Consider the following 226,240-nt stretch of genomic DNA (forward strand, 5'->3'; position numbering starts at 1 on the left):
CTCCTCACGGGCGGCTTCGTTTTGTTGCACGAAGGACGTGTAAATGTCGAGCAGAACCTGTTTCTGCCGTTCGCTGATCGCCGTGTCGGTCACGATGGCGTCGCGGACTTCGCTGGTCGCGCTGGGCTCAAGGATCCCGGCCTGCACGTAGAGCACTTCGGCAGACACCCGCAGCGCCTTGGCGATCTGGTTGAGCACGTCAGCGGAGGGTTTACGCAGGCCCCGCTCGATCTGGCTGAGGTACGGGTTGCTGACACCGGCCTTCTCCGCTAACTGCCGCACCGACACCTGCGCCGCCTCGCGCTGCGTCCTGATGAAACTGCCGATGTCTGACGCAGCAGTCGACACCACTGCGGCAAGTTTCTCCTCCTGCTGCATCAGTGACTCCTTGGTTCATTTGCCCGGCGGCGTCGGTCGTCGGTGCTGACGCGCACCACAGTACGACCAAGTGCTAACTTTTGCAAGCACTAGTTAGCACAACTCAGAACACGAGCTGGGCGATCGCATAAATCGCCAGGCCAGCCAGCGAACCCACCACGGTCCCGTTGATCCGGATGAATTGCAGATCGCGGCCGACGTGCAATTCGATGCGGCGGCTGGCCTCCTGGGCGTCCCACTGCTCGATGGTGTCGGTGATGATGGCGGTGATCTCCACCCCGTACTGGGAGACCAGGTGCTGGGCGGCGCGCACGATCCAGTTATCCACCTTGTCACGCAGGTCGGCGTCGTCGCGCAGCGATTCGCCGATACGCACCACGGCATCGGTGATGCGGGTACGCAGCGCACTGGACGGATCGTCGACGCCCTCGAGCACCAGCCGTTTCAGCGTCTTCCAGGCAGTCGCCGCGGCGTTGGTGACCTCGTCGCGGGCCATCAGTTGCTCCTTGACGGCCTCGGCCCGGGCGATGGTGGCCTCGTCGTGCTGCAGATCGTCGGCGAACTCGAAGAGAAAGCGAGTGGCCGAGCGACGCAGCTCGTGGAAGGGGTCGCGGCGGACCTTGTCGGTGAAATCCATCAGCTCGCGGTGGATGCGATCGCCGACCAAGTGGTCGACGAACCGCGGCGACCAGCTTGGCGAGTCACGCTCAACCACCCGTTGGATCACCTCTCCGGCGTTCAGCGACCACTGGAACGCCCGGTCGGCCAGCAACTGGATGAGCGCCTCCTGCCGGTGCTCGGCCAGCAAGGTGGACAGCACCCGGCCCGCCGGCGGACCCCACTTCGGCTCGGCGATGCGCCGCACGATCATCCGGTCGATGACCTGCTGAACGTCCTCGTCACGCATCAGTTCCACCAGCACCCGCAGCACCGTGCCCGTTTCGGTGGCCACCCGCTGGGCATGAGAGGTCTCCGACAGCCACTTGCCCAACCGTCCGGCGATCTGACCATCCCGCAGTTTGGTCTCGACGACCGGCGGCGACAGGAAGTTCTCCCGGATGAACGTCCCAAGGCTCTCGCCAAGCTGGTCTTTTTTGCGCTTGATGATCGCGGTGTGCGGAATCGGGATACCGAGCGGATGTTTGAACAGCGCGGTGACTGCGAACCAGTCCGCCAGTGCACCGACCATGCCCGCCTCCGCGGCCGCACCGACATAACCCACCCACGTGGGGGCGGTGCCGCCGGTCTGAGCCCACCGGCAACCCAGGAAGACCGCGGTGGCGCCAACCAGGAAGCTCAGCGCCACGACTTTCATCCGGCGCAGTCCCCGGCGCCGCTCGGCGTCTGCCTGCGGGTCGGCCCCGGCGAACGACTCCGCCAACGACGCGGCAGTTCGGCGCGCCCTCGGCGGCAGCGGGATCAAGTCCGTCACGGCCGGACGGGCCGCCGGATTGGCTCGATGTACCACCACACCATCATCCGCTATCAGGTATCTAGTGCGCGAAGTAACTGTTACCGCCCGCAACTGCAGAGCAGTACTAACCAGTAGTATCGAGGGCGTCGAGTGGATGGGAAGCAGCAATAGTGGCACAGCAGGCCCCGGCCGGGACCCCAAAGACCGATGGCCGGAAGCGACGATGGCACCAGCACAAGGTGGAACGTCGCAACGAGTTGATCGACGGGACCATCGAGGCGATCCGGCGGCGCGGGCAATACGTGAGCATGGACGAGATCGCCGGCGAGATCGGGGTCTCCAAAACGGTCCTGTACCGCTATTTCGTCGACAAGAACGATCTGACGACCGCAGTGATGATGCGGTTCGCGCAAATCACGCTGATCCCCAACATGGCCGCGGCGCTGTCGTCGAACCTCGACGGCTTCGACCTGACTCGCGAGATCATCCGGGTATACGTCGACACCGTCGCGGCCGAACCCGAGCCCTACCGGTTTGTGATGGCGAACAACTCGGCCGGCAAGAACAAGGTGGTCGCCGACTCCGAACGGATCATCGCTCGGATGCTCGCCGTGATGCTGCGACGGCGGATGAAGCCGGCGGGGATGGACGTCGGCGGCGTCGAGCCGTGGGCGTACATGATCGTCGGTGGCGTGCAACTGGCCACCCACTCCTGGTTGCTGAATCCGCGGATGAGTGCCGACGAGCTGATCGATTACCTGACAATGCTGAGTTGGAATGCGCTTGTCGGGATCGTCGAGGTGGGCGGGTCGCTGGAGAACTTCCGGAATCAACCGCATCCGTCGCCGGTCGTGCCCGCAGTGCCGCACTGAGGCCGCGGGCTGGGTCTAGTCTCGAGTGATGCCTGAGGTGACGGCCCGCTCGCGACTGCGGTCCTGGGCTTACGCATTGCGGACCACCAATCCACCCCCCGACGGGCCGGTCGATGCCGTCACCCGCTGGATCGTCGTCACCCGCGCCGCGGTGCTTCCGATGACGCTGGTTTCCGGTCTGGTCGCCGCGCTGCTGGCCCTCGGACAACCGGGGCTGGACTGGCGCTGGCTGGTCCTCGCGATCGTCGGAATCACGTTGGCGCACACTGCCAACAACTTGATGAACGACCTGTACGACATCCAAACCGGGACCGACAGCGCCAGCTACCCGCGCGCCCTCTACGCTCCGCATCCGGTGCTGTCGGGGCTGGTCAGCCGTCGCACCCTGCTGGTGGCGATCGCCGTCGTGAATGTGGCCGACCTGGCCATCCTGATCGTGCTGACGTGGGCGCGCGGCTGGCCGGTGTTGGCGTTTGCACTGTCCGGCTTCCTGCTCAGCGTCGCCTATACCGCCCCACCGGTGCGGCTGAAGAAGCGCGGCCTGGGCGAGCCCGACGTCTTCGTCGTCTGGGGCCCGTTGATGGTCTGCGGGACGTACTATTCCGCGGTCGGGACGGTGGGCTGGGAGGTTGTGCTGGCGGCGCTGCCCTACGGCTTGCTGTGCACGACGGTGCTGATGGGCAAGCACATCGACAAAATCCCCTACGACGAGCCGCTCGGCATTCGCACGCTGCCGGTGATGCTCGGCGAAGCCCGCGCCCGGGCGGCCACGCTGGGAATGATGGTCGGGTTCTATTGCCTTGTCGTCGCGGCGGTGTTGGCGCAAGCGATGCCCTGGCCGGCACTGCTCGTCGTCTTGGCGCTGCCCCGACTTGTCAAGGTATGGCCGTATTTTCGTCGCCCGCCGCCTGAGTCGCCGCCGGAAGGGTTCCCCGTGTGGCCGCTGTGGTATGCGGCATTGGCCTGGGTGCACGTGCGTCAGGCAGGCGCCCTGTTGGTGGTGGGCCTGGCGATCGGCGCGCTGCTGCGGGCCGTCTGAAGCTGCGGCTACCGCACTTCGGTATCAATATCGTCCGAAGGCCAACGCGACATTATGGCCGCCAAAACTGAACGAATTACTGATCGCATACTCGTAGTGGCCAGGTCGCGGTTCACCGACCACCACGTCCAGCTCGATGTCCGGATCAAGATTGCGCAGGTTCAAAGTCGGGGGGACGATCCCGTCGCGCAGTGCCATTACGGTCAGGATCGACTCCACGGCGCCGACCGCGCCGATCGAATGGCCCAGCGCAGCTTTGGGCGCGTAGACCGCCGGCCGGTGGGCGCCCAACGCCTTGTTGATTGCCTTCGCTTCAGCCAGATCGCCGACTGCGGTGCCGGCGGCGTGGGCATTGACGTGGTCGATGTCGGCCGACGTCAGCCCCGCGAGGTGGATCGCACGGATCATCGCGTGGCCGGCCCGTTCGGCATTGGGATCGGGCGCGACCATGTGGTAGCCATCTGAGGTGATGCCGGCGCCCATCAGCCGGCCAAAGATGTTGGCGCCCCGGGCCTTCGCATGCTCCTCGGTCTCAACCACCAGCAGTGCACCGGCTTCGCCGAACACAAATCCGTCGCGATCCCTGTCGAACGGGCGGCACGCACCGGCGGGATCGTCGTTGTTCGTCGAAAGCAGGCCCATCTGGCTGAACGCCGCGCTGGGAACCGCTTCGATTCTGGTCTCGACGCCGCCGCAGATCGCGATGTCGGCTTCACCGAGCACGATGCTGCGCCACGCCTGGGCGATGGCCTCGGCGCCGGCGGCGTCGGCGGATACCGGGGTAGAGACTCCGGCTTTGGCACCCCGTTCCAGCCCGACCGCCGCCGCGGCGGCGTTGGGCATGGCCTGCTGCACGCCCAGCGGGCTTATCGCCCGGATACCGCGCTCGCGCATGTCGTCGTAGAAGACGACCATCTCCTCCGTCGACCCCATCCCGGTGCCGATGGAAACCATCAACCGCGTGACATCGACGTCGGGCGAGCCGGCGTTGGCCCAGACGCGCCGGCCGAGCACCGTCGACATCTTCTGCAGAAACAAGAACCGGCGCAGTTCTACCCGCGTCAGTTCGTGGTCGAAATCCTCGAGCAGATGCCCGCCGATACGAACAGGGAGGTCGAACTGCTCGACGAATTGATCATCGAGCTTGCGGATTCCGCTCTGTCCGTCCAGCAGCTTCTTCCACGTGCTGTCCGCGTCGGTTGACAGGGCGGTGGTCATTGCGACACCGGTGACAACCACATCGGGGAAACCATTTCCGGTCGAGAACTCGGCCATGGCGCTGCTTCGTTCCTTTCCCTCGATGGCCCTTCCAACACCACCCAATTACCCCGGCCTAATACCGGTCAAGCGTAAACCTGGCCGTGGTTCGCGCCGCCGCGAACGGAGCCTCACTTATCCCGCACTGCGGGGTCGTCGTCGATCCTGCGGGGGCACGATTGCCGGGGCCCGAGCCGCCGTATAGGGTCGGCGCCTATGAGTGGGGTAAAGGGCACGGGGGAAACCGAACTGAAGCCGGATGTCGACAACGTCCAGTCGCACTATGACCGGTCGAACGAATTCTTCAAGCTGTGGCTCGATCCGTCGATGACCTACAGCTGCGCGTACTGGGAAGATGGCGCCACGACGCTGGAAGAAGCTCAGCACGCCAAACGTGACCTGGCCCTGGGCAAACTGGGACTGGAGCCCGGGATGACGCTGCTCGACATCGGCAGTGGCTGGGGTTCGACCATGCGGCACGCGATCGAGAAATACGACGTCAACGTCATCGGTCTGACGCTGAGCGAAAACCAGTTGGCGCACTGCCGGCAAAAATTCGACGAGATGGACTCGCCGCGGTCCAAAGAGGTGCGGCTGCACGGCTGGGAAGAGTTCGACCAACCGGTCGATCGCATTGTGTCGCTGGGGGCTTTTGAGCACTTCGCCGACGGAATCGGCACCTACGAGCGCTACGCCGACTTTTTCAAGATGTGCCACAACGTGCTGCCCGACGACGGGAAGATGCTGCTGCACACCATCGTGGTGCCGTCGGCCGAGGAGGGCGAAAAGCTCGGGCTGAAAAGGACGATGTCACTGATGCGGTTCATCAGCTTCATCCGCAAAGAGATCTACCCGGGCGGCCGCCTGCCGCAGGTCGACATCGTCAACAAGTACGCCACCGAGGCTGGCTTCGACATCACCCGGCACCACTTCATTGGCAAGAATTACGTCCGCACCCTGGACACCTGGGCCAAGGCACTCGAAGCGCACAAGGACGAGGCGATCGAGCTCAAGGGCGAGCAGATGTACGAGACCTTCATCAAGTACCTGACCGGATGCCGCGAGCTGTTCCGCGACGGCTACACCAACGTCTGCCAGTTCACCATGGAGAAGAAAGCCGCCTGACGGCCATTGGTCTAACGGCCATTGGTCGTCGGCACGAGCTGATCCGTCTTACGCCTTGCGGCGCATGGCCTTTGCTATTTGGTCAGGGTGAATTGCGCGACGTCGGTGATGCCCCGCCGCATAAAGTCCGCGCACCCGGTCAGGTAGCGCATGAAGCGTTCGTAGACCACTTCGGACTGGACAGCGATGGCGCGATCCCGATTGGCCTGCAGGTTAGCCGCCCACGTGTCCAACGTCCGCGCGTAGTGCGGGCGCAAATTTTGGATTTGCCCGACTGAGAATCCGGCACCCTGCGAATATTCAAGGATGTCCTCTTGGGAGGGCATCTGGCCGCCGGGGAAGATTTCCTGGCTGATGAACCGCATGAACCGCAAATCGCTCATCGTCACCGGAATGTCATGCTCATGCCAATACGTCCATGGATGCGTGAACAGGCTGTGCAATAACATCCGGCCGTCGTCGGGCATGATGTCGCGGGCGCGCTCAAAGAATGCGGCATACCGTTCCTTTTTGAACGCGTCGAAGGCCTCGACGGTGATGATCCGATCGACCTTCTCGTCGAATTCTTCCCAGCCTTGCAGCCGCGCCTCCGCAGTGCGCTTCGTCGGGATGCTGGCCAGCTTGGCCTTGCTGTAGTCGCACATATTGCGGCTGAGCGTGATGCCGATGACGTTGACGTCGTATTTCTCGACCGCCCGGACCAGCGCCCCGCCCCACCCGCAGCCGACGTCGAGCAGCGTCATGCCCGGCTCGAGGTTCAGCTTGTCCAGGGCCAGATCCAGCTTCGCATTTTGGGCTTCCTCGAGCGTCATGTCGTCGCGCTCGAAGTATGCGCAGGTGTACGTCATCGTGGGGTCAAGGAACAATGAAAAGAACTCGTCGGAAAGATCGTAGATCGCTTGGGACTCTTCGTAGTACGGTCTTAGTTTTGTCATTTCCATCAGTTACCTATCGCGCGCTTTGGACCCCTCTGGGGATAGCACCTTACCGTAGCTGTGAGAGACGGTACGACCCCATCTGAAGGATGTGGCGCGCACCGCAACTCTGGTCAGTTCGGAATGCCCGGCTCTAGTAAGAGTAGAAGCCCTGCCCGGATTTTTTGCCCAACAGGCCCGCCTCGACCATGCGCAATAGCAGCGGCGGCGGGGCGTACTGCGGCTCCTTGAATTCCTCGAACATCTTGTCGGCGATCAGCTTGCACGTGTCCAGGCCGACCAAGTCGGACAGCCGCAGCGGCCCCATCGGGTGGGAGAGCCCGGCAACCACGGCCTTGTCGACATCTTCGACGCTGGCGAAGCCGGCCTCGACCATCCGGATCGCCGACAGCAGGTAGGGCACCAGCAGCGCGTTCACCACGAAGCCGGACCGGTCCGAACAACGCACGACCTGCTTGCCCAACACCTCACTGGCGAATTGCTCGGTGCGAGCTGCGGCGGCTTCGTCGGTGACCAGCGTGCAGACCAGTTCGACCAGGGGCAGTACCGGCACCGGGTTGAAGAAGTGCAACCCGAGCACTCGCCGCGGGTTCTTCGTCGCCGCAGCCAGCTTCATGATCGGAATGCTGGAGGTGTTCGACGCCAGCACCGCCTCGGGATCGGTGATGGTGTTGTCCAGTTCGGCGAACAGGCCGGCCTTGACGGTCTCGTCCTCGATGACGGCCTCGATCACGAGTTGGCGGTCGGCAAGGTCCTTGAGGTCGGTCGTGAAGGTCAGCAACGCCGCGGCGTCGTCCCGTTCGCGTTCGGTGATCTTGCCCGCGCTGACGCCGCGGTCCAGCGACTTGGCGATGCGATTACGTCCGGCGGTAACGAGTGCTTCGGTGGTTTCGAAGACCGTCACGTTGACCCCGGCGCGCGCTGACACCTCCGCGATCCCGGCGCCCATCTGTCCGGCTCCGACGACGCCTACTCGTTCGATCATGTTCCTCCTTGCGCCGAGCGTGAAACTGTTGCGAGAAATCGGCGGAAAACTCGCAACAGTTTCACATTCGGCGTAGGGCTCAGTGGAACTGGCCCTCTTCGGTGGAGCCGCTCAGCGCGGTCGTCGACGAGGTCGGGTCGACGGTGGTGGCGATGCGGTCGAAGTAACCCGCACCCACCTCGCGCTGGTGCTTGGTCGCGGTGTAGCCCCGCTCCTCGGCGGCGAACTCGCGCTCCTGCAGCTCGACGTAGGCGCTCATCTGATTGCGGGCATACCCGTAGGCCAGGTCGAACATCGAGTAGTTGAGTGCGTGGAAGCCGGCCAGCGTGATGAACTGGAATTTGAATCCCATTGCGGCAAGCTCCTTTTGGAACTTGGCGATGGTCGCATCGTCGAGATGCTTTTTCCAGTTGAACGACGGCGAGCAGTTGTAGGCCAGCATCTGGTCGGGGAACTCCGCCTTGACCGACTCCGAGAACTTCTTGGCGAGCTCGAGGTCGGGCGTGCCGGTCTCCATCCAGATCAGGTCGGCGAAGGGCGCGTAGGCCTTGGCCCGGGCGATGCACGGGTCGATGCCGTTGCGAGTGCGGTAGAAGCCCTCGCGGGTGCGCTCACCGCTGATGAACGGCTGGTCACGCTCGTCGACGTCGGAGGTGATCAGCGTCGCCGCCTCGGCGTCGGTGCGGGCGATGACCACCGTCGGGACGTCGCACACGTCGGCGGCCAGCCGGGCCGAGGTCAGCGTGCGGATGTGCTGCTGAGTCGGGATCAGCACCTTGCCGCCCAGGTGGCCGCACTTCTTCTCCGAAGCCAGCTGGTCTTCCCAGTGCGAGCCCGCGACACCGGCCGCGATCATTGCCTTCTGCAGCTCGAAGACGTTGAGCGCGCCACCGAAGCCGGCCTCGCCGTCGGCGACGATTGGCGCCAGCCAGTTCTTCACCGAGGTGTCGCCCTCGACCTTGGCGATCTGGTCGGCGCGCAGCAGTGCGTTGTTGATCCGGCGCACGACCTGCGGCACCGAGTTGGCCGGATACAGGCTCTGGTCGGGGTAGGTGTGACCGGACAGGTTCGCGTCACCAGCGACCTGCCAACCGGACAAATAGATGGCCTTCAGGCCGGCGCGAACCTGCTGCACCGCCATGTTTCCGGTGAGCGCGCCCAGCGCGTTGATGTACTCCAGGTCGTGCAGCTGCTCCCAGAGCACCTCGGCGCCCCGGCGAGCCAGCGTGTTCTCCTCGACGACGTGGCCCTGCAGCGCCACCACATCCTCGGCGCTGTAGGTGCGGGTGACGTCCTTCCACCGCGGGTTGGTGTCCCAGTCGTGCTGGATTTGCTCGGCGCTCTTCGGCGTGCCAACGGTCGACATTGAGGTGCTCCTTGAGGTTCGTCACCGCCGCGAAAGACCCCGAGTGGTTTCCAGGCTTGTTAACTCCGCAGCGGCTTCACTGGTTTGCTAAATCGAAGATGGCACAGGTTAGCTCCGCAGGTCCACCCGTTTAAGTTGCCAAGTTTGGCTAGGACTTTCCTCGCATTTGCAAAGCTTGCGAAGCTCGGCTTTTCTGAACCGTTTCAGTAGTTACTCGTCAGTAACACGATTGCGCAGGTCAATGCCCATGTTTGCCGAGAACGCCGCGGCCGGCAGCCGGTTACAGCGCGAAGAGCGCGGCGACCGCTTTCGTCTCGTCGCCGACCGCGTATGTGAGCGTTGTAACAGTGCGATCCGCCAGGCCGGCACCGAATCGCTCGGTGGATCCGGGCGGGTGGATGTGCGAGATGATCTCCAGTTTGTCGCCCAGCGAGACCGGGGCGTCGTGCTCGATGGCCACCCGCAGCGGCGCCTTCAGCATGTCCAGGTGTGACGACAGGTAGTCCTCGATCACGCCCCAGTACACCGAGTTGTTCATGTGGTTGAACAAGTCGATGTCGGTAACCCGGACCGGATACTCGTGGATTTCCACGGCGTCCTCACGGTCACCGGCGGTCAGATACGCCTTCCACCGCAGGCGGTCGACGCTGGTCGTGCGCCGCAAGCCCTCGATGAAATCGTCGGCGATCCGCGCCGGGCCCTGAGTTTCGCGATTGATGTTGATCCAGAACGCCTCGGACTCCATCAGCCCGCCCCTGCGGCCGTCGATGCGCACCCGCATCTCACACCACCGATTGGACGTGCCTGAACACCACCGGCGCATGCGCAGCATGTCCTGGAACTCCACCGGGCGGACCAGGTCGACCACGGTGCGCCGGACTATCCATAACGGATGAGTGTCTTCAAAGCCCAGTTCGCGCAGGTGGTCCTGGCCGATGTCCTGAATGTGCCGGGCGGCCGCATCGAAGCGCAGTCGGCCTTCGCGGTCGATGTCGGCAACACGCAGCGGCCATTCCAGGTCGAAGACGTCGGGATGCCCGTCCGGCACCGGCATCATTGTTTTATCCAGGCTCACGATTTACTCCCCGATTACTCCCCACCCTCGGCAAATTATGCTAAACCACCAAGGCAGCGCGCCAATCCGTGTCGGAGTGCCAAGTCTGCGAAGCCCACCTTCACAACCCGGGTAACCTGATCGGGTGTCTAAAACCTTCGTCGGCTCGCGTGTTCGGCAGCTGCGCAGCGAACGCGGGTTCAGCCAGGCCGCCCTGGCCCAGATGCTGGAGATCTCGCCCAGTTACCTCAACCAGATCGAGCACGATGTACGACCACTGACGGTGGCCGTGCTGCTGCGGATCACCGAGGTCTTCGGGGTCGACGCGACGTTCTTCGCCTCCCAGGACGACACCCGGCTGGTCGCCGAGCTGCGCGAGGTGACCATGGACCGCGACCTGGACATCGGCGTCGACTTGCCCGAGGTGGCCGAGATGGTCAGCGCCCACCCCGACTTAGCGCGCGCGATGGTCAACCTGCATCGGCGCTACCGGATTACCACCGCACAACTGGCCGCGGCCACCGAAGAACGGTTCTCCGACGGCAGCGGCAGCGGATCGATCACCATGCCGCACGAAGAGGTGCGCGACTACTTCTATCAGCGCCAGAACTATCTCCACGAGTTGGATACGGCGGCAGAGGATCTCACCGTGCGGATGCGGATGCACCGCGGTGAGCTGGCCGTCGAGTTGGCCAACCGGCTCACCGACGTGCACGGTGTGCACATCAACCGGCGTATTGATCTGGGCGAGGCGGTGCTGCATCGCTACGACCCGGATGCCAAGACGCTGGATATCAGCAATCACCTGTCCTGGGGCCAGCGGGTATTCAAGATGGCCGCCGAATTGGCGTATCTGGAGTTCGGCGACCTCATCGACACCATGGTCACCGACGGCAAGTTCACCAGCGAGGAGTCGCGCAAGCTGGCACGTTTGGGCCTGGCCAACTACTTCGCCGCCGCCACTGTGTTGCCTTACCGCCAGTTTCACGACAGCGCCGAGAATTTCCGCTACGACATCGAGCGGCTCTCGTCGTTCTACCGCGTCAGCTACGAGACCATCGGGCATCGCCTGTCCACCCTGCAGCGGCCGTCGATGCGCGGCGTGCCGTTCTCATTCGTTCGGGTCGACCGCGCGGGCAATATGTCAAAGCGCCAGTCCGCCACCGGTTTTCACTTCTCGTCGAGCGGCGGGACCTGTCCGTTGTGGAATGTCTACGAGACGTTCGCCAATCCCGGCAAGATCTTGGTGCAAATCGCTCAGATGCCCGACGGCCGCAACTACATGTGGGTGGCCCGCACCGTGGAACGGCGAGCGGCGCGGTATGGTCAGCCCGGTAAAACCTTCGCGATCGGACTGGGCTGCGAATTGCGGCACGCCCACCGGCTCGTCTATTCGGAAGGACTCGACTTGTCGGGCGATGTCGCCACACCGATCGGCGCGGGCTGTCGGGTCTGCGAGCGCGACAACTGTCCCCAGCGGGCGTTCCCCGCGCTGGGCCGCGCATTAGACCTCGACGAGCACCGCAGCACGGTGTCGCCCTACCTGGTGAAGCAACCGTGAGCACGCGCATCCCCGCGTCGGGCCGGCTGCGCGAACTGGGGCCGATCAACTGGGTCCTGTCGAAATTCGGCGCCCGCACCGTCGGTGCCCCGCAAATGCACCTGTTCACCACGCTGGGCCAGCACAAGCGGCTGTTCTGGATGTGGTTGCCCTATTCCGGTGCGCTGCTGCGCGGCCGGCTGCCGAGCATCGACACCGAGTTGGTGATCCTGCGGGTCGCGCACGTGCGGTCTTGCGAATACGAGTTGCAACACCATCGCCGGATGGCGCGTGGGCGCGGGCTGGATGCGCAGACCCAGGAGGCCATCTTCGGCTGGCCGAAGGCAACGGGCGGGCTGACCGGCCGGCAGCAAGCGCTGCTGGATGCCACCGACGAGTTCGTCAATGACCGATCGATCAGCACCGAGACCTGGAAACGATTGTCGAGCCACCTCGATCGGCGTCAGCTCATCGAGTTCTGCATGCTTGCAGCACAATACGATGGACTCGCCGCCACCATCTCGGCCCTCGAGATCCCGCTGGACCACCCAGATCACAGGTAAGTGGCGGCCAGTACCGCCAGGGACAGCACAACCGGAAGAATCGGTAAGCCGAACACAAACGCGGCCATCGGGTAGTTGCGTCGCTCACGTTGCCGTCGCCCCCACAGTACGGCCCAGATCGCCAGCAGCACAGAGAGTACCAACGCGGCCAGGCTCCAGCGGCTCACCGTGGTGACGGCGTTGCCGACCGTCATCACCACCAACCATGCGATGTAGCCGACGACCGCGCCGCCAACCACACCCCACACCGACTCGGTACCCACTGTTTTAGAAATTGATCATGTGACCGGTCAAGCCGTGGAAGCATTCCTGCAACGCCTCAGACATCGTCGGATGCGTATGCACGTTGCGCGCCAACTCAGTTGCGGTCAGGTCCCACTTCTGCGCCAGCGTGAGCTCCGGCAGCAACTCCGACACGTCATGGCCGATCAGGTGCCCGCCGAGCAGCTCGCCGTATTTCGCATCGGCGACCAGCTTGACGAACCCGCTGGGATCGCCAAGCCCGTGTGCTTTGCCGTTGGCGGTAAATGGGAACTTCGCGACTTTGACGTCATACCCTTCGTCGCGGGCCTGCTGCTCGGTGAGCCCGAAGCTGGCCACCTGGGGTTGGCAGAACGTGGCGCGCGGTAACATCCGGTAGTCGCCAAGCGCCAAAGTTTCTGCACCGCCGATGGTTTCGGCGGCGACGACGCCCTGAGCCTCCGCGACGTGCGCCAGTTGCAGCAGTCCGGTGACGTCGCCGATGGCATAGATGTGCGACACGGACGTCCGCATGTAGTCGTTGATGCCGATTGCTTTGCGGTCGGTCAGCGCCACCCCGGCCGCCTCCAGGCCGTACCCTGCTACGTTGGGCGCAAAGCCGATGGCCTGCAACACCTTATCGGCCTTGAGCTCCTCCGCGTTGCCGTCTTTGCTGACCGTGACCGTCACCTGTGATCCGTCGTCGGAGATCGACTCCACCTTGGTGCCGGTGCGGACTTTGACACCGAGCTTCTTGAACTGCTTCTCGATCTCTTTAGACACTTCGGCGTCTTCGTTGGGCAGGGCTCGCGGCAGGAATTCGACGATGGTGACCTCGACACCGTAGTTGGCCAGTACGTAGCCGAACTCCATGCCGATGGCGCCGGCTCCGGCGATGATGATCGAGGCCGGCAGCTCGCGGGTCATGATCAGCTCTTCGTAGGTGACCACGTTGTCGCTCAGCGACGTGCCCGGCACCAGCCGAGTGCTGCTGCCGGTGGCGATGATTGCGTTGTCGAAGGTGACCTGTTCGGTCCCGCCGTCGTTGAGTTCGACCGACAGCGTGTTGGCATCGGTGAACCTGCCATAGCCGTGGATCTCGGTGATCTTGTTCTTCTTCATCAGGAAGTGCACACCGGCAACCCGGCCGTCAGCGACCTTGCGGCTGCGGTCGTAGGCACTGCCGTAGTCGAAGCTGGCCTCGCCGCTGATCCCGAAGGTCTTGGCCTCTTTGGTGAAGATATGCGCGAGCTCGGCGTTGCGCAGCAACGACTTGGACGGGATGCAGCCGACGTTGAGGCAGACTCCCCCCCAGTATTTGGGTTCGACGACTGCGGTGTTCAGCCCCAGCTGGGCGGCGCGGATCGCGGCCACGTAACCGCCGGGGCCGGCTCCGAGGACGACGACGTCATAATGGGTCACGGCACCACAGTAACGGGCCGCCTCGACCGTGCCTAAGCGGCCAACTGACGGCGCCGGTGCCTGCGAGCGGATATTGCGGTCGCCAATCCACTGCGCCGCACATCGCCCCCGACCCCTGACAATTCGGAAATTTTCGAGTCATTGCGGAACCTGTCCTCTGACGCGGTCTCTGGTGCGTCGTGGGAGGTAGCGGACAGAAACCGGTCCGGCAGTGCCAGTTTGCAGATGGTGCGCACGGTGAGCAGGTACTGGCGAAGCAACGAACCGGTCGTGTAGGGCAGGTCGTAGGCGACGCACAAGGCGCGCACCCGTGTGGCGATCTCCGGGTACCGATTGCTCGGTAGACCAGGAAAGAGGTGATGCTCGATTTGGTAGCAGAGGTTGCCACTCATGAACGCCAGTACCGACCCGGCCCGGAAGTTCGCGGTCCCCAACATTTGCCGGAGATACCATTCGGGCTTCGTCTCGCCCTCCAGCACTGACGGGGTGAACTTCTCCGCTCCGTCTGCGAAGTGACCGCAGACGATCACGATGTATGCCCACGCATTGCGCAGTCCATTGGCCACCACGTTGGCCCCGAGCGCGCGGCGCCACCGCCGAAGGCTCAGCGCAGGAAAGAGGACATAGTCCTTGACGACTTGGCGCGCGATCTTGCGGATCAGCGCCCTTTTGTGGGCGGCTTTACCGGCCTCTGCCGTTTCACCGTCCTGCACCGAATACAAGCCGTGCATCGCGACGCCCCATTCGAAGGCCAGGGCCAGCAGCACCGCGTACAACGGCTGCAGCAATGCCGCCGGCCGCCAGTCCTGGTCGCGAGTCACTCGCATGATTCGGAATCCAAGGTCCTCGTCCACTCCGACGACGTTCGCAAACACGTGGTGCCGGTAGTTGTGCGAGGACCGCCACTGCGACGAGGGACCGACCATGTCCCATTCCCACGTGCTGGAATGGATTTCCGGGTCGTTCATCCAATCCCATTGACCGTGAATGATGTTGTGGCCGAGTTCCATGTTCTCGATGCACTTCGCCGCGGCCAGGGCCGTGGTTCCGACCGCCCAGCCGAACTTGCCTTTGCTCCCGACGATGGCCAGTCTCGCGGCGACCTCGAGGCAACGGTGAAAAGCAATGACGCGCTTGATGTATGCCCGATCCTTGGCACCGCGCGAAGCCTCGGTTTCGCAACGGATCGCCTCCAACGCGGCGCCGAGCTCCTTGATGTCCGCATCGCTCAAATGGGCGTATTCAGGTACGTCGGTGATGGCCATCGACGTTCAGCGCGCGCAGCAGCGAAGGTTTGGGTACCGCAGCATCTCGCGTCACGTCCGATCTAGTAGGTGATGTTCACGGGCGTGAGGCGAGGTCCGGCGACCAGTTCAACACCGTCGGTGTAGACGATAGACCAACGGGGCCGACACCAGCGAAGCTGGGATGCAATCGTGACTTGGCGCTCAGTACGGGATGATGCCGGCCAGGCAGTGGCCGCCGTGCTGGGAATGCACCTGGCAGTAGTAGTGCCCGTACAACGGGGAAGCGGCGGCAGCCGAGGCGAACACCGCCGACATCACCGCAATCGCCAACGCCGACATCAGCGGCCTGCTCTGCACCATCGCCATCATCAATCCGACGACCGTGCACACCACGACGTAGATCAGCACGACGAACACGGCGGGTGCTTTGTCGGGCAGGGAGTACCACCAGGAGAACAGGGCCACGCCGATCACCGCTGCCGGGATCCACACCGCGATGATCACCAGGACCAGCTGCCACCACTTCAGGTAGTAGTAGCGGGCTGGCACCGTCACGGAATGCGCGGCGGGCGGAATCGGCTCCGACGCGAACTCGGCGGCCGGTGCGGCGGGTGCGCCGCTCGACTGCACCGGAATGGCCTCGATCGAGGGCGCATCCTCGGCGCCCAGTTCGGTCCTCGGCCCGGCCGGCACCGCAGACCCGGGCGGAACGGGGGGCGGCAGCTGCGTCGTGGGCTCCGCCGGTGATGGATCCGGTGCTGCCGGCTTGGGCTTTCGTCGCCACCGTCGGCGGGGCCGACCCGACGTCGGCGGTTCGGCGGCCCGGGGCTGTGCGCCGGTGTCGAAGGTCGGCACGTACGGTTCGGTCTGCGGCAGCGATTCGCGGCCGTCGCGGTCCTGCTCAGGCAGAAGCCATCACCACCTCAATTGCGACGAGCGCACCAAACCAGCCGGGCGCCAGCGCCAGTGCGCACACGCCCACTGCGGTGGCCCAGCGTCGTCTGAAGAGCAGGATCATCGGCAGTCCGATCACGGTGGGCACCCCGAGCACCAACCCGATGACAACATCGGGCCGAACCGGTGTCCGAACCACAACCGTCGCCGCGACACCGGCCACCAATCCGAGCGCGGTGCCGACCAGCATCGCGCTGGTCAGCAGCCATGGACGGGGCAGTGGGATCACGCTTTCCCACGTTACTGCGGTGGCTACCGGCTACTGCGGTACCGGTCCGGCGCGTCCCGTCGGTATTGGGCATGCGTCAGTGGCCTCGGTCACCACCGCACTGCGCTCCGGCGGGCGCTCACCGCGGGCGTAGTCGGCGCCGGTGATCACCGGCGCGGCCGCCAGTTCGGTGTTCTCGGCGTCGGTGAAGGCACGCCCGCGAGACAAGAATCGCATCCCCTCCGGAGCTTCCAGGCTGAACCCGCCGCCGCGGCCGCGCACCACGTCGATGAGGAGTTGGGTGTGCTTCCAGGCCTGAAACTGCGGGCCGGAGATCCACACCGGCACTCCGTCTGACACATCAAGCAGACCCAACAACACGTCGCGGTCGCCGACGATGAAGTCCCCATCGGGATAGCACATCGGCGACGACCCGTCGCAGCAGCCGCCGGACTGGTGGAACATCACCGCGCCGTGCCGCTCGATCAGCTGCTCCAGCAGGTTGGCGGCGGCGGCGGTGATCACCACGCGGTCGGTCATCAGAAGAAGCCGAGCGCCTTGTCCGAGTAGGACACCATCAGGTTCTTGGTTTGCTGGTAGTGCTCGAGGGCCATCTTGTGACACTCGCGGCCGAACCCGGATTGCTTGTAACCGCCGAACGCCGCGTGCGGTGGATACACGTGATAGCAGTTGACCCACACTCGGCCGGCCTTGATGTCGCGGCCGGCGCGGTAGGCGGTGTTGCCGTCGCGGCTCCATACGCCCGCGCCCAGGCCGTAGAGGGTGTCGTTGGCAATCCCCATCGCGTCGTCGTAGTCGGTGAACGACGTGACCGCCACGACCGGGCCGAAAATCTCTTCCTGGAAGATCCGCATCTTGTTGTGGCCGGAGAAGATCGTCGGCTGCATGTAGTAGCCACCCGACAAGTCGCCGCCCAGCTCGGCACGCTCACCGCCGGTGACGACTTTGGCGCCTTCGTCCTTGCCGATTTCGATGTAGGACAAGATCTTTTCCAACTGGTCGTTGGAAGCCTGTGAGCCCAGCATGGTCTCGGTGTCCAGCGGGTCGCCCTGCCGCACCGCCTTGGTGCGGATCGCCGCGAGCTCCAGGAACTCGTCGTAGATGTCGGCCTGGACCAGGCTGCGCGACGGGCAGGTGCACACCTCACCCTGGTTGAGGGCGAACATGGTGAAACCCTCCAGCGACTTGTCCTGGAAGTCGTCGTTGGCCGCCATCACGTCGGAGAAAAAGACGTTGGGGCTCTTGCCGCCGAGCTCCAGGGTGACCGGGATCAGGTTCTGGCTGGCGTATTGCATGATCAGTCGCCCGGTGGTGGTTTCCCCGGTGAATGCGATCTTGGCGATCCGATCGCTCGACGCCAACGGCTTGCCCGCCTCAGCGCCGAATCCGTTGACCACGTTGACCACACCCGGTGGCAGCAGATCACCGATCAGGCTCATCAAGTAGAGGATGGAGGCCGGGGTCTGCTCGGCCGGCTTGAGCACCACGGTGTTGCCGGCGGCCAGCGCCGGCGCCAGTTTCCAGGCGCCCATCAGGATCGGGAAGTTCCACGGAATGATCTGCCCGACCACGCCCAATGGCTCGTGGAAGTGGTAGGCGACGGTGTCGTCGTCGATCTGCGAGAGCGAACCCTCCTGCGCCCGAATCGCGGCGGCGAAGTACCGGAAATGGTCGGCGGCCAACGGGATATCGGCGGACAGCGCCTCCCGGATGGGTTTGCCGTTGTCCCAGGCTTCGGCCAGCGCCAGGTTGTCCCGATTGGCGTCAATGCGGTCGGCGATCTTGGCAAGGATCGCCGCGCGCTGCGCTGGCGGGGTCTTACCCCACGCCGGCGCGGCACTGTGCGCGGCGTCGAGCGCCTTGTCGATGTCGGTTTCGTCGGAGCGGGGCACCTCGCAGAAGGACTGACCGGTCACCGGCGTCGGGTTCTCGAAATACCGGCCCTGGGCCGGCGCCACCCACTCGCCCCCGATGAAGTTGTCATACCGGGATTCAAAGCTCATCAGCGCGTCTGCAGAGCCCGGACGTGCGAAGACGGTCATCGGATCAACTCCTCGTTTCAGGTGTTACACAGCTCACAGTACCGCTGCGGTCACAATGACTTCCATGCCTGATGACGAGTTGGACGACCCGTATCTGTGGCTGGAGGACATCGCTGGTGACGACGCGCTGGACTGGGTGCGCGCGCGCAACGAACCTACCGTCGACGAGTTCTCCGGTGAGCAGTTCGAGCAGATGCGCGCCGAGGCTCTGGAGGTGCTCGACACTGATGCCCGTATCCCGTATGTGCGGCGCCGCGGCGAATACCTGTACAACTTCTGGCGCGACGCCGCCAACCCTCGAGGTCTGTGGCGGCGCACCACCTTGGAGAGCTACCGCACCGACACCCCGGATTGGGATGTGCTGATCGATGTCGACGAACTGGCCGGCGCCGATGACGAAAACTGGGTGTGGGCCGGTGCGCAGGTCATCGAACCCGACCACACCCGCGCCCTGGTCAGCCTGTCCCGTGGCGGCTCCGACGCCGCGATCGTTCGTGAATTCGACATGGCCACACGCAAATTCGTTGCCGGCGGGTTCGAGTTGCCGGAAGCCAAGTCGCAGGTCAGCTGGCTTGAGCCGGATACCCTACTGGTGGGCACCGACTTCGGCGCTGACTCGCTGACCGAATCCGGCTACCCGCGGGTCGTCAAGCGATGGCACCGCGGCACGCCACTGACGGCCGCTGAAACCGTCTTTGAGGGGTCGCGCGCAGACGTCAACGTGTCAGCGGGAGCCGACCGCACACCGGGTTTCGAGCGCACCTTCGTGAACCGCGCCGTCGACTTCTTCAACGACGAGGTCTACGAACTGCGCGGCTCCCCCGATGGTTCGGAGTTGATCCGCATCGACGCGCCGACCGACGCGACGGTGTCAGTGCACCGGCAGTGGCTGTTGATCGAGTTGCGCACCGACTGGTTCATTGGCGGCTCGTCGTACGTTGCGGGTTCGCTGCTGGCCGCCGACTATGACGAATTTCTCGCCGGCACAGCGGAGTTACGGGTGGTGTTCGAACCCGACGAGCACACCAGCCTGCACCACTACGCGTGGACGCGTGATCGGCTGGTGATCGTCACGCTGGCCGACGTGGCCAGCCGCGTCGAGATCGTCACCCCCGGCAGCTGGGAGCGTCGTCCGGTGACCGACGTGCCGGCCAATACCAACACTGTGATCGTGGCGGCCGATGACACCGGTGACGAGATCTTCCTGGATTCCAGCGGATTCGACACCCCGTCGCGATTGCTGCAGGGATCCGCCGATGGGCCGCTGCACGAGGTCAAGGCCGCCCCAGCGTTCTTTGACGCCGAGAACCTCAGTGTCACCCAACATTTCGTGTCATCGCGGGACGGCACGTCGATCCCCTACTTCGTCGTGCGGCCCGCCGAGGCGAAGGGCCCCACCCTGCTGGGTGGCTACGGCGGATTCGAAGTGGCCCGCACTCCCGGATACGACGGCGTGCTGGGCCGGCTGTGGCTGGCCCGCGGCGGCACGTATGTGCTGGCCAACATTCGCGGCGGCGGCGAGTACGGTCCGGGCTGGCACACCCAGGCGATGCGCGCAGGCCGGCACAAGGTAGCCGAGGACTTCGCGGCGGTGGCAGCCGATCTGGTGGTGCGCGGCATCACCACGGTGCCGCAACTGGGCGCGCAGGGCGGCAGCAACGGCGGGTTGCTGATGGGCATCATGTTGACCCAATACCCGCAGTTGTTCGGCGCGCTGGTGTGCCAGGTGCCGCTACTGGACATGCGGCGCTACCACCTACTTTTGGCCGGGGCGTCCTGGGTGGCCGAATACGGCGATCCCGACGACCCCGTGGACTGGGAGTTCATCTCGAAGTACTCGCCATATCACCATATTTCGCCTGACCGCCAGTACCCGCCAGTGTTGATCACCACGTCGACCCGCGACGACCGGGTGCATCCGGGGCATGCCCGCAAGATGACCGCAGCGCTGGAAGCGGCCGGGCACCGGGTCTGGTACTACGAGAACATCGAGGGCGGCCACGCCGGCGCGGCCGACAACAAACAGATCGCGTTCAAGTCCGCGCTCAGCTTCGCATTCCTGTGGCGGATGCTGGGCGGCGACTGATCAGCTTTCAAATTGTTTCCGCCCGATGCGGCCCAGCGAAGAACACAAGCGCAACCACCAGACCGGTCTTCTGGCTACCGAACCTGTGCGAAGCACTGCTCAATTTGAGGAGTTAAGGATATCTCTTTTGGTGCCGCGGGTGTGCGCGGTACTCCATGGATTGTTTGCGCCGCAATGGCCAGCGCTTGCCTGCGCGATATGCGGCGAAATATAGAACGGTGAACACCCCGGCGGTGATGACCGAAGTGATTACGAACTGTATGCGCTGACGGCGGGCAACGTGGTAACCCCAACTGGCGTCCATATAGCCGAACAAAATCGCTATAGTGACACCGGCGGCCGCCATCAGCGGCGCCAACCAGGGCTTGTCGTCGCTTCTAACGACCACATTGAACGTACACAAGATCATGACAAAAACCATGAGCCACCAAGACTTTTTGGCGGTGGCCATACCGCTGTACGAGTCAGGCGCTGGGTCGTAGTCCGACTCGCCGCGTCGTGGAAGTGAGGATTTCCCCGAGGAGGAGTCGGGCAGGCTGTCACTGACGTTGAATGCGTATATTTTGCCACGGATTTTTATGTGGGAGGTACTGAAGTACGCATTTATTAGCATCAACGTAAAAGGCAGTAGTGCTAACCAGATTCCCGATTTCCAGTCGGGGGGGTATGCGATAAAAAATGCTGATACAGTTGCGATTACGAATCCCGCCCAAAAAAACCGTCGTCCGAGCTGACGGTTGTCGAATGGCACCAGTACCGGAAGCAAGGCCCCGAGCAGGGTTACGATAATGAAGAAGGTTTTCATATGCTACCCCGCAAACCACTTAAAAACTTTGTCACCGGCCGCTTCGCCGCCGAATGCCCCGAGCGTTCCCAAGAATAGCGCGCCCGCGAATGCTCCAGGCGGACCGAAGAGCGCACCACCGCCGATAGCTCCAGCTTCGCCGAGCGCCCACGCTCCTGCCATGCCGGCGCCCGCTTTTGCCAAGACCTCGCCCGCGGGTTCGCCGTGCTGCCACTCGTATAAACCTGTCCCGAGTTCAACCAAACTGCCGACCATGCCGACGCGACCGCCGAACTTTTTGAGTGCTTCCACGTCTTCAGCGGAAAAGGCGGCTCCCGGTGCCCAATGCTTGCCGGTCGGCAGCGCCTCGGCGAAGCCTTTGATTCCCTCCTTTCCGCCATCGAATGCTTTGCTACCAGCCCCTGCTGCCTCGATGTATTCCTCCGGAATCTTTCCGTGGGCAAGGTCTTCGACAAACTGGGCGGCGCCCTCCCGCGACATGCCGCCCTCAGCTAGCTGCTCGGGCAAACGTGCGAGCACTTGGTTGCGGTCGCTGGCCTCCATTTGATCGATCATCTGGGTAGCCTGATCGGGCGTCTTCGGTTGGGCGCTCCAGGACAGGCCGCCCTTTTCCAGCTTTTGCTGCAAGTCGAGCCGAGTTTGGGCGCGCGTGCGGGCATCACCGCCGAGCACCGGGTCTCTAGCGACCGGGCCAGTCGAGTGCACCATGTTGTAGTCGTCGAGGCGTTCGCCGGCCAACCGGCGGGCCTGAGCGCGGTCGTGTACATCGATGGCGTTTCGGCCGGGCTCATTGATGGCCTTATCGTTGATGACGTCGTAGTCGTGTAATCGTTGCGCCGCAGCGGCTTCCTCTTCGGTGTAACCACCCGGCTGCCCCACCACGGCGACCGAATCACTTTTGCCCGCGGCTTTGGCTTGATCGATCATGCGTCTGTCCGCCGCCCGCTGACCAGACTGCTCATAGCGACGGGCCGCGTCAGCGGGTGCGTCACCGGGGACCCCATCCACATCGTCGAGCGCGTCTGGCACATAGCCTTTCGCCATCATGGTGGCCTCCGCCGCATGCAGTTGCCCGGCATATGCACCGCGAATCGCTTCTATGTTCTTCACCGCGGACTGGACTGCTCCGGCAGCCGCCAAGCGTAATGGGCCGGCATTCTGATCAGCCGCCTCCGCAGCACCGATCTGGTCATCCAGTTCGTGTAATTGCCCATTCAATGCGGCGATGTCGGCATCACTGTCGCGCTGCGCTTGTGCCAGTGTCGCAGCGACTTGCTCCAGTTTGACCGCGATCTGCGACAGTTGCTCCCGGTGCCCATTGAGTGCAGCAGTCGCCCGCGTAACCTCGGCCGACTCATTGATCGGGTGTTCGGACCCGTTACGTTGGTATCCTTCTCGGAATTTCTGCTTCGCCGTGTTGAAGTCGTCATCAGCTTCTTTGACGTGATTGCCAGATCTGTGGAACGCGTCCGCCAGGTTGTTGATTGCGCCCGCGTCGCCGGCCTGCAATTCGTCATCGAGTTGCCACGGATCGCCACCGGCAAGCGCGCACAACTCGCCCACATCGAGGTGGACAAGTCCCGCCGGGCGCAACGGTTAGCCCTATTTCAAACGGTCGCCAGCCGCGCGGAGGTGGTCGGCAGCCGATTCGTCAGTATCGACGAACGTCCGCGCCGCCAGGCTGGATTTCTCCGACAAGTCCATCAACACCGCGTGATGGCTCTCCAGTCGCTCGCGATGGCTTCGATGAGCCTCGCTGAGCTTGGCATGAAAGGCATCCGCCTCAGCAAAGCTGCCAAAAATTCCCGACGCTAGCGGTGCGCTCGACAACTGTTCATGGGCTTTACGCGCCGAGCCCGCAGCGTAATCGCAAGAGTCACCGCCCGCTGTCAGGCGCGCGGCATTGATCTCTATTTCGCCGTCGGCCATTACACCAGAATAATGGATGCGGCGGGCTGGTTCAGACGGCAATTGCCCAGCGTGCGGCTCGAAACTTATCCCCGCGGCCGCGGCGTGGATGCAGTTGCCGTCGTAGCGACGAGATCAGCTGTGCCAGCAAAGTGTGGCGATCAACAGCACGACGTTGTGCCCCGGACATCCGACGGTGCCAGCGCTGAACGGAGCCGTCGACGTCTATCAGCACCGCCTTTCGGGCACTCTTGCGTTCATGTCTGCGGAGCTGCCCGGGATCCTGCAATCGTTGGCCCCCGTTCTGGACCGTCACGGCTATGCAGCGGTAGTGGCTCTGGTCGGCGTGGAGGGCTTCGGCATTCCGGCGCCTGGCCAAACGGTCTTGATCGCTGCGGGAATCTACGCCGGAACCGGCCGGTTGAACCTGGCCGTCGTGCTGGCATTGGGTTTGCTGGCTGCCGTTCTCGGCGACAACATCGGCTATGCCGTCGGCCATTACGGCGGCCGACCATTGGTGTTGCGCTTCGGTCGTTACATATTCCTGACCGAGGACCGGCTTGCTGCGGCCGAGCGCTTCTTCGCCAAACACGGCAACGTCGTCGTACCGGTCGCCCGGTTCATCGACGGACTGCGGCAGGCCAACGGAGTGGTGGCCGGTCTGGCGCACATGCGCTGGTGGCGCTTTCTCGCCTACAACGTGTTGGGAGCCACCGCGTGGGTGGGCCTCTGGGTTCTGGTCGGTTTTCTGGCCGGCGACCACATCGCCGCGATTTACACCGAATTCCAGCGCTACGAAAAGTATTTTTTGGCCGCGTTGGCCGCTGTCGTGATCGCCGTGCTCATCCGGTGGCTGGTCAGACGCCGTCGTCACTCGCAGCGCTAGTTGTCGTGCGTTCCGGGCAGCCGCAACACCAAACGCGCACCGCCGAGCGAGCTGGTCTCCAATGCTGCGCTGCCGCCGTGCAATTCGGCTTGCTGGGCAACCAGCGCCAGCCCTAGCCCCGAGCCTGACCGCGATGCCGTCGAACCGCGGGAGAACCGTTCGAAGACCGCGGCACGTTCTTCCTCGGGCACACCACTGCCGTTGTCGTCGATCGCGAGTTCCACGCCATAGGCGGAACTGGTTGCGCTGAGTACGATTTCGGTAGCGCCACCGTGCTTGACCGCGTTGGCGATCGCGTTGTCGACCACCAGCCGCAGCCCGACCGGCAGCCCCACCATCAGCACGGTCGGCGAGGGCACCAGCGATACGTTCAGGTCGGGATAGACCCGAACCGCGTCATGCACGGCGCGATCCAGCAGTTCGGTGATGTCGAACGGGACGAAATCGTCGACAGTGGTCAGTTCACTTTGGGCCAGCCGTTCGAGCGCCGACAACGTCGCCTCGATCCTGCCCTGGGTACGGATGACGTCGCCAACGACTTCCTTGCGCTGCTCGATGGGCAGCTCGAGGGTCGACAGCACCTCCAAGTTGGTGCGCATGGCGGTCAACGGTGTGCGCAGTTCGTGGGAGGCCACCGCGGCGAAGTCACGCGCAGATTCCAAGGCCGCTTTGGTGCGTTGCTGCTCGTTGCCGATGCGGGCCAGCATTCCTTCGACCGCCTCGGCGATTTCGACCGCCTCTTGCACGCCGCGGACCTGGACGTCGTCGGGGTTGGACTGCGCGTTGATGGCTCGCGCCTGCTGAGCCAGCAGCCGGAATGGATTGACCATGATCAGCGAGATGACCCAGCCGACCAGAACCGTGCCGACGATGACGCCGCCGCAGATCAGCAAAACCCGCAGATGCAGTTCGTTGATTCGGTTCTGGGCCTCGGCCAATGGGGCGCCGAGCGCAATCGAGGCATGGCCGGCGGTGAAGGTGCGGACTCGGTATTCGACGCCGTTGATGGTGGTATCGGCGTAACCGTTGTCCAGCTTTGGCAACACGATGTCGCTGGGCACCGATATGGTCGCGGGCCCGATCCGCGCAGTGCGCACGAGGTCGCCACTCGGTATGGGCTGATCGCCGTTGGGGTTGCTCAGCAGGGTGCTGATATCACCCAGGCTGCTTACCGAGTCCAGTCGCCGGTCCAGCTGGTTGTGTTGATCGTTGGTCACGCCGATCCACACCCAGGCCCCGAGGGTCAGAACCAGGATGACCACCGAGAGCGCGGCGATGAAGACGATGGTGCGTAGCGACAACATTCGCATCAGCAGCCGTTGCAGCCGATGCCAGCGAGTGTCCGGCTCCACGGAGGACATCTTGCCTGACGTCGGCGTTACCGTCGCTCCCAGGCCGTATCGGACATGCCAGGCGGCTGTAGGCGTCGTTGCCGGCCTTGCCGCGCGTTTTGTTTCCCTGCGCCGACGATCTCTTTGACGGTTGCCACGATCTGGCTGGGCTCATCTCGGAATGCTCCTAGCGCGGCACGCGCGAGCCGCGGCGGGGCGAACAACTGCGACGGACGAACGTCGTGGTTCATCACTTGGAACAGCGTTCGAGTGGCGTCAGGATCGGCCGCGATATCCCGCAGCACACGTTTAATCAATGGAGAAACCGCCCCTGGCGCGCCGACATTGCGTGCATACCAATACATTTCGTAGGCATCGTCGTCGCGCCATCGCCACCATCGCTGCGCCGCAGCGTCGAGACTGCTGTTGCCCAGCCCGTCGATGATGGCCGTGGCGAGCTTGTCGGCCTGGCGCAACGCGTCGGCGATGCCTTGCCCCGGCGCCGGATCCTTGAAGTGCCCGGCGTCGCCGACGAGCACCCAACCGGGGCCGGCGGCCTGCCGGAAATAGCCGTACCAGTTGCTGACCACCCGGATCGGGCCGATGCGACGGCCGTCGGCGAGGAGGTCGGCGAGCTCTGGCCACGTCCGGATGGCAGCGGAGAAGTTGGCGTCGCGGTCGCGGTGAAATTCGGCCTGGTCGGTCATATCGATCCCGATCGCGGCCATGTACAGATCCGCGTCGGTCGGGCCGGCCAGGAAACCCACGGCCCGCTGGCGACCGAGCCGCGCGCGCCCGTCTCGGTTACTGACGCCTTCGAAATACGCCCAGGCGTACAACTTTCCGGGCGGCGTGACGTGGTACTCGCGGGCATCCACGCAGGACGCAATCGTCGAGTGCCGGCCATCGGCTCCTACCACCAACTGCGCATGAACCGGCCCGGCGGACGTCTCCACACCGATTACCCGACCGTCGTCGGTGATCAGTTGGGTGACCCGGCAACCGGTGCGCACCTCTGCGCCGGCCGCAGCGGCGGCTTCCACCAGCAGCGCATCCAGCGTCACGCGCCGAACGCATAACGCGGGGTAGGGAGCCACCTGCCGATCGACCGTCGCGTCGATCCGAACGTCATCGTTGATCAGCGTGAGTCGATCGAGCGGTACCGCCCCGGCTGCCAGAATCCCGTCGAGCAGGCCATGCCGGTCCAGCATCTGCACCCCGCACGGCTGAATCATGTGCGTCGACGGAGTCTCGGACGGAAACCGGGCCCGGTCGAGCACGCACACGCTCAAGCCCTGCCGCGCCAGCATCGTCGCCAGCGGGGAGCCCGCACACCGGGCGCCGACCACCGCCACGTCGAACTGGTTCATGCGCCGCTGCGATCGCTCAGAGCCGCCATGGCAGTCACCCTAACGCAAAGTTAAAGAATTGATGAGAATTTTAAGGGAGAATTAAGAGCTTCCTCGCTACCGACCGTCGGTGGAAGTCGATGCCGCGGCAAGGCCCCTTGGCGGGTGGGTGTGGCCAAGATGTGTTACACCTGAAATGGGTGTAAGCTTGGGCCATGAAGGTGGTCCAGATCCGCAATGTGCCTGACGAGGTCCACCGCACGCTGCGTACTCGGGCGGTCGCAGCCGGAATGTCGTTGTCGGACTATCTGCTTGACGAACTCGTGCGGGTGGCCGACCGCCCGCTCGTCGCCGACGTCCTGGTCCGCTCGAGCCGGCGCAGCGGCGGCACGAGCGCCGACGTGATCGTCGACGCGGTGCGCAGCGGCCGCGATCGGTGATCGTTGTAGACACATCGGCGCTCATCGACGCTGTGCTGGCCCGCCCGTCTAAGCCCGGGTTGTTGGCACGACTGTCCGATGACGGCGACCTACATGCCCCGCACCTCGTCGATGTCGAGATCTTGCATGCGCTGCGACGTCTGGCGCGGACGAAGGCCGTCGCGGAGGCACGATTGGAGGATGCCCGCACCGACATCGGCGACATCGCCTTGACCAGGTATCCGCTGGGTCCACTTGCCGACCGGGTGTGGGACCTGCGTCACCGCTTGACGACATACGACGCAGTCTTCGTCGCGTTGGCGGAGGCGCTGGAGGCGCCGCTCATAACCTGTGATCGCCGCCTGAGCCGAGCCGGCGGGCACCATGCAGATGTGGAGGTGTTCTGACTATGCCAACACCCGAATTCGAAACGCTGCTGTACGCGACGGCCGGTCCGGTCGCCACCATCACCCTGAACCGGCCCGAGCAGCTCAATACCATCGTGCCGCCGATGCCCGACGAGATCGAGGCCGCCGTCGGGCTGGCCGAACGCGACCCGGAGATCAAAGTGATCGTGTTGCGCGGTGCCGGGCGGGCGTTCTCCGGCGGCTACGACTTCGGCGGCGGCTTCCAGCACTGGGGCGAAACCATGATGACCGACGGCCAGTGGGATCCAGGTAAGGATTTCGCCATGGTCAGCGCCCGCGAAACCGGACCGACCCAGAAGTTCATGGCGATCTGGCGGGCCTCCAAACCGGTGATCGCGCAGGTGCACGGCTGGTGTGTCGGCGGAGCCAGTGATTACGCGCTGTGCGCCGACCTCGTCATCGCCAGCGAGGACGCCGTGATCGGCACCCCGTACAGCCGGATGTGGGGCGCCTACCTGACCGGCATGTGGCTCTATCGGCTCAGTTTGGCCAAGGTCAAGTGGCATTCGCTGACCGGCCGGCCGCTGACCGGCGTGCAGGCCGCCGAGGTCGAGCTGATCAACGAGGCGGTGCCGTTCGAGCGACTGGAGGCTCGCGTCGCCGAAATCGCAGCCGAGCTGGCGCGAATCCCGTTGTCGCAGTTAAGAGCTCAGAAGCTCATTGTCAACCAGGCCTACGAGAACATGGGTCTGGCGTCGACGCAGACCCTCGGCGGCATCCTCGACGGCCTGATGCGCAACACTCCCGACGCGCTGGAGTTCATTCAGACCGCCGCCACCGACGGGGTGCGGGCCGCCATCGAACGCCGCGACGGGCCGTTCGGCGACTACAGCCAGGCCCCGCCGGAGCTACGACCCGACCCGTCGCACGTCATCACGCCGTGAACGTGCTTGCGATCGCCACTACCCGTAGGTGAAGGAAAACACCTGTAGCCCTGCGCTGGGCCGGACTTCGAGGTGTCCGCGGGCCACCTCGCTGCCCGCCACGATCTGATGCGAGGTCGGCGGTCCGCTGATCGGCACGGTGGTCGTCGTGGCATCGCGAATCACCGAGACGGAACCGGTCCCCCCGACCACCAGATAAACGTTCTTGGCGTGGTAGTTGAGTTCGACGGCCGAAGCGCCGTCCCCCGCCGTCGCGCCCTGGTAGTCCAATGCCCATGAACCCCGCAGGGCGAAAGAATCGTTCGGCAGCAACGGCGGGTAGGCGAATGTCGCCGAACCCTCGTCGTAGATGCCAGCACCGGCGTAGTTGACCTGCTTGCCCACTCCGAGATACGTCTCGGGAGTGAGGCCGCGCCGCGGAGTGGTGTCGGGCGCGTCGACCGGTGCCGCCAATGTGACACCAGGCTGGGCATCACCGAGCAGTTGGCGAATCAGTTTTTCGGTGGCGTCGTAATTGCCCTCACCGAATTTGATGTGCCGCACGGTGCCGCCGGCGTCGATCAAATACTCGGCGGGCCAGTAACGGTTGCGATAGTTCGTCCACGTGGAGTAGCCGTTGTCCAACGCAATCGGATAGGTGATCCCCAGATCGGCGGCGCCTTTTTTGACGTTGCCTGCAACCTTTTCGAACGCGTACTCGGGGGTGTGCACGCCGATCACGTCGAAACCCTTGTCCCGGTAGGCCTGATACCAGCCCTCGACGTGCGGAATGGCGCGTTGACAGTTGATGCAGGAATACGCCCAGAAGTCGACGAGCACTACCCTGCCCCGCAATGAGCGCAGATCGATCGGCTTGCCGCCGGCCGTATTCAACCACCCGGCAATATTTTTGATTTCAGGAGCAGGCCCGCAGTTTTGCAGCGCCGGCGCGCCGTTTGCGCAATTGCTCAGTTGCCTGTTCTGGTCGGTGACGATGCCGCCGAGGTTGATCCTATCCCGGATCTGTTCATCGCCGCCCAACTGGCTTTGCAGTGAGCCGGTGTAATCGGGGATGGCCCGCTGCAGCATTGCGGGCAGGTTGAGCACCAGCGCTACCGCCAACAGGATGGTCACGATGCCTGCCACAACGCGGATTTCGCGCTGTCGGCGCCGAAATGCGCTGACCCGCTCCGCCACTCGCTGACCGGCCAGCGCGAAGAACAACAATGGCGCCGCGGCGCCCACCGCGAACGTAACGGTGAGGACGACGGTGTCCAGGCCGACCGTCGCGGTGGCACCGGCAACCACGATGGCGGCGAGAACAGGACCAGCACACGGGACGTAGAGCACCCCCAGCGCCAGACCGAGGCCGAATCCGCTTGCGCCGGTGGCAATGTGAATCTGCGGTACGCGGGAGAACAGCCGCTCCAACAGCTGCTCGACGCGAGGAAAAATCAGGCCCAGCCCGATCACCACCAACGCCACCAGCGCGACCCAGCGAATCGCATCCTGCGGCAAGTGCAGCAGCGACAGCAATGCCGAGCCGGCCAAGGTGACCACGGTGAAGCTGCACACCAGGCCGGCGATCACCCAGTACGGTCGCAGGGTCAAGCGCTTCGGCTTGACCGCAACGGCAACCCCACCGCCCGGGCCCGCCGGCTCAGCGTCGGCAGTGCGCTGGGCACCGGAGAAGAAGATCACCGGTAGGACCGGAAGTATGCACGGCGATATGCCGGTCACGAACCCTCCGACCAGCCCGATCAACGCAAGCGTCACCATGTCCGGTATTCGCAGCCAAGCCCGTGTTGGATCGCCTTCACAGCCCACCAATTTCGCTGCGCGACCAACCCGTTAACGGCGACAAGGCAGCTCGCCGACGCGAGCTGCCTTGTCTGGCAACGGTGTTACTTCATCACTGACCGGGCGGCATCAGCACCGTGTCGATCATGTATACCGTCGCGTTGGCGGTGTGCACCCCTCCGCACACCAGTCCCGCGTCGTTGACCTTGAGGTCGTTTCCTTGGCCGCTGACCGTGGCCTCGGCGCCCTGCAGGGTCTTGTGAGCGCCGTCAACCTTCGCCGGGCTGAGCTGACCCTGGACCACGTGATAGGTCAGGATGCTCGTCAACTTGTCGGAGTTGGTCTTGAGCTCGTCGATGGTCGCGGCGGGCAGCTTGTCGAATGCCGCGTTGGTCGGCGCGAACACCGTGTACTGGCCGTTGTTGAGCGTGTCGACCAGATTCACCTTGGGATTCAGCTGGCCCGAGAGCGCCGATGTCAGCGTGCTCAACATCGGGTTGTTCGACGCGGCCGTCGCGACCGGGTCCTGCGCCATCCCCGCCACCGAAGCCGGACCGGTCGGGTGCAGAGCCGCGTAATCGGCGCAACCAGACCCGATCAGATCGGCTGCGGGATCTGCCATCGCGCTCGGGGTGCTCACCGCCGAGCTGGTGACTGGACTCATGCTGGTCTGCTTCTCAGACTCGGATTTGTTGTTGGCACACGCGGAGAACCCCACAGCAGCGATCGCCGCCAACGTGATCGCGAGTGGCTTGGACACAACGTCCTTCATTCCGTTTCGGCTCCTTCGTCAAGGCGGCAACGCCGCCGCTTACGGGTCAGACAGTTCTGATTCGGAGTGACGGCCGTCACGGATGGGCGGAGCGGCCCATCCGTTTGGATGTCCTCTCCGAATAGCTGATGTGCAGCAGTCATCTCCGCGCTCGGTGGCGGTGATCGGCAGCGGTGTGGCCGGTCTGACCGCCGCCTACGCCTTGTCCCGACGCGACCGGGTGACGCTGTATGAGGCGGACACCCGACTGGGCGGCCACGCGCACACCCATGACGTCGACCGCGGCGACGGCACCATCGTGAAGGTCGACTCGGCGTTTCTGGTGCACAACGACCGCACCTACCCGACGCTGCGCCGATTGTTCGTCGACCTCGGAGTGGCGACCCAAGAGTCGGAGATGTCGATGTCGGTGCGCGCCGACGCCACCGGACTGGAATACGCCGGCGCCCTCGGTATCCGGGGGCTGTTCGCCTGCCGGCAGTCCGCCCGACCGCGTTATCTGTTCATGCTCGGCGAGATCGTTCGGTTTCATCGCGCCGCGACCCGGCTACTGGATGGCGGCGACGACGACGATCTGGAAACGCTGGATGCCTTTCTGCGTCGCCACCGCTTCTCCGCGTTCTTCGTCGAGCACTTCATCACACCGCTGGTGGGCGCGGTGTGGTCGTGCGGCGCCGACGACGCGCTGCGCTACCCGGCCCGCTACCTGTTCGTGTTCCTCGGCCACCACGGCATGCTGTCGGTGTTCGGCTCACCAACGTGGCGCACGGTGACCGGCGGGTCGCAACGCTATGTGCAGGCGATCGCGTCGCGGATGCACGACGTCTGCACCGCTACGCCGGTGCATTCGCTGCGCCGGCTGCCCAGCGGGGTGCTCGTGCAGGCCGGTGTCGAACCACCGCGGCCTTTCGACGCTGCAGTCATCGCGGTACATCCCGACCAGGCGTTGCTGCTGCTCGACAACCCATCGGCATACGAGCGGGCCGTCCTCGCGTCGATTCCGTATTCGACCAACCGCGCCCAACTGCACACCGACGAGTCGGTGCTGCCCCGGCACCGGCGTGCCCGCGCCTCATGGAATTACCTGATCACGGCCGGCAGCGACCGAGTTGTGGTCACGTACGACGTCAGCAGGTTAATGCGCATCCGGGCCGATCGGCGTTTCCTGGTCACACTCGGCGGCCACGGCCGGATCGATCCGCGATCGGTGATCGCCGAAATGACCTACAGCCATCCGCTGTATACAGCGGAATCTGTTGCTGCGCAACGGCTGTTGCCAACCCTCGACGACGACCGGGTGGTGTTCGCCGGCGCCTACCACGGGTGGGGGTTCCACGAGGACGGCGCGGCGTCGGGGCTGCGGGCGGCCCAGCGACTGGGCGCCGATTGGCCGGTACGAACTGAGCAGGTGATGGCGTGCTGACCCCGGCGATCTATCGCACGACAATTACCCACCGCCGACAGGCGCCGGTGTATCACTCATTCGAATACCGCAGCTACAGCTGGTATATCGATATCGACGAGCTGCCGGCACTGCCCTGGTGGCTGCGGCCCTTCGCCCGGTTCCACGCCCAAGACCACTTCACCGGTGCTTCCGGCGACTCGCTGCGCGAAAGGGTCGACACCTTCCTCGCCGCGCACGACGTGTCGTTAGCGGACGGAAAAGTGACCGCGCTGCTACAGGCACGAGTGCTCGGTTACGTGTTCAACCCGATCAGCGTCTTCTGGTGCCATGACCGCGACGGGGCACTGCGGCATGTGATCGCCGAAGTGCACAACACCTACGGGAAGCGCCACGCGTACCTGCTGCCGCCGGCGAACACCCCGGTGCTCGTCACCAAGAAGTTTTATGTCTCGCCGTTCAATCCGGTGACAGGTCATTACCAGGTGTTGGCGCCGCCCCCCGACCGACGGGTCGACGTTGTGGTGACGCTGCATGGCGATGGGCAACCGGCATTCGTCGCGACGTTGCGCGGGACCCGTCAACCGGCAACGGTGCGGCACGTCGCGCGGATGCAGTTGCTTTCGCCGCTGGCGCCGCTGATGGTCGCGTTGCGCATCCGTATCCAAGGGGTCAGGTTGTGGCTGCGAAAAGTCCCGGTGGTACCGCGGTGAGTGTCATCGGCCAACACACCTTCGGCGCAATAGATTCCGAACGCTGGCCCGCGGTGACCACCGTCCCGTCGGGCCCTGTTGCCGCCGCGTCGGCTTCGATTGCCGACCGGCTGCTGCGCCGCGCGGCGAGACGATTGCCGCTGCGCCTCGTCTACCCCGACGGTGTGGTGATCGGGGCCGGCGGCCCGACGTCGCCAACATTGGTGATCAACCAGCCGGATGCCCTGGCTCGCCGGGTCGGGCGACACGGCCTGATCGGATTCGGCGAGTCGTACATGGCCGGCGAATGGGAGACCGACAACCTGACCGACGTGCTGACGGCCTTCGCTGCGTCGGTGGACGAACTGGTGCCGGCCAGACTGCACTGGCTGCGGCCGATTGCCGTTGCTGCTCAACCTCGTTCGCCACATAGCGCCCGCGAGCAAGCGCGGCGCAACATCGCTGCACACTACGATCTGTCGAACAACCTGTTCAGCGAATTCCTCGACGAAACCATGACCTACTCGTGCGCCCTGTTCGACCGCCTGCCAGCATCATGGCCTGATCTTGCGCATGCCCAGCGGCAGAAGATCGATCGGTTGCTCGACGCTGCCGGGGTGCGAGCCGACACCCGGGTGCTCGAGATCGGTACCGGTTGGGGCGAGCTGTGCATCCGCGCGGCCGAACGGGGAGCGCAGGTTCGCTCGGTGACCTTATCGGTGCAGCAGCAGCGGCTGGCGCAAGAACGAGTCGCCGTGGCCGGCATGTCCGACCGGGTCCGGATCGACCGCTGCGACTACCGCGACGTCGACGGACGCTACGACGCGGTGGTGTCGGTGGAGATGATCGAAGCGATCGGCTATCACGCCTGGCCGGATTACTTCCGCACGCTGCAACAGCTGTTGACGCCGGGCGGACGCGCGGCTATACAGGCGATTACCATGCCGCACGACCGGATGTTGGCTACCCGCAGGACACACACCTGGATCCAGAAGTACATCTTTCCGGGCGGGCTGATTCCCTCTGCCGAGGCGATACGGCGAATCGCCGCTCGTCACACCGACTTACGCACCGTCGATAACCTCGCACTGCGGCCGCATTATGCCGAGACGTTGCGGCTATGGCGGGAGCGCTTCATGCAGCGACGAGTTACCCTGTCACACATCGGCTTCGACGCCGTCTTTGCCCGGATGTGGGAGTTCTATCTGGCATACGCGGAGGCCGGGTTCCGGTCGGGATACCTCAACGTCTACCAGTGGACATTCGCGCGGTGAACCTCACGTCCTTCGCCGTCGTCTGCGGCGTCTCGATCGCGGTGATCGCGGTGATCCAGGCGATCGCCTTCGTCATCGGGCGGCGTATCGGCCGCTACAACGTCGTCGACGTCGCCTGGGGGATCGGCTTCATCGCGGTCGCGGTCGTCGCCGCGGTTCTTGGCAGCGGCGACGCCCCGCGCCGGTGGCTGCTGCTGGCGCTGGTCGCGATGTGGGGGTCGCGGCTGAGCTGGCATATCCACCGCAAGACGGCCGGCAAGGGTGAGGACCCTCGCTACGCCGACATGTTGCGCGGCGCCACGTTGGGTCAGGTGGTACGTAAGGTATTCGTACTGCAGGGATTTGCCATCTGGTTCGTTGCATTGCCCGTACAACTGTCGGCCGTCAGCGGACCCACCCCCCGCCCGTTGCTGGCGGTCACCGTGGTCGGCGTGCTGCTGTGGACGGTTGGCGTCACTTTCGAAGCCGTCGGAGACCGCCAACTGCAGGTGTTCAAAGCTGACCCCGCGCATCGCGGAAAGGTGATGGACCGTGGCTTGTGGGCCTGGACGCGGCACCCCAACTATTTCGGCGACGCCTGCCTGTGGTGGGGATTGTGGCTGGTCACCATCACCGGCTGGTGGGCGTTGGTGACCGTGCTCTCCCCGCTGCTCATGACATATTTCCTGGTGCACGTGAGCGGCGCCCGACTGGCGGAGAAGTACATGGCAGGACGCCCGGGTTTCGACGAATACCAGCGACGGACATCGTTTTTCATCCCGCGCCCGCCGGGATAGGCCGAAGATGCCGACCGCCGTGGTGGAGAGGATAGGCTACCGGTCGATGACCGGACCGCCGCGGCTGAGCAGCGACCTCGACGCATTGCTGCGCCGGGTGGCCCGTCGGGACCCCGACGCATTCGCCGCCTTCTACGATCGCACCCGGACGCGGGTGTACGGGTTGGTGATCCGGGTGCTGCGCGATTCGGGCTACAGCGAAGAGACCACCCAAGAGGTCTACCTCGAGGCTTGGCGGACCGCGGGCAGTTACGACTCCGCTAAAGGCTCAGCGCTGTCGTGGCTATTGACGATGGCGCATCGGCGTGCCGTTGACCGGGTGCGCTCCGAGCAGGCCGCCGGCCAGCGTGAGTCGCGTTACGGCGCGGCGACCGTTGACACGCCGGACGACGTCGTCGCCGATTCGGCAATCGCCAGCGACGAGCGGCGTCGGGTGAGCGAATGTCTCGACGGCCTGACCGACGCGCAGCGTCAGTGCATCCAGATGGCCTATTACGACGGGCTGACCTACCTCGAGGTGTCGCGACGGCTGTCGGCCAACCTGTCGACGATCAAGTCTCGAATGCGCGACGCGCTGCGCGGCCTGCGCGACTGCCTGGGTGTGCCATGACCGAGCCGACCTTTGAGCTGCTCGAGCTGGCCACACCGTATGCGTTGCACGCCATCTCCGACGATGAACGCATCGACATCGACCGACGGCTCGCCGCCGCACCGGCAGCGGTCGCGCAGGCCTTCCGCGACGAGGTGCGCGCAGTCCGCGAGACGATGGCCGTGGTGTCGGCCGCCACCGCCACGGAACCGCCGACCCAGTTACGTGCCGCGGTGCTTTCCGCGATCAAACCGCGCTATGCCCGGTGGCGTACAGCCGCTTTGGCCGCGGCAGCGGCAATCGTGGTGGGCCTCGGGGCGTTCGGAGTCGGGGTGGCGCTGCGACCGTCTGCGTCCCCGACGGTCGCCGAGCAGATCATGGCGGCGCCGGACGTACAGACAGTGTCGCGCCCGCTCGCCGAGCATGGGACAGCAACCGTCGTGTTCTCCCGCGACCGCAACGCCGGTGTGCTGGTGATGAACAACGTGCCGCCACCCTCGCCGGGCACCGTGTATCAGATGTGGCTGCTCGGCGATAAGGGCCCGGTCTCGGCGGGAACGATGAACGCCGCGACCGTGGCGCCGTCAACCACTGCGGTGTTGACTGACCTCGGGAACTCCAGTGCGCTGGCCTTCACCGTCGAACCCGGAACCGGATCGCCTCAGCCGACCGGAACGATCTTTGCCCAGTTGCCGTTGCGCTAGGAAGGCGTCAGTGTTGGATATGCGGTGGAAACAGCTGACGCGTGCGGCGGTGACAACAGCGGCGCTGTCGACGCTGGTCGGCTGTACGACTTTGGTTTCGGGTTCGGCGGTAAAGGCGCCTGGTGCAGAAAGCGCCAAAGCTGGTCCGTGTGAAGATGTTTCGGCGCCAATGACGTCAATCGAATCTCATGCTCTGGGCGAGCCGCAGTTACGGATACCGCAACCGCGGGGATGGGAACGCACGACGCTGTTCGACTCACAGATCGTCCGGTACGCCATCGTGAACCGGGACCTGATCGCCAACAAATTCGCCCCCAACGCCGTGGTCACGCTGGAAACCGCCGACGGGTCCGCGGACCCTCAGGAGGTACTTGACGGCGAGCGGAGGGGCTTGACCGCCGGACTGGGCGCTACCGACCTGGTCACGACCCCGACCACACGGTGCGGGTATCGCGCCGAAAGCGTGACCTACACCGCGCCGCCGATGGGCGAGATACCGGCTCGTCGCTCCACCATGCTGGCCGTAGTGGGCGTCTTCGGTGGCAAAACCTACGCCACCACCCTCACCGTCGGCTCCGCTGATCCGGACAACCCGGCGTTCGCGCGCGATGCAGACACGATTTTGACCGGCTTCCAGATGTTGCCGCCGAGCGCAGGCTAGCGTTCGGGCCGGTTGCGCACGCTGCCCAGCATCGCCACGACGACGCCGCACACCGCCAGCACGGCGCCGGCGGCCAACGTCAGGTTCAGCCAGTGGTGCAGGCTCGCTTCGGCGTGGCCGACCATGGCATCGGCGACGCGGCGTATATCGCCGGCGGTGTGGTTGAGCGCATTGCCGATCCGGCCGCGGGCGACCTCAACGCCCGCCCAACCGCCGGCGCCGACCAGCAACGCCGAGACACCGAGGCCGGCCAGCGCCCTACCACGGCTGCGGGCGGCGACCAACGTCAAGACCGCGCAGACACCGGCGAGCAGCGCCGCGCCCAGGCTCACCCACGGCCCCCACAACGCCAGTGGTCGTAACATGCCCGGCTGCAACGTCTTTGACGGCGATACCGTCACCGGAACGGTCAGCGTCGACGGCGCCCGGGCGTGGTAGTCGGACAGCGTCTGCTGCAAGGCGCTGTCTTCGAGCATCGGCGCCAGATCGATGACCCACGGATCGGACGCGGTCGCGGGGCGCGTGAACAGCCACCCGTGCACAACTCGGTTGGCCTGCGCGAAGTCTGCAGGGAAGGATGGGCCCGCGGTGTAGGCGCTGGCGACACCGTGCAGCCGCGACGCGTCGACGCTGTAGCCGTGCTCCCTGATCAGCCTCGTCGCAGTGGCGCTCAATTGCGATGCCACCGCGGCCTGCAACGCCTGCTCACCCGCCGCCTCTCGGGCCAGCCCCGCATACCCGTCGGCGTCGACGATGTTGTGCTGTGCCCACGCCGTCGGCACCGCCACCGCCAGCGCCAGCATGGTCAGCAGCCACAGCAGCGCCGTGGCTGCGAACCGCACGCTTACTTCTACTTCGCGGTGCGGCGCGGCCTTGCCAGCGCCATCTTGGTCATCATCCGGTTCATCCGGGTCAGCGCCTTCAGCGAATTGTGGTAGTAGTTGCCGCCCGCGCCGACGTTGGTGCGCGGTGCGACCACCGTTTCGACCCGGCAGTACTTGCGCAGTCCCTCGGCGCCGCCGAACCGCGCCCCGATGCCCGACGCCTTCCAGCCGCCCATTGGGGCGGTGGTGCACATCAGGTTGCTGATCACGTCGTTGATATTGACAGCGCCGCAATCGAGTTGCAGCGCAACATCTTTGGCACGTGCCGCATCTTTGGAGAAGACCGATGCGCTCAATCCGTATTCGCTGTCGTTGGCCAGCCGGATCGCTTCGTCGACGGTGCCGACCTTCATGATCGGCAAGGTCGGACCAAAGGTTTCCTCGGTCATGCAGGCCATCGAGTGGTCGACATCGACCAGCACCGTGGGCGGATAGAAGCTGCCTGGACCGTCGGGCCGTTGCCCGCCGGTCAGCGCACGCGCCCCCGCGGCCACCGCCTCAGCGACGTGGCGCTCGGTGACCGCCCGCTGCCCCTCGTCGATCAGGGCGCCGTAGGTAAACCCATCGCCGGCACCCACCTGCAGCGCCTTGACGTCGCGGACTACCGCGTCGACGAACTGGTCGTAGACGGCGTCGAGCACATAGACCCGCTCGACCGAGACACAGGTCTGGCCTGCGTTGAACATCGCGCCCCACACCGCGGCGTGGGCGGCCAGGTCGACATCGGCGTCCTCCAACACGATCATCGGGTCCTTGCCGCCCAACTCCAGGCTGACCGGCGTCAACCGGCGCGCCGCGCGCTCCATCACCTTGCGGCCGGTGTTACTCGAACCGGTGAACTGCAGGTAATCCACACTGTCGATGACGGCCTCGGACACCTCCCGGGCGCCCTGTGCCAGCGCAAACACGTCGGGCGCACCGGACTCCCGCCAGCCACGGCGCAGCACCTCGGCGGTCAGCGGGGTGCGTTCGGACGGCTTGAGCAGCACCGCGCATCCCGCCGCCAGCGCGCCGATACCGTCCATCAGCGCGTTGGCCACCGGGTAGTTCCACGGCGCGATGATCCCGACCACCGGACGCGGCCGGTAGTGCAGCGTGATTTTCTTGATCGCCAGGAACGGCAGCGCGGCCGGCCGGCTTTCGGGCGCGAGCGCCTTTTCCATCGTCTTGATCACGTACGACAGAATCATGATCAACAGCGGCACCTCTTGTGCCGCGTCGACGGCCGACTTGCCGGTTTCCTTGATCAACAGCTCTTCGATCTCGTCGCGGTGCTCGCCCAGCCACACCGCATAGCGGGCCAGCGCCTTGGCGCGCCCCTTGGCGCCGCGCTGCTCCCACTCGCGTTGGGCCACGCGCAGCTCCGCGGCAATCGCGGGCACGTCGGCGGGATCGGTCCAGTGCACTTCACCGGCCACGGCGCCGGTAGCGGGATTGCGGACGCTGCCGGTACCAGTGAACTCGGGGGTGGGTGCTGGCGATGTGGTGGCGGTCATACCGGCCATGCTAGCCGGGGCTTTGACGTGGGTCGACAGGTGTCAAGTTCGCCCGGGCGGTCAAGTTCGCCGATGCGCGACGCCGAGCACGTAGGCGGCCTGGCCCAGGTGCTGGGCGCAGTCGTCGATGATGCTGACCAGTCGCATGCTGGCCGTCACCGGCGGATCCCAGTGCGTGTCGACCACGCGGGCCAACTCGTCACCGGTGACTGTGACGACGTACTCCAGCGTCAGCTTGTGCACGGCGTGGTAGTAGCCGGCCAGCAGCTCGCGCGGGGCCTGCACTTTCGCCACATCTTCGGGGCTGTGGCCGTAGCCCGTGTCGTCGCGGGGCAAATCCAGCCCGAACCGATCCACCCAGCCGTCGCGGGTCCAGACCTGCTCGACGCCGGCGATGTCGGCAAGCTGCACGTCCTGCACCCGGGCGCTGTGCCAGATCATCCACGCGATGCTGTTGGCGTTGGGACTCTGCCGGTAGCTGGACTGTTCTTCGGTGAGCCCGTCGGTGATCTGGTCGACGTGCTCGACCAACCGGGTGAACGAATCGCGAAGTAATTCCTGGGCAGCGGCATCGGATTCAGCCATGCTGCCGACGCTACGCCCCGTGGAACACCGCCTCGACGTTGTTGCCGTCGGGGTCACGCACGAACGCACCGAAGTAGCCGGGGTGATACTCCGGCCACAGCCGCGGCGCGTGCAACGACTCGGCGCCGAGCGCCAGCGCAGCTTCGTAAAACGCCGTGACCGCGTCGGTGTCGGCGGCTTGGAAGGCAACATGTATCTCGCGGCTAGGCCCCATCCCGGTGCCCTCGGCGATCCAGAAGGCCGGGTGGCCGTCCCGGCCGTATCCGATGGCTTCGCCGAAATCCATCTGCCGCGTGTAGCCGAGGACGCCGAGTACCCGGTCGTAGAACTGTTGAGCTTTGGCGTAGTCGGCGCAGTTGATGCCGAAGTGATCGATCATGAATAGAGAGCCTGGCATGGGCCACCGACGGGGTCGTAGATTATTTAGATGACCTACGACCTCGTGATCCGTCACGGCACCATCGTCGACGGGCTGGGAGGTGAGCCCTACGTCGGTGATGTCGGGGTACGCGGCGGCGTGATCGCGGCAGTCGGCGTCCTCGACGGTCCCGGCGACCGGGAGATCGATGCGACCGGGCTGCTGGTCACGCCCGGGTTCGTCGACCTGCATACCCACTACGACGGCCAGGCGATCTGGTCGGACCGGCTGAATCCGTCGTCGGCGCACGGCGTGACCACGGTGGTGGTCGGCAACTGCGGAGTGGGCTTTGCGCCATGCCGCGCCGAAGACCACGACGTGCTGGTCGACGTGATGGCCGGCGTCGAGGACATTCCCGGCGTCGTGATGACCGACGGCCTGCCCTGGACGTGGGAGACCTTCGGCGAATTCATGGATGCTTTGGAGTCACGCCAGCTCGATATTGACGTGGGGGCCTATCTGCCGCACTCCCCGCTGCGGGTCTACGTGATGGGCCGGCGCGGCGCTGACCGCGAACCGGCCACCGCCGACGACCTGGCCAAGATGCGGGCGCTGGCCAAGGAAGCCGTCGAGCTCGGCGCGTTGGGGTTTGCGTCGTCGCGGCTGGCGACACACCGCACCGAAGGCGGCCGGCAGATTCCCAGCTACGACGCCGGGGAGAACGAGATCCTCGAGATCGCCCGCGGTATCGCCGACGGCGGCGGCGGCCTGATCCAGTTTGTGCCGGACATCCCGGCCGGCGGGTATCAGCCGGTGCTGCAGCAGGTGTTCGACGCCGCCGGGGACACCGGGCTGCCGGTGACGTTCACGCTGGTGGTCGGCAACTCCGGTGACCCGCTGTGGGAAGACGCGATCACCATGGTGGAAAAGGCCAACGGCGCCGGCGCCGATATCACCGCGCAGGTTCTGCCCCGTCCGATCGGGCTGATGATCGGCCTGGACCTGACCGTCAACCCGTTCATGCTCTATCCCAGCTATCGCGAGATCGCCGGGCTGCCACTGGCCGAGCGGGTCGCGCAGATGCGCCGGCCGGAGGTGCGGGCCCGCATTCTGGCCGACAGGCCGACCGAGGCCGCGATCAATCCGCTGTTCTATTTGGCGCAGGCGTGGGACTGGATCTTCCCGCTGGGCGACGAGCCCAACTACGAGCCCGATGCGACGAACAGCATCGCGGCCCGGGCCCGGGCGCGTGGCGTGGACCCGGCCGAGGAGGCCTACGACCGCCTGCTCGACGACGACGGCCACGCGATCCTGCTCGGCGCGATGGCCAACTTCCAGACCAACTCGCTGACAACCGTTGGCGAGCTGATCCGCCGCGACGACGTCGTGCTGGGCCTCGGCGACGGCGGTGCCCACTACGGAATGATCTGCGACGCAAGCTATTCCACGTATCTACTGACGCACTGGGCGCGTGACCGGGCGTCGGGGCGGCTGTCGGTGGCCGAGGCAATCCGCGAGCTGACGTCGGTGCCGGCCCGCGTCGCCGGGTTGGGTGATCGCGGCCGAGTCGCCGTCGGCTACAAGGCCGACCTCAACGTCATCGACCATGCGGGGCTGCGGCTGCACAAGCCGGTGGTCACCCACGACCTGCCCGCCGGCGGACGCCGGCTCGACCAGACCGCCGACGGGTATGTGGCGACGATCGTCGCCGGTGAGGTGATCGCCCGCGATGGTGTGCCCACCGAAGCCCGCCCGGGCCGGCTGGTGCGCGGGCGGCGGTGATCCGCCGAGTGGCCAGTTATTGCACGCAAATCACGAAAATGCGTGCGGCAACTGGCCACTCGACGTAGCGCTCAAACGATGCGCTGCGACGGGGTCGACCTCGCCACCAGCTCCGCGTCGCGGGTGACCACGTCGCCGAGCACCTCGTCGATGCGGGCCAGCAGCTCGTCGGGAATCTGCACCCCGGCCGCCTTGACGTTCTCGGTGACCTGCTCCGGCCGCGAAGCACCGACCAGCGCCGCGGCGACGTTGTCGTTCTGCAGCACCCACGCGACGGCCAGTTGCGCCGTGGTCAGCTCCAGCTCCTCGGCGATCGGGCGCAGCTGCTGCACCCGCTCGAGCACGTCGTCGGTCATGAACCGCTTGATGAAGTTCGCGCCGCCCTTCTCGTCGGTGGCGCGTGATCCGGCCGGCGGCGGCTGACCGGGAAGATACTTGCCGGACAGCACACCTTGAGCCATCGGCGACCAGACGATCTGACTGAGCCCCAGTTCGCGGCAGGCCGGGACGACCTCGGGCTCGATGATCCGCCACAGCATCGAGTACTGCGGCTGGCTGGAGATCAACGACACCCCGAGTTGGCGGGCCAGCGCGTGAGCGGCCCGGATCTGCGCGGCGGTCCACTCGCTGACCCCGATGTAGAGCGCCTTGCCCGCGCGCACGATGTCGGCGAAGGCCTGCATGGTCTCCTCCAGCGGGGTGAAGGAGTCGTAGCGGTGGGCCTGGTACAGGTCGACGTAGTCGGTCTGCAGCCGGCGCAGCGACCCGTCGATGCTCTCCATCATGTGCTTGCGCGACAGGCCGGTGTCGTTCTTACCCAACGGGTCGGGCCCGGTGGGCCAGTAAACCTTGGTGAAAATCTCCAGCGACTCACGCCGCTGACCCTTCAGCGCCGCGCCGAGCACCTCCTCGGCGCGGCCGTTGGCGTACACGTCAGCGGTATCGAACGTGGTGATGCCACAGTCGAGCGCCGCGCGCACACAGGCGGTGGCGACGTCGTTTTCGACCTGTGCGCCATGAGTGAGCCAGTTGCCGTAGGTGATCTCCGAGATCTGCAGACCTGAGTTGCCGAGGTAGCGGAATTCCATACGCCCCATCCTGCCGAAGTAAGCTCGAACCATGAGCAAGAAGGTGGATCTCGACCGGCTCGCCGACACCCTGCGCGACTACGGGTTCGCCTACGTGATCAGCGTCGACGACGAATACCGGGCACACACCGCGGCCGTCACCCCGGTCCTCGACGACGGTGTGCTGCAGATCGGGGCGGTCGGTCGGCACACCCGCGCCAACACCGAAGCCCACCGCGACGTCACCGTGCTGTGGCCGCCGCAGGCGCCGGGCGGCTACTCGCTGATCGTCGACGGCCACGCCGAGAACATCGACCCGCTGACGGTCAGGCCCACCCGCGCCGTGCTGCACCGGCCCGCCACCGCGGACTCCCCGCCGAGCACCTGCAGCCCCGCCTACGACTGCGTGAACCTCGCCGTACAGACCTAGCCCGACAACGCTTCGAAGAGGGTGGCCAGCTGTCCCGGCGACACCGACACACCGCACTGGTTTCGCAGGTTAGACAGCGGCTGCGCGATGTGTTGCAGATCAGTCAGCTCGTTGAGGTGGCCGGCAAAATAGCCCCGGACCGACGCCCGGGCGTCTGCCGGTGGCTGCTGGACCGCATTGGTCAGCACATCGTTGGCTCCCGGGTGGCTGCCCAGGTATCCACCGGCGTCGCTGAGCACACCGCTGGCGGTGGTCGACAGGCCCGCAGCGGTGCATGGGTCGGGTGCGGCGTCGGCCGGCTGCGACGCCACCACGCCACCCAGCGCACAAACCGCAGCCACGCCGATCGCAATGCGCCACAAACACGTTGCAGAGATTTTCATTGGGGTGGGTCCTTTCGTGGTCAGGCGGATGCCTGCAGCCACGTTATCCGCGCAACGGCACCGGCATACCCGCCACCATGAGAACGACGGCCTCGCTTTCGCGGGCGATCCGCGCGTTCACCGTGCCGAGCAGATCACGAAACAACCGCCCGGACGCGGTCGCGGGGACCACACCGCTGCCCACCTCGTTGCTCACCCCCACCACCGGTAGCGGGCAGTCACGCCACGCCGCCACCAGTTCATCGATGTCGGCGTGCACGGCGTCCAGCCCATCGCCGTCCCACGCCTGATGGACGTCGATCCGAGCGGTCAGCCAGGTGCCCAGGCAGTCCAGCAGCACCGGCGCCCCGGCGGCGCGCAATTGCGCTGCCGCATCGGCGGTTTCGACAGTTCGCCAGGACACCGGCCGGCGCGCCTGGTGCAGCTTCACCCGTTCTGCCCATTCCCCGTCGCCGTCCCGGGTGCCGCCGGTAGCCAGGTAGATCACCTCGGGCTCGGCGGCCAGCAGCGTCTCGGCGTAGGCCGACTTGCCCGACCGCACACCGCCGAGCACCAGGGCGCGGACCGGATGCACAGAGTCGGGGCGGGCCGCGCCGGTTCGCACCACTTCCCCGTCGCGCCCCGGGCGTGCTCCCCACTGACCCAGTACGTGCGCCAGTTCGGCACCGGGCGGGTTGTGATGGCTCAGGTGGATCGCGACGACGTCGGTGCTGTCGACGACGGCACCGGATTGGCGCAGTTGCGCGAGTGTGCGTGCGAATGTCGGCAGGTCGTGGTGCTCGGTGCCGTGGTCGGTGAACGTCCCGAACGTCTCCTCGAGGAACACCGCGTCGAAGCCGGCGCCCGCGATCGCCGCGTGCACGCTGTCCGGCAGCGGACCGGTGTCGGTGGCCCACAGGATCCGGTCGTCGCCGCTGGCAATGTCGTAGAAGACGGCATCGGCGCCGAGCTCCGAATCGTGGGCCGCCTCCAGAACCCGCACCCGGTACCGGTCCAACGTGACGTCGTCGCCGGGGTGGACCTCGACGAACCGGACGGGGTCGTCGGGGGCGACCCAATCCTGGCACTGCTTCAGTGCGCTCGGCGGGCCGAGCACCTCCAGCGGCTCGGTCCGGCCGGCCCAGTGCCGCATCAGCAGCGCCGCCGGCCCGACGTGGTCGCTGTGGCCGTGGGTGAACAGGATGTGGCGCACATCGGCCAGCGAGCGGCCGCGTCGCACCGCGGCGCGGGGCGCCTCGGGACCGCAGTCCAGCAGCACCGTGTTGTCGAGCAGCCCGGCGGTCTGACCGCGGATCTCGCCGGCGGCCATCGCCGACCGGCAGGAGGCGCAGCGGCAGAACGGGCTGGGCCAGCCGTCGCTGCTGCCGGTGCCCAGCAACAGAATCTCCACGCCGTTATTGTCATTGACTCTGCGCCTACCAGACAGCCCACCCGCACTTTTGTCTGGTGTTGGCAGAGTCATCAATGGCGCACGAAAAAGCCCGGCCTGCCGAAGCAGACCGGGCCTTCCCGTTGACAACCAGACTCAGAAGTCCATGCCGCCCATACCACCGGTCGGGTCGCCCGCCGGAGCGGCCGCCTTCTCCGGCTTGTCGGCGACAACGGCCTCGGTGGTCAGGAACAGACCCGCGATGGACGCCGCGTTCTGCAGCGCCGAACGCGTCACCTTGACCGGGTCGGCGACGCCGGCCTTCAGCAGGTCCTCGTACTCACCGGTGGCGGCGTTCAGGCCGGTACCGGCTTTCGAGTTGCGTACCTTCTCGGCCACCACGCCGGGCTCCAGCCCGGAGTTGAACGCGATCTGCTTCAGCGGAGCCTCCAGCGCCACCTTGACGATGTTGGCGCCGGTCGCCTCGTCACCGGTGAGCTTCAACTCGTCCAGCGCCGGAGCCGCCTGCAGCAGGGTCACGCCGCCACCGGCGACGATGCCCTCCTCGACGGCGGCCTTGGCGTTGCGCACCGCGTCCTCGATGCGGTGCTTGCGCTCCTTGAGCTCGACCTCGGTGGCAGCCCCGGCCTTGATCACCGCAACGCCGCCGGCCAGCTTGGCCAGCCGCTCCTGCAGCTTCTCGCGGTCGTAGTCGGAGTCGCTGTTCTCGATCTCGGCGCGGATCTGGGCCACCCGGCCGGCGATGGCGTCGGAGTCACCGGCGCCCTCGACGATGGTGGTCTCGTCCTTGGTCACCACGACCTTGCGGGCCTTGCCCAGCAGCGACACGTCAGCGGTCTCCAGGGAGAGGCCGACCTCTTCGCTGATGACCTGGCCGCCGGTCAGGATCGCCATGTCCTGCAGCATCGCCTTGCGGCGGTCGCCGAAGCCGGGCGCCTTGACGGCCACCGACTTGAAGGTGCCGCGGATCTTGTTGACGACCAGGGTGGACAGCGCCTCGCCCTCGACGTCCTCGGCGATGATCAGCAACGGCTTGCCGGACTGGATGACCTTCTCCAGCAGCGGCAGCAGGTCCTTGACGGTGGACACCTTGGAGCTGACCAGCAGGATGTAGGGCTCCTCAAGCACCGCTTCCTGACGCTCGGGGTCAGTCACGAAGTAGCCCGAGATGTAGCCCTTGTCGAACCGCATGCCCTCGGTGAGCTCGAGCTGCAGGCCGAAGGTCTGCGCCTCCTCGACGGTGATGACGCCCTCGTTGCCGACCTTGTCCATCGCCTCGGCGATCAGGTCGCCGATCGACTGGTCGCCGGCCGAGATGGCCGCGGTGGCAGCGATCTGCTCCTTGGTCTCGACCTCCTTGGCGCCCTTGAGCAGCGTCTCGGTGACCTTCTCGACGGCCTTCTCGATGCCGCGCTTCAGGCCCAGCGGGTTGGCGCCGGCCGCGACGTTGCGCAGGCCCTCTTTGACGAGCGCCTGGGCCAGCACGGTGGCCGTGGTGGTGCCGTCACCGGCGACATCGTCGGTCTTCTTGGCGACCTCTTTGACCAGCTCGGCGCCGATCTTCTCGTAGGGGTCCTCCAGCTCGATCTCCTTGGCGATGGACACACCATCGTTGGTGATCGTGGGAGCGCCCCACTTCTTCTCCAGGACGACGTTGCGACCCTTGGGGCCCAACGTCACCTTTACCGCGTCGGCGAGGCTGTTCAGGCCCCGCTCGAGGCCGCGACGGGCCTCTTCGTCGTACGCAATTGTCTTGGCCATTGCGAAGTGATTCCTCCGATTAGGGGATGACACGTTCTGTGGCCGGGTGCAGTGCCCGCGACGGACGGCTCGGGTGTGTTTCCGCTGGCGCGGCCCGTGCCTCACCGTCCCGACCTAGCACTCACCGGTCGCGAGTGCCAACACATTCTTAGCACTCGCCCATGGAGAGTGCAAGGTCACATACCCCGGCCTCCGCGCCGGCTCAGGGCAGGTCGAGCAGCTCTTCGTAAAACCCGCCGAAACCGCGCACCGGGTGGACGAGATGCACCTCGAGGATCCAGTGGCACGGCAGCCCCGAGCCGTCCAGGCGGCGCATCGGCCGGCCGGATCCCGGTTTGAGGTACCACTGCGCGCCGTCGCCGGCGAGCTTCTTGTGCGAGAATTGGCCCACCAGGTGCCCCGCGATGGGGCTGCCCCAGTCGTAGCCCTCGGCCCGGGCCTGCTCGACGACGTGGTCGAACAGTTCGGCGCCGGTGACCTCCGGATGCTCATCGAAGTAGGCACGCCCAACCCGCACCCGAACGCTTTCTTCCGCGACCAGCTTGCCCACCGCAATGATGGTGCGGCCTACCCATGCTCCGATGCCATTGCGCTACAGTGCATCTCGACAGATAGGAGTCCTCGGGTGCGGGCAACCGATGCGCCCAGCACCCGAGCGTTGCGGGGCTGGCAGCGGCGAGCCTTGGTGCGCTATCTGACCGGCAAACCGCGCGATTTCCTGCTGGTCGCCACCCCGGGCGCGGGTAAGACCGCGTTTGCTCTGCGCATCGCCGCGGAGCTGTTGGCCGATCGCAGCATCGAGGCGATCACCGTGGTCGTGCCCACCGAACACCTCAAGGTGCAATGGGCATTCGCGGCGGCCGCCGACGGCATCGCGCTGGACCCGAAGTTCCGCAATACCGCCGCGCACACCTCGGCCGAATACGACGGCGTCGTCGTCACCTACGCCCAGGTGGCCAGTCACCCGGCGCGGCACCGGGTGCGCACCGAGAGCAGACGAACCCTGGTCATCTTCGACGAGATCCACCACGGCGGCGATGCCAAAAGTTGGGGCGAGGCCATCCGGGAGGCCTACGGCGACGCCACCCGCCGGCTGGCATTGACCGGCACACCGTTTCGCAGCGACGACGCCGCCATCCCGTTCGTGCACTACGCGCCCGACCGCGACGGCCTGCTGCGCTCGCAGGCCGACCACACCTACGGCTATACCGAGGCGCTGGCCGACGGCGTGGTGCGCCCGGTGGTGTTTCTGGCCTACTCCGGTGAGGCCCGCTGGCGGGACAGCGCCGGCGAGGAATACGCCGCGCGGCTCGGCGAACCGCTGAGCGTCGAGCACACCGCCCGGGCCTGGCGCACCGCGCTGGACCCGGCCGGCGAGTGGATGCCGGCGGTTATCGCTGCGGCCGACACGAGGTTGCGGCAGTTGCGCGGTGGCGACATGCCCGACGCCGGCGGCATGGTGATCGCCTCGGACCAGAAGGCCGCGCGCGCCTACGCCGGCCTGCTGACCAGGATCACCGGCGAGGCAGCGACCGTCGTACTCTCCGACGACCCGGGTGCATCGGAAAGCATCGCGCGGTTCGCCGCGGACACCAGCCGTTGGCTGGTCGCGGTGCGCATGGTGTCGGAGGGCGTCGACGTCCCGCGGCTGGCAGTGGGCGTCTATGCAACCAGCGCCTCGACCCCGCTGTTCTTCGCCCAGGCGATCGGCCGGTTCGTCCGGTCCCGGCGGCCGGGGGAAACGGCGAGTGTGTTTCTGCCGTCGGTGCCCTCGCTGCTGCTGCTGGCCAGCGAATTGGAGGCGCAACGCAACCACGTGCTGGGTAAACCGCACCGGGAGACCGACGAGTTGGTCGCCGCGCAGCGCCGCCAGAGCGAGCCGTCGGAGATCGAGAACGCGTTCACCTCGCTGGGCGCCGACGCCGAGCTGGACCAGGTCATCTTCGACGGCGCGTCGTTCGGCACCGGCGGCGATGAGGACGACTACCTCGGCATCCCGGGTCTGTTGGATGCCGGGCAGATGCGAGACCTGTTGCGCCGCCGCCAGGCCGAGCAGCTGGAGCGGCGCGGCAGTGACGCCGAGCCGGTCATCCGGCACGGTCAGCTGCGCGATCTGCGCCGCGAGCTCAACGCGTTGGTGTCGGCGGCGCATCACCGAACGGGCAAGCCACATGGCTGGATTCACAACGAACTGCGGCGCATCTGCGGTGGACCGCCGGTGGCCGCGGCGACCACCGACCAGCTCAAGACCCGGATCGAGGCGGCCCGAAAGCTGTAGCGGATATCCCGATCGCCTGACGTGAGCTGCGAAACGGTGCTGCAATTTACGCATGAGTATGAAATTTGCCGGCGGTCGTGCGGGCAGGGTGGTTGCGGTCCTCGGGCTTGGCGGCGGACTGCTGCTGACTGCGCCGGCAACGGCGTTCGCGTCGACCCCGATCACGTTCGAGTTGACAGGCTCCTTTGCCGACGGTGTGCAGGTGTCGTATTTCGGCGCCGACGACGAACCCGAAACCGCTGTCGTGGGTTTGCCGTGGTCGACGGCCTACGACTACAACGGAAGCGCGCCTTCGCTGAGTTTCAGCGGCGTTCATCCCGGCGGCGATCCAGGGTCGGTGACCTGTCGGGTTTCCGTCGGTGGGCGGACGGTCGTCTCGAAGACCAACAACGCACCCAAGAGCGCCGGTACCGGCGCCTGGTGCAACATGGTCAACGTGGGCTCGGGGTATCGAGGTACCTCGGGTTGACCGGGTTGACCCGGCGGGGTCGGCCATGCCCAGCACGGCACAACCGATCACCCGTGGGTATCGTTTGGCGCCATGAGCTCAGGAGGCAAATGGTCGCACGCCGACGTGCCGGACCAGAGCGGCCGGATCGCGATCGTCACCGGTGCTAACACCGGCCTGGGCTATCACACCGCCGCAGCGCTGGCCCAAAGCGGCGCGCACGTCGTACTGGCAGTGCGCAACCTGGAGAAGGGCAACGCCGCGCTGGCGCGCATCGTCGCCGCCCACCCCCCGGCCGATGTCACGTTGCAGGAACTCGACCTGAGCTCGCTGGATTCGGTCCGCACCGCCGCCAACCGGCTGCGTTCGGCCTACCCGCGCATCGACCTGCTGATCAACAACGCCGGCGTGATGTGGACACCCAAACAGGTCACCGCCGACGGGTTCGAAATGCAGTTCGGCACCAACCATCTCGGCCACTTCGCGTTGACCGGGCTACTGCTCGACCACCTGCTGCCAGTCCGCGGATCGCGGGTGGTGACCGTCAGCAGCATGGGCCACCGCATCCGCGCGGCCATCCACTTCGACGACCTGCAGTGGGAACACCGCTACGACCGGATCGCCGCGTACGGACAGTCCAAGCTGGCCAACCTGCTGTTCACCTACGAGCTGCAGCAGCGGCTCGCTGAGCAGCAGAAGAACACCATCGCAGTGGCCGCACACCCCGGCGGCTCCAACACCGAACTGGCGCGCAACATCCCGACCATCCTGAGACCGGTCGCTTCCGTGCTGGGTCCGCTGATCTTCCAAAGCGCGGCGATGGGCGCGCTGCCGACGCTGCGCGCGGCCACCGACCCCGACGTCGAGGGCGGGCAGTACTACGGTCCCGATGGCCTGGGCGAGCAGCGCGGTCACCCGAAGCTGGTGTCTTCCAGCGCGCAGTCCCACGACGAGGAGTTGCAGCGCCGGCTGTGGGCGGTCTCCGAGGAACTCACCGACGTGACGTTCCCGCTCTGATGCGTTCGGTCGAGGAACATCAGCGTGTCGTCGACGAGCTGATCGCCGCGCGTCCGGCCGCCACCGCCGGCCTCGCCGAAGCCGAGCACCTGGTGCTGGCCGCCGACGTGGCGGCGACCGTATCGCTGCCGGTGTTCGACAACTCCGCGATGGACGGCTACGCGGTGCGGGCCGCCGACATCGCCGACGCGACAGCCGAGCGACCGGTGAAACTGCCGGTGGCCGAAGACATTCCAGCCGGCCGCACCGACATTCCCACCCTCGAGGCCGGAACCGCACACCGCATCATGACCGGCGCGCCGATGCCGGCCGGGGCGACGGCGGTGGTGCCGGTCGAGGCCACCGACGGGCAGATCGACGTCGTGACCATCCGCGAGGCCGCGGACGAGGGGCGCCACATCCGCCGCGCCGGCGAAGACGTCGCCGCGGGTACCACGGTGCTACGGGCCGGGCAGGTGATCACCCCGGCGGCGGTGGGGTTGGCCGCAGCGCTGGGCCTGCACGAGCTGCCGGTGCTACCCCGGCAGCGGGTGCTGGTGATTTCCACCGGGTCGGAGCTGGTGTCGCCGGGCACGCCGCTGCAGCCGGGACAGATCTACGAGTCCAACTCGATCATGCTGGCCGCGGCGGTCCGCGACGCCGGCGCCGACGTCGTCGCCACACCGGCCGTCAGCGACGATGTCGCGCAGTTCGCCGCGGTGCTGGACCGCTACGCCGCCGAGGCGGATCTGATCATCACCAGCGGCGGCGTCAGCGCAGGCGCCTACGAAGTGGTCAAGGACGCGTTTGGCCGCGACGGCGACCAGGGCGTGGACTTCGTCAAGGTGGCCATGCAGCCCGGCATGCCGCAGGGCACCGGCCGGGTGGCGGGCACGCCCATCATCACGCTGCCCGGAAATCCGGTCAGCGCGCTGGTGTCCTTCGAGGTGTTCATCCGCCCCGCGCTGCGCACCGCGATGGGCCTGCCCGATGCACACCGGCCGCGACAGCCAGCGGTGCTCACCGAAGCGCTGCGGTCGCCTCCCGGGAAGCGCCAGTTCCGGCGCGGAGTGTTCGACGCCGACGCCGGCACCGTCACCAGCTGGGGCCCGCCGGCGTCACACCATCTGCGGTGGTTCGCGTCGGCGAACTGCCTACTCGACATTTCCGAGGACGTCGACCAGCTCCCGGCCGGATCGGAGCTACAGATCTGGGACCTGCGCTGAGCGCCCGCGCCGCTCCGTAAGATGACCGGGTGGCACGACGCCCCCGCCCCGCCGGTCTCTCCGGCCCACAACGCCTGGCAGCGCTGCTGCGCTCGACCGTTCCGCCGGTACATCCGGCCGGGCTGCCGTTCATCTCCGCCGGCCTGGGCCTTGCCCTGGCCGGACGCAACCACCGATGGTTTCGCCGGGCCGGCCTGCTGGCTGCGGGCGCCTGCGCGGGCTTCTTCCGCCATCCGCCGCGGGTGCCGCCCAGCCGCCCGGGTGTCGTCGTCGCGCCCGCCGACGGCCTGGTGTGCGTGGTGGACACGGCTGCGCCGCCCGCCGAACTCGGCCTGCCCGACACCCCGCTGCCGCGGATCAGCATCTTCCTGTCGCTACTGGATGCGCACGTGCAACGGTCCCCGGTCAGCGGCGAGGTGCTCGCCGTGCACCACCGGCCCGGCCAGTTCGGCTCGGCCGACCTGGCCGCGGCCAGCGAAGACAACGAACGCATCAGCATGCGGATCCGCACCGCCGACGGCGCCGAGATCGTCGTCGTGCAGATCGCGGGACTGCTGGCCCGGCGCATCGTGTGCGACGCGCACGCCGGCGACAAGCTGTCGATCGGTGACACCTACGGCCTGATCCGGTTCGGCTCCCGGCTGGACACTTATCTCCCGGCCGGCACCGAACCCTCGGTCCTGGTCGGGCAGCGCGCGCTCGCCGGCGAAACGGTGCTGGCGCAACTGTCATGATCACCAGACCCCGGACCCGCCGAGCGGTCAACCTGCGCATCCTGCCCAGCTCGATGAGCGTGCTGGCGATCTGCGCCGGGCTCACCTCGATCCGGTTCGCGTTGGAGGCCCAGCCGCACGTCGCGATGGCGCTGATCGCCGCCGCCGCCATCCTCGACGGACTGGACGGGCGGGTGGCCCGCATCCTGGACGCCGAGTCGCGGATGGGCGAGGAGATCGATTCGCTGGCCGACGCGGTGAATTTCGGGGTGGCGCCCGCGGTGGTGGTCTACGTGACGTTGCTGGCGGCGTCGCCGGCAGGCTGGGTGTTGGTGCTGCTCTACGCGGTGTGCATTGTGCTGCGGCTGGCCAGGTTCAACGCGCTGCTCGACGACGCCACTCTGCCGGCGTACACGCGCGAATTCTTCGTCGGGATGCCGGCCCCGGCCGGAGCCATCGCGACCCTGGGCCCACTGGCCGCCAAATTGCAGTTCGGCGACGGCTGGTGGACGACGCCGTGGTTCGTCTGCGCCTGGATCGCGGGCTGCTCGGTCCTGGTCGTCAGCAGGCTGCCGATGAAAAAGATGCACGCCGTATCGGTGCCGCCGAATTTGGCGGCGGTGCTGTTGGCGGCGTTGGCGATCGTTGCCGCGGCGGCGTTCCTGTTCCCCTACATCCTGGTCATGGTGGCCATCGTGGCCTACCTGCTCCACATCCCGTTCTCGGTACGCAGCCATCGCTGGTTGGCCGAGCATCCCGAGGCCTGGGAGCATGAGCCCAAGCAGCGGCGCGCCGTGCGCCGCGCCATCCGCCGAGCGCAACCCAACCGGCGGTCGATGGCGCGGCTGGGTTTGCGTAAGCCCGGCCGGACGCCATGACACCGCCGCCCAGGGGTGGCCGGCAGCTGACCCTGACCGCACGGCTGAACACGTCGGCGGTCGACTCGCGTCGCGGTGTGGTTCGCCTGCACCCGGAAGCCATTGCGGCCCTGGGAATTCGGGAGTGGGATGCGGTGTCGCTGACCGGATCGCGGACCACCGCGGCAGTGGTCGCCGTAACGGTCGCCGACATCCCGGCGTTCGCCGCGCTGCTCGACGATGTGACGCTGTCCAACGCCGGGTTGCGCGAGGACAGCGCCGTCATCATCAGCCCGGCCGCCGTGTGCGGCGCCCGCTCGGTGACGCTGAGCGGTTCGACGCTCGCCACCCAGTCGGTTCCACCGGCCACGTTGCGACAGGCCCTGCTCGGCAAGGTGGTCACCGTCGGCGACGCCGTATCGCTGCTGCCCCGCGATCTGGGGCCGGGCACCTCGACGACCGAGGCCAGCCGCGCGCTGGCGTCGGCAGTCGGCATCAGCTGGACCTCCGAGCTGCTCACGGTGACCGGCGTGGACCCGGCCGGGCCGGTCAGCGTGCAACCCAATTCGCTGGTGAGCTGGGGTGCCGGTGTCGCGCCGGCAGCTGCCGCCCGGGAGGCGGTCGCGCTCGAGGACCTCAGAGGCTCTCAGGCCCAGGCTGCCAAGCTCACCGAGTGGCTCAAGCTGGCGCTGGATCAGCCGGACCTACTCGAAACCCTGGGCGCCACAACCAATCTGGGTGTTCTGGTGTCCGGCCCCGCCGGCGTCGGGAAAGTGACGCTGGTGCGGGCGGTGTGCGCCGGCCGACGGCTGGTCGAGCTGGACGGCCCCGAGGTCGGCGCGCTGGTTGCCGACGAACGCCTCAACGCTGTCAAATCCGCGGCCGCCGGAGTCCGCGACGGCGGCGGCGTGCTACTGATCGCCGACATCGACGCGCTGCTGCCCGCGACCGCCGAACCGGTGGCGACCCTCATCCTGGCCGAGCTGCGGTCGGCGGTGGCCACGACGGGGGTGGCGTTCATTGCCACCTCGGCGGTGCCGGAAAACCTCGACCCGCGGCTGCGCGGGCCCGACCTGTGTGACCGCGAACTGGGATTGAGCCTGCCCGACGCCGCCACCCGAAGCTCCCTGTTGGCGGGGCTGCTGAAGGGCGTTCCGGCCGCCGACCTGGACCTCGCCGAGATCGCCGGCCGCACACCGGGTTTCGTCGTCGCGGATTTGGCCGCGCTGGTGCGCGAGGCGGCATTGCGTGCCGCCTCCCGCGCCAGCACCGATAGCCGGCCGCCGCAGCTGACTCAAGACGACCTGCTCGGCGCGCTGACCGTCATCCGGCCGCTGTCCCGGTCGACCGGCGGCCAACCGTCGCCCGGCGACGTGACCCTCGACGACGTCGGCGATATGGCGGCCACCAAACAGGCACTCACCGAAGCGGTGCTCTGGCCGCTGCAACACCCCGACACCTTCGCCCGGCTCGGCGTCGAGCCGCCGCACGGCGTGCTGCTCTACGGCCCGCCCGGCTGCGGCAAGACGTTTCTGGTCCGCGCGCTCGCCAGCACTGGTCAACTGAGCGTGCACGCGGTCAAGGGCTCGGAGTTGATGGACAAGTGGGTGGGGTCCTCGGAGAAGGCGGTCCGCGAGTTGTTCCGCCGCGCACGCGATTCGGCGCCGTCGCTGGTGTTTCTCGACGAGCTCGACGCGCTGGCGCCGCGGCGCGGGCAGAGCTTCGACTCCGGCGTGAGCGACAAAGTCGTGGCCGCGCTGCTCACCGAGCTCGACGGCATCGAGCCGCTGCGCGACGTCGTGGTGGTCGGCGCCACCAACCGGCCCGATCTGATCGACGCCGCGCTGCTACGGCCGGGCCGGTTGGAAAAGCTGGTGTTCGTCGAACCGCCCGACGCCGCAGCCCGCCACGACATCCTGCGCACCGCCGGCAAGTCGATTCCGCTGCACACCGATGTCGACTTGGCCGTGCTGGCAGCCGATTTGGACGGTTACAGCGCCGCGGACTGTGCGGCGCTGTTGCGCGAAGCCGCGTTGGCCGCGATGCGGCGCAACATCGATGCCGCCGACATCACCGCCGCCGATATCGCCGCGGCACGCGAAACCGTCCGGCCCTCGCTGGATCCCGGGCAGGTGGCTGCCCTGCGCGCTTATGCCGAGGCCCGATAGCTCGTCAGCAACGCGCGCACGGCCGCGGCGACGTCCTCCTCCAACCAGTCCGGGATCAGCTTGTCGTGCGCGTGCCGCCGGACCACGGCATAGGGCAGGTCAACGACGGCTCTGGCGACGGCATCGACGCAGCGCGGATCGCTGCTGCCGTATAGCTCGCGGGTCAAGGTGTGCAGCCGTTCCAGCAGCGGCGCGTTTCGGGCGGTGAGGGTCTGCTGAAACGCGGCGTCGGGTTCGCCGTCGAGCAGATCGCCCGGCCGGATGGTCAGCAGCAGCCGGGCATCCTCGGGGTGCTCGCGCATGAAGTCGATCGCCGCCACGGCCATCGCGACGGCGGTCTCGAGGGGGCTGTCGCCGGCGGCGGCGATCGCCCGCGCCTGGAAACGTTCGAGCGCACGCAGCCAGGCGGCGGTCAGGATGCCGTTGCGGTTACCGAAGCGGTGATACAACGTCCCGGCCGGCGCGCCGCTCGTCTTCGCGATCGCCGCGACACTGGCCGCCCGCGGTCCATCCACCAACACCAACGAGCGCGTTGCGTCGAGGATCACATCGGTTTCATGCTTCCGCGGAGGCGCCACGATCTAGTACAGTCCTTCTATATGGAACGATTATCCTATATCGACGAGCATGCCATATCGATCGGCGCGCCGGCGGCAGACACGTGGTCGGCGCTGCTTCGAGTGATCTGCACTGACCCGAACGACCCCTCGACAGTCCCGGTGGGCTTTGTCCTCGGTGAAGCGACGCCGCCGGTACGCCTGGTGTTGAAAGGCCGGCACCCGTTCGCGGTCTATCGGTGGGTGTTCGAATTGGACTCCGAAGGCCCGCGGAGCACTCGGGTGCGCTCGCAGACGTGGGCGGCATTTCCGGGTCTGCACGGCACGATCTATCGCGCGCTGGTCATCGGCAGCGGCGCGCATCGCGTCGTGGTGCGCTGGATGCTCAAACGCGTTGCGGCAGCGGTGATTGCCGCGCCGAGGCAGCTCGTTCAAACCGCGGCTGATTACACGGACACCTTCGAAGCTTCACTCCATCACGGCGACGAGCGCACTGCCGAACAAGCTTTCCGCGACGCGCTGGACACACCTGTTGCGCTGGGAAGGCTGGTCGTCTGGATTCACCGCCACGTCCTGCTGTTTCGGCTGGGACCGCACGCCTCCGCTATCGGTTGGACGATCATGCATTCCGAGCACGACGAGGTCGTGCTGGCCACGGACGGACCGCTCATGCACGGCGAACTGACGCTGCGGCGTGCGGATGGCCGGCGCGCCGTGCTCACCACACGTCTGCACTATCGGCACAAAATCGCCGCCCGCACGGTGTGGGCTTTGGTCGGCCCACTGCATCGGATGCTCGCACCGCGACTGATGGAGCGCAGCGCCCGTAAAGGCTTCGGCGCGCAGCGGTCTGCCGCATAGCAGCGCGAAACACGCTGTGCCCCAAGCCGCTCATCGCAGGACAGGGATCCGGTGCAGGGCGTCGATAAAGTCGGCAACGTCGGCGCTGCGCGGCGTGTAGCCGGGGAAATAACAGCACACCTCGGCGGCGTGATCGCCGAACCGCGCGGCGATCTGCTGCGCACACTGCTCGGGAGGTCCCACGATCCCGATCCGCGCCACCATCGCTTCGGTGACCAGATTGCGCATCTCGGTGAAGCGGCCCTGCTTGGACAGCGCGTTGAGCTCCGGCTGGGCATCCGCCCACCCCTCGGTCTCAAGCACGGGCAGATAAGCCGGAGTCGAGCCGTAGAACGCGATCAGGGATGCCACCCCGTCAATCGCGGCTGCCAGATCAGCGTCGTCACGGCCAACGGCAACCATCACCTGAGCGATGATCGCAAACTCCCCGGACGGCCGTTGTGCGCGCTGCAGCCCCGTTTCCACGGCGGGGATCGTGCGTTCGGCGAAGTGGCGGGCACTATTGAACGGCATGACGAGCAGGCCGTCGGCGACTTCCGCCGCTGTGCGCGTCATCACCGGACCCAGGGCGCCCATCAGCACCGGAGGCGGTCCGAATGGATTGGGCCCGGGGTTGAAATTGGGCGGCATCAAGGTGTGCGTGAAGAATTCACCGCGAAAATCCAGGCGACACTGCCCTTCCCACGCGGCGAATATCGCTTTGATTGCGGCGACGGCCTCGCCGGTTCGCGCGGCCGGCCGCTCCCACCGACTGCCGTAACGCTTTTCGATATGCGGCCTGATCTGCGAACCCAGTCCGAGCCGGAACCGGCCGCCGCTGTAGACCTGCAGGTCGTAAGCGGCGTGCGCCAGATGCAGCGGACTGCGGGGCCCGGCGATCGCGACGTTCGTCATCAGTTCCAGGCTGGTCGCGTCGGTCGCGACGACCAATGGAAAGAACACGTCGTGCGGGCCCTCGAAGGTGAACAGGCCGTCGGCGCCGGCCGCGGCGATCTCTGCCGCGTTTGCCCGCGCACGGACCGGCGATCCGTCGACTTGAAGATGTACCTGCATCTCGATAACTCACCCGGACAATCGGTTTGACGCCTCATCGCTTCGCCCGATAAAGACTTCTACTGCACGAACGGTCACGACCGCAACCGGGTGCCGTCCGAGTAATTCGGTGAATTCGTGAAACTGCTTGCGCGGCTTGCCGTTCCGTTGGCGTAGCAAGGAAACAGGTGTTAGCTGGCGTCGCGCGATGCCGGATTCATCGGTAGACTGCCAGGCGAAATTGCCCTACAGGGTGACGCCCCGCTTTGCCCTCTTGCGCGGGGGCTCAACGACACCCCGACACCGGAGTGCCATGCTCGCCATCCTGCTTGCCCACGCGGCTGCCGCCGCGTCGGCGCCGCTGCTGGTGCGCAGATACGGCCGGTTGGCCTTCTATCCGCTCGCGCTGGTGCCGCTGGGGTCGCTGAGCTGGGTGGTGCTGAACTGGCCCAGCAACACCGACCACACGGTTCAGTTCAACTGGGTGCCCGAGTTGTCCATGAACATCGCGCTGCGGTTCGACCCGCTCGCCGCGATCATGAGCACGTTGGTCTTGGGCATCGGCGCACTGGTGCTGGTCTATTGCGCCGACTACTTCCGCCACCACGACGGACACCTTGAGAACCGGTTGCCCAGCTTTGCCGCGGAGCTGGTCGCGTTCGCCGGCACCATGTTCGGCCTGGTGGTGGTCGACAACATGCTGATGCTCTACGTCTTCTGGGAGCTGACGACGGTGTTGTCGTTCCTGCTCATCGGCCACTACGCCGAGCGTCTGAACAGCCGCCGCGGCGCCAGCCAAGCCCTGCTGGTGACCACGGCCGGCGGATTGGCGATGCTGGTGGGGATCATCATTCTGGGCCAGTCCGCCGGCAGCTATCTGCTGTCGGACGTGATAGCCGGTCCCCCGCCGGGCACCGCGGTCGCCGTCGCAGTGTTACTGATTCTGGTCGGCGGGCTGAGCAAATCGGCGATCGTGCCGCTGCACTTCTGGCTACCCGGCGCGATGGCGGCGCCCACTCCGGTCAGCGCCTATCTACACGCCGCCGCCATGGTCAAAGCCGGGGTGTATCTGGTTGCCCGGATGACCCCCGGATTCGCGGACACACCAGGCTGGCGCCCCACCGTGGTGATCCTCGGGACGGTCACCATGTTGCTGGCCGGCTGGCGCGCGGTCCGCGAATACGATTTGAAGCTGATTCTGGCGTTCGGAACGGTCAGCCAACTCGGACAGATCACCGTGCTGGTCGGCAGCGGCGACCGCGATCTGATGCTGGCCGGCCTGGCCGTGTTGTGCGCGCACGCGATATTCAAGGCCGCGCTGTTCATGGTGGTGGGGATCGTCGACCACGCCACCGGCACCCGCGACGTGCGGCGCCTGGCATGGCTGGGGAATCGCTGCCCGTCGTTGCTGGTGATCGCCGCCGCGGCCACCGCCAGTATGGCGGCGCTGCCGCCGTTTCTGGGTTTCGTGGCCAAAGAAGCCGGATTTGCGGCGCTGGCGCACAGTTCGTCGCTGGGAACGGCCGCGCCGTACGTGCTGGGTGCGGTCGCGGTCGGGTCAGTGTTCACGATGATCTACAGCCTGCGGTTTCTGTGGGGCGCGTTTGCGCGCAAGAGCCGCGACGCCCCCAGCGCTCCCGTCGCAGCTCTGCACCGACCCACCGCCACCTTCCTGATCGCGCCGGCGGTCCTGGCCGCCGCCGGTCTGCTGCTGGGCCTGGCGCCCGCACCGCTAGGGCGACTGCTGAACGACTACGCCGACAGCGGCTACCCGCTGGCGCTGTGGCACGGCGTGGGTCTGCCGCTGCTGCTCTCGGCGCTGGTGGTGGCCCTGGGCGCGGCGGCCTTCTTCGGGCGGGCCTGGTTGCGGCGCGCGCGGCTGGGGTGGCTGCCGCTGGGCAACGCCGACCGCGTTTACGACGCGGTCGTCCGCGGCCTCGACGTGGTGTCGGTGCGGTTGACCGGCGGGACTCAGCGCGGCTCGATCCCGGCCACCCAGTCGGTGATCCTGACGACGCTGGTGCTGGTCCCGACGGCAGCGCTGGCGCTGGGGGCCCGGGACCGATTTTCGTTGCGGCTGTGGGATTCTCCGCTGCAAGGGATGCTGGCCGGCTTGCTGCTGGCCGGCGCGCTGGGCGCGACCGTGATGCGCAACCGGCTGGCCGCCGTGCTGACGGTCGGCGTCACCGGCTATGCCTGTGGTGCGGTGTTCGCGTTCCACGGCGCACCCGACTTGGCGCTGACGCAGTTCCTGGTGGAGACCGTGACGCTGGTCGTCTTCGTGCTGGTCCTACGGACCCTGCCGGCCGACGTCGACGACATCACCCACCGGCGGCTGCCCCGCGCGGCGCTGGCCGTGGCCGTCGGCGCCGCCGTGACCGTGCTGGCGATGTTCGCCATCGCCGCTCGCAGCGGGACCTCGATCGCAAGCCTGCTGCCCGACGCGGCCTATCTGCGCGGTCACGGCGCCAATACCGTCAACGTCCTGCTGGTCGACATCCGGGCCTGGGACACCCTCGGCGAAATCTCGGTGCTGCTGGTTGCGGCGACCGGTGTGGCGTCGCTGGTGTTCCGGCACCGCCGGTTCGGCTCGGCCCCGCGAATCCCGCAAAACGGCCAGCCCGACATCGGGCCCCTTCCCGCCACCCCCTACAGCCCCGCGATCAGCGACACCACCTGGCTGCGCGGCAGCGAATACCGCGACCCGCGTTACCGCTCGCTGGTCCTGGAGGTCACCACCCGGATCATCTTTCCGCTGATCATGGTGGTGTCGGTGTATTTCTTTTTCACCGGCCACAACCATCCCGGTGGCGGCTTTGCCGGCGGTCTGACCGCGGGGCTGGCGCTGGTGTTGCGCTATCTGGCCGGTGGGCCCTACGAACTGGGCGAGACGCTGCCGCTGGACGCCGGCAAGATCCTCGGGGTCGGGCTCGGCCTGTCGGCGGGCACCGCGATCGCATCCCTGCTGCTCGGCGCGCCGGCGCTGTCGTCGGCGGTGGTGGCCTTCGACATTCCGGTGTTGGGCCACGTCAAGTTCGTCACCACGGTGTTCTTCGACCTCGGCGTGTATTTGATCGTGGTCGGTCTGGTGCTCGACGTGCTACGCAGCCTCGGCGTCCGGGTCGGCGAAGACCTGGCCAATCCGGCATCGGCGGTGCGGGCGCCATGACCGTCGACCTGATTCCATTACTCGCGATCGGCGGCCTCACCAGCTGCGGGGTCTATCTGTTGCTGGAACGCACGCTGACCCGGATGTTGCTGGGCCTGCTGCTGATCAGCAATGCCGTCAACCTGCTCATCGTCAATGTCAGCGGCCCGCCGGGCGATTCGCCGATCTACGGTCACGACACTCCGGACAAGCCGGCCGCCGACCCGCTGGCGCAGGCCATGGTGCTGACCGCGATCGTGATCACGATGGGCGTGGCGGCCTTTGTGCTGGCGCTGGCCTACCGCTCCTACCGACTGACCGCCGCCGAAGCCGTCGGCAAAGATCCTGAGGACACCCGCGTCGCGCAGCTGTCGGACGAAGAAGCCGCCGACGTCGACGCCGACCCGTCGGAGCCCTACCCCGACACCGACGAACCCGACGAGCTCGACGCGCTGCCCGGCCACCAGGGGTCGCGATGACGTTGGCAGCCAACCTTGCCCCGCTTCCGGTGCTGGTTCCCACCATCGGCGCAGCCGCGACGCTGGTCGCGGGTCGACGGCCGCGATTGCAGCGCGCGGTCACGTTGGCCGCGCTATCGCTGATCGTGGTGATCTGCGCGGCGCTGCTGTACCTGACCGACCGGGACGGCACAGTGGCACTGCATGTCGGCGGTTGGGGACCGACCGCGTTGGGCCCGCTGGGCATCACGCTCGTTGTCGACCGGCTCTCGGCGCTGATGCTGGTGGTGTCGTCGATCGTGTTACTGACCGTGGTGCTGTACGCGATCGGTCAAGGTATCCGCGACGGCGGCGACCGCCAGCCCGTGTCGATCTTTCTGCCCACCTATCTCGCGCTGGCCTCCGGTGTGTGTATGGCGTTTCTGGCCGGCGACCTGTTCAACCTGTTCGTCGGGTTCGAGGTGCTGTTGAGCGCCAGCTATGTGCTGCTGACCATCGGCGCCAGCGCCGCTCGGATCCGCGCCGGCATCGGCTACGTGATGGTGTCGCTGGTCTCCTCGCTGATTTTCCTGCTGGGCATCGCGTTGATCTACGCCGCGACCGGCACGCTGAACATGGCCGAGCTGGCAGTGCGGATCGGCAGCCTCAGCGCCGGCACCCGCAGCGCGATGTTCGCGGTACTGCTCATCGCCTTCGGCATCAAAGCCGCGGTTTTTCCACTGTCGGCGTGGCTGCCCGACTCCTACCCCACCGCGCCGGCGCCGGTCACCGCGGTGTTCGCCGGGATTCTGACCAAGGTGGGTATCTATGCGATCATCCGGGCCCATTCGCTGTTGTTCCCCGACGCCGGGCTGAACCACCTGCTGCTGGTGGCCGCGTTGCTGACCATGCTGGTCGGCATTCTCGGCGCCATCGCCCAAAGCGACATCAAACGTCTGCTGTCCTTCACGCTGGTCAGCCACATCGGCTACATGGTGTTCGGGGTGGCGCTGTCCAGTCAGGCCGGCATGTCCGGTGCCATCTACTACGTGGCGCACCACATCGTCGTGCAGACCACGCTGTTCCTGGCAACCGGCCTGATCGAACGCCAAGGCGGCGCGTCGAGCTTGCAGCGGCTCGGTGGCCTGGCCGCAAACCCGTTGCTGGCCTTCATGTTTCTCCTCCCTGCGCTGAACCTTGGTGGTATACCGCCATTTTCAGGATTCATCGGAAAGGTAGCCCTGTTGCGGGCCGGCACGGTCGACGGATCGGTGCTGGCTTGGGTGCTGGTGGCCGGTGGGGTGGTGACCAGCCTGCTGACGTTGTATGTGGTGTCGCGGGTATGGACCAAAGCGTTTTGGCGCCCTCGCGTCGACGCGCCCGACGGTGACCTGGTGGCGGCGCGCGCGGCGGTATTGCTCGAGGACACCGAAGACATCGCATTCGACGATCGCGACGACGTCGGCCGGATGCCGATCAGCATGATCGCGGCCACGATCGCGCTCATCGCCGTCGGTGCGGCGTTGACGGTGTTCGCCGGACCGCTTTTCGCCTACAGCGACCGGGCCGCCGCCGAGGTGCTCGACCGCGGCCACTACATCTCCGCGGTTTTAGGGGCGGTGCGATGAGGCGGGCCGCCGCTCTGCGAATCAGCACCCTGCTCGCCCTGACCGGCGTGTGGGTATTGCTGTGGGGAACCTACTCGGCGGCCAACGCCCTCAGCGGATTGGTTGTCGCGCTGACGATTACGTGGCTACTGCCGATGCCGCGGGTGCCCGTGCAGGGCCGGGTGCATCCATTATCGGTGCTGCGACTGCTTATCCGGGTCGCGTGGTATCTGGTGGTGTCCAGCGTTCAGGTCTCGTGGCTGGCGATCAAACCCGGCCCGCCGCCGCCGGCTGGCGTGTTGCGAGCGCAGGTGTCGATCAAATCCGACCTGGTGCTGGTGCTGGCCGTCAACATCTTGACGATGATCCCGGGATCGATCGTGCTGGAGATCGACCAGGTGCGACGAGTGTTCTATTGCCATGTGGTCGACGTCGGTTCAGACCGCTCGATCGGCCGCTTCTACCGCCAGGTCGCCGAGGTTGAGCGGCTGCTGATGGCCGCCTACGAGCGCGACGACGATTGGCGGCCCGTCGAGGGAGTTTCCACATGAATATGGTTTGGCTGATCGCCGGGATACTGCTGAGCGCCGCGGCCGCCATCACGATGTTTCGCCTGCTGGCCGGTCCGAGCACGCTGGACCGGCTGGTCGCATTGGACACGTTGATCGCGGTGACGATGTGCGCCATCGGCACCTGGGCGGCGTTCACCCTCGACAGCACCGTGACCTACAGCCTGGCGGCGCTGGCGCTGATCAGCTTCGTCGGATCGGTCAGTGTGGCCCGCTTCCGGGTCCCCGACAAAGGACCGCGATGAACATCCTCGACATCATCTCCGGGGTGCTGGTGCTGGGCGGATCCGCGCTGGCGCTGACCGCGGCCATTGGCGTCGTCCGCTTCGGCGACACGTTGTCACGCATGCATTCGGCGACCAAACCGCAGGTGCTGGGCCTGCTGCTGGTGCTGGCCGGAGCCGCGATCCGGCTGCGCGGCAACTACGACGTCGGAATGCTCGTCTTGACCGGGGCGTTCACCGTGCTGACCGCCCCGGTGGTTGCGCACCGGGTCGGCCAGCTGGCATACCGCGAACAAGACATTCGTCAACGCTTCACCGTCGACCAGATGGAAAGCAGCGATGACACGGACTGACGATGACAGCCGGGAGCTCAGCGAGAGCGTCGGCGCGACCGTGCTCGGTGTGGCGATCACGCGGGCCGCCGAGTCTCAGCGGGACTGCCCGTTGTTCACCGACCCCTACGCGCAGTTCTTCCTCGACGCCGCCACCGCGCGTGGCTGGCGGGTGCCGTCGTCCGGGCCGATCGCCGAGCGGCTGCGAACCATTGCGGGCTACGCCGCGGTGCGCACCAAATGGTTCGACGAACACGTCATCGCCGCCGGAGCCAACGGCATCGAGCAGGCCGTGATCCTCGCCCCGGGCCTGGACACCCGGGCTTGGCGGCTGCCGTGGGTGCAGGGCAGCTTCGTCTACGAAATCGACCAGCCGGACGTGCTGGAGTTCAAGGCCGATACTCTTTCGGCGCATGGCGCTCGAGCGGCGGTGACGTATCACCCCGTGCCCGTCGACGTGCGCCAGGATTGGCCGAAAGCCTTGCAAGAGGCCGGTTTTGACCGTTCGTCACGCACGCTATGGGTTGCCGAAGGTTTGTTGCCGCAGCTGGCGTCAGCCGACCAGGATTTGTTGCTCGAGCGGATAGCGGATCTCAGCGCGGCCGGCAGTCGGGTGGCCGTAGAAGGGCGCGCCGACGTCGCGAAGTGGCTGACCCAGCGCGATTGGACGGTCGAGACCAGCGAGGCGCTGGATCTGATGCACCGCTACGGCCGCTCGCCGACCGGCGAGGAGGCGGACGCCACCCCACGCAGCGTGTTCATCGAGGCCCGGCTGTCCGGCTAGCCTCCGCCCGCCCGCGCCGCGAAACAGAAGCCAGGGCTGCGATCCTGCCGAGATCACGACCGTGGCTTCTGTTTGGCGAAAAGGGTGCACGGGTATGGCTGGCGGATGCCGCGCCCGCCCGGAGTCGACCGGTTGCACCGCTGGCGTAGCCCGCTGCGCGGACTATGGCTGACGTCGGTGTTCGGCGCGGTGCTGCTGGCGACGTTGCCGGTCGTCATCGTGACCGGCCTGGTGTCCTACATCGTCTACGCGCCGCAATTCGGAACTGCGGTGCCCGCGGACGTGGGGTGGCTGAAGCTACCGACCTTCGACTGGCCAACCCGCCCGGCGTGGTTATATCGACTCAGCCAGGGCTTGCATGTGGGCCTGGGACTGATACTGATCCCGGTCGTGCTGGCCAAATTGTGGTCGGTGATCCCCAAGCTGTTCACCTGGCCGCCGGCCCGCTCGATCGCCCAAGCGCTGGAACGGCTTTCGATTGCGATGCTGGTCGGCGGCATTCTGTTCGAGATCGTCACCGGCGTACTCTACATCCAATACGACTACATCTACGGATTCAGCTTCTTTCCCGCACACTATTACGGCGCCTGGGTGTTCATCGCCGGGTTTTTGACGCACATCACCATCAAGATCCCCCGCATGGTGGCCGGGCTGCGATCACGGTCACTACGAGAAGTGCTGCGCACCAACACCGCTGACACCACAGCAGATCCACCGGATGCGACCGGTCTGGTCGCCGCCGACCCGGCACCGGCGACGATGAGCCGTCGCGGCGCGCTCGCGCTGGTCGGCGGCGGCGTATTGCTGACGGCTCTGGTCACCGTCGGGCAGACGGTCGGCGGCATCGCCCGCCACTTTCCGCTGATGCTGCCCACCGGTGACACCACCGGCAGCGGGCCCAACGACTTCCGCATCAACAAGACAGCGATGGGCGTGGGCGTCGATCCCGCCCAGACCAGGGACAGTTGGCGGTTGACGCTGCGCGGCGGGCCGGCACCGGTGGTGCTGAGTCGCAATGAGCTGACGGCAATGTCGCAACACAGCGCACGGCTGCCGATCGCCTGCGTCCAAGGATGGTCCACCGTCCAGGGCTGGAGCGGGGTGCGACTGGCCGACCTGGCCGCCCTGGCCCGAGTACCGGCACCACGCTCGGCCACGGTGCAGTCGCTCGGGCGCAAAGGCAAATTCAACCACGCAACACTGGAACACAACCAGATCAGCCACCCGGATTCACTCTTGGCGCTGCGGGTCAACGGCGCCGACCTGTCCCTCGACCACGGCTATCCCGCGCGGATCATCGTCCCAGCGCTCAATGGCGTCCACAACACCAAGTGGGTGACCTCCATCGACTTCGAGGCGATCTGAGATGACCAGGGCGGCAATGGCTTTCCGCGGACTATACGGGTCCAACCCGTTGCACCTGCTGACGATGCTGGCCGGCTTCGCGTTGCTGGGTTATGTCATCGTCACGGCGAACCCGTCGACGTTGTGGGTGCCGGAAGGCACCTGGTGGAAATCGATGGTGTTGTGGTTTGCCGCCGCAATCATCTCCCATGACCTCGTGCTGTTCCCGATCTACGCGCTCGCCGATCGACTGCTGGGCGTCCCCGGTCGACGGCGCGAGCGCTCCGATGTCCCGGTGCGCAACTATCTGCGTGTGCCGGCACTGGGATCCGGGCTGCTACTGCTCATCTTCTTTCCCGACATCATCCGGCAGGGCGCGACACTGTATTTCGAAGACACCGGACTGACCCAAGAACCCTTCCTCGGACGCTGGCTGATGCTCACTGCTGTCATGTTCGCCGCCAGCGCGGTCGTCTACGCCGTGCGAGTCACGCTGGCTCGGCAATGAGCACCGAGACGACCGAACGGATCAGCGCCACCAGGCGCTGGTCGATGCTGGCCGTCTCGTTGGCAGCGACGCTGGCCGCCAACGTCTTCATCAACGGCGTGGCCTTTTTGATCCCCGCCCTGGCTCGCCATGGCACCAGCCTGGCCGAGGCCGCACTGCTGGCGTCGGCGCCGAGCTTCGGCATGATGCTGACCCTGATCCCCTGGGGTTATCTGCTCGACCGGCTCGGTGAACGGATTGTGCTCACGCTGGGTCTGGGGCTCACTGCGGCGGCCGGCTTCGCTGCCGCGTCGGTGCACTCAATGATGGCGATGGGGGCGTTTCTGGTTCTCGGAGGCATGGCCGCGGCCAGCACCATCACGTCTAGCGGCCGCCTGGTGACTGGCTTGTTCGGAGATAATCAACGCGCCCTGGCGATGGGTATCCGCCAGACCGCGCAGCCGCTCGGCATCGCGGTTGCCGCCATCGTGGTGCCGGAATTGGCCAAACGCAATTTCTCGATGGCCCTGCTGTTTCCGGCAACACTGTGCGCAGTGGCGGCGGTGGCCAGCGCGGTAGGGGTGCACGACCCGCCGCGCCCCGAGCGGCCGAAAGTCAAGCCGCACGAGCTGGCCGACCTCTACCGCGGAACACCGCTGTGGCGAATTCATTTCGCGTCGGCACTACTGATGGTGCCCCAGCCGGTGGTGCTGACGTTCATGCTGATTTGGTTCATCAGCGAGCACCACCTGTCGCTGGCGTGGGCCGGTGTGTTGGTGGGCACCTCGCAGGTCCTCGGCGCGTTGGGCCGCATCGCCGCCGGCCGATGGGCGGACCGGATCGGCTCACGGATGCGGCCGGTCCGCAAGATCGCCGTCGCCACCACCGTGGTCATGCTGGCGCTGGCGCTCACCGATCAGCTGGGCTGGCCGATCGCCGTGGCGGTCATGGTCGTCGCAGCCGGAATCACCGGCGACAACGGGTTGCCGTTCACCAAGATCCCAGAGATCGCCGGGCCGTTTTGGAGCGGATGGGCGCTGGGCAAACAGAACACCTTCGAGCGACTGGTAGTGGCGGTTGCGCCGCCGCTGTTCGCCGAACTGATCATGGCGGCCGGCTACCCGTTGGCGTTCGCGGTAAGCGGGTTATTTCCGCTGGCGGCGCTGCCATTGGTGCCGGTGTCGTCCGGCGCTGATCGGCAAGACGAAAACTAGTCGGACAGCTGGAACTCGATCATCGCGGCGACGGTCTCGATCGCCTCGTCGAGAGCCGCCAGCCGGTCGCCCGCCGACGGCGCGGACAACACTGCGTAGCGATCTGCTTGGCCGATCGGGACACGCGATGCCAACGCATACAGTCGCGCGCCGGGATCGGCCGCATCGCCGGTACCCAGCAGCACATCGCGACTCGGGAGTGCGACACCGCGTGCGGCAGCAATCCGCTCGAACAGTGCCATCACCCGGGCCTCGAGTTCGCGGAGCTGGGCGTCGGTCACCGAGGCGCCCGGCTCATCGGGCCAGACCCGCACCATCGCCCGCGGGTAGGGGTCGTCGGACAGCCAGTCGCACACCCGGATTCGCTCGCGCGTCCGGCAGCGCAGCGCATACCGCCCGGAACCGAGCTCGGTGCATTCGGTGATTTCGGCCAGCGCGCCCACGTCGCAGCGCGCATCACCGCCGCCCACCTCGCGGCCGCGCGAAATCAACACAACCCCGAACCGCGGATCCGAGCTGCGCATGCAGTCGGCCACGAGTGCGGTATAGCGGGGTTCGAAGATGCGCAGCGGCAAGTCCTCGTCGGGCAACAGGGCCGACTCGAGCGGAAACATCGCCAGCTCAACATCTTCCGCGGGAGCCATGATCAGATATCCAGCTCGGCGACCAGCGAGTCGACGACTGCGCGCAGGTCGCCGTCATGCTCTTCGGCGACGCGGCGCTGCCGCTGATACGACGCCCCCTTCTGCCAGATATCTGCGACAGCGGCCAGTTCATCGGTGCAGCGCAGCGACTTCGCAATGGGCTCAAGGCGGTTGAGCAGGTCGACCAGATCGTCGGTGACCAGGCGTTCGTTGCTGTCGGCGTCGAGGATGATCACCGCATCCAGTCCGTAGCGGGCGGCTCGCCACTTGTTCTCCTGATGGTGCCAGGGCGGCATCGTCGGCAGTGCCTCACCCGCGTCGAGTCGCCGGTCCAGATCAACGACCAAGCAGTGCGTCAACGCCACCAGCGCGCCCAGTTCGCGCACGTTGGACACCCCGTCGCAGACCCGCACCTCCAGGGTGCCGTTGTGCGGTGAAGGTCGGATGTCCCAACGGATTTCGTTGATGTCGTCGATGATGCCGGTCTTCTTCTGGTCGTACACGAACCTTTCGAACTGCGCCCAGGTCTGGAACTGAAACGGCAGCCCGGCGGTGGGCAGCTGCTGAAACATCATCGCCCGATTACTCGGGTATCCGGTGTCCTCGCCGCCCCACCACGGCGACGACGCCGACAGCGCCAGCAGATGCGGATAATAATTCAACAACGACGACATGATCGGCATCACCTTGTGCGCCGAGGACAGCCCGACGTGCACGTGCACACCCCAGATCAGCATCTGTCGTCCCCACCACTGGGTACGTTTGATCAGTTCGGCGTAACGCGGTGCGTCGGTGAACTTTTGGGTAGACCACCGCGCGAACGGGTGTCCACCCGCGCAGAACAATTCCATGCCCCTGTCGCGGACGATCTGGCGGACGGTGCCCAGGGTGACGCGAAGATCCGCCATCGCCTCAGCGGTGTAGTCGCAGACACCGCTGACGATTTCAACAGTGTTGCGCAGCAGTTCCTTGTGGACACGCGGGTTTTCGCCGATATCAGTCATGACAGCGGCGGCTTCGTTGCTCAGGTCACGCGTCTGCGCGTCGACCAGCGCGAACTCCCATTCGACGCCGAGCGTCGGCCGTGGCGAGGCGGCGAAATCCACACGCGTGGGTACCCTGCCAGCCGATTTGCTAACCGGCGCCGATGACACCGCACGCCACCCGCTTGCCGGCGTCGCCGGTGGACATGGTGGTCTGATCGGGACCCGCTGTTCCGTTGACTTGGTAGCGGTCCGGGATGTTACCGAAGTTGTCCGCATCGGCGTGAATGACGATCGAGGTGCCCTCGCCGGACGTCAGGTCCTCCTTGGTGAACGCGTCGGTGGTGGTCACCAGCAGCGCCGCACCGTCCTTACGCACCTGCAGCGACGTCAGGTCGCCGCTCATGGGGCCCCCGCTGTGCCCGGGCGCCTGGTAATGCCCGCCAGCCGAGTTGAAGTTGCCCTGATCTCCGCCGGTCGGGGCGAACGAGTCGGGCTCACACTTGCCCACCTTGTGGATGTGCATCCCGTGGAAGCCGGGCGTCAACTGGCCCAAACCGGTGGTCTCCACCGTCACGGTCACATAGCCGTGGTCGAACTCGAACTTCGCCGTCGCGACCTTGGTGCCGTCCGGTGACTTCAGGTGCGCGATCAGCGTGTCGGGCGGGACCGGTCCACCTTCGGGCGGCGTATTGACCGGCCCCGGCGATCCGGTCCACACCGACGGCGTGGTGCCGGGCGACGAGGCGGGCGACTCGTTGGGCGGCGAACACGCACTCAGCAACGCAACGGGAGCGGTAAGCGCTGCGAGTGCAGCAACGACGACGGTGCGGCTCTTGGCGGGCTTCAGCATGGGGAAAAGACTAGCCCGTGACGACAACGATCACGCCGGGCGGTTGGTCGGCGACGTCGGGGATTCGCGGTTCGACCGGCGCGCCCAGCACCTTGCCCACGGCGTCGGCTGTCTCGTGCTCCCCGGGCGCATCGGTGAAATACACCGTGGTCGCCGTGACATCGTCTAACGACGGAAGGTTGCCGACTTCGGTGACGTCGTAGCCCTCAGCCTTGAGTTGGTCGGCGGTGCGACCGGCGATGCCCTCTTGATCGGAAATGTTGAACACTCGCACCTGCGCCTTAGCCGGTGCCCGCGTCTTCGGCGGCATGGCGCTGGTCGACACGGCCGAACCCGACGAGTCGTCGTCGGAGTTTCCGCCCGATCCCATGGCCTGAAAGCCGACCAACAGGAAAATGACGCCGAGAAACAGCAGCACCATCACCATGGCCCGCAGCGGAAGCCCGGAAGAATCCGGAACGCGTTCATTCATCGACGCCACTGTATCCAGGACTGGGCCAGAACCCACAACGACGCCGGGAAGCGTCGCACCTCAACAGGACCTCAGGTGACCTCGAAGCCGAGCCGCCGCGCTGCCCGGGCTTTCTGCCGGCTGGCGCGCAGCCGTCGCAGCCGCTTCACCAACATCGGGTCGGCGGCCAACGCTTCGGGTCGATCGACCAGTGCATTGAGCACCTGGTAATAGCGGGTCGCCGACATCGAGAACAACTCTTTGATGGCTTCTTCTTTGGCGCCGGCGTATTTCCACCACTGCCGCTCGAAAGCCAGGATGTCGTGTTCGCGGCGGGTTAGCCCATCGGCGATTTCAGAGTCGTCCCCCGATCGATTAGCCCGCGCCATGGCGCTGTCCATATCGCTCCTGTGACCCTTCCAAGACCGTTCGAATCTCGAATGCACGCTGTATCGGCGAATATTCAACCACGGCGGTAACTGTTGACACGTAACCCTCGCCCGCGAGTCGCTCGTCGAAGTTTCGATTGCCACGCCACTTCGCGGCGCATATCGGCGGCAGGCTTAAGCTTGCCGACCATGGCAGTCGTACCCATTCGCATCGTGGGTGATCCGGTCCTGCACACCCCCACCACTCCGGTGCCGGTGGCCGCGGACGGTTCGCTACCGGCCGACTTGCCGGAGTTGATCACGACCCTCTACGACACAATGGATGCCGCCCACGGGGTTGGCCTGGCCGCCAATCAGATCGGTGTGGGACTGCGGGTTTTCGTCTACGACTGCGCTGACGACCGGGGGCAGACCAAACGCCGCCGCGGGGTGGTGGTCAATCCGGTGCTGGAGACCTCCGAGGTGCCCGAGACCATGCCCGATCCGGACCGCGACGACGAGGGTTGTCTATCGGTGCCCGGCGAGTCGTTTCCGACCGGGCGGGCAACCTGGGCGCGAGTGCGCGGGCTCGACGCCGACGCCAATCCGGTCACGATCGAGGGCACCGGGCTGTTCGCCCGCATGCTGCAACACGAAACCGGTCATCTGGACGGTTTCCTATACCTGGATCGGTTGATCGGCCGGCACGCCCGGGCCGCTAAGCGGGCAGTCAAATCGCAGGGCTGGGGCGTTCCCGGGTTGTCCTGGACACCGGGCGAGGGACCGGATCCGTTCGGACACTGATGGTTTCGTGGCCCGCGATCGGAACCCGGGTGACGGTGCGCTACCGCCGGCCCGCGGGTTCGGTGCCACCGCTGACCGACGCGGTAGGTCATCTCCTGCAACTCGATCCGGTGGTGCGGGTGCAGACGCGGGCGGGCGACATCGTCGAGTTCGCCGCGGCCGATGCGGTGACGGTGCGCCGCCTGACCGATGTGCCGGTGCGCAACTCGCAGATCCGCGCCGTCGAACACGCTGCCGCACTGGCCTGGCCCGGCGTGGAACAGCACTGGCTCGACGGCTGGTTGTTACGCGCTGGACACGGGTCAACGCGGCGCGCTAACAGTGCTGTGCCACTGGAGTTTTCCGCCAGCACCGCCGCTGTCCCCGCGATCGTCGACTGGTATACGAGCCGCGGGCTCAGGCCACTATTGGCCGTTCCAGACCGGCTGCTGCGCCTGCCGGACGACACGCCCGCCGAATGTGAAACCCGGATGCTGGTCGGCGAGCTGTCGAACGTCACGCTGGAGCAGCAGTCGCACCCGAGCGTCACGCTGGAGCAACACCCGACGGCCGACTGGCTGGATTGCTATGCCCGCGACGTGCCGGTCGATGTGTTGACCGCAGTCGTCGACGGCGAGCTGATGTTCGGCAGCCGCGCGGGCGTCGCCATTGGGCGGGCCGCACTGACAGCGGCACCGGACGGCAGCCGATGGGTGGGCCTTTCGGAGGTACGCGTCGCCGCCGAGCACCGCGGACAGGGTCACGGCCGGGCGGTGTGCGCGGCGCTACTGGCCTGGGGCGCCGAGCGCGGCGCCACCCGAGGCTACGCGCAAGTCGCCGACACTGCGGCAGCGCTCAGCCTTTTCGAGTCGCTGGGTTTCACAGCACAGCACCGCTGCCGCTACCTCACGGCCGAATCGCTGCACCGACCTACCCTGTAGGCATGTTGCGGCTGGCCACCTGGAACGTGAATTCGATTCGCTCCCGCTTGGACCGGGTGCTCGATTGGCTGGAACGCGCCGAAGTCGACGTGCTTGCCATGCAGGAGACCAAATGCGCCGACGAGCAGTTTCCGACGCTGCCGTTTCTCGAATTGGGCTACGAGGTGGCGCATTGCGGGTTCAACCAGTGGAACGGTGTGGCGATCGCATCGCGGGTGGGCCTCGATGACATCGAGGTCGGCTTCGACGGCCAGCCCACCTGGAGCAGCAAACCGGATATTGAAGCCGCGGCCGAAGCCCGCGCCTTGGGCGCCACCTGCGGTGGGGTACGAGTGTGGAGTCTCTACGTGCCCAACGGCCGGGCCCTAGGTGATCCGCACTACACGTACAAGCTCGATTGGCTTGCCGCGCTGCGTGATACGGCAGAGGGTTGGCTTCGCACCGATCCGTCGGCGCCGATCGCACTGGTGGGCGACTGGAATATTGCTCCAACCGACGACGACATCTGGAGCGTCGAGTACTACCAGGGCTGCACGCATGTCTCCGAGCCGGAACGCAAAGCGTTCAACGCCATCGTCGACGCACAATTCACCGACGTGGTGCGGCCTTTCACGCCTGGCCCGGACGTGTATACCTACTGGGACTACACCCGGCTGGCGTTCCCCAAACGGCGGGGCATGCGTATCGATTTCATCCTCGCCTCACCTGCACTGGCCGACCGGGTCACCGACGCCCAGATCGTCCGCGACGAACGCAAAGGTAAAGCCCCCAGCGATCACGCGCCGGTGCTGGTGGACGTGCGGGACGCTTGATATGAGTTCTCTATGCGTTCCGCCTCCGCGGCCCATTAGAGCGGCGATGCGGACACAATCGAGTTCATCGGGTGAACTCTGCGCGCGTACGGGCACACAACCGGCGCAAACGCGAAAAACTATGAAACGTCAAGGAGTCATGATGGGTGTTGTCGACGGCACAGTGCGCAACGTGAGGCGAACGGTGGGCCGCGCGGCAACGACCACCACTGCCGCCGCGAGCGCGGTGGGCGGTGCCGTGGTCAATGGTGTGACGGGCGCCGCGAACGGCATCCAGCGTGGCCTCAACGGTGACAATCGCTCGACGGCGGCGGCCGCACTGACGTTGGGCGCCCTGGGCGCCACCGGTTTGGTCGAGTGGCCGGTGCTGGTGGCCGTCGGTGGTGGCGCATTGGTGCTGCGGCGGCTGAACCATGCGCGCGACACGACGTCCGCGCCGGTGAAGTCGGCCCCGGCCAAGGCGGTCCCGGCCAAGTCGGGCCCCACCAAATCGACTCGCCCCGCCAAGTCGACGGCGGCGAAATCCCCGGCACGACAGAAGTCTCCGTCCAAGCGGGCACCGGCGCGGCAATCACGCGGCACGCAGTCGCGCGGCCGTCGCTAATTCACGATTGCGTACCGTCGAATCCGTGCAACTATCCATGCCGCTGCGCGCGGCCGCAAAAGGAATGCAGGCAACCACCGCGCTCGTCGGCGCCACGATGCAGGGTGCGGCAGCCGCCACCGAGACCGTGGGGACGGTAGCGTCGGCCGCTCTCGACATCGCGACTATTCCGGTCCGCGAAGGCGTCAAGATACTGTCCGGCGAGGTTCCCAGCTCGACGCTGACGCGACGCTGCTGGCGCGGTGACAACCGCGCGTGGATCGAGGTGCGCGGGCTGACCGGCGCCGGCGGCGACGAACGCGGGCGCGCTGTGGTCGACGCCCTGCTGGCACAGCCGGGCGTCACCTCGGCCAGTCTGAACCGCACGCTGTCGCGGGTTGTCGTCGAAATCGACGGTGACCAGGTGTCGCTGCGTGACCTGTGCCCGGTCGTCGACGACGCCGAAAAGCGCTGCCGGCCGACCGACGGCACCGCCGCCGGGGCAGGCAGCCTGCCGGGCGATGGTCTGTTGCTGGCGACCACCGGCGCGATGGTGGGCCTGAACGCAGCGGGCCTCGGCATCGCGCTGGTAGGACGGGCGATGCGGTGGCCGCGCCTGCCGACCGCCGTCGACGCCGCCGTGGCGATCGCCAACTACCAACCCTGGCTGCGCCGCCAGCTCGAGGACCGAATCGGCACCGCCGCCACAGAGACCGTGCTGTCGACGGCCACCACGATCGCGCACATAGTCACCTTGTCGCCGGCGTCGCTGTCGGTCGACCTGATGATGCAGGCGCTCAAGGCCGCCGAGTGCCGCGCCGAGGCGCAGGCCTGGGCCCGCTACGAACCGGATCTGGCCAAGTATGCCGACCACACCGAGGTTCACCGGTCGTCGCGGCCGGTGCCGGCGCCGGAAGGGCCGGTCGAACGACACACCAAGCGCGTGGCCGTCGTCCAGGCGCTGGGTACTGCGCTGGTCGGCGCGCTCACCCGCAACGTCGGCATGGCGGCGACGGCCGCGGTGGTCACCGCCCCCAAAGCCATGCGCACCACCCGCGAATCGTTCGCTGCGACGCTTGGCCAAGGCCTGGCCGACCGGCACGCGGTGCTGCCCTTGCGGCCCGAGAGCCTGCGACGCCTCGACAAGGTCGACGCACTGCTCATCGACCCCCGCACGTTGTGCGATGACGCCTTGCGTGTGGTGCGGGTCCGCGGGGCCCGCGACGACGAGCTGGCCGAGGCCTGGGAACACGCGCAACGCCTGCTCGAACAATCCGGCCTGCGTCCCGGTTGGCATCCGGTTCCCGGGATAACAACCCGCAGAGCCCGACAAAACGGCGCGGTCGAGGCGCTCGTCCTGCCCGCGCAGCAGCCCTTGGCGTCCGCTGTGGTGACCGAGGCACGCGCGTCCGGCACGGAGATGATCTCGGTCGACGCCGACATCCTTGGCGAGTTGCGGCCCGCCTTCGACGACATCCGACCGGTCCAGGACGGCGCCATCGACGACGCGCTGGCCGACGCGGTGACCGACCTGCAACGGGCCGGCCGCACCGTTGCGGTGCTGTCATCGACCGGCGCACAAGCGCTTTCCCGCGCGGACGTGGCGTTGGGCATCATGCCCACCGGCGAAGCCGCGCCGCCGTGGGATGCGGATCTGATCCTGGCCGACCTGGCCGGCGCGTGGCAGGTGCTGCGGGCGCTCCCTGCCGCCAGGGCCGCAACTGAGCGCGGCATCGCGATCTCCACCGGCGCGTCGTCGCTGGGGGCGCTGCTGATGGTGCCCGGCGTCCGGGGGCTCCGCCGTGGGCGCGGGCACGGGCCCGGACCCGTGACTCTTGGCGCCGGGGCCGGCATGCTCTCGGGATACCTGCTGGCCCGTGAGGTGGTCCGGATGCCCTCGCCGAGACCGGCGCCCGCCTACGAGTGGCACGCGATGTCGGTCGAGCAGGTCCGCGAGTTGTTGGTGCCGACCGACGCCGAGGCAGAGACACAGGTGGCCCGCGATGCCATCCAACCGAGCACGGCGCCACCCCACGCGATCTGGCAATTCGTTAGGGCCGTCCGGGCGGAGCTGTCGGACCCGCTGACCCCGGTGCTGGCATTGTGCTCGGCGGCCACCGCGATGTTGGGGTCGCCGATCGACGCGGTGATGGTGGGCACGGTATTGACCGGAAACTCGATCCTCGCCGCCGCCCAACGGCTGCGGGCCGAGAACCGGCTGAACCTCCTGCTGGCGCAACAGACCCCGTCGGCCCGCAAAGTCGCGGTCGGCGCGGATGGTGCGCAGACATACAGCGAAGTGATCTCGGAGCAGTTACTGCCGGGCGATCTCATCGAGGTGCGCAGCAACGAAGTGGTGCCCGCCGACGCCCGGGTGATCGAAGAACAGGACCTCGAGGTCGACGAATCGTCGCTCACCGGTGAGTCACTGTCGGTGGACAAGCAGGTCGAGGCGACTCCGGGGGCCGATCTCGCCGACCGCCGCTGCATGCTCTACGCCGGCACCACCGTCGTTGCGGGCACCGCGCTCGCGCTGGTCACCGCCGTCGGAGCCGACACCCAGACGCGCCGGGCAGCCGAACTGGCTTCGGGCGACCTGCCCGAGGTTGGCCTGCAACATCACCTCAGTCAGCTCGTCACTCGGGCCTTCCCGGTCAGCGTCGGCGGTGGCGCGCTGGTCGGTGGGCTCGGATTGCTGCGCGGCGGGGGCCTGCGCCAAGCGCTGGGTAACGCCATCGCGGTCGCGATCGCCGCCGTCCCGGAGGGGATGCCGCTGATGGCGACACTGGCGCAACATGCCTCGGCTCAGCGCCTGACCGGTTCCGGCGCCCTGGTGCGGGTGCCGCGGTCGGTGGAGGCGCTCGGCCGCGTCGAAGTGATCTGCTTCGACAAGACCGGAACCCTGAGCGAAAACCGCCTGCGGGTCGCGCACGTGCATCCGGTGTCGACGTATTCGCGCGAGGACGTGCTGCACTGTGCAGCGCAGGCCGCACCGGCGCCCGAAAGCGCCGCGCATGCGCACGCCACCGACCAGGCCATCGTCGAAGCGGCGGCCGCGGCCAACGGTTCGGGTCACTGGTCTGAGCCGGACGCCCACTTGCCGTTCCGCTCCGGTCGGGCCTTCTCAGCATCGGTGTCGGGAGCGGAGTTGACCGTCAAGGGCGCACCGGAAGTGGTGCTGGCGGCTTGCCCGGACGTCGGCACGAGCATGGACCAAACGGTGCGCGAACTGGCGGCCGAAGGATTGCGGGTCATCGCGGTGGCGCGGCGGAAGCTGACCGCCCAACAGGTTCGGACGGTACAGGCTGACGAAGACACCATCGTGGACTTGTGCGACGACGGGCTGTCGCTGACCGGCTTCCTCGGGCTCGCCGATACCCCGCGACCCGAAGCGCCCCAGTTGCTGGCCGACCTGGCCGAGCGGGGGGTGGCCATCCGGCTGATCACCGGCGACCACCCCATCACCGCCACCGCGATCGTCGCGGAACTGGGCCTGCCGGTGACCGAAGATCAGGTCATCACCGGATCCGAGTGGAACGAGTTGTCCCGCAAAGATCAGGAGCGGGTGGTGTCCGAACGGGTGATCTTCGCCCGGATGTCACCGGAGAACAAGGTGCAGATCGTCCAGACGTTGGAGCGTGCTGGCCGGGTGACGGCCATGGTGGGCGACGGCGCCAACGACGCGGCGGCGATCCGGGCCGCCACCATCGGCATCGGTGTCGTCGCCCGCGGCAGCGACGCCGCCCACACCGTGGCCGACGTGGTGCTGACCGATGGTCGCATCGAGTCGCTGGTGGCCGCCATCGACGAAGGCCGCCGACTGTGGCGGGGTGTGCAGGCGGCGGTGGCCGGCTTGCTCGGCGGAAACGCCGGCGAGGTGATCTTCTCCGTCATCGGCACTGCGATCACCGGGAACTCGCCGCTGAACACCCGCCAACTGCTGCTGATGAACACGCTGACCGATGCACTGCCGGCCACGGCTCTTGCGGTCAGCACACCCAGCGGACCGGTCCAACATGTGCGGCAGGGCATCGACGAACGCACGCTGTGGCGCGCAGTGGCGGTCCGCGGGGCGATCACCGCCGCAGCCGGCACGGCGGCGTGGACGATGGCTTCGGTCACCGGGACGCCGCAACGCGCGTCCACGGTGGCATTGATCGCATTGGTGTCCGCTGAACTGGGCCAAACCCTGGTGGATTCGCAGGCGCCGCTGGTGCTGCTCACCTCCGCCGGCTCGTTGGCCGCATTCATGCTGATGATCAGCACCCCGGGAGTCAGCCAGCTGCTGGGCTGTACGCCTGTCGGCCCGATCGGCTGGGCGCAGGCGATGGGATCGGCGGCTGCAGCGACCGCCGCTTTGGCCGTCGCGAGTCGGCTGCCTGCCGGCCGGTGGGGCTTGGAAACGCCGGCAGGCCACGACGACGCGGACACCTCCCCCAGCGACACCGTCAACGGCCGCGTCATCACCGAAAGCACTGGGTCGGTCCTGACGTCGGCCGTCGGCTGAAGTTCGCGGTATACAACCGTCGCGAACGCGGGAACAATAGGCGTCATGGGTGTCGTCGGCGGCGCGGTGCGCAGCGTGACGCGAACGGTGGGTCGCGCCGCGGCAGCGACAACTGCCGCCGCGGGCGCCGTGGGCGGCGCGGCCGTCAGTGGCGTCGTCGGCGGCGTGGCGGGAGCCGCCGCCGGCATCCAGCGCGGGATCGACAGCGGAAGCCACTCGAAGGCGGCGGCCGCGTTGACATTGGGCGCTCTCGGCGTCAGCGGCTTGGTTGAGTGGCCGGTGTTGTTGGCCGTCGGCGGTGGCGCGCTGGTTCTGCGGCAGCTGAATCGTCCGCAAGGCACCACCGCCGCGCCGGCCAAGTCGAGCCCGGCCAAATCGAGCCCGGCCAAGTCGACCGGGGCCGCGAAGAAGTCAGAGCCCCGGCGAACATCGCCGACCAAACGGGCACCGGCGCGGCAGTCTCGCAGCACACAATCGCGCGGCCGTCATTAGCTTCCGCGATTGAGTACCGTCGAATCCGTGCGAAGACCCATGCCGCTGCGCGCGGTCGCGGTGGGCATCCAGACTCTGAGCACCGCGGCGTCCATCGGCGCCAGCATGGTCACCATTCCGGTCCGGGAAGGCGTCAGAGCCTTGTCCGGCGAGCTGCCCGGACCACCGTTGAGCCGGCATGCCTGGCGTGGCGAGGGCCGCGCCTGGATCGAGGTGCGCGGACTGGACCGTCCGAACGGCGCTGAACTCGGCCGGGTCGTTCTCGACGCCGTCCGGGCCCGCCCTGGTGTCGCCTCGGCGAGCCTCAACCGCCCGCTGTCGCGGGTGGTCGTCGTCCTCAATGGCGATCAGGTGTCGCTGCACGACCTGTGCCGGGTGGTCGGCGAGGCCGAAAAGCGCTGTCCCAGAACCGGCGTCGCCCGCAAAGATCCTCGCCCTAAACCGCTGCCCGGTGACGGGCTGGTGGTGGCTACCAAGGCGGTGGCGGTCGGTGCCACCGCAGCGGGCATGGCTGCGGCCATGGCGGGCCGCGCGCTGCGCTGGCCGCGACTGCCGGACAGCGTCGAAGCGGCCGTGGTGGCGGTGGACTTCCAGCCCCGGCTGCGCCGTGTCCTCGAAGACCGCATCGGCCACGCGGCAACCGACACCGCGCTGACCGTCGCGATGACTGCAGCACATATCGTTTCGCTGTCGCCGGCGTCACTCGCGGTGGACCTGATGATGGAGGCGCTGAAGGCCGCCGAGTGCCGCGCCGAAGCGCAAGCATGGCGCCGCCACGAACCGGTGTTGGCCCGGCATGCCGACCACCCCGAAGCCCACCCGTCGTCGCGGCCGGTGCTGCCACCGGTGGGCGCAGCCCAACGTCACGCGCAGCGCTTCGCCATCGCGCAAGCCGTCGCAGCCGCGGCGATCGGTGCGGGCACGCGAAGCCTGAACATGGCGTCGACGGCCGCACTGGTGACCGCCCCTAAAGCGCTGCGCACCACCCGCGAGTCTTTCGCCGCGACACTGGGATACGCCTGGGCCGACCAGCATGGCGTGCTGCCGTTGCGACCGGAAAGCCTGCGCCGATTGGACCAGGTGGACGCGCTGCTCGTCGACCCCCGGGTGCTGTGCACCGAGAAACTGCGGGTGGTCCGCGTGCGCGGCGCGCCGGAGAACGAGCTCACGGCGGCGTGGCACCGCGCCCAGGCACTGTTAGACGACGCGGACCTGAGTTCGGGCTGGCACCCGATTCCCGGCATGCCGGGCCGAAGACCGAGGTCGCGCGTCGAGGCGCTGATCTGCCCGACGCACGATCCGATGGCGCCGGCGATGATGGCCGAGGCGCGCCGCTGCGGGGTGGCTCTGATCTCCGTCGACATCGATGCGCTCGGCGAACTGCGGCCCGCGTTCGACGAGATCCGGCCGCTGGACGTCGGGTCGGTCGACGACGCGCTCACCGACGCCCTGGCCGACCTGCAGCAGGACGGTCACGTGGTGGCGGTGCTGTCGACGACCGGCGGCCAGGCGCTGTCGTCGGCCGATGTCGCGTTGGGGATCATGCCGCGCAACGATTCCGAGCCGCCGCCGTGGTACGCCGATCTGCTGTTGCCGGATCTGACCGCTGCATGGCGGGTACTGCACGCGCTGCCTGCGGCCAAATCGGCCAGCCGGCGCGGCATCGAGATCTCCACCGGTGCGACGGCACTGGGCGCGTTGCTGATGCTGCCTGGGGTCCGTGGCCGCGGGCCGGGCCCGGTGACGTCCGGCGCGGCGGCCGGTCTGCTCTCCGGTTACTGGCTGGCCCGTCAGACGGTTCGGGCATCCCCGCCGCGGCCGGCCCCGGTTCACGAGTGGCATGCGATGACCGTCGAGCAGGTTCGCCGTGAGTTGCCGCCGCCCGATGCGCCCGAAATCGCGACGCCCAGTCGCACTGTGGCCACCGCTCAACGCGGAGTCGAACTGGCCGGACGCCCCCGCCGCGCAGTGTGGCAGTTCGTCACGGCCGTGCGCGCCGAGTTGTCCGATCCGTTGACCCCGGTGCTGGCACTGGGTTCGGCCGCCAGCGCGGTGCTGGGTTCGCCCGTCGACGCGGTGCTCGTCGGTTCGGTGTTGACCGGCAACGCCATCCTGGCGGCCAGCCAGCGGCTGCGCGCCGAGAGCCGGCTCAACCGCTTACTGGCGCAACAGGTTCCGCCGGCCCGGAAGGTAACCACCGGCCACGACGGCACACCGGTCTACACCGACGTCGCCGCCGAGCAGCTGCGGCCCGGCGACGTGATCGAGGTGCGCACCCACGAGGTGGTGCCCGCCGACGCCCGGGTCATCGAGGAAGTCGACGTCGAAGTCGACGAGTCGACCCTCACCGGCGAATCACTGTCGGTGGCAAAGCAAGTCGACGCCACCCCGGGCGTCGAGTTGGCCGAGCGCCGCTGCCTGCTGTTCGAGGGGACCACGGTGGTGGCGGGCACCGCGGTTGCGGTGGTGACCGCGGTCGGCGCCGACACCCAGGCTCGGCGCGCTGCCGAGCTGGCATCTGGCGAGCTGCCCACCGTCGGACTGCAACACCAGCTCAGCCAGCTCACCAATAGGGCGTTTCCGGTCAGCATGGCCGGTGGTGCGTTGGTCAGCGCGCTGGGAATCTTGCGCCGCCGTGGCTTGCGGGAAGCCGTTGCCAGCGGCATCGCCGTCACCGTGGCGGCGGTCCCGGAAGGGATGCCGCTGGTCGCCACTCTCGCGCAGGCGGCCTCGGCGCGGCGGCTCACCACCTTCGGGGCGCTGGTCCGCGTCCCGCGTTCGGTGGAGGCACTCGGCCGCGTCGACGTGGTCTGCTTCGACAAGACCGGAACGCTGTCCGAGAACCGGCTGCGCGTCGCCGAGGTGCATCCCGTCGGCGGACATTCCCGCGAAGAGGTGTTGCGCTACGCGGCGCACGCCACCCCACCGTCCAACGGCACGCCCCAGATCCACGCCACCGACCGGGCCATCGCCGACGCGGCGCTCTCGGTGAACGGCGCCGGCCCCGCCCGCGATCCCGACGCGCATCTGCCGTTCCGCTCCGGCCGGTCGTTCTCGGCATCGGTGTCGGGAGACGAGCTGACCATCAAGGGCGCACCGGAAGTGGTGCTGGCCAACTGTGCAGACGTCGGCCCGGACATGTGGAAAACCGTCGACGGGCTGGCCGCCGGCGGGCTACGGGTGATTGCGGTGGCGCAGCGACGGCTCACCTCCGCCCAGGCGCAGACCGTGCAGAACGACGACGACGCCATCGCCGGGCTGGCCGACGGCGAGCTGTCGCTGGCCGGACTGCTGGGACTATCCGACACCCCGCGCCCGGAAGCCGCCGGCCTGCTCGCGGCGCTGTCCGAGCGGAAGGTGGCCGTGCGGCTGATCACCGGCGACCACCCGATCACCGCCACCGCGATCGCCCGGGAACTGGGCATGCCGGTGCCCCCGAGTCAGGTGATCAGCGGTACGGAGTGGGACAACCTGTCCCGCAAGGACCAAGAACGCGCGGTCGCCGAGCGGGTGATCTTCGCCCGGATGTCACCGGAAAACAAGGTGCAGATCGTGCAGACCCTGGAACGCGCCGGCAAGGTCTGCGCGATGGTCGGGGACGGCTCCAACGATGCCGCCGCCATCCGGGCCGCCACCGTCGGGATCGGCGTGGTTGCCCGCGGCAGCGACCCGGCCCGCACCGCGGCCGACGTGGTCCTGGTCGACGGCCGCATCCAGGCGCTACTGCAGGCCATCGAGGAAGGCCGGGAACTCTGGCGGCGGGTGCAGGCGGCGGTGTCGGTGCTGCTCGGCGGCAATGCCGGCGAAGTCGGCTTCTCGATCATCGGCAGCGCGATCACCGGTCGCTCTCCGCTCAACACGCGCCAGCTGCTGCTGGTGAACATGCTTACCGACGCGCTGCCGGCTGCGGCGCTCGCCGTGAGTCAGACGACCGGGGCGGACAACTGGGAGGGACGCGGACCCGATCAGCGTGCGCTGTGGCGTGCGGTCGGGATCCGAGGTGCAACGACGGCAGCCGCGGCGACGGCGGCGTGGGTGATGGCCGGCGTCACCGGACGCCCCCAGCGCGCGTCGACCGTCGCGCTGGTCGCGCTGGTGGCCGCTCAGCTCGGGCAGACGCTGCTCGACTCGCATGCCCCGCTGGTGGTGGGCACCGCCGTCGGCTCGCTGGCCGCAATGGCGACGCTGATCAGTATTCCGGGGGTTAGCCAGCTGCTCGGCTGTACACCGCTTGGCCCGCTCGCGTGGGCGCAAGCGCTGGGAGCAGCCGCGGCGGCAACCGTCGCGGTGGCTGTTGCAACCCGGCGATTGGCTGGTCAGCGCCCTGTGGAGCCGGAACCCGATCAGGTTTCCCGACCTCCACAACGCCGACGCGCCACAACACCGCGTACAGCTCGGTCACCGGCACCGTCAACAGCTGAGCGAGCGCTGAAGCTAGTGGATCAGCCAGAGCATCGGTCGTCGACATACGTCCGACACTGACGGCACTACCCGGCTCGACGGCAAACCCAACGTTTCGGAAAGGCAAATGATGGTCGAAAAGAAATCTCGCCGCACCACGTCGCAACGCGAAGCGGTCGAACACATCCGCGAAGGCGAGACGTTCGCGGTGAACCTGCCGCTGGTCGGGCAGGTGCAGGTTCCGCGGCCCGAGCAGCTGGCGTACTACGGCGGGCTGGCCGCACTGGCCGCATTCGAGCTCATCGACTGGCCGGTGGCGCTGGTCATCGCTGCCGGGCATGTCTTGGCCAGTAACCACCACAACAAATTGCTCGAAGAACTCGGCCAGGCGATGGAAGAGGTCTAGGAAAGTCTTTCCGAGCGCTTCTGACACCGCCGCCGTGCTGCGCTAGCGTGGGCAGGGTCCACAATCCACGCGGGAGCGCACCGAAGTGCGCTGAGAGGACGGCTCGGGGGCCGTCGACCGTATGAACCTGACCGGGTAATGCCGGCGTAGGGAGAGGAAATATGACCGCAACCGTCGAACCTGCTGTGACCACCGGCCCGATCGCAGGCAGCAGCAAGGCTTACCGCGACCTAGAGGTGCCCGGCGGCGGGGCCGGCCTTCGAGTGCCGTTCCGGCGGGTAAACCTGTCCAACGGCGAACATTTCGACCTCTACGACACCTCCGGTCCCTACACCGACCCGGACGCGGTGATCGACGTACATCGCGGCCTGCCGCCGCGTCCCGGTGTGGTGCGTGACCGAGGCACCCAGCTGCAACGGGCCCGCGCCGGCGAGATCACCGCGGAGATGGCATTCATCGCCGACCGCGAAGGCATGCCGGCCGAGTTGGTGCGCGACGAGGTGGCCCGCGGCCGCGCGGTGATCCCGGCCAACCACAACCATCCCGAGAGCGAGCCGATGATCATCGGCAAGGCGTTCGCGGTGAAAGTCAATGCCAATATCGGCAACTCGGCGGTGACCTCATCGATCGCCGAGGAGGTCGACAAGATGGTGTGGGCGACCCGCTGGGGCGCCGACACCATCATGGATCTGTCTACCGGCAAGGACATCCACGAAACCCGCGAATGGATCATCCGCAATTCGCCGGTTCCGGTCGGCACCGTTCCGATCTATCAAGCCTTGGAAAAGGTCAAGGGCGACCCGACCGAGCTGACGTGGGAGATCTACCGCGACACCGTGCTCGAGCAGTGCGAGCAGGGTGTCGACTACATGACCGTGCATGCCGGAGTGTTGCTGCGGTATGTGCCGCTGACCGCCAAGCGGGTCACCGGCATCGTGTCGCGCGGCGGCTCGATCATGGCCGCCTGGTGCCTGGCGCATCACCAGGAGTCCTTCCTCTACACGCACTTCGAGGAATTGGCCGACATCTTCGCCCGCTACGACGTGACGTTCTCGCTGGGCGACGGATTGCGGCCCGGCTCGATCGCCGATGCCAACGACGCCGCGCAGTTCGCCGAGCTGCGCACGTTGGGCGAGCTGACCAAGATTGCCAAAGCCCATGGCGCCCAAGTGATGATCGAAGGCCCCGGCCACGTCCCGATGCACAAGATCGTCGAGAACGTGCGGCTGGAAGAGGAACTCTGCGAGGAGGCCCCGTTCTACACGCTGGGCCCGCTGGCCACCGACATCGCCCCGGCCTATGACCACATCACCTCGGCAATCGGTGCTGCGATCATCGCGCAGGCCGGCACCGCGATGCTTTGCTACGTCACACCCAAGGAGCATCTGGGGCTGCCGGATCGCAAAGACGTCAAGGACGGGGTGATCGCCTACAAGATCGCCGCGCATTCCGCCGACCTGGCCAAGGGGCATCCGCGTGCCCAGGAGCGGGACGACGCATTGTCGACGGCGCGGTTCGAGTTCCGCTGGAACGACCAGTTCGCATTGTCGCTGGATCCCGATACCGCAAGGGAATTCCACGACGAGACGCTGCCCGCCGAGCCGGCCAAGACCGCGCACTTCTGCTCGATGTGCGGGCCGAAGTTCTGCTCGATGCGCATCACCCAGGACGTGCGGGATTACGCCGCCAAGCACGGACTCGACAGCGAGGAAGCCATCGAAGCCGCCATGGCGGAGAAGTCGGCCGAGTTCGCCGAGCACGGCAATCGGGTGTATCTACCGCTCGCACAGTGAACTACCTGCCGCTGGCGCCGCCGGGCACGACGCCGCTGCGGGTGCTGGCCATCGCCGGATCGGACTCCGGCGGCGGCGCCGGCATGCAGGCCGACGTGCGCACCTGCGCGTTGCTGGGAGTGCATGCGTTGTGCGCCGTGACCGCGGTGACAGTGCAGAACTCGGTGGGCGTCAGGGGTTTCCATAAAGTTCCGGGCAACGTGATCGCTGCCCAGATCGAGGTGGTATGCCACGATATCGGCCTGCAGGCCGCGAAAACCGGGATGCTGGCCTCCGCCGAGATCATCGCCGCCGTAGCAGACAGTTGGCGTGCCCATGGACCCGATGCCCCGCTGGTGGTCGATCCGGTGTGCGCGTCGATGCACGGTGACCCGCTGCTGGATTCCGGCGGACTGGAATCGCTTCGCGCCGAACTATTTCCACTGGCAACACTGGTGACACCGAATCTGCACGAAGTACGGCTACTGGTCGACATCGAGGTCATCGATTCCGATTCGCAGCGCGACGCCGCCCGCGCCCTGCACGCGCTGGGACCGAAGTGGGCGCTGGTCAAGGGCGGGCATCTGCAGGGATCGGCCCACAGCACGGATTTGCTGTTCGACGGCACCGACTTTCACGAGTTCGAGTCGCCGCGAGTAGACACCGTCCATGACCACGGTGCCGGTGACACGCTGGCCGCCGCGACGGCCTGCGCGCTGGCTCACGGCTACGCCATTCCGGAAGCTGTCGCGTTCGCCAAAGCCTGGGTGACCGAATGCCTCCGCGCCTCGTATCCACTCGGCCACGGTCATGGCCCGGTGTCTCCGCTGTTCCGGCTCGACGCATGAACCTGGATCAGATCGCCGGGGTCGCGCACGAACCCGAGGGCACACCCTCCGGCGTGGTGGTGCTGACACACGGCGCCGGCGGCAGCAGGGAATCTGCGCTGCTGCAACGACTTTGCGACGAATGGGCGCAGCGCGGCTGGCTGGCGGTGCGCTACAACCTGCCCTACCGGCGACGCCGGCCCAAGGGACCGCCGACAGGTTCGGCGGCCGTCGACCGCGCCGGCATCGTGGAGGCGATCACGGTGTGCCGCGGACTTGCCGACGGCCCGCTGATCGCCGGTGGCCACTCCTACGGCGGCCGGCAGACGTCGATGGTGGTTTCCGACGGTTCGGTGTCAGTGGACGTGTTGACGCTGTTCTCCTATCCGCTGCACCCGCCCGGTAAGCCGGACCGCGCCCGCACCGAACACCTGCCCGACATCAGCGTGCCGACGGTCTTCACGCACGGCACGTCAGATCCCTTCGGCACCCTCGACGAGTTGCGCGATGCTGCCGCCCTGATTTCGGCGCCGACCTGGATCGTCGAGATCACCGGCGCACGTCACGATTTGGCATCGAAGACCGTTGACGTGCCGGCACTGGCGGTCGACGCCGCGCTGCGACTTTTGGGCCGGGCGCTGCCAAACTAACTGTTCACCGGCGTCAGGGGTGGCGCATGCGGTCTATTTCCGGCGACGGTTGTCGACAAATGTGGCGGACGGCACTTTTGTGGATTGCCGTGACACGAGCCATTGCTCAGGCGCACCTAATTCCATACTTACTGTCAACTCAGGTACCGTTTTTTTATGACTACGAAGCAGTACGACGGTGTCATCGTCGGGGCGGGCTTCGGGGGAATGGGCGCCGCGATCCAGCTCAAGCGCCTTGGCTTCGACAACATCACCATTCTCGATCGCGAATCAGATCTGGGCGGCACCTGGCATGTCAACCATTATCCGGGCCTGGCCGTCGACGTCCCGTCGACCAGTTACTCGTACTGGTTCGAGCCCAACCCGTACTGGTCGCGGGTGTTCGCAACGGGTGCTGAGCTCAAGCAGTACGTCGACCACGTCGCCGACAAGTACGACGTGCGCCGCCACATGCGGTTCAACACCACCGTGGAGGGCGCCCGCTGGGACGAGGAGACGCAGCTGTGGCGGGTCTCGCTGGCCGGCGGGGAGACGCTGACCACGCAATTCTTGATCACCGCCACCGGCTTTCTGTCCCAGCCGCACACCCCGGATATCCAGGGCATCGGCGGTTTTGCGGGCAAAGTCATCCACACCACGGCGTGGGACCACAGCCAGGACTTCGCGGGCCGTCGGGTAGGGCTGATCGGTACGGGGGCCACCGCGATCCAGCTCATCCCCGAACTGGCGAAGACCGTCGCCGACCTGACGGTTTATCAGCGCACCGCGATCTGGGTGGCGCCCAAGCTGGACTTCCCGATCCCCCCTGCGGTGCAGCGACTGTTCGCTCGGATACCGCTCACCCAGCGGGTGCTGCGGTGGGTCACCGATGGGTTGCTCGAGTTCATGACGCTCACCGCTGTACTGAACTACCGCTATTTCCGGCGAATATCGATCGCCGGAATGGACGTGTGCAAGATGCACCGGTTCGCGCAGGTTCGCGATAAGGAGTTGCGGCGCAAGCTGACGCCCAACTACGACCTCGGCTGCAAACGACCCAGCTGGTCCAACGACTACTACCGCAGCTTCACCAAACCCCATGTGCACTTGGAGACCAGCGGCATCGAGCGGATCGAACCGGACGGGATCATCACCAAGGACGGGCACAAGGCTCCCATCGACACCCTGGTGCTGGCTACCGGATTCGACCTGTGGGAAGCCAACTTCCCCGCTATCGAGGTAATCGGCCGGAAGGGCCGCAACCTGGGCAAGTGGTGGCGCGACCACAGGTTCCAGGCCTATCAGGGTGTTTCCATCCCGTACTTCCCCAACTACCTGAGCCTGGCCAGCCCGTACGCCTTCGCGGGACTGTCGTTCTTCAACACCATGGAATATCAGATGCGGCACATGGACAGGTTGCTCGGCGAGGTAAAGCGCAGGGGCGCAACCTCTTTCGAGGTTACCGAAGAGGCCAATGCCCGTTTCCTGGAACGCATGACCCGGCACCTGGACAGCTCGGTGTTCTACTCCGGCGACTGTGCTACGTCGCGGTCCTACTATTTCAACCCAAGCGGCGAAGCCACGCTGCTACGGCCCACCTCCGTGCGTAATGCGGTGCGGGACGGGTCGCGATTCCCGTTGGACGACTACGCGATCGCGTAAAGGAGATTCATGTCCCGCAACAGCTCGCGCCTGGCCCGGTTCTCCGGTTTGGCGCTGGCCGGCGTCGGGCTATCCCATTTCACCAGCCCGCAGCTGTGGGAGCCGATCAGCAAGCCGGTGTTTCCACGAGGCACCCGTCAGCACATCTACACCAACGGCGGTATCGAGACCATGTTGGGCCTGGGCTTTTCCGATCGGCGCACGCGCAGCCTGGCGATCGTCGGATTGATCGGCTACGCGGCCTACCTGCTCGGTACGGCTATCCGGAACGGCCAAACACAGTAGCCTGCATCAGCGTTCGCACGCAGGCCTGCGGGTAGGCCGAGTTGTCCGCCGGCACGTCGTACTGCACCAACCGGCCCAGGTCGACCACCAGCGCCATCGCGGCGTGCACCAGAAATCGGGCCTGTGTTTCGTTGAGCGCCGGCCGTGCCGAGGCCAGCAGCCGCACCCACGAATCAATCGTCGACCGCTGCACGTCGCGCAGTAGCTCCTGATCGGCCCGGGTCAAATTGACCCGCTCCGTGTAGTAAATGGCGGCCAGTTCGGGGTTGGCGAACGATGTCGCCACGAACGCTTCGATCAGCACTGTCAGCATCTGGTGCGGTTCGGCAAGATCACCCAGGATCGCCGAAAGGTGGCCCGATACCCGGTCGGCTGCCCGCCGCAGACCGGTGGAAAGAATCTCGCACTTGCCGGAGAAGTACCGGTAGATGCCCGACACCGGGATACCGACCGCCGAAGCGATCTGCGCCATGCTGGTCTCGGGGTAGCCGTGGTGATTGAACAACACCATCGACGCATGTAGCAGCGCTTCGTAAACCCCGGCATCCGAGGCGAAGATGCGCCAGGTCGGCGGACGGGCGATGGGGTCGTCCGGGTGGGGAAGCTCGGCGTCCAGGACCGCCGCGGCAGCCTCGGCAAGCAACGGGCGGATTTCATCGTCGGGCAGCCGGACACGATGGTCGACGATGCTGCCGATGACGCTGAGCAGCCCTGACGAGAGCATCCACCGCTGCGATGAGGTCAGTGCCGGCCGGATCATCAGCAGCGGTCGCTGGATTCGCCGGTTAACCAGTCGAAGTTGGTCCTTCAACGTGGACTCGTCCTCGCCGTGCAGGTAGCGGGCCTGCCACCGGTAGAGTCCGCCGGACTCCCGGTTGGCCAACGTCACGTCGATCAGTGCGTCGACCAGCCGTCGCAGCGTCGCGGCCGGGTCAGCGTGGGCGGGTTCGATGTCGACGAAGTCGGTGGAGTCGACCAACTGCTGGCTCAACGCCAACACCGCTCCGCGGAACAACTCGTATTTGCCCGAGTAATGCCGGTATAGCGCCGCCGCGGAAATCCCGACCCTTGCCGCGATGGCTTCCATGCTGACCGCGTGATAGCCCAGCGCGCTGAACGCCTCGGCGGCAGCCCGGGCGATCTGCGCCTTGCGGTCCTTCGGCCGCCGGCGCACCTCGGCTGCCGAGTCGGTACGAGCGGTCGTCACCGCCTAACCCTAGCGTCCGACTCGGGTCTGGAAAAACTTAACCGGAATCTACCGAAGCGTCAGAATTTCCATTAACATAATTGATACTCAACCCGCTTACCGAGGGTGCCGACCAGGAGGGAACGCCCATGCTGGGCAAGGTACGCCAGCTGCTCAGCTTCCAGCTCACGATCGCCGAGCTGATCGGGCTCGGCTTGCTCGTCGGAACACCGTACCTGCTGGTTGGAGTAATTTGGTCGACCACTCACACCGATCACCTGCACCACATGCACGGTGCTGATCTGGTGGTGTCTTTCCTCGGGTCGATCGTGTCGTGGCCGGTGCTGCTGTTCGCTGACGTGTGCATGACATGAGCACAGACGTTCCGTCGGCTCCGCTGACCACCTCCGATACCCGCATTCACATCGCTCGGCGTACAGCGCGGTGGGACGACCGTCCTGCCACGGTGGCCGATGCACTGGACTTCTGGTCATTTGCCGCCGGTGCTGCCAATGTCGTCATGCAGCTGTCCTCGCCGGGCGTCGGCTACGGAGTGGTCGAGAGCAAGGTCGACTCCGGGAGCCTGATGAAGCACCCGTGGAAGCGGGCGCGCACCACGTTCAGCTACCTGGCCGTGGCGATCATCGGCAGCCCTACCGAGCGCGCTGCCTATCGCGACGCCGTCGACGTCGCGCACCGCCAGGTTCGATCGGAGCCGTCGAGCCCGGTGAAGTACAGCGGCTTCGATCGTGACCTCCAGATGTGGGTGGCAGCATGCCTTTTCGTCGGCTTGGAAGATACCTATCAACTGCTGCGCGGCCAGCTGTCCGGCGACCTTGCCGAGCACTTTTACCGGTCGGCGTTCCCGCTGGGCACCACCCTGCAGGTCACCGAGGACCAATGGCCCGCGACCCGAGCCGAATTCGACCAATACTGGAACGACGCTTGCCAACGCGTTGTGATCGACGACGTCGTGCGCAACTACCTGCAGGGCCTGATCAACCTCACCATGATCACGCCGCTGCTGCGGCCATTCGTGCCATTGCTGCGGTTTCTCACGTCGGGGTTTCTGGCCCCGGTATTCCGGGACGCCTTGCAAATCAAGTGGACGCCAGGACAACAGCGCCGATTCGAATACCTGTTTCTGCTGGTGGCTTTCGTCAATCGCTTCCTGCCCAAGTTCATCCGACAGGGCGGCAGCTACGTGTTGCTTGCCGATGTGCGATGGCGAATCCGTCGGCGCCGCAACCTAATCTGAAGGGAGCACCGTGAAGAATCGGCACTTGTTGCTCGCCATCTCAGGCATACTGCTGGTGGTGGTCGGACTCATGGCGCTGTGGTGGCAGGTCTTTCTGGCCCAGTATGACCAGTACGGCATTCAGATCGCCTGCGGCAGGGCCTTTAACGCGAACATGTCCCATGCCGCCGATGCGGGCGGCGATAACCTCGTCGCGCAGTGCGGCAAAGCGCTGCTCGTGAGGCGCGCATGGGCGATCCCAACCGCGATCATCGGGTGGCTGTTACTCACCGCTTTGGTAGCGGGGTGGTTGCACCACGCCCCGACCGACCACGCCCACGGGGAAGAAGCCTCGCGCGTCTGATCGGTTCCAGCCGAATCTCATGGCAGCTCAACCTTGCTGGCCAGCCATCGGCCGTCCACCTTGTCCATGGTCATCTTGACCCTGCTGCGGTCCAACTGGGGTTGCGGAGCGGCGGCGTTGCTTACCGATTGGTCGACGAACAGCACAACCTCGACCCGGTCTCCAGTGACGGACTTGACCGCCGCGTCGATCACAGTGCCGTGCGCCGCCGCTTTGTTTTCGACCAGCACCTGGCGCAGTTGTGCACTCGATTCGGTGTACATGTCTTTGAACTCACCAGTCGCCCCGTCGAGAACCTCGGTGAAGTTCTTGTCGAGCGCATTGGTGTCGACGCTGGTCAGCGTCAGTGTGTATTTCATTGCCGCGTCGAGCGCCTGGGCAGCGGCGACATCCCGCTGATGGTGCTGAAACAGCAGCCAGCCTTCGTAGCCTGTCGCCGCCAGCAGGGCAGCCAGCACAATGGCGGCAGCCCACCGAATGGGCTTGGCTCGTCGCGCTTTTCGCTTTGACTTCGCATTTTCAGCGCTCTCGGCGACAGAATCCTCGTCCTCATCGCTGGAGTCGTCGGCGTCGACCGCCGCGGCATCTTCCGAGAGTTTCATCTCACATCTCACTTCCCATACTGGTCACGAGTTGCATGCTCCGGAGTCGCGGAGCGCGTCACCCCACCCGGTGGCCGCAACGATATTGGCGTGTGTCACTCCTGATGGGTCCTTTTTCTTGATGCTGGCACTGATTCGGGATAGCTGAAATGCCATGCTGGTCATCGATTCTCCGCCGTATATCGGCGAATACGGGCCGAAGTTGTCCAGGTTGTTGGTGATGATCAACGGCTTCACCCGGGGCGCCAGGAAGGCAGTCGACTGGTCGATGTTGGCGACGACGGCATCGGCTTGCCGTTGCACTCCGCCGGCCGAGTAGTCGTCGTGTTGGTCGCCGAGGTGGCGGTTGAACTCGTTGATCTGGCCGATCAATGGATCGAACTGGGCATTGAACCACTGACATGAGTCCGACATACCGCTGACCATCTCGGGCGTCACCCGGTACGCGAACGTGTTGTACGGCCAAACGTCGAAGTTCGGCGACCAGTCGCTCGGCGACGGGGCGAACACTGGCAGCGGCGGCGGCGGACTCGTATCAGCGGTGGCGTGGCCGGACAGCACCAGAGCGGTTGCAAGGACCGGCCCGGCGCACACCACACCGGCACTTCCCCGCCGCAAGCTTTTCGGCTGCATTCGCATCCTCTCCAGACATGACTGTCGAAATCCTCATTCACATGCCCGGGTGTGTACAGGATCTTCTCGCGAACCCCACCAGACGTCAAGCGGAGTTTCACGAGACTCGCGTCGAAAATTAATTAGGGGCCAACGTACGGGCGGTCGCGTGAGCTTGCGGTGGCCTCGGTACGGCCTCTGACCAAAATACCTGCTAGACAGCTATAAGGCGACTCGTGATACGTGCAGCCCTCAGCGCTGTCGCGAACTTTGTTGGCCACGGCGGCCCGACCTCAATCGCTCGGTGGTCCGTCCCATAGTTCGGCAACCCGGGCCCCGAACGGAGTCCGGTGGTTTGCCGAAAGCTTCCCTTGTGAGCAGAACACGGATTAACATCAACGGCTGTGTGTCGCGGTAGCTCGACGAACCAGTGGTGGTAGCCGGAATGAGCACGATCTTTGATATCCGCAATCTGCGGTTGCCGAGGCTGTCGCGGGCGTCGGTGATCATCGGTTCGTTGGTGATCGTGTTGGCGCTGGTGGTTGGGTTTGTGGGTTTTCAGCTGTATCAGAAGTTGACGAATAACACTGTGGTGGCTTACTTCCCGGAGGCCAATGCGCTGTATTCGGGTGACAAGGTCCAGATCATGGGTGTGCGGGTGGGTGCGATCGACAAGATCGAGCCGGCCGGCGACAAGATGCGGGTGACTTTTCACTACAAGAACAAGTACAAGGTGCCGGCGAATGCCTCGGCGGTGATCCTTAACCCCACTTTGGTGGCGTCGCGCAGCATTCAGTTGGAGCCGCCGTATAAGGGTGGTCCGGTGCTGGCCAATAACGCGGTGATTCCGGAAGAGCGCACTCAGGTGCCCACTGAGTGGGATCAGCTGCGCAACACCATCACCAACATCATCTCCAAGTTGGGGCCCACCAAGGAGCAGCCCAAGGGGCCGTTCGGCGACATCATCGAGCACTACGCCGATGGGCTGGCCGGCAAGGGTCAGCAGATCAACACGACGCTGGATAGCTTGTCGCGGTCGTTGACCGCGCTCAATGAGGGCCGTGGCGACTTCTTTGCGGTGGTGCGCAGTTTGGCGTTGTTCGTCAACGCCTTGCACGAAGACGATCAGAAGTTCGTGGCGCTCAACACCAACCTGGCCAAGTTCACCAACAGCTTGACCGGTTCGGATCACGATCTGGCCAATGCGCTGCAGCAGGTCGACAGTCTGATCACGACCATCCGCCCGTTTTTGGCCCAAAACCGTGAGGTGCTGACTCACGATGTCAACAACTTGGCCGAGGTGACCGACACCTTGCTGCAACCCGAGCCCCTGGACGGTTTGGAAACCGTCCTGCACGTGTGGCCGACGGCCTACGCGAATGCCAGCGGGATTTATCACCCGGCGCAGGGTGCGGTCGTGGGGCTGCCGACGATCGTGAACTTCGTCAACCCGATGCAGTTCATCTGTAGCTCGATTCAGGCCGGCAGCCGGCTGGGTTATCAGGAATCGGCCGAGCTCTGTGCCCAGTATTTGGCGCCGATTCTGGATGCGATCAAGTTCAACTACCTACCGTTGGGGTTGAACCCGTTCACCACCGCCGCGACGCTGCCCAAGCAGATCGCCTACTCCGAGCCGCGGCTGCAGCCGCCGGATGGCTATAAGGACACCACCGTGCCCGGGATCTGGGTGCCCGATACCCCGACCTCGCATCGCAACACCCAGCAGGGCTGGATCACCGCGCCGGGTATGCAGGGGGTGCAGGTGGGGCCGATCACCGCGGGTCTGCTGACTCCCGAATCGCTGGCCGAACTGATGGGCGGTCCGAACATCGAACCGGTCCAATCCAATTTGCAGACTCCGCCGGGATATCCGAATGCCTACGACGAATACCCCGTCGCACCGCCGATCGGGGTGTCGGCCCCGCAGGTGCCGGTTCCGCCGCCGGGGCCTGGGCCTGGGGTGGTCCCGGGTCCGGTTGCCCCGACACCCGCGCCACAGCCGGCGCCGGCCGGACCCGTTCCGGGCCCCGCTGGACCACCGCTGCCCGCTGAGGCGGCCTCATCGTGATCGACATATGTCTGATAACTCAAAATGCTCGTTAACATTTGTAGCATTGGTCTAGCCTTTTGCGATTCGAACTGCCAGCCCGCGCAGACCAGTTGGGGTCTGCAGCAGACCGGGCTGTGAGTTCGACGTTCCACCGCCGGGCATGGAATTCAGTGCTCTGACGGCGCGGCATCCGGCGGTGACACGGTCCGGTGCGCCGCGCCGAAGCAGTCTCGGCCGGTTTCGCCGAAACCTTTCGCATAATCAGAATGATGATTAACATGCTCGCCGTGGAGCCTGGTAGTGGCAGCGTTCAAGCACGCGACGATGTGGCCGCCATCGAGCAATGGGCCGTCGGTTACGCCAGACGCCATCCGGTTGCCTCGCTGACCACCGTGGGCGAGCAGTACGTCCTGGCGGTCCGCACCGTCCAGTACTTCTTCATCGACCTGTTCACCGGCCGCTTCCAGTGGATCGAGTTTCTGCGGCAAGGCGCGTTCATGGCGGGCACCGCCGTACTGCCGACCGTCTTGGTCGCACTACCGATCGGCGTGACGCTGTCCATCCAGTTCGCGCTGCTGGCCAATCAGGTCGGCGCCACGTCACTGGCCGGTGCCGCCAGTGGGCTGGCTGTCATCCGCCAAGCCGCCTCGTTGGTGGCCGCGGTGCTGATGGCCTCGGCTGTCGGATCCGCAATCACCGCCGACCTCGGCTCCCGCACCATGCGGGAGGAAACCGACGCCATGGAGGTCATGGGCGTGTCGGTGATTCGCCGCCTGGTCGTGCCACGCTTTGCCGCCGCGGTCATGATCGGTGTCGCATTGACGGGAATCACTTGCTTCGTGGGCTTTTTGGCCAGCTACCTGTTCAACGTCTACTTCCAGCGCGGCGCACCGGGCAGCTTCGTGGCCACCTTCTCGTCGTTCGCCACCACCAGCGACATGATCGTGGCGCTACTCAAAGCCGTTGTGTACGGCGGCATCGTGGCGGTGGTGGCCTGCCAAAAGGGTCTGTCCACCAAAGGCGGCCCGACCGGCGTCGCCGACTCGGTGAATGCGGCGGTCGTCGAATCGATTCTGGTGCTGATGATCGTCAACGTTGGCATCAGCCAGCTCTACAACGTGCTGTTCCCTCGGACGGGGCTGTGACATGCGCGCCGGCGACAATGCAGAGCGAAGCGATGCTGAGGAGCGGCGCTAAATGACCGCCTCGACCTATGTACCGACGATCGCGCGGCCGATCGTCGCTGTTTACCGCCGGGCAGCCAAACCGACTGTCCGTTTGGGGCACATGCTGGTGTTCTTCGTACGGGCCGTGCTTGCGGTGCCCGCATCGTTGCGTCAGTACCGGAAGGAATTTCTGCGGCTGCTGTCGGATATTGCCTGGGGCAACGGCTCAATTGTGGTGGGCGGCGGCACCGCCGGCGTCGCGGTCGTGCTCGGTTTCACTGCGGGCGCCCTGGTCGCCGTGGAGGGCTACAACTTTCTGAACCTGCTCGGGTTGGGTCCGGCGACCGGCATCATCTCATCGCTGGTGAACACCCGAGAGCTCGCGCCGATCATGGCATCACTGGCGTTCGCGATGCAGGCCGGTTGCCGGTTCACCGCACAGTTGGGCGCGATGCGCATCGCCGACGAGATCGACGCCCTGGAGTCGCTGGCGATCCGTCCAATCCCGTTTCTGGTCACCACCCGGCTGATGGCGTCCGTGATCGCCGTCATTCCCCTCTACGTGGCCTGCCTGGCAGTCACCTACCTCACCTGTCAGGTCGTCGCAGGTGTCATCAGCGGCGGCTCCGTCGGGCCCTACCTGCACTACTTCACGATGATGTTGAGCGGCAAGGACATCATCTATTCGGTTCTCAAATGTGTTGTGTTCGTCTGGATTTCATCCACTGTGCAGTGCTACTACGGGTTCTACGCCGGCGGCGGCCCGGAAGGCGTCGGGGTGGCTGCCGGGCATGCGATGCGCGCCAGCATCACCGTCGTGATCATGGTCAACATGCTGCTCACCATGGCGTTGTGGAGCATCGATGCCGGCGCGAGATTTGGTGGCTAGATGGCGAATTCGTTGGATCTGGACGGCCGCGGCCCCTCCGAGCAGCAGTTGTTGGCATGCGGGGTGACTGTGCTGCTGGTCGTCGCACTGGTCACCGGCAGCCTGCTGCTGAAGTCCACCGGGAAACTCAACGACTACGTCCGGGTGGTTGCCGAGCTGGTGAACGTCGGCGACGGGCTGCCTGCGCGTTCCGACGTCAAGTACCACGGATTGCTGGTCGGCGCCGTCGACAATGTCATTCCGGCCACCTACGGCAAGCCCAACTTCGTTCACATCAACCTCAAACCCGAGTACGCCAAGGACATCCCGGCCACAGTTACCGCACGGGTAGTGCCCAGCAACGTGTTCGCGGTGTCGTCGGTGCAGCTGGTCGACGGCGGGCGTAGCGCGAGCATCCGCGACGGAGCACGCATCCCCGAGAACACCGAACTGTCGACGGTGATCTTCCAGACAACCATCAGCAAACTGCGCGACATCCTGGCCGCGACCGGCCGGGGGCGCGAGGATCACAGCGTCGGCATTCTGGCCGCCGTCGGGGCGGCCACCGAAAAGCGCCGCGGCACCCTGCTCACCGCCGGCGCTCAATTGTCCCGCATGCTCAACGAACTCAACGCCATCGTCACCACCGACCCGGGACCATCGACGGTCTCAGCCCTGCTGGATGCCACCCGTGGTTTGCAGGCCACCGCGCCGGAACTCGTCGACGTGCTGCATGACGCCGTCAAACCAATGCAGACCTTGGCCGAGAAGCGGGCACAATTCACGTCATTGATCGCCGGCTCCCAGCACACGTTCGGCGTGAACCGGCAGGCCTTCGACAACCACACCGACCAGCTGATCGAGATGACCCAGAACCTCACCCCCGTGCTGGGCGTGCTCGCATTGCACAGCGGCCAATTCCTGCCGATCTTCACCAGATTGAATCGGCTGTCCAACAAGTTCTTCGAAGAGGTGTGGGACCCCGACCTCGACACCGGGAACATGCGGGTCAACCTGGCGCTCACCCCCACCTACACCTACACGCGGGCCGACTGCCCGCGCTACGGCGAGCTGAAGGGTCCGAGTTGCTTCACCGCCCCGGAGATCGCGGTGCGTGCCGATCTACCCGAAGCGTTGCTGCCGCAGAACTATCACCCGCCTGCTGATCTCGCGCCGCCGCCGGGCACCGAGTTCGGGCCGGACGGGAACTTGGCCGCGGTAGGGCCGCCACTGGTCAACCCCAATTCCAGCCTGCAGGATCCCAATCCACCGCTGCCGTGGTGGCCGTGGCCCACCGGCCCGGCTCCCAGGGTCCCGGGAACCGCCGACCCAGATGATGCACCGCCGCCGCCTGCGGGGCAGCCGCTGCCTGCCGAGGCTGCGCCGGCGTCGTATGGCGGAAACGTCGGCCCGGTCGGCAGCCAACAGGAGCGTGACCAGCTCGGACTGATCACCGGCCAGCCTCATCCCGCGTCTGTGGCCACCCAATTGTTGTTGGGCCCGGTGGCCCGCGGAACAACGGTCTCGCTGCGGCCCGAGCCACCCGGGAAGCCGAAATGACCTTCCGCGGGCCGCTGATCGGCTTATCGATCTTCATGGCAATTGCCACCGCCGTCACCTGGCTGGTGTACGCCACCCTGCGGCGCGACGTGGCCGGAACGACAACGCCGTATGCGGCGATGTTCACCGACGTGTACGGCCTGCGGGTTGGCGACGACGTCCGGATGGCCGGCGTGCGGGTCGGCCGGGTCGAAAGCATCGAGCTCGCCGGGAAACTGGCCAAGGTCTCGTTCATCGTCCAAGACGACCAACACCTCTACGGCAACACCGTGGCCTCGGTGACTTATCAAAACATCATCGGGCAGCGCTATCTCGGCTTGTCGCTCGGCGAAATCGGCAGCCACGACCTGCTCCCCGCGAGAAGCGTCATCCCGGTGCAGCAGACGGATCCGTCATTCGATGTCGGAAAGCTGCTCAATGGTTTCGAACCGCTGTTTTCCCTGCTGAATCCCAAGCAAGCCGACGACCTCACCAAGGGTGTTCTGCAGTCGCTGCAAGGTGACCGCGCATCCATCCCGCTGCTGGTGGAGCAGACGTCGACGCTCAGCAAGACCTTGTCCGCGCGCGATCAAGCCCTCGGTGACCTCATCTCCAGCCTCACCAAAGTCAGCGACTCCGTGGCGGTGCACAACGACGAACTGGATCATGCCCTCACCCAAACCCTCGACGTAGTCGGCGATTTCGATGCCCGCCGACCTTCGCTGCAGTCCTCGGTCGGCTCGCTGGCCCAGGTCACGCGACGGCTCTCCGCGATCGCTGACGAGGTCTACCCCGCATTGGACCAGCTCATCACCCGCCAGCCCGGTTTCAGCAAGCACATGGCCGGCATCGAACCCCAACTGGCGTTTACCGGCGACAACCTGCCGCTGTTGTTGAAGGGCTTTGCCCGGGCAACCGGTGAGGGCTCCTACGGCAACGCCTATGCCTGCGACCTCAACGCCGCCGGCTTCTTCCCCGGGCTCAACGACTTGACCACCTTCATCGTCAACGCGGCGACGCCGGGTAACGCCTACCCGATTACCACTGAGAACCTTGGCTGGCATACGCCCCGATGCAGGAACATGGCCAATGGCTAAAACATCGTTGCTGCGGTTGCGACGCCGTCCGCTGGAGTCCTACAACACGACATTGCTCGGGTTCGTCGCATTGGCCGTAGTCGCGGTGCTTGTCGCGGCATCACTATTGGTGAAGCTGCTCGGTGCCGGCTATACGCGCTACACCGCCGAGTTCCTCCAAGCCGCTTCGCTGCGCCCGGGCAACCCGATCACCATTGCCGGCATCGAAGTGGGCAACGTCTCGAGCATGAAGCTCGTCGGCGATCACGTCGAGGCCGGCTTGAAGGTGCGAGACAACATTGTGTTGGGCAAGGACACCAAGGCAGTCATCAAGGTCATGACCATCCTCGGCTCCCGCTACCTGGAGCTGTTGCCGGACGGCCCCGGCTCGCTGCCGGGTAAGACGATCGGCCTGGCCCACACCGAGGTTCCCTACGATTTACAGTCGCTACTAGAAGACGCCACAACGACATTCGAGCAGGTTGACTCCGACCAGTTCGCGCAATCACTGGCCGTCCTGGGCAAGCAACTCGACGGGGTGCCGCCCCTGGTTCCGCAGGCCATGGCTAACCTGCACACGTTGTCGACGATCACCGCCGACCGGCGAGATCAGCTCGGCACCTTGCTGGCCAGTACCCAACGGGTGATCAACACGCTGCGGGCACAGCAGACAAATCTGGGTAACTTGATGGACCAGGGCCAGGACCTACTCGGCCATTTGGTGGCGCGAGAGGCCACCTTTCACGCCATGTTGGCGGGCTTGACCCAACTCGTCGACAAGCTCGAGAAGATCGTGGTCAACGACCGGCCGATGCTCGACGAGTTGTTCACTAACCTGCATGAGCTCACCAATATGGTCGGCCACCACGATGACCTGTTGCGCAATCTCTTGCAGGCCGCTCCCTTACCGCTGCGTGGCTTGACCAACGCCACCGGCTATGGCCCCGTCGTCGAGTTCAATCTTCCCAACGGATTGGCTATCGACTCGTGGATGTGCGCGATCAGTGGCCGCGCCAAGGAATTCGGCATGATCCAGTACTTCAAGGACTGCAAATGATCACCGGTAGGCGCAAGATCATTGCGCTCGTCGCCGCCTTCGCTGTCCTGGCCGCCGTGGGCACCGGGGTGGTCGGCTACTACGTCAAGTCACAGCTCGACACCATCAGCCTGACCGCTCAATTCGACAGCGCCGCGGGGCTTTATGAGGGCAATGCGGTCGCGGTCCTTGGCATGCCGGTGGGCAAAGTCACCAAAGTCACCTCAAAGGGCAGCTACGTCGAGGTTGACTTCACCGTGGACAAACACGTCAAAGTTCCCGCAGCCGCGCACGCGGTGACGCTTACCACCTCGATTCTCACCGATCGCCAGATCGAATTGACGCCGCCCTATCGCGGGGGCCCGGTGATGAAGAACCACGACACGATCGGCCTGACCAGAACCAAGACGCCCGTCGCTTTCGATCGGGTGCTTGACATGCTCGACAAAGTATCGAAGTCACTCAAAGGCGACGGCAAAGGTGGCGGGCCGATGGCCGACGTGACCGATGCCGCAGTCGGAATCACCGACGGCAACGGCCAAAAGATCCTGTCCGCACTCGACGAGCTCTCCAAGGCGTTGCGGCTCAGCTCGGAGCGCGGTGTAACCACTCGCGAGCAGTTGACCACCATCATCACCGACCTCAGCTCGATAGTGGAGGCCACCGCCCGCAACGACGCCAAGGTGCGGCAGTTCGGATCCACGACCCGCCAGCTCAGCCAGATGCTGTCCGACGAGCAATTCGGCACCGGCGTCACTGGCCGGACCATGAACAAAATCCTTGATCAGGTAGCCACCTTGATCGAGGCGAATCGGGAAAACCTGAAAGAAGCCGTCCGCAACGGCGATACCGCCGCGAAGACTCTCATCGACAACCAGCGCGGGGTAGCCGAAATGCTCGACGTGCTACCGCTGACGCTGGAGAACCTCTACAACACCGTCGACCAGAACAACGGCGCCATCCGCGTGCACGGCCTTCTCGTCAAGGCGCTCACCGACAGCCAGAGCACCAAGGAAATGTGCAATCTGATGCATCTACGCCAATTGGGCTGCAGCACGGGGACATTGCAAGACTACGGGCCCGACTTTGGATTGACCTATATTCTCGACGGCCTGTCAGCGATGGGACAGTAGTGATGAGCCTGGGGAAGAAGGCGTTTGCGGCAACACTGACGGTCGCGACGCTCACCTCCGGCTGTGCGACCAACGGGCTGAGCAGTCTGCCACTGCCGGCACCGGGAATGGGCGGCGGAGGCTATCTACTCAAGGCCGAATTTTCGAACGCGCTGAACCTGCCCGCGCACGCTAAGGTCAAACTCGCCGGCGCCGACGTCGGGCAACTCGAAACGATGACCGCGCGAAATTACGCCGCGGTCACCACATTACGGATTATGGACGGCGTCCGGGTTCCGGCCGGAAGCACCGCGGAGTTGCGATCAGCGACGCCTCTCGGCGACGTGTTCGTCGCGATCAAGCCACCGAACCCGGCGCAGCCCAATGCGCCGCTGCTGAAGAACGGTGACACCATAGGCCTGGATTCCACCAGGGCGGCCGCCACGGTGGAATCCGTGCTCAGCTCGGCGGCGCTGCTCGTCAACGGCGGGGCGGTCCGTAATTTCACGAATATCGTCAACGGGGCCGGCAAGGCGACCGGTGACCAGGGACAGGCGTTCGGCGACTTGATCAACCAGACCAATGCGCTGCTGGTCAAGCTCAACGTCCGGTCCGATCAAATCGACGCCGCAGTGACCGAAACGGCGCGGCTCGCCGACCGGCTCGACGAAAAGAACCAAGCCATCACCGACGTCTTGCAGGCGATCGGGCCGGCGACCGATGTGTTGTCCAGCGACGCTGACGAGGTCGCCGATGTCGTAGAACAGTTGGGCGCTACGACACGCCAGCTGGAAAGGTTCCCGTCGATCGCCGGAACCGATAAGACCGGCCGCAGTGTCATCAAAGATGCCAATAGCATTGCCGCCGCGTGGAATGACGTCGCGCTGAGTCCCGATACCAGCCTGGCCGGACTGAACAGGTTGATGCCGCCGTTCGTCAAAACCACGACGAGCTCGGCGATATCGGTGCGCGGCAGCTTCGACCGGCTGGTCATGGGATCGAGGCCGGGCACCGGGGCGGAGTCCGGAGGATTCAAGGGGGATCCGGCCTTCCACGGCCCGATGCACCGCGACATCAACAAGTTCATCGGCTCGCTCAAATACGCCCTGTGGCGGCTGCAGGAACGCGTGGTCGGCCGCGGCCCGAATACCCCGATGGGTCAGGACCAATGGGCGCCGGTCGGCCCGCCGCTTCCGCCCGCACCACCCGGCGAGGCGCCGCCGGATCCGTTCGGGCAGGAGCCCCCGGGATGATTCACACGGTCAGCCGGTGGATCGTCGCCATTGTCCGAGCCGGGCATCGCCGGCGGACGTGGCTTTCCGGCATCGCGCTCGCGCTGACGCTCGTCGTCGCGATGGCCTACCTGCTGATCGGCGCGCTGCGGGTGAACCCCTTCGACTCGACCTACCAGATCAGGGTGCAGCTGCCCGAATCCGGTGGCCTGCTCGCCAATCAGGACGTCGCGGTGCGCGGGATTCGGGTCGGGCGCATTGAATCGCTGCAGGCCACGTCGAGCGGCGTTGAGGTAATCGCGAATATCAAGTCGAGCGTCAAAATCCCGGCCGCCAGCCAGGTGCGCGTGTCGGGGTTGTCTCCGGCAGGAGAGCAGTACGTCGATTTCGAGCCCGCGTCGAACACCGGCCCGTTTTTGGCCGACGGCAGTGTGATCGGTCCGCAGCGGACCACCACACCGGTTCCGCTGTCGCAACTGCTCGCCGACGCCGATGGCCTTCTGGCTCAAACCGATCCGAAGAAGCTTGAAATCGTCAAGCGCGAGCTGAGCCTCAGCACGGAAGGCCCGCAGAAGCTCACCGACATCATCGATGGCGGTACTTTTCTGTTGTCCACGTTGGACCCCGTGTTACCGGAGACCGTCAGCGTATTGAAATCCAGCCGGGTTGTATTGACCACTTTCGCCGACAAGAACACCGGGCTGGCTGCCACCACAAGGAATCTCGGTCAGTTGATGACCGGCGTCAACAAGATGGATGCCGGGTTCCGCAGGTTCGTCGATCAAACACCGGGAGTGCTGTCGTCGGTGGACAACCTGTTTGACGACAACTCCGACACCATGGTCGGGCTGCTGGCCAACTTGGTCTCGACAGCGCGGTTGGTCTACGTCCGGGTTCCGGCGCTGAACGCGCTCTTTCCGAACTATCGTGGCTCTACGCTGGAGGCTTTGACGACCACCATGCATGAGCACGGGCTGTGGGCAACCGCCGACATCTACCCCCGCTACACCTGCGACTACGGCACCCCGCGCCGACCGTCGTCGTCGGCGGACTACCCCGAGCCATTCCTGTACACCTATTGCCGAGACGACGACCCCGAGGTGCTGATCCGTGGAGCGAAGAACGCTCCCCGGCCAGGCGGTGACGACACCGCTGGACCGCCTCCCGGTGCGGACTTGGGCCAGACCACCGATCCAACGCCCAAGGGTCGCTACACGATTCCCACACCGTACGGCGGGCCGACACTGCCCATCGAACCGCCCCACTGATGCAAGGAGACACCACCGTGACGCTGACAACCGAGCAGGAACCGGAGTTAGACGAGACGGAATCCACCGCCGAACCCGACGTCGACGGCAAGTCCACTCGACGACCGTGGCGGCGCTATGCCCGTCTAGTGCTGGTGGCCGCGGTCTTCGCCGGAGCGTTCGGCAGCGCCGCGGTGCTGGGGTGGACGTTGTGGCAGGAGCACACTGTGACCCAGGCCGCTCAGACTGCCCGCCAGACCGCAGTCGACTACGCGCAGGTACTGACCAGCATCGACTCGAATCGGGTGGATCAGAACTTCGCGGCGGTACTCTCCGGTGCCACAGGTCAATTCAAGGACACGTACACCAAGGCGAGTGTGCAGCTTCGCCAGTTGCTGATCGACAACAAGGCCGCCGCGCACGGCGTCGTCGTTGAGTCCGCGGTCCAGTCGGAAGCCAAAGGCAAGGTGGTGGTGCTGTTGATGGTCGACCAGACGGTCAGCAACACCGGGCGGCCCGACGGGCGGGTCGACCGCACACGGATGAAGGTCACGATGGAAAAGGTCGATGGTCATTGGCTGGCAAGCAAAGTCGAACTGCCCTGAAATGTGGGCGGCGCGGCTTACGGTGAGCGTGGCAACGGTAACGGCGGCGGTCGTGGCCGCGCCGGCCGCGTCAGCCTCGGCGCCTTCGTTGTGCGGCGACTTCGGCGGCGAATGGGACGGGCAATATTGCCACACCTCGGTGTTATCCGAGCGAAAAGCGGTCCGCGACATCAAGATGGCCATCCCGGGTGATCTGGTGGACAACCCCACTGCCGGTCCGGTGATCCGCGACTACTTGCGCACTTTGTTCAGCAGTTGGCGAACCAAGGGATCCTCGATGGTTCAAGACAGTTGGGGCGAAGAGAACTATCAAGTGTTCCAACATGGACCCGCACTCAGTGTGGTGTTCCATGAGGACTACCACGCCGACGGGCCGTGGATCAACAACGCCTACCGCACTTTCACGTTCGATATGGCCGGCGGCAAGCGGTTGGAGCTCACCGATATCACCAAACCCGGGGTGGATCCTCGGGCGGCCATTCCGTCGTTGGCCGAGCCGTTCATCCAGGAGGCACTGGACCGGGCGGCGTGGCAACACTCACCCGGAAGCTATCCGTTCACGCTCGACCGTTGGACACCGGACAGGGTGTACTCCGGAGGCTACAAAGCTTGGGTCATCACACCCGACGAGCTGATCCTCTACATGCCCGATTACCCGGTGGGACACGACTCCCCAGTTCAGTACGGCCAGTCGCAACAATGGTCTATGGACGGCGGCACCGTCGAGCCGCACATCCCGCTCAGCGCGCTGAGCTCGATCCTGCGACCGGAGTTCGGCGGTGGTAGTCAAGAGGCGTTGGGGTAGAACTCGCCAAGGATCCTTCAAGAGTCCTGCCGCATTCTGCGCATTATCGGCCACCACGACCGGCCGCGGCGCATGATGGAGAACATTCGCCAGAAAGGACTCAATAATGGCGAACTACTGGTGGATCGTGCACATCGTCGCGGTGATCTGCTTACTGGGCATCGTGGTCGCAAGGGTCATCGCGAGGAGCCAGAGCGGACTCGACAGGACAGAGATGAAGGTAGCGCGGCGAGCGGCGCGGTCGCCCTTAGTCTTCGCCGGGTTGTCGTTGGTCATTTTCCCCTGGCTGGGGCTGATCTTGTTCGCGTTGATGTGTTTTGCCTATTACAGGCACAGCGCCGCAATCAAGAAAGAGGTCGGCTTTGACCGCAGAGAACAGAACCGCGCAGAGGGCGCCATATACGATTTCTACGAGCTTCGCATCACCAGGACCGAGCTGATCAAGGGCTATGGACCGGGCGCTCTGCGCATTCCGCTGCAAGGGCTCACCGCCACGGTCACGAAGACCGACACGGTCGACATCACGATCAAAGGGCCAGACACCAAACTCGTTTACTCCATGCCGTATGACATTCTTGCTGGTTTCAACCCTTGGCGCGCACGACAGTTCGCCGCTCTCCTGAATTACGAAGCGAGCCGCCAAAGTGCACCGGGCATCGCAGCATGATGGAGTGCAACAACACTGGACCGCGATCGACGAACTTCGCTGAGATCGATTGATTCCCAACTAAAATGGTGGTGGCTCGTCCTGGTCGCTGCTGGGTGGGGCTGGGCCTAAGCGGGCGGCTTGGCGGGCGCGGCGCGCTTGGCGGTTGCGTTTGCGTTCGGCGCGGATGTAGGCCGCGCGATTTTGGGCGCGGGTACGTCGACGTTTGGGCATCATCGCGCCGCGATCGCCGCACTGGTCGGTGCGGGTGGATGTCGGCTGAGGCAACTCTGCGGTGGGCACGCATAAGCTGGGGAACAGCAGCGCGCTGCCGGGAGTCGTCACATAGGTCTGCCCGGCCGGTGAGGTCCAAATGATTGTGCCGTCGGGGAGCTGTTTGTCGCGCCAGGCCCAGAAGGTTTTCAGCAGATGATGCCGTCTGCACAGGGATTTGAGGTTCGAGGCGTGGGTCTGACCACCATCACCGTAGGGAATCGTGTGGTCGAGGTCGCAGGCCACCGCGGGCCGGTCACAGCCCGGGAACCGGCAGGTGAGATCGCGGCAGCGGACAAAGTCGGCCAGTGCGCGCGAGGGCGTATATCCCGGCTCGGCCGGGGCATCGGCGGGATGGACCACGGGCCGCAGCTTGGCCGACTCGGCGAGTTCAGCGATCAGCTCGGCGGGAATGAGCTCATCGGCCCCTATCATCGCTCCCGGCTCCGTGCCGCTGCCCTCGAGGGTGGCCTGCTCGGCAATCACGTGCACCACCACCGGCCCGGGCACCGGCCTCGCGCCGGCAGGGCAATCCGGCAGGCCGCAGCGACACTGCAGACGCTCAGCCCCGGCCGCCAACGCCCCCATGGCATCGGCACGGCGCTGATTGCGGGTCCGCGGATCGTGGGCACACACCGTGTCGGCCAACGCATCCAGGCGGGCGTCCACCGCGTGAGCATCGGTGGTGAACAACCGGCCAAACACCTCAGACAGGCCATTGCCGCCATCGCAGATGTCAAACTCCCGATGGGCCTGCGCCTCCCGGCGTTGACGCACCGCATCGCGATCGGCGCGGGCCACAATCCGATCGACGTAGGCGGCCAGCCGACTCTGCGTCAGCCCCGGCCAGCGCGAAACCCGTGCTGCCAGAACGGCATCGACCCCGGCTAACACCTCAGGATCGGTGATCAAGTCGGTGCGATAGACCATCGTCTGAAACATCCAATAGGTGATATCGCCGGCGCACAGCAGCGCCCCCACCCGCGGCAGTCGGCTGCGCATGACCCGCGCGTAGTACAGATAGCTGGTCGCCAGCGCAGGGGTGATCCCCAACGCCGCGGCCACCTCGGCGCTGATCTCCTCCTGGGTGTCAGTCATCCAGGTCTCGCGCTCACCGACTTCACGCAACCGCAGCACATCCAACTCGCCGATCGCAACCAGGCGCTGACCGGCCGCTTGGTTCTCGGCCCGCGACGCCGCAGCCATGCGGTCCAGCAGTTCAGCGCCTTTCTCGAACATACATTCGATTATGCCACGCGCCGGCGACAAATCGGATTCAGCCGACCCTCGTCACTTGGCCAGCTCGTGCCGGACGCGGTCCGCGCGAACCGGAATACCGTTGTGGCCACCGAGATCCAGAGCATAGAGGCCTGTCACATACGCGACGCCACCGCCGTGGATACCCAGCGCGGCGCTGTCGACGTGGTCGTAGGTGTCAGTGTCCTTGTGGTAGTTGGGGTCGAACGGTTGGTCGGCGTCGCCTCCCCACAGCTTGGCCTGCTCCTCGGACATCTTGGCTTCCGCGCCGGAGAACAGCCCGCCGGCCGGGATGCCGGCCAGCGTGAAACCGTCGTAATCCGACCGGCCGTCGAATGCGAAGTCCTGCGGTGACTTGCCGGCCGAGTTCAGGTATGCGGCCAGCGACCGCTCGATACCGGCCGAGCCTTCGGGTACCACCGGCTGACCTCGCTGGTCCAGCGGCAGCGACTGGTCCCCGTCGTAGGTGAAGTAGCCCGGATTGGGCGAGCCGAGCATGTCGAAGTTCATGTAGAGCGCAATGTCCTTGAGCGCGTCGGTATCTAGCGACTCCACGTACTTCCGTGAGCCGATCAGCCCGAGTTCTTCTGCGCCCCAGAAGCCGAACCGCACCGCGTTGTGCACCTGCGGCGAGCTGCCCAGCTGCAGCGCGGTTTCCAACACAGCGGCCACCCCGGAGCCGTTGTCGTTGATGCCCGGCCCCTCGGGAACGCTGTCGAGGTGTGCACCGATCATCACCACGTCGTTGGCCGACCCGGTTTTGGTTTGCGCGATCACATTGCGGGCCTGGATGTTCTTGGTCTCGGCCTTGAGTTTGACCGTGATCGGGCCCGGCTTGCTTCGCAGCTCCGCGCCGGCGGCTTTGGTGACACTGACCACCGGGATCTTCACATCGGTCTTCTCGCCCAGCGTTCCGCCCATTTTCTCTTCGAGGACGTTGTCGGCGATGATCAGCGCGACGGCGCCGCGCTGCACCGCGGCGTCCTCCTTCTCCGAAAACGGGCAGGTGCCGCGATCCACCAGCACGACCGCGCCTTTCACCGGCAGCTTGTCGTAGTCGGAGGGAGTGCAGCCCGGGCTGTCCTCGATCGGCGCAGGCACCAACGGCCCGGTCACCCCGTCGGGCGGGGTGGGCAGGCTGAACTCCAACGCACGCGCCTCGAAGGTCTTGTCCCCGATCGCCACCGACCCGGTCTCGGCATGGAACACCCGAGCCTCGAATTGAGGGGTTTGCACGTCAAAACCCTTGTCGCGCAACTTACCCACGACGTAGTCGATGCTGGCGTCATAACCCGGAGTGCCGACCGCGCGGGTGTTGTTATTCGCCCCCGCAATGTCCTGCAGCTTCGACAGGTGCGCCATCATCGCATCGGTGCTGACTCTCTCCCGCAGCGCGGAAGCGAAATTGGCGGCCGACGACGAGACGGCCGGCCTGGAATCCGGTGAGTCACCGCACCCGCCGATCAGCAACGCAACGGCGGCGGTCACAACGAGGATGAGCTTTGGCTTAGTGTCCACGCGGCCCACGTTAGCCGCTGCCGACGGCGCGATGCGCCTCAGCCGGCGGCAAAGAACGGCGGCAGTATTTCCGTCCGCACGTTAGTCAGCTCCAGCAGGTCGACCAGTCGCGCGACCATAGGCTGGTCGGTTCGAAACACCACCTGCCGACCGTCGGCCCCAGCCAACTGATCCAGGGCAAACAGCTGCCGATGGGTGACAAAGTCGAGACAGTGTGCGCCGACAGTCACTTCGTCCCCGCTGGCTAATGGCCAGATCCGTTGCAGCGCAACGCTGAACGCCTCATCGCCGGCCGCGTCGATCTCACCGGCCAATGCGAAATCGCTGCCTTCTTCGGCGTAGATGCGAAAGCTCGATGCGCCCCGACTGACAAATGGGTGCAGGCAAATCACTTCTTTGGCCGCGTCACCCAAGATCTTCAGGTTGTAGGCGCACAGCGCCGAGAACGGCAGCGCTGTCATCTTCTGGTCGACGAGGTACTCCAGACGGCTGAATGCATCGCGTTGCTCCGGTGTGCGGACGAACGCGGCCCCGTCGACCACCGCCCGGCAGCCGCTGCATCCCGCTGCGACAACACGCTGCAGGGCCGTCACCGCGTCGGCCACCGTGGCCTCCGGGTCAACCACCTCGCTGCCGGGAACAAACCGGTAGTGCTCGTCCACTGGTGTCGCCGAGATCAGCCCGGACCGGAGTGCGTCGGCGAACCCCATGTCGACCAGCTCGTTCAGTAGCTCAGCGCGGCTACCGTCGCTGGCATACAAAATCCGGTGGTTTCGCCGAAGGCCGTCGGCAATGTACTCGGCCGCGCGGGCCAGGAACACCGACCGGTCGTGATAGCCCCAGCCCACGTGCGCGTGCGCCCCAAGGCCTGCGACGGAGGCGACAGCGCCTTGGCGGCGCGTCATGCCTCGACCAAAGGGCGGTCAAGCCGCAGGTAGGCCTGAATGGTGGTGCCGGCCGGTGTGGTGTGGGTGCGCACCAAATCCGCGATCGCGTTGACAACGAACAGCCCGTAGGGGCCTACTTGCCGGTCTTTCGGCGGCCGACGCCCGGCCAACGGGTCAGCCAGATGCCCGATATCGCGGGCCTCGCAGACCACGTGTCCAGCCTCATGCCAGAACGCCAGCCGGCAAGCCCCGCCGGTGTGATCAAGGCTGTTGGTGGCCAGTTCGGTGGTGATCAACTTCAAATCCGCGAGCCGGTCTGCGGACATGCCCAGCAATCGGCCATATCGGGTGCTACAGCGACGGGCGCCGGCCAGATCCGCCGGCTCGCAGACGGTGTGTGTCACCGCGACGGGACTGGTCGGGAGCGGCTGGTTGCACTGATCCAGCGCGGCGTCGACCGCATAGTCAGGGTTGTCCTGATGCGAGCCGTCCTGCCAGATCATCGGGTGGGTGCGCCGTGCATCCGCCAACGCACGGTCGCCCAGTCGTGTCGCGTCATAGAGGCACACGCCAGTCACGTCCCGGCCGGCAAGCGCGATATTGACCAGCGCCTCGTGCTGCACGCAGGCCGGGTATTCGACAGCGCTGCGCTCGGGCCAAACCGGCTCGCCGATAATCCGGACCGGCCGGTGGCTGTGGCGTTCCATGAAGGTGGTGAGCAGCCCGAGGAGCCGGCCGGGATTACGCCCGGCCTCGGTGATGTCGATCATCGTCACTTCCCTCGCCGCAGCGCCCAGCGCGTCGCGCAGCAAAGGGATTTTGTCCCTGGGCACTGCGACCAGCACCGGTTGGGGCACACTCAACCATCCGCTGACGAACCGCACCACGGAATCGACATATTCGCGCTCGGAGGAGTAGAAGAGCGCCCCGTGTACCAGCCGGTTCGCGCTATATGTCATCGCCATGTCGGCGGGAAGGGTACCCACTCACTCCTTCACACTCACATTGGTCAGCTCGAGCAGCTGGACCAGTCGGGCGATGACGGGCCGTCCGGGTCGCAGCCGCTGCCAGCCAGGTCAGCGCGCAAAGATTGGCGGTCGCGATCGGCGACGTATTCGATGCATTGGTTAGCGGTCAGACCATCGGCGATGCATTCGGCGGCGCAGGCGCGAAACTCCTCCTGACCGCGGTACCCCAGCCCATGTGCGCGAACGGGCCCAGACCGGCAGCAGCGGACAGCACACCATGGCGACGCATCACATATCCTCGCCGGCGCACCGGTCGATTCGCAGATAAGCATGAATGGTCGTCCCGGCCGGGGTGGTGTGCATGCGCACCAGATCCGCGATCGCATTGACGACAAAGAGACCGGCCGGACTCGGCCGGTCGCTGCTCGGCGGCCGCCGGCCGGCCAGTGGGTCGGCGATGAACCCGTTGTCGCGTGCCTCGCAGACCAGATTGCCGTTGTCCTCCCAAAACGCCAGTCGGCAGGCGTCCCCGCCGTGCTGGATGCTGTTGGTGGCCAACTCCGTGATGATCAGCTGTAGATCGGCGATTCGGTCGGCGGACAATCCGAGCAGCCGGCCGTATCGAGTGCCGTGCCGCCGGGCCCCGGCCAATTCGCGTGCGACCGAAACGGTGTAGGTCACTGCAGCCGGGCTTCGGGCCAACGGTTGGTTGCAGCGCTCCAGTGCGGCGTCGACGGCGAAGCTCGTGCTGGGCTCCTGCGCTCCCGCCCGGCGGATCGACGGATGAGTGGCCCGGACGTCGGCCAGCACCCCGTTCCCGTCGTCGTCGAGAAGGGCTGCGTCATACAGACACAAACCCACTACCTCGCGTTCGCCGAACGCGAGATTCGTCAGGGCTTCGTGCTGGATGCAGGCGCAGTACTCGGCCTTGGTGCGCCCCGGCCACAACGGCTCGGCGATCATCCGTACAGGCCGATTCGGGTGGCGCTCCAGGAAAGCCAACTCCGCCGCCAGAATCCGTGCGGGATTACGGCCCATCTCCGTGATGTCGACCAACGTCGCGCCGTCTGCTGTGTCGCCCAATGCGCGACGCAAGAAAGCCATTCTGGGCTCGGGTACTGCCACCCACACCGGCTGCTTTGCGCGCAGGCCTTCGCTGATGAACGGCACGACAGCGCCGAGGTATTCGTCTTGTGCACAATAGAACAACGCCGTGTGATCGAAGCGGGGCTGTGCAGCCGGCTTGCTCATTGTCACGTCAGCGGCTCCGCTCGAGTCGGCCGTCCAACTAGCGACGGCGCATGTGGCGTCCGCGATCGCCTACCCGCTGCGGCGGTGCATCAATCAGTGCGTTGCAGCCACAAGCAACTCGGCGACGCCGCGCATTCCGGCGGCGTTGGGATGAAACGGTGCCGGACGCCAGGGCAGTGGCCAGGCCGCACCGACCACCCAGGCATCGGCCGACCAGGCGTGATGGTCACGGCTGGCCTGTCCGGCGCGCACGATCCCGCAGCCGGTGGCCTGCGCTGCGGCCGCGGTGAGTTCCTCCAGTCGCGCGGCGATGTGGCGGCCGAGCCCGGCGTCGGCGTCCGAGAGCGGCGCCGCGCGTTGCCCGTTCGGTGGCAGCATCGTCAGATAGTCGACGAAAATCACCCGCGCGCTGGGAGCGCGCCGGCGCACCGTTGCACCGACCGCGCGCAGCGAATCGCCGACCTGGCTCAGCGCTTGGTCGCGGGCAGCGCGGTCGAGCAGGGCTGCGACGTTCGGCAACAGCCGCGCGACGCGCGGCAGCGACGCGGCCATCAGCATCGGGATGTAGCCGACGTCGTTGCCGCCGATCGTGATGGTGACCAACTGTTCAGAGCCATCCAGCGCATCCACCTGTGGCGGTGCGCCACGTTGACGCTCCGCCAGCACATGCGCGGTGGTCGCCCCGGAAAACGTGACATCGACCAGGTCGAGGTCGAGTTGCTCCGCGACGAGGTGGGCGTAGTTGCGGGCCGACCGTCCCGATCCCCAGGGCGCACCTTTGGCGCGGGGCTGGATACCGGGACCGGCAGCCATTGAACTACCCAGTGCCACATACCGTTTCGTCATAGCTCCGGACTGGATGCTTGCGCCCAGAATCGTTTCGGGATACGTCCGGCTTTGCGCGCCAGATAGCCTGCGGTGACGGCGGCGGCCATCGCGGCGGCCATCGCGGGCGGGTCGGCGGCCCGAGTGACCGCGGTGGCCAACAACACCGCGTCACAGCCCAACTCCATCGCCAGCGCGGCGTCACTGGCGGTTCCGATGCCGGCGTCCAGCACCACCGGAACATCGGCGGCGTCGACGATCATCTCGATGTTGTGCGGATTGGCAATACCCAGCCCGGTGCCGATCGGCGACCCGAGCGGCATCACCGCCGCGCAACCGGTGTCCTCCAGCCGTCGGGCCAGCACCGGGTCGTCGTTGGTGTAGGGCAACACCACAAAGCCGTCGTCCACCAATTGCTCAGCGGCCCGCACTAATTCGACCGCGTCGGGCAGCAGCGTGCGTTCATCGGCGATCACTTCCAGCTTGACCCATTCAGTGTGCAGCGCTTCGCGGGCCAGCTGCGCGGTGAGCACCGCCTCCGCGGCGCTTCGGCAGCCCGCGGTGTTCGGCAACGGCGTGATACCCAGCCGGCCCAGCAGGTCAAGCATTCCGGTGCCGCCTTCAGCGTCGACGCGGCGCATCGCGACGGTGGTCAGTTCGGTGCCCGACGCGACCAGCGCTTCCTCCAGCACCGCCAGGTTGGTCGCACCGCCGGTGCCCATGATCAGCCGGGACGCGAACTCGCGACCGGCAATGGTCAGTTTCGAGTCAGCCACCCTGCACCGCCGTCACCACCTCGAGTTGCGCACCATCGGAAAGCGTTGTCGTCCAGTCGGACCGCGGCAGTACCGCCCGGTCCAGCGCGACCGCAATACCACGGTCGGGATAGCCCAGTGACCGTAGCAGCGCGGCCACGGTGGTCTGATCTTCGATTTCGACCTGTTCTGCGTTGACAACGATGATCATGGGAGGGCTCCCGCCATAGAAGGAAGTTCGGACACAATCTGTTCGGCGGTCCATGGGGCCAGCAGAAAGCCATTGCGGCCATGCCCGGCAGCCACCAGCGTGCGGGCGTCCAGACGTCCCACCAGCGGCAGGTTGTCCGGTGTCATCGGGCGCAACCCGGCTGCGCACTCCGCCAGTTCGTACTCGCCCAGCGCCGGGCACACCGCGCACGCGTCGTCGAGCAGGTCGCGCACACCGGACACCGCCGGGGCGGTGTCGCGACCGTGCTCGTACTGGGTGGCACCGACCACCACACCGTCGCCGCGCGGCACCAGATACACAGCCCGGCCATGCACCCGCGCCCGAATGACACGCTGGGGCACCGGCATACAGCCCTTACGCCACGCAAGCCGCAGTACTTCGCCCTTCACCGGCCGGATCGGCAGGCCCGGCCACAACAGCGGAGCGTCGATTCCGTTGGCGATCACCACCGCATCGGCCTCGACGGCCGCCAGGTCATCCACCGGCCCGGCCCATTGCACATCGAGTTGCCGGCAGGCCGCTTCCAGGGCATCCAACACGGCACGGTTGTCTACCGCCAACTCGGTGGGCGCTCGGAAACCATGCCGAATACCCTGCGCCAGCAAAGGTTCCACGTCGCGCGCAGCCGACTCCCAGACCACCGGGTGGCCCTGCGCCGAGAGCCAGTCCGCGACCGTGTGCAAATCAGCGACGTCGGCGCGGTCAACGGCAACCACCAGCGACTCCCTGGCGGTGATCACCTGAGCCGGTAGACCGTCCAGAAAGCCGCTTTCGTGCCAGAGTCGCAGCGACTGCAATCCGCGTTGCAGCAGCTGCTCCTCGCCGGGCCAGCCTTCGCTGTGCGGGGCCAGCATCCCGGCCGCCACCCAGGACGCGCCGTGCTCGCCGCTGCGGTGTACCCGCACCGACCAGCCGGCCTGAGCCGCCCGGCGCGCCACCGACAGCCCGATGACGCCGCCGCCGACGACGGCCAGCGATCCGAGGTCGGGTGCCATGTTCTGCTCCCTTCGCCGGCATGATCCGGATCAGGTCGAACGGTAAGGGCAGGCGTGCCCACTCTCAGCCCCCGTAGCCATCACCCTGGGACTCCCGTGATTCGTCAGCTTTCCACGCTAGCCGCTAGCGTCGCGGTGTGCACGAACCTCGGAGGCGGCTTGCCGACGCACGGCTGTATTTGTGCACCGACGCCCGCCGAGAGCGTGGCGACCTGGCCGAATTCGCCGACGCCGCGCTGGCCGGCGGCGTGGACGTCATCCAGCTGCGCGACAAGGGCTCGGCGGGCGAGCAGCGGCTCGGCCCGCTGGAGGCGCGCGACGAGCTCACGGCGCTGGAGTTGCTCGCCGACGCGGCCCGCCGGCACGGTGCGCTGCTCGCCGTCAACGACCGCGCCGATATCGCCCGCGCCGCGGGCGCCGATGTGCTGCACCTGGGTCAAGACGACTTGCCGCTGACGGTGGCGCGCGACATCGTCGGGGCCGACGTGGTGATCGGCCGGTCCGCCCACGACCCCGAGCAGGTCGCCGCCGCGGTCGCCGAGGATGTCGACTATTTCTGCGCGGGGCCGTGCTGGCCGACTCCGACCAAACCCGGCCGCCCGGCGCCGGGGCTGCCCCTGGTACAGGCGGCCGCCGCACTGGCCGGCGACAAACCGTGGTTCGCGATCGGGGGGATCGACGCCGAGCGACTGCCCCAGGTGCTGGCCGCGGGTGCTCGCCGGATCGTGGTGGTCCGCGCGATCACCGCCGCCCAGGATCCGCAAGCGGCCGCCGAGCAGCTCAGTTCGGCGCTTACAGCAGCGCGCTGATCCGATAACTCAGCTGCGAAGGCGCTTGGTCGGGCAGTCCGGCGGTACACCACAGGAACTCCCCTGTCTCGATCTCGACGGTGCGAGGCAGGTGGCGGCGCCGTTCGTCGCCGGCGCCCAGCGGCACGGTCGCCGGAGCGGTCCGCAGCCGTTGCCAGCTGGCGGCGAACCCCGGGTGCAGCGGCAGGGCGGCCACCTCGTCCTCGCCCACCCACCGCAGCTCGGCGCTTTCCCGGTTCGGCACGGTGTGCAGCAACTCGCCGGCATCGGCGATCACCGTGGTGTAGGTCCAGCCGGTGCCGCTGACGCTGGCCGTGACCAGTGTCGACCGCACCGACAGCCGCTCACCGGGCAGCCCGGCCTCCTCGAAAGCTTCCCGGACGGCAGCCTGCTCGGCGGTCTCGTGGCTGTCGCGTGCCCCGCCGGGCAATCCCCACGTTCCGCCCTGATGACTCCACGGCGCCCGGTGCTGCAACAACACCGCCGGAGTGCCGTCCGAGCGCGGCGCGCGCAACAGCAGACCGGCCGCGCCGTGGCGGCCCCAGTACGGCACGCCGGTGTCGGAGACCACCCAGCCGTCACCGTCGCCGCGCACGCGTTCAGGATAAGCAGGGGTGTTAAGCGCCGAGCTTCCACGCATCGGTACGCCCAACTCTTAGACTTCGCTTATAGAGTTCGTGGGACGCACGTCCTGAAGAATTGGGGTCCGAACCGACGTGACCGTTGAGCTGGCGCATCCATCGACTGAGCCGCTGGGATTGCGGTCGTCCACGGAACCGGCCCATCCCCGCTGGTGGTTCATCTCGACCACGCCGGGCCGCATTCTGTCCATCGGCGTGATCCTGGCGATGCTGGGCGGGCTCAGCGCGTTCGCCACCTCGACGACGATCAACCAGCGCCGGCAGGCGCTGGCCACCGTGCTGAATCACACCGAGCCGCTGGCGTTCGCGGCCGGACGGCTCTACACCACGCTGTCGGTGGCCGACGCGGCTGCGGCCACCGCGTTCATCGCCCAGGCCGAGCCGCGCACCGTTCGGCAGCGTTACGAACAAGCCATCACCGATGCCGCGGTCGCGGTGACCCGCGCGTCGAGCGGGCTGACCGATGAGCCGCTGGTGGAGCTGCTGGGCCGGATCAACGCCGAATTGGCCGTCTACACCGGGCTGATCGAGATTGCGCGGACCAACAACCGCGCCGGTAATCCCGTCGGTTCGTCGTATCTGTCCGAGGCGTCGGCGCTGATGCAGTCCAGGATCCTGCCGGACGCACAGCAGCTCTACAGCGCGACTTCGGAGCGAGTCGACGCCGAAACCAGTGCGTCCACTCAGATCCCGGCGCCGGTGATTCTCATTGTCGTCACCACGGTGTTCTTCGGCGCGTTCGCGCACCGCTGGCTGGGCCGTCGCACCCAACGGCGAATCAACCCCGGACTTGTGGCCGGTGGCCTGGCCATTCTCATTATGGTGGTGTGGGTGGGGACGGCTCTGTGGATTTCCACCTCCGGCAGTCAGAGCGCGAAAGACACTGCGGCAGAATCGCTCAAGACCGTCACCAACCTGTCGATCACCGCCCAACAAGCGCGTGCCGACGAGACGCTGTCCTTGATCCGGCGCGGGGACGAAGAAGACCGCCAGCAGTCCTTTTACCGAAACATCGACAAGATGCGCCAGCAGCTCGACCAATACCTCGCCCGCCCGGACGTGGTCGACAAAACCGACTTGCGCGACGCCGACGAGCTGCTGGTCCGATGGCGCCGGGCCAATGACCGGATCAACTCCTACATCTCGGTGGGCAACTATCAAGCCGCCACCCAGGTTGCGCTCGGCAGCGGTGAGAACGACTCCAGCCCGGCATTCGACAAAATCGACAGCGCATTGCGCAAGACGATGGAGCAAAGCCGCAATCAATTGCGCAACGACGTCCTCAACGCACGTCGCGGGCTGTCCGGCGCCACAGCCGGCGGCGCGGTGCTCAGCCTCAGTGCTGCCATCGCGGTCGCCCTGGGCCTGTGGCCGCGGCTGAACGAGTACCGATGACGCGGCGATCGCAAGCGCGGATGCTATGTGCCGCAGTGGCGGCGGCCATGGTGGTGCTGGCTGGCTGCGGTCGCTCGGAGTCGATGGTGACGGCGACGGCGCCGACGTTGCCTCCGCCCACCCCGGCCGGTATGCAGGAGCTGCCGCCGCAGCCGCCGCAATCGCCGCCGAAATCCGGTGACGACTGCAACGCCACCGCGAGCCTGCGACCGTTTCCCACCAAAGCCGAGGCCGATGCCGCCGTGGCCGCTATCCAGCAGCGGGGCCGGTTGATCGTCGGCCTCGACATCGGCAGCAACCTGCTGTCCTTCCGCGACCCGATCACCGGTCAGATCACCGGGTTCGACGTCGACATCGCCGGCGAGGTGGCCCGCGACATCTTCGGTAGCCCCTCGGCGACCGAGTACCGGATCCTCTCGTCGGCCGAGCGCATCACCTCGTTGCAGAAGTCGGACGTCGACATCGTCGTCAAAACCATGACGATCACTTGCGAGCGGCGCAAGCTGGTGAACTTCTCCACCGTTTACCTCGATGCCAACCAACGCATTCTGGCGCCCGGCGATTCGGCGATCACCAAGCCGTCGGACCTGTCGGGCAAGCGGGTCTGTGTGGCCCAGGGCACCACGTCGTTCCGCCGAATCCGTGAGATCACCCCGCCGCCGATGGTCGTGTCGGTGGTCAACTGGGCTGACTGCCTGGTGACATTGCAGCAGCGGCAGGTTGACGCGGTCAGCACCGATGACACGATCCTGGCCGGGCTGGTGTCCCAGGACCCGTATCTGCACATCGTCGGGCCCAACATGGACACCCAGCCCTACGGCATCGGAATCAATCTGGACAACACCGGGCTGGTCCGTTTCGTCAACGGCACCCTGGAACGCATCCGGCGCGACGGGACGTGGAACACGTTGTACCGCAAGTGGTTGAACGTGCTCGGTCCGGCGCCGGCCCCGCCGGGCCCCAGGTATCTGGACTGATGAGCACATCCGGTTCAGAACGCAGGCAACTCGGGGACGACGACAACGCCCCCGGCACCCAGCCCGCCGACGCGACATCCGACTCTCTCCCGACGATGCGACCAGTGTCGACCCAGGCGCTCTACCGCCCGCATTTCGACGACGACGACGAGGACTTCACCTCGGAGGGCACCGTCGACACCGAACCGCGAGAACGCGTGACGACGCCGACCCGAGTTGCCCAGCCGGTTCGGCGCCTCGGCGGCGGCTTGGTGGAGATTCCGCGGATACCCGACACCAACCCGCGCGAAGCTCTGATGGTCAACCCGGTGGTGCCGGAGTCCAAGCGGTTCTGCTGGAACTGCGGGCGGCCGGTGGGCCGGTCCAGCCCGGACGGCAAAGCCCTGTCAGAGGGTTGGTGCCCGTATTGCGGTAGCCCGTATTCGTTTCTGCCGCAATTGAATCCGGGTGATGTCGTCGCCGGCCAGTACGAGATCAAGGGCTGCATTGCGCACGGCGGGCTGGGCTGGGTGTACCTGGCCGTCGACCGCAACGTCAACGACCGCCCGGTGGTGCTCAAAGGCTTGGTGCATTCCGGCGACGCCGAAGCGCAGGCGATCGCGATGGCCGAACGGCAGTTCCTCGCCGAGGTGGTGCACCCGTCGATCGTGCAGATCTTCAACTTCGTCGAGCACACCGATCGGCACGGCGACCCAGTCGGCTACATCGTCATGGAGTATGTGGGCGGGCAGTCGCTCAAGCGTGGCCGCGGTGAGAACCTGTCGGTCGCCGAGGCCATCGCCTACGTATTGGAAATCCTGCCCGCGCTGGGGTATCTGCATTCCATCGGCTTGGTCTACAACGACCTCAAGCCGGAGAACATCATGCTCACCGAAGAGCAGCTCAAGCTGATCGACCTGGGCGCGGTGTCGCGGATCAACTCGTTCGGCTACCTCTACGGCACGCCCGGCTACCAAGCGCCGGAGATCGTGCGCACCGGACCGACGGTGGCTACCGACATCTACACGGTGGGACGCACGCTGGCGGCCCTGACGATGAAGTTGCGCACCCGCAGCGGTCGCTATGTCGACGGGCTACCCGAGGACGACCCGCTGCTGGCCGAATACGACTCGTTCGCCCGGTTGCTGCGCCGTGCAATCGATCCCGACCCGCGACGGCGGTTCGCCAGCGCCGAGGAGATGTCGGGCCAGTTGATCGGTGTGCTGCGCGAGGTGGTCGCCCAGGACACCGGGGTGCCGCGGCCGGGTCTGTCGACGATCTTCACCCGCTCGCGCGCCACGTTCGGAGTGGACCTGCTGGTCGCCCACACCGATGTGTATTTGGACGGGCGGGTGCATTCAGAGAAGCTGACCGCCAAGGAGATCGTCACCGCGTTGCAGGTGCCGCTGGTCGATCCGGCCGATGTCGCGGCACCGGTGCTGTCGGCGACGGTGCTCTCCCAGCCGGTGCAAACCCTGGACTCGTTGCGCGCGGTCCGGCACGGCTCGCTGGAGTCGGAGGGCATCGACTTGTCCGAGTCGGTGGAGTTGCCGCTGATGGAAGTACGTGCGCTGCTCGACCTCGGCGACGTCGCCAAGGCGACCCGCAAACTCGACGACCTGGCCGAGCGGGTCGGCTGGCGGTGGCGGCTGGTGTGGTATCGCGCCGTCGCCGAGTTGCTCACCGGCGACTACGACTCGGCGATCAAGCATTTCACCGAGGTACTCGACACCTTCCCCGGTGAATTGGCCCCCAAGATGGCGCTGGCCGCCACCGCGGAGTTGGCCGGCGGCTCCGACGAGCACAAGTTCTACGAAACGGTGTGGAACACCGACGAGGGCGTGATCTCGGCGGCCTTCGGGCTGGCGCGGGCGTTGTCGGTGGAGGGCGACCGGGCCGGCGCCGTACGCACACTCGACGAAGTACCCGCCAGCTCAAGGCATTTCACCACTGCGCGGCTGACCAGCGCGGTAACGTTGCTGTCCGGCCGGTCGACCAGCGAGATCACCGAAGAGCAGATCCGCGATGCCGCGCGACGGGTGGAGGCGTTGCCGCCGACCGAACCGCGGGTGTTGCAAATCCGCGCCCTGGTGTTGGGCAGTGCGATGGACTGGCTGCAGGAGCACGAGGCCAGCACCAACCACATTCTGGGTTTTCCGTTCACCGAACACGGGTTACGGCTGGGTGTGGAGGCGTCGCTGCGCGGCCTGGCCCGGGTGGCGCCCACCCAGCAACACCGTTACACGCTGGTCGACATGGCGAACCGGGTGCGGCCGCCCAGCACCTTCTAGTGCGCCCCGCCTCCCCCGCCTCCCCGCGTTGAGTGTGAATCGTTGGCTTTGAGTGTGAATCGTTGGCGGAAGTTCGGCCGATTTTTCGCCCTGAGTACACACTGAAAACCCCTAGCGCACAGTCGATGCCCGTGCTTGCAGCGCGCGGCGAACCCGCCGCAGAATATCGGCGGGGTGATCCTCGACTACTACGCGGATAACCAGCCAGCCCATGCGTTCGAGCATCTCGAGCCGGCGAATGTCTTTGACGTATTGCGCGCGGTCGGTGCGATGGTGGTCACCGTCGTATTCGACGGCCACCAGGTATTCCGGCCAGCCCAAGTCGAGGTAGGCCACCGTCAGGCCATCGCCACCAAGTACCGCGACTTGCGTTTGCGGCCGGGGCAAACCGGCTTCGACGAGCAGCAGCCGTAAATACGTTTCGCGCGGCGACTGGGCGCCAGGGTCGACCAGATCCAACGCCGTCTCCAACCGACGCAGTCCACGTACGTGGCGATGCTGCTCGGCGACGGCGGTGACGTCGTCTGGTTTGAAACCCGTGGCGCGCGCGAGTGCATCAAGTCGCGCCACCGCCGCGCGGCGCGGCTCCCGCCGACCGATGTCGAACGCGGTCCGCGCCAGGCTGGTGACCCTGAACCCGGCCACCACGGTCACTTCGCCATCGCGCAACACGTCGCGTCGGGTCACAATGCCTTGCGGTGGGCGAGTATTGGGGTGGTTCAACTCGATCGGGATGTCGGCATCGATCCACTTGGCGCCGTGCAGCGCCGCAGCGGCGGCGCCGGCGATGACCGCCTCGCGATCCGACCATAGCCAGGCCGCCGCAATGCGCTGCTCCAGCGACACCTGGAGGTCCTTCGGCAGGTAGACATCCGGATACACGACGCGATAGCGCGACCGCAGTTGATGACGGCTCAGCACACCACGCGCCATCGCCGCACTGCCGATGAAAGGCTGCGCCACGTCCCGCACACGCCGAAGGATCGCACGCAGACTCGAAACGACGTCGACCTCAGTCCACAGGCTCAGCCCGGCACCAGCTTCACCACCTGATCATTGCCGTAATCGGTGACGTAGACGTTGCCGGCGGCATCCACCGCCACACCTCTGGTGTAGCCGAGGTCGCTGACCGGCAGCACGGTTTGCTTGGTCGAACCGACCGCCATCTTCACCAGCCTGCTGCCGTCGGTGACGTAGACGTTGCCCGCTGCGTCGGCCGCCAAACCGGATGGATCTTTGAGGCTGGTGAACGACATCACGGTCTGGCCGGCCGCCCCCGCCGCCAGCTTCAGCACCCGGTTGTTGCCGGTGTCGACGACGTAGACGCTGCCCGACCCGTCCACCGCCACGCCCTTCGGCCGTTCCAGGTCGTTGAACGGCAACACCGTCTGGTCCTCCGACCCGGCCTGCAGCTTCAGCACCCGATCGTGACCGGTATCGACGACGTAGACGCTGCCCGACCCATCCACCGCCAAACCCGCCGGGCGTTTGAGGCCGGTGAACGGCACCACCGTCTGGCTATCCGACCCGGCCGCCACCTTCAGCACCCGATCGTTGTCGGTGTCGGCGACGTACACGCCGCCGTCCGCGTCTACCGCCAAGCCATACGGTTCCTTCAAGCCGGTGAATGGCAGCACGGTCTGGTGGGTCGAGCCGGCCGCCAGCTTCATCACCCGGTCGTTGTCGATGTTGGTGACGTACACGTTGCCCGACGCGTCCACGGCCACACCCTCCGGTCCGGTGAGACCGCTGAACGGCAGCACGTCTGGTTGATACGTCGTCGGTGTGGATCCCGCCCCTTGCCCGTGCTGGTCATTGCCCGATGACGCGATCCACCACACAAGGAGGCCGATGACGGTCAACAACAGCACCACCACAACGATCGCCAGCGGCAGCAGCTTCGGACCCCGCGGCTCGGGCTCGGCGACCACGTCGGAAGAGAAGCCGAAGTCAGGGATCGGCTCCGCGGGCCGATTGCGGATGCGCGCCGGCGGACTGTCGGTAGTGCGACGAACCATCGTGGGTGCGTCGTGCGGCGGCGCCGAGAGTGCATCGCGGGCAGCGCGGGCCAGATCGCCAGCGGTGGCGAACCTGTGCTGCGGGTTCTTGGCCATCCCGCGCGCGATCACGGCGTCGAATCGAGCTGGGATGGCACGCGGTCGCAGCAGGCTGGGTTTGGGCGGTGCGGCGGTCAGGTGCGCCTTGATCACCTGGCTCACCGTCGTTGCGCCGGCAAAGGGACTGTCACCGGTCAGCATTTCGCACAGCACGCCGGTCAGCGAATACACGTCGGCGCGGCTGGTCGGCCGCTCGTTGTCGAAACGCTCCGGCGCCGTGTACGCATAAGTGCCCGCCGTCGGTCCCCGTCCGTCGAGTGCTGTGTCGGCGATACCGAAGCCGAGTAGGTATACGACGTCGTCGCCGGTGACAAGGATGTTCTCCGGCTTGATATCCCGGTGGGTCAGCCGGGCCGCGTGAGCGACGTCGAGGACCGCGGCGAGCTGCTCGACGATCGCCACCGCGCGAGCCGGGGCGATCGGCCCATACATGCTCAGCAGCGACCGCAATGTTTCACCGGATGTCGACGCCGTCGCGACATAGTCCACGCCGTCGGTCTCGCCCCAATCACGAAGCGGCAGGAGGTGCGGATCTGAGAGGCCCGCCACGATCGGCAACTCGCGGAAGAATCGCTCGCGATCCAGGGTGGGTGGCAACACGGTAACCGCGACCGTGCGCTCCCCGGCCGTGTCCGGCCCGATTTCCACGGCCTGGTAGACCCGGCCCACGCCGGTTTGGCCGAGGACCGCCCGTATCTCGTAGCGGCCGAATCGCGTCCCGACTCGTGCGTCATCGGGCTGCTGCCCCATTGCGTGTCCCCTAAAGTCCCAAGCAATTCCAAACTCTAGCCTTTAGGAACGACGTACCGGCTTAAATCACGCTGAGACAATCAAGGGCAATGGCCAACTCTTCGTTGGTCGGAATCACTAGCACGGCAACGGCTGAGTCGTCGGTGGAAATCTGCCGCGCATCGCTCGCAGGTTGGTTATTGCGTTGTTCGTCGATCTCGATACCCAGCGAGCCGAGTCCGATCAGCGTGTCGCGCCGCACCGCCGCCGCGTTCTCGCCGATGCCGGCGGTAAACGTCACCACGTCGGTATGCCCCAATACCGCCAAATATGCGCCGACGTATTTACGCAAGCGGTACACGAACACGTCGTAGGCCAACTGTGCTGTGGCATCGCCGGATTGAATCATCTCCCCTAACCGGCGAAAGTCGCGTTCACCGGCCAATCCCAACATCCCGGAGCGTTGGTTGAGCATGGATTCGACATCGTCGACGCTCAGCTTCGCTTCCCGGCACAAATACCCGATGATGCCGGGGTCGATGTCGCCGCTGCGGGTGCCCATCACCAGGCCCTCCAATGGAGTCAGACCCATCGAGGTGTCGACGGGCCGGCCACCGGCGATCGCCGAGGCTGACGCGCCGTTACCCAGATGCAGCACAATCTGATTCAGCTCGCCCAGCGGCCGGCCCAGAAACGCCGCCGCCTGCTCGCTGACGTACTGGTGCGACGTGCCGTGAAAACCGTACCGGCGGATCCGCCACTTCTCGGCGAGCTCATGCTCGATGGCGTAGGTCGCGGCTGCCGCGGGCAGGTCGTGAAAGTACGCGGTGTCGAAGACAGCGACATGCGGTAAATCGGGCAGCATCTTGCGGGCCACCTCGATACCGCTCAGTGCCGGCGGATTGTGCAGCGGGGCCAGCGACGACAAATCCTGCAGCGTGGCGATCACCGTGTCGTCGAGGACGGTGGGGCGATAGAACTTCGTGCCGCCGTGCACAACGCGGTGCCCGACCGCCGCCAGCCCGCAGCTTTTCAGGTCGATGTCGTCTTCGGCCAACTGGTCGAACGCCGCCCGGAGCGCCGCGTCGTGGTCGGCGACCGGCGACGACGGCTCGCCGATCTGCTCGATGATGCCGTCCGCCAGCGATGTGCCCGAACCAGCTTGGATCAGCTGGTATTTCAGCGACGACGAGCCGGAGTTGATCACCAGCACAACGCGCTCGGTCATGTGCCTTGCGCCTGGATCGCGGTGATGGCGACGGTGTTGACGATGTCTTCGACCAATGCCCCACGGGACAGGTCGTTCACCGGCCTGTTCAAGCCCTGCAGTACCGGACCGACCGCGATGGCGCCGGCGCTGCGCTGCACCGCCTTATAGGCGTTGTTGCCGGAATTGAGGTCGGGGAAGATCAGGACGGTTGCCCGGCCGGCGACCGCCGAGTCGCGCAATTTGGTGGCTGCCACCGACGGGTCGACGGCGGCGTCGTATTGGATTGGGCCTTCTACCAGCAGATCGGGCTGTCGCTTGCGCACCAATTCTGTTGCTGCCCTGACTTTGTCGACGTCAGCGCCGGAGCCGGACTCGCCGGTGGAATATGACAGCATGGCGACCCGCGGCTCGATGCCGAACTGGGCGGCGGTGCGCGCCGAGCTGATCGCGATGTCGGCGAGCTGCTCGACCGTCGGATCCGGCACGATTGCGCAATCGCCGTAAGCCAACACCCGATCCGGCAGGCACATCAGGAAAATACTGGACACCGTGTCGACATCCGGGGCAGTCCGGATGATCTCGAACGCGGGCCGGACGGTGTGCGCGGTGGTGTGCGCCGCGCCGGACACCATGCCGTCGACATGGGAGTTGTACACCAGCATCGTGCCGAAGTACGACCCATCCTGCATGACCTCGCCGGCCCAGTCGACCGTGACCCCTTTGGCTCTGCGGAGCTCGGCGTACTGGTGGGCGAACTTTTCGCGCAGCTCGCTGCTGATCGGATTCAGCACCTCGGCATCGGACAGGTCTACTCCGAGCTCTGCTGCCCGGGAACGGATCTCGGTTTCGTCACCGAGAATGGTCAGGTCCGCTACCCGTCGCCGCAGCAGCCGCCCCGCCGCATGCAGGATGCGGTCGTCGTCTCCTTCGGGCAGCACGATGCGCTTGCGGTCCGAGCGCGCTCGCTCCAGCACCTGGTAGGCGAACATCTGCGGCGTGGTGACGGATGGAATCGGAATTGCCAACCGCGCCAACAAGTCCGAGACGTCCACATTGCGCTCCATCAACGCCAACGCGGTGTCGACCTTGCGTTGCGACGTCGCGGTCACCCGCCCGCGGGCCGTCGCGGCGGCACTGGCCGTTTCGAAGGTGCCGGTCGTCGTTGCGATGATCGGCAGCCGCAGCCCCAGCCCGGACACCAGCGCCGCGATCGCCGGGTGCGGCTCCAATCCGCCGTTGAGGATGAGGCAGGACAGCGATGGAAACCCTTCGGCCGCATGGGCGCTGGCCACCGCGAGCACGACGTCGGAGCGATCACCCGGGGTGATCACTGCGACGCCTTCGGTCAGCCGCTCCAGCACGTGTTCGGCGGTCATGCCGGCGACCAACACACCGCTCACTTCGCGATCCAGCAGGGCGCTGTCGCCGCTGATCAATGTTCCGTCGACGGCGTGCTGCATCTCGGTGACGGTCGGCGCGACCAGCAGCGGTTCGTCGGGCAGCACGTAGGTTTGCGGTTCGAAATGCTGCAGTGCCGCGGCCACCGCCGAGACGTCGGCCGGTGCGCAGCGGTTGGCGACCACCGCCGCGGTGTGAGCGTGCTGGGCGGCAAGTTCGGCCAGGCACACGTCGACGACCCGGACGACGTCGTCGGGGGTCCGGTCCTTGGCGCGCACCGTCAACACCACCGGCGCCCCGAGATTCACTGCGATGCGGGCGTTGACCGACAGCTCGGTGGGCGTCGCGACGTCGGTGTAATCGCTGCCGACGATCACCACCGCGTCGCACGCACCGGCCATCGCGTGGAACCGTTCGACGATTTCGGCGATCGCGGCGTCGGTGTCGTCGTGCAACTGCTGGTAGCCAACGCCGACGCATTGCTCATAGCGCAGGTCGGCGGTGGCGTGAGCCAGCAGCAACTCCAGGATGTAATCGCGGGGCTCGGGTCGAGCAATCGGGCGGAATACCCCGACCCGGGCCACCGTGGCCGTCAGCAGGTGCACCACCCCGAGCGCGACCGTCGATTTGCCGGTGTCGCCTTCCGGCGAGGTGATGTAGACGCTCGAGGTGGCCACGTCAGCCGAGCCGCCGCAAGCGCGGCGCGAGGTCCTTTTGGAAGAGATCGAGGAACCGGCGCTGGTCGTGACCGGGCGCGTGGAACACCAGGTGGTTGAGGCCCCACGTGACGTACTGGCCGACCTTTTCGACGGCCTCGTCGGGGTCCGACGCCACGATCCAGCGTTTGGCGACCTGTTCGATCGGCAGCTCGTCGGCTGCCTTCTCCATCTCGATCGGGTCGTCGATGCTGTGCTTCTGCTCGGCGGTCAGCGACAGCGGCGCCCAGAATCGGGTGTTCTCCAATGCCAGTTCCGGGTCGGGGTCGTAGGAGATCTTGATCTCGATCATCTTGTCGATGTCGTCGACATTGCGCTCAGCGGCGGCCGCGCCTTCGTGCACCGCCGGGATGAGCTTTTCCCGATACAGCTCCTCGCCCTTGCCGGAGGTGCAGATGAAGCCATCGCCGGCGCGGCCCGCGTATTTGGCCACTGCCGGACCGCCGGCGGCGATGTAGATCGGCACTCCGCCCTCGGGCACGTCGTAGATCGAAGCGCCCTTGAGTCGATAGTAGTCGCCGTCGAAGTCGACCCGGTCGCCGCGCCACAACTCGCGCATCAGCCGTACCGATTCGCGTAACCGCGCGAAGCGCTCTTTGAACTCCGGCCAGTCGCCCTCGTAGCCGGTCGCGATCTCGTTGAGAGCTTCGCCGGTGCCCACGCCCAGGAAGATGCGGTCCGGGTACAGGCAACTCATGGTGGCGAACGCCTGCGCCACGACGGCGGGGTTGTAGCGGAACGTGGGGGTCAGCACCGAGGTGCCCAGCAGGATCCGGTCGGTGCGCTCACCGACCGCGGTCATCCAGGACAGCGAGAACGGCGCATGCCCACCCTCGTGTCGCCACGGCTGAAAGTGGTCGCTGACCGTGGCGCTGTCCATACCGTGAGCCTCGGCGGCAACCGCCAGCTCGACGAGCTCCCGCGGCGCGAATTGTTCCGCCGATGCCTTGTATCCGAGTTTCAGTTCAGCCACGCTGTCGTTTCTACTCCACGCGACGATCGCAAGCGCGGCGGAGCCGGGCGAAGCGGGTCGCCGCCAATATTCCGTAGTTATGCTCGCGGGCATGGCACCGGCGCTGACGGCCATCACCGGAACCGTGCACCTCGCCCAGGGCGAGGCGGTCAACTGGCTGCTGGTCACCGACAACACCGGGGTCATGCTGATCGACGCCGGCTATCCCGGCGACCGCGACGACGTGCTGGCCTCGCTGCGTGAACTGGGGTATCAGGCCGGCGACGTCCGCGCGATCCTGCTCACCCACGCCCACATCGACCACTTCGGCTCGGCGATCTGGTTCGCCAAAACCCACGGGACCCCGGTGTACTGCCATCCCGACGAGGTCGGCCACACCAAGCGGGAGTATCTGGAACAGGCGTCGCCGCTGGACGTCGCGCTGCGGATCTGGCGACCCCGCTGGGCGGTGTGGGCGGTGCACGTGGTCCGCAACGGCGGCCTGATCCGCGAGGGCATTCCGACCGCGCAGCCGCTGACGGCGGAGGTGGCCGCGGGCTTACCCGGCCAGCCGCTGGCCATTCCCACTCCCGGGCACACCGGCGGGCACTGCTCGTACCTGGTCGACGGTGTGCTGGCCAGCGGCGATGCCTTGGTCACCGGCCATCCGTTGCTGGCACGCAGCGGCCCGCAGCTATTGCCGGCGGTGTTCAGCCACAGCCAGGACGACTGCGTGCGCAGCCTGGCGGCGCTGGGCTTGTTGGAGACCGAGATTTTGGCTCCCGGTCACGGCGACTTGTGGCGCGGGCCGGTCCGTCAGGCCGCCGAACAGGCCCGTGCGCTCGCTCAAGTCCGCTGAACGCGGTCACAATTCGGTCACGGTGCAGATCACGATTCGTTAAGAACTCTCACGCTTCCGCTACCGCTCTCGTCGATTGCTTACCGAAAACGGCCGCAATTGAGACTCATTTCACGCGCGTGTGCCGGTCATGCACCGCGGCACCGGTTTTCGGAGATTTTCACACAGTTGACGCTCTTCGAGCCGCGCGTACTTTGGGCCTCGGGTGTCGGCAACCCCAATCCAATCACCGTGCAATTCGAGGAAACAACCAATGATGAAATTCCGTGGTATGACCGCGCGCCGACAAGCCGCCGGCATCTCCGCCGCCTGCTGCCTTTTCGGGAGCCTGGCTGCAACGACGATCCTGGCGCCGACGGCGTCCGCAGCGCCGGACTGCAGTCCTGCCGGGGTGCAGAACACTGTCAACTCGGCGACCGGGTCGGCTCGCCAGTACCTCAACGGCCACCCGGATGCCGACGCTGCGGTGACGGATGCGTTCAGCCGGCCGCGTCCGGAAGCGGCGGCCAATCTGCGCACTTACTTCACTGCGCACCCGCAGCAGTACCACGACCTGCGGGGCATCCTGGCGCCGATCGGCGACACGCAGCGTCAGTGCAACACCACAGTGCTCTCACCCCAGCTGCAGTCGGCCTACGACGAGTTCATGGCCGGCTGAACGTCGAGGTGATCCCGCAGGGTTCGACCGGTGTACCGGGTGCGGTAGACACCGCGGTCCTGCAATAGCGGGACGACCCGGTCGACGAATTCGTCGAGCCCGTGCGGGGTCAGGTGCGGCACCAGGATGAACCCGTCGCAGGCATCGGCTTGCACGTAGCGGTTCATCTCGTCAGCGATCTCGGCGGCTGTCCCGACGAATTGCTGACGGCCGGTAACGGCGATCACCAGTTCGCGGATGGTCAGGTTTTCTGCCCGGGCACGTTCCCGATAGAGCTTGGCCACCGCGACTGGGTCGCCGTGCCGCACCCGGCCCTGGGTGATCCCGCTGTCACCGGTTGGTTCGACGTCGAGCAGCGGGCCGTCGGGGTCGTAGGCCGACAGGTCGCGACCCCACACCTGTTCGAGCATGGCGATTGCCGTCGGGCCGCTGACCTGCTGGTGACGGATGTGCTGCGCCTTCTCGGCCGCGTCGGCGGCGCTGTCGCCCAGGACGAAGGTGGCCGCGGGAAACACTTTGAGCGCGTTAGCGTCTCGGCCAGCAGCTGCCGCTCGGCCTTTGACGTCGGCGGTGTAACGCTGCCCGTCCTCCAGCGAGCCATGCAGCGTGAACATGGCGTCGGCGTGCCGCGCTCCGAACGATCGGCCTTCCGGCGAGTCGCCGGCTTGCAGCAGGACCGGATGGCCCTGCGGTCCGGCCGGCAGTGTCGCCATTCCGCGCACGTCGAATTGTGCGCCGTGGTGTTCGACGTGCCGGATGCGGCTGGGATCGAGGTAGATTCCGGCGTCGACGTCAGCCAGCACGGCGCCGGAGGCCCAGCTGTCCCAGAATTGACGTGCTACTGAAAGGAATTCGTCGGCCCGCTGATACCGGCCGGCGTGTTCGAGGAACCCACCGCGACGAAAGTTCGCCCCGGTGAACGCGTCTGACGAAGTGACGATGTTCCAGCCGGCCCGACCTTCGGACAGATGATCCAAGGTCGCGAATTGCCGTGCCACTTCGAAGGGTTCGTTGAAGGTGGTGTTGATGGTGCCGGTCAGGCCGATCCGGTCGGTGACGCCGGCCAACGCGGCCAGCATGGTGAAGGTGTCCGGGCGGCCCACCACATCCAGGTCGTAGATGTGGCCGCGGTGCTCGCGCAGCCGCAGTCCTTCGGCCAGAAAAAAGAAGTCGAACAGTCCGCGTTCGGCGGTGCGGGCCAGATGCGCGAACGAGTCGAACTCGATTTGGCTGCCTGCGGCCGGGTCGGTCCACACCGTGGTGTTGTTGACGCCCGGGAAATGTGCGGCCAGGTGAACCTGCTTCATTCGCACAGGCCCCAGCGTCTGGCGATCAATTCATGCGAGCGCAGCCGGTCCTCGTGGCGATGGGTGACCGAGGTGACGACGAGCTCGTCGGCGCCGCTGACCCGCTGCAGCGCGGTCAACCGGTCGGCTACCTCATCAGGATTGCCGACGAATTGTGTTGCCAGTCGGTCATTTACCACCGCCAGCTGCTCGTCGGTGAGTGGCGGGCAGTCGTTTGGGTCCGGATAGGGCATCGCGCCGTCGCCGGCCCGAATGGAGTACACCCACTGGCCGTAGCTGGAGGCCAGCCGTCGTGCGGTTGCGCTGTCGTCGCCGACGACGATGTCAGCTGAGATCACCACATAGGGCTCGGCCAGTGTCGCCGACGGTGTGAACGCGGCGCGGTAGGCGTCGACGGCGTCCAGCGCAGTGGCCGGGGTGAGGTGATAGCTGGCGACGAAGGGCAGCCCCAGCGCGCCGGCCAGCTGTGCGCTTTTGCCCTTGCTGCTGCCGAAGATCCACGGCGTCAAGCCGGTTCGCTCACCCGGTACCGCGCGGACGTCGAACCCGTCGGCCTGGTAGCTGCCGTCGAGCATGGCCAGGATGTCGCCGAGTTGGTCGGCGAAGTCGGGTGCGACGGCCTCGGGTTGCTGCAGGATCGCCATGGTGGCCTGCACACGTTCTTTATTGAGCACCGTGCGCAGGTCGAATGGCGGCGGCACCACCACCCCATCAATCTCACGCCACTCGCGAGGCAGTTCAATCTTGGGCCGTGGCTTGCGCGGTTTGTTGGTCCTGCGGCGTTGCCCGGAGCGGCCCACACCGAGGTCGATGCGGCCCGGGTGGAATGCCTCGAGCATCCCGAAGCTTTCCACTACCGCGGCGGCGGTGGTGTGGCTGAGCTGTACCGCTGCCGAGCCGACCCGAATCGTGTTGGTAGCGGCGGCGATCTGGCCGATCAGCACCGCCGGCGATGAGCTGGCGACGGCGACGAAGTGGTGTTCGGCGATCCAGAACCGCCGATATCCCCACTGCTCGGCGTGCTGCGCCAAGTCGACGGTGTTGCGCAGCGCGGTCGCGGCGTCGCTGCCGGCGCTGATCGGCGCCAGGTCGAGGACGGACAACGGGACATTGGTCATCGAACGACCGCCGCGTATCGGTTGGGCGCCAACGGCAATCCAAGGCGCTCGCGCAGCGTCTCGCCGTCCCGGTAACGACTGCGGAACACGCCGCGCTGCTGCAGTAACGGCACTACTTCATCGACGATCACCGGTAGGTCGACGACGTTGACGGCCGGCCGCAGCCGGGCGCCCTGGATGCCTTGCTGCTGCCAATCCAGCAGCAGATCCACCAATTCTATTGCGCTGCCGCCGAACACCAGCGCATCAGATCGGAAGTCAGCGTCACCGCCGAACGCCACCACCACGTCGGCGTAGATGTTCAGCCGCGGGTCCACCTCGTCGAGAATCGCGCGCAGTGACATCTCATCCGTCGGTGTGACGAACACGAGATCGGCGCTGGCGGCGGCGAACTGGTAGATGGGCGTTGCGTGGGCCAGCGCGGCCACCACCGGTTGGCCCTGGGGCGGCCGCGGGGTGATGGATGGGCCTTTGACCGTGAAATACCTTCCGGTGAAGTCGATGTAGTGCAGTTTGTCGCGGTCGACGTAGCGTCCGGTGCCCACGTCGCGGATCACCGCGTCGTCCTCCCAGCTGTCCCAGAGCCGGCGCACCACCTCCACGTAGTCGGCGGCCTCGTCGAGCAGGTCGCCGGATGCCTCGCGTCGGCCGAACAGGGCCGCCTCGTGCGCGGTTGCGCTGACCCGGGCCTGCCAGCCGGCCCGTCCGTGCGACACGTAGTCGAGGGTGGCGATGGCCTTGGAGATGTGGAACGGCTCGGTGTGGGTGACGGTGGCCACCGGAATCAGCCCGATGTGCCGGGTCGCCGGCGCGATGCGGGCGGCGACCAACACCGCGTCGCCGCGTCCGGCCAGCCGACGTGGATCGATCGCTTCACGGCGCCCAGGTTGGGGCATCAGCGTGTCGTCGATGGTGAGGAAGTCGAGCAGTCCGCGTTCGGCGGTGGCGGCCAGGCCCGTCCAATAGCCGCCGGTGAGCATCGATTCGGCCGCCGGGTTCGGGGTGGCGCGCCAGGCCTGCGGGTGCCATCCGTAGCCGTCGAGGGCCACGCCCAGGTGCAGCTGCTCGGTCATCGCAGCTCCTTCGCGAACGCCATCGGGTAGACCGGTTCGGTGGAGGGCAGCGGCTCGGCCAGCCGGGTGTAGCCCGCGGCGTGATACAGCGCCTCGGCCTCGGGTTGACGATCGCCGGTCATCAAATAGATCCGCCGATAGCCGCGAGCGGTGATCGCCGCCTCGAGCTCGACCAGCAGTGCTGCCGCCAGGCCGCGGCGACGATATGACTGGTCGGTCCAAATCCGCTTCAGCTCAGCCGTTTCGGCGTCGAAACGGCGAAACCCGCCGCCAGTGACCGGCACACCGTTCAACACGCCGATCAGCCAACCACCGTCGGGTGGGCTGAATTCGGCCGCCGGATAGTCGCGCAGCCAGGTCAGCACGGCCTGCGGGGCGCCGCCGTAGCGCTGGGCGTACTCGGCGGCCAACTCGGTCAGCAGTGGCTGCGTCAGCGGATCGTCCTGGCCGACCGGCACGAACTGGAGGGATTCTGGCATCACCTAACTGTCTACCGTGGATCGCCCGGCCGCATTCCTGGGCTGACGTTCCCGAGACCGTGAACGGACTGACCGGCCGGTCAGGGCACGGCGATGATATCCAGTGCGCGATGCACGCCGAGAAAATCCGCTTCGTTGCGGGTAAAGAGCGGGACTCCCAAAGCCACTGCAACCGCGGCGATGAGTAAGTCAAATCGGCGCGGCTTGGGGTTTCGGCCGATAGCGCGGACATTTGCACACAATGCTCCATAGACGCGTGCGGCGGCCGCGTCGAATGGAATCGGCGCAAATGTGTTGACGATCCAGTGGTACCGCTGCTCGCGAGCCGCGTTGACGAGCGGATCGTCGGTGTGCAGTCCATAGGACAATTCGGCGAGCGTGATGGTGCTGACCGCGGCGGTTGCGGTATGCGCGGCGATGGCATCAGCCGGAAAGCCGATCACGACGGAGGTGTCGAGCAATACGCGTTCATGCATCCGGTTACCTGACATGGCGCCACGGATCGATGTCACTGTCGTCGACGGTGTCATCAAGCGCACGCAACTCCGCAGCGAAGTGCTCTGCGTTCCAGTCGGGAAGTCCGGCGGCGCCGGCAGCGATTTCCGCTACCGCGACGAAACGTGGCCGCTCGCCTGCATTGGTGCGCTTATGCGGTACCAGGTCCGCCACCGGAACACCGTTTCTCGTCACCGTGAAACTGTCCCCGCGCTCGACGCGGCGCATGATCGTGCCGCTGTCGTTGCGCAACTCGCGCTGACTGATGGTGCTCTTCATGGTCATGGCAGCACTGTAGCACCCAGGTGCTACGCCGTGTAGCACCTGTCGTGAGTAATCAGTACGTATAGGCGCATACCGGTATTGACAATTTCTCGATACCAATCAGGAGGCGTGCCAGTTCGCTGCATTAATTGGCGCCACTCAACGTTCGGTATATCGCGATTGCCATGGCCCGAGCCTGCTCTCATGGCTGGCTCTGCGAGAGTGGCGAGATGACTGACTCAACCCGCAAGGACGGTGGCCGCCGGCAGTTACAGATGACCCTGGGAGTACTCGGTGCCATTCCGTTCGCTTCGGGACTGGCCGGGATGCTGGTCGGACCGAGGGCTCTGCCCGGCGACGACAGCAGGGTCGGAGCGTCCCTCGATAGTGAGTATCGGTTCGTCAACGCCTTCTGGTTCGCTGCAGGGCCAGTGATCTGGACCCTGCTGCCACGCATCGAGCGAGAATCGACCGCATTCCGGCTCGTGGGAGCCACCACGTTCGTCGGAGGCTTGGCCCGGCTGGTTTCGTGGCGTAAAACGAGCCGTCCACACCCGAACTTTGTGATGGCGATCGGCATTGAGCTGATCGGCATGCCTGCTCTCCTGGCGTGGCAGCGTCATGTCTCCAAGATGGCCAGCATCGATGGCAAGTCCGCCATCAGGGTGAACCGGTAGCGGATTCGCAGCGTACGCGCACCCACGGCCACAACTTGCCGATTGGGCGGCACGCGATTTTCCCGCTGCCCGCCGTCAGGTCTCGGAGCGACGCAATGTTAGTGCGACCACCGCCCGCCATCCCAGCAACAACACCGCGGTCACCACCGACGCAACCACGACAAAACTGGCCGCCACCCCGGCCGAGCTGACCTTGCGCAGCAGCATTCCGACCACAACCGTGCTGATCCACACCGTCACGCCGGTCGGAGCCAGCGCCGTCGGGCGCCGCCACCCTCGCGAGAGCAGCCAACCCAAAATCGTGCCGATCAAAAACGGCCATGCCGTCGTCGCCACACCGGCGACGTCGAACCCCTCGTCGTGGCTGCGCCGGCCGAGAGCACAGAACACCAGGACGCAGCCCACGTCAACGCCCAGCCAACCCAAAGCCCGCCGTAGTCGCATGCCGCGACAGTACCGAGGCTTGACCACCACCCGGAATGAATATAAATTCGTCCAGAATGAACGCCAATTCACCCTACGAAGACATCACTTACGAGATCGACGCCGCCGCGGCGATCATCGCGATCAACCGGCCACACCGCTACAACGCCTTCACCGGCAAGACCGTCGAGGAACTCGTCAAGGCGTTCCGCGCCGCGTGGGCCGACACCCGAGTGTCGGCGATCATCTTGACCGGCGCCGGCGACAAGGCGTTCTGCACCGGCGGCGACGTCAAGCAGCGGGCGGAGACCGGCGATTACGGGCCCACTGAGAGCGGCATGTTCGAAATCGGCTACCTGCACAAGCTGATTCGCGATGTCCCCAAGCCGGTGATCGCCGCGGTCAATGGAGTCGCCGTCGGCGGCGGACATGTGCTGCATGTGCTGTGTGACTTGTCGATCGCCGCGGAACACGCGACGTTCGGCCAGGCCGGACCGCGGGTCGGATCGTTCGACGCAGGCTTCGGATCGGCGTATCTGGCGCGAGTGGTTGGCGAGAAGCGGGCCCGGGAAATCTGGTTCCTGTGCCGCCGCTACGACGCCGCCACCGCCGAACGCTGGGGCCTGGTGAACTACGTGGTGCCCGCCGACCAACTGATGGCCGAGGCCAAAGCCCTGGCGGCGGAGATCGCAGAGAAGAGCCCGACCGCCTTGCGTTTCCTCAAGCAGTCGTTCAACGCAGACACCGACCACCAGGCCGGGTTGAGCAACATGGCGATGTCGGCGCTGGAAATCTTCGTGCACACCGACGAAGGCCGAGAAGGCGCGCAGGCGTTCGCCGAAAAGCGTCCCGCCGAGTTCGGCCGCTACGTGACGGCCTGAGGAGAAGCCGCAGATGAGCAAGCTCGCACTGGTGACCGGCGCCGGATCGGGTATCGGCAAGGCGATCGCACTGGGGTTCGCTGGCCGGGGCGACCGGGTCGTCGCCGCCGACCTCGACGAAGCTGCTGCCGAGGCCACCGCCAAAGAACACCCCGAGTTGATCGCTGCCCTGCCGGTCGACATCGCCGACCGCGCACAAGTGGACACCCTGCGTGACCGCACCCACGCCGAGGTCGGCGTGCCCGACGTCTTGGTCAACGCCGCCGGCTGGGACCGGACCGACCAATTCCTCAACGCCACAACGGAGTTCGCTGAAAAGGTGGTGGCGATCAACTACCTCGGCCCCGTGCACATGTGCAGCGCGTTTCTGCCGGGCATGATCGAAGCCGGTGGTAACGGGCGGGTCGTCAACTTGGCCAGCGACGCCGGACGGGTGGGCAGCGCGGGTGAAACCATCTACGCCGGCGCCAAGGGCGGCGTCATCGCGCTGACCAAGTCGCTGGCCCGGGAAATGGCCCGCCACCAGATCACCGTCAACTGCGTGTGCCCCGGCCCGACCGACACCCCACTGTTCGCGGCGCAACCGGACAAGCTGAGAGAGGCTCTGGTCAGAGCAATCCCGTTCCGCCGACTGGCCCGCCCTGAGGAAGTCGCCGCGCCAGTGCTGTTCTTCGCCTCTGAGGCCGCGTCGTTCATCACCGGCCAGGTGATCAGCGTCAGCGGCGGACTTACGATGGCGGGATGATGAGCTTCGACCCGTATGACCCGCTCGGCCTGGATGCGTCGTTGTCCAGCGACGAGATTGCGGTGCGGCAGACGGTCCGTGATTTCTGCGTCGAGAATGTCACCCCATATGTCGCCGACTGGTTCGAAGCGGGCGACCTGCCGGTGGCCCGCGAGCTGGCCAAGCAGTTCGGCGAGCTGGGCCTGCTGGGTATGCACCTGAAGGGTTACGGCTGCGGTGGTGCATCGGCGGTGCACTACGGGCTGGCCTGCACCGAGCTCGAAGCCGCCGACTCAGGAATCCGCTCACTGGTGTCCGTGCAGGGGTCGCTGGCGATGTTCGCGATCTGGAACAACGGCTCCGAAGAGCAGAAGCAGCAGTGGCTACCGGGCATGGCCGCCGGCGAGCTGCTGGGGTGCTTCGGGCTGACCGAGCCCGACGTGGGGTCCGATCCCGCAGCAATGAAAACCCGTGCGCGACGCGATGGTTCGGACTGGGTGCTCAACGGCCGCAAGATGTGGATCACCAACGGCACGGTGGCCGATGTCGCGATCGTATGGGCCGCCACCGAAGACGGAATCCGCGGATTCATCGTCCCCACCGACACACCCGGATTCACGGCCAACACCATTCACCACAAGTTGTCGCTGCGGGCATCGATCACCTCCGAGTTGGTGCTCGACGACGTTCGGCTACCCGACGACGCAATGCTGCCGAACGCCAAAGGCTTGCGCGGGCCGCTGGCCTGCCTGTCCGAGGCGCGGTACGGCATCATCTGGGGATCGATGGGCGCCGCACGGTCGGCCTGGCAATCCGCGCTCGACTACGCCACCCAGCGCACCCAATTCGACCGTCCCATCGCAGGATTCCAGCTGACTCAAGCCAAACTCGTCGACATGGCGATCGAGCTGCACAAGGGGCAGCTGCTGTCGCTGCAGTTGGGCCGACTCAAAGACAGCGTCGGGCTGCGGCCGGAGCAGGTCAGCTTCGGCAAGCTCAACAACACCCGGGAAGCGATCGAGATCTGCCGTACCGCGCGAACCATCCTGGGCGGCAACGGAATATCCTTGGAATACCCGGTGATCCGGCACATGGTCAACCTGGAATCGGTGCTGACATACGAGGGCACCCCGGAGATGCACCAACTGATACTGGGGCAGGCCTTCACCGGCCTGGACGCCTTCCGATGAGCGCGCTGAGCTACACAGCCGAACACCACCAGTTCCGGGAGCTGGTGCGTGGCTTCGTGCAACAGACTGTGCTGCCGGCCCACGAGAACTGGGAACGGGCCGGGTGTTGGGAGCGGTCGCTGTTCACCGAAGCCGGAAAGCTCGGGCTGCTGGGCTTTCCGGTGCCTGAAGACCTCGGCGGCCCGGACGTCCACGACTTTCGCTACCACGCAATCGTTGTCGAAGAACTGCAGCGGGCCGGCGCAGCCGCCGAGGCGATCGCGTTCTCGCTGCAAAACGACGTCGTGCTGCCCTATCTCACCGACATGACCACCACCGAACAGAAGCAACGCTGGCTGCCCGGAGTGGTGACTGGCGAGACAGTGCTCGGCATCGCGATGACCGAGCCCGGCACCGGCAGCGATTTGGCCGGCATCCGCACGACGGCGGTCCGCGACGGTGACCACTACGTCGTCAACGGCGCGAAAACCTTTATCTCCAACGGCCAGAACGGCGACCTGTTCGTCATCGCGGTCCGCACCTCGGCCGAAAAGCACAAGGGACTGTCGCTGCTGGTGGTCGAGCCGGACACTCCGGGATTCAGCCGCGGCCGCAACCTGGAGAAGATCGGCCTGCACGCCCAGGACACCAGCGAGTTGACCTTCACCGACATGCGGGTTCCCGTCGACAATCTGCTCGACGAAGAGGGCAAGGGCTTCTACCAGTTGATGAGCAACCTTCCCCAAGAACGACTTTCGCTGGGTGTCGGTGCCGTGGCCGCCGCCGAAGGGGTGCTGGCCGAGACTCTGGAGTATGTCCGGCAGCGGCAGGCGTTTGGCTCGCCGATCGCCGACTTTCAGAACACCCAATTCGTACTCGCCGAACTGGCCACCGAACTCGACGTCGCCCGGACCTTCCTCGACGACTGCATCGCCGAGCACCTGACCGGTGAGCTCACCGCCGCGCGCGCGGCCCGGCTGAAGTGGTGGACCACCGAACTGCAGGTGCGGGTGGCCGACCGCTGCCTGCAACTGCATGGCGGGTACGGCTACATGCGGGAGTATCCGGTGTCGCGGGCGTTCGTCGACGCGCGCATCCAGACCATCTACGGCGGCACCACCGAGATCATGAAGACGATCATCGCCAAGGATCTGGGCTTCTGATGGTGCTCGACTACGGCGAGCTTCCAGTCGAGGAGGCCGTGCGCGCCGTACGCGCCAGCACGCGACGCCGTCAGTTGCTCGACGCGGCGGTTACGGTGATGGGCCAGAAAGGCTTTCACCAAATGTCGATGCAGGATCTGGCGGCCGAGGCCAACGTCAGCGTCGGGCTGATCTACAAGTACTTCGGCGGCAAGGAGGATCTGCTGCTGGCGACGATCGTGCGGATCCAGGATGCCTTCCGCGATCAATTGGCCCCGGTCATGGAAGCAGCCGGCGCGGATCCCGCCGAACAGCTGGCCGCCGGAATCGGGCGCTACATCGAGATCGTCGACGAAAATCTCGACGCGGTGGTGCTGACCTACCGGGAAAGCCGCACCCTCGACGCGGCCGGGCGTGCCCAGATCAAAGAACTGGAGATCGCCACCGCCGCACCGCTGCGATCGGCGATCGAGACGGGTATCGCCGACGGCACGTTCCGCGACGCCGACGTGGATCTGGTGGTCTTCGACATCATGCTGCTCGCACACGGATGGGCCTTGAAGCATTGGCATTTCGGGCCCAACTACAGCCTTGGCGATTACATCCGCCTACAGACGGAGCACGTACTCAACTCGTTGCAGTGTCGAGGCCGTGAATGACCGCACGGATCTGATGCTCGACGGCGCTGCCGGCGACGAACAACATCTCGTCGCCGGCCTCCAGCACGTCGTCCGGTTGCGGAAGGATGATCTGGTCGCCGCGCAGCACGGTGATCAGCGCGGTGTTCTCCGGTAGCGCCAAGTCACGGACCCGTTGACCGACGAGCGGGCTGTCGGCGGGCAGCGTCAGCTTTTCCAGGTTCGCCTGACCCCGCCGCAGCCCCATCAATCGCACCAGGTGGCCGACATCGATGGCGCCCTCGACGCCGGCGACCATCGCCGTCGGGGTGGAGACCGCCACGTCGACGCCCCAGGCGTCGGTGAACAGCCACTCGTTGCGCGACTCGTTGATTCTCGCTACCACCTTGGCCACGCCGAACTCGGTCTTGGCCAGCAGCGCCGCGGCGAGGTTCACTTTGTCATCGCCGGTGGCGGTGATGACCACATCGCACATCTCGATGCCGGACTCTTCGAGCGAGGTCAGCTCACACGCGTCGGCAAGCAACCACTCCGCATCGGGAACGGCGCGCGGCTCGTAGTGCCGGGGGTCGCGCTCGATCAGCAAGACTTTGTGCCCGTCGTCGAGCAGTTCCCGCGCGACGGACCGACCGACAGCGCCTGCGCCCGCGATCCCGATCCGCACCTCTGGTCTCCTCACCGCCGTTGCCCGGGGTGGTACTTCGCCGGTACCACGGCATTCACTAGCGTTGGTACTGATTTACCGGCCTGAACGCAACTCCGGTGACCTTTGCTGCACGCCGTAGGCGGGATGTTCCGTCGCGCGTGCGCAGGCCCGACGAGGATGACATGACCCTGCAGCAGCTGTACGTGGCGCTGCTGATCGGCGGCGTTGTGCTGCTGGCCAGCATCGTCGCCACCCGGTTGGCGGCCCGGGTGGGTTTGCCCAGCCTGTTGCTGTTCCTCGCGGTCGGCGTCGCGCTCGGCAACGACGGGCTCGGGCTGGACTTCAGCGACGTTCAGCTCGCCAGTGATCTCGGCACCGCGGCGCTGGCCGTCATCCTCATCGAGGGCGGTTTGACCACGAGGTTCGCCGATATCCGGAAACTGCTGGCACCCGCCGGTGTCCTGGCCACCCTGGGCGTCTTCGTCAGCATGGTGGTCACCGCTGCCGGTGCGCACTTCCTGCTCGGGATCAACTGGCAACTTTCGCTGCTGCTGGGTGCCATCGTTTCCCCCACGGACGCCGCCGCGGTCTTTTCCATCCTGCGCGTCCTGCCACTGCCGAGGCGTGTTGCGGGGCTGTTGGAGGCCGAGTCCGGATTCAACGATGCGCCGGCGGCCATTCTCGTCCTGATGCTCAGCGCCACGCCGCTGACTTTTGCGCCCGGACCCGCCATCGCCGGGGTGGTGTACGAGTTGATTGCCGGCGCGGCAATCGGATTGGCGTGCGGGCTGGTCGGCGCCATCGCGCTGCGGCGCGCGGCACTGCCGGCCTCGGGCCTCTATCCGCTCGCGACGTTCGGGCTGGGCATGGTGGCCTTTGCCGCGGCGGGCAGCGTGCACGCCAGCGGGTTCATGGCCGCCTACTTGTCCGGAGTTGTGTTGGCCAACTCCGGGCTGCCGCATCGCTCGGCAACTCGCTCCTTTGCACAGGGGCTGGGCTGGCTCGCCCAGATTGGCCTGTTTGTTCTGCTCGGCCTGCTGGTGAGTCCGGGCCAGCTGGCCGGAGATTTGGTGCCGGCGATCGTCATCGGAGCCGTCCTGCTGCTGCTCGGCCGACCGCTGTCGGTCATCGCCTCACTTGCGTGGTTCCGGGTGCCGTTGCGCGAGCAGGTGTTTCTCTCGTGGGCCGGACTACGCGGCGCGGTCCCGATCGTGTTGGCGACGTTTCCGATTGTCGAAGGTGTTCAGGACAGCTACCGACTGCTCAACATCGTCTTCGTCCTGGTGGTGGTGTTCACGCTGGTGCAGGGCCCCAGCTTGGGCTGGATTGCGCACTGGATGAGGTTGATCTCCCGCGAAGCCACCCGGGAAATCCAAGTGGAAGCGGCTCCGCTGGACGTCCTGGAGGCTGAACTGCTGACGATGACGGTGTCCAAGGCGTCCCGGCTGCACAACGTCTCGCTCCTGGAGCTGCGGCTACCCGAACCCAGCGCCATCACCCTGATCATCCGCGACGGCAGCACGTTCGTGCCCCAGCCGGACACTCGCATCGAGGCCGGCGATGAGCTGCTCATCGTCACCACCGCCAAGACACGCGCGTCCACCGAACGGCGACTGCGGGCGGTCAGCCGTCGCGGCAAACTCGCGTACTGGTTCGACGAGTACGGCGAACCAGATTAAGACCGGGTTCCACGCCGAACTTGACACCTGTAAAGTCGCTGGCCATGGACAACATCAGGGGTAAGACCGTCGTCATCACCGGCGCTGCCCGGGGTATCGGGCACGCGACCGCCAAGGCGCTGCTGGCCCGCGGTGCGCGGGTGGTCATCGGCGACCGCGACATCGACGTGCTGGAAAAAGCCGTCGCGGGGTTGAGCAGTCTGGGTGCGGTGTCGGGCCATCCCCTCGACGTCACCGACCGGGAGTCGTTCGCGGCCTTTCTCGACAAGGCCAGCGCCGACGGCGGCGGGCACATCGACGTGCTGATCAACAACGCCGGTGTGATGCCGGTAGGCCCGTTTCTGCAGCAGTCCGCCGAGGCCATCCGCTCCTCGATCGAGGTCAACTTCTATGGCGTGCTCACCGGCTGCCAACTGGTGCTGCCGGAAATGGTCAAGCGCCGCAGCGGCCACATCGTCAACATCGCATCGATGGCCGGCATGGTGGCAGTCCCGGGCCAGGTGGTCTACGCCGGCACGAAGTTCGCTGTAGTCGGGCTCTCCAGCGCGATGGCCGACGAATTCGCCCCGCAGGGCGTCAACGTCAGCGCGGTATTGCCGACCTTCACCAATACCGAATTGATCTCCGGCACCGCTACCACCGCCGCGACCAAGCCGGTGCAGCCCGAAGACGTTGCCGCCGCAATCGTCAAGGTGCTCGACAAACCGAAAGCGCAAGTGTCCGTGCCCGGCTCGTCACGGTTTATCGGCATCGTCACGATGTTGCTGCCGTCTCGGGGCCGGCGTTGGCTGGGCAAGAAGATGGGCACCGACACGGTGTTCCTCAACTTCGACAGCACCGCCCGCGCGGCCTACGAGGACCGCGCACAGCACGCGACGGGCGTCGTCGAGCACAAGGACTGAGCACTGGCCTGACCGAAGGCGTCGGTTTAGCCTCGATGAGGTGAGCCCGCCTGCATCCCAGCGTCACCGTGTCGTCATCATCGGGTCGGGCTTCGGCGGCCTGACCGCGGTCAAGGCTTTGAAGCGAGCGGATGTTGACGTCACGCTCGTCTCCAAGACCACCAATCACCTGTTTCAGCCGCTGCTCTATCAGGTAGCCACCGGGATCTTGTCCGAAGGCGAGATCGCCCCGGCCACCAGGCTGATTCTGCGCAAGCAGCGCAACGCCCGGGTGCTGCTCGGGGATGTCGAAGCGATCGACCTGACCGCGCACACCGTGACGTCGAAGCTGATCGACATGCAGACGGTGACGCCCTTCGACAGCCTCATCGTCGCCGCCGGTGCGCAGCAGTCGTATTTCGGCAACGACCAATTCGCCACCTATGCACCAGGCATGAAGACGATCGACGACGCGCTGGAACTGCGCGGCCGGATCCTTGGCGCGTTCGAGGCCGCCGAGGTCACCACCGACCACGCCGAGCGGCAACGCCGTCTGACCTTCGTAGTGGTCGGGGCGGGGCCGACGGGCGTCGAGCTCGCCGGGCAGATCGCCGAGCTCGCCGATCGCACGCTGGCCGGGGCCTTTCGCACCATCGAGCCGACCGATTGCCGGGTGATCCTGCTCGACGCCGCACCCGCGGTGTTGCCGCCGATGGGTGAGAAGCTCGGGCTCAAGGCGCAGCGCCGGCTGGAGAAGATGGGCGTGGAAATCCAACTCGACGCGATGGTCACCGCCGTCGACTATCAGGGCATCGGGGTCAAGGACAAAGACGGCACCGAGCGACGCATCGAATGCGCCTGCAAGGTATGGGCGGCCGGCGTGCAGGCCAGCCCGCTGGGCGCGATGCTCGCCGAGCAGTCCGACGAGACCGAGGTGGACCGCGCCGGACGTGTGGTCGTCGAACCCGACCTGACCGTCGACGGACATCCGTACGTGTTCGTGGTCGGCGATCTGATGTCGGTGCCGGGTGTGCCCGGGATGGCGCAGGGCGCGATTCAGGGCGCGACCTACGCGACCAAGTGCATCAAGCGCGCACTGAAAGGCCACGACGACCCCGCGCAGCGCGCGCCGTTCAAGTACTTCGACAAGGGCAGCATGGCGACGGTGTCGCGCTACAGCGCCGTCGCCCAGGTCGGCAAGCTGGAGTTCGGCGGCTTTCTGGCGTGGCTGGCGTGGCTGGTGCTGCACCTGTATTACCTTGTGGGACATAAGAATCGGTTCACCGCCGTGGTTGCCTGGGCCGTCTCGTTCCTGGGCCGCGGTCGCGGGCAGATGGCCATCACCAGCCAGATGATTTACGCCAGGCTGGCAATGAGCAGGGTGCGTGAGCAGCAGGCGGGCGCGTTGGCCGCGGTCGAGCAGGCCGAGCACGCCGAACAAGAGGCGGCGAGTTAAGACACCGGACCGGTGCTCAGCGCCCGAATCGTTTGAATTTCGCTGCCCTGGAAGGGCTGCCCGTCGGGCCGTAGCAGGTCGTGGAACCACACTCTCGGAATTGACGTGTACGGGTGGTTCCACGAGTCCCATGGGAAGTAGGTCTGGGTCCTGCCGGCGACCAGACCCCAGTTGAACGCGCCAACGTTGTGCTGCTTGGCAATTGGCAGGATCCCCTCGACCGTGCTGCCCTGGGTCCGCGCCATGTATTCGGTGCACAGCATCGGCCGTCCCAGCGGCGCAAGCTCGCCGATCCGGCTGGCGAAGGTCGCCGGTTTGGCATAGGAGTGGAACGTGATCACGTCGGAGTTGTCGAGCTGAATACTGGCTATTGTGCTGCGGCGTGCGGGATCTCCCCATTCGCCGTCCCACACACCGCTGGTCAGTGGCTGGCTGGGCTCGACTGAACGTGCCCAACCGAAAACCTGAGGAAGCAGCTCGGCGACCCGCTCCAGCTTGTCGGTCCGCTCGACGCTGCGGTACTGGTTCGCGGGATTGTCGGGCTCATTCCACAGGTCCCAGCCCAGCACACGATCGTCGTTGCGGAACTGGCTGATCACCCCGGTGACATAGGACTGCATAACGCGCTGATAGCCGCGGTCATCGAGACGTTCAGCGCCCGGGCTCTGCACCCAACCGGAGTTGTGCACTCCTGGTTTCGGTGCGTGCTGCCGGCCCAGTCTGGGGAACGGATCCCAACACGAGTCGAAGAAAACGAAAAGCGGTTTGATGCGATGACGCGCGGCAATGTTGACGAACTGCGCCAGGCGCATTTGAAAGCCCCGGGAATCCTGGGCCCAGAGCTGATCGTGCAGGAAGACCCGCACACTGTTGAGTCCGTGAAACCGCGCCCAGCCCAGTTCGGTGTCGATGCGCCGTGGGTCGTAGGTGCCGGGCTGAAACATCTCGAGCTGATTGATGGCGGTTGAGGTGCTGTAGTTCGCGCCGACGGGCCAACCCTGCGCTTGATACCACCGGTTGGCACGGTCAACCGACCACCGACTTGACTCGCCAGAGGCGCGGGGCGGGTCCGCAGCAGCGTGCGGCGCCTGGGCCATCGCCGCGCCTGCAGCCACCAGCAGCGGCAGCTTCAAGACGGTTCGGCGATACACAAAATGACGATATGTTGACCAAGGCGGTGTCCCCGGTATTTGCCCCGCGCGTTGCGTGAATCGTTATGCGGCGACCTGCAGCGCCCGGCTGCGCCGCGCTTGCGATCGCCGCGAAATCGTTATGCGGGAACTGTTATCTCGTCGTCATCGACTAGCTCAGCGCCCGGTCGAGGTCGGCGATCAGGTCGTTGGTGTCTTCCAGCCCCACCGAGATTCGGATGACCCCTTCGCCGAGGCCGATCGCGGCCCTGCCTTCGGGTCCCATCGCCCGATGGGTGGTGGTCGCCGGATGAGTGACAAGGGATTTCGCGTCGCCGAGATTGTTGGAGATGTCGATCAGCTGCAACTTGTCCAACAGGTCGAACGCCCGCTCTTTGACCACGCCGGCCGGGGCATCGAGCTCGAACGTGACCACCGTGCCGCCGCCAGACATCTGCCGCTTGGCCAGATCGTATTGGGGGTGCGACGCCAGATAGGGGTAACGCACCCAGCGTACGCTCGGGTGACTCTCCAGGAACTCAGCCACCCGCTGCGCCGACGAGTTGGCGTAGTCAACCCGAACCGCCAGCGTCTCAAGGCCTTTCAGTAATACCCAGGCGTTGAAGGCGCTGATCGCCGGACCGGTGTGCCGCATCAGCTTCTGCACCGGGCCGTCGATGTATTCCTGGTCGCCGAGGATCGCCCCGCCCAGCACCCGGCCCTGCCCGTCGAGGTGCTTGGTCCCCGAGTACACCACGACATCGACGCCCAGCGGAAAGCCCTGCTGCAGCAGCGGCGTGGCGAAGACGTTGTCCAACACCACCTTCGCCCCGGCGGCATGCGACATTTCGGTGACTGCGGCGATGTCGACCAGCGACTGCATGGGGTTCGATGGTGTTTCGAAGAACACCGCCTGGGTGGGCACCGACAGCGCCTGCTCCCATTGAGAGAGGTCGTCGCCGTCGACGAACACGGTCTCCACACCCCAGCGCGGCAGGATCTCGTTGCACACTACGAAACACGAGCCGAACAAGCTGCGGGATGCGACCAGTCGGTCACCGGCACCCAGCAGTGCGCCCAGCGAGGTGAACACCGCCGCCATGCCGCTGGCGGTGGCGAACGCCGCCGGCGCACCCTCGATCAGCCGCAGCCGCTCCTCGAACATGGTGATGGTCGGGTTGCCGTAGCGGGAGTACACATACCGGTCCACCTCCCCGGTGAACGCTTGCTCGCACGCGGCCGCGGATTCGTAGACATAACCGGAGGTCAGATACATCGCCTCGGCGGTCTCGTGGAACTGCGACCGCAACACCCCGCCCCGCACCCCGATGGTGGCCGGACCGACACCCTCGGGCAGCGGGGGTGGTATCCGGATCGAGCGTTCGTCGTCGGGGGTAGTCATGACTGTTTCCACGGCAATCCGATTGCCCGCCAGCCGGTCACGCCGCGGTGGCCGGCCTCGTCGAGATCTCCTTCGAATCCGTCCAGCACGTTGTAGGACGGTGCGATGCCGGCCTCGGTGGCGGCCTCCGCAGCACCCACGGAGCGGTTACCCGAGCGGCACAAGAACACCACCGGTCGGTCGTCTCGCGCCGGGACCTGGTTGAGCAGTTCGGCGACGAAATTCTCGTTGCGGGTGCCGTCCACGCTGTTCCACTCGATGTAGACGATGTCGCGGCTGAGACTGGACAGGTCGGCCATGCCGACGAAGCGCCATTCGGCGTCGGTGCGTACGTCGACCAACACCGCTTCGGGATTCTCGCTGAGCAGCTGCCAGGCCTGCTGCGGCGTGATATCTCCTGCGTACGTCATGCGCGCGAGTCTCTCACGACCCCCAATGCTTGCGCAGCGCGGCCGACGCCTCTCGGGCGCGGTCACGCGCGGTGGCCACGTCGTCCGCGGTGACGACGGCCACCCCAAGCCGGCGCCGGTCCTCGGCTTCATGGCCGAAGACCCGCACATCGCTTTCCGGCACGGCCAGCGCTTCGCGCAGGGCGCTGCCGATGGTTCCGGCCTGCTCGACCGCCTCCGAGTACACGACGTGTGCGGCCCCTGGCGAAATCATGATGGTGTCGGTGCGCAGGCCGAGGATCGACCTGGCCTGCAACTCGAACTCCGACAGCCGTTGCGTGCGCAGCGTCACCAGCCCGCTCTCGTACGGCGACGCGCTGACATCGCAGAAGTACACCTCGTCGCCGCGGACCATCAACTCGACCCCGAAGACGCCCCGTCCGCCGAGTGCCTTGACGATGCGCGCGGCGATCGACTTGGCGGCATCCAGCGCGGCCGGCGTCAGATTCTGCGGCTGCCATGACTCCACCACGTCGCCGGTGGTTTCGCTGTGCCCGATCGGAGTGCAGAACTCCACCACCGGACCGGTCGGTCCCTCGCTGCGCACAGTGAGCAGGGTGACCCGGAAGTCGATTTCGACGACGGTCTCGGCCAATACCCGGTCGGGTGTGCGCGATCCGCCGGCCGACACCGCGCGCTGCCAGGCCGCATCGAGGTCGTCCGGTGCGGAGATCACCGTCGCTGCGTGGCCGCCGACGCGCGCGACCGGCTGGACCTGCAACGGGTACCCGGCGTAGTCGGCCACCGCGCGGAGTTCCTCGAGCGATCCGGCGAACCAGAACGGCGCAGTGGGCAGCCCGAGTTCGTCGGCGGCCAGCCGCCGCAGAGCCTCCCGGTCGGCGGTGAGCCGGGCGCTGCGGGCGGTCGGGAGTACCTGCGCGAAATCGGTTTCGGCGGCGGCCGTCAGCGCGTCGGCTGCGACCACATCGGTCACGGTCACCACGAAATTGGGTTGCAACCGCCCGATTACGGCGGCCAGCTCGTCGGTGTCGGTCAGGTCGACCACCACCGACTCGTCGGCAACCCGGTGCGCGGGCGCGTCGGCATGCCGCTCCACCGCGATCACCTCAGCGCCGAGGCGCTGAAAAACCACCGCCAACTCCCGGCTGAACTCGCCCGCACCCAGCAACATCACCTTGGTGCGTTGAATGTCATCGCTGGGGAGCTGCTCGTCCTCGACCGGTTCGGCCTGCATGCTGCTCAAGGATAGAGCGGCGAGGTGGCCACCGTGCGGGGCCGCAATGTGTCGGCGCCGCTACTGCTGGTCGTCATCAGTGCAGCGAACAGGTCACGCAAGCCCGCCAGCGAGTGCCCCGGCAGGAACAGATCGCAATACGCCAGGGCCGTCGCCATGGAACCGGCTAACGGTTGGAAATCGGGCTGCGCCGCTCGCGGGTTGAGCCAAACCACCAACTCCGCTCGGCGGTGCACGCGGGCCAAGGCCCGGCCGAGCACTTCAGGCGGATCGCTGTCCCAACCGTCGGAGGTGATGATCAATACCGCACCGCGCAGTGCGTTGCCGTGCGGCGAGGCCAGCAAGCTGCCGATACTTCGGCCGATATGGGTGCCGCCGTAGCGGTCGGTCACCTTCGCGTTGGCTCTTTGCAGCGCTAACTCGGGCGATCGGTGCGCCAACGCCGAGGTGAGCCGGGTCAGCGACGTCGAGAACGCGAAGACCTCCGGACGGATCCCCACCTGCCGCAGCGCTGCGGCGCGCATCAAATGCAGATAGATCGTGGCGTAGGGCTGCATCGATCGGCTTACATCGCAGACCAGAACAACTCGACGGTGCCGGCTGCGCCGACGCGTGTGGGCCAGCGTGACCGTTTCCCAGCCGGTGGCCCGCGAGGCGCTCATGGTTCGACGCAAGTCGATCGTCTTGCCGTGCCGGCTGGCCTGCAGTCGCAGGCTGCGTCGGCGTGGCCATTGCGCCACCGACGCCGCCAGCCAGGTGCCCAGCTGTCGCAGGTCGGCGGGATCGAACTGGTCGAACGGTTCCTCGGCGCGCGCGGCGATACGGCTGGGCAGCGGGTCCGGCGCCAGGAGCTTCACGGCGCCGGTGTCGGCCTCGGCGAGCGCGGCTAGCCGCGACGGGCTTGTCGTCCAGGGCAGGGCCGCGGCGGGCTGGGTCGGTACCTCCTGTGCCGGCATGCCCGCCGCCGCGGCCTTGCGCCGCAATCGCGGCTGACCGCCGGTCGGATTGGGAGCCAGCGGCGCGTCGCCGAAGGTGGCCGAGAACACCGCGTCGAACGCGCTGAGGTCCTCCACGCGGTTGACCAAAGTCAATCGCGCTGCCCAGTAGAGTTCGGCGGCGGTGTGCGGCATCAACTGCCGAAACGCCTGCACGAACGTGGCCGGGCCACTAGCCGCCACCAGCACGCCGACGCCACGCAACCGGGCCACCAGTGCCGCCGCGAACGCCGCGGTGTCGACTCCCGGCAGCAACAATGGGAGGGTCACCGCCGGCGAAGCACCCAAACCAAAGCCAGCAGCGCAAGAACGCCCAGCACCAGCGGCGCGTACTTGGCGATTGTGCCGCCGCCGGCGAGGTCAAGCAGGTCGACGGGAGCGGGCTCGCTCGGTGCTGACGGCTCTCGGCTTTCGACCACGGATGGCCCGTCGGAGGCAGCCAACTTCGCTTCGAGCTGCTCGACGAACTGGCCCAACAGCTTCTCCGACACCTGCTGCAACATGCTGCTGCCGAACTGTGCGAGCTTGCCGACGATCTTCAGGTCAGTGTCGACGGTGACGCGAGTGTGGTCTCCGGCCGCGTGCAGTTGAGTGGTGACCGTCGCGGCCGCATTGCCGGTGCCGCGCGCTTCCTTGCCCCGGCCGTCGATGACGGCGCGATATTGGTCGCTGTTGTGCTCGATGAATCGCGCCTTGCCGCTGAACTCACTGGTCACCGGGCCCACCTTGACCTTGACCTTGCCGACGAAGTCGTCGCCCTCGCGACCGACCAAGGCCGCACCCGGCATCAACGGGATCACCTGCTCCAGGTCGGACAGCACGGCCCAGGCGCGCTCGATCGGAGCGTTGACGCTGAACTCGTTGACGATCTTCATCGCAGTCCTTTCACGCCTTGCTGTACTCGACGAGTGCTTCACGAATCAGGGTGCGGTCGTCGGGCGTCTTGGCCAGCGCACTGAGACTGGTGACCACGTCCGCGTCGACCAACTCTGCGACGCCAAGCGAGACCAGGGCGGCGACCCAGTCGATAGTCTCAGCGATCCCGGGTGGCTTGTCGAGATCGAGATCGCGTGCAGTACCGACGAATTGGGTGGCGTGCTGGATCAGTGGCGCGGTCGCGCCGGGTACTGTACGGCGTACGATCGCAGCCGTCCGGGACGGTTCCGGGTAGTCGATCCAATGGTAGAGGCAGCGTCGCCGCAGGGCATCGTGCAAGTCGCGGCTGCGGTTGGAGGTGAGCACCGCGATCGGCGGACGTTCGGCCACGAAGGTGCCCAGTTCGGGAACCGTCACGGCGGATTCGCCGAGGAACTCCAGCAGCAGCGCCTCGAATTCATCGTCGGCGCGGTCGATTTCATCGATCAGCAGCACCGGCGGTGCCGCGCCGCGATGTCGCACGCACTGCAGGATCGGGCGATCCACCAGGTAGCGCTCGGTGTAGAGATCCGACTCGTCGATGCCGGCGCCGCGCGCCTCGGCGAGCCTGATGGACAGCAACTGCCGTTGATAGTTCCAGTCGTAGAGCGCCTCGCCGGCGGTCAGTCCCTCGTAGCACTGCAACCGGACTAGCGGTGTACCCAGCACCGCGGCAAGGGTTTTCGCTGCTGTCGTCTTACCGACCCCCGGTTCGCCCTCCAGCAGCAGCGGCCGGCCCAGCGTCACGGCGAGGTAAATCGCCGAGGCCGTCCCGGTGTCGAGCAGGTAATCGTGGGCATCGAAGCGGCGGATCACGTCATCGACGTCTGAGAACATCGTCACGACGTCGTTGCGGTGAACGAGCTGCGACACCCCGGGCAGCAGAACCAGTAGTCCGTTCCGGAGACCCGCAAATGTTCGCTGGCCGGCCCGATCGTGACCGTCATACCGCACACTGGGTCGACGGCCTGTTCGGGCATTGCGGCAGGCACGCCCACCTGTAATCCGGCGACGCGTATTTCCCGGATGCACTCGGCGAGAATCGACACCGCGATCTCGGCAGGCGTCTTGGCGCCGATCGGCAAGCCGACCGGGGTGTGTACCCGCGCGCGATCGGCGTCGGACAGGCCCAGCCCGTCCAGGATCGCGGCACCGCGCACTCGGCTGGCCACCAGACCGATGTATCCGATGCCAGCATCCAGCGCGTCGCGGATCGTTTCGGCTTCCGGGCCGCCGTGGCTGGCGATCACTACCGCGGTGGCCCCATCCAACGGGCCTTCGCGCGCCACCTCATAGCCGAGCACCGCACACAGTCCGCCCAGCGCGTCGGCGATCGGTGTGGCACCGCAAATTCGGATCAGCGGCGCAGGTAGCCGCGGCGCCAAATAAATCTCCAACGCACCCCCCGACAAGCACGGGTTGACGACAACGCTGGCACCGGGCGCCTCCGGGAAATGCACGTCGCCGTCGGGCAGCACGCGGAGCAAAACACTTTCCCCGGCCTGCAACGCCCCCAGTGCTGCCTTGCGGACCGAGTTCTGCGCGCACTGCCCGCCGACGAACCCCTCGATTGTGCCATCCGCCAACAGGATTGCCACGTCGCCGGGCTGCGCCGACGTCGGCTGCTGAGCTCGTACCACTGTCGCGTACACGAATGGGGTCCGGGCGCGCAGCAGTTGCTCGGCGCGCTCACTCATCGGGCTCATATCGGCGGTCGGGCCCTTCCCTGCATCGCCTCCCATACCCGCGACGGCGTCAGCGGCATGTCAGCGTGCCGAACGCCGAACGGCGCCAATGCGTCCACGACGGCGTTGACGACCGCCGGCGGCGAACCGACGGTGGCGGACTCACCGATACCCTTCGCGCCGATGGGGTGGTGCGGCGATGGAGTGACGGTATGCCCGGTCTCCAGGTGCGGCACTTCGACGGCGGTCGGGATCAGGTAGTCCATCAGTGACCCGCCAAGGCAGTTGCCATCCTCGTCGAACGCGATCATCTCCATCAATGCCATCCCGATCCCGTCGACGATGCCGCCGTGCACCTGGCCCTCGATGATCATCGGATTGATCCGGGTGCCGCAGTCGTCCACGGCCAAGAACCGGCGTACCTTCACCACGGCGGTGCCCGGATCGACGTCGACCACACAGAAATAGGCGCCGTACGGGTAGGTCAGGTTCTCCGGGTTGTAGCAGACCTGCGCGTCCAGGCCGCCCTCGATGCCCTCGGGCAGATCGCCCGCCCCGTGCGCGCGCATCGCGATGTCGGCAATGGTCACCGCCGCCGACGGGTCACCCTTGACGTGGAACTTGCCCTTCTCCCACTCCAGGTCGGCAACCGAGACTTCCAGCATGCCCGAGGCGATGATCTTCGCCTTATCGCGCACCTTGCGGGCGACCAGCGCCGCGGCGCCGCCTGATACCGGTGTGGACCGGCTGCCGTAGGTGCCCAGCCCGAACGGCGTCTGGTCGGTGTCACCGTGCACCACCTCGATGTCATCGGGCGGAATACCCAGCTCCTCGGCGACGATCTGCGCGAACGTCGTCTCATGACCCTGACCCTGAGTCTGAACCGATAGCCGCACAACAGCTTTCCCGGTCGGATGGACCCGCAGTTCACAACCGTCGGCCATACCCAGACCGAGGATGTCCATGTCTTTGCGCGGCCCGGCACCCACGGCCTCGGTGAAAAACGACATCCCGATGCCCATCAACTCGCCGCGCTCGCGCTTCGCTTTCTGTTCGGCACGCATCGCGTCGTAGCCGATCATCTCCATGGCCTTGCGCATGGTCATCTCGTAGTCGCCGGAGTCGTACACCCAGCCGGTCTTGGTCGTATAGGGAAACTGCTCGGGCTTCAACAGGTTTCGCAGCCGCAGTTCGGCCGGGTCGATCTTCAGCTCGTAGGCCAGGCAGTCGACCAGCCGCTCCACCAGGTACACCGCTTCGGTGATGCGGAACGAGCAGGCGTAGGCCACCCCGCCGGGCGCCTTGTTGGTGTAGACGGCGGTCTGGTGGCAGTACGCGGCTTGCAGGTCGTAGCTGCCGGTGAATACGCCGAAGAACCCGGCAGGGTATTTCACCGGAGCGGCTTGGCCGTTGAACGCGCCATGGTCGGCCAGCACGTTGGTGCGGATCGCCAGGATCTTGCCTCCGGAGGTGGCGGCGATCTCGCCGACCATGATGTAGTCGCGCGCGAAACTGGTCGATGTCAGGTTTTCGCTGCGATCTTCCATCCATTTGACCGGCTTGCCGAGCAGCAACGATCCGACGATCGCGCACACGTACCCGGGATAGATCGGCACCTTATTGCCAAATCCGCCGCCGATATCCGGTGAGATCACCCGGATCTTGTGCTCGGGCAGCCCAGCGACCAACGCGTAGAGCGTCCGGTGCGCGTGCGGCGCCTGCGACGTGGTCCATAGCGTCAACTTGCCGCTGACCGGGTCGAGGTCTGCTACTGCACCACAGGTTTCCATTGGCGCGGGATGCACCCGCGGGTAGACCATCTCCTGCGTGACGATGACGTCGGCGTTGGCGATCACGGCCTCAGTGGCCGCCGCATCGCCGGTTTCCCAGTCGAAGATGTGGTTGTCCGTCTTGCCCTCGAGATCGTCGCGGATCACCGGGGCATCGGGATCCAACGCCTTGCGAGCATCTATGACTGGATCCAGCGGTTCGTAGTCGACGTCGATCAACTCCAGCGCGTCGCGGGCGGAGTACCGGTCTTCGGCAACGACGAACGCCACCTCCTGCCCCTGGAAGCGCACCTTGTCGGTCGCCAACACTGCCTGCACGTCGTTGGACAGCGTCGGCATCCAGGCCAGCCCCTTCTCGGCGAGGTCGGCTCCGGTAACCACCGCCTTGACCTTCGGATGCGCCTGCGCGGCAGAAGTATCGATGCGAATGATGCGGGCGTGGGCGAACGGTGAACGCAGAATCGCCAGGTGCAGCATGCCGGGCAGGGTGATGTCGTCGACGTAAGTGCCGCGACCCCGGATGAACCGTGGGTCCTCCTTGCGCAGCATTCGACCATGGCCGCAAGGCTTTTGGTCGTTGTCAACAATGTCGTCCGGTGATGGCGGACGGGACTCGATGGTGGTCATGATGTCGCCGTCTTCGCGTGCTGGGCCGCCCACTGAATGGAACGCACGATCGTGGTGTATCCGGTGCAACGGCAGATCTGTCCGGAGATCGCTTCGCGGATCGCTTCCTCGTCCGGGTCGGGGTTGCGGTCGAGCAGGGCGCGGGCGGTGATCATCATCCCCGGTGTGCAAAAGCCACACTGCAAGCCGTGGCAACGCATGAACCCTTCCTGCACGGGGTCGAGTTGGCCGTCGACTTCTAGACCCTCCACGGTGCGCACACTGTGTCCGCCAGCCATTGCCGCCAGCATGGTGCAGGACTTCACTGGCACGCCGTCGACGTCGACGACGCAGGTTCCGCAGTTGCTGGTATCGCAACCCCAGTGCGTCCCGGTGAGCCCCAACTGATCCCGCAGAAAGTGCACCAGAAGCATCCGGGGTTCGACGTCGGCGCTGACCGGCTCACCATTGACTGTCATCGTGACTTGCATCGTCAGTTCCCTTTCGGCGGCGGGATATTGCGCACCCGCTCGAGCGCGGTGCGCAGCGTTCGGGTAGTCAGCTCCGCAGCCAGGTGACGTTTGTAGTCCGCAGTGCCGCGCATGTCGGTCACCGGTTCACACGCCTCGGCTGCCCGGCGCCCAGCCTCGGCGAACACCTCTTCGGTCGCGGGACGGCCGACCAAAGCCGCAGACAGCTCGGCGAGCGCGGCGGCGTCCGCGTTGACCGCCGTCAACCCGACGCGGGCGGCGGCGATCGCGCCGTCGTCGAGGGTGACCGCGGCGCCGGCGGCGGTGACCGCCCAGTCGCCGACCCGGCGCTCAACTTTGCTGTAGGCGTTGGAGCTGTTGTGCCGCACCGGGATACGAACCTCTACCAGCATCTCGTTCTGGGCCAGAGACGTCTCGTAAGGGCCCGCGAGGAAGTCGTCCATGGCGACTTCACGTTCGCCAGCCGGCCCGCGGGCCAGGCAGGTCGCGCCGAGCACCGTGCACACCGTCGTCAGGTCCTCGGCCGGATCGGCCTGACACAGGGACCCACCAACAGTGCCGCGGTTGCGCACAACCGGGTCGGCGATCACCCGCTCGGCGTCCCGAAAAATCGGGCACACCGCGGCCAGCGGATCGGATTCCAGCACCTCACGGTGCCGCGTCATCGCCCCGATGCGCACCAGCGTCGGGTCAGTGATGACATAGCCCAGCTCCGGCGCCAGATCGTTGATATCGATCAGATATTCCGGGTTGGCGATCCGCAGCTTCATCATCGGCAGCAGGCTGTGCCCGCCGGCCACGATCATCGCGCCGTCGCCCAACCGGTCCAGCAAACCGATGGCGTGGTCCACGCTGCTGGCGCGTTCGTACTCAAAGGGTCCAGGTACCTGCATGTGACCGACCTCACATCCGCCCGATAAGGAACCTCAGTGTCGGTCCCTACTGACCAGGCGTCAATAGCGAGTTAAGTAATCACTGAACTGGGCCGAACTGCCTGGTTGGACACGGTGTCGTGATGGATACGGCCACCGATTTCAACCAGTCGCCGGCCACCGCCGCCCCAGCGTCGGGCGATGATGTCCGCGGCGATCGACACTGCGGTTTCTTCGGGAGTTCGGGCACCCAGATCCAGCCCGATCGGGCTGGCCAGCCGGTTCAACTCGGCGTCCGTCAGGCCCGCTTCGCGCAGCCTGGCCATGCGATCGTCGTGGGTGCGCCGCGACCCCATCGCGCCGATGTAGCCGACGTCCAGTCGCAGCGCCACCTCGAGGACGGGGACGTCGAACTTCGGGTCGTGGGTGAGCACGCAGACCACCGTGTGCCGGTCGATGGCGCCCGCCTGCGCCTGCGCGGCCAGGTAGCGGTTGGGCCAGTCGACAACGACCTCGTCGGCAGTGGGAAACCGCGCCGACGTCGCGAACACCGGGCGGGCATCGCAGACGGTGACCCGATAACCCAGAAACGATCCCTGCCGCGCCAGCGCCGCGGCGAAATCGATGGCACCGAATACCAACATCCGCGGGCGTGGGGCGTGGCCGGCGACGAACACCTCCATGCCCTGACCGAGGCGCTCGCCGTCGGGCCCATACTGCAGGACCTCGCTGCGTCCGGCCGCCAGCAAGCCGCGGGCGTCGTCGGTGACCGCGGCGTCGGCACGGGGTGTGCCGAGCGAACCGATCACCGTGTGGGGCCGGATGAGCATGTGCCGGCCGAGGTTGCCCGGCTCGGGATGGGCGATGACGGTCGCGATGGCGACCGGTCGGTGCTGTTCGAGGTCGTCGGCGACCGCGTCGAGCTCGGGGAAGGTGTCACGCGAGATCGCCTCGATAAAGACGTCGATGATGCCGCCGCAGGTCAGGCCGACCGCAAATGCGTCGTCGTCGCTGATGCCGTAGCGCTCCAGCCGCGGTATCCCGGTGTGCGCCGCCTCGCCGGCGAGTTCGTATACGGCGCCCTCGACGCAGCCGCCCGACACCGAACCGCTCACCGAACCGTCCGGAGCCACCACCATCGCCGCACCCGGCGAGCGCGGCGCGGACCGGAATGTCCGCACCACAGTGCCCACGCCGGCGGTGTCGCCGGCGTGCCAGATCGACATCAGCTCAGCCAGCACGTCGCGCACGCATCTCAACGTAGGCTCCTCTTCATGACCCCGGCTCAGCTTCGGGCGTATTCGGCTGTCGTGCGGTTGGGCTCGGTGCGAGCCGCCGCCGAAGAGCTGGGCATGTCGGACGCCGGAGTCTCTATGCATGTCGCCGCGCTGCGTAAGGAACTCGACGACGCGTTGTTCACCAAAAGCGGCGCCGGGCTGGCGTTCACTCCCGGCGGACTTCGCCTGGCCAGCAGGGCCGTCGAGATCCTGGGCCTACAGCAGCAAACCGCGATCGAGGTAACCGAAGCCGCGCACGGGCGTCGGCTGCTGCGCATTGCCGCGTCGAGCGCCTTCGCCGAACACGCCGCGCCGGGCTTGATCGAGCTGTTCTCATCTCGTGCGAACGATTTGTCCGTCGAACTGAGCGTGCACCCGACCAGCCGATTTCGGGAGTTGATCTCCTCCCGGGCCGTCGACATTGCGATCGGACCGGCCAGTGAAAGCTCCACTGACTCAAACGAAATATCGGTGCGGCCGTTTTTGAAGTACCAGATCATCGCGGTGAGCGCCCCAGATAGTCCGCTGGCGCACGGCGCGCCAACGCCGGCGCAGCTGCGCGAACAGGACTGGATGCTCGGCCCGTCGGCGGGCAGCGTAGACGGCGAGATCGCGGGAATGCTGCGTGGCTTGGCGATTCCGGAGTCGCGGCAACGGATCTTCCAAAGCGATGCCGCCGCCCTCGAAGAGGTTCAGCGCGTCGCTGGTATCACGCTTATTGTCGGCTTCGCGGTGTCCAAAGACCTTGCGGCCGAGCGGTTCGTCCGCGTGACCGGACCAGGACTGCAAGTGCCGGGTGAGTGGTGCGCGTCGACACTCGCGCCGTCCGCCCGGCAACCGGCGGTGTCGGAGCTCGTTCGGTTCATCACGACGCCGCGGTGCACCCAGGCGATGATCCGCGGCAGCGGGGTGGGCGTGACGCGGTTTCGCCCGAAAGTACATGTGACACTGTGGAGTTGAGCGCCGCGGTGTCACGGCTGGCCGGGCAGCAACCGCACCATCAACGCGTGCACCTCGGCCAGCACCGCGTCCTCGGAGTCGACGAGCTCTCCGGAGATGAACGCCTTGCGACCCTCGACGGAATCGATGCGTGCCCGCACGATCAGCGGGGTGTCGATCGGAGTGACCTTGCGGTAGTCGACTTTCAGAAATGCGGTTCGGCTGATCGGCCGGGAAGCCGCGTGCACCACCATGCCGCAGACGTGATCAAAGATCAGGGGCAGCACACCGCCGTGCACGGCCGAGTTGCCGCCGACGTAGTAGCGGCTGAACTGCCCGCGCATTTCGACACCGTCGGAGTCGAACTTCGTCATCTTCCACGGCGGCATCAACAGACTGCCCATGCCGGGCATCGACGGCACCCGGCCTGCCGGCGCCACGCCCTCCGGCGCTTGGAACGGATCGAGTAGCTTGACCAGTTCTTCGGCCCGCTCGGCGGCGCTATCCCACGTGTCGTCATCGGGATCGGTGGACACCGCCAGGTCTTGCAGACGCCGCATCGCGGTGACGAACCGAGCGAAACCCGGGCCCGGTTCGGCGGCCTCATACCGCGGAAACCCGCCGTGCTTTCCGTAATCAGGGTCGACCGACTCCGGTTGATCGGTCATCGGCGCACCTGCAGAACGTCGCGGCGCACGATGGTCTGGTCTCGGCCCGGACCGACCCCGATGCACGAAACATGCGCTCCGGCAAGCTCTTCCAAGCGCAGCACGTAGTCACGCGCCTTGGCCGGCAAGTCGTCGAACTCCCGGGCGTGTGAGATGTCTTCCCACCAGCCTGGCAACTCCTCGTAGATCGGTTCGGCGCGACCCAAATCGCTTTGGGTCATCGGCATCTCGTGGGTGCGTTTGCCGTCGACGGTGTAGCCGATGCAGACCGGAACGGTTTCCAGGCTGGACAGCACATCGAGTTTGGTCAAGAAGAAGTCGGTGATGCCGTTGACCCGGGTGGCGTAGCGCGCGACGACGGCGTCGAACCAGCCACAGCGCCGGCGTCGGCCGGTGGTAACCCCGAACTCGCCGCCGGTCTTGGAGAGGTATTCGCCGTTTTCGTCGAACAATTCGGTGGGGAACGGCCCCGAACCCACCCGGGTGGTGTAGGCCTTGAGGATCCCGAGCACCGTGGTGATCCGGGTCGGGCCGATGCCGGAGCCGACGGCCGCGCCGCCCGCCGTCGGATTCGACGATGTCACATAGGGATAGGTGCCATGGTCAACGTCGAGCAGGGTCCCCTGCGAGCCTTCCAGCAGCACGGTTTCGCCGGCCTCCAGCGCATTGTTGAGCAGCAGGCGGGTATCGGCGATGCGGTGCTTGAAACTTTCGGCCTGCTCCAGCAGGTTGTGCACGACCTGCTCGGGCTCCAGTGCCTTTCGGTTGTAGATCTTGACCAAGATCTGGTTCTTGAGCTCCAGTGCGGCCTCGATTTTGTGGGCTAATTGTTCGGGGTCAAGCACATCGGCGACCCGAATACCCATCCGTGCGATCTTGTCCTGATAGCAGGGGCCGATGCCGCGACCGGTGGTGCCGATCTTCTTGCTGCCCATGTAGCGCTCGGTCACCTTGTCGATCGCCACGTGGTAGGGCATCAACAGATGCGCGTCGGCCGAGATCAGCAGCCTGGAGGTGTCGACGCCACGGTCCTCGAGTCCCTTGAGCTCGTCGAGCAGCACACCGGGATCGATGACTACGCCGTTGCCGATGACGTTGGTGACGCCAGGTGTCAGCACCCCCGACGGGATCAGGTGCAGGGCGAAGTTCTCGCCGGTGGGCAAGACGACGGTGTGCCCGGCGTTGTTGCCGCCCTGATAACGCACCACCCACTGCACACGCCCGCCGAGTAGATCGGTGGCTTTGCCTTTGCCCTCGTCGCCCCATTGGGCGCCGATCAGGACGATTGCCGGCATGGTTCTCCTGTTTCTTGTGGTTCCAGCCGGTGTCTCACACTATCTCAGGCGTTTGCGAGGAAGCCGCTGAACCGCCCGGCTAACTGCATCTGCGAAACGGACCACCAGCCGCTATGGCGGCGTTACGATCCGCGACAAGAAAGTTCCAAGACGTCTGCTCGAGACTTTGCCAAGGCCCCGTAGCACACCCTCCACAGGGGGAAGAGCAATGACGACAACATCCCGCCAGCCCGGCTGGTACGACGACCCCAATGACCCGAACGCCCAGCGTTACTGGGACGGTCAGGACTGGACACCGCACCGTCAGCGAAAGCAGGCCACGCGGCCCGCGGCGCGGCAGCAGCCCCCTCCACCGGAGCAGCCGGCCGGCAGGTCGGCGCCGCCGCCACCGCCTCCGCCGAACGAGCCGCCGCCACCGCCCCCATCCAGCGGGCCACCACCCACGCAGGCACAGCCGGCTGCCGCGTCCCGGGTCACGTCCGGCGCGATCAAGACCGCGGCCATCGTCGCCGGCGTTGCGCTGGTGGTGGTCATTGCCGCGTTCGTGGCCGGCCGCGTCCAGTTCGGAACGTTCCTGCCGGGCATCCTGATTGTCGCCGCGATCGCGGCCATCATCGCGTTCTTCACGCTCCGGTCGCATCGATCCGTTGCGTACAAAGCGTTGGTCGTCACCGCCATAGTGGCCGTCTTCGTCGTAGCGATACCGGCGAGTTCGAAAGTGGTGTTCCCGGTGTACAGCCATTTCTTCGGCGAAGAGTCTGGTCCGGGCGCCCAGGCGGGGCCTGGCGGCTCCGGCTCGGGGCCTGGTGGCTCGCACCATGGAGGAGGATCAGGGAAAGCGGCAGACGCCCCGACGTCAGGAATACTGGTGATGTCGAATGACGCTTCTGGCCTCAACTATGGCTACATTGATCCCGGCACCGGCAAATACGGTCTTGTCTCGACGTTCAATGTCACAGGATCAGGATCAGGAGCCACCGATGATCTGGAACAGGTATCTCCAGATCTGACCAAATTAGCCACGATGAAGCAAGATGATACCGCGGGGCCATACAGCGCAACCCGCGCCGGATGGGTTGATACCAGCGGAAAATTCACCGCAGTCAGCCCCGCCGCGCCGAAGGCGGGCGATTTTCAGCAAAGTCTGCCACCGACCTACAGCTCGCCGCACTTCGACGGAGCAGGAAACTTCTATTACGTGGCAAACCAAAACGGAAAGTCTCACCTGTACAAGCTGCCGTCGGGGTCAACATCGGACCCCCAAGAGGTCACGCCGACCCCCAAAACTCAAGGCACCGCTCCCCTCCGGAATCCCGACGGCACCCTCAATTTCGACTGCGCGGAGATACCCGGACAGTGGCTCGGGTCCGACAGCCGCATGGAAGTCGCCAGTACGTCCGGTCTGCCCGGCAGCTCCAGCAGTTCGTCATCTCCAGGGTTCGCTATCGTCAAATACCCCATCACCACCACCGGCAGTGGCTGCCCTTCTATCAAGCAGGGCGGCGACGACGTCACTAAGGTTTTCGACTTAGGTATCCAAAACGTGAGCCAGCCGGTAGCGAATCCCGACGGCACCAAGATCGCGTTCATCAATACCAATTCGCCAGGCGGCCTGTACGTCGTCGACGTCGGCGGCGACAACAAGTCCAACCGCATCGCCTCACCAAGCGACCTCGATCTCGGCCAGATGACGTTGATCGGTTGGAACTAATAGACAATGGGTGATCGCTGAATTCGACCGCGCTTGCCCGGAATCCATGAATACCGGCGGGAATGCCGCCAGCGTGGCGGTGTTGTTGTTCGGCGATCGTCGTGCCCCGGCTCCGCTGCGCAGCCTGCCCGCCCACCGGGTCACCAGCTCGGCCGACGTGGACGCCGCAGCGAAATCCTGTCGACGGCTGGTCGCGGTCGGCGACGATGCCGACCTGGCCACCGTACTGACCCGGCTGCTGCGCGCCGAGCTGCTGAACGTCGAGGTGGCCTACGTGCCGCGCCGCCACAGCCCGGCCACCCGGGCCTATCGGCTGCCGGCCGGGTGGCGCGCTGCCCGTCGAGCGCAAGGTGGCACCGCCAAGCGGGTGCCATTGATCCGCGATGAAACCGGGTCGGTGATCGTCGGGGCCGCCGAGTGGCGACCGTCGGGTGACGCGCAATCGCTGCACGGCGAAGCCGTGGTCGACGACACCGTGCTCTTCGACGGCAACGTGAACGGGGCGCGAATCGAGCCGACCGCGACGGTGCCCGGCCTGCGCGCCCGGGTAGTTGGCCGGCGCCGCTGGGTAACCGGACGAGCCGCGCAGCTGGGCACCACCGGCGCCACGGTGATCCGCGACGGGATACCGGCCGCCCGTCCGGCACGGCGCTCGACGTTCTACCGGAACACCGGAGGCTGGCTACTGGTCCGGTAGCGTCGTGACGTGAGCATTCGCGGTGTGCACCAATCGGTGCGGCCCAGCCCGATCTTCCTGGCGATCGTCGGTCTAACGGTGCTGGGCGGTGCGCTGGCGTGGCTGTCCGGTGCCAACATCGCGCCGCTGGCCTATGCCGGCGTGTTCGTCATGGTGATCGCCGGATGGGTCGTGTCGCTGTGCCTGCACGAGTTCGGGCATGCCGTCACCGCCTGGCGGTTCGGCGATCACGACGTCGCCGTGCGCGGCTACCTGACGCTGGATCCGCGCCGTTACGCCCATCCGGGTCTGTCGCTGGGCCTACCAATGCTGTTCATCGCGTTGGGCGGAATTGGGCTACCCGGCGCCGCTGTTTATGTGCGCACTTCGTTCATGACGGCCACGCGGCGCACCATCGTCAGCCTGGCCGGACCGTCGGCCAACCTGCTGCTGGCGGTGCTGCTGCTGGGAGTGACCCGCATCTGCTACGACCCGGACCACCCAGTGCTGTGGGCCGGCGTGGCTTTCCTCGGCTTCCTGCAGGTCACCGCGGTCCTGCTGAACCTCCTGCCGATTCCGGGCCTGGACGGTTACGGCGCACTGGAACCACATTTGAGTCCCGAAACGCAGCGAGCACTGGAACCGGTCAAACCGTGGGGCTTGCTGGCGCTATTGGTGCTGCTCATCGCGCCGGTGCTCAACCAGTGGTTCTTCGGGATCGTCTACTGGTTCTTTGAGCTATCCGGAGTGCCCGCGATGCTGGCAGGTGCCGGCGGACAGCTGACCCGGTTCTGGAGCGCGTGGATGTGACCTTGCCATATATGCGCTAACACGCATATATTTCGTGGCATGGGCGCCGGTCACCAGCACACCGATGTCGACGCCCGAATATCCAGGTTGCTCGCCGCCGCGGCGCTGCTGAGCGGGTTCTTCGCCGTCGAGATCGCCACCGCGCTGGCCATCGGCTCGATTGCGCTGCTGGCCGACGCCGGGCACATGTTGACCGACGTGGTGGCCGCGTTCATGGGGCTGGCCGCCGTGCTGCTGGCCCGCCGCGGCAGTACGTCGCCGCGGCGCACCTATGGCTGGCACCGCGCCGAAGTGTTCACCGCTGTCGCCAATGCGGCGCTGCTGATCGGGGTGGCGGCGTTCATCCTCTACGAAGCGGTTCGGCGGCTTGGCGACGCCCCGCCGGTGCCGGGCGTACCGATGATCGTGGTGGCGCTGCTCGGCCTCGCCACCAACGCCGTAGTGGCGCTGATGCTGCGCTCGCACGCCGCCCAGAGCCTGGCCGTCAAGGGCGCGTACATGGAGGTCATCGCCGACGCGATCGGCAGCGTCGGCGTGCTGATCGCGGGGCTGGTCACCGTCACCACGCACTGGCCGTACGCCGACGTGGTGGTGGCCGTCGTCGTTGCGCTCTGGGTGTTGCCGCGGGCGTTCTCACTGGCCGCCGGGGCGTTGCGGATTTTGTCCGAAGCATCACCTGGCCACATCGACGTCGAGGAGCTGCGTTCGGCCCTGTGTGCCGTCGACGGTGTGACCGACGTCCACGATCTGCATGTCTGGACGCTGGTACCGGGCAAGGACATGGTGACCGCGCACCTGACCAGCCACGGCGACTCGGCCCGGGTGCTCGACGAGGCCCGCGCGGTGTTGGGCGCTCGCGGATTGGCGCATGCCACCGTCCAGGTCGAGCCGACGGGCGGCGCGGATAGCTGCGGAGCCAGCTGGTAACTAACTCAAGCCGAGCGCGGGGCGGGCGTTCGGGTCGCAGTCGTCGAGCAGATCTCGACAGCGCACGTATTCATCGGTTTCGCCGATGGCGTCGGCGGCCCGCGCCAGCGCGGCCACACACCGCAGGAAGCCACGGTTGGGCTCGTGCGCGTAGGGCACCGGACCGAAACCCTTCCAGCCGTGGCGGCGCAGCTGGTCCAGTCCGCGGTGATAGCCGGTGCGGGCATAGGCGTATGCGGTGACGGCCTGGTCGTCGGCCAGCGCCTCTTCGGCCAGCACCGCCCAGACCACCGACGCCGTCGGGTGCGCGGCGGCGACAATGGCCGGTTTCTCGCCGGCCCGCAACTCGGTCTCGGCCTCGCTGTCGCCCGGCAGCAGGATCGGGTCCGGCCCTAAGAGGTCACCCATGGAAGTCATGACTTCTATCTTGCCGTTGCCTCGGTCTCGCCGCGGCGTCGCCACACAAACTGGGTCGGGTCGCTAAGCTCCCACATACCGATTCGACTGCGGGGAGGACAGCAGCGCTCATGCCCACGTCACCAGGGCCCGACCGCGACAGCAGGTCGAATAAGGCTGGATTCGATCCAGACGCCGGCAACGACCCGGCGGGTCCGGGCGCCGGTCCCGCCGACGGGCACGCTGGCCCCGACGACGAGGCCACCGAGGCCTACCGGCGAGCGCCGTCGGACGCCGAACCCGCCACCGAGGTGATCGCCAAAGGCCACGACACGGAGCACGAGGCCGCCCAACCGCAGCGCGAGCGCGGTGAACGGCGTTTCACCGCACCGGGTTTCGACGCCAATGAGACCGCGGTCATCGACACCGGCCCGGAGCCGGCCACCGAGGTCTTCCAGGCTGGTGCAGCGCAGCCTGGCGGCCAGGGCCGGTCAACGCCGAGAGCTGCTGTGCCCCAGCTGATTCCGCCACGGCTGGGAGCCAAGCTGCGTCCGTCGAGCCAGCGCAGCTGGGGCTGGGTATTGGCTCTGATACTGATCATCCTGGCGCTGGCGGCGATCGCGGTGCTGGGAACGGTGGTGCTGACGCACGGAAACAAGAAGAAAGCCGCTTCCCAGGAGGATGAGGTCCGCAGCACCATCCAAAGTTTCGACGTCGCTGTGCAAAAAGGCGACCTGGCTGCGTTGCGCGGCCTAACCTGCGGTACCGCCCGCGACGGCTATGTGAACTACGACGAGCACGCCTGGGAGGACACCTACCAGCGCGTCGCGACCGCCAAGCAGTATCCGGTGGTGGCCAGCATTGATCAGGTGGTCGTCAACGACGGTCACGCCGAGGCCAATGTCACCGCGTTCATGGCCTACGCCCCGCAGGTCCGCTCCACCCGCAGCTTCGATCTGCAATACCGCGACGACCAGTGGAAGATCTGCCAGTCCAGCACTGGCTGATCACTATAAGCGGCCACGCGGGATGACCCATTGCTGCGCAAACGTCAATACGGTTGCGGCCGTGTCAAAGTCGGCGTCATAGTGCACGACGGTGAGGTCGTGGGCTGCGGCCAGGGCTGCGGTAAGTAGATCGGCGACCCCGACAGAGCGGTGCCGGGCCGTTCGAGCGAGTTCACGCTGAGCGTTAAGAGCGGACTGCCAATGCTCGTCGTTGGTCGGTAAGTATTCATAGGCTGCGCGGCGATCGTGCCATAGCTGTTCGTATTCGCTTGGACTACGCGCGCTGTACAGCGCTTCGGCGTCAAGCGAAGCAGTGGTCGCCACCAGTCCGGCCTCGATCAACGGGGTGATCCGTCGCGACACCTCGGGGTGCCGCATCCGGGCCGCGGCGCTGGTGTCGATCAGGTAGCGTGCGATTAGCGCCACACGTCGACGCGTTTCTGCGGTTCGGCCATCTCCTCTAGACCGCCACCGACAAGCCATTCGACTTGGCGCGCACGGGCGGAGTTGGCCGCCGCGTGTTCCAGCGCCAACCGCACGGTGTCCGAAACGCCAGTTGTATTGAGCGCACGTTGCGCCGCGATGAGCAGGTCATCGTCAAGATCAATCAGCCGCTTTGTCACCACACCTCCACATACACATATATACGTTCAACGCCTAAAGTATATATGGCGCATGGTCTCGCGCTCCCACATCCATAGGTAGCGGTGCGCGCCGAGCGGGGGCCATGACGTGCTGTTTCGGCGAGCGCCGGTTCCTAGCCCGACAGCGACTTTCCGGCGCAGTGCAAGTCGTTGCAGGCCTCGATGACCCGCTCGGTCATCGAAGCTTCGGCCTTCTTCAGATAGCTACGCGGGTCGTAGACCTTCTTGTTGCCGACCTCGTCGTCGACCTTGAGCACGCCGTCGTAGTTGCTGAACATGTGCCCGGCGACCGGGCGGGTGAACGCGTATTGGGTGTCGGTGTCGACGTTCATCTTGACCACGCCGTAGCCCAGCGCCTCTTCGATCTCCGACTCCGCCGATCCGGAGCCGCCGTGGAACACGAAGTCGAACGGCTTGGCGTCGTCGGATAAGCCGAGCTTGGCCGCCGCCACCTTTTGGCCCTGGGCCAGGATGTCGGGACGCAGCTTGACGTTGCCGGGCTTGTAGACGCCGTGCACGTTGCCGAACGTCGCGGCCAGTAAGTACTTTCCGTGTTCGCCGTGGCCCAGCGCGTCGATAGTTTTCTCGAAGTCGTCCGGTGTGGTGTACAGCTTGTCGTTGATCTCGTTGGCGACGCCGTCCTCTTCGCCGCCGACGACGCCGATCTCGATCTCCAGGACGATCTTGGCGGCCGCCGCGTCCTTGAGCAGCTGGCGGGCGATGTCGAGGTTCTCGTCGATCGGCACTGCCGAGCCGTCCCACATGTGCGATTGGAACAGCGGGCTCTTGCCGGCCGACACCCGCTCCGAAGAGATCGCCAGCAGCGGCCGCACGTAGCCGTCCAGCTTGTCCTTGGGGCAGTGGTCGGTGTGCAGCGCCACGTTGATCGAGTACTTCTCGGCGATGATGTGGGCGAACTCGGCCAGCGCCACCGCGCCGGTCACCATGTTCTTGACGCCGAGACCGGAAGCGAACTCCGCACCACCGGTGGAGAACTGGATGATGCCGTCACTGCCGGCGTCGGCGAACCCCTTGATCGCGGCGTTGACGGTCTCCGAAGATGTGCAGTTGATCGCCGGGAAGGCGTAGCAGTTCTGCTTGGCCCGCTCCAGCATCTCGGCGTAGACCTCGGGTGTTGCGATCGGCATGGAACTCCTCCTGAGCTGGTGTGAAGCGGGCCGGCGGCGGCTGCACCTGAAGACGTGTCCGCCCAGTATCGCAACACCGCGCGGGCGTCGAGACCCCACCCGGGCCGCGTCTGGTCAGAGCGGGCCCCGGACGCCGGTATCTTGGGTCCTCATGGACACCGCCGTGCTGGCCTTGCCCGACCTGATGGACCCGATGTATTGGATCGGTCCGCAGGGCCTGTTCGCGTCGGCGGTACTGCCCGCCATCCTGCTCATCGTCTTCATCGAGACCGGCCTGCTGTTCCCGTTGCTGCCCGGCGAGTCGCTGCTGTTCACCGGCGGACTGCTGGCCGCGCACGGGACGATGAACATCTGGGTGCTGGCCCCGGCGGTCGCGCTGGTCGCGGTGCTCGGTGACCAAACCGGGTATTTCATCGGTCGCCGGATCGGGCCGGCGTTGTTCAAGCGGGAAGATTCCCGCTTCTTCAAGCAGCATCACGTGACGGAATCGCACGCGTTCTTCGAGAAGTACGGCCCGATGGCCATCATCCTGGCCCGGTTCATGCCGTTCGTGCGCACCTTCACCCCGGTAGTCGCCGGGGTGTCCTACATGCATTATCCGACGTATCTGGCGTTCGACATCGTCGGCGGCATTGCCTGGGGTGGCGGTGCGACGGTGGCGGGCTACTTCCTGGGCAACGTGGACTTCGTCCATCGCAACTTGGAAGCGATCATCCTGTGCATCCTGTTCGTGTCGATGTTGCCGGCGTTGATCGCGGTCGGGCGGAGCTATCTGAACCGCCGGCGGGCAGCCAAGACCGACCCCGAGCAGCTCACGGTTCCCGAGTAGCCGCTAGTCCAGCGCGACGGTGAAATCGCAGCCGGTCTTGGCGCGCACGTCCTCGACCGTCACTCCGGGATGCAGTTCTGTGAGGGTCAGCCCCCGGTCGGGTTCGACGTCGAAGACGCACAGGTCGGTGATGATCATGTCCACGACGGCCTTGCCGGTGATCGGCAGCGTGCATTGCTTGAGGATCTTCGGGCTGCCGTCTTTGGCGGTGTGATCCATCACGACGATCACCCGCTTTACGCCCGACACCAGATCCATGGCGCCGCCCGGCCCTTTGACCATTTTGCCCGGCACCATCCAGTTGGCCAGGTCGCCGTTCTCTGCGACCTCTAATCCGCCCAGGATGGACAGGTCGATGTGGCCGCCGCGGATCATCGCGAAGGAATCGGCGCTGCTGAAAAAACTCGAACCGGCAAGCGTGGTGATGGTCTGCTTGCCGGCGTTGATGAGATCGGGGTCTATCGCATCTTCGGTCGGGTAGGAGCCGATACCCAGTAGGCCGTTTTCCGACTGCAGCGTCACGCTGATGCCCGACGGAATGAAATTGGCCACTAGTGTGGGAATCCCGATGCCCAGGTTGACGTAGTAGCCGTCGCGCAGTTCCATGGCGGCCCGCGTTGCCATCCGCTCGCGAATCGGACTGTCGTGCTTGAGAGCGGAACCGCTTGCCACCGTACGGAATTCGATGCGCTTCTCGTAGCTGGGCCCTTCGATGATCCGGTCGACATAGATGCCGGGAGTGTGAATCTGATCGGGATCCAAGTCACCGACTTCGACGAGCTCCTCCACCTCGGCGACCGTAACCGTGCCACAGGTGGCGATCATCGGATTGAAGTTGCGCGCGGTCTTGCGATAAACGAGATTACCGGCAGTGTCGCCCTTCCACGCCTTGACGATGGCCACATCGGCGCGAATGCCCTCTTCCAGAACATATTCGGTGCCGTCGAAGACCCTGGTGTCTTTGCCCTCGGCGAGATTGGTGCCGTAGGCGGTGCGGGTGTAGAAGCCCGGAATGCCTGCTCCGCCGGCGCGCAACTTCTCCGCCAGCGTCCCCTGCGGAGTGAGGGCGAGGTCGAGTTCGCCTGACAGAACCTGGCGTTCGAACTCCTTGTTCTCGCCGACGTAGGAGGCGATCACCTTTTTCACCTGCCTCGCCTTGAGGAGCAGGCCCATACCGAAATCGTCCACACCGGCGTTGTTTCCGACGATCGTGAGGTCCTTGACACCGCTGTCCACCAGAGCCTGGATCAGGTTTTCCGGAATGCCACACAGGCCGAAACCGCCTGCCGCGACGGTGATCCCGTCCTTCAGCAGGCCGTCCAATGCGGTCTCCGCGTCGGGATGGACTTTAGTCATTTGCGCCACTCCTCCTCATCGCTTCGCTCTGCATCGTCGTCGCGCGAGTCATCAGGTATTCCTCTCTACTGCACTGACTGCATGGGCGGCCTCCATCAGCATCCAGCCGGACAGTTGCACCGACAGATCACGCTCGGCGACCTCGGAGCCGGTCACGGCGCCCTCGACGAACTCGGCCTCTTTGCCGCCCGTCGACGGCAGGTCGGCGGTGCGATCCCAGAACGGTCCGAACAGCGGCAGCCCCTGCACCGACTGCCGGTAGTCCCAGGCCGACTGCGCGGAGTCCAGCACCAACTCGCGAGCGGTGTCGCGGGCCGCGGCGTCTTCGACCGACTCCCCCGGCAACGTGGTCGCGACCAGCGCCAAGTAGCGGGCGGTGACTCCGCCGAACAGTCCCCCGTCGCCACCGCCTTCGCCCTTGAGCACCCCCGCCGGCGCCATGTGCTCCTTGACCGCGTCGACCAGCCGGTGCACCCGCGGCGCGTGTCGCGGATCGCCGGTGCGCGCGGCCAATTCGGTCTCCAGCCCCAGCACCACGCCCTGGCAGTAGGTGTACTGGGCGCGGACCAGCGAACCGGCTTTGATGCCGTCGAACACCAGATGCGTCTTCGGGTCGATCAGCGTGTTGTTGATCCAGTCGGCCATCTGTTGCGCGCGCTTGAGCCGGTCGCCGTAGCGGGCCAGAAAGATTCCGGCCGGACCATTGCCCGGGGCGTTGAAGAACTGGTCCTGTTTGCGCCAGGGGATGCCGCCGCCATCCTCGGGCACCCAGGCTTTGACGAACTGGTCGGTCAGTGTGTCAAGGGCGCGATGCCGGTCGACGCCGACAAACCGGGACGCCCGCTCGAGCGCCAGCGCCAGCCAGGCCATGTCGTCGTAGTAGTCGTTGACCCATCGCCCGACGTTGCGCAGCCGATGTGAGCGGATCTGGCGTTTGATCTCTTTGTGACGCTCCGGTGTTGGGTCGCGTAGTTGGGCGTCGACCAGACAGTCCAGCAGGTGCGCCTGCCACCAGTAATGCCAGTGTCCGAACAACCGGTCACGTCGCAGCGGCGGCCAGGCCACCACGCCCAACTGGGTGCCCGGCAGCGCCCACAGTCGTCTGAGGTGCCGGGCGGTCACCGCCGCTTCGGCGCTGGCCGCCCGGTTGGCCCATAGCTGATCCATATGCACTGATCCTAAGTTGATTGCCCTTACCAGGCTTTCGCGACGTCTCCGTGTTGGGTGATCCAGGCGTGCATGGCGATCCCGGCGGCCACCGCGACGTTGATGCTGCGCGTCGAACCGAACTGAGCGATCGAGACGGTCAGCGCCGCGCCCGCGCGGGCGTCGTCGCTGATGCCGGGCCCCTCCTGGCCGAAGACCAGCAGGCAATTGCGTGGCAGTGGCGTCTGTTCCAGCCGGGCGGCCCCGGGGACGTTGTCGACGGCCACCACGGTCAGCCCGGCGCCGGCAGCGAAATCCAGCAGGTCGGCGATGTGGTCGTGATGGGACAGCCGCTGGTAGCGGTCGGTCACCATGGCGCCGCGGCGATTCCACCGGCGGCGGCCCACGATATGCACGGTGTCCACCGCGAACGCGTTGGCGGCGCGCACCACCCCTCCGATGTTGGCGTCGTGGCCGAAGTTCTCGATCGCGATGTGCAGCGGATGCCTGCGCTGGTCGATGTCGGCGATGATCGCCTCCCGCGTCCAGTAGCGGTAGGCGTCGACGACATTGCGGGTGTCACCGTCACGCAGCAGTGCCGGGTCATACCGCGGATCGTCCGGAAAATCTCCCACCCACGGGCCCACCCCCGCACTGGGTACGCCCCACTCAGTCGGACCGGGCTCGGTCATTGTGTGGTCCACACCGCGGCGTGGGTGCCGACCACCGCGACAGTCGCGTAAAGCAGCGCCTGGTTGATCTCGCCCTGGGTGCACAGCGACGCGTCGACGTGTACAGCGTCCAGCGACGCCTCGGGCAACAGCAACACCGACGACCCGTACGCCGAGCAGGCGGCGTTGAGCCCCGGCGGGGGCAGGGTTGGGGTGGCCAGCAGCATCATCGGCCCATCGCGGGCAGCCGACTCCTCGCGGTAGCGCGCCGCAACAGTGTCAGCGACCAGGCCCAGCAGCATATAGCCGTTGCCGCTGAACACGGCCGGGTCGCCCAGCGACTCTTGAGTCAACTGGGTGCCGTCGGCGCGCCAGGCCGACACGCTGGTGGTCTTGACCACCATGCCGATGTCGTTCTCCTTGGTCGGCAGCATGCCCACCGGGAACGTCGCCGGATACGCGGCCGCGGTGCCGGCGATGCGGTCCCGCGGCGAATACATGTACACCCCGCGCACCGCGCTGCGGTCCTTCAGCGGGCCCAGACACACCGTGCCGGTCAGCCGGTCCGGCGTGGGTGCGGAAAGATGTTGCACAACAACATTTTTCACACCTCCGCAGCTGCCGATGCCGGTGGCCTCCATCGGGTGGGCCAGCGCGCCGTAGAACCCGAACCGGAAGTCCTCGGGCTTCGCGTGCGCTGCAGCCGGGTCGGTCGGAGCGGCGTCGATGTCGACCAGAACGTAGTCGGCATTCCAACGCAGATTGGACATTGCGACGTTCCAGCCCAACACTGCCAGCGATTCGCCCAGCAGAACGGACTGCGCGCCGTAAACCCGATCATCGTGTGCTGCACCCGAACAGCCCGACACCAGTGCCAGCGTCGCCACTATTGCGATCAGAGCCCGCACGGTGCGAAGCGGGTCGCCGCGCGACAATTAACGCAGTCCTAGATCCGCGAGATTCAGCACGCTGCGGTAGGGCAGGCCTTCGGCTTGAATCGCTTCGGCCGCGCCGGTCGCACGATCCACCACCGTCGCCACGCCCACCACGTCGGCGCCGGCGTCGCGCACCGCCCGTACCGCAGTCAGCGCCGAAGCGCCGGTGGTACTGGTGTCCTCCACCACCAGCACCTGCTGGCCGGAAATATCGGGTCCTTCGATAAGACGTTGCATGCCATGGGCTTTCACCGACTTACGCACGACGAACGCGTCGATCGCGCGTCCCGGGGCATGCATGACGGCAGCGGCGACGGGATCGGCGCCCAACGTCAGACCGCCAACGGCCGAGTACTGCCAGTCTTGGGTGAGTTCGCGCATCAACCGGCCGATCAGCGCGGCGGCGCGGTGATGCAAGGTGGCCCGGCGCAGATCGACGTAGTAGTCGGCTTGCTTGCCCGACGACAAGGTGACGCGGCCGCGCACCACCGACAGTCGGCGCACCAGGTCGGCCAACTCGTCGCGGTCGGCGGGCTCAGGTGCGGCCACGGCCCCGACCGATCACATTGGTAAAGCCGCGGACCAGGCTCCGCGGCGCCATCCGCCCCGCCGTGGTGAGCGCCTTGTATTGCAACCCCGGAACGCTGATCACCTTGCCGCGCGCGATATCGGCCAAGCTTTCCCGGATCACGTCGTCGACCTCGAGCCACATGAACGACGGCATCGAGGCCATGTCGATGCCCGCGCGGCTGTGAAATTCGGTGTGTACGAAGCCCGGACACACCGCATGTATGCCCACCCCGGTGCCCTTCAGCCCACCGGCCAGCCCTTCGGTGAACGACACCACCCAGGCTTTGGACGCCGAGTATGTCGACCCGCGACCCGACACCAGTCCGGCGACGCTGGCGACATTGATGACGGTGCCCGAACCCGCGTCGACCATGGCCGGCAGCGCGGCACGGGTCAGCTGCATCACCGCGGTCACATTGACATCCAGCTGGGCTTGTAGCAGCGCGGGATCGGCGGTCCAGAATTCGCCGGAGGTACCGAAGCCGGCGTTGTTGACCAGTACTTCGACGCCGGCTGCGAGCCGCTCGGCGACCTTGCCGCGATCAGCAGCGTCGGCCAGGTCGGCCGGGAGTACCTCGACCGCGCGGCCGCCTTCGTCGCGCAGTTCGGCGGCCAGTTGCTCCAGTCGGTCAGCATCGCGGGCAACCAGTACCAGGTCGTGGCCGTCGGCGGCGAAGCGACGGGCGAAGCCTGCGCCGATCCCCGAGGTGGGCCCGGTGATCAGGGCGACGGGCGACGGCATGACCGACAGCGTAGCTGTCAGGTATCAACGCTGATAATGCGTGGCCTGGTAGCCGTTGCTGGGTGGCGGCGGGCGACGGACGGCCTCGTCAGGTGCCCGCCGCGCCGGCTCGGATCGCCCGGAGGCTTCGGCGCGCTTCGGTGCCGCCTCCGCCCGGGCGGTCGGGGCCAGCGGGCGACTCGGCGCGGCATTACGGCGGCCGGCCGACTGGGTCAGCGCGGCCTGCTTGGGCACCGGCGGCAACACCCGCAGCAAGTCGTTGAACTGGCGCACGGTGCGCAGACCCTCGTCCCACTGGGCGCGGGTGCTGGCGATCGGCATGCTGACCAGTGTCCAGTTCTCCTCGTTCCACATGATCTCGGCGCAGTCCGGTGCGGTGTGGGCGAAGGTGACCATCCGGCGGTCGCATGCGCGCCGGGCCGCGTCCAGGTTGGTGGAGTACACCATCCGCGGCCCGATCGCACCAAGCAGCCAAATGTCGTTCTCCCGCGGCTCTTTCAGACCTTTGAGCCGGACGTCGACCACGACGTTGGTGCCCACCTTGCGGTGCAGCGCGATCACCGTGGCGACTTCCTCGAGGTCGAAGATGAACACCGCTTCGCCGCGGATCTGGCCCAGCACCACGTTGCGGGCCGGGATGTCGCCGACGGTCGACATCACGCCGCGCTTCCAGCGCTGAAGGATGCCGGTGGATTCCGGTTCGTAGTCGAACCCGTGCGACCGCGCCCAGGATTTGCGGCGCCGGCCCCGCCCGCGGCGTCGATCGATGTCGACGTAAAGCAGCACCACCGCGCCGACGAAGCACAGCGCGGAGAGCGTGAACCAAAGCGGGACCATCGCACGTAGCCTACTTGCTTTTCGTGGAGAATCACGAATGCTTGCAGGTCACAACCCCATCACACCCCCGGGTGCCCAACGTCGACTTGTTGGGCGATTTCCGAGAAATGTCCACAACAAGTCGACGTTCGAGCTCATCCGAGAATGAGGGCCTCGCCGTCGGGGCTGACGTTGACCGGCACCGTATCGCCGTCGTGCACCTCGCCGGCCAGCAGCATCTTGGCCAGCTGGTCGCCGATGGCCTGCTGTATCAGCCGCCGCAGCGGACGCGCCCCGTAGACCGGGTCGAACCCGCGCTGCGAGAGCCACTTCTTGGCCTGCAGCGACACTTCCAGCTGTAGCCGCCGCTGCGCCAGCCGCTTGCTCAGCTGCTCGAGCTGGATGTCGACGATGTGCACCAACTCTTCGGGGTTGAGGCCTTCGAAGATCAGCACGTCGTCGAGCCGGTTGATGAATTCCGGCTTGAACGTCGCCCGCACCGCGGCCATCACCTGCTCCTCGCTGCCGCCCGACCCGAGGTTGGACGTCAGGATCAGGATCGTGTTGCGGAAGTCGACGGTACGGCCCTGCCCGTCGGTGAGCCGGCCCTCGTCGAGGACCTGCAGCAGCACGTCGAACACGTCCGGGTGGGCCTTTTCCACCTCGTCGAAGAGCACCACCGTGTAGGGCCGCCGGCGGACCGCCTCGGTCAGCTGACCGCCCTGGTCGTAGCCGACGTAGCCGGGCGGCGCTCCAACCAGGCGGGCCACCGAGTGCTTCTCGCCGTACTCGCTCATGTCGATGCGGACCATTGCCCGCTCGTCGTCGAACATGAAGTCGGCCAGCGCCTTGGCGAGCTCGGTCTTGCCGACACCGGTGGGGCCGAGGAACAAGAATGCCCCGGTCGGCCGGTTGGGGTCGGCGACGCCGGCGCGTGAGCGCCGGACCGCGTCGGACACCGCCTGCACCGGCTTCTTCTGGCCGACGACGCGCTTGCCCAACTCGTCTTCCATCCGCAGCAGCTTGGCGGTCTCGCCTTCGAGCAGCCGCCCGGCCGGGATGCCGGTCCACGCGCTCACCACGTCGGCGATGTCGTCGGGCCCGACCTCCTCCTTGAGCATGACGTCCTCGCGGGCCTGCGCGGACGGCAGCGCCGCGTCGAGCTTCTTCTCGACCTCGGGGATGCGGCCGTAGCGCAGCTCGGCGGCCTTGGCCAGGTCGCCGTCGCGTTCGGCGCGGTCGGATTCGCCGCGCAGCGTGTCCAGTTGCTCCTTGAGCTCGCGGACGACGTCGATGGCGTTCTTCTCGTTGTGCCAGCGGGTGGTGAGCTCGGCCAACTTTTCTTTGTGGTCGGCCAGTTCGGCGCGCAGCTTCTCCAACCGTTCGCGCGACGCCTCGTCTTCCTCTTTGGCCAGCGCCATTTCCTCGATCTCGAGGCGGCGGACCAGCCGTTCGACCTCGTCGATTTCAACGGGCCGCGAGTCGATCTCCATTCGCAGCCGCGACGCGGCCTCGTCGACCAGGTCAATGGCCTTGTCCGGCAAAAACCGCGCGGTGATGTAGCGGTCACTCAACGTGGCCGCGGCGACCAGCGCCGAGTCGGTGATGCGCACCCCGTGGTGCACCTCGTAGCGGTCCTTCAAGCCGCGCAGGATCCCGACGGTGTCTTCCACCGACGGTTCACCGACGAAGACCTGCTGGAAGCGGCGTTCCAGGGCGGCGTCCTTCTCGATGTGCTTGCGGTATTCGTCGAGCGTGGTGGCGCCGACCAGCCGCAGCTCGCCGCGGGCCAACATCGGCTTGATCATGTTGCCGGCGTCCATCGCCGATTCGCCGGTGGCGCCCGCGCCGACGATGGTGTGCAACTCGTCGATAAAGGTGATGATCTGTCCGGCGGAGTTCTTGATGTCGTCGAGCACGGCCTTGAGCCGTTCCTCGAACTCGCCGCGGTATTTGGCGCCGGCCACCATCGAACCCAGGTCCAGCGAGACGACGGTCTTGTCGCGCAGGCTCTCCGGCACGTCGCCGGCGACGATGCGTTGGGCCAGGCCCTCGACGATCGCGGTTTTGCCGACGCCGGGTTCACCGATGAGCACCGGGTTGTTCTTGGTGCGACGGCTCAGCACCTGCACGACGCGGCGAATCTCGTTGTCGCGGCCGATGACCGGGTCGAGTTTGCCTTCGCGGGCGCGCGCGGTCAGGTCGGTGGAGTACTTCTCCAGCGCCTGGTAGGTGGCCTCCGGGTCGGGGCTGGTGACCCGGGCGCTGCCGCGGACCTTGACGAATGCCTCGCGCAATGCTTGCGGGGAGGCGCCGTGACCGGTCAGCAGTTTGGCGACCTCGGAGTCGCCGGTGGCCAGCCCGACCATCAGGTGCTCGGTGGAGACGTACTCGTCGTCGAGCTCGGTGGCCAGCTGCTGGGCGGTGGTGATCGCCGCCAGCGATTCGCGCGACAGCTGCGGCTGCGAGCTGGCGCCGCTGATTTGCGGCAGCCGGTCAAGTAGACGCTGGGCTTCGGCGCGGATGGTGGCGGGCTCGACGCCGACAGCCTCCAGCAGCGGCGCGGCGATCCCGTCGTTCTGCGTCAGCAGCGCCAACAGCAGATGAGCGGGCCGGATCTCGGGATTACCGGCGGCGGAAGCCGCTTGTAACGCCGATGTCAGCGCCGCTTGTGCCTTGGTTGTCGGGTTGAAAGAGTCCACGACACCTCCGTTCGGGGTCTAGTAAAAAATGCTTGTCGCGTTGTTCAACGCCGTCAAGGTTGAGTCTGTTCCGCTCAAGTCTATCGGGATACTGAGCGGCCGGCTACCGTGCTGGCGTGACAGGCAGCTGGGGTTCGGCGCTGACCGGACTTCTTTCCCTCGCGCTGGTGATCAGCCTTTCGCCGCTGTCGATCATTCCCGCCGTGCTGGTATTGCACGCTCCGCGACCGCGGGCGACCGGGCTCGCGTTTCTCGGCGGTTGGTTGGTGGTCCTGGCTGGGCTGACGGCTCTGTTCGTCGCGATCTCCGGGTTGCTCGGCGGCCTGCAGAAGTCGCCACCGGCGTGGGCGTCGTGGTTGCGAATTGTCCTCGGTTCAGCGCTGATCCTCTTCGGCATCTACCGGTGGCTGAGCCGCCACCGCCACACGGAGACGCCGCGATGGATGCAGTCGCTCACCACGCTCACGCCGATCAGGGCCGGAGTGACGGGGGCGGTGCTGGCAGTGGTCCGGCTCGAGGTGCTGCTGATCTGCGCCGCGGCCGGTCTGGCGATCGGCAGCGCCGGCCTGGGCGCCACCCGCGCATGGATCTCGGCGGTGTTTTTCGTCGCGGTCGCCGCGTCGTCGGTCGCCATTCCGATCCTGGCCTACGCCGCTGCCGGTGAGCGCCTCCATGAGCCGCTGGGCCGACTCAAGGATTGGATGGAGCGCCACAACGTTGCGATGCTCGCGGTGATCCTGGTTCTGATCGGTTTGCTGGTGCTCTACAAGGGAATTCACGCCCTCTAGGCCGAAGCCTTGTTCGCTGCGGCGACCACGTGCCTAAACAGGCCTAAAATCGTCGGCCGTGGGCCTAGACGACCGAGATGCGCTGCGGGTGTTGCACGCCGCGTTCGACGGCGAGGCCCCATCCGACGCCGACGGGCTAATCGGCCAGTTCTATGCCCGCTGGTTTTCCCTCGACGTGGCACTGCGCGATTTGTTCCCGCCGGACATGGCCGGACAACGGGCCGCGTTCGCCCACGCGCTGCATTGGGTGTACGGCGAACTGGTCGCGCAGCGCGCTCAGTCGCCGGTGGCGTTTTTGGCTCAGCTGGGCCGCGATCACCGCAAATACGGCGTCATCCCCAAGCACTACGAGACGTTGCACCGCGCGTTGTATGCGACGCTGCGCGACAGGCTGAGCCACGTCTGGACCGATGCCGTCGACGAGGCCGCCCGGCAGTCACTGAACCTGATTACCGGGGTGATGAGCGGTGCCGCCGACGCCGATGAGGGCCCCGCCTGGTGGGACGGCACCGTGATCGAACACCTGCGGGTGTCGCGCGATCTGGCGGTGGTGCGGTTGCAGTTGAACCGGCCGCTGCCCTATCACCCCGGCCAGTACGTCAATGTTGCGGTCCCGCAATGCCCGCGGCGGTGGCGTTACCTGACGCCGGCTATCCCGTCGGATGACAGTGGCGCCATCGAATTCCATGTCCGGGCGGTTACCGGCGGCCTGGTCAGTACCGCCATCGTCGGCGAAACCCGGCCTGGTGACCGGTGGCGGCTGTCCAGTCCGCACGGTGGGATGCACGTCGACCGCGACGGCGGCGACGTGCTGATGGTGGCCGGCAGCACTGGCCTGGCGCCGCTGCGGTCGATCGTTATGGACCTCGCCCGCTTTGGGCAGAATCCGCGGGTGCACCTGTTTTTCGGCGGCCGCTACCCCTGCGAGCTCTACGACCTGCCCACGCTGTGGCAGATCGCGGCGCACAACCCGTGGCTGTCGGTGTCCCCGGTGTCGGACTACGCCGGTGACCCGGCTTGGGCCGCCGACTACCCCGACGTGACGCCGCCGCGCGGGCTGCATGTGCGGCAAACGGGCCGACTGCCCGACGTGGTGACCCGATACGGCGGCTGGGGCGATCGCCAGATCCTGATTTGTGGTGGACCGGACATGGTGCGCGCCACCAAGGCGGCGCTGATCACCAAAGGAGCGCCGCTCGAGCACATCCAACACGACCCGCTGCACAGCTAGGTCCGCGTCGACCCGCTGCGCCCGGCTTCGCCGCGGTTGCGATCGCCGCCTAGGCTGGCCGACGTGCACATCGTCACGCTGCGTGACCCGTCGTCAGCCGTGCAGGCCCAGTTCGTGCCGGACGCCGGGATGATCGGCGTCTCACTCACAGACTCCGGTGTGCAACTGCTCGGCCAGCGCCGCGGGCTGGACGCCTACGTCGCCGACGGTAAGACGATGGGCATCCCGATGCTCTACCCGTGGGCAAATCGGTTGGGGGGCAACACCTATAGCACAGAGGGCGAGACGGTTACCTTGACACCGGGCAGCAATGGTGTGCGGCCCGACCCGCACGGTTTGCCGATCCACGGTGTGCTGGCGGCGTATCCACGCTGGCGGGTGGTGGCCGAATCCGAGAGTGAACTGACCGCCGAGGTCGATTTCAGCGCGGATCCTGAGTTGCTGTCCAGCTTCCCGTTCCCGCATCTGCTGGCGTTGACGATTCGACTCTCGCAGCGGACGCTGACGCTGCGAACGGCGATCACACCGACCGGGAACGCCGCCGTGCCGCTGTGTTTCGGCTTTCATCCGTATCTCCAGTTGCCGGGCGTGGCGCGCAGCGAGTGGATCATCGAGACTCCGCCGCTGCGGCACCTGAGCCTCGACGAACGCGGTCTGCCCACCGGTGAGTCGTCGCCGCAGCCGGCAGGCAGAGAAGCTCTGGGCGACAAGACTTTCGATGACGGCTACGACCAGGTCGCCGACGACGCGGCGTTCGCGGTCTCCGGTGGCGGCCGACGCATCGAAGTGCACTTCGAGCTGGGCTATCCCGCGGCGCAGATCTTCGCTCCGCCCGGCGAGGACGTGGTGTGCTTCGAGCCGATGGCCGCCCCGACTGACGCGTTACGACGTGGCGGCTACCGGGCGGCGCAGCCGGGCGACTCGGCCATCGCCCAGTTCTCGATTCGGATCTAATCGCGAAACAGAAGCCAGGGTCGTAGAACAGCGAAAATTACAGCCCTGGCTTCTGTTTGGCGGCATAGAAGTCAGCGCGGCCGGCGGGGTTGCCAGACCACCACCGCGGTGCTCTTGGGCACGACGGCGACATCACGCCGTTGAGTGGCCCGCAATGCCTCGATTTCAGCGGCCATCTCGCGGAGCCGCGATTGCAGCGCCTCGACTTGATTGGTCAGCTCGATAATCCGTTTGATGCCGGCCAGGTTGACGCCTTCATCTTGGGAGAGCCGCTGCACCTCGCGGAGCAGTTCGACGTCGTGCTGCGAATACCGCCGTCCGCCACCGGAACTGCGCTGCGGACTGACCAGTCCCAGCCGGTCGTAGGTGCGCAGGGTCTGCGCATGCATGCCGGCCAGCTCGGCGGCCACCGAGATCAGAAACGTGCGGGCGTCTTCTTTCTTAGCCATCAGCGGTTACCTGCCCATCCGGCCCGCGGGTCGAAGCCGCTGGACCGCTCGGCGGCCGCGTAGGCCTCTAACGCATCCTGGGCGGCACCTTCGAGGTTCGGCGGGACAGCGACTTTGACGGTGACCAGCAGGTCGCCGCTACCGCCGGCGCGCTTGGGCACACCGCGCCCACGTACCCGCAAAATGCGGCCGTCGGCGGTGCCCTTGGGCACCCGAACACCGACCCGCCCGTCCAGCGTCGGCACCGAAAGCGTGGTGCCCAATGCCAATTCGGAGAAGCTGACTGGAATCGTCACGGTCAGGTCATCGCCGTCGCGGCCGAAGACATTGTCCGGCCGCACATGCACGGTCACGTACAGGTCACCTGACGGGGCGCCCCGCAGCCCGGCCTCGCCTTGGCCGGCCAGCCGGATCCGTTGTCCGTCCTCGACACCCGGCGGGATCCGCACGTTGATGGTGCGGGTGCGGGTGGTGACACCGGTGCCCTTGCACTCGTCGCAGGGGTGCTCGATGATCGACCCGCTGCCGCGGCAATCGGTGCAGGGTTCGGAGAAGCCGAACGCGCCCTGGTTGCGGCTGATCACCCCGGAGCCGTTACACGTGGCGCAGACCTTGGGGCTGGTTCCCGGGCGCGCGCCGCTGCCATGGCAATTCGTGCACGGCGCAGGGCTGGTGAGCCGCAACGGCATCGCCACGCCCTTGGTGGCCTCCAGGAAGCTCAGCTCAGCTTCGGTCTCCAAATCGTTGCCACGCCGTGGCCGGCTCGGACGTGGGGCTCCGCCCCGGCCGAACAAGCCGCCGAACAGGTCACCGATATTGGTGCCGCCGCTGCGGCCGGCGGCGTCGAACAAATCGTTCAGGTTGAACTCGGCGCCGTCGCCGCCCACGTTGAAGCCGCCGCCGAAGTCGCCGCCGTTGAACCGGCGACCGAACCCGCCGCCCGCGAACAGGCGGCGGGTTTCGTCGTACTCCTTGCGCTTGGCCTGATCCGTCAGGACTTCCTTGGCCTCCGACACCGCCTTGTAGCGGTCTTCGGCCGCCTTGTTGCCAGGGTTGCGGTCGGGATGGTTCTCGGCGAGCAGCTTGCGGGCCACCCGCTTGATTTCGTCTTGGCTGGCGTCAGGGGAGACGCCTAACTCCTTGTAGAAGTCCTTTTCGACCCACTCCCGTTGGGCCATTGCGCGTCACCCCCTCTCACCTTTCTGCATTTGTCTCGTCGTTAATTCTCCGTTGGTTCTGATTCTGCGGTCTGCTCGGCGTTATTGGCGTCGTTATCGGCTGTGTCGGCGCCGTCTTCCGGGACGGTGTCGACGACGCCGACCATGGCGTGCCGCAAAATCTGGTCACCGAGTTTGTAGCCCTGCCGCATGACGTTGCCGATCACCGGCCTCGAGCCTTCGCCCCCGTCGCCTTCGTGCTGGACCGCCTCGTGCAGCTCCGGGTCGAAGTCGTCGCCCTCGGCGCCGAACGCCGCCAGGCCAAGCCCGGTCAGCGTGCTGGTCAGCTTGTCGGCGACCGCCTTCAGCGGACCTGACTCCAGATCACCGTGGCTGCGTGCCCGGTCGAGATCGTCGAGCACGCCCAGCAATTGACTGACCACTCCTGCCTTGGCGCGGTCCGCCGCCGCCTGCTGGTCGCGCAGCGCCCGCTTGCGGTAGTTGGCGAAGTCGGCGTGCGCCCGCTGCAGATCGGCGGTCAACTCGGCGACCTTGTCGGCATCCGCCGGCCCTTCGGACCCGGCGGCCTCCGGTGGCGGCCCGCTTGGGGCCGCACCGGAAGCCACGTGTCGTACCTCGCCGGTCTCGGGATCAACCCGCCGCTTGTCGGTGACGGTTACCGGTTCGTGTGGGTTGCCTTCGGTCACTTGGCCTCCCGGTCATCATCGACCACCTCCGCGTCGACGACGTCATCGGCTCCGCTCGGTCCGGCCTCAGCGCCGCCGCCGCCGGCAGCCTGCTCGGCTTGGGTGGCCTCGTAGATCGCCTGGCCCAGCGCTTGAGACTCCTGGCCCAGCTTCTCCATCGCGGCCTTGATCTCCGCGATGTCGGTGCCTTCCAGCGCCTTCTTCGCCTCGCCAATCGCCGCGTCGACCTTGGTCAGGGTGTCCTCGGGGACCTTGGATCCACCCTCGGCCTCGCGCTGGTCCTTGACGAACTTCTCGGTCTGGTAGACCAGCGATTCGGCTTGGTTGCGGACGTCGGCCTCCTCGCGACGCTTGCGGTCCTCATCGGCGTGCGCTTCGGCGTCCTTGATCATCCGGTCGATCTCCTCCTTGGACAGGCCGGAGCCCTCCTGGATTTTGATCGTGTTCTCTTTGCCGGTGCCCTTGTCCTTGGCGGTGACGTGCACGATGCCGTTGGCGTCGATGTCGAAGGTGACCTCGATCTGCGGAACACCGCGCGGTGCCGGCGGAATACCGGTCAACTCGAAGGAGCCGAGCAGCTTGTTGTGCGAAGCGATTTCGCGCTCACCCTGGTAGACCTGGATCTGCACCGACGGCTGGTTGTCGTCGGCGGTGGTGAAGGTCTCCGACCGCTTGGTCGGAATCGTGGTGTTGCGCTCGATCAGCTTGGTCATCACGCCGCCCTTGGTCTCGATACCGAGACTCAGTGGTGTGACGTCAAGCAGCAGAACGTCTTTCACTTCGCCCTTGAGCACACCGGCCTGCAGCGCAGCACCCACCGCGACCACCTCGTCGGGGTTGACGCCCTTGTTGGGCTCCTTGCCGCCGGTCATCTCCTTGACCAGTTCCGACACCGCGGGCATCCGGGTGGAGCCACCCACCAGTACCACGTGGTCGATCTCGGACACCGCGATGCCAGCGTCCTTGATCACCGACTGGAATGGGTTACGGGCGCGGTCCAGCAGATCTTGGGTGATCTTCTGGAACTCCGCACGGGTCAGCTGCTCGTCGAGGAACAACGGGTTCTTGTCGGCGTCGACGGTGATGTAGGGCAGGTTGATCGAGGTGCTGCCAGACGACGACAACTCGATCTTGGCCTTCTCGGCCGCTTCCCGCAGCCGCTGCATGGCCATCTTGTCCTTGGTCAGGTCAATGCCGCTGCTGCCCTTGAACTTGTCGACCAGCCATTCGACGATCCGGTCGTCCCAGTCGTCGCCGCCGAGGTGATTGTCACCGGAAGTCGCGCGGACCTCCACGACGCCCTCGCCGATCTCGAGCAGCGAAACGTCGAAGGTGCCGCCGCCCAGGTCGAACACCAGAATCCGCTGTTCCTTCTCGCCTTTGTCCAGCCCGTAGGCCAGCGCGGCCGCGGTCGGCTCGTTGACGATCCGCAGCACGTTCAGCCCGGCGATCTGGCCGGCCTCTTTGGTGGCCTGCCGCTGAGCGTCGTTGAAGTAGGCGGGTGTGGTGATCACCGCGTCGGTGATGTCCTCACCGAGGTAGGCCTCGGCGTCGCGCTTCAGCTTCATCAGAACCCGGGCGCTGATCTCCTGCGCGGTGTATTTCTTGTCGTCGATCTCAATCGACCAGTCCGTGCCCATATGCCGCTTGACCGACCGGATGGTGCGGTCGACATTGGTCACTGCCTGGTTCTTGGCGGGCTGACCGACCAAGACCTCGCCGTTGCGGGCGAACGCAACGACCGATGGTGTGGTCCGGGAGCCCTCGGAGTTGGCGACGACGACGGGGTCACCGCCCTCCAGAACTGCGACGACGGAGTTGGTGGTCCCGAGGTCGATACCGACCGCACGAGCCATAGTGAATCCTCCCTGATAATCGAGCCTTGTCAGTTGCACTACGCTGAGTGAACCTCGCTCAAGACTGCCTCCGCTGCGGCGGTGCTGTCAAGCCAAAGGTTGAGTCTGGTGCGCTCAGGTTGTCGATTGTCTCAACGGTGTGACCCGGGGGTTTGTTCCCGGCGGGCCAACGCGGCTTGTCGGCAGACCGCGGCCGACCGCCGTTATGCGTCTAATCAGGTACATCGGCGCTGATGGCGCGTAAGATCAGCGAGGCTCACCGCCGCTGTGCGGCATGTTGCGACGACAGGAGTGAGCCGATGTCCACACCCGAAGGATTCAACCCGGCTAACAACCCCCCGTCGGAATCCAACCCCGCCGGTCAAGGTGGCTACTACCCGCCGCCCGGCGGCTCCGGGACCAGCTTCGACCTGCGCACGATAGTGCCCGGCGGTCTGATGGCCATCCTCGGCGCCCTGTCCTACTTCATCTTCAGTTTCTTCGCCTGGTACAAGGCCACGGTCGACGTCGGGCTCCTCGACGAAGACATCCGAACGCTCAGCAGCAATGCCTGGAGTCGGGCCAGCGGCGTATGGAGCGTGCTGATCTTTCTGCTCGTCGCGGTCGTGTTCGTCGTCAGGGCGCTCAAGATCGTTCCACCGAAGATTCCGCTGGAGATGATTGCCGCGGGCCTGGCCGTGGTCGCCGACATCTTCTTCCTCGTCGCGCTTATCGATGTACCGAACCCGAATATCGGTGGCCCAAACCCGTTCTCGCGGGGATGGGGCCTATGGGTCGAGCTCGTGATCGCGTTGGTCATCAACGCCGGTGTGGTGCTGCAGTTCATCAAAACCGGCGGGATGGCGTCGGCGCAGCGTGGTCTGTCCGGTCTGCAGCAGCGCGCCTCGGGGCCGCAAGGCGGTTATCCCCAGCAGCCACCACCGCCCGGCGGATACCCGCCGCCGCCCCACGGCGGCACGTCTTAGGGCCGCATCACGTAGGCGCCGTCGTAAGCCTTGACCTGCTCCCAAACCCGGTCAAAGCGGTCGGCGTCCACGACCGGCCTGCGCACCGCCGATAGCGCCCATTCCTGTTGTGCCGAAGTGGAACTCGGTTTGCCATGCAACGCGACGCCATGCGCGGAAAAATCGCGGATCTGGACGTCGAAGATCTGGTCCACCAGGTCATGATCTAGCCCGATCAGCTCGGCCTGTTCAAGAATCAGCTGCCCGTAGACAACAAGGGTGAACAGGTGACCGACGACGAGGAGAAAGTCGAGGTCGCGCATCTGGTCCGGGGCCGGTGCAGCCGTGACCAGCAATTCTTTCAGCGCACCGGCCTGCTCATAGAAGCGCGCGACATTCGGTACATCCTGGAATTTTTCGTAGCTGGGGGCCCAATCGGCGAATTGCACCTTGGACGCGCCCCGGGCCGGACCTTGCGCCCAGAAGAACACGTCATCGGCCGGGTCGTTGCGGGTGCCGATCTCTGGATAGTCGGTCGGGTTGAACATGTAGTTGGGCATGAACTTCAGGATCTGCGCCACATTGACGTGCACCGTGCCTTCGAGCCGCGGCAACGCGCCGATCAGCCGCGCGACCTGGCAGAAGTAGGTGTTCTTCTCAAAGCCCTTGGCGGCCAGGATATCCCACAGCAGGGTGACAACTGTCTCGCCCTCCGACGTCACCTTGGACTTGGTGACCGGATTAAACAGTAGGTATCGCCGGTCGTCGCGGCTGGCGCTGCGAAAGTAGTCGATCGCGCGGTCGCTGAACAGCTTCATCGCGACCAATCTCGCGTAGGCCTCCACGAAGCCGGCGCGCACATGCGGGAAGTCGGTGACCGGGTTGCCGTAGAGGATGCGGTTGTTGGCATGCGTGATCGCCTCGTAGAAGGCGTGCTCGCACATGCCGATTGAGCCGCTGCACAGGTTGAACTTGCCGACATTGACGGTGTTGAGTGCGACCGAGAACGCGTCGGGTCCGGTGCACAGGATGTCCTCCTCGTGCACCGGGTAGTCGTTGAGCCGGAAGTTGCTGACATACATCTGGCCGTGCACGACGTTGCCGATGAGTTCGTAATTCTCGTGAGTGCTGTCTGCGACGAACCACACGTAGCCGTCGGCGCCATCGACGTCGGCGCGGCGCGAGAACACCGACACCATACCGGCCACGTTGCCGTTGCCGATGTAGTACTTCTCCCCCGAGGCGCGGAAGACAACTCCCTCGTCGCCATCGTCGCTCGCGGGTGCCAGAACCATGTCGGTGTTGTAGATGTCCGCGCCGTGCTCGCGCTCGGAGAGCGCGAATGCCATCACGCCGCCCGCCTCGAGTTGCTCCGCCGCGCGCTCCTTGGCCTTGATGTTGTCGCTCTGCCAGATCGGCCCGAGGCCCAGGATCGTGACCTGCTCCGCGTACCAGTACGCCAGCCCGTAGAACCCGAAGATCTCGCTGAGCGCCGCATTGCGCGAGGTGTCCCACCGCTTGTGCGGGTCACCACCGCCATACTCCGACGGCGTGAGGAAGGTGGCGAAGATTCGCTCTCGCTTGATGAAGTCCAGGAAGTCCGAGACCCATGCGGCGTCCAGATCGTCCTGTAGGAGCTTCCGCTTGCCGCGCCCTTCGAACCAGTCGATCAGGGCCCGGAGTTGACGCCGCGTCTCGGGGTCGAACTGGCGCGGGTCGTAGGCGTTCGGGTTGAACAACAGTCCGCGGGAGTTCGCCATGGCGTTTGAATCTAGCAGTCGGTAGCGCCGAGAAGATCGAAAACTGCAGCTCAGCGAATGCCGGACCATCCAGGCAGGGCAGTCGGATACCCTTTCCCCCAGCCCGTTGCCCGGGTGCCCCCGGCGTCACCGCGTTACGCCCGGTCACGACGATAGGAATCCGATGCCACCGCTGCCCGATGCGCCGACGCCGGCAGTACGCCAGGCGGCCCCGGACTTCTTGACTCGCGAAGACGCCGGGTACCACAAGGAGCTGCGTCCGCGGCAACTGCAGATGATCGCGATCGGCGGCGCCATCGGAACCGGCTTGTTTCTGGGGGCCGGCGGGCGGCTGGAGTCGGCGGGGCCGGGGTTGTTCCTGGTCTACGGGATCTGCGGCGGCTTCGTGTTCCTGATCCTGCGCGCGCTCGGCGAACTGGTCTTGCACCGCCCCTCGTCGGGATCGTTCGTCTCTTACGCCCGCGAATTCTTCGGTGAGAAGGCGGCCTTCGTGGCCGGCTGGATGTACTTTCTGAACTGGTCGATGACCGGGATCGTGGACTCCACCGCGATCGCGAATTACTTCCACTACTGGACGACGTTCCACGTGATCCCACAGTGGACTCTCGCGCTGATCGCGCTGGTGGCGGTGGTGTCGGTGAACATGATTTCGGTGAAACTCTTCGGGGAGCTGGAATTCTGGGCCGCGCTGATCAAGGTGGTCGCGCTGATGACGTTTCTGGTCGTCGGGACGGTTTTTTTGGCGGGGCGTTACCAGGTCGACGGCCAGGACACCGGGTTGAGTCTGTGGTCCGATCACGGTGGGTTCCTGCCGACCGGTCTGCTACCGCTGGTGCTCGTGACTTCCGGAGTCGTATTCTCTTATGCCGCAGTCGAGCTCGTCGGCACCGCTGCCGGGGAAACGGCCGAGCCGGAGAAGGTCATGCCCCGTGCCATCAACTCAGTGGTGGCCCGCATCGCGATCTTCTACATTGGGTCGGTTGCGCTGCTGGCGCTACTGCTGCCGTACACCGCCTACAAAGAACACGAAAGCCCGTTCGTCACATTCTTTTCCAAGATCGGCTTCGGCGGCGCGGGGACGCTGATGAATGTGGTGGTCCTGACCGCAGCGTTTTCCAGCCTGAACGCCGGGCTGTATTCCACTGGCCGAATTCTGCGTTCGCTGGCGATCAACGGCAGCGGCCCGAAATTCACCGCGCGAATGTCGAAAAACGGTGTGCCCTATGGCGGTATCCTGCTGACCAGCATGATCGGACTGTTCGGAGTCGTGCTCAATGCGGTCAAACCGGGCCAGGCCTTCGAAATCGTGCTCAACATCGCGGCTATGGGGGTGATGGCGGCCTGGGCCACGATCGTGGCGTGCCAGCTGTGGCTCTACCGGGCGGCGAAGGCAGGGAAAATGCAGCGGCCCCATTTCCGGATGCCGTTAGCTCCCTACAGCGGCTACGCCACATTGGCCTTCCTGGCGGCGGTACTGGTGCTGATGATGCTCGACCATCGGCGCGGCCACTGGATCATTGGCACGCTGGCGGTGGCGATCCCGGCATTGATCGGCGGTTGGTACCTGGTCCGCCACCGGGTAATGGCTACCGCTAAGGAGGGAAACCGATGAGCCGCAACCGATATGCGGCCACACCGCCGCTCTACGGAATGGTGATGGTCTTTCTCGCTATCGCGATTGTCGCCGTCACCGCATATCTGCACGCCGGCTGGTGGTCGATTCTGGGCTACGGAGCCGCCGCCGTGATCGCGGTGACGGGTTTCGCGCTCGCCTTCCGGGACTTCTCGTAATGAACGAAAGGATGATGTCGTGGCCGTCGGCCTGACCTACCAGGACAAGATCGCCGTCCTGGACCTCGGTGACGACGAAAACCGGTTCTCGCCGGTATTTCTCGACGAGCTGAACTCTCACCTCGACGAGATCGTCAGCAACGGTGCGGAGGGCCTGGTCACCACAGCAGCCGGCAAGTTCTACACCAACGGGCTGGATCTGGACTGGCTGGCCGCCCATGGTGAGCAGACCCAATGGTACGTCGGGCAGGTGCAGGCCTTGCTGGCCCGGGTATTGACGCTGCCGATTCCCACCGCGGCCGCTGTGGTCGGCCACGCGTTCGGCGCCGGAGCAATGTTGGCCCTGGCACACGACTTTCGGGTGATGCGGGCCGACCGCGGCTACTTCTGCTTTCCCGAAGCGGATATCCGCATTCCGTTCACTCCCGGTATGGCCGCGCTGATCCAGGCCAAACTCACCCCGCAAGCGGCGGTCGCCTCGATGACCACCGGACGGCGCTTCGGCGGGGACGATGCGGCGAGCCACGGCCTGGTCGATGCGACCGCACCCGAAGGTGCCGTGACCGCCGCTGCCGTTGACCTGCTGCGGCCACTCGGCGGGAAGGATCCCGGCACGCTGGGCGCAATCAAGCAGACGATGTTCGGCGCGGCCGCTGAGGCGCTGATCGCGGATGCCGCTGCATCCTCGGATTAGCCGGAAATTGAGTGTGCACTCAGGGATTTGAGTGTGAACTCAGGGATGGCTGAGGGCGAAAATCCCGCCCGCGTTTCACACTCGAATCCCACGATTCACACTCGAAGCCCAGCATTCACACTCGACACTGCTGCGTCGTCCTCCTCCGGGTCGTCCCAGAGCAGCAGTTGACGCACCGCCGGACGTGATCCGTAGGGCTGCAGCATCTGACTGGCCGGGCGCGGACGCACCCGCTGCGGCCACCAGAACCAGCGTCCCAGCAGCGCTGCAATGGACGGCGTCATGAACGAGCGGACGATCAGGGTGTCGAACAGCAAGCCCAGCGCAATCGTGGTACCGACTTGGCCGAGAATCACCAACGCGCTGAAGGCGAACGACGACATGGTGGCGGCAAACACCAGGCCGGCAGTAGTGACCACCGAACCGGAGCCGGCCATCGCGCGGATGATGCCCGTCTTCAACCCCGCGCCGATCTCCTCTTTGAACCGGGAGATCAGCAGCAGGTTGTAGTCGGATCCGACCGCCAACAGCAGGATGACGGCCAGCGCCAGCACAACCCAGTACAACTGCATCCCGAGGATGTCCTGCCAAACCAGGACGGAGAGCCCGAATGAAGCGCCCAACGACAGCGCCACCGTGCCGACGATGACGATCGCCGCGATCAGGCTTCGGGTGATGAACATCATGATGAGCAGGATCAAGCTCAGCGCGGCGATCCCGACGATCATCAGGTCGTATTTGACCGAGTCCTGGATGTCTTTGTAGGTCGCGGCGGTACCGGCGAGATAGATGTGGGAGCCCTCCAGCGGCGTCCCCTTGACGGACTCTTTGGCCGCCCTTTTGATGGCGTCGATATGCGAGATGCCCTCGGGCGTTGCGGGATCACCTTCATGGGTGATGATCATCTGCGCCGCTTTGCCATTCGGCGACATGAAGAGTTTCAGCCCTCGCTTGAAATCGGGGTTCGAGAACACCTCGGGAGGCAAGTAGAAGGAGTCGTCGTTTTTGGCTTTGTCGAAGGCTTGCCCCATTGCGGCCGGGTTGTCATTTGCGAAGGCCGACTGATTGTTGATCCCCGAGTTGGTCGCGTAGTTGGACAGCGTCAGCTCCAGATTCGTCATCTGACTTTGGATTTGGGGCGGGATCAGCGCTACCAGTTGGGGCTGGAGCGCATCCAATTTATCCAAAGACGCGGTAATCGCTTCGAACTGCTCAGTGAGTTCGTCGATGCCGTCGATGGCGTCGAAGACGTTTCTCAGCGCGAAGCAGACGGGAATGTCGTAGCAGTGCTTTTCCCAGTAGAAATAGCTGCGGATGGGCCTGAAGAAGTCTTCGAAGTTGGCGATCTTGTCTCTCAGGTCAGTGATTGTGCCGATCGTGTCATGAAAGCTTTGAGTCTGCTCGTGCGTAGCAGCGGCAGTTTGCTGCTGGAGGGCATACTGCTGCTGCAGGATGTCGATCGTTTTTCTTAGCTCGCCGGCCTGCTTGAGCAAGTCGCTAGCACGGTCTTTTTGGTACTTCAGGTTCATGACCTGACTTACGCTTTGCTGGCTGAGCTGAAACGGGATCGAGCTGTGGTCGAGCGGTGTCCCCAACGGCCGGGTAATCGCCTGCACCTTCGCGATGCCGGGGGTGTGGAAGACGTTTTTGGCGACCCGTTCCAAGACGAGCATGTCAGCGGGGTTGCGCAGGTCGTGATCCGCCTCGACCATCAGCAACTCGGGATTCAGCCGGGCCTGTGAGAAGTGCCGCTCTGCGGCGGCATATCCGACCTTGGCCGGGGTGGCGGCCGGCAAGTATGGCTTGGAGTCGTAACTTGTCTTATATCCCGGTAGGGCAAGCAGACCGATAAGCGCGACCGCGATTGTCACCACGAGGATAGGTGCCGGCCAGCGCACGATGGCGGTACCGATGCGCCGCCATCCCCGGGTCCTCATGGTGACCTTGGGTTCGAGGAGACCGAACCGGCTGGCCACCGCAAGCATGGCGGGCGCCAAGGTCAGCGCGGTCAGCACCGAAACCAGCATCCCCACCGCAGAGGGAACGCCCATCGACTGAAAATAGGGCTGCCGCGCGAACGTTAGGCAATACACCGCGCCGGTAATCGTCAGGCCCGAGCCCAACACGACGTGTGCGGTGCCGTGAAACATCGTGTCGAAGGCTGTTTCTCGATCTTCGCCGGCTCCGCGCGCCTCGTGATACCGGCCCAGCACAAAGATCGCGTAATCCGTGCCGGCGGCGATCGCCAGCAGCGTGAGGATATTGACCGAGAACGTGGAAAGCCCAATCAAACCGGAGTTTCCCAGCACGGCAACGACTCCCCGCGCCGCAGCCAGTTCGACGAGGACCGTGACAAGTACCAGCATTGTGGTGACGATGGAACGGTAAACCCACAGCAACATCGTCACGATCACCACGAACGTGATCAGCGTGACCTTGAGGATGCCTTTGTTGCCGACCTCGAACTGGTCGGTGATCAGCGGCGCCGCGCCTGTGACATAAGCCTTGACACCCTCGGGCGCGCGCGTGTGATCGACGATGTCGCGAACCGCGTCGACGGACTCGCCGGCCAACGCGTCGCCTTGATTACCGGCCAGGTACACCTGAACCAACGCGGCCTTACCGTCGTTGCTTTGCGAGGCCGACGCCGTCAGCGGATCGCCCCAGAAGTCCTGGATGTGTTCGACGTGCTTGGTGTCCTGCTCGAGTCGATGGATCAGGGTGTCGTAAAACCGGTGGGCGTCGTCGCCGAGGGGCTTGTCGCCCTCCAGCACGATCATGGCCGCGCTGTCGGAGTCGAATTGTTCGAACACCTTGCCGATGTGTTTCATCGCCTGCAACGCCGGTGCGCTCGGGGAACTCATGCCCACCTGATGCGCCTTGGCCACGGTCTCCAGATTCGGTACCGCAACGTTGGTGAGGGCAGCCACGCCGACCCACAACAGGATGATCGGCACGGCAAGCCGGCGGATGGTGTGCGGCACGAAGCGCCGCGGGGCGTGGTGGTTGCTCATCCGGATTTGTCGAGGCAGTAGGTGTAGGCGTTCACTTCGTTGACGGTCCTCTCGTCCTTGACCTCGTCATTGATGATGATGCGGCAGCCGAGCGTGCTGCTGTTGCCTTGCGCGGTCAGGTTGGCAATGACCGCGGGATCGGTCGTGATGTCCTCGTATTTCCACGGCAGCGGAGCGTGGTCGACTCGCTGTGGCACCGCGTGGATGTCTTGATAGTTGATGGTGGCCACCGCTCCCGGGTCACCGAAAACCTCGTAGACCACGCGCTTCGGATTGAACGGAACGCTGTCATTCAGGACGCCACTCGGAGTGGACGTGTCGTTGTGCGAGCCGAAGATGCCGTGCAGCCGATATACGCCGAAACCCGCGAGCGTCACCACCCCGACGGTGATCAGCACCATCCACCAGCGCCTGACCAGGCCGAAGACTGAACGCCGCTTCACCCGTTGGCCTTTCGATCACCGGTGACGCCGAGGTCATCGTCGCTGTGTTGAGCAGGAAACCTAGGAGAACAGTACGGTACCGGACCGGACTGCACAAGAGACGCTGCCGTATACAGTTCGGTTGTCGGGCGATGGCTGCCCTAGCGGGTCAGGCTGGGGAGAATGACGTCGTCGACGAGGGTTTGCACCGTCTGCGGGCTGGCCGGCCGATCCTGGACGACCGACCGGAAGATCAAATAGCCGGGCAGCAGATCCCACAGTTCGTCATTGATGGCGGTGTCAGCGATTTCACCGCGGTCGACCGCCTGCTGCAGCACGTGACGGACGAGGGCCTTCCGTTCGTCGACGAATTCGTGTTGCATGACCTCGTTGAGCGCGGGATTGCGTGACGTCTCGACGAGCACCGCGCGGATGGTGGCGGCATGCTCGCGAGTCTCCTGCGCGACCAGCTCGCCCAAGCGCAGCAAATCGCCACGCAGCGTGCCGGTGTCGGGCGGGACGGCGACCTGGCGGATCCCCTCGATGAGCGCGGCCAACACCAACTCGGCTTTCGACGGCCAGCGCCGGTACACGGTGGCCTTGCTGGCTCGGGCGGTGGCCGCGACAGCATCCACCGTCAGCCGGTCGTAGCCGTGTTCCTGCAGCAGTTGCAATGTCACCGCAAGCAACTCGGTTTCGCGCGGCGACCACGGCGAGGGGTCCGCTGCGCAGTCGGCAACCTGGGTCACAGCGCCCACAATAGAGTCCGTCATTTAGTACTGTCCAGTACCGTACCGGCGGGTTCAGACGGGTTCGTCGATATCACGGCCGCTGGCCAAGTCGCTGCAGTCGACGTTCTCGACGTCCGCCCGATCGCGCAGGTAGGCGCCAGCGCCGGTGTCGCCGCTGACGCTGGCCAGCACCTCGGGCCAATGCCGGCGCGCGATGACGACGGGGTGGCCGGGCCGGTCGCCGAACGTCGCGCGCGCCAGACCCCCGCGAGATGTCAATGCCCGCTGCAAGACTCGGCTCACCACGTCGCCCCCGACGTCGGGAGTATCGACGACGTGCAGCGCGGCGTAGTCGGCCTGCAGGCGATCAGCGGCGGCCAAACCGGTGCGCACCGATGCGCTCAGCCCGTCCTGCCAGCCATGTGCGGTGACCGCGATGACACCGGCGGGGGCGGGCACCTCGGCGGCGCCGAGCACCAGCACGACGTTGTCGCATCCCCCGCCGCGCAGCGCCCCCACCGCGATCTCCAGCCAGTCGTCGACCAGCACCTTCGGCTTGCCATAGCGGCGGCCGGCGCCGGCCGCCAGCAGCACCCCGACGATCATGGCCCCACGTCGTGGTGGATGCGGCCGTCGACCTCGGTCAGCGGTCGCCCACCACCGCCCCAACACCGGGCGATGATCTCGGCGGCGATCGACACCGCGGTTTCCTCCGGGGTGCGAGCGCCGAGATCCAGGCCGATCGGGCTGGCAAGCCGGTCGAGCTCAGCTCCGGTCAGTCCGGCCGCCCGCAGGCGCTCCAGCCGGTCGTCGTGGGTGCGACGGGAACCCATCGCACCGACATAGCCGACAGTGGGCAGCCGCAGCGCCACCTGGAGTAGCGGTACGTCGAACTTGGGATCGTGGGTGAGCACGCAGACGACGGTTCGCGCGTCGATCGCGCCCTGCGCGGCCTGCGCGCGCAGGTAGCGGTCGGGCCAGTCGACGATGATGTCGTCGGCGGTCGGGAATCGGGCCCGGGTGGCGAACACCGGGCGAGCGTCACACACCGTGACCCGGTATCCGAGGAAGGCACCCTGTCGTGCCAGCGCCGCCGCGAAGTCGATGGCACCGAAGATCAGCATCCGCGGTGGTGGTGCGTGGCTGGCGACGAACACCTCCATGCCGATGTCCTGGCGTTCGCCGTCCGGACCGTAGGTCAGTACACCGGTGCGCCCGGCGGCCAGCATGCCGCGGGCGTCGTCGGCGACGGCGGCGTCGGTCCGCGCCGACCCCAGCGAGCCGTCGAGCGAATCGGCGGTGATGACCATCCGGCAACCCAGTCGGCCGGGGTCGGGGTGGGCGATCACGGTTGCCACCGCGGTGGGGCGGTGGGTGGCGATGCGATCGGCCACCACCTGTAATTGCGGGAAGGTGTGCCGGGAGATCGGCTCGGCGAAGATGTCGATTTCCCCGCCGCAGGTCAGGCCGACAGCGAACGGATCGTCAGCGCTGATGCCGTAGCGCTGCAGTTCAGGTCGCCCGGCGCGCGCCACCTCGGTGGCCAAGTCGTAGACCGCCGCCTCTACGCACCCGCCGGACACCGAGCCGGCGACCGTTCCGTCCGGCGCCACCATCATCGCCGCACCCGCCGGCCGCGGCGACGAGCCCATCGTGCGCACCACGGTCGCGACGCCCGCGATGCCACCGGTTCTCCAAACCGAGGTCAACTCCGGCAAGACGTCACGCACGACCACTCCGTGGCACCCGGGCTATCGACTGTGATAACCGCACTCTCATATAATGGCATTGCACTTCTCATAATGCGATAACCTGCTGAAGCGAGATGGAGCGATGGCATGGCTGACCTGGCGCAACGGACCGTCGCCCCTCGATACGCGGGCACTCGGGTGCAACGGGTCGAAGACACCCGGTTGCTCACCGGCCGGGGCACGTTCGTCGACGACGTCACGCGGCCGGGCATGCTGCACGGTTGCTTCGTGCGCAGCCCGTTTGCCCGCGCCCGCATCGACGGCATCGACACCTCCGCGGCGCTGGCGCTGCCCGGCGTGCGGGCGGTGTTCGTCGCGGCCGACCTCAACCCGTGCGTCAAAGAAGCCTGGCATGCGGTAGCCGGCAAGGACGTCGCGGATACTCCGCGCCCGCCACTGGCCGAGGGCGAGGTCAAGTTCGTCGGCGACCCGGTTGCCCTCGTCGTGGCCGAGAGCCGGTACGTGGCCGAGGACGCGGTCGAACTAGTCGAGGTCGACTACGAGCCACTGCCTGCGATCGCCGACTTCACCGCCGCCCAAGGCTCCGACGTCGTGATCCACGAGGGGTATCCCGACAACGTCGCCGGCGGCATGGCCGGAGCACCGCCGGACGAGGAGACATTCGCGGCCGCCGCGTGCGTGGTCTCCGAAAACGTCTATCAGCAGATCTATCTGCCGGTGCCGATCGAGACGCGCGGCATGGTCGTCGAATGGTCCTCTGCGGCCGATGAACTCACCGTCTGGGCATCCACCCAGACACCGCACGAGCTGCGGGCATTCGCCGCGCGCCTACTGGGCATTCCGGCGCAACGAGTACGGGTCATCATGCGCGACACCGGAGGCGGCTTCGGCCAGAAGGTGGTGCCGATGCGCGAAGACATGTGCATCATGCTGGCCGCGCGCAAAGTGCCCGCGGCGCTGAAGTGGATCGAGGATCGCCGCGAGAACCTGATGTCGGCCGGACAGGCACGTCACGTAAACGGCAGAGCCCGAATGGCTTTCGACGACGAAGGCACGCTGCTGGCAGCCGACATCGACTTCGCTCAAGACATCGGCGCCTATCCCACGCCGTATCCGGTGTTGACCACCGCCGCGATCGGCATGTTCTTCCCCGGCCCCTACCGGGTGCCCAAGGCCAGCTTCAACTACAAGACGGTGTTCTCCAACACCGCCGGACTGGCGGCCTACCGCGGGCCGTGGCAGTACGAAACGCTGGCCCGCGAGATCCTGCTCGATATCGCCGCCCGCAAAATGGACATGGATCCGGTGGAGCTACGGCGGCGCAACATCCTTCGCGGCGACGAGATGCCCTACTTCAACCCCAACGGCATGCCGTATGACCACGTCGCGCCGAACGACACGTTCGAGCAGGCGGTGAAGATCCTCGACCATGAAGGCTTCCGCAAAGAGCAGCGTGAAGCACTGGCGCAGGGACGCTATATCGGACTTGGGTTTTCGGCCTACATCGAGCCGACCGGTGCGGCCACCGGCCATCTGGCCACCGAGGGCGCCACCATCCGCATCGAGTCGACCGGCAAGATCAACGTCTACGTCAACGGGGGCTCGACCGGTAACAGCATCGAAACCACCGTCGTCCAGTTGACCGCCGACGCGCTGGGCGCCGACATCGCCGACGTGGCCTGCATCCAGGGCGACACCGCGGTCACGCCCTACGGGGCGGGAACCCAGGGCAGCCGCAGCGGTCCGATGACGGCCGGGGCGGTCAACGAGGCGGGCGGCATGCTGCGCACGCAGGTGGTGGCGATGGCTGCGCACTATCTCGGCGTGGCGGAAACAGATGTGGGACTGGCGAATTCACGCGTCACCGTGCACGACGATCCCGAGAAGAGCGTGAGCTTCGCCGATCTGGCGTACCGGGCCTACTACGAGCCGCAGCAACTGCCGCCGGGGACGTCGGCGTCGCTGGAGGCGACGGCACGCTTCACCTCGCAGGCGCCGATCCACTGGGCCAACGCCACCCACGCCTGCACCTGCGAGGTCGACGTGGAAACCGGCCACGTCAAGCTGCTGCGCTACATCGTCAGCGAAGACGTCGGCCCGATGATCAATCCCAATGTGGTGGAAGGCCAGATCGCCGGCGGGACAGTGCAGGGCATCGGCGGAGCGCTGATGGAAAACCTGGTCTACGACGACGACGGCAACCCGCTGTCGTCGACGTTCGTCGACTACCTGTTGCCGACGGCCACCGAGGTGCCGCCGATCGAGTTCGGTCACGTCGAAATTCCCGGCCCCGGGGTCGGCGGCTACAAGGGTGTCGGCGAGGGCGGGGCCATCGGGTCGTCGCCGGCGGTGATCAACGCGATCAACGACGCGCTGGCGCCGATGGGCGTGACGCTGACTCATCTGCCCGCCAGCCCGGCGTCGATCGTTTCGCTGCTCGAGCAAGCTCACGACAAGTAAGGATCCCGAAGTTGGAGCTCAACAACGAATTTCGTGTCGCGGTACCGCCGGCCAAGACGTGGGAGGTGCTCACCGACGTCGAACGGGTTGCCCCCTGTCTGCCCGGCGCCACTTTGTTGAGCGTCGACGGCGACGAGTTCACCGGTGCGGTCAAGGTCAAGGTGGGCCCAATCACCGTGTCCTACCAGGGAATCGCCTCCTTCCAGGAAAAGGACGCGGCCGCCCAGCGGGTGGTACTCAAAGCCAACGGCAAAGAGACCCGCGGCAACGGCAACGCCGCCGCGGTGGTGACCGCCCAGCTCAAAGACGAGGGGGCGGCGACGGCCGTCGTCATCACCACCGACCTGACCATCTCGGGCAAAGCGGCCCAGTTCGGCCGCGGCGTATTGGCCGACGTGTCCACCAACCTGATCGCCCAGTTCGCCAAACGGCTCGAGGCCGACTTACTCGGCGACCAAGTCGGCACTGAACCCTCCTCGGCGGCAACGGCATCCGCTCCGGCCACGCAGGATCCCGCGACCGATTCGGTCGACCTCCTCAAGGTGGTCGCGCTTCCGCTGGCCAGGCGGGCCGTGCCGGTAATCGCCGGTCTTGCCGCCGGGGCAGCGCTCGGGTTTCTGCTGGGCCGCCGGAACCGGCGGGCGCGTGCCCATCCAGTACTGGCCGAGGATCTGCAGGCCGCGTTGGTCCGGCTGCTGTCATGAAAGCCGCCCCGTTCGCCTACCACCGTCCCGAGTCGGTCAAAGAGGCGGTGGGCCTGCTCGACGAGTACGGCGACGAGGCGAAGATCCTGGCCGGCGGGCAGAGCCTGGTGCCGATGCTGGCGATGCGCCTGACCTACTTCGAGAACCTCGTCGACATCTCGCGTGTCGACGAGTTGGTGGGCATCGACCTGTGTGGCGACGAGGTGCGGATCGGCGCGGCGACCCCGCACGCATTGGTCGGAATGGACGACGAGGTCGCCGATTCCGTTCCGCTGCTCACCCGGGCCACGCCGTTGATCGGGCACTTTCAGATCCGCAGCCGGGGCACCCTCGGTGGTTCGATCGCCCACGCCGATCCCGCGGCGGAGTACGGCGCGGTGGCGCTGGCGCTCGGCGCGCAGATGGAGACGGTGTCGTCGACGGGCAGCCGGGAGATCGCCGCCGACGACTTTTTCACCGGGCTGTGGGAGAACTCACTGGAGTCCGGCGAAATACTGACCGCCGTGCGCTTTCCGGTGTGGGGCGGCCGGTCCGGTTTCGCCATCGAGGAGTTCGCCCGCCGCCATGGCGACTTCGCGATCGCCGGCGCCGCGGTAGCGGTCCAGTTCGACGGCGGCAACCGGATCAGCCGGTGCGGTATCGGGCTGCTTGGGCTCGGGTCCACTCCAGTGCGGGCGTCGGCCGCAGAGCAAGCGGTGCTCGGCCGTCCCGTCGACGACATCACGTCCCAGCAGATCGGTGAGCTGGCCATGGCCGACCTCGACGATGTTCCCGCCGACCTGCAGGGATCGGCTGCATACCGAACCAGAGTGGGCGCCGCGATGGTGGGGCGTGCCTGGGCTCAGGCGCTTCAGGAGGCACGCAGTGAATGAATTGCCGGTCCGCGTATCGGTCAACGGGCACCCGACCGAAGCGATCGTCGAGCCGCGGCTGACGCTGGCCGACTATCTGCGCGAACACTGCGGGCTGACGGGCACCCACTTGGGCTGCGAGCACGGTGCCTGCGGCGCATGCACCGTGCTGCTCGACGGGGCGGCGGTGCGATCGTGCCTGATCTTCGCCGTCCAGACCGACGGCATGGAGGTGACGACGGTCGAAGGCGTCGCCTCCCCCGACGGCGAGCTGTCGCCGGTGCAATCAGCACTGCGTGAATGCCACGGCCTGCAATGTGGTTTCTGCACACCGGGTTTCGTCATGTCGATTACCGCGCTGCTGCGCGACAACCCGCAGCCCACCGACACCGAGATCCGCGAGGGTCTGTCCGGCAACTTCTGCCGCTGCACCGGCTATCAGGGCATCGTCAACGCCGTTCACCGCGCCGCCGAGGTGATGCCACGAGCAGACGGGGGATAACCCCCAGCACAAGGTGCGTCACTGCAGTCACCGGCGTCACCTCCTGCGTACGCTGATTCCGATATGTCTGGGCGAAGGGCAAGGCGCGGTCGGGTCGGCGGGTCGCTGCTGGCGGCAGCGCTGTTGGTGGTCGGCTGCAGCACGTCTACCGACGGCAAGCCGGTAGCGGTCCCGGGCGCAGGAGCGCCCGAACCGTCGTTCCCGACCGCCCGGCCGTCCCTTCGGCCGACGGCGAAGCCGCCAATGCCCAGCCCGTCGCCGAGCCCGACCGCGCCGGGCGGGGCTGTTGCGCTGCCGCCCGACCAGAGCGGTTACGTCTTCATCGAGACCAAATCCGGTCAGACACGCTGCCAGATCGCGACCGACAGTGTGGGCTGCGAAGCGCAGTTCATCAACTCGCCGATCAAGGACGGTGAGCACGCCAACGGCGTCAATATCACCGCCAGCGGGGAGGTGCAGTGGGTGCTGGGCAACCTGGGCGACATCCCTACCGTGACCATCGATTACCGCACCTATGACGCGCAGGGCTGGACGATCGATGCCTCCGAGAGAGGCACCCGCTTCACCAATGAGCGCACCGGCCACGGCATGTTCGTCAGCATCGAGAAGGTCGACACGTTCTGAGCAGGGGCAGCAGCCGTAGTCTGTCGGGCGTGGACTTCCGGGTTTTCGTCGAGCCGCAACAAGGCGCCAGCTACGCCGACCAACTCGCCGTCGCGCAGGCCGCCGAATCGTTGGGCTTCTCTGGGTTTTTCCGCTCCGACCACTACGTGGCGATGAGCGGTGACGGATTGCCGGGCCCGACGGATTCCTGGGTGACCCTGGGCGGTATCGCCCGGGAGACGTCGTCGATCCGGCTCGGCACGCTGGTCACCTCGGCGACGTTCCGGCATCCGGGGCCGTTGGCGGTGTCGGTCGCCCAAGTCGACGAGATGAGCGGCGGCCGTGTCGAATTCGGCATCGGCGCCGGCTGGTTCGAGCGGGAGCATCAGGCTTACGCGATCCCGTTCCCACCGCTGGCCGAGCGGTTCGCCCGGCTGACCGAGCAGCTGGAGATCATCAGCGGGCTGTGGACCACCCCGGAGGGCGAAACGTTCGACTACGCCGGAGCTCACTACGCGATCAACGACTCCCCCGCGCTGCCCAAGCCGGTGCAGCAACCGCAACCCCGCATCATCATCGGCGGGATGGGCGCCAAGCGGACACCGCGGCTGGCGGCAACTTTCGCCGACGAGTTCAACGTGCCGTTCGCGCCGCTGGACACCATCCGCGCCCAGTTCGATCGAGTCGGCGCCGCAGTGCAGGCGGTGGGCCGGTCGGCGGACTCGATGACCTATTCCGCGGCCTTTGTGCTGTGCGCGGGGCGTGACGACGCAGAGATCCGTCGCCGCGCCGCCGCCATCGGGCGTGATCTCGACGAGCTGCGGGACAACTCTCCCCTGGCGGGCAGCCCCGACGAGATCGTCGACCGGCTGGGGCCGTTCGCCGAGACCGGTGTACAGCGGGTGTATATGCAACTGCTGGACATGTCGGATCTGGAGCACCTGCAGCTATTCGCCGACGAGGTGCTGCCCCAGCTGCGACAGTCGTAGGATCGATCCGTGGCCCGTTACGGTCCCCCGGATAATCCAAGCAACCAGCCCACTCAGCGGGCCGACTACGACCCGAACGCACAACAACCGACCGGTCCGATCGAATCTGCTCAGCTCGCCGAGTCCGACGCCGCACCAACGCCGTGGTATCGCAAGCGCTCACTGCTGGCCGCTTGGGCCACGGTGGTGGCGATCCTGGTCGCGCTGATCATCTACGGGCTCGTCGAACTCTCCACCGGCGGCGGTGGCGCGCCCACCCCGACGACGTCGTCGACGTCGACGACCACCACCAGCCCGTCGTCAACGACGACCACCACGAGTCCCTCGCCGTCCAGCTCGAATGAACCGCCGCCGCCACCACCGCCGGCGCAGAACGCGCCCGCCCCACGGCAGCCCGCACCGGCCGCGCCGCACCAACCTCCGCATCTGCCCAAGTTGCCGCCGTTGCCGCATCTGCCGTCGACGATCACCCTGCCGCACACGGTGATTACCCTGCCGCCGGGCATCTGAGCCGAGGCGCCGACCGCCGCTCGGCCTGCCGTCCGCGTGGCACCGGTGTCGCGGCGATGGTCAGAGCTACCATCAGCCACCGTGACAGGCTACGAACCCCCCGGCAATGGCGGCGACGAGCCGACTCAGTACGCGCCCAATTACGGCCAAAGCGGCGAGCCGACCCAGTACGCCGGCAACTACAACGAGTACCAGGCGGGTCCGGAATACGACGACGGCGGCGGCGCCCCGCCAGAACCTGAACCCACCCCGTGGTATCGCAAACCCGCAGCGCTGGTCGCCTGGGGTGTGGCCGTCGCAATTCTCATCGCACTGATCGTTTGGGGCATCGTGCAATTGGTGAGCGGAGGCGGTACCTCCACCACGACGACGTCGTCGACCACCACGACCACCACCACACCGGTCCCCACGACGACCACCGCCGCGCCGGTCGTGCCGCCCAGCACCGCTGCTCCCACCACGACTGCCCCAACCAGCACCACGACGACGACAACGACCACCACCACCGAGACAACGACCACCACCACAACGACCACCAGTGAGACGACCACGACGACGACCACCACTACCGCCAGCGCACCCCCGCCGGGAGCGTTCAACGCGCCGTCGGTGATCACCCTGCCGCCGATACCGACGGCAATCACGCTGCCGCCGGGCCTCTGAAGCGATAACATCGCTCGCCGTGGGGGTCAGCGAACCACCTGGCAACGCCGACGACTCGCGCTCGGGCGGCAATGGTGACGACCTGTTCAGCCGCACCGACGAACCGTCGCCCTGGTTTCTCAAGCCCTGGGCGCTGGCCGGCTGGGGCGTGCTGGTCGCGATCCTGATCGCGGTGATCATCTACGGCCTGGTCATCCTGGCCAGCGGCGGTGGCGGCACGCCCGCCACCACTACACCGTCATCTACCACGACGACGACCACCACCACCACGAAGACCACGGTCAGGACCACCACCACTACCACCACGACGGTCCCGTCCGAGACAACCGAGGAACCCCTGCCGCCGGAGCCTTACTCGCCGCCGACTGAGCAACAGCCCCGCCATCACTGGTGGCAGGATCTGCCCAACATTCACGTGCCCTCTATCCCCTGAGCCGTTGGCATTGCGGTCGTCAGCAGCACTACTCCGGCGCGGACGGCGGCACCGGCCACATCGGTAAGGTGGGTGCCAGCGATCGATTGTGCGGGATCTGCGGCACAGCGTGCGGCGGCATCGGGATTGCGCACCGGAACAAACACGAAGTCCAGCAATGAGTTTGCCACGGAACCTCCTGTTGGCCTGTTGCCAACGACCCCGGTATTCACAGCAACCCCCAAGCTGTTTCCCAACTTGTCTCGACCGCGGCTCGGCCCGCGCGGGGTGTGCGGCCCGCTGTGATGACCGATGGATTAGAGCGCGCCCTAACGGGGGACTGACTATAGGGATCGTGGGGCAGTGCCGGCGCTGTGAGCCATGGGGGTCTTGGCGGTCGGCCAGATGTGGGATACAGAGGTGTGCGATATGAGCGATCCGCTCGGGCTGTCGGTCGGGGTGGCAAACCTGGTGGCGGCGCGAGTGGGGAGCGCGCCGGTGACCCGTCGATCGGTGTTGACGGTGTTCGACCACCGGCCACCCGAGGTCGGTGTCCCGGAGGACAACCCGAAGTTGAACGAACCGGGCCTGATCTTGAGCGGATTCATCGAACGGGTCGACGACCCGGCGCCGTTCATCGGGCCCGACGGATCGATCCACCGCAGCGACGTGTTGGCGGCCGAAGCCCTCGACGCGGTGGCCCGCGCCGCTGGCGGCGGCGCGCCCACGGCGGTCGCGGTTCCCGGGCACTGGGGCCAAAACGCGGTCGCTGCGCTGCGCGAGGCATTGCGCGCCAAGCCCGCGCTGACCCCCAACGGGGCATTGCCTGCGTTGATCTCCGACGCCACCACGGCACTGGCCGCGCTGTACGCGAAACCGGGATTCCCGACCGACGGCGTCGTCGCGCTGTGCGACTTCGGCGCGAGCGGCACCAGCCTCACCCTCACCGACGCGGCAGCGAACTTTCGGCACATCGGTGAAACCGTCCGCTACACCGAATTCTCCGGCGACCAAGTCGATCGCGCGATCCTGAACCGACTGCAGGCTCGCGGTACCGGCAGCACCGACGCGGTGGGCACCGGGCCGGTCGGGTCGCCGGTGCGCCGACTCGACGAATGCCGGCGCGTCAAGGAGCAACTGTCCGCGGCGACGGTCGCTGTGGTGCCCGCCGAGATGCCCGGCCTGGGCGACGAGGTGCGGTTCACCCGCGCGGAGCTGGAGGACCTGATGTCCGGACCGCTCGAGCGGTTCGTCAACTGCGTCCAAGAGATGTTGCGGCACAAAGAGATTCAACGGGCCCAACTGGCCGCGATCGCGACGGTCGGCGGTGGGGCGTGCATCCCGTTGGTCACTCACCAGTTGGAGGAGCGGCTGCAGGTCCCGGTGGTGACCACACCACAACCCACGCTGAGCGCTGCGATCGGCGCGGCGGTCCTCGCCGAACAGCAATCGTCGACGAGCGGTGTGGCCGCCGCGGCACCTCCGACTGCGGTTGGACCCACCGTCGCCGCCCCGGTCGAGCCGCGCGGTTTAGACGAGGTCGAGCCGAGCGACCCAACCGAAATGGTCCCCGCGGGCTGGGCCGCCGGGGTCAGCGCCGCGGCCGCGGGACAATCGGTCGAGGACGGCGCCCGCTCGGCGACCTATCGCGCCCTGGCCTGGTCCCAGGAGGCCTCCACGGGTAGCGAGCCACTGCCCTATACCGGTGAAGACCACAGCGGCGAATACGAGCAGGCCCCGCCTCCCGCCCCGCCGGCTGCCCCGCCGCCGGCGCCCGCCCCCGCACCCGCCGCGCCCGAGCGGTCGCACTGGTACAAGCGATCAGGAGTGCTGTTCAGCGTGGCTGCGACCGCCGCCCTGGTGGCGCTTCTCGGAGCCGGTGTCGTGGTGTTCAAACTGAGTTCCGCCAACCAGAGCCCCACCAAAAGCACGACCACCGTGCCCACACCGAGCCAATTGCCCAGCGTCGGACCGCTGACCACGGAACCACCGCCGCCCGCGACCGAGCCGCCCGCCCCCGAACCGATCGAGCCGGTGAATCCGGCCCCACCGCCGCCACCACCGCCGACGACCACCCAGCCGCCCGTTACCACCACGACGACGCAACCGACGACGACCACAACCCGACCGACGACGACCATGCCGACAACCACGCAACCGACTACCACCTTCACCTACCCGCCGGTCACGACGCGTCCGCCCACGACCGCCCAGGTTCCGACGCTGGTGCCGGTCACGCCCACCTACGGCCCCTGACGGGCCACTCGGTCTCTACGGGCCGTGAGTTAGGGCAGCCTTGGTCGCGGTAGCCACCGCAAAGATGTCACTATGAGCTGGCCGAGCAGGCACCGGCAGCTAAGTTACCGACTAGTAACATTAGTTAAGTTACCGATCAGTAGCGCCAGAATGGGGAGAGACGCTCAGTGGACACACAGATGCTGATCAGACTGGTAGTCGGCCTGGGCATGACAGCGGTCGTGGCGCTGTTCGCCGCCCGGCGCGTCGGCTGGCTGGCCAAACTCACCCTGACCGGCCAATCGGCCAGCGGGCGCACCGACAATATCGGCGAACGGATTTGGATCGAGCTCTCCGAGGTCTTGGGGCAGCGCCGGCTGCTGAAATGGTCGATCCCCGGCCTGGCCCACTTCTTCACTATGTGGGGCTTTTTCATCCTGCTCACGGTCTACATCGAGGCCTACGGGCTGCTCTTCCAGCCGAACTTCCACATCCCGATCATCGGTCGCTGGGATGCGCTGGGCTTCCTGCAGGACTTCTTTGCCACCGCCGTCTTCCTCGGCATCGTCACATTCGCGATCATCCGCATGCTGCGCAGCCCACGTGAGATCGGCCGGACGTCACGGTTTTACGGCTCGCACACCGGCGGTGCGTGGCTGATTCTGGTCATGATCTTCAACGTCATCTGGACCTACGTGCTGGTGCGCGGGTCGGCCGTCAACAACGGCACGCTGCCCTACGGCAACGGCGCTTTCCTGTCGCAGTTGTTCGGCGTGATCCTGAAGCCGCTCGGCCACACCGGCAACGAAGTGCTGGAGACCGTCGCCCTGCTGCTGCACATCGGCGTCATGCTGGCGTTCCTGATCATCGTGCTGCACTCCAAGCACCTGCACATCTTCCTGGCACCGATCAACGTCGTGTTCAAGCGACTGCCCGACGGGCTGGGGCCGCTGCTGCCGATCGAGTCCGACGGCAAGCCCATCGACTTCGAAAACCCGCCCGACGACGCCGAATTCGGCCGCGGCAAGATCGAAGACTTCAGCTGGAAGGCGATGCTGGACTTCGCCACCTGCACCGAATGCGGCCGCTGCCAGTCGCAATGCCCGGCGTGGAACACCGGCAAGCCGTTGTCGCCCAAGCTCGTCATCATGGACTTGCGCGATCACTGGATGGCCAAGGCGCCCTACCTGCTCGGTGAGAAACAGGCCGGCGAGGAGGCCGGCGAAGGCGGCTACATCGAGTCCGGTCGCGGCGAAGGTCACCACGTCCCGGAATCCGGGTTCGGCCGGGTGCCCGGCTCCGGGCCCGAGCAGGTCAACCGCCCGCTGGTCGGCACCGAAGAGCAGGGCGGCGTGATCGACCCCGACGTGCTGTGGTCCTGCGTGATGTGCGGCGCCTGCGTCGAGCAGTGCCCGGTGGATATCGAGCACATCGACCACATCGTCGATATGCGCCGCTACCAGGTGATGATGGAGTCGGAGTTCCCCTCCGAGCTCTCGGTGCTGTTCAAGAACCTGGAAACCAAGGGCAACCCGTGGGGGCAGAACGCCGCCGACCGGACCAGCTGGATCAATGAGGTCGACTTCGACGTCCCGGTCTACGGCGAAGACGTCGACAGTTTCGACGGCTATGAGTACTTGTTCTGGGTCGGCTGCGCCGGCGCCTACGACGACAAGGCCAAGAAGACCACCAAGGCCGTCGCCGAACTGCTGGCCATCGCCGGGGTGAAATTCATGGTGCTGGGCACCGGCGAAACCTGCAACGGCGACTCGGCGCGCCGTTCGGGCAACGAGTTCCTGTTCCAGCAACTGGCCGCCCAGGCCGTCGAGACGCTCGACGGAGTCTTCGAAGGCGTGGAGACCGTCGACCGCAAGATCGTGGTCACCTGCCCGCACTGCTTCAACACCATCGGCCGCGAATACAAGCAACTGGGCAGCAACTACTCCGTGCTGCACCACACCCAGCTGCTCAACCGGCTGGTGCGCGACAAGAAGCTGGTTTCGGTCAAACCGGTGGACGGCGACGGACCTTCGATCACCTACCACGACCCGTGCTATCTGGGCCGGCACAACAAGGTCTACGAGGCGCCGCGCGATCTGATCGGGGCATCCGGTGCGACGCTGACCGAGATGCCGCGGCACGCCGAGCGCAGCTTCTGCTGTGGCGCCGGCGGCGCGCGAATGTGGATGGAAGAGCACATCGGCAAGCGGATCAACCATGAGCGCGTCGACGAGGCGCTGGGCACCGGCGCCACCACGGTGGCCACCGCCTGCCCGTTCTGCCGGGTGATGGTCAGCGACGGCGTCAACGACCGCGCCGAAGCCGCCGGCCGCGAGGACGTCGACGTGCGGGACGTGGCGAACATCCTGCTGGACACCATCGACCGCAGCAACGTCACGCTGCCGGCAAAGGGTACGGCTGCCGAGGAGGCCGCCAAGGCCGCCCCCAAGGCCGCAGCGGCGCCGGCCGCGACCGCGCCGGCCAAGGAAACGGCCAAGCCGGAACCCGAAACCGCCGCTCCCACCGACGAGAAGGCCGCCAAGGCGGTTACCGGTCTGGGTATCGCCGGCGGCGCTAAACGGCCGGGCGCGAAAAAGGCCGCAGCGCCGGCGCAACCGGCCCAAGAAGCCAAAGCCACGGCGCCCGTGAAGGGGTTGGGCATGGCCGCCGGCGCCAAACGGCCCGGCGCCAAGAAGACCGCTGCACCAGCAGACTCCGCGGCCGCCCCGGAAGCAACGCCGGAAGCAGAGACCACGGCCGAAGCCAAACCGGAAGCCAAGGCGCCCGCCGCGCCGGTCAAGGGGCTGGGCATCGCCGCCGGGGCCAAACGACCCGGCGCCAAAAAAGCCGCTGCGAAGCCCGCAGAAGCCCCCGCGCAACCGGCGAGTGCCGAGCCGGCGCCGGCGCCCGAAGCAAAGCCGGAACCGGAATCCAAGCCGGCGTCCACCGACCAGGATGGCGACAGCGAAACGCCAACGCCCCCGGTCAAAGGGTTGGGGATCGCCAAAGGCGCGCGGCCCCCGGGCAAGCGCTGAGGCGCTTTAGCGAATTTTCACTGGACAACCGTGGCACCATAGTTGACGTGACTACGCATCAGCTGCCCTGGCAGGCCACCGGGCATCCGCCGCGGCAGCGCACGTTCGCGCAGTCGTCCAAACTGCAGGATGTCCTCTACGAGATCCGTGGCCCGGTGCATGATCACGCCGCACGGCTGGAGGCCGAGGGGCACCGGATTCTCAAGTTGAACATCGGTAACCCGGCACCGTTCGGGTTCGAAGCTCCCGACGTGATCATGCGCGACATGATCCAGGCGTTGCCGAATGCGCAGGGCTATTCCGACTCCAAGGGAATCCTGCCGGCGCGGCGTGCGGTGGTCACCCGCTACGAAGTCATCGAGGGCTTCCCACGGTTCGACGTCGACGACGTCTACCTGGGCAACGGTGTCTCCGAGCTGATCACGCTGACGCTGCAAGCCCTGCTGGACAACGGCGATCAGGTGTTGATCCCGGCACCCGACTATCCGCTGTGGACAGCGTCGACGTCGCTTGCCGGCGGCACCCCGGTGCACTATCTGTGCGACGAGACTCAAGGCTGGCAGCCTGACATCGCCGACATCGAGTCCAAGATCACCGAGCGCACCAAGGCGCTGGTCGTGATCAATCCGAACAACCCAACCGGTGCCGTCTACGGCCGCGAAGTCCTCACCCAGCTAGCCGATTTGGCGCGCAAGCATCAGCTGCTGCTGCTCGCCGACGAAATCTACGACAAGATCCTCTACGACGACGCCCAACACATCAACATGGCGTCGGTAGCGCCCGACGTGTTGTGCCTGACGTTCAATGGATTGTCGAAAGCCTATCGGGTGGCCGGGTATCGGGCCGGCTGGCTGGCGATCACCGGTCCCAAAGACCATGCCAGCAGCTTCATCGAAGGTATCCACCTGCTGGCGAACATGCGGCTATGCCCGAATGTCCCTGCGCAGCACGCCATCCAGGTCGCGCTGGGCGGTTACCAGAGCATCGACGACCTGGTGCTTCCGGGTGGCCGGCTGCTCGAACAGCGCGATGTGGCGTGGACCAAACTCAACGAGATTCCCGGGGTGTCGTGCGTCAAGCCCGCAGGTGCGCTGTACACCTTCCCGCGACTGGATCCCGAGGTGTACGACATCGCCGACGACGAGCAGTTGGTGCTGGACCTGCTGTTGACGGAAAAGATTCTGGTGACTCAGGGCACTGGATTCAATTGGCCCGCACCCGATCATCTGCGCATCGTGACGCTGCCGTGGGCACGCGACCTGTCCCATGCGATCGAGCGGCTGGGTAATTTCTTGGCCAGCTACCGCCAGTAAACACAACGTGTGGGTGTACGGGAGATCAGCGTTGTTCCAACAGGCCCAGTAGGTAATTGCCGTACCCGGACTTCGCCAGCGACCGGCCGCGCCGCGCCAGTTGCTCGTCGTCGATGAAGCCACTGCGCCAGGCCACTTCCTCGGGAACACCGATCTTGAGGCCTTGTCGGCGCTCGACCGTGCGCACGTAGTCGCTGGCGTCCAGCAGGGAATCGAACGTCCCGGTGTCCAACCAGGCGGTGCCGCGTGCGAGCACTTCGACGTTGAGCCTGCCTTGATTCAGGTAAATCTGGTTCACCTCGGTGATTTCGTACTCGCCGCGCGCCGACGGTCGCAGACCACGCGCGATCTCGATCACATCGTTGTCATAGAAGTACAGACCCGGAACCGCGTATTGCGATTTGGGGGTGGCCGGCTTCTCCTCCAGCGACAACGCAATGCCGTCGTCGCTGAATTCGACGACACCGTAGGCCGATGGGTTGGCCACCCAGTAGGCGAAAATTGCTCCGCCGTCGACGGTTTGGAAGCGGCTGAGGTTCGTTCCCAGGCCCGGGCCGTAGAAGATGTTGTCTCCCAAGGCTAATGCCACCGAGTCATTACCGATGTGGTCTGCCCCGAGGACGAACGCCTGGGCCAGGCCGTCGGGACGGTCCTGTACCGCGTAGCTGATGTTGATGCCGAATGCCGCGCCGTCCTCGAGTAACCGCTGGAAAGCCGGCGCATCGTGGCCGGTGGTGATGATCTGGATGTCGCGAATGCCGGCCATGATCAGCGTGGACAGCGGGTAGTAGATCATCGGTTTGTCGTAGACGGGCAGCAACTGCTTGCTGGAGCCCATCGTGATCGGATAGAGCCGGGTGCCCGATCCGCCGGCCAGAATGATGCCGCGCATGTGCTACTCCTCAGTCGACGAGGTCGGCCTCGGTGAGATCGGTCGCGGCCAGTGCGGCCGCCAAGTCGCGATGACCGAATACCGAGGTGATGTGATCGTGGACCACCCGGAACGCCGCAGCCGCAACGACGTTAGCGGGCGGATCGTCGGGACCGGCCTTGTGTTCGACGACGACGACGCCGTCGTGCACATACATCCTGCCCGGTTCGGTGCCGCTCGGGCGAGCGCTCGCCCATTGCCGCAGCGCGTCGTGGCCCTGACCGGCACCGCGTGCGTCACCGACTTCGATGTCGTCGCTAGACAGGGCGACCAAGGTGTCGATGTCGGACGCGTTGAGGGCGTCGTACCAAGCCAGCACGGTAGCGATCTCCGATGTGCTCATGGACTGCAAAATACCGGGTCGGGCTGACCTAGAACGGCGTGTGGTCGAGCCAGTTCTGCCAGACCGCGGTGTCGCCGAACACCGCGATATCGGTGTCGGTGGCCGAAACCCGCCGGGTGGCGGCCAACAGCAGGTCGGCGGCGGCACCCCGCAGCGCCACCGTTCCCTTGCCGTGGTCATGCGACCAGGTGATCCCGGAGTCGCCGGCGCTGATCGTCCATTCGCCCGATGCGCCCAACCCGGGGTCGGTGGCGTGCAGGTGAACGGTGTTGCCCTGCTCGAGCGGCATCGGTGCATCGTCGCGTCCGGCTTGAGCTGCCACACGTTCCAGCCATTCGCTGATGCCATCGGCCGCCAGCTCGGCGCTCAGCGTGTAGTCGCCACCGAACGCGAGTGCAGCGTCGGCGCGGTGCACGGTCGCCTCGTGCAGGCGACGCCGCACCCACCAGTACGCCGGGCGCTGTCCGAGAAAGGTCCATACCGGGGTTTCCACACCAGCCAGCTCGACGGCATCGATGAGCCGCCGCGCGCCGGCGTGCAGCCACGAGATGGCGTCGTCGAGGTCTGGTGGCGGCTTGCCGCCCTCAACGGAGCGGGGGTCCAGAAAGTGGTCGACTCGGTCGGTGATGATCTGGGCCGCCCACCGGTCGCCGCGGCCGACGTGCCGAAACAGCTGCTGGATGGTCCAGTCCGGGCAGGTCGGGACTGGGGTCGACGGGTCGCCGCTGCGGATCACCTCACCGAAGGCGCGGTTCTCCTCGAGAAATGCTGCCGCGTAATCCACCCGGGTCAGGTTACGCGGCGGCCCAAGCAATACACCCGCCAACCCGCCTGCTGCCAGCGGGCGACGTCGAGACAGTTGCGGCCGTCGACAATGACTTTGGCGCGCACCTGATTGGCCAGGTCGCCGGGGTCGAGGTCGACGAATGCGGGCCACTCGGTGAGCACCAGCACGGCGTCGGCGCGCTCGCACGCCTCGGTGATCGACACCGCGTAGTTCAGGGTCGGAAACAGCCGTTGTGCGTTCTCCAGCGCTTTGGGGTCGTAGACGTTGACCGCGGCGCCGTTGAGCTGAAGTTGGCCGGCGACGTTGAGCGCCGGCGAGTCGCGCACGTCGTCGGATTCGGGTTTGAACGCGGCGCCGAGCACAGCGATGTTGGCGCCCAGCAGTGACCCGCCGCAGGCGGTGGTGGCCAGTTCGACCATGCGGCTGCGTCGGCGCATGTTGATGTTGTCGACTTCGCGCAGGAACGTCAGCGCCTGATCGGCTCCCAGCTCCCCGGCGCGGGCCATGAATGCCCGGATGTCTTTGGGCAGACAGCCGCCGCCGAAACCGAGGCCGGCGTTGAGGCATCGACGGCCGATGCGCGGGTCGTGCCCGAGTGCGTCGGCCAGCATCGTGACGTCGGCGCCGGCGGCTTCGCAGACTTCGGAGACCGCGTTGATGAACGAGATTTTGGTCGCCAGGAACGCATTGGCGGCCACTTTGACCAGTTCGGCGGTTTGCAAATCGGTGACCAGGAACGGCACACCGGCCTGTCGCAGCGGTTGATACAGCTCACGCAGGGCGGCCTCGGCGTACGTGGAGCCAGGTTCCACGCCCAGCACGATGCGGTCTGGCTGCAGCGTGTCCTGCACCGCCAGGCCCTCGCGCAGAAACTCCGGGTTCCAGGCCACCTCGACGTCGACTCCGGGCGGCGCGATGGACCGCGCGCGTCGACCCAGTTCGGCGGCGGTACCCACCGGCACCGTGGATTTGCCGACGATCACCGATGGGCGGGTCAGCCGCGGCACCAGCGCGTCGATGACGGCGTGCACATGGCGCAGGTCCGCGCCGTATTCGCCCCGCTTCTGCGGCGTACCGACTCCCAGGAAATGCACGTCGGCGAATTCGGCAGCCATCTCGTAATCGGTGGTGAACCGAAGCCGTCCCGCAGCGAGGTTGTCGCTCAACAGCTTTCGCAGCCCCGGCTCGTAGAACGGAATGTCGCCGCCGGCAAGCTTGGCGACTTTGCCCGGATCGATGTCGACCCCGACGACGTCATGGCCCAGCTCGGCCATCCCGGCGGCGTGGGTAGCACCCAGATAACCCGTGCCGAAGACGGTGCATCGCATAACACCGTGTGTATGCGGCCGCGACGAGCTGACCGTGACCGCTCCCTGAGCGCTAAGCGAACGTCAGATGACAGTTTGCTGTTACAGGCCGGGAACTCCTGGGATGCCCGGGACGCCGGGAATCCCGCCGCCGCCGCCACCGCCGCCATGACCGCCACCGTGGCCGCCGCCATGACCGCCGCCGCCGCCACCACCGTGGCCACCACCCGGAATGCCGGGTGGCCCGCCACCGCCGCCTGGGAGCCCCGGGATCTGCGGGATTTGCGGCACCGCCGGCGCCGCAGGTGGCGGAGCGGCGGGTGCGGGGGCAGGCGCCGGCGCGGGAGCCGCGGGTGCCGGTGCTGGAGCGGGAGCGGGCGCCGCTGGAGCCGGGGCCGCCGGAGCGGGTGCCGGTGCCGGCGCGGAGGCGGGGGGCGGCGGAGCGGGAGGCGGCGCTTGCTGCGGTTCCGAATTGCCCGGCACGACCATCTTGTGGCCTGGATTGGGCTGCTCACCCGTCGGGCGCAGTGTGACCACCAGCGCAATCGCCAGCGCCACGACGCCGACCACGAAGATCGCGGCCACCGCACCGGACACCATGGTCAATCGCCTGCGCGGCCGGCGCTGCTGATCCTCGTCCGGGACCGTTGGTTGGCGGTCGGCGAGGGCGGTGGGAGCGTTGGCTTCGTCGTCGGCGACGGCGCTGTAGGCAAGTGCGTCGCCTCCCGCTTGGGCGGCCGCGTCGGGCATTGGCCGATACGCCGGCGTCACCGCATACGGGTCGACCGCACCGGTGCCGGGATCCTGTGCATACGCCAGCGCCGCGGTGGACGACGAGAACAACGGCGCGTGCGCCGAAGCCAGCGCCGCGCCGCGGGCCAGCGCCGTCGCGGGCTCCTCGGGTGAGCTCACCGGCAGCGACGTGGTCGCTTCCAGTTGGGGCTTGAGAGGGCCGACGTCCACTCCGGAACCGACCATGAAAAGCCCGTCCGGGCGCGACTCCAGGGCCTGCATGTCGCCGACCATCGCGGCCAGCTCCGCGGCGGGGTCACCGCTGGTAAACGGCTCGCGGCGCGCCTCGACGACCGATCCGTCCGCGGAATCGACAATGGCGGTCGTTGCGGCATCGGGTTCGACGAACAGCAGGCCGGTTCGGCCGTAGCCGTTGGCGCTGCCGACGCTCTGGGCCAGCGCAGCGGCGGCCAGAAACGCCGACACCAGCATGACGTTTTCGATCTTGTGGGCAGCCAGCGCGTCGCGCAGCGCGGCGGCCTCGAGCTGGTCGGTCCAGGTCACGCCGGTCGATGACAGCTGGTAGCCGCCTTCGGCCGCGCCTTCCCGGGTGCCCAGGATCGCCGAGACCACCTGCTCCGGCGCGCTGGGCGGCGCCGCGTCGCCGTTGCCGGGCAGGGCAAAGTCATCCTGCTCGACAGTGGCGCCGTCGCCGTTTTCGCCCTCCACCAGCACCATGCGAACCGTCGAGGGTGCCATCGACACGCCAAGTACGGTGTCCACTGCTCCTCCAAATTCTTGCCGCCGTCAGGGTCCGGTTGGAGGAGTACCCGTTTTTGTGGGGCGGAGGAACCGGCGCTTACCCGATACCGAGGTTGAGCCCGGGCACCGGCAGCGGGATCTTGATCCCCGGTCCGCCGCCGTGGCCACGGCCGCGACCGTGCCCCCAGCCTCCGCCGCCGTGGTCATCGCCGCGGGGCCGCAGGGGTGGGCCTTGCTGCGGCGGCGCCAAGATCTCGCCGAGCTGCGGCAGTACCGGCGGCAGCGGTGGCGGAGCCGGCGGCGCAGGAGCAGGAGCAGGAGCCGGCGCGGGTGCAGGCGCTGGAGCCGGCGCGGGGGCGGGTGCCGGGGCTGGCGCGGGAGCCCCAGCCGGTGCAGGGGGAGGTGCGGCCGGTGTGGGCGGCGCGGGAGCCGGGGCGGGCACGTGTGCCGACGGCGGCGGTGGCGCGGGAGCCTGCTTAGACGGGGCAACGACGTTGTGTCCGATGTCGGGTCGTTCGCTGACCGACGGCCGGATAGTGAACGCCAGCGAAATGACCAGTGCCACAACGCCGACCACGAAGATCGTCAGCACGCTGATGGCGGTCAGGAACGGCCTGCGACTCAGGGACTCGCCGTGCGCGACCCGAAAGTCGAGCATGCCGGAATCCAGGTTTTCGTCTTGGTCGTCGAGGTCGCTGTAGGCCTCGGGCCCTTCTGCGGTGTAGGCCTCGGCTTCCTCGTCGGGCACTGCGCTGTAGGCAAGCGCCCCCTCCCCCGACTCCGCATCGGCGGAAACGTCCGCGGCGGCCAGGTAACCGGGCGAGACGGCATACGGGTCGACGGCGCCGGTGCCGGGATCCTGGGCATAGGCCAGCGCGGCGGTCGACGACGCGAACAGCGGTGCGCTCGCAGAGGCCAGGGCTGCTCCGCGCGCCAGCGCCAGGTCGGGTTCCTCGGGCGCGCTCACCGGTAGCGACGTCGCGGCCTCCAGCGCCGGTTTGATCAACGGGATGTCCACGCCAGAGCCGACGACGAACAAGCCGTCGGGGCGTTCGTCCAGCGCCTGGGCGTCGGAAGCCAGCTTGACCAACGCGGCGACGGCCTCGTCGTCGTCTTCGGGCAGCGGTTGGCGGTGCACGTCGAAGACGGACCCGTCGTCCGAGTCCACCACGGCCAGGGTGGCGGTGTCCGGCTGAATAAATAGCAGTGCAGTGTTGGCGTAGTTGGCGGCGTTGGCGGCCGCCTGGGCCAACGCGGCCGCGGCCAAAAATGCCGACACCAGCATGACGTTTTCGATCTTGCGGGCCGCCAACGCGTCATGCAGCGCGGCGGCCTCGAGCTGATCGGTCCAGGTCACCCCGGTCGACGTCAGGTGGTAACCGCTTTCGGCTGCGCCTTCACGAGTGCCCATGATGGCCGAGATCACCTGGTCGGTCACGGCAGGGTTTACTGCATGGCCGTTGCCGTTGATCTCGAAGTTGTCCCGGTCGACGGTGGCACCATCGGCATTTTCGCCCTCGACCAGCACCATCCGGACCGTTGAGGGTGCCATCGACACACCCATTACGATGTCCACTACTTCCTCCAAAGTAGTTTGCTAGCTACTCGCGATAGTGGGCAGCACCTAACCCGTCCCCGCTGACCCTGTTACCTCGAGCCTACCGGCCCGCACGAATTTCGCCGGGTGGCCGCGGGCGTGCGGTACCTCACTCGGCTGTGCGGCATGGCATTACGGCTGGGTGGACTTGAGGAAGTTCTGGTAGGAGCGCGACGGCGTTGGGCCACGCTGACCTTGGTATTTCGACCCGGCTCGCGCACTGCCGTACGGGTGCTCGGCCGGGCTGGTCAACCGCAGGATGCACAGTTGACCGATCTTCATCCCCGGCCACAACGTGATCGGCAGGTTGGCGACGTTGGAGAGCTCCAACGTGATGTGGCCGCTGAAGCCGGGGTCGATAAAGCCGGCGGTCGAGTGGGTCAGCAGCCCCAGCCGTCCCAGCGACGACTTGCCTTCCAAGCGGCCGGCCAGGTTGTCGGGCAAGGTGCACAACTCCAGCGTCGAACCGAGTACGAACTCTCCGGGGTGCAACACAAACGGTTCCCCGTCGACCGGTTGCACCAGGCTGGTCAGCTCGTCCTGCTGCCTGGCCGGGTCAATGTGGGTGTAGCGGGTGTTGTTGAACACCCGGAACATGCTGTCGAGGCGAACGTCCACGCTGGACGGCTGCACCAGCGCGTCATCGAACGGGTCGATGCCCAATCGGCCGCCGGCGATTTCGGCTCTGAGGTCACGATCGGAGAGCAGCACCCGACGAGCGTATCGGCTGTGGTGGCAGCTGCGTTGCCGCCGAACGGCGCGGCGCCGGATGCTAGCCTTCGTCAAGCATCCGCGCCGATGTAGTTCAATGGCAGAACATCAGCTTCCCAAGCTGAATACGCGGGTTCGATTCCCGTCATCGGCTCCAAAACTTCCGTTCGGCCCCGCGGTGCTCGGAATATTGATCGTATGCAGCTTCTCGTCTTATGATCGAAATATTGATCATTGAGGCATGTCTGTCGTATGATCGAAATATGCATCATCCGGTACCGCTCGTGTACGACACCGTCGAACTCGGCGAACACATGCGGCGCGCTCGCCAAGCTAGAGGCTTTCACCAGGATGAGCTCGCTAACCGTATCGGAGTCACTCGCATGACTATCTCCCGTCTTGAGCGGGGGGAATCTGTCAGCGTCGACATAGCGCTGCGCGCGCTGTCGGAGTGCGGCGTCGCGCTCGCGCTAGTGCCGAAGTTTTCCCGAGTGACGGTAATCGATGGCACCTAAAGCGCTTGACGTTTGGTTGTACGGCGCCCACGTCGCCAGATTGAGTGAGCCACGCCGATTTCGCCTGCGTTTAGAATTCACCGACGAAGCGCTCGACACCTTCGGCGAGGGAAGTCGAGTCCTGTCTTTGGCATTGCCCATCTCACGACAGCCCATCCAAGACAGGAACGGCGTGTTGCAGGTGTCGGCATTCATCGAAGGACTTCTCCCAGAGGGCAACCTGCGCCGCCACATCGCCACCGTGGCTGGCGTACCCATCAACGACACGATGACGCTATTGGAACGGGTAGGCGCGGAATGTGCCGGCGCTGTGCAGATCCTCGCCGACGGCACAAAGCCCAACGCCGGCCAAGTCCGCCGATTGACCAAGCAGGAGGCCGACACTCTTATCGCGGACCTACCGACCTACCACCTGCCCGAGGGCACCACACCACAGGCATCGCTAGCCGGCATCCAGGACAAAGTGCTGTTGGTGGCTCTTCTCGACGGCTGGGGCTGGCCTGAAGCCGGTGCGGCCTCAACGCACATCATCAAGCCCGAACCACTCGGCGGAGCCGTGAAGCACCTCGTTCAGACGGAGGACTGGGCGTTACGAGTGGCGCGGGGTGCAGGCATAAATGCTGCGGAGTCGCGTTTAGCGCGGTTCCAAGAGCGCGAGGCCATTGTCGTTGTCCGCTATGACCGCACCCCTGACGGCAACCGGCTGCATCAGGAGGATTTCTGTCAAGCGCTAGGTCTCGATCCTCAGGCCAAGTACGAAAGCACCAGCGAAGCAACCCGGTTAGGGTCGAGGCTACGACGCCTAGCGCGCGCGGCCGCACCAAGGGCGCTGGACCCCGACGGCTTTCGATTGGCGTTGCTGAAGGCTGTGACGTTTAACGTCGTGATGGGTAACGCTGACGCTCACTCGAAAAATTATTCAGTGATGATCGGTCGCGATGGGAGCGTGTCCCTGGCTCCGCTCTATGATGCCGCTCCGGTGATGTATCTGGATCCCGCCTTCAAGGGCACAGGTCATGTGATCAACGGTAAGACGAGTATCGACAACATCAACATCGATGACCTGTCCTCCGAAGCGGCATCGTGGGGCATGGGGATGCGGCGAGCACGTGCGACGATACAGTCATGCATGGAGCGGGTATACGGCTCGGTCGAGCGCATCGCGCTTCCATCGGGAGCCGAGTCGGTCAAGTCGAACCTTGATCAATTGTGGACCCGGAACTCGTGGCCGACCGTGTCTTTGGAATCCGCCGATTCGGAGTCCACCTTGGACGGCACCGGCCCGTAGAAGCCGCCGCGGTAACAGTTTTGAATTCCTGGCTTCGGGAGCCAGCCAAAAGCCTCGCAAGCCGCATGAGCGCCTCAGGTGTACTCAGATCAACAGTGTCGACATTAGGTGCAATCGCTCAGTGGATCGCCGGTACGTCTCGACGCGATTTGACAGGTTGGCTCGCCGTAGCCAAAACGTGACGAAGACTTGACCGAATTGCGAACGCGCCCTTGCCGTTCCAATCTACAGGCCCCACCTACCATCGCTATTACAACCCTGTCAATTAAAAGGAAACAGACTCATGCGGGCGGTTGTTCGTTGCGCTCTTGTTGTGCTCGTGATCGCCGCGAGCATGGTCGTGGGGCCGGCCGGCGTAAGCCCGGCGGCGTACCAATCGCACAGTTTCACCATCGCATCGGTCTTACCGGCGCAGGGCGCGGTGGTGGGTGTGGCGCACCCGGTGGTGGTGACATTCGGCGCGCCCGTCGTCAACCGGCGCGCGGCCGAACGCGCCATCGGGATCACCTCAGTGCCCGCGATGACCGGCAAGTTCGAATGGCTCGACAACGAGGTTATGCAGTGGAGTCCCGACCGATTCTGGCCGGCGCACAGTACAGTCGCGCTGTCGGTCGGCGGCGTCTCCAGCCAGTTCAAAACGGGTCCCGCCGTTCTCGGTATTGCCGATATCTCGGCGCACACGTTCACCGTGAGCATCGACGGGGTCGAGGCAGGACCGCCGCCACCCCTACCGACGCCACACCACCGGCCTCACTTCGGAGAAACGGGCGTACTGCCGGCCTCCATGGGTAGACCGCACTTCCCCACGCCCGTCGGCACCTACACGGTCTTGTCCAAAGAACGCTCAGTAACCATGGATTCGAGCAGCGTCGGCATTCCCGTCAACGACCCTGAGGGCTACCACCTTTCGGTCGATTACGCCGTCCGTATCACCAACCGCGGCATCTTCGTGCATTCGGCTCCGTGGGCTGTCAATTCACTGGGACTGGAAAACGTCAGCCACGGCTGCATCAGTCTGAGCCCCGAGGACGCAGAGTGGTACTTCAACACGGTCCACATCGGCGACCCGGTGATTGTGCAGGAATCAGGAATCGAGCGACCGCACCGGCTGAGCTGACCAGGTCCCGCGGCTCGACGATGTGCGGGTGTGCGGGTCAATCTGCTTTTGTATAACGGCTTTTCACCGGCGCACGCCTCGCCCCTGACATGCAACATCCCCGCCCCCGTCGTCATTGCAAACGGGACGGACCCGCTGGTGGGAATCCAGCGGGTCCGTGCGGCCGGGAGAGGATCAGTGTCAGCTCGCGCCCCCAGCCGCAGGACCGGCCGGAACCGGCTCGCCGGGCACTGGCCCGCCGGCCGGCGCCGGAGCGGTCGGCTCACCCTTACCTGCGTAGGCGCCCGACATGTCGACGATTGGCGCCCCGGCCGGCGCGCCCCCAAGCGCGATCAGCGGCGCGCCGGCCGGCACCACCGGCGCAACTGGCAACGGAGCCCCGATCGGTAGCGGCGCGCCGATCGGGACTGGCGCACCGACCGGCAGCGGCCCCGGGACGGCCATCGGCACGCCAGCCATATCGGTGACCGGGGCGGCCGCCGGACCGCATGCGTCCGCGGCACCCGCGGCACCCGCGGCGCCCGCTCCGCCTGCGGCGGCCGGCACTTCGCCGGCCGAACCCTGCATGCACGCGGAGCCGCCCGTGGTGAACGGGGCGGCTACTGCGTGCGGGCATAACGCTATAGCGGCTCCGCACAACCCAGCGCTGGCAACTACTTTGATCTCGAGCCGATCAAAGATCGTCATCACCCTCAACTCCTCTATTTGCGCTCAGATATTTCCGAAATTTTGATGGTGCAGCAGAACCACATAGCCGAACCGAGGTCGTACCTCGACGACCGACTCAATTGTTTGCAACAGGTGTGGAATACGGGTCGTGCCGCGCCGCGCCGTGTCCAAATGGTGACGTTCGCTCCTTCGAGAAGGGCGCAGGGTTAGGGCAGCGCAGCGCGGATCTTCAGCGCGGGCATGCTTTTGCGGTCAACCGCGGCGCGCGCCGGCGGACAGACGGTTTCCGCGGTCAGCGCATGTAGATTTCGCCACCGCTGGGATAGCCGCCGCCGGTGGTGGTGATGTGGACGTGGTCGTAGTGGCCATATCCGGATGATTGCGGGCCGTTGGGCGTGTAGTAGGTGCCGCGCCAGATGGCGTCTTGCAATCCGAACCGTTCCGCGTTTTTCAGCGCGAACGCGACGACCTCGTTACCGAGTGCGATGCCTTCGGCGCTACCCGGATTGGGAATCATCACGTCAAGGGCCAAACCGTTGGGGTGCCAGCGCAACGAATCCGGCCGAACGCCGCCGATGCTCTGAATCTCGGGGAACAGCGCGCTGATACTGCGAGCGACCAGGATCGTCTTGACCTGTAAACCCTGCTCCGGTGCCACCCCGACGGGCAACAGCTGCGGAGTCCGTCGATCAATGACCCGCCATCTCGATGCCGCCACCGTGTCGTCGGGAATGGAACCCGCACTGGGCGACGCCGACGCGACGGCGGTCGGTGCGCCCCCCACGATCTCGAGGCAGCAGCCCGCAGCGTCGTCGGCTACTGAACCGGCCTCGCCGGCGGGACCGAATGAACGGGCGCTGCCGCCGAGGGCAAAGAAGACGGCGCCCGCGCCGATAGCGGTAGCCATGATTGCCGGTGACTTTCGTCGCTTCGTGGCTAATCGGTGCCGACCCACGGCAAGCCACTTTACGAGCAAAACCGGCAATAGTCACAATTTTGTAACGGCCGAAAAGCGACGGCGACTGCGCCTGGCCTGCAAAACAGGGCAGCGACCTGGGGTTTTACAGACGACTCGCGGCGAAATCCGCGCCCTGGTCCACCATGCCGTTCACCGGGTAAAGAAGGTGCGCGGCGCCGGGCTGTCCGGGTGGCGCCCCATTGCACACCGTGTCGTCCGGGGCGCACAGCTCCAGGGTCTTGGCTGTGTAGAGCGGCCCAATCGTGATGGGCGGCGCTCCGGCGCCGCGCAAAAACTCGTTCGACGGCGTTCCGAACAGAACCACCGCGGCGACATGGTTGGCGACTTCGGCGGGCAGCGGCTGGGGCACATACGACACATACTCCGCGGGCACTTCCTTCGGAACACTGGCCGAAGTGACGAACCCGGTCACGGCGGCGCCTTGGGAGTATCCGCCGAGCACCATTCGGGTGTTGGGGCAGTTCGCGGCCGTGGACTCGACGTGGGTGCCTTCGTCTCTGATTCCGTCAACGAAGGTTCTGGCGAATTCGATCCCACCGCCGAAATCGCCGCTGGCCTGGTAATTGACCGGATACACGCCGACCGATTTGCCGCCGGCTTTCGACGTCAACGAGTCGACGAAGGCCTGCCCCACTCCGCCCACGCCAGGGGGCTCGCCGGTACCCCGGGCGAACAGCACCTCGACGTCAGGACATGGCTGTGCCGCCGCGACTGGAGCGGGCACGCCGAGCAGCGCCGCCGCAATCAGCACTGCCATAGCGGGAAAGATGCGGCCGAACCGGGGCGCCCGCATGGCACGGATCCACTCAATGCCGTTCATGTTTACCCCCACCGTGTCGCGTCAGCGACCCCCGACCTGATCTGAACTTACGCTGCGCTCGGGTGTCTTCCCGGTTTTCGGCGAGATAAAACCAACTGCAAAACTCAGAAGACGCGTACCCAGTCGATGAGCATGTCCGCCGGATAGGAACCCGACGCGGGATCGCCGCCACCGGATCCGCCGACGGCAAGGTTCAACACCGGAAACATCGTGTAGTCGGGGTCGTTGAAGGGCCATTTGCGGATGGGGTCGTTGAGGTCTTCGATGCCGATCGCCGGAACGCTGAAGTACGGCTCGGCGCCGTCGACGTAGTCTTCCCAGAAGTAGAAACCGGTTGCATTCCACGTGACCCGCCAGGTGTGCCAGCCGCCGTCCACTCCGATCGGATGAGTCTCGAATGCGGTGCCGTAGGGATCGGCGTGGACGGTGGTTCCCGACGGCCACTCCCCGTTGCCGTACCACTCGAGCAGGTCGACTTCACCTTCACGCTCGGGAAAGTCGTTGGATAGCCACCAGGCCGGCCAGCAACCGCCGGTGAGGCAGTTGAGCTTGACACGCGCTTCCCACGTGGTGCCGATGCCCCCGCGCCAGTTGCCGTGCACCAGGCCGCCGTAGTAGGCGTCGCCGTCGTGGGTGGCGCGCAGAACGAGGTTGGAATTGCCGTCCAGGAATACGTTTTGGCGACTGTCGCGGTATTGCCCGAAAAACTCCGGCCGGTCCCAGCCGACCGGGTTCTTGATCGGAGTGCGGTGGTTGGACACCGTCCACTTGGAGGGATCAGGCGCCGAGCCGGCCGGGCCGTCGAACTCGTCGTGGAACAGGAAGGCCCCAGTCGTCGCACCGGGCGGCGCCGTGGGCGGTGGCGCCGGTCGGGACGGGTTAGCACCGGCTGTGGGCAGCGGGCTCGCAGCTGCCACCGCGCCGATTCCCAGCATCAACATCACGTTGCGACGATTCATCTCAGGCACAGACGAATGAAACCATGAGCCAGTGGGGGCGCGCATCACAATCCGGTCACGCGCCGACTCAAAGTCGTGGCGTTACGGGCTCTCGTCCGAATCGTCGAGGACGCTGACTGCGATGCCGTAGGGCAGGAATCGCACCTTGCGCGTCGGGTCGGTGTTGTTCTTGTTGGCGCGCAGCGCATCCAACTCGGTTGCATACACCTCTTCGACGCGGGCGCCGCCCTGGGCGTCGACGGTGTAGATCGCCCAGACGCCGTCGCCGGCTTCGCCGGTGGTTTCCGGCTCGGTGCGTGAGCGCCGGGCCAGATCTTCGAAAAGCGCGGACCAGCCGGCGCGTTCGCCGGGGACCGTGACGAACCGGCTGAAGCGTTCGAAAGCGTCGCGCAATCCTTCCCCCGCCTCGCGCATTACCCGATCCAAGTCGTCGGGATCGAACCCGAACGGACCGTTCTCTCCCATGGCAACTCTCCCGTTATGGCCCCGGCGGCGGCGGTGGCGGCGGCGGATTGATCGGTATCGGCACCGTGACGAACGGCAGGTGCAGGTACATCGTCATCGGTGGCAGCTGGGGAGCCGGCGGCGGTGGTGGAGCGGCCGGCGGCGGCGGGGGCGCGGCTGGCGGCGGCGCGGGCGCGGCCGGCGGGGGCGCCGGTTCTGCTGCCGGAGGCGGGACATAGGCGGGTGCTTGCCGGGCCGGCGTCTGCCGGACCGGCGGCGGGTTGACGACTTGCTGCGGCTGCTGCCGCACCACAGGCGCCGGCTCGGGGATGGTCTCCGGCGCCGGTGCAGGTGCGGCGGGTGGCGGTGCGGGTGGGACGGCCGACGGCGGCGGTGCCGGCGGCGATGCGACGGGCGGCGCTGCGGGGGCCGGAGCGGCCGCGGCGGGTGGGTGCGGGCTTGCGGGCGCGGTCGGGACGACGCCCTTGCCATCGGGGTTAGGTCGTTGACCGATCGACGGGCGCACATCGCTGGCCAGCGAAACCACCACCGCCACAACGCCGATGGCCACTATCGCCGCGGCTCCGCTGCCGACCAGCAGGAACGGCCGGTGCCGCGGGCTGCTGTCGTCGTCCTCGTCGGCGAC

Annotated in this window: 220 protein-coding genes, 1 tRNA gene, 4 pseudogenes and 2 riboswitches (2 of these 227 cut by a window edge); of the genes and pseudogenes, 110 read left to right on the forward strand and 115 right to left on the reverse strand. The window is 66.3% G+C overall.

Annotated features, from left to right (window positions below; genetic code table 11):
* Positions 1-378, reverse strand: partial view of a helix-turn-helix domain-containing protein gene (locus tag AC5Y49_RS12335; protein WP_499887351.1) — the 5' portion only. Its footprint begins 24 nt before the window's first position; the window shows 378 of its 402 coding nt (coding positions 1-378); its start codon is at positions 376-378; its stop codon lies beyond the left edge, outside the window.
* A gap of 103 nt (positions 379-481) precedes the next feature.
* Complete coding sequence (locus AC5Y49_RS12340) at positions 482-1,849, reverse strand: DUF445 domain-containing protein (RefSeq protein WP_499887353.1); 1,368 nt, start codon at positions 1,847-1,849, stop codon at positions 482-484.
* Positions 1,850-1,962: 113 nt separating this feature from the next.
* On the opposite strand from AC5Y49_RS12340, the gene AC5Y49_RS12345 reads away from it, so the two are divergent.
* A complete protein-coding gene (locus AC5Y49_RS12345) occupies positions 1,963-2,664 on the forward strand; it encodes a TetR/AcrR family transcriptional regulator (protein ID WP_499887355.1) in 702 nt (233 codons plus the stop codon).
* A gap of 28 nt (positions 2,665-2,692) precedes the next feature.
* Positions 2,693-3,703: a prenyltransferase gene (locus AC5Y49_RS12350; RefSeq protein WP_499887357.1), complete on the forward strand. Its 1,011-nt coding sequence runs from the start codon at positions 2,693-2,695 to the stop codon at positions 3,701-3,703.
* 24 nt (positions 3,704-3,727) lie between these two features.
* On the opposite strand, the gene kasB is transcribed toward AC5Y49_RS12350, so the two are convergent.
* Positions 3,728-4,978 carry a 3-oxoacyl-ACP synthase KasB gene (gene kasB, locus AC5Y49_RS12355; RefSeq protein ID WP_499887359.1) on the reverse strand — a complete coding sequence of 417 codons (1,251 nt, stop codon included), beginning with the start codon at positions 4,976-4,978 and terminating at the stop codon, positions 3,728-3,730.
* 198 nt (positions 4,979-5,176) lie between these two features.
* Here kasB and AC5Y49_RS12360 point away from each other — a divergent pair, with 198 nt between their 5' ends.
* Complete coding sequence (locus tag AC5Y49_RS12360; protein WP_499887361.1) at positions 5,177-6,085, forward strand: cyclopropane mycolic acid synthase family methyltransferase; 909 nt, start codon at positions 5,177-5,179, stop codon at positions 6,083-6,085.
* 74 nt (positions 6,086-6,159) lie between these two features.
* Here AC5Y49_RS12360 and AC5Y49_RS12365 read toward each other — a convergent pair whose 3' ends face one another.
* From AC5Y49_RS12365 to AC5Y49_RS12380, 4 genes are all read right to left on the reverse strand, one after another.
* Positions 6,160-7,020: a cyclopropane mycolic acid synthase family methyltransferase gene (locus AC5Y49_RS12365; RefSeq protein ID WP_499887363.1), complete on the reverse strand. Its 861-nt coding sequence runs from the start codon at positions 7,018-7,020 to the stop codon at positions 6,160-6,162.
* Positions 7,021-7,153: 133 nt separating this feature from the next.
* On the reverse strand, positions 7,154-8,005 hold the full coding sequence (locus AC5Y49_RS12370; protein WP_499887365.1) for a 3-hydroxybutyryl-CoA dehydrogenase: 852 nt from the start codon (positions 8,003-8,005) through the stop codon (positions 7,154-7,156).
* Between the two features lie 79 nt (positions 8,006-8,084).
* Positions 8,085-9,371 (reverse strand): isocitrate lyase, encoded by a 1,287-nt coding sequence (aceA, locus tag AC5Y49_RS12375; RefSeq protein WP_499887367.1) that lies wholly within the window; start codon positions 9,369-9,371, stop codon positions 8,085-8,087.
* 280 nt (positions 9,372-9,651) lie between these two features.
* Positions 9,652-10,446 (reverse strand): acyl-ACP thioesterase domain-containing protein, encoded by a 795-nt coding sequence (locus AC5Y49_RS12380; RefSeq protein WP_499887369.1) that lies wholly within the window; start codon positions 10,444-10,446, stop codon positions 9,652-9,654.
* Between the two features lie 124 nt (positions 10,447-10,570).
* Here AC5Y49_RS12380 and ramB point away from each other — a divergent pair, with 124 nt between their 5' ends.
* Together ramB and AC5Y49_RS12390 are read left to right on the forward strand one after the other, a co-directional pair.
* A complete protein-coding gene (gene ramB / locus AC5Y49_RS12385; RefSeq protein WP_499887371.1) occupies positions 10,571-11,986 on the forward strand; it encodes an acetate metabolism transcriptional regulator RamB in 1,416 nt (471 codons plus the stop codon).
* Positions 11,983-12,528 (forward strand): carboxymuconolactone decarboxylase family protein, encoded by a 546-nt coding sequence (locus AC5Y49_RS12390; protein ID WP_499887372.1) that lies wholly within the window; start codon positions 11,983-11,985, stop codon positions 12,526-12,528. The genes ramB and AC5Y49_RS12390 overlap by 4 nt, the downstream gene beginning before the upstream one ends.
* Here the strand turns inward: AC5Y49_RS12390 and AC5Y49_RS12395 are convergent.
* The 7 genes from AC5Y49_RS12395 to exaC form a co-directional block, all read right to left on the reverse strand.
* Positions 12,519-12,791 (reverse strand): hypothetical protein, encoded by a 273-nt coding sequence (locus tag AC5Y49_RS12395; protein WP_499887374.1) that lies wholly within the window; start codon positions 12,789-12,791, stop codon positions 12,519-12,521. The two genes, AC5Y49_RS12390 and AC5Y49_RS12395, sit on opposite strands and share 10 nt — an antisense overlap.
* A gap of 4 nt (positions 12,792-12,795) precedes the next feature.
* On the reverse strand, positions 12,796-14,190 hold the full coding sequence (lpdA, locus tag AC5Y49_RS12400; RefSeq protein WP_499887376.1) for a dihydrolipoyl dehydrogenase: 1,395 nt from the start codon (positions 14,188-14,190) through the stop codon (positions 12,796-12,798).
* A 32-nt stretch (positions 14,191-14,222) separates the two neighbouring features.
* On the reverse strand, positions 14,223-15,455 hold the full coding sequence (locus tag AC5Y49_RS12405) for a fatty acid desaturase family protein (protein ID WP_499887378.1): 1,233 nt from the start codon (positions 15,453-15,455) through the stop codon (positions 14,223-14,225).
* 183 nt (positions 15,456-15,638) lie between these two features.
* Positions 15,639-16,292: a hypothetical protein gene (locus tag AC5Y49_RS12410; RefSeq protein ID WP_499887380.1), complete on the reverse strand. Its 654-nt coding sequence runs from the start codon at positions 16,290-16,292 to the stop codon at positions 15,639-15,641.
* A gap of 46 nt (positions 16,293-16,338) precedes the next feature.
* Positions 16,339-16,620, reverse strand: a complete 282-nt coding sequence (locus AC5Y49_RS12415) for a putative holin (protein ID WP_499887382.1) — start codon at positions 16,618-16,620, stop codon at positions 16,339-16,341.
* A gap of 30 nt (positions 16,621-16,650) precedes the next feature.
* Complete coding sequence (locus AC5Y49_RS12420; RefSeq protein ID WP_499887383.1) at positions 16,651-17,139, reverse strand: DUF779 domain-containing protein; 489 nt, start codon at positions 17,137-17,139, stop codon at positions 16,651-16,653.
* Positions 17,139-18,662 (reverse strand): acetaldehyde dehydrogenase ExaC, encoded by a 1,524-nt coding sequence (exaC, locus tag AC5Y49_RS12425; RefSeq protein ID WP_499887385.1) that lies wholly within the window; start codon positions 18,660-18,662, stop codon positions 17,139-17,141. Before exaC ends, AC5Y49_RS12420 begins: the two co-directional genes overlap by 1 nt.
* Positions 18,663-18,717: 55 nt before the next feature.
* Between exaC and AC5Y49_RS12430 the strand changes: the two genes are divergently transcribed.
* A complete protein-coding gene (locus AC5Y49_RS12430) occupies positions 18,718-20,748 on the forward strand; it encodes a prolyl oligopeptidase family serine peptidase (RefSeq protein WP_499887387.1) in 2,031 nt (676 codons plus the stop codon).
* Positions 20,749-20,860: 112 nt separating this feature from the next.
* Here the strand turns inward: AC5Y49_RS12430 and AC5Y49_RS12435 are convergent, their stop codons facing one another.
* The 3 genes from AC5Y49_RS12435 to AC5Y49_RS12445 are packed head-to-tail and all read right to left on the reverse strand — an operon-like array spanning position 20,861 to position 23,482.
* On the reverse strand, positions 20,861-21,553 hold the full coding sequence (locus AC5Y49_RS12435; RefSeq protein ID WP_499887389.1) for a hypothetical protein: 693 nt from the start codon (positions 21,551-21,553) through the stop codon (positions 20,861-20,863).
* Positions 21,554-21,556: 3 nt separating this feature from the next.
* On the reverse strand, positions 21,557-23,146 hold the full coding sequence (locus AC5Y49_RS12440; protein WP_499887390.1) for a putative alpha/beta hydrolase: 1,590 nt from the start codon (positions 23,144-23,146) through the stop codon (positions 21,557-21,559).
* 9 nt (positions 23,147-23,155) lie between these two features.
* Entirely contained in the window at positions 23,156-23,482 is a 327-nt protein-coding gene (locus tag AC5Y49_RS12445) for a DUF2563 family protein (RefSeq protein ID WP_499887392.1), read from the reverse strand.
* A 133-nt stretch (positions 23,483-23,615) separates the two neighbouring features.
* Between AC5Y49_RS12445 and AC5Y49_RS12450 the strand changes: the two genes are divergently transcribed.
* Positions 23,616-24,347 (forward strand): DedA family protein, encoded by a 732-nt coding sequence (locus AC5Y49_RS12450; RefSeq protein ID WP_499887394.1) that lies wholly within the window; start codon positions 23,616-23,618, stop codon positions 24,345-24,347.
* Here the strand turns inward: AC5Y49_RS12450 and AC5Y49_RS12455 are convergent.
* Positions 24,344-25,657: a sensor histidine kinase gene (locus tag AC5Y49_RS12455; protein ID WP_499887975.1), complete on the reverse strand. Its 1,314-nt coding sequence runs from the start codon at positions 25,655-25,657 to the stop codon at positions 24,344-24,346. The genes AC5Y49_RS12450 and AC5Y49_RS12455 overlap by 4 nt on opposite strands.
* Positions 25,658-25,725: 68 nt before the next feature.
* On the reverse strand, positions 25,726-27,048 hold the full coding sequence (locus AC5Y49_RS12460; RefSeq protein ID WP_499887395.1) for an NAD(P)/FAD-dependent oxidoreductase: 1,323 nt from the start codon (positions 27,046-27,048) through the stop codon (positions 25,726-25,728).
* A gap of 194 nt (positions 27,049-27,242) precedes the next feature.
* On the opposite strand from AC5Y49_RS12460, the gene AC5Y49_RS12465 reads away from it, so the two are divergent.
* Genes AC5Y49_RS12465 through AC5Y49_RS12475 form a run of 3 tightly spaced genes read left to right on the forward strand, consistent with a single transcriptional unit; the run spans position 27,243 to position 28,758 of the window.
* Positions 27,243-27,467: a FitA-like ribbon-helix-helix domain-containing protein gene (locus AC5Y49_RS12465; protein WP_499887396.1), complete on the forward strand. Its 225-nt coding sequence runs from the start codon at positions 27,243-27,245 to the stop codon at positions 27,465-27,467.
* Positions 27,464-27,853 (forward strand): type II toxin-antitoxin system VapC family toxin, encoded by a 390-nt coding sequence (locus AC5Y49_RS12470; RefSeq protein WP_499887398.1) that lies wholly within the window; start codon positions 27,464-27,466, stop codon positions 27,851-27,853. Before AC5Y49_RS12465 ends, AC5Y49_RS12470 begins: the two co-directional genes overlap by 4 nt.
* Before the next feature lie 2 nt (positions 27,854-27,855).
* Positions 27,856-28,758, forward strand: a complete 903-nt coding sequence (locus AC5Y49_RS12475; protein ID WP_499887399.1) for a crotonase/enoyl-CoA hydratase family protein — start codon at positions 27,856-27,858, stop codon at positions 28,756-28,758.
* A gap of 18 nt (positions 28,759-28,776) precedes the next feature.
* Here AC5Y49_RS12475 and AC5Y49_RS12480 read toward each other — a convergent pair whose 3' ends face one another.
* Together AC5Y49_RS12480 and AC5Y49_RS12485 are read right to left on the reverse strand one after the other, a co-directional pair.
* Positions 28,777-30,516, reverse strand: a complete 1,740-nt coding sequence (locus AC5Y49_RS12480) for a cytochrome c biogenesis protein DipZ (RefSeq protein WP_499887401.1) — start codon at positions 30,514-30,516, stop codon at positions 28,777-28,779.
* A gap of 133 nt (positions 30,517-30,649) precedes the next feature.
* Positions 30,650-31,201, reverse strand: a complete 552-nt coding sequence (locus AC5Y49_RS12485; RefSeq protein WP_499887977.1) for a fasciclin domain-containing protein — start codon at positions 31,199-31,201, stop codon at positions 30,650-30,652.
* 238 nt (positions 31,202-31,439) lie between these two features.
* Here AC5Y49_RS12485 and AC5Y49_RS12490 point away from each other — a divergent pair, with 238 nt between their 5' ends.
* The 7 genes from AC5Y49_RS12490 (at position 31,440) to AC5Y49_RS12520 (ending at position 37,407) form a co-directional block, all read left to right on the forward strand.
* The gene (locus AC5Y49_RS12490) at positions 31,440-32,732 is read left to right on the forward strand and encodes an NAD(P)/FAD-dependent oxidoreductase (RefSeq protein ID WP_499887403.1); all 1,293 of its coding nucleotides are present in this window, start codon (positions 31,440-31,442) and stop codon (positions 32,730-32,732) included.
* Complete coding sequence (locus AC5Y49_RS12495; protein ID WP_499887405.1) at positions 32,726-33,424, forward strand: DUF1365 domain-containing protein; 699 nt, start codon at positions 32,726-32,728, stop codon at positions 33,422-33,424. The genes AC5Y49_RS12490 and AC5Y49_RS12495 overlap by 7 nt, the downstream gene beginning before the upstream one ends.
* Positions 33,421-34,677, forward strand: coding sequence for a class I SAM-dependent methyltransferase (locus tag AC5Y49_RS12500; RefSeq protein ID WP_499887979.1), 1,257 nt, complete (start codon positions 33,421-33,423; stop codon positions 34,675-34,677). Before AC5Y49_RS12495 ends, AC5Y49_RS12500 begins: the two co-directional genes overlap by 4 nt.
* Before the next feature lie 35 nt (positions 34,678-34,712).
* Complete coding sequence (locus AC5Y49_RS12505; RefSeq protein ID WP_499887981.1) at positions 34,713-35,453, forward strand: DUF1295 domain-containing protein; 741 nt, start codon at positions 34,713-34,715, stop codon at positions 35,451-35,453.
* Positions 35,454-35,499: 46 nt separating this feature from the next.
* Entirely contained in the window at positions 35,500-36,063 is a 564-nt protein-coding gene (locus AC5Y49_RS12510) for a sigma-70 family RNA polymerase sigma factor (RefSeq protein WP_499887408.1), read from the forward strand.
* The gene (locus AC5Y49_RS12515) at positions 36,060-36,746 is read left to right on the forward strand and encodes an anti-sigma factor (protein ID WP_499887410.1); all 687 of its coding nucleotides are present in this window, start codon (positions 36,060-36,062) and stop codon (positions 36,744-36,746) included. Before AC5Y49_RS12510 ends, AC5Y49_RS12515 begins: the two co-directional genes overlap by 4 nt.
* Positions 36,747-36,915: 169 nt before the next feature.
* Entirely contained in the window at positions 36,916-37,407 is a 492-nt protein-coding gene (locus tag AC5Y49_RS12520; protein WP_499887412.1) for an LpqN/LpqT family lipoprotein, read from the forward strand.
* On the opposite strand, the gene AC5Y49_RS12525 is transcribed toward AC5Y49_RS12520, so the two are convergent.
* From AC5Y49_RS12525 to AC5Y49_RS12540, 4 genes are read right to left on the reverse strand one after another with little or no spacing between them, the layout of a single operon-like run.
* A complete protein-coding gene (locus AC5Y49_RS12525) occupies positions 37,404-38,249 on the reverse strand; it encodes a hypothetical protein (RefSeq protein ID WP_499887414.1) in 846 nt (281 codons plus the stop codon). The two genes, AC5Y49_RS12520 and AC5Y49_RS12525, sit on opposite strands and share 4 nt — an antisense overlap.
* 8 nt (positions 38,250-38,257) lie before the next feature.
* Positions 38,258-39,787 (reverse strand): aldehyde dehydrogenase family protein, encoded by a 1,530-nt coding sequence (locus AC5Y49_RS12530; protein ID WP_499887416.1) that lies wholly within the window; start codon positions 39,785-39,787, stop codon positions 38,258-38,260.
* Positions 39,788-39,847: 60 nt separating this feature from the next.
* Positions 39,848-40,372, reverse strand: coding sequence for a mycothiol transferase (locus AC5Y49_RS12535; RefSeq protein WP_499887418.1), 525 nt, complete (start codon positions 40,370-40,372; stop codon positions 39,848-39,850).
* A gap of 10 nt (positions 40,373-40,382) precedes the next feature.
* Entirely contained in the window at positions 40,383-40,751 is a 369-nt protein-coding gene (locus tag AC5Y49_RS12540; RefSeq protein ID WP_499887420.1) for a VOC family protein, read from the reverse strand.
* 48 nt (positions 40,752-40,799) lie between these two features.
* Between AC5Y49_RS12540 and AC5Y49_RS12545 the strand changes: the two genes are divergently transcribed.
* A complete protein-coding gene (locus AC5Y49_RS12545) occupies positions 40,800-42,512 on the forward strand; it encodes an N-acyl-D-amino-acid deacylase family protein (protein WP_499887422.1) in 1,713 nt (570 codons plus the stop codon).
* A gap of 71 nt (positions 42,513-42,583) precedes the next feature.
* On the opposite strand, the gene AC5Y49_RS12550 is transcribed toward AC5Y49_RS12545, so the two are convergent.
* A complete protein-coding gene (locus AC5Y49_RS12550; protein WP_499887423.1) occupies positions 42,584-43,600 on the reverse strand; it encodes an aldo/keto reductase family protein in 1,017 nt (338 codons plus the stop codon).
* Between the two features lie 31 nt (positions 43,601-43,631).
* Here AC5Y49_RS12550 and AC5Y49_RS12555 point away from each other — a divergent pair, with 31 nt between their 5' ends.
* On the forward strand, positions 43,632-44,009 hold the full coding sequence (locus AC5Y49_RS12555) for a pyridoxamine 5'-phosphate oxidase family protein (protein ID WP_499887425.1): 378 nt from the start codon (positions 43,632-43,634) through the stop codon (positions 44,007-44,009).
* On the opposite strand, the gene AC5Y49_RS12560 is transcribed toward AC5Y49_RS12555, so the two are convergent.
* From AC5Y49_RS12560 to AC5Y49_RS12575, 4 genes and pseudogenes are all read right to left on the reverse strand, one after another.
* On the reverse strand, positions 44,006-44,392 hold the full coding sequence (locus tag AC5Y49_RS12560) for a heme-binding protein (RefSeq protein WP_499887427.1): 387 nt from the start codon (positions 44,390-44,392) through the stop codon (positions 44,006-44,008). The two genes, AC5Y49_RS12555 and AC5Y49_RS12560, sit on opposite strands and share 4 nt — an antisense overlap.
* A gap of 43 nt (positions 44,393-44,435) precedes the next feature.
* Positions 44,436-45,782 carry a bifunctional adenosylcobinamide kinase/adenosylcobinamide-phosphate guanylyltransferase gene (locus AC5Y49_RS12565; protein WP_499887429.1) on the reverse strand — a complete coding sequence of 449 codons (1,347 nt, stop codon included), beginning with the start codon at positions 45,780-45,782 and terminating at the stop codon, positions 44,436-44,438.
* A 135-nt stretch (positions 45,783-45,917) separates the two neighbouring features.
* A complete protein-coding gene (groL, locus tag AC5Y49_RS12570; protein WP_499887431.1) occupies positions 45,918-47,543 on the reverse strand; it encodes a chaperonin GroEL in 1,626 nt (541 codons plus the stop codon).
* Positions 47,544-47,745: 202 nt separating this feature from the next.
* Positions 47,746-48,087, reverse strand: a pseudogene (locus AC5Y49_RS12575) (M24 family metallopeptidase); the annotation flags it as partial.
* 81 nt (positions 48,088-48,168) lie between these two features.
* On the opposite strand from AC5Y49_RS12575, the gene AC5Y49_RS12580 reads away from it, so the two are divergent.
* The 7 genes from AC5Y49_RS12580 (at position 48,169) to AC5Y49_RS12610 (ending at position 56,229) form a co-directional block, all read left to right on the forward strand.
* Positions 48,169-49,821: a DEAD/DEAH box helicase gene (locus AC5Y49_RS12580; protein WP_499887433.1), complete on the forward strand. Its 1,653-nt coding sequence runs from the start codon at positions 48,169-48,171 to the stop codon at positions 49,819-49,821.
* Positions 49,822-49,873: 52 nt separating this feature from the next.
* Complete coding sequence (locus AC5Y49_RS12585) at positions 49,874-50,290, forward strand: MmpS family transport accessory protein (RefSeq protein ID WP_499887435.1); 417 nt, start codon at positions 49,874-49,876, stop codon at positions 50,288-50,290.
* 72 nt (positions 50,291-50,362) lie between these two features.
* Complete coding sequence (locus tag AC5Y49_RS12590) at positions 50,363-51,286, forward strand: SDR family NAD(P)-dependent oxidoreductase (protein ID WP_499887437.1); 924 nt, start codon at positions 50,363-50,365, stop codon at positions 51,284-51,286.
* Positions 51,286-52,491 carry a molybdopterin molybdotransferase MoeA gene (gene moeA / locus AC5Y49_RS12595; protein ID WP_499887439.1) on the forward strand — a complete coding sequence of 402 codons (1,206 nt, stop codon included), beginning with the start codon at positions 51,286-51,288 and terminating at the stop codon, positions 52,489-52,491. The genes AC5Y49_RS12590 and moeA overlap by 1 nt, the downstream gene beginning before the upstream one ends.
* A 29-nt stretch (positions 52,492-52,520) precedes the next feature.
* Positions 52,521-53,225, forward strand: a complete 705-nt coding sequence (locus tag AC5Y49_RS12600) for a phosphatidylserine decarboxylase (RefSeq protein WP_499887440.1) — start codon at positions 52,521-52,523, stop codon at positions 53,223-53,225.
* A complete protein-coding gene (locus AC5Y49_RS12605) occupies positions 53,222-54,082 on the forward strand; it encodes a CDP-alcohol phosphatidyltransferase family protein (RefSeq protein ID WP_499887442.1) in 861 nt (286 codons plus the stop codon). The genes AC5Y49_RS12600 and AC5Y49_RS12605 overlap by 4 nt, the downstream gene beginning before the upstream one ends.
* Positions 54,079-56,229 (forward strand): AAA family ATPase, encoded by a 2,151-nt coding sequence (locus AC5Y49_RS12610; RefSeq protein ID WP_499887444.1) that lies wholly within the window; start codon positions 54,079-54,081, stop codon positions 56,227-56,229. Before AC5Y49_RS12605 ends, AC5Y49_RS12610 begins: the two co-directional genes overlap by 4 nt.
* Here the strand turns inward: AC5Y49_RS12610 and AC5Y49_RS12615 are convergent.
* A complete protein-coding gene (locus AC5Y49_RS12615) occupies positions 56,211-56,807 on the reverse strand; it encodes a TetR/AcrR family transcriptional regulator (RefSeq protein WP_499887446.1) in 597 nt (198 codons plus the stop codon). The genes AC5Y49_RS12610 and AC5Y49_RS12615 overlap by 19 nt on opposite strands.
* A gap of 21 nt (positions 56,808-56,828) precedes the next feature.
* On the opposite strand from AC5Y49_RS12615, the pseudogene AC5Y49_RS12620 reads away from it, so the two are divergent.
* A pseudogene (locus AC5Y49_RS12620) lies at positions 56,829-57,194 on the forward strand (hypothetical protein); the annotation flags it as partial.
* Positions 57,195-57,677: 483 nt separating this feature from the next.
* Here the strand turns inward: AC5Y49_RS12620 and AC5Y49_RS12625 are convergent.
* A complete protein-coding gene (locus AC5Y49_RS12625) occupies positions 57,678-58,700 on the reverse strand; it encodes a TIGR03617 family F420-dependent LLM class oxidoreductase (protein WP_499887448.1) in 1,023 nt (340 codons plus the stop codon).
* Between the two features lie 292 nt (positions 58,701-58,992).
* Here AC5Y49_RS12625 and AC5Y49_RS12630 point away from each other — a divergent pair, with 292 nt between their 5' ends.
* From AC5Y49_RS12630 to AC5Y49_RS12675, 10 genes are all read left to right on the forward strand, one after another.
* Complete coding sequence (locus AC5Y49_RS12630; protein WP_499887450.1) at positions 58,993-61,848, forward strand: Na+/H+ antiporter subunit A; 2,856 nt, start codon at positions 58,993-58,995, stop codon at positions 61,846-61,848.
* On the forward strand, positions 61,845-62,306 hold the full coding sequence (locus tag AC5Y49_RS12635; protein ID WP_499887452.1) for a Na(+)/H(+) antiporter subunit C: 462 nt from the start codon (positions 61,845-61,847) through the stop codon (positions 62,304-62,306). Before AC5Y49_RS12630 ends, AC5Y49_RS12635 begins: the two co-directional genes overlap by 4 nt.
* A complete protein-coding gene (locus AC5Y49_RS12640) occupies positions 62,303-63,892 on the forward strand; it encodes a Na+/H+ antiporter subunit D (protein WP_499887454.1) in 1,590 nt (529 codons plus the stop codon). The genes AC5Y49_RS12635 and AC5Y49_RS12640 overlap by 4 nt, the downstream gene beginning before the upstream one ends.
* A complete protein-coding gene (locus tag AC5Y49_RS12645; protein ID WP_499887456.1) occupies positions 63,889-64,422 on the forward strand; it encodes a Na+/H+ antiporter subunit E in 534 nt (177 codons plus the stop codon). The genes AC5Y49_RS12640 and AC5Y49_RS12645 overlap by 4 nt, the downstream gene beginning before the upstream one ends.
* Positions 64,419-64,685 carry a monovalent cation/H+ antiporter complex subunit F gene (locus AC5Y49_RS12650; RefSeq protein ID WP_499887458.1) on the forward strand — a complete coding sequence of 89 codons (267 nt, stop codon included), beginning with the start codon at positions 64,419-64,421 and terminating at the stop codon, positions 64,683-64,685. The genes AC5Y49_RS12645 and AC5Y49_RS12650 overlap by 4 nt, the downstream gene beginning before the upstream one ends.
* On the forward strand, positions 64,682-65,017 hold the full coding sequence (locus AC5Y49_RS12655) for a monovalent cation/H(+) antiporter subunit G (RefSeq protein WP_499887460.1): 336 nt from the start codon (positions 64,682-64,684) through the stop codon (positions 65,015-65,017). The genes AC5Y49_RS12650 and AC5Y49_RS12655 overlap by 4 nt, the downstream gene beginning before the upstream one ends.
* Positions 65,004-65,780: an SAM-dependent methyltransferase gene (locus AC5Y49_RS12660; protein WP_499887461.1), complete on the forward strand. Its 777-nt coding sequence runs from the start codon at positions 65,004-65,006 to the stop codon at positions 65,778-65,780. Before AC5Y49_RS12655 ends, AC5Y49_RS12660 begins: the two co-directional genes overlap by 14 nt.
* Positions 65,781-65,885: 105 nt before the next feature.
* Entirely contained in the window at positions 65,886-67,145 is a 1,260-nt protein-coding gene (locus AC5Y49_RS12665) for a molybdopterin-dependent oxidoreductase (protein WP_499887463.1), read from the forward strand.
* 1 nt (position 67,146) lies between these two features.
* Positions 67,147-67,632, forward strand: a complete 486-nt coding sequence (locus tag AC5Y49_RS12670; protein ID WP_499887464.1) for a hypothetical protein — start codon at positions 67,147-67,149, stop codon at positions 67,630-67,632.
* A complete protein-coding gene (locus AC5Y49_RS12675) occupies positions 67,629-68,825 on the forward strand; it encodes an MFS transporter (RefSeq protein WP_499887466.1) in 1,197 nt (398 codons plus the stop codon). Before AC5Y49_RS12670 ends, AC5Y49_RS12675 begins: the two co-directional genes overlap by 4 nt.
* Here the strand turns inward: AC5Y49_RS12675 and AC5Y49_RS12680 are convergent.
* The 5 genes from AC5Y49_RS12680 to napA form a co-directional block, all read right to left on the reverse strand.
* Positions 68,822-69,469 carry an LON peptidase substrate-binding domain-containing protein gene (locus AC5Y49_RS12680; protein ID WP_499887468.1) on the reverse strand — a complete coding sequence of 216 codons (648 nt, stop codon included), beginning with the start codon at positions 69,467-69,469 and terminating at the stop codon, positions 68,822-68,824. The genes AC5Y49_RS12675 and AC5Y49_RS12680 overlap by 4 nt on opposite strands.
* A 2-nt stretch (positions 69,470-69,471) precedes the next feature.
* The gene (locus tag AC5Y49_RS12685) at positions 69,472-70,623 is read right to left on the reverse strand and encodes a glutamate--cysteine ligase (RefSeq protein WP_499887469.1); all 1,152 of its coding nucleotides are present in this window, start codon (positions 70,621-70,623) and stop codon (positions 69,472-69,474) included.
* A complete protein-coding gene (sodC, locus tag AC5Y49_RS12690; RefSeq protein ID WP_499887471.1) occupies positions 70,604-71,305 on the reverse strand; it encodes a superoxide dismutase[Cu-Zn] in 702 nt (233 codons plus the stop codon). Before sodC ends, AC5Y49_RS12685 begins: the two co-directional genes overlap by 20 nt.
* Positions 71,306-71,315: 10 nt before the next feature.
* Complete coding sequence (locus AC5Y49_RS12695; RefSeq protein WP_499887473.1) at positions 71,316-71,777, reverse strand: LytR C-terminal domain-containing protein; 462 nt, start codon at positions 71,775-71,777, stop codon at positions 71,316-71,318.
* A gap of 71 nt (positions 71,778-71,848) precedes the next feature.
* A complete protein-coding gene (napA, locus tag AC5Y49_RS12700) occupies positions 71,849-72,157 on the reverse strand; it encodes a nucleoid-associated protein NapA (protein WP_065014214.1) in 309 nt (102 codons plus the stop codon).
* A 177-nt stretch (positions 72,158-72,334) separates the two neighbouring features.
* Here napA and AC5Y49_RS12705 point away from each other — a divergent pair, with 177 nt between their 5' ends.
* From AC5Y49_RS12705 to AC5Y49_RS12735, 7 genes are all read left to right on the forward strand, one after another.
* Positions 72,335-72,928, forward strand: a complete 594-nt coding sequence (locus AC5Y49_RS12705) for a peptide deformylase (RefSeq protein ID WP_499887476.1) — start codon at positions 72,335-72,337, stop codon at positions 72,926-72,928.
* Positions 72,928-73,848: an N-acetylglutamate synthase, CG3035 family gene (locus tag AC5Y49_RS12710; protein ID WP_499887478.1), complete on the forward strand. Its 921-nt coding sequence runs from the start codon at positions 72,928-72,930 to the stop codon at positions 73,846-73,848. Before AC5Y49_RS12705 ends, AC5Y49_RS12710 begins: the two co-directional genes overlap by 1 nt.
* 5 nt (positions 73,849-73,853) lie before the next feature.
* Positions 73,854-74,660 carry an exodeoxyribonuclease III gene (locus AC5Y49_RS12715; RefSeq protein WP_499887983.1) on the forward strand — a complete coding sequence of 269 codons (807 nt, stop codon included), beginning with the start codon at positions 73,854-73,856 and terminating at the stop codon, positions 74,658-74,660.
* A 142-nt stretch (positions 74,661-74,802) separates the two neighbouring features.
* Entirely contained in the window at positions 74,803-75,264 is a 462-nt protein-coding gene (locus tag AC5Y49_RS12720) for a hypothetical protein (RefSeq protein WP_499887480.1), read from the forward strand.
* 37 nt (positions 75,265-75,301) lie between these two features.
* Entirely contained in the window at positions 75,302-79,750 is a 4,449-nt protein-coding gene (locus AC5Y49_RS12725; RefSeq protein ID WP_499887985.1) for a cation-translocating P-type ATPase, read from the forward strand.
* Between the two features lie 45 nt (positions 79,751-79,795).
* Positions 79,796-80,242, forward strand: coding sequence for a hypothetical protein (locus tag AC5Y49_RS12730; RefSeq protein WP_499887482.1), 447 nt, complete (start codon positions 79,796-79,798; stop codon positions 80,240-80,242).
* 39 nt (positions 80,243-80,281) lie between these two features.
* Positions 80,282-84,724, forward strand: a complete 4,443-nt coding sequence (locus AC5Y49_RS12735) for a cation-translocating P-type ATPase (protein ID WP_499887987.1) — start codon at positions 80,282-80,284, stop codon at positions 84,722-84,724.
* On the opposite strand, the pseudogene AC5Y49_RS12740 reads toward AC5Y49_RS12735, so the two are convergent.
* Positions 84,639-84,827, reverse strand: a pseudogene (locus AC5Y49_RS12740) (hypothetical protein); the annotation flags it as partial. The gene AC5Y49_RS12735 and the pseudogene AC5Y49_RS12740 sit on opposite strands and share 86 nt — an antisense overlap.
* On the opposite strand from AC5Y49_RS12740, the gene AC5Y49_RS12745 reads away from it, so the two are divergent.
* From AC5Y49_RS12745 to AC5Y49_RS12770, 6 genes are all read left to right on the forward strand, one after another.
* Positions 84,774-85,049: a hypothetical protein gene (locus AC5Y49_RS12745; RefSeq protein ID WP_499887989.1), complete on the forward strand. Its 276-nt coding sequence runs from the start codon at positions 84,774-84,776 to the stop codon at positions 85,047-85,049. The pseudogene AC5Y49_RS12740 and the gene AC5Y49_RS12745 sit on opposite strands and share 54 nt — an antisense overlap.
* A 59-nt stretch (positions 85,050-85,108) precedes the next feature.
* Positions 85,109-85,219, forward strand: a riboswitch (TPP riboswitch).
* Entirely contained in the window at positions 85,211-86,842 is a 1,632-nt protein-coding gene (gene thiC, locus AC5Y49_RS12750; RefSeq protein ID WP_499887484.1) for a phosphomethylpyrimidine synthase ThiC, read from the forward strand. (Overlaps the previous riboswitch by 9 nt.)
* Positions 86,839-87,669, forward strand: coding sequence for a bifunctional hydroxymethylpyrimidine kinase/phosphomethylpyrimidine kinase (gene thiD, locus AC5Y49_RS12755; RefSeq protein ID WP_499887486.1), 831 nt, complete (start codon positions 86,839-86,841; stop codon positions 87,667-87,669). The genes thiC and thiD overlap by 4 nt, the downstream gene beginning before the upstream one ends.
* Positions 87,666-88,298 carry an alpha/beta hydrolase family protein gene (locus tag AC5Y49_RS12760; protein WP_499887488.1) on the forward strand — a complete coding sequence of 211 codons (633 nt, stop codon included), beginning with the start codon at positions 87,666-87,668 and terminating at the stop codon, positions 88,296-88,298. The genes thiD and AC5Y49_RS12760 overlap by 4 nt, the downstream gene beginning before the upstream one ends.
* Before the next feature lie 156 nt (positions 88,299-88,454).
* Positions 88,455-89,939: a flavin-containing monooxygenase gene (locus tag AC5Y49_RS12765; RefSeq protein ID WP_499887490.1), complete on the forward strand. Its 1,485-nt coding sequence runs from the start codon at positions 88,455-88,457 to the stop codon at positions 89,937-89,939.
* A gap of 9 nt (positions 89,940-89,948) precedes the next feature.
* Positions 89,949-90,224, forward strand: a complete 276-nt coding sequence (locus AC5Y49_RS12770; protein WP_499887491.1) for a hypothetical protein — start codon at positions 89,949-89,951, stop codon at positions 90,222-90,224.
* On the opposite strand, the gene AC5Y49_RS12775 is transcribed toward AC5Y49_RS12770, so the two are convergent.
* Positions 90,199-91,398: a TetR/AcrR family transcriptional regulator gene (locus tag AC5Y49_RS12775; protein ID WP_499887991.1), complete on the reverse strand. Its 1,200-nt coding sequence runs from the start codon at positions 91,396-91,398 to the stop codon at positions 90,199-90,201. The two genes, AC5Y49_RS12770 and AC5Y49_RS12775, sit on opposite strands and share 26 nt — an antisense overlap.
* A 161-nt stretch (positions 91,399-91,559) precedes the next feature.
* On the opposite strand from AC5Y49_RS12775, the gene AC5Y49_RS12780 reads away from it, so the two are divergent.
* Genes AC5Y49_RS12780 through AC5Y49_RS12790 form a run of 3 tightly spaced genes read left to right on the forward strand, consistent with a single transcriptional unit; the run spans position 91,560 to position 93,011 of the window.
* Positions 91,560-91,784: a hypothetical protein gene (locus AC5Y49_RS12780; RefSeq protein WP_499887492.1), complete on the forward strand. Its 225-nt coding sequence runs from the start codon at positions 91,560-91,562 to the stop codon at positions 91,782-91,784.
* Positions 91,781-92,668, forward strand: coding sequence for an oxygenase MpaB family protein (locus AC5Y49_RS12785; RefSeq protein WP_499887493.1), 888 nt, complete (start codon positions 91,781-91,783; stop codon positions 92,666-92,668). The genes AC5Y49_RS12780 and AC5Y49_RS12785 overlap by 4 nt, the downstream gene beginning before the upstream one ends.
* 10 nt (positions 92,669-92,678) lie before the next feature.
* Positions 92,679-93,011 carry a hypothetical protein gene (locus AC5Y49_RS12790; protein WP_499887495.1) on the forward strand — a complete coding sequence of 111 codons (333 nt, stop codon included), beginning with the start codon at positions 92,679-92,681 and terminating at the stop codon, positions 93,009-93,011.
* A 17-nt stretch (positions 93,012-93,028) separates the two neighbouring features.
* Here AC5Y49_RS12790 and AC5Y49_RS12795 read toward each other — a convergent pair whose 3' ends face one another.
* The gene (locus AC5Y49_RS12795) at positions 93,029-93,613 is read right to left on the reverse strand and encodes an Rv1363c family protein (RefSeq protein WP_499887497.1); all 585 of its coding nucleotides are present in this window, start codon (positions 93,611-93,613) and stop codon (positions 93,029-93,031) included.
* 24 nt (positions 93,614-93,637) lie between these two features.
* Positions 93,638-94,246 (reverse strand): hypothetical protein, encoded by a 609-nt coding sequence (locus tag AC5Y49_RS12800; protein ID WP_499887499.1) that lies wholly within the window; start codon positions 94,244-94,246, stop codon positions 93,638-93,640.
* A 424-nt stretch (positions 94,247-94,670) separates the two neighbouring features.
* On the opposite strand from AC5Y49_RS12800, the gene AC5Y49_RS12805 reads away from it, so the two are divergent.
* The 12 genes from AC5Y49_RS12805 (at position 94,671) to AC5Y49_RS12860 (ending at position 107,628) form a co-directional block, all read left to right on the forward strand.
* Positions 94,671-96,293 (forward strand): virulence factor Mce family protein, encoded by a 1,623-nt coding sequence (locus AC5Y49_RS12805; RefSeq protein WP_499887501.1) that lies wholly within the window; start codon positions 94,671-94,673, stop codon positions 96,291-96,293.
* 260 nt (positions 96,294-96,553) lie between these two features.
* A complete protein-coding gene (locus AC5Y49_RS12810) occupies positions 96,554-97,420 on the forward strand; it encodes an MlaE family ABC transporter permease (RefSeq protein WP_499887503.1) in 867 nt (288 codons plus the stop codon).
* A gap of 52 nt (positions 97,421-97,472) precedes the next feature.
* Entirely contained in the window at positions 97,473-98,330 is an 858-nt protein-coding gene (locus AC5Y49_RS12815) for an MlaE family ABC transporter permease (RefSeq protein WP_499887504.1), read from the forward strand.
* Positions 98,331-99,869, forward strand: coding sequence for an MlaD family protein (locus AC5Y49_RS12820; RefSeq protein WP_499887506.1), 1,539 nt, complete (start codon positions 98,331-98,333; stop codon positions 99,867-99,869).
* Positions 99,866-100,945 carry an MlaD family protein gene (locus tag AC5Y49_RS12825; RefSeq protein ID WP_499887508.1) on the forward strand — a complete coding sequence of 360 codons (1,080 nt, stop codon included), beginning with the start codon at positions 99,866-99,868 and terminating at the stop codon, positions 100,943-100,945. The genes AC5Y49_RS12820 and AC5Y49_RS12825 overlap by 4 nt, the downstream gene beginning before the upstream one ends.
* On the forward strand, positions 100,938-101,981 hold the full coding sequence (locus tag AC5Y49_RS12830; RefSeq protein WP_499887510.1) for an MlaD family protein: 1,044 nt from the start codon (positions 100,938-100,940) through the stop codon (positions 101,979-101,981). The genes AC5Y49_RS12825 and AC5Y49_RS12830 overlap by 8 nt, the downstream gene beginning before the upstream one ends.
* Positions 101,978-103,093, forward strand: coding sequence for an MCE family protein (locus AC5Y49_RS12835; RefSeq protein WP_499887512.1), 1,116 nt, complete (start codon positions 101,978-101,980; stop codon positions 103,091-103,093). The genes AC5Y49_RS12830 and AC5Y49_RS12835 overlap by 4 nt, the downstream gene beginning before the upstream one ends.
* Positions 103,094-103,095: 2 nt before the next feature.
* Positions 103,096-104,325: an MlaD family protein gene (locus tag AC5Y49_RS12840; protein WP_499887514.1), complete on the forward strand. Its 1,230-nt coding sequence runs from the start codon at positions 103,096-103,098 to the stop codon at positions 104,323-104,325.
* A complete protein-coding gene (locus AC5Y49_RS12845) occupies positions 104,322-105,572 on the forward strand; it encodes an MlaD family protein (protein WP_499887515.1) in 1,251 nt (416 codons plus the stop codon). The genes AC5Y49_RS12840 and AC5Y49_RS12845 overlap by 4 nt, the downstream gene beginning before the upstream one ends.
* Complete coding sequence (locus tag AC5Y49_RS12850; RefSeq protein WP_499887517.1) at positions 105,572-106,156, forward strand: Rv1363c family protein; 585 nt, start codon at positions 105,572-105,574, stop codon at positions 106,154-106,156. The genes AC5Y49_RS12845 and AC5Y49_RS12850 overlap by 1 nt, the downstream gene beginning before the upstream one ends.
* Before the next feature lies 1 nt (position 106,157).
* The gene (locus AC5Y49_RS12855) at positions 106,158-106,961 is read left to right on the forward strand and encodes a mannan-binding protein (protein ID WP_499887992.1); all 804 of its coding nucleotides are present in this window, start codon (positions 106,158-106,160) and stop codon (positions 106,959-106,961) included.
* Positions 106,962-107,067: 106 nt separating this feature from the next.
* Complete coding sequence (locus AC5Y49_RS12860; RefSeq protein WP_499887519.1) at positions 107,068-107,628, forward strand: hypothetical protein; 561 nt, start codon at positions 107,068-107,070, stop codon at positions 107,626-107,628.
* A gap of 60 nt (positions 107,629-107,688) precedes the next feature.
* Here the strand turns inward: AC5Y49_RS12860 and AC5Y49_RS12865 are convergent, their stop codons facing one another.
* From AC5Y49_RS12865 to thiO, 9 genes are all read right to left on the reverse strand, one after another.
* Entirely contained in the window at positions 107,689-109,119 is a 1,431-nt protein-coding gene (locus AC5Y49_RS12865; protein ID WP_499887520.1) for an HNH endonuclease signature motif containing protein, read from the reverse strand.
* 51 nt (positions 109,120-109,170) lie between these two features.
* Positions 109,171-110,664 (reverse strand): M28 family metallopeptidase, encoded by a 1,494-nt coding sequence (locus AC5Y49_RS12870; RefSeq protein ID WP_499887522.1) that lies wholly within the window; start codon positions 110,662-110,664, stop codon positions 109,171-109,173.
* A gap of 29 nt (positions 110,665-110,693) precedes the next feature.
* Entirely contained in the window at positions 110,694-111,560 is an 867-nt protein-coding gene (locus AC5Y49_RS12875) for an MEDS domain-containing protein (protein WP_499887524.1), read from the reverse strand.
* Positions 111,557-112,507: an anti-sigma factor RsbA family regulatory protein gene (locus AC5Y49_RS12880; protein ID WP_499887994.1), complete on the reverse strand. Its 951-nt coding sequence runs from the start codon at positions 112,505-112,507 to the stop codon at positions 111,557-111,559. The genes AC5Y49_RS12875 and AC5Y49_RS12880 overlap by 4 nt, the downstream gene beginning before the upstream one ends.
* A gap of 291 nt (positions 112,508-112,798) precedes the next feature.
* Positions 112,799-113,761 (reverse strand): anti-sigma factor RsbA family regulatory protein, encoded by a 963-nt coding sequence (locus tag AC5Y49_RS12885; protein ID WP_499887996.1) that lies wholly within the window; start codon positions 113,759-113,761, stop codon positions 112,799-112,801.
* Positions 113,762-113,854: 93 nt separating this feature from the next.
* Positions 113,855-114,607 carry an SGNH/GDSL hydrolase family protein gene (locus AC5Y49_RS12890; protein WP_499887526.1) on the reverse strand — a complete coding sequence of 251 codons (753 nt, stop codon included), beginning with the start codon at positions 114,605-114,607 and terminating at the stop codon, positions 113,855-113,857.
* On the reverse strand, positions 114,604-115,362 hold the full coding sequence (locus tag AC5Y49_RS12895; RefSeq protein WP_499887528.1) for a thiazole synthase: 759 nt from the start codon (positions 115,360-115,362) through the stop codon (positions 114,604-114,606). The genes AC5Y49_RS12890 and AC5Y49_RS12895 overlap by 4 nt, the downstream gene beginning before the upstream one ends.
* Positions 115,355-115,552 carry a sulfur carrier protein ThiS gene (gene thiS, locus AC5Y49_RS12900; RefSeq protein WP_499887530.1) on the reverse strand — a complete coding sequence of 66 codons (198 nt, stop codon included), beginning with the start codon at positions 115,550-115,552 and terminating at the stop codon, positions 115,355-115,357. Before thiS ends, AC5Y49_RS12895 begins: the two co-directional genes overlap by 8 nt.
* Complete coding sequence (gene thiO, locus AC5Y49_RS12905; protein ID WP_499887532.1) at positions 115,549-116,568, reverse strand: glycine oxidase ThiO; 1,020 nt, start codon at positions 116,566-116,568, stop codon at positions 115,549-115,551. The genes thiS and thiO overlap by 4 nt, the downstream gene beginning before the upstream one ends.
* Positions 116,559-116,673, reverse strand: a riboswitch (TPP riboswitch). Its footprint overlaps the gene before it by 10 nt.
* Before the next feature lie 32 nt (positions 116,674-116,705).
* On the opposite strand from thiO, the gene thiE reads away from it, so the two are divergent.
* On the forward strand, positions 116,706-117,377 hold the full coding sequence (thiE, locus tag AC5Y49_RS12910; RefSeq protein ID WP_499887534.1) for a thiamine phosphate synthase: 672 nt from the start codon (positions 116,706-116,708) through the stop codon (positions 117,375-117,377).
* Here thiE and AC5Y49_RS12915 read toward each other — a convergent pair.
* Positions 117,361-117,972: an NUDIX hydrolase gene (locus tag AC5Y49_RS12915; RefSeq protein ID WP_499887536.1), complete on the reverse strand. Its 612-nt coding sequence runs from the start codon at positions 117,970-117,972 to the stop codon at positions 117,361-117,363. The two genes, thiE and AC5Y49_RS12915, sit on opposite strands and share 17 nt — an antisense overlap.
* Positions 117,973-118,093: 121 nt before the next feature.
* Between AC5Y49_RS12915 and glnX the strand changes: the two genes are divergently transcribed.
* From glnX to AC5Y49_RS12930, 3 genes are read left to right on the forward strand one after another with little or no spacing between them, the layout of a single operon-like run.
* A complete protein-coding gene (gene glnX / locus AC5Y49_RS12920) occupies positions 118,094-119,413 on the forward strand; it encodes a protein kinase G-activating protein GlnX (RefSeq protein ID WP_499887537.1) in 1,320 nt (439 codons plus the stop codon).
* The gene (locus AC5Y49_RS12925; protein WP_499887539.1) at positions 119,410-120,390 is read left to right on the forward strand and encodes a glutamate ABC transporter substrate-binding protein; all 981 of its coding nucleotides are present in this window, start codon (positions 119,410-119,412) and stop codon (positions 120,388-120,390) included. Before glnX ends, AC5Y49_RS12925 begins: the two co-directional genes overlap by 4 nt.
* The gene (locus tag AC5Y49_RS12930; RefSeq protein ID WP_499887541.1) at positions 120,390-122,660 is read left to right on the forward strand and encodes a serine/threonine-protein kinase PknG; all 2,271 of its coding nucleotides are present in this window, start codon (positions 120,390-120,392) and stop codon (positions 122,658-122,660) included. The genes AC5Y49_RS12925 and AC5Y49_RS12930 overlap by 1 nt, the downstream gene beginning before the upstream one ends.
* A gap of 111 nt (positions 122,661-122,771) precedes the next feature.
* Here the strand turns inward: AC5Y49_RS12930 and AC5Y49_RS12935 are convergent, their stop codons facing one another.
* The 5 genes from AC5Y49_RS12935 to fgd all read right to left on the reverse strand — a co-directional run bounded on the left by AC5Y49_RS12935 (position 122,772) and on the right by fgd (position 129,803).
* Positions 122,772-123,593, reverse strand: a complete 822-nt coding sequence (locus AC5Y49_RS12935; protein WP_499887998.1) for an endonuclease domain-containing protein — start codon at positions 123,591-123,593, stop codon at positions 122,772-122,774.
* Positions 123,594-123,685: 92 nt separating this feature from the next.
* Positions 123,686-125,527: a serine/threonine-protein kinase PknD gene (locus tag AC5Y49_RS12940; protein WP_499887543.1), complete on the reverse strand. Its 1,842-nt coding sequence runs from the start codon at positions 125,525-125,527 to the stop codon at positions 123,686-123,688.
* 61 nt (positions 125,528-125,588) lie between these two features.
* On the reverse strand, positions 125,589-126,734 hold the full coding sequence (locus AC5Y49_RS12945; RefSeq protein WP_499887545.1) for an acetate kinase: 1,146 nt from the start codon (positions 126,732-126,734) through the stop codon (positions 125,589-125,591).
* Positions 126,731-128,791 carry a phosphate acetyltransferase gene (gene pta / locus AC5Y49_RS12950; RefSeq protein ID WP_499887547.1) on the reverse strand — a complete coding sequence of 687 codons (2,061 nt, stop codon included), beginning with the start codon at positions 128,789-128,791 and terminating at the stop codon, positions 126,731-126,733. The genes AC5Y49_RS12945 and pta overlap by 4 nt, the downstream gene beginning before the upstream one ends.
* A gap of 1 nt (position 128,792) precedes the next feature.
* Entirely contained in the window at positions 128,793-129,803 is a 1,011-nt protein-coding gene (gene fgd, locus AC5Y49_RS12955) for a glucose-6-phosphate dehydrogenase (coenzyme-F420) (protein WP_499887548.1), read from the reverse strand.
* A gap of 91 nt (positions 129,804-129,894) precedes the next feature.
* Here fgd and AC5Y49_RS12960 point away from each other — a divergent pair, with 91 nt between their 5' ends.
* Positions 129,895-130,641, forward strand: coding sequence for an MBL fold metallo-hydrolase (locus AC5Y49_RS12960; protein WP_499887549.1), 747 nt, complete (start codon positions 129,895-129,897; stop codon positions 130,639-130,641).
* Between the two features lie 256 nt (positions 130,642-130,897).
* Positions 130,898-131,299: a heme-binding protein gene (locus tag AC5Y49_RS12965; protein WP_499888000.1), complete on the forward strand. Its 402-nt coding sequence runs from the start codon at positions 130,898-130,900 to the stop codon at positions 131,297-131,299.
* Here AC5Y49_RS12965 and AC5Y49_RS12970 read toward each other — a convergent pair.
* The 6 genes from AC5Y49_RS12970 to AC5Y49_RS12995 all read right to left on the reverse strand — a co-directional run bounded on the left by AC5Y49_RS12970 (position 131,275) and on the right by AC5Y49_RS12995 (position 136,056).
* Positions 131,275-132,606: an NtaA/DmoA family FMN-dependent monooxygenase gene (locus tag AC5Y49_RS12970; protein WP_499887551.1), complete on the reverse strand. Its 1,332-nt coding sequence runs from the start codon at positions 132,604-132,606 to the stop codon at positions 131,275-131,277. The genes AC5Y49_RS12965 and AC5Y49_RS12970 overlap by 25 nt on opposite strands.
* Complete coding sequence (locus AC5Y49_RS12975) at positions 132,603-133,724, reverse strand: LLM class flavin-dependent oxidoreductase (RefSeq protein WP_499887553.1); 1,122 nt, start codon at positions 133,722-133,724, stop codon at positions 132,603-132,605. The genes AC5Y49_RS12970 and AC5Y49_RS12975 overlap by 4 nt, the downstream gene beginning before the upstream one ends.
* Positions 133,721-134,797 carry an LLM class flavin-dependent oxidoreductase gene (locus AC5Y49_RS12980; RefSeq protein WP_499887555.1) on the reverse strand — a complete coding sequence of 359 codons (1,077 nt, stop codon included), beginning with the start codon at positions 134,795-134,797 and terminating at the stop codon, positions 133,721-133,723. The genes AC5Y49_RS12975 and AC5Y49_RS12980 overlap by 4 nt, the downstream gene beginning before the upstream one ends.
* Positions 134,794-135,276, reverse strand: a complete 483-nt coding sequence (locus AC5Y49_RS12985) for a GNAT family N-acetyltransferase (RefSeq protein WP_499887557.1) — start codon at positions 135,274-135,276, stop codon at positions 134,794-134,796. Before AC5Y49_RS12985 ends, AC5Y49_RS12980 begins: the two co-directional genes overlap by 4 nt.
* 80 nt (positions 135,277-135,356) lie before the next feature.
* Positions 135,357-135,752, reverse strand: coding sequence for a PIN domain-containing protein (locus tag AC5Y49_RS12990; RefSeq protein ID WP_499887559.1), 396 nt, complete (start codon positions 135,750-135,752; stop codon positions 135,357-135,359).
* Between the two features lie 4 nt (positions 135,753-135,756).
* Entirely contained in the window at positions 135,757-136,056 is a 300-nt protein-coding gene (locus AC5Y49_RS12995) for a type II toxin-antitoxin system Phd/YefM family antitoxin (protein ID WP_499887561.1), read from the reverse strand.
* A gap of 209 nt (positions 136,057-136,265) precedes the next feature.
* Between AC5Y49_RS12995 and AC5Y49_RS13000 the strand changes: the two genes are divergently transcribed.
* Positions 136,266-136,712, forward strand: a complete 447-nt coding sequence (locus tag AC5Y49_RS13000; protein WP_499887563.1) for a DUF4345 domain-containing protein — start codon at positions 136,266-136,268, stop codon at positions 136,710-136,712.
* A 75-nt stretch (positions 136,713-136,787) separates the two neighbouring features.
* On the opposite strand, the gene AC5Y49_RS13005 is transcribed toward AC5Y49_RS13000, so the two are convergent.
* The gene (locus tag AC5Y49_RS13005; protein ID WP_499887565.1) at positions 136,788-137,156 is read right to left on the reverse strand and encodes a DUF3054 domain-containing protein; all 369 of its coding nucleotides are present in this window, start codon (positions 137,154-137,156) and stop codon (positions 136,788-136,790) included.
* A gap of 56 nt (positions 137,157-137,212) precedes the next feature.
* Here AC5Y49_RS13005 and AC5Y49_RS13010 point away from each other — a divergent pair, with 56 nt between their 5' ends.
* The 5 genes from AC5Y49_RS13010 to AC5Y49_RS13030 are packed head-to-tail and all read left to right on the forward strand — an operon-like array spanning position 137,213 to position 141,710.
* Positions 137,213-138,016: an enoyl-CoA hydratase-related protein gene (locus tag AC5Y49_RS13010; RefSeq protein WP_499887566.1), complete on the forward strand. Its 804-nt coding sequence runs from the start codon at positions 137,213-137,215 to the stop codon at positions 138,014-138,016.
* Between the two features lie 13 nt (positions 138,017-138,029).
* On the forward strand, positions 138,030-138,761 hold the full coding sequence (locus AC5Y49_RS13015; protein WP_499887567.1) for an SDR family NAD(P)-dependent oxidoreductase: 732 nt from the start codon (positions 138,030-138,032) through the stop codon (positions 138,759-138,761).
* Positions 138,758-139,930, forward strand: coding sequence for an acyl-CoA dehydrogenase (locus AC5Y49_RS13020; protein WP_499887569.1), 1,173 nt, complete (start codon positions 138,758-138,760; stop codon positions 139,928-139,930). The genes AC5Y49_RS13015 and AC5Y49_RS13020 overlap by 4 nt, the downstream gene beginning before the upstream one ends.
* Positions 139,927-141,072, forward strand: a complete 1,146-nt coding sequence (locus AC5Y49_RS13025) for an acyl-CoA dehydrogenase family protein (RefSeq protein WP_499887570.1) — start codon at positions 139,927-139,929, stop codon at positions 141,070-141,072. The genes AC5Y49_RS13020 and AC5Y49_RS13025 overlap by 4 nt, the downstream gene beginning before the upstream one ends.
* Positions 141,072-141,710 (forward strand): TetR/AcrR family transcriptional regulator, encoded by a 639-nt coding sequence (locus AC5Y49_RS13030; protein WP_499887572.1) that lies wholly within the window; start codon positions 141,072-141,074, stop codon positions 141,708-141,710. The genes AC5Y49_RS13025 and AC5Y49_RS13030 overlap by 1 nt, the downstream gene beginning before the upstream one ends.
* Here the strand turns inward: AC5Y49_RS13030 and AC5Y49_RS13035 are convergent.
* Positions 141,679-142,353 (reverse strand): potassium channel family protein, encoded by a 675-nt coding sequence (locus AC5Y49_RS13035; protein WP_499887574.1) that lies wholly within the window; start codon positions 142,351-142,353, stop codon positions 141,679-141,681. The two genes, AC5Y49_RS13030 and AC5Y49_RS13035, sit on opposite strands and share 32 nt — an antisense overlap.
* Before the next feature lie 164 nt (positions 142,354-142,517).
* Here AC5Y49_RS13035 and AC5Y49_RS13040 point away from each other — a divergent pair, with 164 nt between their 5' ends.
* The 3 genes from AC5Y49_RS13040 to AC5Y49_RS13050 are packed head-to-tail and all read left to right on the forward strand — an operon-like array spanning position 142,518 to position 146,351.
* A complete protein-coding gene (locus AC5Y49_RS13040; RefSeq protein ID WP_499887576.1) occupies positions 142,518-144,014 on the forward strand; it encodes a potassium/proton antiporter in 1,497 nt (498 codons plus the stop codon).
* A gap of 44 nt (positions 144,015-144,058) precedes the next feature.
* Positions 144,059-144,916: an SDR family oxidoreductase gene (locus AC5Y49_RS13045; protein WP_499887578.1), complete on the forward strand. Its 858-nt coding sequence runs from the start codon at positions 144,059-144,061 to the stop codon at positions 144,914-144,916.
* 40 nt (positions 144,917-144,956) lie between these two features.
* Positions 144,957-146,351, forward strand: coding sequence for an NAD(P)/FAD-dependent oxidoreductase (locus AC5Y49_RS13050; protein ID WP_499887580.1), 1,395 nt, complete (start codon positions 144,957-144,959; stop codon positions 146,349-146,351).
* Here the strand turns inward: AC5Y49_RS13050 and AC5Y49_RS13055 are convergent.
* The 12 genes from AC5Y49_RS13055 to AC5Y49_RS13110 all read right to left on the reverse strand — a co-directional run bounded on the left by AC5Y49_RS13055 (position 146,348) and on the right by AC5Y49_RS13110 (position 159,131).
* Positions 146,348-147,502 carry a glycoside hydrolase 5 family protein gene (locus AC5Y49_RS13055; RefSeq protein ID WP_499887581.1) on the reverse strand — a complete coding sequence of 385 codons (1,155 nt, stop codon included), beginning with the start codon at positions 147,500-147,502 and terminating at the stop codon, positions 146,348-146,350. The two genes, AC5Y49_RS13050 and AC5Y49_RS13055, sit on opposite strands and share 4 nt — an antisense overlap.
* A 151-nt stretch (positions 147,503-147,653) precedes the next feature.
* Positions 147,654-148,883, reverse strand: coding sequence for an O-succinylhomoserine sulfhydrylase (locus AC5Y49_RS13060; RefSeq protein WP_499887583.1), 1,230 nt, complete (start codon positions 148,881-148,883; stop codon positions 147,654-147,656).
* Positions 148,880-149,293 (reverse strand): rhodanese-like domain-containing protein, encoded by a 414-nt coding sequence (locus AC5Y49_RS13065; RefSeq protein ID WP_499887584.1) that lies wholly within the window; start codon positions 149,291-149,293, stop codon positions 148,880-148,882. The genes AC5Y49_RS13060 and AC5Y49_RS13065 overlap by 4 nt, the downstream gene beginning before the upstream one ends.
* A 13-nt stretch (positions 149,294-149,306) precedes the next feature.
* The gene (gene purT / locus AC5Y49_RS13070; protein ID WP_499887585.1) at positions 149,307-150,527 is read right to left on the reverse strand and encodes a formate-dependent phosphoribosylglycinamide formyltransferase; all 1,221 of its coding nucleotides are present in this window, start codon (positions 150,525-150,527) and stop codon (positions 149,307-149,309) included.
* Between the two features lie 5 nt (positions 150,528-150,532).
* A complete protein-coding gene (locus AC5Y49_RS13075; RefSeq protein ID WP_499887587.1) occupies positions 150,533-151,792 on the reverse strand; it encodes a vWA domain-containing protein in 1,260 nt (419 codons plus the stop codon).
* Positions 151,789-152,397 (reverse strand): SRPBCC family protein, encoded by a 609-nt coding sequence (locus tag AC5Y49_RS13080; protein ID WP_499887589.1) that lies wholly within the window; start codon positions 152,395-152,397, stop codon positions 151,789-151,791. Before AC5Y49_RS13080 ends, AC5Y49_RS13075 begins: the two co-directional genes overlap by 4 nt.
* A gap of 10 nt (positions 152,398-152,407) precedes the next feature.
* Entirely contained in the window at positions 152,408-153,274 is an 867-nt protein-coding gene (locus AC5Y49_RS13085; protein WP_499888002.1) for an AAA family ATPase, read from the reverse strand.
* A 2-nt stretch (positions 153,275-153,276) separates the two neighbouring features.
* Positions 153,277-154,134: an XdhC family protein gene (locus tag AC5Y49_RS13090; protein WP_499887590.1), complete on the reverse strand. Its 858-nt coding sequence runs from the start codon at positions 154,132-154,134 to the stop codon at positions 153,277-153,279.
* A gap of 5 nt (positions 154,135-154,139) precedes the next feature.
* Positions 154,140-156,539 carry an aerobic carbon-monoxide dehydrogenase large subunit gene (locus AC5Y49_RS13095; RefSeq protein WP_499887592.1) on the reverse strand — a complete coding sequence of 800 codons (2,400 nt, stop codon included), beginning with the start codon at positions 156,537-156,539 and terminating at the stop codon, positions 154,140-154,142.
* Positions 156,536-157,009 carry a (2Fe-2S)-binding protein gene (locus tag AC5Y49_RS13100; protein ID WP_499887593.1) on the reverse strand — a complete coding sequence of 158 codons (474 nt, stop codon included), beginning with the start codon at positions 157,007-157,009 and terminating at the stop codon, positions 156,536-156,538. The genes AC5Y49_RS13095 and AC5Y49_RS13100 overlap by 4 nt, the downstream gene beginning before the upstream one ends.
* A 2-nt stretch (positions 157,010-157,011) precedes the next feature.
* Positions 157,012-157,902, reverse strand: coding sequence for an FAD binding domain-containing protein (locus AC5Y49_RS13105; RefSeq protein ID WP_499887595.1), 891 nt, complete (start codon positions 157,900-157,902; stop codon positions 157,012-157,014).
* A gap of 71 nt (positions 157,903-157,973) precedes the next feature.
* Positions 157,974-159,131 carry an XdhC family protein gene (locus AC5Y49_RS13110; protein ID WP_499887597.1) on the reverse strand — a complete coding sequence of 386 codons (1,158 nt, stop codon included), beginning with the start codon at positions 159,129-159,131 and terminating at the stop codon, positions 157,974-157,976.
* Positions 159,132-159,155: 24 nt separating this feature from the next.
* Between AC5Y49_RS13110 and AC5Y49_RS13115 the strand changes: the two genes are divergently transcribed.
* Complete coding sequence (locus AC5Y49_RS13115; RefSeq protein WP_499887599.1) at positions 159,156-160,118, forward strand: LysR family transcriptional regulator; 963 nt, start codon at positions 159,156-159,158, stop codon at positions 160,116-160,118.
* A gap of 11 nt (positions 160,119-160,129) precedes the next feature.
* Here the strand turns inward: AC5Y49_RS13115 and AC5Y49_RS13120 are convergent, their stop codons facing one another.
* Together AC5Y49_RS13120 and AC5Y49_RS13125 are read right to left on the reverse strand one after the other, a co-directional pair.
* Positions 160,130-160,765, reverse strand: a complete 636-nt coding sequence (locus AC5Y49_RS13120) for a PaaI family thioesterase (protein WP_499887601.1) — start codon at positions 160,763-160,765, stop codon at positions 160,130-160,132.
* Positions 160,762-162,060, reverse strand: a complete 1,299-nt coding sequence (locus AC5Y49_RS13125) for an adenylosuccinate synthase (protein ID WP_499887603.1) — start codon at positions 162,058-162,060, stop codon at positions 160,762-160,764. The genes AC5Y49_RS13120 and AC5Y49_RS13125 overlap by 4 nt, the downstream gene beginning before the upstream one ends.
* A 208-nt stretch (positions 162,061-162,268) precedes the next feature.
* Between AC5Y49_RS13125 and AC5Y49_RS13130 the strand changes: the two are divergent.
* From AC5Y49_RS13130 to AC5Y49_RS13150, 5 genes and pseudogenes are all read left to right on the forward strand, one after another.
* Positions 162,269-162,376: pseudogene (locus tag AC5Y49_RS13130) on the forward strand (DUF2510 domain-containing protein); the annotation flags it as partial.
* Positions 162,377-162,583: 207 nt separating this feature from the next.
* Complete coding sequence (locus AC5Y49_RS13135; RefSeq protein ID WP_499888049.1) at positions 162,584-163,771, forward strand: hypothetical protein; 1,188 nt, start codon at positions 162,584-162,586, stop codon at positions 163,769-163,771.
* Between the two features lie 46 nt (positions 163,772-163,817).
* The gene (locus tag AC5Y49_RS13140; RefSeq protein WP_499887605.1) at positions 163,818-164,468 is read left to right on the forward strand and encodes a peptidase M50; all 651 of its coding nucleotides are present in this window, start codon (positions 163,818-163,820) and stop codon (positions 164,466-164,468) included.
* A 9-nt stretch (positions 164,469-164,477) separates the two neighbouring features.
* Positions 164,478-165,257 carry a site-2 protease family protein gene (locus AC5Y49_RS13145; RefSeq protein WP_499887607.1) on the forward strand — a complete coding sequence of 260 codons (780 nt, stop codon included), beginning with the start codon at positions 164,478-164,480 and terminating at the stop codon, positions 165,255-165,257.
* 39 nt (positions 165,258-165,296) lie between these two features.
* Positions 165,297-166,184 (forward strand): cation diffusion facilitator family transporter, encoded by an 888-nt coding sequence (locus tag AC5Y49_RS13150; RefSeq protein WP_499887609.1) that lies wholly within the window; start codon positions 165,297-165,299, stop codon positions 166,182-166,184.
* Here AC5Y49_RS13150 and AC5Y49_RS13155 read toward each other — a convergent pair whose 3' ends face one another.
* On the reverse strand, positions 166,185-166,601 hold the full coding sequence (locus AC5Y49_RS13155) for a DUF3151 domain-containing protein (protein WP_499887610.1): 417 nt from the start codon (positions 166,599-166,601) through the stop codon (positions 166,185-166,187).
* A gap of 110 nt (positions 166,602-166,711) precedes the next feature.
* Between AC5Y49_RS13155 and AC5Y49_RS13160 the strand changes: the two genes are divergently transcribed.
* Entirely contained in the window at positions 166,712-167,587 is an 876-nt protein-coding gene (locus tag AC5Y49_RS13160; RefSeq protein ID WP_499887612.1) for an Rv0361 family membrane protein, read from the forward strand.
* Positions 167,588-167,590: 3 nt separating this feature from the next.
* Here the strand turns inward: AC5Y49_RS13160 and AC5Y49_RS13165 are convergent, their stop codons facing one another.
* The 3 genes from AC5Y49_RS13165 to fbaA all read right to left on the reverse strand — a co-directional run bounded on the left by AC5Y49_RS13165 (position 167,591) and on the right by fbaA (position 169,379).
* Positions 167,591-168,013 carry a PIN domain-containing protein gene (locus AC5Y49_RS13165; RefSeq protein WP_499887614.1) on the reverse strand — a complete coding sequence of 141 codons (423 nt, stop codon included), beginning with the start codon at positions 168,011-168,013 and terminating at the stop codon, positions 167,591-167,593.
* Positions 168,004-168,210: a DUF2191 domain-containing protein gene (locus AC5Y49_RS13170; RefSeq protein WP_499887616.1), complete on the reverse strand. Its 207-nt coding sequence runs from the start codon at positions 168,208-168,210 to the stop codon at positions 168,004-168,006. The genes AC5Y49_RS13165 and AC5Y49_RS13170 overlap by 10 nt, the downstream gene beginning before the upstream one ends.
* A gap of 134 nt (positions 168,211-168,344) precedes the next feature.
* Entirely contained in the window at positions 168,345-169,379 is a 1,035-nt protein-coding gene (gene fbaA, locus AC5Y49_RS13175) for a class II fructose-bisphosphate aldolase (protein ID WP_499887618.1), read from the reverse strand.
* 151 nt (positions 169,380-169,530) lie between these two features.
* On the opposite strand from fbaA, the gene AC5Y49_RS13180 reads away from it, so the two are divergent.
* Positions 169,531-170,208, forward strand: a complete 678-nt coding sequence (locus tag AC5Y49_RS13180; protein WP_499887620.1) for a DedA family protein — start codon at positions 169,531-169,533, stop codon at positions 170,206-170,208.
* 3 nt (positions 170,209-170,211) lie between these two features.
* On the opposite strand, the gene AC5Y49_RS13185 is transcribed toward AC5Y49_RS13180, so the two are convergent.
* From AC5Y49_RS13185 to clpB, 8 genes are all read right to left on the reverse strand, one after another.
* Positions 170,212-171,564 (reverse strand): 3-oxoacid CoA-transferase, encoded by a 1,353-nt coding sequence (locus AC5Y49_RS13185; RefSeq protein WP_499887622.1) that lies wholly within the window; start codon positions 171,562-171,564, stop codon positions 170,212-170,214.
* A gap of 51 nt (positions 171,565-171,615) precedes the next feature.
* Entirely contained in the window at positions 171,616-172,731 is a 1,116-nt protein-coding gene (locus AC5Y49_RS13190) for a glycoside hydrolase family 76 protein (RefSeq protein ID WP_499887623.1), read from the reverse strand.
* Between the two features lie 26 nt (positions 172,732-172,757).
* The gene (locus AC5Y49_RS13195; RefSeq protein ID WP_499887625.1) at positions 172,758-173,402 is read right to left on the reverse strand and encodes a TrmH family RNA methyltransferase; all 645 of its coding nucleotides are present in this window, start codon (positions 173,400-173,402) and stop codon (positions 172,758-172,760) included.
* Positions 173,399-174,289: a hypothetical protein gene (locus AC5Y49_RS13200; protein WP_499887627.1), complete on the reverse strand. Its 891-nt coding sequence runs from the start codon at positions 174,287-174,289 to the stop codon at positions 173,399-173,401. The genes AC5Y49_RS13195 and AC5Y49_RS13200 overlap by 4 nt, the downstream gene beginning before the upstream one ends.
* 27 nt (positions 174,290-174,316) lie before the next feature.
* A complete protein-coding gene (gene pyrE, locus AC5Y49_RS13205) occupies positions 174,317-174,865 on the reverse strand; it encodes an orotate phosphoribosyltransferase (RefSeq protein WP_499887629.1) in 549 nt (182 codons plus the stop codon).
* Positions 174,852-175,628 carry an SDR family NAD(P)-dependent oxidoreductase gene (locus tag AC5Y49_RS13210; RefSeq protein WP_499887631.1) on the reverse strand — a complete coding sequence of 259 codons (777 nt, stop codon included), beginning with the start codon at positions 175,626-175,628 and terminating at the stop codon, positions 174,852-174,854. The genes pyrE and AC5Y49_RS13210 overlap by 14 nt, the downstream gene beginning before the upstream one ends.
* Before the next feature lie 24 nt (positions 175,629-175,652).
* Entirely contained in the window at positions 175,653-176,465 is an 813-nt protein-coding gene (gene ttfA / locus AC5Y49_RS13215; RefSeq protein ID WP_499887633.1) for a trehalose monomycolate transport factor TtfA, read from the reverse strand.
* Between the two features lie 134 nt (positions 176,466-176,599).
* Positions 176,600-179,146, reverse strand: a complete 2,547-nt coding sequence (clpB, locus tag AC5Y49_RS13220) for an ATP-dependent chaperone ClpB (protein WP_499887635.1) — start codon at positions 179,144-179,146, stop codon at positions 176,600-176,602.
* Between the two features lie 116 nt (positions 179,147-179,262).
* Here clpB and AC5Y49_RS13225 point away from each other — a divergent pair, with 116 nt between their 5' ends.
* From AC5Y49_RS13225 to AC5Y49_RS13235, 3 genes are all read left to right on the forward strand, one after another.
* Positions 179,263-179,934 (forward strand): GAP family protein, encoded by a 672-nt coding sequence (locus AC5Y49_RS13225; protein ID WP_499887637.1) that lies wholly within the window; start codon positions 179,263-179,265, stop codon positions 179,932-179,934.
* Positions 179,935-179,992: 58 nt separating this feature from the next.
* Positions 179,993-181,165, forward strand: a complete 1,173-nt coding sequence (locus AC5Y49_RS13230; RefSeq protein WP_499887639.1) for an FAD-binding oxidoreductase — start codon at positions 179,993-179,995, stop codon at positions 181,163-181,165.
* A gap of 63 nt (positions 181,166-181,228) precedes the next feature.
* The gene (locus tag AC5Y49_RS13235; RefSeq protein WP_499887641.1) at positions 181,229-182,119 is read left to right on the forward strand and encodes an aldose 1-epimerase; all 891 of its coding nucleotides are present in this window, start codon (positions 181,229-181,231) and stop codon (positions 182,117-182,119) included.
* Positions 182,120-182,190: 71 nt separating this feature from the next.
* On the opposite strand, the gene AC5Y49_RS13240 is transcribed toward AC5Y49_RS13235, so the two are convergent.
* From AC5Y49_RS13240 to dnaK, 4 genes are read right to left on the reverse strand one after another with little or no spacing between them, the layout of a single operon-like run.
* Positions 182,191-182,568 carry a heat shock protein transcriptional repressor HspR gene (locus AC5Y49_RS13240; protein WP_499887643.1) on the reverse strand — a complete coding sequence of 126 codons (378 nt, stop codon included), beginning with the start codon at positions 182,566-182,568 and terminating at the stop codon, positions 182,191-182,193.
* Positions 182,568-183,746 carry a molecular chaperone DnaJ gene (dnaJ, locus tag AC5Y49_RS13245; RefSeq protein ID WP_499887645.1) on the reverse strand — a complete coding sequence of 393 codons (1,179 nt, stop codon included), beginning with the start codon at positions 183,744-183,746 and terminating at the stop codon, positions 182,568-182,570. Before dnaJ ends, AC5Y49_RS13240 begins: the two co-directional genes overlap by 1 nt.
* A 41-nt stretch (positions 183,747-183,787) precedes the next feature.
* Positions 183,788-184,432, reverse strand: a complete 645-nt coding sequence (gene grpE, locus AC5Y49_RS13250) for a nucleotide exchange factor GrpE (RefSeq protein WP_499887647.1) — start codon at positions 184,430-184,432, stop codon at positions 183,788-183,790.
* Positions 184,429-186,288, reverse strand: coding sequence for a molecular chaperone DnaK (dnaK, locus tag AC5Y49_RS13255; protein ID WP_499887649.1), 1,860 nt, complete (start codon positions 186,286-186,288; stop codon positions 184,429-184,431). The genes grpE and dnaK overlap by 4 nt, the downstream gene beginning before the upstream one ends.
* Positions 186,289-186,587: 299 nt before the next feature.
* Here dnaK and AC5Y49_RS13260 point away from each other — a divergent pair, with 299 nt between their 5' ends.
* Complete coding sequence (locus AC5Y49_RS13260) at positions 186,588-187,253, forward strand: hypothetical protein (protein WP_499887651.1); 666 nt, start codon at positions 186,588-186,590, stop codon at positions 187,251-187,253.
* On the opposite strand, the gene AC5Y49_RS13265 is transcribed toward AC5Y49_RS13260, so the two are convergent.
* The gene (locus AC5Y49_RS13265; RefSeq protein ID WP_499887652.1) at positions 187,250-188,992 is read right to left on the reverse strand and encodes an acyl-CoA dehydrogenase family protein; all 1,743 of its coding nucleotides are present in this window, start codon (positions 188,990-188,992) and stop codon (positions 187,250-187,252) included. The two genes, AC5Y49_RS13260 and AC5Y49_RS13265, sit on opposite strands and share 4 nt — an antisense overlap.
* Positions 188,993-189,155: 163 nt before the next feature.
* Between AC5Y49_RS13265 and AC5Y49_RS13270 the strand changes: the two genes are divergently transcribed.
* Genes AC5Y49_RS13270 through AC5Y49_RS13280 form a run of 3 tightly spaced genes read left to right on the forward strand, consistent with a single transcriptional unit; the run spans position 189,156 to position 191,477 of the window.
* On the forward strand, positions 189,156-190,604 hold the full coding sequence (locus tag AC5Y49_RS13270) for an amino acid permease (protein WP_499887654.1): 1,449 nt from the start codon (positions 189,156-189,158) through the stop codon (positions 190,602-190,604).
* The gene (locus AC5Y49_RS13275; RefSeq protein ID WP_499887655.1) at positions 190,601-190,783 is read left to right on the forward strand and encodes a hypothetical protein; all 183 of its coding nucleotides are present in this window, start codon (positions 190,601-190,603) and stop codon (positions 190,781-190,783) included. The genes AC5Y49_RS13270 and AC5Y49_RS13275 overlap by 4 nt, the downstream gene beginning before the upstream one ends.
* Before the next feature lie 19 nt (positions 190,784-190,802).
* Positions 190,803-191,477 (forward strand): enoyl-CoA hydratase-related protein, encoded by a 675-nt coding sequence (locus AC5Y49_RS13280; RefSeq protein WP_499887657.1) that lies wholly within the window; start codon positions 190,803-190,805, stop codon positions 191,475-191,477.
* Positions 191,478-191,572: 95 nt separating this feature from the next.
* Here the strand turns inward: AC5Y49_RS13280 and AC5Y49_RS13285 are convergent, their stop codons facing one another.
* From AC5Y49_RS13285 to AC5Y49_RS13305, 5 genes are all read right to left on the reverse strand, one after another.
* Positions 191,573-194,491, reverse strand: coding sequence for an MMPL/RND family transporter (locus AC5Y49_RS13285; RefSeq protein WP_499887659.1), 2,919 nt, complete (start codon positions 194,489-194,491; stop codon positions 191,573-191,575).
* A complete protein-coding gene (locus tag AC5Y49_RS13290; RefSeq protein WP_499887661.1) occupies positions 194,488-194,934 on the reverse strand; it encodes an MmpS family transport accessory protein in 447 nt (148 codons plus the stop codon). Before AC5Y49_RS13290 ends, AC5Y49_RS13285 begins: the two co-directional genes overlap by 4 nt.
* A 140-nt stretch (positions 194,935-195,074) precedes the next feature.
* Positions 195,075-195,674 carry a TetR/AcrR family transcriptional regulator gene (locus AC5Y49_RS13295; protein ID WP_499888004.1) on the reverse strand — a complete coding sequence of 200 codons (600 nt, stop codon included), beginning with the start codon at positions 195,672-195,674 and terminating at the stop codon, positions 195,075-195,077.
* 42 nt (positions 195,675-195,716) lie between these two features.
* Complete coding sequence (locus AC5Y49_RS13300; protein WP_499887663.1) at positions 195,717-196,250, reverse strand: nucleotidyltransferase family protein; 534 nt, start codon at positions 196,248-196,250, stop codon at positions 195,717-195,719.
* The gene (locus AC5Y49_RS13305; protein WP_499887665.1) at positions 196,247-197,374 is read right to left on the reverse strand and encodes an XdhC family protein; all 1,128 of its coding nucleotides are present in this window, start codon (positions 197,372-197,374) and stop codon (positions 196,247-196,249) included. The genes AC5Y49_RS13300 and AC5Y49_RS13305 overlap by 4 nt, the downstream gene beginning before the upstream one ends.
* Before the next feature lie 108 nt (positions 197,375-197,482).
* Here AC5Y49_RS13305 and AC5Y49_RS13310 point away from each other — a divergent pair, with 108 nt between their 5' ends.
* The 7 genes from AC5Y49_RS13310 to AC5Y49_RS13340 all read left to right on the forward strand — a co-directional run bounded on the left by AC5Y49_RS13310 (position 197,483) and on the right by AC5Y49_RS13340 (position 203,975).
* Complete coding sequence (locus AC5Y49_RS13310) at positions 197,483-199,816, forward strand: xanthine dehydrogenase family protein molybdopterin-binding subunit (protein ID WP_499887667.1); 2,334 nt, start codon at positions 197,483-197,485, stop codon at positions 199,814-199,816.
* Positions 199,817-199,827: 11 nt separating this feature from the next.
* A complete protein-coding gene (locus tag AC5Y49_RS13315) occupies positions 199,828-200,520 on the forward strand; it encodes an SRPBCC family protein (RefSeq protein ID WP_499887669.1) in 693 nt (230 codons plus the stop codon).
* The gene (locus AC5Y49_RS13320; RefSeq protein ID WP_499887671.1) at positions 200,517-201,392 is read left to right on the forward strand and encodes an FAD binding domain-containing protein; all 876 of its coding nucleotides are present in this window, start codon (positions 200,517-200,519) and stop codon (positions 201,390-201,392) included. The genes AC5Y49_RS13315 and AC5Y49_RS13320 overlap by 4 nt, the downstream gene beginning before the upstream one ends.
* On the forward strand, positions 201,385-201,873 hold the full coding sequence (locus AC5Y49_RS13325; RefSeq protein WP_499887673.1) for a (2Fe-2S)-binding protein: 489 nt from the start codon (positions 201,385-201,387) through the stop codon (positions 201,871-201,873). The genes AC5Y49_RS13320 and AC5Y49_RS13325 overlap by 8 nt, the downstream gene beginning before the upstream one ends.
* A 63-nt stretch (positions 201,874-201,936) precedes the next feature.
* The gene (locus AC5Y49_RS13330; RefSeq protein ID WP_499887675.1) at positions 201,937-202,497 is read left to right on the forward strand and encodes a hypothetical protein; all 561 of its coding nucleotides are present in this window, start codon (positions 201,937-201,939) and stop codon (positions 202,495-202,497) included.
* 29 nt (positions 202,498-202,526) lie between these two features.
* Positions 202,527-203,465, forward strand: coding sequence for an LLM class F420-dependent oxidoreductase (locus AC5Y49_RS13335; protein ID WP_499887677.1), 939 nt, complete (start codon positions 202,527-202,529; stop codon positions 203,463-203,465).
* A gap of 9 nt (positions 203,466-203,474) precedes the next feature.
* A complete protein-coding gene (locus tag AC5Y49_RS13340) occupies positions 203,475-203,975 on the forward strand; it encodes a hypothetical protein (protein ID WP_499887679.1) in 501 nt (166 codons plus the stop codon).
* A gap of 179 nt (positions 203,976-204,154) precedes the next feature.
* Here AC5Y49_RS13340 and AC5Y49_RS13345 read toward each other — a convergent pair whose 3' ends face one another.
* Positions 204,155-204,649: a hypothetical protein gene (locus AC5Y49_RS13345; protein ID WP_499887681.1), complete on the reverse strand. Its 495-nt coding sequence runs from the start codon at positions 204,647-204,649 to the stop codon at positions 204,155-204,157.
* A gap of 8 nt (positions 204,650-204,657) precedes the next feature.
* Between AC5Y49_RS13345 and AC5Y49_RS13350 the strand changes: the two genes are divergently transcribed.
* Positions 204,658-205,071 carry a hypothetical protein gene (locus AC5Y49_RS13350; RefSeq protein WP_499887683.1) on the forward strand — a complete coding sequence of 138 codons (414 nt, stop codon included), beginning with the start codon at positions 204,658-204,660 and terminating at the stop codon, positions 205,069-205,071.
* Here AC5Y49_RS13350 and AC5Y49_RS13355 read toward each other — a convergent pair.
* Positions 205,050-205,241 (reverse strand): hypothetical protein, encoded by a 192-nt coding sequence (locus tag AC5Y49_RS13355; protein WP_499887684.1) that lies wholly within the window; start codon positions 205,239-205,241, stop codon positions 205,050-205,052. The two genes, AC5Y49_RS13350 and AC5Y49_RS13355, sit on opposite strands and share 22 nt — an antisense overlap.
* 238 nt (positions 205,242-205,479) lie before the next feature.
* Between AC5Y49_RS13355 and AC5Y49_RS13360 the strand changes: the two genes are divergently transcribed.
* The 3 genes from AC5Y49_RS13360 to AC5Y49_RS13370 all read left to right on the forward strand — a co-directional run bounded on the left by AC5Y49_RS13360 (position 205,480) and on the right by AC5Y49_RS13370 (position 211,633).
* Complete coding sequence (locus AC5Y49_RS13360) at positions 205,480-207,306, forward strand: Hsp70 family protein (RefSeq protein ID WP_499887685.1); 1,827 nt, start codon at positions 205,480-205,482, stop codon at positions 207,304-207,306.
* 179 nt (positions 207,307-207,485) lie between these two features.
* Positions 207,486-210,320 carry a (Fe-S)-binding protein gene (locus AC5Y49_RS13365; protein WP_499888006.1) on the forward strand — a complete coding sequence of 945 codons (2,835 nt, stop codon included), beginning with the start codon at positions 207,486-207,488 and terminating at the stop codon, positions 210,318-210,320.
* 20 nt (positions 210,321-210,340) lie between these two features.
* On the forward strand, positions 210,341-211,633 hold the full coding sequence (locus AC5Y49_RS13370) for a pyridoxal phosphate-dependent aminotransferase (protein ID WP_499888007.1): 1,293 nt from the start codon (positions 210,341-210,343) through the stop codon (positions 211,631-211,633).
* A gap of 25 nt (positions 211,634-211,658) precedes the next feature.
* On the opposite strand, the gene rfbA is transcribed toward AC5Y49_RS13370, so the two are convergent.
* The 7 genes from rfbA to dcd form a co-directional block, all read right to left on the reverse strand.
* Positions 211,659-212,525 carry a glucose-1-phosphate thymidylyltransferase RfbA gene (rfbA, locus tag AC5Y49_RS13375; RefSeq protein WP_499887687.1) on the reverse strand — a complete coding sequence of 289 codons (867 nt, stop codon included), beginning with the start codon at positions 212,523-212,525 and terminating at the stop codon, positions 211,659-211,661.
* Between the two features lie 10 nt (positions 212,526-212,535).
* Positions 212,536-212,907, reverse strand: a complete 372-nt coding sequence (locus AC5Y49_RS13380) for a nuclear transport factor 2 family protein (protein WP_499887689.1) — start codon at positions 212,905-212,907, stop codon at positions 212,536-212,538.
* A gap of 28 nt (positions 212,908-212,935) precedes the next feature.
* Positions 212,936-213,691 (reverse strand): maleylpyruvate isomerase family mycothiol-dependent enzyme, encoded by a 756-nt coding sequence (locus AC5Y49_RS13385; RefSeq protein ID WP_499887691.1) that lies wholly within the window; start codon positions 213,689-213,691, stop codon positions 212,936-212,938.
* A gap of 5 nt (positions 213,692-213,696) precedes the next feature.
* Entirely contained in the window at positions 213,697-215,022 is a 1,326-nt protein-coding gene (locus tag AC5Y49_RS13390; protein WP_499887693.1) for a UDP-glucose dehydrogenase family protein, read from the reverse strand.
* 81 nt (positions 215,023-215,103) lie between these two features.
* On the reverse strand, positions 215,104-216,516 hold the full coding sequence (locus tag AC5Y49_RS13395) for a DUF7159 family protein (RefSeq protein ID WP_499887695.1): 1,413 nt from the start codon (positions 216,514-216,516) through the stop codon (positions 215,104-215,106).
* A gap of 76 nt (positions 216,517-216,592) precedes the next feature.
* A complete protein-coding gene (locus AC5Y49_RS13400; protein WP_499887696.1) occupies positions 216,593-218,071 on the reverse strand; it encodes a DUF7159 family protein in 1,479 nt (492 codons plus the stop codon).
* A gap of 153 nt (positions 218,072-218,224) precedes the next feature.
* Entirely contained in the window at positions 218,225-218,803 is a 579-nt protein-coding gene (dcd, locus tag AC5Y49_RS13405) for a dCTP deaminase (protein ID WP_499887698.1), read from the reverse strand.
* Positions 218,804-218,886: 83 nt separating this feature from the next.
* Between dcd and AC5Y49_RS13410 the strand changes: the two genes are divergently transcribed.
* From AC5Y49_RS13410 to AC5Y49_RS13425, 4 genes are all read left to right on the forward strand, one after another.
* A tRNA-Gly gene (locus tag AC5Y49_RS13410) sits at positions 218,887-218,960 on the forward strand.
* A gap of 106 nt (positions 218,961-219,066) precedes the next feature.
* Positions 219,067-219,318, forward strand: coding sequence for a helix-turn-helix domain-containing protein (locus AC5Y49_RS13415; protein ID WP_499887699.1), 252 nt, complete (start codon positions 219,067-219,069; stop codon positions 219,316-219,318).
* Entirely contained in the window at positions 219,308-220,606 is a 1,299-nt protein-coding gene (locus AC5Y49_RS13420; protein WP_499887700.1) for a type II toxin-antitoxin system HipA family toxin, read from the forward strand. Before AC5Y49_RS13415 ends, AC5Y49_RS13420 begins: the two co-directional genes overlap by 11 nt.
* 283 nt (positions 220,607-220,889) lie before the next feature.
* The gene (locus tag AC5Y49_RS13425) at positions 220,890-221,723 is read left to right on the forward strand and encodes a L,D-transpeptidase (protein ID WP_499887702.1); all 834 of its coding nucleotides are present in this window, start codon (positions 220,890-220,892) and stop codon (positions 221,721-221,723) included.
* 180 nt (positions 221,724-221,903) lie between these two features.
* Here the strand turns inward: AC5Y49_RS13425 and AC5Y49_RS13430 are convergent, their stop codons facing one another.
* The 6 genes from AC5Y49_RS13430 to AC5Y49_RS13455 all read right to left on the reverse strand — a co-directional run.
* Positions 221,904-222,410, reverse strand: coding sequence for a hypothetical protein (locus tag AC5Y49_RS13430; protein ID WP_499887703.1), 507 nt, complete (start codon positions 222,408-222,410; stop codon positions 221,904-221,906).
* A gap of 274 nt (positions 222,411-222,684) precedes the next feature.
* Entirely contained in the window at positions 222,685-223,347 is a 663-nt protein-coding gene (locus AC5Y49_RS13435) for a VldE C-terminal domain-containing protein (protein WP_499887704.1), read from the reverse strand.
* A 106-nt stretch (positions 223,348-223,453) separates the two neighbouring features.
* A complete protein-coding gene (locus AC5Y49_RS13440) occupies positions 223,454-224,164 on the reverse strand; it encodes a cutinase family protein (RefSeq protein ID WP_499888009.1) in 711 nt (236 codons plus the stop codon).
* 131 nt (positions 224,165-224,295) lie between these two features.
* Positions 224,296-225,195, reverse strand: coding sequence for a glycoside hydrolase family 16 protein (locus AC5Y49_RS13445; protein ID WP_499887706.1), 900 nt, complete (start codon positions 225,193-225,195; stop codon positions 224,296-224,298).
* Positions 225,196-225,231: 36 nt separating this feature from the next.
* Positions 225,232-225,615 carry an Rv0313 family protein gene (locus AC5Y49_RS13450; protein ID WP_499887708.1) on the reverse strand — a complete coding sequence of 128 codons (384 nt, stop codon included), beginning with the start codon at positions 225,613-225,615 and terminating at the stop codon, positions 225,232-225,234.
* Positions 225,616-225,628: 13 nt separating this feature from the next.
* Positions 225,629-226,240: the 3' end of a DUF7159 family protein gene (locus AC5Y49_RS13455; RefSeq protein WP_499887710.1), read on the reverse strand. The gene runs 825 nt beyond the window's last position; only the last 612 of its 1,437 coding nucleotides appear in the window; its start codon lies beyond the right edge, outside the window; the stop codon is at positions 225,629-225,631.

The sequence above is a fragment of the Mycobacterium sp. NGS62 genome (assembly GCF_059812285.1).

What these genes read in the sequence shown, in the direction of transcription:
- AC5Y49_RS12860 (WP_499887519.1), top strand. Translation starts at nt 107,068, where the DNA reads ATGGCGAACTACTGGTGGATCGTGCACATCGTCGCGGTGATCTGCTTA.
- AC5Y49_RS13155 (WP_499887610.1), bottom strand. Translation starts at nt 166,601, where the DNA reads ATGACTTCCATGGGTGACCTCTTAGGGCCGGACCCGATCCTGCTGCCG.
- rfbA (WP_499887687.1), bottom strand. Translation starts at nt 212,525, where the DNA reads ATGCGCGGCATCATTCTGGCCGGCGGATCGGGCACCCGGCTCTATCCG.
- AC5Y49_RS13260 (WP_499887651.1), top strand. Translation starts at nt 186,588, where the DNA reads ATGTCCACACCCGAAGGATTCAACCCGGCTAACAACCCCCCGTCGGAA.
- AC5Y49_RS12970 (WP_499887551.1), bottom strand. Translation starts at nt 132,606, where the DNA reads ATGAAGCAGGTTCACCTGGCCGCACATTTCCCGGGCGTCAACAACACC.
- AC5Y49_RS13185 (WP_499887622.1), bottom strand. Translation starts at nt 171,564, where the DNA reads ATGACTAAAGTCCATCCCGACGCGGAGACCGCATTGGACGGCCTGCTG.
- AC5Y49_RS12960 (WP_499887549.1), top strand. Translation starts at nt 129,895, where the DNA reads ATGGCACCGGCGCTGACGGCCATCACCGGAACCGTGCACCTCGCCCAG.
- AC5Y49_RS12455 (WP_499887975.1), bottom strand. Translation starts at nt 25,657, where the DNA reads ATGCGAATGTTGTCGCTACGCACCATCGTCTTCATCGCCGCGCTCTCG.
- exaC (WP_499887385.1), bottom strand. Translation starts at nt 18,662, where the DNA reads ATGACCGTCTTCGCACGTCCGGGCTCTGCAGACGCGCTGATGAGCTTT.
- AC5Y49_RS13190 (WP_499887623.1), bottom strand. Translation starts at nt 172,731, where the DNA reads ATGGATCAGCTATGGGCCAACCGGGCGGCCAGCGCCGAAGCGGCGGTG.
- AC5Y49_RS12680 (WP_499887468.1), bottom strand. Translation starts at nt 69,469, where the DNA reads ATGGCTCCCGCGGAAGATGTTGAGCTGGCGATGTTTCCGCTCGAGTCG.
- AC5Y49_RS12530 (WP_499887416.1), bottom strand. Translation starts at nt 39,787, where the DNA reads ATGACCGCCACCACATCGCCAGCACCCACCCCCGAGTTCACTGGTACC.
- AC5Y49_RS13330 (WP_499887675.1), top strand. Translation starts at nt 201,937, where the DNA reads ATGTCTGGGCGAAGGGCAAGGCGCGGTCGGGTCGGCGGGTCGCTGCTG.
- AC5Y49_RS12875 (WP_499887524.1), bottom strand. Translation starts at nt 111,560, where the DNA reads ATGACGCGCCGCCAAGGCGCTGTCGCCTCCGTCGCAGGCCTTGGGGCG.
- AC5Y49_RS12890 (WP_499887526.1), bottom strand. Translation starts at nt 114,607, where the DNA reads ATGACGAAACGGTATGTGGCACTGGGTAGTTCAATGGCTGCCGGTCCC.
- AC5Y49_RS12480 (WP_499887401.1), bottom strand. Translation starts at nt 30,516, where the DNA reads ATGGTGACGCTTGCGTTGATCGGGCTGGTCGGAGGGTTCGTGACCGGC.
- groL (WP_499887431.1), bottom strand. Translation starts at nt 47,543, where the DNA reads ATGGCCAAGACAATTGCGTACGACGAAGAGGCCCGTCGCGGCCTCGAG.
- AC5Y49_RS13195 (WP_499887625.1), bottom strand. Translation starts at nt 173,402, where the DNA reads ATGACCGAGCCCGGTCCGACTGAGTGGGGCGTACCCAGTGCGGGGGTG.
- AC5Y49_RS12850 (WP_499887517.1), top strand. Translation starts at nt 105,572, where the DNA reads ATGCAAGGAGACACCACCGTGACGCTGACAACCGAGCAGGAACCGGAG.
- AC5Y49_RS12730 (WP_499887482.1), top strand. Translation starts at nt 79,796, where the DNA reads ATGGGTGTCGTCGGCGGCGCGGTGCGCAGCGTGACGCGAACGGTGGGT.
- AC5Y49_RS12805 (WP_499887501.1), top strand. Translation starts at nt 94,671, where the DNA reads ATGAGCACGATCTTTGATATCCGCAATCTGCGGTTGCCGAGGCTGTCG.
- AC5Y49_RS12810 (WP_499887503.1), top strand. Translation starts at nt 96,554, where the DNA reads ATGCTCGCCGTGGAGCCTGGTAGTGGCAGCGTTCAAGCACGCGACGAT.
- AC5Y49_RS12885 (WP_499887996.1), bottom strand. Translation starts at nt 113,761, where the DNA reads ATGAGCAAGCCGGCTGCACAGCCCCGCTTCGATCACACGGCGTTGTTC.
- AC5Y49_RS13240 (WP_499887643.1), bottom strand. Translation starts at nt 182,568, where the DNA reads ATGGCTAAGAAAGAAGACGCCCGCACGTTTCTGATCTCGGTGGCCGCC.
- AC5Y49_RS13030 (WP_499887572.1), top strand. Translation starts at nt 141,072, where the DNA reads ATGGTGCTCGACTACGGCGAGCTTCCAGTCGAGGAGGCCGTGCGCGCC.
- AC5Y49_RS13010 (WP_499887566.1), top strand. Translation starts at nt 137,213, where the DNA reads ATGAACGCCAATTCACCCTACGAAGACATCACTTACGAGATCGACGCC.
- AC5Y49_RS13415 (WP_499887699.1), top strand. Translation starts at nt 219,067, where the DNA reads ATGCATCATCCGGTACCGCTCGTGTACGACACCGTCGAACTCGGCGAA.
- AC5Y49_RS12825 (WP_499887508.1), top strand. Translation starts at nt 99,866, where the DNA reads ATGACCTTCCGCGGGCCGCTGATCGGCTTATCGATCTTCATGGCAATT.
- AC5Y49_RS13095 (WP_499887592.1), bottom strand. Translation starts at nt 156,539, where the DNA reads ATGACCACCATCGAGTCCCGTCCGCCATCACCGGACGACATTGTTGAC.
- AC5Y49_RS12465 (WP_499887396.1), top strand. Translation starts at nt 27,243, where the DNA reads ATGAAGGTGGTCCAGATCCGCAATGTGCCTGACGAGGTCCACCGCACG.
- AC5Y49_RS12735 (WP_499887987.1), top strand. Translation starts at nt 80,282, where the DNA reads ATGCCGCTGCGCGCGGTCGCGGTGGGCATCCAGACTCTGAGCACCGCG.
- AC5Y49_RS12945 (WP_499887545.1), bottom strand. Translation starts at nt 126,734, where the DNA reads ATGACCGAGCGCGTTGTGCTGGTGATCAACTCCGGCTCGTCGTCGCTG.
- AC5Y49_RS12760 (WP_499887488.1), top strand. Translation starts at nt 87,666, where the DNA reads ATGAACCTGGATCAGATCGCCGGGGTCGCGCACGAACCCGAGGGCACA.
- AC5Y49_RS12460 (WP_499887395.1), bottom strand. Translation starts at nt 27,048, where the DNA reads ATGAACCAGTTCGACGTGGCGGTGGTCGGCGCCCGGTGTGCGGGCTCC.
- AC5Y49_RS12815 (WP_499887504.1), top strand. Translation starts at nt 97,473, where the DNA reads ATGACCGCCTCGACCTATGTACCGACGATCGCGCGGCCGATCGTCGCT.
- AC5Y49_RS12795 (WP_499887497.1), bottom strand. Translation starts at nt 93,613, where the DNA reads ATGAAACTCTCGGAAGATGCCGCGGCGGTCGACGCCGACGACTCCAGC.
- aceA (WP_499887367.1), bottom strand. Translation starts at nt 9,371, where the DNA reads ATGTCGACCGTTGGCACGCCGAAGAGCGCCGAGCAAATCCAGCACGAC.
- AC5Y49_RS12705 (WP_499887476.1), top strand. Translation starts at nt 72,335, where the DNA reads ATGGCAGTCGTACCCATTCGCATCGTGGGTGATCCGGTCCTGCACACC.
- AC5Y49_RS12880 (WP_499887994.1), bottom strand. Translation starts at nt 112,507, where the DNA reads ATGGCGATGACATATAGCGCGAACCGGCTGGTACACGGGGCGCTCTTC.
- AC5Y49_RS13310 (WP_499887667.1), top strand. Translation starts at nt 197,483, where the DNA reads ATGGCTGACCTGGCGCAACGGACCGTCGCCCCTCGATACGCGGGCACT.
- AC5Y49_RS12640 (WP_499887454.1), top strand. Translation starts at nt 62,303, where the DNA reads ATGACGTTGGCAGCCAACCTTGCCCCGCTTCCGGTGCTGGTTCCCACC.
- dnaK (WP_499887649.1), bottom strand. Translation starts at nt 186,288, where the DNA reads ATGGCTCGTGCGGTCGGTATCGACCTCGGGACCACCAACTCCGTCGTC.
- AC5Y49_RS13020 (WP_499887569.1), top strand. Translation starts at nt 138,758, where the DNA reads ATGATGAGCTTCGACCCGTATGACCCGCTCGGCCTGGATGCGTCGTTG.
- dnaJ (WP_499887645.1), bottom strand. Translation starts at nt 183,746, where the DNA reads ATGGCCCAACGGGAGTGGGTCGAAAAGGACTTCTACAAGGAGTTAGGC.
- AC5Y49_RS12405 (WP_499887378.1), bottom strand. Translation starts at nt 15,455, where the DNA reads ATGGCCATCACCGACGTACCTGAATACGCCCATTTGAGCGATGCGGAC.
- AC5Y49_RS12645 (WP_499887456.1), top strand. Translation starts at nt 63,889, where the DNA reads ATGAGGCGGGCCGCCGCTCTGCGAATCAGCACCCTGCTCGCCCTGACC.
- AC5Y49_RS12985 (WP_499887557.1), bottom strand. Translation starts at nt 135,276, where the DNA reads ATGCCAGAATCCCTCCAGTTCGTGCCGGTCGGCCAGGACGATCCGCTG.
- AC5Y49_RS12835 (WP_499887512.1), top strand. Translation starts at nt 101,978, where the DNA reads ATGATCACCGGTAGGCGCAAGATCATTGCGCTCGTCGCCGCCTTCGCT.
- AC5Y49_RS13125 (WP_499887603.1), bottom strand. Translation starts at nt 162,060, where the DNA reads ATGCCGGCAATCGTCCTGATCGGCGCCCAATGGGGCGACGAGGGCAAA.
- AC5Y49_RS12625 (WP_499887448.1), bottom strand. Translation starts at nt 58,700, where the DNA reads ATGCAGGTACATCTTCAAGTCGACGGATCGCCGGTCCGTGCGCGGGCA.
- AC5Y49_RS12965 (WP_499888000.1), top strand. Translation starts at nt 130,898, where the DNA reads ATGAAATTCCGTGGTATGACCGCGCGCCGACAAGCCGCCGGCATCTCC.
- AC5Y49_RS12845 (WP_499887515.1), top strand. Translation starts at nt 104,322, where the DNA reads ATGATTCACACGGTCAGCCGGTGGATCGTCGCCATTGTCCGAGCCGGG.
- AC5Y49_RS12350 (WP_499887357.1), top strand. Translation starts at nt 2,693, where the DNA reads ATGCCTGAGGTGACGGCCCGCTCGCGACTGCGGTCCTGGGCTTACGCA.
- AC5Y49_RS13150 (WP_499887609.1), top strand. Translation starts at nt 165,297, where the DNA reads ATGGGCGCCGGTCACCAGCACACCGATGTCGACGCCCGAATATCCAGG.
- AC5Y49_RS13320 (WP_499887671.1), top strand. Translation starts at nt 200,517, where the DNA reads ATGAAAGCCGCCCCGTTCGCCTACCACCGTCCCGAGTCGGTCAAAGAG.
- purT (WP_499887585.1), bottom strand. Translation starts at nt 150,527, where the DNA reads ATGCAGGCCGAACCGGTCGAGGACGAGCAGCTCCCCAGCGATGACATT.
- AC5Y49_RS13380 (WP_499887689.1), bottom strand. Translation starts at nt 212,907, where the DNA reads ATGAGCACATCGGAGATCGCTACCGTGCTGGCTTGGTACGACGCCCTC.
- AC5Y49_RS12930 (WP_499887541.1), top strand. Translation starts at nt 120,390, where the DNA reads ATGAGCACATCCGGTTCAGAACGCAGGCAACTCGGGGACGACGACAAC.
- AC5Y49_RS12840 (WP_499887514.1), top strand. Translation starts at nt 103,096, where the DNA reads ATGAGCCTGGGGAAGAAGGCGTTTGCGGCAACACTGACGGTCGCGACG.
- AC5Y49_RS12865 (WP_499887520.1), bottom strand. Translation starts at nt 109,119, where the DNA reads ATGTTCGAGAAAGGCGCTGAACTGCTGGACCGCATGGCTGCGGCGTCG.
- AC5Y49_RS13285 (WP_499887659.1), bottom strand. Translation starts at nt 194,491, where the DNA reads ATGAGCAACCACCACGCCCCGCGGCGCTTCGTGCCGCACACCATCCGC.
- AC5Y49_RS12670 (WP_499887464.1), top strand. Translation starts at nt 67,147, where the DNA reads ATGACCAGGGCGGCAATGGCTTTCCGCGGACTATACGGGTCCAACCCG.
- AC5Y49_RS12515 (WP_499887410.1), top strand. Translation starts at nt 36,060, where the DNA reads ATGACCGAGCCGACCTTTGAGCTGCTCGAGCTGGCCACACCGTATGCG.
- AC5Y49_RS12725 (WP_499887985.1), top strand. Translation starts at nt 75,302, where the DNA reads ATGCCGCTGCGCGCGGCCGCAAAAGGAATGCAGGCAACCACCGCGCTC.
- AC5Y49_RS13275 (WP_499887655.1), top strand. Translation starts at nt 190,601, where the DNA reads ATGAGCCGCAACCGATATGCGGCCACACCGCCGCTCTACGGAATGGTG.
- AC5Y49_RS12585 (WP_499887435.1), top strand. Translation starts at nt 49,874, where the DNA reads ATGAGTATGAAATTTGCCGGCGGTCGTGCGGGCAGGGTGGTTGCGGTC.
- AC5Y49_RS12765 (WP_499887490.1), top strand. Translation starts at nt 88,455, where the DNA reads ATGACTACGAAGCAGTACGACGGTGTCATCGTCGGGGCGGGCTTCGGG.
- AC5Y49_RS12540 (WP_499887420.1), bottom strand. Translation starts at nt 40,751, where the DNA reads ATGATCGATCACTTCGGCATCAACTGCGCCGACTACGCCAAAGCTCAA.
- AC5Y49_RS12635 (WP_499887452.1), top strand. Translation starts at nt 61,845, where the DNA reads ATGACCGTCGACCTGATTCCATTACTCGCGATCGGCGGCCTCACCAGC.
- AC5Y49_RS12940 (WP_499887543.1), bottom strand. Translation starts at nt 125,527, where the DNA reads ATGGGGCAGCAGCCCGATGACGCACGAGTCGGGACGCGATTCGGCCGC.
- AC5Y49_RS13025 (WP_499887570.1), top strand. Translation starts at nt 139,927, where the DNA reads ATGAGCGCGCTGAGCTACACAGCCGAACACCACCAGTTCCGGGAGCTG.
- AC5Y49_RS13210 (WP_499887631.1), bottom strand. Translation starts at nt 175,628, where the DNA reads ATGCCGTCGCCCGTCGCCCTGATCACCGGGCCCACCTCGGGGATCGGC.
- AC5Y49_RS13450 (WP_499887708.1), bottom strand. Translation starts at nt 225,615, where the DNA reads ATGGGAGAGAACGGTCCGTTCGGGTTCGATCCCGACGACTTGGATCGG.
- AC5Y49_RS12745 (WP_499887989.1), top strand. Translation starts at nt 84,774, where the DNA reads ATGGTCGAAAAGAAATCTCGCCGCACCACGTCGCAACGCGAAGCGGTC.
- AC5Y49_RS12370 (WP_499887365.1), bottom strand. Translation starts at nt 8,005, where the DNA reads ATGATCGAACGAGTAGGCGTCGTCGGAGCCGGACAGATGGGCGCCGGG.
- AC5Y49_RS12360 (WP_499887361.1), top strand. Translation starts at nt 5,177, where the DNA reads ATGAGTGGGGTAAAGGGCACGGGGGAAACCGAACTGAAGCCGGATGTC.
- AC5Y49_RS12820 (WP_499887506.1), top strand. Translation starts at nt 98,331, where the DNA reads ATGGCGAATTCGTTGGATCTGGACGGCCGCGGCCCCTCCGAGCAGCAG.
- kasB (WP_499887359.1), bottom strand. Translation starts at nt 4,978, where the DNA reads ATGGCCGAGTTCTCGACCGGAAATGGTTTCCCCGATGTGGTTGTCACC.
- AC5Y49_RS13100 (WP_499887593.1), bottom strand. Translation starts at nt 157,009, where the DNA reads ATGCAAGTCACGATGACAGTCAATGGTGAGCCGGTCAGCGCCGACGTC.
- AC5Y49_RS12445 (WP_499887392.1), bottom strand. Translation starts at nt 23,482, where the DNA reads ATGGCCGACGGCGAAATAGAGATCAATGCCGCGCGCCTGACAGCGGGC.
- AC5Y49_RS12650 (WP_499887458.1), top strand. Translation starts at nt 64,419, where the DNA reads ATGAATATGGTTTGGCTGATCGCCGGGATACTGCTGAGCGCCGCGGCC.
- AC5Y49_RS12365 (WP_499887363.1), bottom strand. Translation starts at nt 7,020, where the DNA reads ATGACAAAACTAAGACCGTACTACGAAGAGTCCCAAGCGATCTACGAT.
- AC5Y49_RS12980 (WP_499887555.1), bottom strand. Translation starts at nt 134,797, where the DNA reads ATGACCGAGCAGCTGCACCTGGGCGTGGCCCTCGACGGCTACGGATGG.
- AC5Y49_RS12430 (WP_499887387.1), top strand. Translation starts at nt 18,718, where the DNA reads ATGACTTCCATGCCTGATGACGAGTTGGACGACCCGTATCTGTGGCTG.
- AC5Y49_RS13005 (WP_499887565.1), bottom strand. Translation starts at nt 137,156, where the DNA reads ATGCGACTACGGCGGGCTTTGGGTTGGCTGGGCGTTGACGTGGGCTGC.
- thiO (WP_499887532.1), bottom strand. Translation starts at nt 116,568, where the DNA reads ATGGCACCCGACCTCGGATCGCTGGCCGTCGTCGGCGGCGGCGTCATC.
- AC5Y49_RS12485 (WP_499887977.1), bottom strand. Translation starts at nt 31,201, where the DNA reads ATGAGTCCAGTCACCAGCTCGGCGGTGAGCACCCCGAGCGCGATGGCA.
- AC5Y49_RS13425 (WP_499887702.1), top strand. Translation starts at nt 220,890, where the DNA reads ATGCGGGCGGTTGTTCGTTGCGCTCTTGTTGTGCTCGTGATCGCCGCG.
- AC5Y49_RS13390 (WP_499887693.1), bottom strand. Translation starts at nt 215,022, where the DNA reads ATGCGATGCACCGTCTTCGGCACGGGTTATCTGGGTGCTACCCACGCC.
- AC5Y49_RS13265 (WP_499887652.1), bottom strand. Translation starts at nt 188,992, where the DNA reads ATGGCGAACTCCCGCGGACTGTTGTTCAACCCGAACGCCTACGACCCG.
- AC5Y49_RS12535 (WP_499887418.1), bottom strand. Translation starts at nt 40,372, where the DNA reads ATGGCTGAATCCGATGCCGCTGCCCAGGAATTACTTCGCGATTCGTTC.
- AC5Y49_RS12995 (WP_499887561.1), bottom strand. Translation starts at nt 136,056, where the DNA reads ATGACCATGAAGAGCACCATCAGTCAGCGCGAGTTGCGCAACGACAGC.
- AC5Y49_RS12605 (WP_499887442.1), top strand. Translation starts at nt 53,222, where the DNA reads ATGATCACCAGACCCCGGACCCGCCGAGCGGTCAACCTGCGCATCCTG.
- AC5Y49_RS12800 (WP_499887499.1), bottom strand. Translation starts at nt 94,246, where the DNA reads ATGCAGCCGAAAAGCTTGCGGCGGGGAAGTGCCGGTGTGGTGTGCGCC.
- AC5Y49_RS13300 (WP_499887663.1), bottom strand. Translation starts at nt 196,250, where the DNA reads ATGATCGTCGGGGTGCTGCTGGCGGCCGGCGCCGGCCGCCGCTATGGC.
- moeA (WP_499887439.1), top strand. Translation starts at nt 51,286, where the DNA reads ATGCGTTCGGTCGAGGAACATCAGCGTGTCGTCGACGAGCTGATCGCC.
- AC5Y49_RS12780 (WP_499887492.1), top strand. Translation starts at nt 91,560, where the DNA reads ATGCTGGGCAAGGTACGCCAGCTGCTCAGCTTCCAGCTCACGATCGCC.
- AC5Y49_RS12660 (WP_499887461.1), top strand. Translation starts at nt 65,004, where the DNA reads ATGACACGGACTGACGATGACAGCCGGGAGCTCAGCGAGAGCGTCGGC.
- AC5Y49_RS13270 (WP_499887654.1), top strand. Translation starts at nt 189,156, where the DNA reads ATGCCACCGCTGCCCGATGCGCCGACGCCGGCAGTACGCCAGGCGGCC.
- AC5Y49_RS13040 (WP_499887576.1), top strand. Translation starts at nt 142,518, where the DNA reads ATGACCCTGCAGCAGCTGTACGTGGCGCTGCTGATCGGCGGCGTTGTG.
- AC5Y49_RS13420 (WP_499887700.1), top strand. Translation starts at nt 219,308, where the DNA reads ATGGCACCTAAAGCGCTTGACGTTTGGTTGTACGGCGCCCACGTCGCC.
- AC5Y49_RS12710 (WP_499887478.1), top strand. Translation starts at nt 72,928, where the DNA reads ATGGTTTCGTGGCCCGCGATCGGAACCCGGGTGACGGTGCGCTACCGC.
- AC5Y49_RS13015 (WP_499887567.1), top strand. Translation starts at nt 138,030, where the DNA reads ATGAGCAAGCTCGCACTGGTGACCGGCGCCGGATCGGGTATCGGCAAG.
- AC5Y49_RS12695 (WP_499887473.1), bottom strand. Translation starts at nt 71,777, where the DNA reads ATGAATGAACGCGTTCCGGATTCTTCCGGGCTTCCGCTGCGGGCCATG.
- AC5Y49_RS12785 (WP_499887493.1), top strand. Translation starts at nt 91,781, where the DNA reads ATGAGCACAGACGTTCCGTCGGCTCCGCTGACCACCTCCGATACCCGC.
- AC5Y49_RS12560 (WP_499887427.1), bottom strand. Translation starts at nt 44,392, where the DNA reads ATGAAAATCTCTGCAACGTGTTTGTGGCGCATTGCGATCGGCGTGGCT.
- AC5Y49_RS13360 (WP_499887685.1), top strand. Translation starts at nt 205,480, where the DNA reads ATGAGCGATCCGCTCGGGCTGTCGGTCGGGGTGGCAAACCTGGTGGCG.
- AC5Y49_RS13440 (WP_499888009.1), bottom strand. Translation starts at nt 224,164, where the DNA reads ATGCGGGCGCCCCGGTTCGGCCGCATCTTTCCCGCTATGGCAGTGCTG.
- AC5Y49_RS13080 (WP_499887589.1), bottom strand. Translation starts at nt 152,397, where the DNA reads ATGAAGATCGTCAACGAGTTCAGCGTCAACGCTCCGATCGAGCGCGCC.
- AC5Y49_RS13140 (WP_499887605.1), top strand. Translation starts at nt 163,818, where the DNA reads ATGAATACCGGCGGGAATGCCGCCAGCGTGGCGGTGTTGTTGTTCGGC.
- AC5Y49_RS12855 (WP_499887992.1), top strand. Translation starts at nt 106,158, where the DNA reads ATGTGGGCGGCGCGGCTTACGGTGAGCGTGGCAACGGTAACGGCGGCG.
- AC5Y49_RS12720 (WP_499887480.1), top strand. Translation starts at nt 74,803, where the DNA reads ATGGGTGTTGTCGACGGCACAGTGCGCAACGTGAGGCGAACGGTGGGC.
- AC5Y49_RS13085 (WP_499888002.1), bottom strand. Translation starts at nt 153,274, where the DNA reads ATGTTCTCAGACGTCGATGACGTGATCCGCCGCTTCGATGCCCACGAT.
- AC5Y49_RS12975 (WP_499887553.1), bottom strand. Translation starts at nt 133,724, where the DNA reads ATGACCAATGTCCCGTTGTCCGTCCTCGACCTGGCGCCGATCAGCGCC.
- AC5Y49_RS12555 (WP_499887425.1), top strand. Translation starts at nt 43,632, where the DNA reads ATGAGCAAGAAGGTGGATCTCGACCGGCTCGCCGACACCCTGCGCGAC.
- AC5Y49_RS12420 (WP_499887383.1), bottom strand. Translation starts at nt 17,139, where the DNA reads ATGACCGACCGCGTGGTGATCACCGCCGCCGCCGCCAACCTGCTGGAG.
- AC5Y49_RS12665 (WP_499887463.1), top strand. Translation starts at nt 65,886, where the DNA reads ATGCCGCGCCCGCCCGGAGTCGACCGGTTGCACCGCTGGCGTAGCCCG.
- AC5Y49_RS12435 (WP_499887389.1), bottom strand. Translation starts at nt 21,553, where the DNA reads ATGAAAACCTTCTTCATTATCGTAACCCTGCTCGGGGCCTTGCTTCCG.
- AC5Y49_RS13445 (WP_499887706.1), bottom strand. Translation starts at nt 225,195, where the DNA reads ATGCGCGCCCCCACTGGCTCATGGTTTCATTCGTCTGTGCCTGAGATG.
- AC5Y49_RS12475 (WP_499887399.1), top strand. Translation starts at nt 27,856, where the DNA reads ATGCCAACACCCGAATTCGAAACGCTGCTGTACGCGACGGCCGGTCCG.
- AC5Y49_RS12520 (WP_499887412.1), top strand. Translation starts at nt 36,916, where the DNA reads ATGACGTCAATCGAATCTCATGCTCTGGGCGAGCCGCAGTTACGGATA.
- AC5Y49_RS12510 (WP_499887408.1), top strand. Translation starts at nt 35,500, where the DNA reads ATGACCGGACCGCCGCGGCTGAGCAGCGACCTCGACGCATTGCTGCGC.
- AC5Y49_RS13065 (WP_499887584.1), bottom strand. Translation starts at nt 149,293, where the DNA reads ATGACGTACGCAGGAGATATCACGCCGCAGCAGGCCTGGCAGCTGCTC.
- AC5Y49_RS13045 (WP_499887578.1), top strand. Translation starts at nt 144,059, where the DNA reads ATGGACAACATCAGGGGTAAGACCGTCGTCATCACCGGCGCTGCCCGG.
- AC5Y49_RS13060 (WP_499887583.1), bottom strand. Translation starts at nt 148,883, where the DNA reads ATGACTACCCCCGACGACGAACGCTCGATCCGGATACCACCCCCGCTG.
- AC5Y49_RS13160 (WP_499887612.1), top strand. Translation starts at nt 166,712, where the DNA reads ATGCCCACGTCACCAGGGCCCGACCGCGACAGCAGGTCGAATAAGGCT.
- AC5Y49_RS12830 (WP_499887510.1), top strand. Translation starts at nt 100,938, where the DNA reads ATGGCTAAAACATCGTTGCTGCGGTTGCGACGCCGTCCGCTGGAGTCC.
- AC5Y49_RS12925 (WP_499887539.1), top strand. Translation starts at nt 119,410, where the DNA reads ATGACGCGGCGATCGCAAGCGCGGATGCTATGTGCCGCAGTGGCGGCG.
- AC5Y49_RS12770 (WP_499887491.1), top strand. Translation starts at nt 89,949, where the DNA reads ATGTCCCGCAACAGCTCGCGCCTGGCCCGGTTCTCCGGTTTGGCGCTG.
- AC5Y49_RS13180 (WP_499887620.1), top strand. Translation starts at nt 169,531, where the DNA reads ATGGACACCGCCGTGCTGGCCTTGCCCGACCTGATGGACCCGATGTAT.
- AC5Y49_RS12550 (WP_499887423.1), bottom strand. Translation starts at nt 43,600, where the DNA reads ATGGAATTCCGCTACCTCGGCAACTCAGGTCTGCAGATCTCGGAGATC.
- AC5Y49_RS13000 (WP_499887563.1), top strand. Translation starts at nt 136,266, where the DNA reads ATGACTGACTCAACCCGCAAGGACGGTGGCCGCCGGCAGTTACAGATG.
- AC5Y49_RS12630 (WP_499887450.1), top strand. Translation starts at nt 58,993, where the DNA reads ATGCTCGCCATCCTGCTTGCCCACGCGGCTGCCGCCGCGTCGGCGCCG.
- AC5Y49_RS12655 (WP_499887460.1), top strand. Translation starts at nt 64,682, where the DNA reads ATGAACATCCTCGACATCATCTCCGGGGTGCTGGTGCTGGGCGGATCC.
- AC5Y49_RS13115 (WP_499887599.1), top strand. Translation starts at nt 159,156, where the DNA reads ATGACCCCGGCTCAGCTTCGGGCGTATTCGGCTGTCGTGCGGTTGGGC.
- AC5Y49_RS13345 (WP_499887681.1), bottom strand. Translation starts at nt 204,649, where the DNA reads ATGTTATCGCTTCAGAGGCCCGGCGGCAGCGTGATTGCCGTCGGTATC.
- napA (WP_065014214.1), bottom strand. Translation starts at nt 72,157, where the DNA reads ATGGACAGCGCCATGGCGCGGGCTAATCGATCGGGGGACGACTCTGAA.
- AC5Y49_RS13120 (WP_499887601.1), bottom strand. Translation starts at nt 160,765, where the DNA reads ATGACCGATCAACCGGAGTCGGTCGACCCTGATTACGGAAAGCACGGC.
- sodC (WP_499887471.1), bottom strand. Translation starts at nt 71,305, where the DNA reads ATGCTGAAGCCCGCCAAGAGCCGCACCGTCGTCGTTGCTGCACTCGCA.
- AC5Y49_RS12545 (WP_499887422.1), top strand. Translation starts at nt 40,800, where the DNA reads ATGACCTACGACCTCGTGATCCGTCACGGCACCATCGTCGACGGGCTG.
- AC5Y49_RS13430 (WP_499887703.1), bottom strand. Translation starts at nt 222,410, where the DNA reads ATGACGATCTTTGATCGGCTCGAGATCAAAGTAGTTGCCAGCGCTGGG.
- AC5Y49_RS12610 (WP_499887444.1), top strand. Translation starts at nt 54,079, where the DNA reads ATGACACCGCCGCCCAGGGGTGGCCGGCAGCTGACCCTGACCGCACGG.
- thiC (WP_499887484.1), top strand. Translation starts at nt 85,211, where the DNA reads ATGACCGCAACCGTCGAACCTGCTGTGACCACCGGCCCGATCGCAGGC.
- AC5Y49_RS12675 (WP_499887466.1), top strand. Translation starts at nt 67,629, where the DNA reads ATGAGCACCGAGACGACCGAACGGATCAGCGCCACCAGGCGCTGGTCG.
- AC5Y49_RS13365 (WP_499888006.1), top strand. Translation starts at nt 207,486, where the DNA reads ATGCTGATCAGACTGGTAGTCGGCCTGGGCATGACAGCGGTCGTGGCG.
- AC5Y49_RS12590 (WP_499887437.1), top strand. Translation starts at nt 50,363, where the DNA reads ATGAGCTCAGGAGGCAAATGGTCGCACGCCGACGTGCCGGACCAGAGC.
- AC5Y49_RS13105 (WP_499887595.1), bottom strand. Translation starts at nt 157,902, where the DNA reads ATGCAGGTACCTGGACCCTTTGAGTACGAACGCGCCAGCAGCGTGGAC.
- fbaA (WP_499887618.1), bottom strand. Translation starts at nt 169,379, where the DNA reads ATGCCGATCGCAACACCCGAGGTCTACGCCGAGATGCTGGAGCGGGCC.
- ttfA (WP_499887633.1), bottom strand. Translation starts at nt 176,465, where the DNA reads ATGGTCCCGCTTTGGTTCACGCTCTCCGCGCTGTGCTTCGTCGGCGCG.
- AC5Y49_RS13090 (WP_499887590.1), bottom strand. Translation starts at nt 154,134, where the DNA reads ATGAGTGAGCGCGCCGAGCAACTGCTGCGCGCCCGGACCCCATTCGTG.
- AC5Y49_RS12935 (WP_499887998.1), bottom strand. Translation starts at nt 123,593, where the DNA reads ATGGCGCGTGGTGTGCTGAGCCGTCATCAACTGCGGTCGCGCTATCGC.
- AC5Y49_RS12990 (WP_499887559.1), bottom strand. Translation starts at nt 135,752, where the DNA reads ATGCATGAACGCGTATTGCTCGACACCTCCGTCGTGATCGGCTTTCCG.
- thiS (WP_499887530.1), bottom strand. Translation starts at nt 115,552, where the DNA reads ATGATCATCGTTGTCAACGCAGAACAGGTCGAAATCGAAGATCAGACC.